The following is a 230686-nucleotide window of genomic DNA, read 5'->3' as shown; positions in this document are numbered from 1 at the left end:
AATCAGCTGTCGAAGGCATCTTTGAGCCAGTTCAGATCAGCGTTGCCTGACGGTGTGCTTTCTATGGCAACCACGTCGAAACGGCAGGGGGAATCGGCCCAGCGATGCTCTTTTTGCAGAAAAAACTGCGCGGCGAGTATCAGCTTTTGACGCTTGCGCCCGTCGATACTGGCGAGCGCGCCACCCCATTGTGCGTGTTTTCTGTAGCGGACTTCGACGAATACTACTGTATCGCCGTCAAGCATGACCAGATCAAGCTCGCCGCGTTTACACAACCAGTTCTGCGCCAGAAGGCGCAGACCCTGTCGTTGCAGGTGGTTCAGCGCTTGCAGTTCGGCATCCTTGCCGCTTTGTGCGCTGGACCGCTCGGGCATCAGCGCGGGGTATCCGGCAGACGTTGGATATCGCCACCGACGAACTTCGCCCATGGCATCTGGCGGTCAACGCGTTGGTTGGCGCTGATGCCCAGGTTGCCCGAGAGGCCATCCACACGGGTGTCCGGCAATGCTTTGAGCTGGCCCAGGCGTGGTGCCAGGCGGTAGGCATCGACACCCATCGCGTACAGGCGGCCGAGGCTGCCATTGGCTTGTGGCCATTGTGCGGCAACCTGGTTGCGCAGCGGGTCGGTGGTGTTAAGCAGCCAAGGGGTTTCGCAGAACATCACGTTGGTCATGTCCAGGTACTGGTTTTTGTCACCGCTGGCGCTGAATACGTGGGACGTCGCGTACACCGGTACGTCACCTGCATATTGGAAGTTCAGGGTCGGCTTGATCTGCTGGGCCAGTTGCGGGGTGACGGCCAGGAAGATGAACTCGATGTCCTGGCGACGCGACGGCTGCGCCGCTACGTCAGTGCCGACGGTGTTTTGCAGGCTCTTGGCGCGACCTTCGCTTTTACGCAGTTGGAACAGGTCGGCAATCTGTTGGGCCAGGGCAACCGGCTGATCCACGTACTCTACGCCGACCACGGTGCCGCCATTGGCTTCCCAGTCCTGGCGGAACGCCCTGTAGACGCGCTCACCCCATTCGCCACGCGGCACCATGGCAGCGGCGCGGTGCAAGCCGTCGGCACGGGCACGGCGCGAGACTTCGCGGGCTTCATCCTCGGCGGCCAGGCCGAACTGGAACAGTTGCGCCGGGCCCCGATCGGTCTCGCTGTAGTTAAGCGCCAGGGTGGTGATCGGCAACTGAGCGCGCGCGCTGAGTTGCTTGACCAATGGTTTTTCCAGCGGGCCGACCACCAACTGCACGCCGGCGGCCTGGGCCTTGGCGTAGAACTCGTCGATGGAGTTCAGGCGTGAGCTGTCATAGAACTCGATGACCGGAGGTTTCTGCCCGGCTTGTTCAGCCTGGTAGTGAGCCGCCATGAAGCCTTCGCGCAGCGCTTTGCCGACAGAGGCCAGCGGGCCATCCTGTGGCAGCAGCAGGGCGATCTTGTTAAGTGGTTGGCTGGCCAGTTCCTTGAGCTTGGTCAGCGGAGTGGGCAGTTGCACGGCCGCCGGGTGCCCCGGGTTCTGTGCACGCCAGGTGTCGATAGCGGCCTGCTGTTGCTCCAGCGTGCCGGCGCCCTTGATCGATTGGGCCAGGGTGATCCAGCCGTCCAGCACCGGGTTGCCGCTGGCCTGCAACTGTTCGGCAGGCAGGGCGGCAATCAAGGTCCAGATGGTTTCGTGGTTGCTCTTGGCGGCATCGCCGGTCAGCAATGGCGCCATGGCGACACGCTCACGCGCCGCGGCGAGGGTCTGGCCGTCGGCTTCATAGGCACGGGCATGCACGCTGGCGGTGCGAATCTGCTGTTCCGGCGGCAAATCCTTGAGGTTTTGCAGGCTCGGATGGTTCAAGGCGGTCAGCGCCGCCTTGGGCTGGTTGCGCGCCATGGCCAGTTCGGCAGCCAGGGTGCTGGCAAATACCTGCGCGGCCGGCTTGAGGGTATCCAGAGGCACCTGCGCAAGAATCTGCGACGAGCGGCCAGGGTTGTTCTGTTTGTAGGCCAGGTCCGCCGCACTCAGGCGCAGCAATGCAGCCTTTTCTGGCGTCTTGGCGGTAGTGGCCTGTTCGAGCAGTTGCTCGATACTGGCGTCCGGGGTCCGTGGAAGGTCGCCAAGGCTGGACGAGGGCGAGCTGGCGCAAGCGGCCAGTAAGGCAGCGAGGCAGAGGGCGGAGAGCAGCCGCAGGCAAGCGATCATGTAAGTGTTCCTGATACCGATCAAATTAGCGTGGAAGTGTACCCAAGCACTGGCCCAGGCGCGATGTTACTGGCGTGAAACCGTCGATTTAGGTCGTGCAAATGTTGCTGTCAGTGATCAACGGCTGAAAAGGCATCGGCCGTGATGGCATTTTTTAAAGGCGTCTGCGCGCTACAATGCCGCTTTTGCCAACCATCGAGGTGTGCGTTTTGACTGCTCCAGGTCCTTTGAATTCCACTGCAGGCTCGCTTTTTGTCGTGGCGACGCCCATTGGCAACCTGGACGACATCAGTGCGCGGGCGCTGAAAGTGCTGCGCGAGGTTAAATTGATCGCGGCGGAAGACACGCGCCACTCCCAGCGGTTGATGCAGCATTTTGGTATCAGTACGCCATTGGCCGCATGCCACGAGCATAACGAGCGCGAAGAAGGCAGTCGTTTTATCGTGCGCCTGTTGGCCGGTGACGATGTGGCGCTGATTTCCGATGCGGGCACGCCGCTGATCTCAGACCCCGGTTATCACTTGGTTCGCCAGGCGCGGGCCGCGGGTATCAATGTAGTGCCTGTTCCGGGTGCGTGCGCGCTTATCGCGGCATTGTCGGCGGCGGGCCTGCCGTCCGACCGGTTTATTTTCGAAGGTTTCCTGCCGGCCAAGGCAGTGGGGCGGCGCGCACGTCTTCAGGCGGTAAAGGAAGAGCCACGCACGTTGATTTTTTACGAAGCCCCGCACCGTATCCTGGAATGTCTGCAGGACATGGAATTGGTTTTTGGCGGCGATCGCCTGGCGTTGCTGGCGCGTGAACTGACCAAAACCTTTGAAACCCTCAAGGGCCTGCCACTGGAGGAGTTGCGCGCGTTCGTCGAGGGCGACAGCAATCAGCAACGCGGTGAGTGCGTAGTGTTGGTGGCCGGCTGGACGGCGCCGGAGGCTGAAGACGCCGTCGGCAGCGAGGCCATGCGTATTCTGGATCTGCTGCTCAAGGAAATGCCCCTCAAGCGTGCGGCGGCCCTGGCGGCGGAAATTACCGGTCTGCGCAAGAATGTGTTGTATCAAGTGGCGCTGGATAAACAGAAAGCTGAATAGTTCCGAGGTTAAAGCGGTATTACGTCTGAACGTGATGGCCATGCTGCACTTTAATACTTGTCCTGAGGCCGTCGTGCCGTTAACCTGCGCGGCGGAGAGTCGATTGGACAGTCGCTGCCCTCTATGAAAATTAGGGGGGGAGGAAAGTCCGGGCTCCATAGGGCGAAGTGCCAGGTAATGCCTGGGAGGCGTGAGCCTACGGAAAGTGCCACAGAAAATAACCGCCTAAGCGCTTCGGTGCCGGTAAGGGTGAAAAGGTGCGGTAAGAGCGCACCGCACGACTGGCAACAGTTCGTGGCTAGGTAAACCCCACTTGGAGCAAGACCAAATAGGGTCCCAAGGCGTGGCCCGCGCTGGGACCGGGTAGGTTGCTAAAGGTGTCCAGTGATGGCCATCGTAGACGAATGACTGTTCAAGACAGAACCCGGCTTACAGATCGACTCTCCACCTTTTTCCTTCTGCTCGACTCTCGGGCAGAAAACCGGTAGTAACGCAAGAATCCCTCCCTGCCAAATCATTGGCAGATGCATCTTCGTAATACCAAAAAAATCTTACTCTTAATAAATCACTTTAACTTCGAGTCACAGCGCTTTGAGTTGTTTGTGTTTGCAGGGTCAAAAACTACGTCGAACTCGGGTTTCTCCTCCTTTTACGCTCCTAAATCTCCGTTCTGTAAGGCTTTTCCTTGAATCCGCGCCTTGACGGTGTGGTGGGCGCATTCCTATAGTGTGCGCAAGTGGCGGAAAGTGGCACAAAGTGGGTTTTTTGAACGTAAAACGCTAAAATTTGGAGAAGCGCATCTGTGTTTCGCGGAGCTAACGCTATCAGTCTCGATGCAAAAGGCCGTCTCGCCATGCCGAGCCGGTATCGTGACGAGCTGATTTCGCGAAGTTCCGGACAGTTGATCATCACCATCGATGCCGTTGACCCTTGTTTATGTGTTTACCCGCTCGATGAGTGGGAGTTGATTGAAACCAAGTTGCGCGCCCTGCCTTCATTGCGTGAAGAAAACCGCCGTCTTCAGCGTTTGCTGATTGGTAATGCCGTCGACCTCGAGCTCGACGGCAGTGGTCGTTTCCTGGTGCCGCCGCGTCTGCGCGAGTACGCCAAGCTGGACAAACGCGCAATGCTGGTCGGCCAACTGAACAAGTTCCAATTGTGGGACGAAGATGCCTGGGATGCTGTTTCTGCAGCTGACCTGGCGGCTATTCAACAACCGGGCGCCATGCCTGATGAACTGCGTGATTTGATTCTGTGACTATTGATAGCGGCTTTAACCACATCACCGTACTGCTTGACGAAGCCGTTGAGGCTCTCGCCGTGCGCGCGGATGGCTGCTATCTGGATGGCACTTTCGGCAGGGGCGGGCATAGCCGGTTGATACTCAGCCAGCTCGGGCCCGACGGAACACTCCTCGGGTTCGACAAAGACCCCCAAGCGATTGCCACCGGGCAAGCGCTAGCGGCCGAAGACGGCCGCTTTGTCGTTGTGCAGCGTAGCTTTGCCGAGCTGGGTGCCGAAGTGGCCGAGCGTGGCATGGCGGGTAAGGTGGCCGGGGTTTTGCTCGATCTGGGCGTGTCCTCGCCACAGCTTGATGATCCGGAGCGCGGCTTCAGTTTCATGAACGACGGCCCGCTCGACATGCGCATGGACCCGACCCGTGGTGTGAGTGCCGCGCAATTTATCGCCACCGCGCCGGTGGAAGAAATCGCCCGTGTGTTCAAGGAATACGGTGAAGAGCGTTTCGCCGGCCGCATGGCTCGCGCCGTGGTCGAGCGCCGCGAGACCCAACCGTTCGAACGCACCGCCGACCTGGCCGAAGTGCTCAAGGTCGCCAACCCCGCGTGGGAAAAGGGCAAGAACCCCGCGACCCGTGCGTTTCAGGGCCTGCGCATTCACGTCAACAATGAATTGGGCGATCTGGAGGCTGGCCTCGAAGCCGCCCTCGAGGCGCTGGAAGTGGGCGGTCGCCTGGTGGTGATCAGCTTCCATTCGCTGGAAGACCGTATCGTCAAATTGTTCATGCGCCGCCTGGTCAAGGGCGAGTCCGACAATCTGCCGCGCAACTTGCCGGTGCGTTTCGAGGCCTTTGTGCCGAAAATCAAAATCCATGGCAAGGCACAGTTCGCTTCCGAAGCCGAGCTGAAGGCCAACCCACGTTCCCGTAGCGCGGTCATGCGTGTCGCGGAGAAGTTGCGGTGAGCAAGCTTTTCGCCAAACCCCTGCCGGGCGGCAGCTTCTTTATGTTGCTGCTGTTTGTCGGCGTGCTGGTGTCCGCGATTGCGGTGTCCTACAGCGCCCACTATAACCGCCAGTTGCTCAACACCCTGTACGGGGAACTGAGCGTGCGCGACAAGGCGCAGGCGGAATGGGGGCGGTTGATCCTGGAGCAAAGCACCTGGACGGCCCATAGCCGTATCGAAGTGCTGGCTACCGAACAGTTGAAAATGCACATTCCGGGCGCGGCCGACGTTCGCATGGTGGCGCCATGATGAAACTCGAAGGCGCACTGTACCCGTGGCGTTTCCGTCTGATGCTCGGCTTGCTGGCATTGATGGTGGGTGCGATCGCCTGGCGGATCGTCGACCTGCAAGTGGTCGACCGCGACTTCCTGATCGGCCAGGGCGACGCCCGTAGCCTGCGGCATATTCCCATTCCCGCGCACCGCGGCCTGATCACCGACCGTAACGGCGAGCCCCTGGCCGTCAGTACGCCGGTCACCACCTTGTGGGCCAATGCCAAGGAACTGCAAGTGGCCAAGGATCGCTGGCCAGCGCTCGCTGCCGCTCTTGGGCAAGACCCGAAGGCCCTGGCCGAGCGCCTGGAAGCCCAGGCCAATAAAGAATTCATCTACCTGGTTCGCGGCCTGACCCCTGAACAAGGCCAGCAAGTGCTCGACCTTAAAGTGCCCGGTGTCTACGGCATCGAGGAATTCCGCCGTTTCTACCCGGCCGGTGAAACCACCGCGCATATGGTCGGCTTTACCGACATCGATGACCACGGTCGCGAAGGTGTGGAGCTGGCCTACGATGAATGGCTGGCCGGAGTGCCCGGCAAGCGACAAGTCATCAAGGATCGGCGCGGCAGGCTGATCAAAGATGTCCAGGTCACCAAGAACGCCAAGGCCGGCAAACCCTTGGCGTTGTCGATTGACCTGCGCCTGCAATACCTGGCCAACCGCGAGTTGCGTAACGCGATCATCGAGAACGGCGCCAAGGCCGGTAGCCTGGTGATCATGGACGTGAAGACCGGCGAGATCCTCGCCATGGTCAACCAGCCGACCTACAACCCGAACAACCGTCGCAACCTGCAACCGGCGATGATGCGCAACCGCGCCATGATCGACGTGTTCGAGCCGGGTTCGACCATGAAAGCGATCTCCATGAGTGCCGCCCTGGAAACCGGACGCTGGAAACCCAGCGACAAGGTCGAGGTGTATCCAGGCACCTTGCAGTTGGGCAAGTACACCATTCGTGACGTGTCGCGCACCGAAGGCCCGGTGCTGGATTTGACAGGTATCCTGATCAACTCCAGTAACGTGGGCATGAGTAAGGTTGCCTTCGATATCGGTGGCGAGACCATCTACCACCTGGCGCAAAAAATCGGCCTGGGCCAGCCCACCGGTCTGGATTTCCCCGGTGAGCGCGTCGGCAACCTGCCGAACTACCGCGACTGGAAAAAAGCCGAGACCGCCACGCTTTCCTACGGTTACGGCCTATCGGTGACGGCGATCCAACTGGCGCATGCCTTTTCGGTATTGGCCAATAATGGCCGCATGGTGCCGTTGAGCCTGATTCACGTCGACGAAGCGCCGAAAGCCACCCAGGTGATTCCGGAAAACGTCGCCAAGACCATGCAGGGCATGCTCCAACAAGTGATCGAAGCGCCACGTGGTGTGTTCCGCGCCCAGGTGCCGGCGTATCACGTGGCAGGCAAGTCCGGCACCGCGCGTAAAACCTCGGTGGGCACCAAGGGCTACGCCGAAAACTCCTACCGTTCGCTGTTCGCCGGCTTCGGCCCGATGAGCGACCCACGCTACGCCATCGTCGTGGTCATCGACGAGCCGAGCAAGGCCGGTTACTTCGGTGGCCTGGTATCGGCGCCGGTGTTCAGCAAAGTGATGTCCGGCACCCTGCGCCTGATGAACATCACGCCGGACAACCTGCCGCCGACCCAACAAGCGAACGCCGTACCTCCGGCCGCTGCAGTCAAAGCCAATGGAGGGCGCGGCTGATGTCTCTTAGCCTGAATAAGATATTTGCCCATGCCGGCCGCGATCTGCTGATTCGCGAGTTGACCCTGGACAGCCGTAATGTGCGCGCCGGTGACCTGTTCCTGGCGGTGCCGGGCGGCAAGTACGATGGCCGTGCGCACATCGCCGATGCCCTGCAGCGCGGCGCGGCGGCGGTGGCCTATGAGGCTGAAGGCGCCACCGTGCTGCCGATCACCGACGTGCCGTTGATTCCGGTCAAGGGCCTGGCCAAGCAATTGTCCGACATCGCCGGGCGTTTTTACGGCGAGCCGAGCCGTCACCTCAATCTGGTGGGCGTGACCGGCACCAACGGCAAGACCAGCGTGACCCAATTGGTCGCTCAGGCTCTCGACCTGCTGGGCCAGCATTGCGGCATTGTCGGTACCCTGGGCACCGGTTTCTACGGCGCGCTGCAAAGCGGCCTGCACACCACGCCGAACCCGATTGCCGTGCAAGCGACCCTGGCCGACCTGAAAAAGGCCGGGGCCAAGGCCGTTGCCATGGAGGTGTCTTCCCACGGTCTGGATCAAGGTCGTGTCACCGCCCTGGCGTTTGACGTGGCAGTGGTGACTAACCTGTCCCGCGACCATCTGGATTACCACGGCACCATGGAGGCGTACGCCGCCGCCAAGGCCAAGCTGTTTGCCTGGAATGACCTGAAGTGCCGGGTGGTCAACCTGGATGACGCGTTCGGCCGCCAGTTGGCCACCGAAGACAGCGAAGCGCGCCTGATCAGCTACAGCCTGCTGGATTCCAGCGCGTACTTGTATTGCCGCGAAGCCCAGTTCAATGACGAGGGCGTACGCGCCACGTTGGTCACGCCCCAGGGCGAACACCACCTGCGTAGCACCTTGCTCGGTCGTTTCAACCTGAGCAACGTACTTGCCGCCATAGGCGCCTTGCTCGGCCTGGATTACGCCCTCGACGAGATCCTCAAGGTGTTGCCGAAACTGGAAGGCCCGGCCGGTCGCATGCAACGCCTGGGTGGCGGCAAGCAGCCGCTGGTGGTGGTCGATTACGCTCACACCCCGGACGCCTTGGAAAAAGTCCTCGAAGCGCTGCGCCCACATGCCAAAGGCAAACTGCTTTGCCTGTTCGGTTGCGGCGGTGATCGCGATCGCGGCAAGCGCCCGCTGATGGCCGAGATTGTCGAGCGTCTGGCCGATGGCGTCCTCGTCACCGACGACAACCCGCGCAGCGAAGACCCGAGCCGGATTTTCGACGATATCCGTACGGGCTTCAAAGACGTGTCCAAGGCCACTTTTATTGCCGGTCGCGGGGCTGCCATTGCCCAACTGATCGCCAGCGCCAGCGTTGACGATGTGGTGGTGCTGGCCGGTAAAGGCCATGAGGACTATCAGGAAATCAACGGCGAGCGTCATGCCTTCTCCGATCTGGTCGAGGCCGCTAACGCCTTGACCGCCTGGGAGGTGGCCCATGCTTAAGGCGATGACGTTCAGCGAACTGGCCCAGGCGCTGTCGGCCCGCGTACTGTCGAGCGACTGCACCTTTAATGGCGTGAGTATTGATAGTCGTAACATTCAGCCGGGGCAGCTGTTCGTCGCCCTGGCCGGCCCGCGTTTCGACGGGCATGACTACCTCAATGATGTCGCCGCCAAAGGTGCCGTCGGTGCGTTGGTGCAGCGTGAAGTGCCTGACTCCGCCTTGCCGCAATTGCTGGTCGCCGACACCCGCCTGGCCCTGGGCCGGCTGGGTGCGCTGAACCGCGCCGCGTTCGCCAAGCCGGTTGCAGCCGTCACCGGCTCCAGCGGCAAGACCACGGTCAAGGAACTGCTCGCCGGTGTGCTGCGCACACGCGGCCCGGTGCTTGCGACCCGTGGCAACCTGAACAACGATTTCGGCGCGCCACTGACCCTGCTCGAACTGGCCCCGGAACATACCGCGGCAGTGATCGAACTGGGCGCTTCGCGCATCGGCGAAATTGCTTACACCGTGGCGCTGACCAAGCCCCACGTGGCGATCATCAACAATGCCGGTACCGCCCACGTCGGTGAGTTCGGTGGCCCGGAAAAAATCGTCGAAGCCAAGGGCGAAATCCTTGAAGGCCTCGACGCTTCGGGCACCGCCGTACTGAACCTCGACGATAAGGCCTTTGAGACTTGGCGTGTACGCGCCGCCGGTCGCAAGGTCCTGACCTTTGCCGTGTCGAACGCGGCCGCCGACTTTCATGCCGGCGACATCACCGTCGACGCCCGTGGCTGCCCGTCCTTCACCTTGCACACCCCGCAAGGTGACGAGCACGTGCAGTTGAACCTGCTCGGCAACCATAACGTCGCCAACGCCCTGGCCGCTGCCGCCGCCGCCCATGCCTTGGGCGTGTCGCTGTTCGGTATCGCGACGGGCCTGGGTGCGGTGCAGCCGGTCAAGGGGCGCACCGTGGCGCAGCTATCGAGCAACGGCATGCGCGTGATTGATGACACTTACAACGCCAACCCGTCTTCCATAAACGCCGCCGTGGATCTGCTCAACAGCTTTGCCGGACGCAAGGTGCTGGTATTGGGCGATATCGGTGAGTTGGGCGATTGGGCCGAACAAGGCCATCGTGACGTCGGCGCGTATGCCGCCGGTAAAGTCGACGCCCTCTACGCGGTCGGCACGAACATGGCGCACGCCGTCAACGCTTTCGGCCCCGGTGCGCAGCATTTCGCCACCCAGGCCGAGCTGATCGAGGCGCTGACGGCCGCCGAACACGACAAACACACAACCATTTTGATCAAGGGATCGCGCAGCGCGGTGATGGAAAACGTCGTCGCAGCCTTGTGTGGCTCAAGTACGGAGAAACATTAATGCTGCTGCTGCTGGCTGAGTATCTGCAACAGTTCCACAAAGGCTTCGCGGTCTTTCAGTACCTGACCCTGCGCGGGATCCTGGGTGTGCTGACCGCGCTGTCGCTGTCGCTGTTTTTAGGGCCGTGGATGATCCGCACCCTGCAGAACCTGCAAATTGGTCAATCGGTTCGTAATGACGGCCCGCAGTCGCACCTGTCCAAGTCCGGCACCCCGACCATGGGCGGCGCGCTGATCCTGTCGTCCATTGGCATCAGCACCTTGCTGTGGGCCGACCTGCACAACCGCTACGTGTGGGTGGTGTTGCTGGTGACCCTGCTGTTCGGCGCCATCGGCTGGGTGGATGACTACCGCAAGGTGATCGAGAAAAACTCCAAGGGGCTGCCGAGCCGCTGGAAGTACTTCTGGCAGTCGGTGTTCGGCCTTGCCGCCGCGATCTTCCTGTACACCACCGCGCCGAGCGCCGTGGAAACCACTTTGATCATTCCGATGCTCAAGGACGCCAGCATCCCCCTGGGCATCGGCTTCGTGGTGTTGACCTACTTTGTGATCGTCGGCTCCAGCAACGCGGTCAACCTGACCGACGGGCTCGACGGCCTGGCGATCATGCCGACAGTGATGGTGGGCGGTGCGCTCGGCATCTTCTGCTACCTGTCGGGTAACGTGAAATTCGCCGAGTACCTGCTGATCCCCTATGTACCGGGCGCGGGTGAGCTGATTGTGTTCTGCGGCGCGCTGATCGGTGCCGGCCTGGGTTTCCTGTGGTTCAACACCTACCCGGCACAAGTCTTCATGGGCGACGTCGGCGCACTGGCGCTGGGCGCGGCCCTGGGCACCATCGCGGTGATCGTTCGCCAGGAAATCGTGTTGTTCATCATGGGCGGTGTGTTCGTGATGGAAACCCTGTCGGTGGTCATCCAGGTGGCGTCCTTCAAGTTGACCGGGCGTCGCGTGTTCCGCATGGCGCCGATTCACCACCATTTTGAACTCAAGGGCTGGCCCGAGCCGCGTGTGATTGTCCGTTTCTGGATCATCACCGTGATTCTGGTACTGGTTGGCCTTGCCACCCTGAAACTGAGGTAGAAACGAGTGTCCCTGATCGCTTCAGACCACTTCCGCATCGTTGTCGGCCTCGGCAAGAGCGGCATGTCCCTGGTTCGCTTCCTGGCGAACCGGGGCACGTCGTTTGCCGTGGCCGACGCGCGGGAAAATCCACCGGAGCTGGTCACGCTGCGCCGTGACTACCCGCACGTGGAAGTGCGTTGTGGCGAGTTGGATGTCGAGTTTCTGTGCCGCGCCGATGAGCTTTACGTGAGCCCTGGCCTGGCCCTGGCGACACCGGCCCTGCAAGCAGCAGCGGCGCGTGGCGTGAAGCTGTCCGGCGATATCGACCTGTTCGCGCGCCACGCGAAGGCACCGATCGTGGCCATCAGCGGTTCCAACGCCAAAAGCACCGTGACCACCCTGGTCGGCGACATGGCGATGGCGGCCGGCAAGCACGTGGCCGTGGGCGGTAACCTCGGCACGCCGGCGCTGGATCTGCTCAGCGACGACATCGAGTTGTATGTAATGGAGCTGTCGAGTTTCCAACTGGAAACCACCCACGACCTGGGCGCCGAAGTCGCGACGGTGTTGAACGTCAGCGAAGACCACATGGACCGTTACAGTGGCCTGCCCGCGTATCACCTGGCCAAGCACCGGATCTTCCGCGGCGCCAAGCAGTTTGTGGTCAACCGCCAGGATGCCCTGAGTCGTCCGCTGATCGGCGAGGGCATGCCCTGCTGGACCTTCGGCCTGGGCAAACCCGACTTCAAGGCCTTCGGCATCCGCGAAGAGAACGGCGAGAAATACCTGGCCTTCGAGTTCCAGAACCTGATGCCGGTGCGCGAGCTGAAAATCCGCGGCGCCCATAACCAATCCAACGCCCTGGCCGCCTTGGCGCTGGGGCATGCCGTGGGCCTGCCGTTCGACGCCATGCTCGCGAGCCTGCGCACCTTCGGCGGCCTGGAACATCGCTGCCAATGGGTGCGCGACCTCAATGGCGTCAGCTATTACAACGACTCCAAGGCCACCAACGTGGGCGCCGCATTGGCCGCCATTGAAGGCCTTGGCGCCGATATCGACGGCAAGCTGGTGCTGATCGCCGGTGGCGACGGCAAGGGCGCTGATTTCAAAGACCTCAAGGCACCGGTGGCCGCGCATTGCCGAGCCGTGGTGTTGATGGGCCGCGATGCCGATTTGATCGCCGCTGCCCTGGGTGATGCGGTGCCGCAAGTGCGCGCCACGTCCCTGGACGATGCCATCGCCCAGTGCCAGGCCCTGGCCCAGCCGGGCGATGCGGTGCTGCTGTCGCCGGCGTGCGCCAGTTTCGACATGTTCAAGAACTACGAAGAGCGCGGCCAGTTGTTCGCTCGCGCCGTGGAGGGCTTGGCATGAGCATCGATTTCAGAAATATCATCAAGCCTTACCCGTCGCCGATCATCACGGGGCGCGGCATTGACCTCGATTTCCCGATGCTCGCCGGTTGCCTCGCGTTGCTGGGCCTGGGCCTGGTGATGATCACCTCGGCTTCTTCCGAAGTGGCGGCCGTACAGTCGGGCAACACCCTTTACATGATGATCCGGCACTTGGTGTACCTGATCATCGGCCTGGGCGCGTGCATCGTGACCATGATGATCCCCATCGCCACCTGGCAACGCCTGGGTTGGCTGATGCTGATCGGTGCCTTCGGCTTGCTGATCATGGTGATCCTGCCGGGCATCGGCCGCGAGGTGAACGGTTCGATGCGCTGGATCGGCTTCGGTGCGTTCAACGTGCAGCCGTCGGAGATCGCCAAGGTGTTCGTGGTGATCTACCTCGCCGGCTACCTCGTCCGCCGCCAGAAAGAAGTGCGCGAAAGCTGGATGGGCTTCTTCAAGCCGTTCATCGTGCTGCTGCCCATGGCCGGCCTGTTGCTGATGGAACCGGACTTCGGCGCCACCGTCGTGATGATGGGGGCGGCGGCGGCGATGCTGTTCCTGGGCGGCGTGGGCCTGTTCCGCTTCAGTTTGATGGTGGTGCTGGCCGTGGCCGCCGTGACCATCCTGGTGCAGGCGCAACCCTATCGAATGGCGCGTCTGATTACCTTTACCGACCCCTGGTCCGACCAGTTCGGCTCCGGCTACCAATTAACCCAGGCGTTGATCGCCTTTGGTCGCGGCGAGTGGCTGGGCGTGGGCCTGGGCAACAGCGTGCAGAAGCAGTTCTACCTGCCCGAAGCGCACACCGACTTCGTGTTTTCGGTACTCGCCGAAGAGCTGGGCGTGGTGGGTTCGCTGTGCACCGTCGCGCTGTTCGTGTTCGTGTGTGTACGCGGCATGTACATCGGCTTGTGGGCCGAGAGGGCCAAACAATATTTCGCCGCTTACGTGGCGTACGGCTTGTCGTTCCTGTGGATCGGCCAGTTCCTGATCAACATCGGGGTGAACGTCGGCTTGCTGCCGACCAAGGGCCTGACCTTGCCGTTCCTCAGTTATGGCGGCAGTTCGTTGGTGATTTGCTGCGCCTGCCTGGGCTTGTTGCTGCGCATCGAGTGGGAGAGTCGAACCCACCTGGGCAGCGAAGACATGGAGTTCAGCGAAAGCGACTTCGCCGAGGAGCCGACCCATGGGCGCTAATGTGCTGATCATGGCGGGCGGCACCGGGGGCCACGTGTTCCCGGCCCTGGCTTGCGCGCGGGAATTCCAGAACCGTGGCTACACCGTGCATTGGTTGGGTACGCCGCGCGGCATCGAAAACGAATTGGTGCCCACTGCCGGTTTGCCGCTGCATCTGATCAACGTCACCGGCCTGCGCGGCAAGGGCAAATTGTCCCTGCTCAAGGCGCCGTTTGTGTTGCTCAAGGCGGTGTGGCAGGCGCGCAAAATCATCCGTGAATTGCAGCCGGTGTGTGTGCTCGGTTTTGGCGGTTATGTGACGGGGCCTGGCGGTGTGGCCGCCAAGCTCGCCGGCGTGCCGGTGATCGTGCACGAACAAAATGCCGTCGCCGGTACCGCCAACCGGTTGCTGGTGCCCTTGGCCGCGCGGGTGTGCGAAGCGTTCCCGAACACTTTTGGAGCATCGAGCAAGCGGCGTACCACCGGCAACCCGGTGCGCACCGAACTGTTTATGGACATCGCGCGTCAGGCATTGGCCGGGCGCAAGGCGCATTTGCTGATCCTGGGCGGAAGCCTGGGCGCCGAGCCATTGAACAAGCTGCTGCCGGAAGCGGTGGCGCAACTGCCGGAACAGTTGCGCCCGGAGATCTTCCATCAGGCCGGCAAGAACCACGATGAAGTGACCGCCACGCGCTACCGCGAGGCCGGTGTCGAGGCGAACGTACAGCCTTTCATCAAAGACATGGCCCATGCCTATGGCTGGGCCGACCTGGTGGTCTGTCGCGCTGGTGCGCTGACCGTCAGTGAACTGGCCGCCGCCGGTCTGCCGTCCTTGCTGGTGCCTTTGCCCCATGCGATTGACGATCACCAGACCCGCAACGCCGAATATTTGGCCGGGGAGGGCGCTGCCTTCCTGCTGCCGCAAAGAACGACTGGCGCGGCCGATTTGGCCGCACGCCTGACTGAGGTTTTGATGCAACCCGAACGACTCAACAGCATGGCGAGCACCGCAAGCCGCCTGGCCAAACCTGACGCAACCCGCACCGTGGTCGATATCTGCCTGGAGGTGGCCCATGGTTGAGAATCAGAAAGCCATGCCGCAACCCGAGATGCGCCGCATCCGTCGCATCCACTTCGTCGGTATCGGCGGCGTGGGCATGTGCGGTATTGCCGAAGTCCTGCTGAACCTGGGCTACCAGGTATCCGGCTCGGACTTGAAAGAGTCGCCGGTCACCGAGCGCCTGAAGTCCTTTGGCGCGCAGATCTTTATCGGCCACCGTTCCGAGAACGCCGCCGAGGCCGACGTGCTGGTAGTGTCCAGTGCCGTGAACACCTCCAACCCGGAAGTGGCCACCGCCCTTGAACGCCGTATTCCCGTGGTGCCACGCGCCGAGATGCTCGCCGAGCTGATGCGCTATCGCCACGGCATCGCCGTCGCCGGCACCCACGGCAAGACCACCACCACCAGCCTGATCGCCTCGGTGTTCGCCGCCGGTGGCCTGGACCCGACCTTCGTGATCGGTGGCCGCCTGAATGCAGCCGGCACCAACGCCCAGCTCGGCACCAGCCGTTACCTGATCGCCGAAGCCGATGAAAGCGACGCGAGCTTCCTGCACCTGCAACCGCTGGTCGCCGTGGTGACCAACATCGACGAAGACCACATGGCTACCTACGACGGTGACTTCAACAAGTTGAAGAAAACCTTCGTCGAGTTCCTGCACAACCTGCCGTTCTACGGTTTGGCGGTGGTGTGCCTGGACGACCCGGTGGTGCGTGAGATCCTGCCACAGGTCAAGCGTCCGACCGTGACCTACGGCTTCAGCGAAGACGCCGACGTGCGCGCGATCAATGTACGCCAGGAAGGCATGCAAACCTTCTTTACCGTGCTGCGCCCTGATCGCGAGCCGTTGGATGTGTCGGTGAACATGCCGGGCAACCACAACGTATTGAACTCCCTGGCGACCATCTGCATCGCCTCCGATGAAGGCGTCAGCGACGAAGCCATCGTCGAAGGCCTGTCGCGTTTTGCCGGCGTGGGCCGTCGCTTCCAGGTCTACGGCCAGTTGCCGGTAGACGGCGGTGACGTGATGCTGGTGGATGACTACGGTCACCACCCGACCGAAGTCGCCGCGGTGATCAAGGCCGTGCGGGGTGGCTGGCCGGAGCGTCGCCTGGTCATGGTGTACCAGCCGCACCGCTACAGCCGTACCCGCGACCTGTACGACGACTTCGTCAATGTACTGGCCGATGCCAACGTGCTGCTGTTGATGGAAGTCTACCCGGCCGGTGAAGAACCGATCCCGGGCGCCGACAGCCGCAAGCTGTGCAACAGCATCCGTCAGCGTGGCCAGTTGGACCCGATCTACATCGAGCGCGGTGTGGACCTGGCGCCGATCGTCAAGCCGCTGCTGCGCGCCGGTGACATCCTGCTGTGCCAGGGGGCCGGTGATATCGGCGGCCTTGCGCCGAAGCTGTTGGCGAGCCCGCTGTTTGTCGCGGCGAAGGGGAAGTCGAAATGATCACTGACTACGCCTCCCTGTTCTCAACGGTTACGCCTGCCGACTTCGGTCGCGTGGCCGTGCTGTTCGGCGGCAAGAGCGCCGAACGTGAAGTGTCGCTCAAGTCCGGCAATGCCGTGCTCCAAGCGCTGCAAAGCGCCGGTGTGAACGCGTTCGGCATCGACGTGGGCGATGACTTCCTCGCGCGCTTGCAGGCCGAGAAGATCGACCGCGCCTTTATCATTCTTCACGGCCGTGGCGGTGAAGACGGCAGCATGCAAGGCCTGCTGGAATGCGCCGGCATCCCTTACACCGGCAGCGGCATCCTCGCCTCGGCATTGGCGATGGACAAATTGCGCACCAAGCAGGTGTGGCACAGCCTGGGTATTCCAACCCCGCGTCACAGCGTGCTGTGCAGCGAAGACGATTGTATTTGCGCAGCCAAGGAACTGGGCCTGCCTTTGATCGTCAAACCTGCCCATGAAGGCTCCAGTATCGGCATGGCCAAAGTGAACTCGGCCGCCGAATTGATCGACGCATGGAAAGCGGCAAGTACCTACGATTCGCAAGTGTTGGTGGAACAGTGGATCCAGGGTCCCGAGTACACCATCGCCACCCTGCGTGGCCAGGTATTGCCGCCTATCGCATTGGGCACGCCCCACACGTTTTACGACTACGACGCCAAGTATGTGGCTTCCGATACCCAGTACCGGATCCCATGTGGCCTTGACGCAACCAAGGAACAGCAATTGATGGACCTCACGGCGAAAGCCTGTGAGGCGCTGGGTATCGCCGGTTGGGCGCGGGCAGACGTGATGCAGGACGACCAAGGGAATTTCTGGTTCCTGGAAGTCAACACTGCGCCGGGCATGACCGACCACAGCCTGGTACCCATGGCCGCCCGTGCCGCCGGTCTGGATTTCCAGCAGTTGGTGCTGGCGATCCTGGCCGACAGTATTGAGCCCAGAGGCTAAGACATGAAAGGCGCATCGCTTCGTCATCAGCCCCCTCAAGCACCGAGCCGCAAACCGGTGCCCCGGGGTGCCAGTCGAATGGTGGCTAAAGAGCCGATGTCGGCGCGCCTGCCGAAAGCCAACTTTGGTTTCCTCAAGGCGCTGTTCTGGCCGGTGATGCTGGTGGTGTTGGGCTTTGGCACGTACGAAGGCGCACAGCGCCTGTTGCCGTATGCCGACCGGCCGATCACCAAGATCAGCGTGCAGGGGGACTTGAGTTACATCAGCCAACAGGCGGTGCAGCAGCGTATCGGCCCGTTCCTGGCGTCGAGTTTCTTCACCATCGACCTGGCCGGCATGCGCGCTGAGCTGGAACAGATGCCGTGGATCGCCCACGCCGAGGTCCGCCGCGTATGGCCGGACCAAGTGACGATCCGCCTGGAAGAACAACTGCCCGTGGCCCGTTGGGGTGACGAGGCGCTGTTGAATAACCAGGGCCAGGCGTTCACCCCGCGTGAGCTGGCCAACTACGAGCACCTGCCGCAGCTGTTCGGGCCGCAGCGGGCGCAGCAGCAAGTGATGCAGCAGTACCAGGCCCTGAGCCAGATGCTGCGGCCACTGGGCTTCTCCATTGCACGCCTGGAACTGCGTGAACGGGGCAGCTGGTTTTTGACGACCGGGGCAGGCAGTTCCGGCCCGGGTATCCAGTTGTTGCTGGGACGCGACCGCTTGGTGGAAAAGATGCGCCGTTTCATCGCCATCTATGACAAGACCTTGAAAGAACAGATTACGAACATTGCGAGCGTCGACCTGCGTTACGCCAACGGCCTTGCCGTCGGCTGGCGTGAACCGGCTGCGCCCACGGCAGCGCAACCCGCTGTCGCGAAGAATTAAGAAGAGGCAGGACCCATGGCAAACGTGCAAAGCGGCAAAATGATCGTCGGTCTCGATATCGGCACCTCCAAGGTGGTGGCGCTGGTGGGCGAGGTCGGGGAAGACGGCACGATCGAAATCGTCGGTATTGGCACGCATCCGTCCCGGGGCCTGAAGAAGGGCGTGGTGGTGAACATCGAGTCCACCGTGCAATCGATCCAGCGCGCCATCGAAGAAGCGCAGCTGATGGCCGGTTGCCGGATCCACTCGGCGTTCGTCGGCGTGGCGGGCAACCATATCCGCAGCCTGAACTCCCACGGCATCGTGGCGATCCGCGACCGCGAAGTCAGTTCGGCCGACCTTGAGCGCGTCCTCGACGCTGCCCAGGCCGTGGCGATCCCGGCCGATCAGCGCGTACTGCATACCTTGCCGCAGGATTACGTGATCGATAACCAGGAAGGCGTTCGCGAGCCCCTGGGTATGTCGGGCGTGCGCCTGGAAGCCAAGGTCCATGTGGTGACCTGCGCCGTCAACGCCGCACAGAACATTGAAAAATGCGTGCGCCGCTGCGGCCTGGAAATCGACGACATCATTCTCGAGCAACTGGCCTCGGCCTACTCGGTACTGACCGACGACGAAAAAGAACTGGGCGTGTGCCTGGTGGACATCGGCGGCGGCACCACCGACATCGCGATCTTCACCGAAGGTGCGATCCGTCACACCGCCGTGATCCCGATTGCCGGCGACCAGGTGACCAACGACATCGCCATGGCGTTGCGCACGCCGACCCAGTACGCCGAAGAAATCAAGATCCGCTACGCCTGTGCCCTGGCCAAGCTGGCCGGTGCCGGTGAAACCATCAAGGTGCCGAGCGTGGGCGATCGTCCGCCGCGCGAGCTGTCGCGCCAGGCCCTGGCCGAAGTGGTCGAGCCGCGCTACGACGAACTGTTCACGCTGATCCAGGCCGAACTGCGTCGCAGCGGCTACGAAGACCTGATCCCGGCCGGCATCGTGCTGACCGGTGGTACCTCGAAGATGGAAGGCGCGGTCGAGCTGGCCGAGGAAATCTTCCACATGCCGGTACGCCTGGGCGTGCCCCATGGTGTCAAAGGCCTGGGCGACGTGGTGCGCAACCCGATTTATTCCACCGGTGTGGGCTTGCTGTTGTACGGGCTGCAAAAGCAGACCGACGGCATTTCCCTGTCGGGCCCGAGCAACCGTGACAGCTACCGCAGTGACGACGAGGCGAAAGCGCCGTTGTTGGAGCGGCTGCAGGCATGGGTCAAAGGCAACTTCTAAAGATTTACCGCAACACCGCAGTAAGCAGTAGGCGAAAAAACTAGAGAAAACGAAAGGAGAGGGAACATGTTTGAACTCGTAGACAACATCCCCGCTAGCCCGGTTATCAAAGTAATCGGTGTCGGCGGTGGCGGCGGCAACGCTGTCAACCACATGGTCAAGAGCAACATTGAAGGCGTTGAATTCATCTGCGCCAACACTGATGCCCAGGCGCTGAAAAGCATCGGCGCGCGGACCATCCTGCAATTGGGCACAGCCGTGACCAAGGGCCTCGGCGCCGGCGCCAATCCGGAAGTCGGCCGTCAAGCCGCCCTGGAAGACCGCGAGCGTATTGCCGAAGTGCTGCAAGGCACCAACATGGTGTTCATCACCACCGGCATGGGCGGCGGTACCGGTACCGGTGCTGCGCCGATCATTGCCGAAGTGGCCAAGGAAATGGGGATCCTGACGGTTGCTGTCGTGACCCGTCCGTTCCCGTTCGAAGGTCGCAAGCGCATGCAGATCGCCGACGAGGGCATCCGTCTGCTGTCTGAAAGCGTCGACTCGTTGATCACCATTCCCAACGAGAAGCTGCTGACCATCCTGGGCAAGGACGCAAGCTTGCTGTCCGCATTCGCCAAGGCTGACGATGTACTGGCCGGTGCCGTTCGCGGTATCTCCGATATCATCAAGCGCCCAGGCATGATCAACGTCGACTTTGCCGACGTCCGTACCGTGATGAGCGAAATGGGCATGGCGATGATGGGCACCGGCTGCGCCAGCGGTCCTAACCGTGCGCGTGAAGCCACCGAAGCGGCCATCCGCAACCCGCTGCTCGAAGACGTGAACCTGCAAGGCGCACGCGGCATCCTGGTGAATATCACCGCAGGTCCCGACCTGTCCCTGGGTGAGTACTCCGACGTGGGTAGCATCATCGAAGCGTTCGCTTCCGAGCACGCCATGGTCAAAGTCGGTACCGTCATCGACCCGGACATGCGCGACGAGCTGCACGTGACCGTGGTTGCAACCGGTCTGGGCGCAAAAATCGAGAAGCCTGTGAAGGTCATCGACAACACGCTGCATAACAGCCAAGCCAGCCACGCGAGCCAAGCGGCTGCCGCCCCAGCGCCTTCGCGCCAGGAACTGCCGTCGGTCAACTACCGTGATCTGGACCGTCCGACCGTGATGCGCAACCAGGCCCAGGCCGGTGCTGCTGCCTCGCGTAGCCCGAATCCGCAAGATGATCTGGACTACCTGGACATCCCGGCATTCCTGCGTCGTCAGGCCGATTGATGGAATGTATCAGGGCTATGAAGGTGATTGGTGTTCAGCAAAGGTCTGGTCTGCTATTATCGCCAGCCTTTGTTGATACCAGTTCGCAATTTGCGCTGAAGCGGTCCAAGCCATGATTAAACAACGCACCCTGAAGAATATTATTCGTGCCACAGGTGTAGGTCTGCACTCCGGTGAGAAGGTCTACCTGACCCTCAAGCCCGCACCTGTCGACACCGGCATCGTGTTTGTGCGTGCCGACCTGGACCCTGTGGTGCAGATTCCTGCTCGCGCGGAAAACGTTGGCGAAACCACTATGTCGACCACGTTGGTCAACGGTGACGTCAAAGTGGACACGGTGGAGCACTTGCTCTCGGCCATGGCCGGTTTGGGCATCGATAACGCCTACGTCGAGCTCTCCGCGTCCGAAGTCCCTATCATGGATGGCAGCGCTGGACCCTTCGTATTCTTGATTCAATCTGCCGGCCTGGAAGAACAGGACGCAGCCAAGAAGTTCATTCGCATTCTGCGGGAAGTGACAGTAGAAGACGGCGACAAGCGCGCCACCTTCGTCCCGTTCGAAGGCTTTAAAGTGAGCTTTGAGATCGATTTCGATCACCCGGTATTCCGTGACCGCACCCAAAGTGCAAGCGTGGATTTTTCCAGCACTTCGTTCGTAAAAGAAGTCAGCCGCGCCCGTACCTTTGGTTTCATGAGTGACATCGAGTACCTGCGCAAGCACAACCTCGCACTCGGCGGCAGCGTTGAAAACGCCATTGTGGTCGACGCGGATGGTGTACTGAACGAAGACGGCCTTCGCTACGAAGACGAATTCGTGAAGCACAAGATCCTCGATGCAATCGGTGACCTCTACCTGCTGGGCAATAGCCTGATAGGCGAGTTCAAAGGCTTCAAGTCGGGCCACGCCCTTAACAACCAGCTGCTGCGCAAGTTGATTGAGCAGACAGACGCTTGGGAAGTCGTGACCTTCGAAGATGCCAGCACCGCACCGATCTCTTACATGCGTCCCGTTGCGGCGGTGTAAGTAACAACTCTCTTTCTTTAGTTTTTAAAGGCTGCCTTCGGGTGGCCTTTTTTTATATCCATTTTTATGTGAGCACGTTTGCGAAGCCGGGTTAGAGCCCGTCCGCATCCACGATCCGATTGCGCCCCGTGTGTTTGGCCTCGTACAAGGCCTGATCGGCGCTGAGCAGCAAAGCCTCCAATGGCGTGCCACTACGCTTGTGCCAAGTGCTCATGCCAATACTCACGGTAATGGGGCGTTGATCCCCGGCCACCCGCGGCAAATGCTCGACGCTGCTGCGAATATGTTCGGCAATCAGCCAGGCGCCCTTGGCATCGGTGTTCGGCAACACCACCGCAAACTCTTCCCCGCCATACCGCGCCGCCAGGTCGGCAGGTCGGCGGATGTTGCTGCCGATCACCTGGGCAACTGTGCGCAAGGCTTCGTCGCCACCTTGATGGCCATGACGATCGTTGAACGCTTTGAAGTGGTCTACGTCGATCATCAGCAGCGTCAGCGGCTCCGTCGAGCGTTGGGCGCGGTCCCATTCCAGGCGCAGGCGCTCATCCAGGGTGCGACGATTGGCCAGGCCGGTCAGGGCGTCGGTGGCTGCCAGTTCTGACAGCACCCGTTCGGCGCGAAAGCGGCGCCGCAGTTCGCGACGCAACATCCAGGTAAGCCATAGCAAGCCGATACAGAGGATGCCGGTCGCGCCGCTGGTCAGCAGGGCCGCACGTCTCCAGGGGGCGAAAACATCGTCACTGGACAAGGCCACCACCACGATCAGCGGCAGCTCGCCAACGTTGGTGAAGGTGTACAGGCGCTCCTTGCCGCTGATGGCCGAGATCGCCTGAAAGCTGCCCATGCCTTCGCGCAGAATGCGTTTGAAATTCGGTCGATCGCTCAAGTCCTTGTCGATCATGTCGCGTTCGAGCAGTGGCTGCTGGGCCAGCAGGATGCCCCTGTTGTTGAGCAGGTTGACGCTGCTGCTGTTGCCGATCGTGAGGGTGCTGAACAACTGATCGAAATACGCCAGGCGCATGGTTGCCACCGCAACGCCGATAAACTCACCGTTGGGGCCTGATACGCGCCGGCTGAATGCCATGCGCCATACCTGCTCGCAGTCGCAATCAATCTTGAACGGCCGACTGATAAACAAGCCGGTCTGCGGCTCTCTCACATGCACCTGGAAATAGTCACGGTCGGCGAAGTTGCGGGGCGTAGGGTGCAGGGTCGAGGAGTCGGCGATGACAGTGCCATCGGCGTCCAGCAGCAACACTTCGCCTTTGAACGGCGCGGCGGTGGATAAATCAAATTGCACCAGGTGTTGAATGCTCGGCGTCACCTGGGCCAGGTCTTCGCGTTGTTTGGCGGCGATCAGCCCTTTGAGCGCCAGGTCGTAGAGTTCGACGTTGCGCAACACATCGGCATTGATCAACTGGGCGATGTTGGTGGTCGCGCGCGTGGCCGCCTGCAAGGTGCTGGCATGTTCGCGGATCAACAACGCCGCCACGATCACCACGATCAGGACGACGGTCAGGCCGCTGCCCAGAATCAATAGCAGCTCGGGGTGTGCAGTGCGGGGATGACGACGGCGTTGACTCATCGGGCGGACTTCAGCGGTGTGAATGCTGGCAGTTTAGTTCTACCCGACGAAAATTAAATAGCGGGTTAAAAAGAAAGATCGGCGCCTTAAAACACCGCTGACGGATAGACGACCCACTATGAAGGGCGAGTTGATCAGGCCGGCAGCGTAATGCCAAAGGTATTGCCGTGGCTGTCGCTGTGTACGAACACATCGCCGCCATGCATCAGCGCAATCGCCTTGACGATGGCCAGGCCCAGCCCGTGATTGGCGCCGCTGTTACTGCGCGAGGCGTCCACCCGATAGAAACGCTCGAACAGCCGCGGCAGGTGCTCGCTGGCAATCGCCTCGCCAGGGTTGGTCACGCCGATGGCTACCTGACGGTCCCGCACGTCGATGTTGACTTCGATGACCTGCCCCGGCGCGGTGTGCTGCACCGCATTGCTCAGCAGGTTGATCAGCGCACGGCGCAGGTGGGCTTTTTCGATCTGTACCTGCGCATCGCCCTTGACCTGCACCCGCACCTGGGCGTCCTCAAGGATGAAGTCCAAATAGTCGAGGGTAGTTGCCACTTCATCGGCCAGGGAGCTTTCGATCAGTTTGGTGGCCTTGGTGCCCTGGTCGGCGCTGGCCAGAAACAACATGTCGTTGATAATCGAGCGCAGGCGTTCCAGCTCTTCCAGGTTGGATTCCAGCACCTCCAGGTAATGCTCGGCGGACCGCCCACGCGTCAGCGCCACTTGGGTCTGGCCGATCAGGTTGGTCAATGGCGAGCGCAGTTCATGGGCCACGTCGGCATTGAACGACTCAAGGCGCGAATACGCCTGCTCGACGCGGTCGAGGGTGGCGTTGAACGAGTTGACGAATTGCTTGAGCTCCGGCGGCAATGGCGACAGTTGCAGGCGCCCGGAGAGTTTGGGCGGCGCAAGTTTTTGCGCTTCCTCGGACAGTTTTTCCAGCGGCTTGAGACCGAGGCGCGAGACCCAGAAGCCCAGCAGCGCCGCCAGTACCACGCCGACCAACGCCAGGCTGACCAGCGCCACCAGTAAGTGATGTTGGGTCGCGCGGAAATTTTCGGTGTCGATGGCAATCATGAAGCGCAGTGGCGGGCGTTGCTCCTTGGCCGGGAACTGGCTTACCAGCACTTTGAAGGGGTAAGCGTAGCCGGGCAGGTGCAAGTCGCGTTTACCCGTGGCGCCTTGGGCGAAGGCTCGGATCTGCGCGTCCGGCTCACCGTATTCGTAGCTCGGGTCAGTGCTGACCACCCAGAAACGGATACGCTTGTCTTCCTCCCCCAGCAGCTTGAGCTTGGCCTTGATCTTCAGCCAATGCTCGGGCGTGCCGAAGCGATTGACCGATGACTCCAGCACGCTGTAGCGCGCGTCCAACTCCGCCCCCGGCAACAGGCCGAGGCCACGGTCCACCTGTTGATAGAGCGCGCCGCCGATCAACACAAAGATCAGCAGCGCCACCAAGGTGAACATGCCGCTCAGGCGCAGGGCGATGGAGTTAGTTGACACTGCGGTTCTCCAGCACGTAGCCCATGCCGCGGATGGTGTGCAGCAGCTTATGTTCGAACGGCCCGTCCAGCTTGGCGCGCAGGCGCTTGATCGCGACTTCGACCACGTTGGCGTCGCTGTCGAAATTGATGTCCCAGACCATCTCTGCAATCGCCGTTTTCGACAGGATTTCGCCCTGGCGCCGCGCCAGTACGCTGAGCAGCGAAAACTCTTTGGCGGTCAGGTCCAGGCGCACGCCGTTGCGGCTGGCCTTGCGGCTGATCAAGTCGATCCACAAGTCGGCAACCGTGACTTGCACCGGCTCGTGGCCGCCACTGCGCCGGGTCAGGGCTTGCAGGCGCGCCACCAGCTCCAGGAACGAAAACGGCTTGCCCAGGTAATCGTCGGCGCCTTCGCGCAGGCCGCGAATGCGGTCTTCCACGCGTTCACGGGCGGTGAGCATGATCACCGGCGTCTGCTTGCGCGCGCGCAAGGCTCGCAGCACGCCAAAGCCGTCGAGGCCGGGCAGCATCACATCGAGCACGATTACCGCGTAATCGTTTTCCAGCGCCAGGTGCAGGCCCTCGACGCCTTCGCGGGCCACGTCGACGGTGTAGCCCTGTTCCGTCAGGCCACGGTGCAGGTAGTCGGCGGTTTTTTCTTCATCTTCAACAATCAGGACGCGCATGACACCGCCTCAATCTGTGGTCGCCAACGCGAGCGTTGGTTTGGGTCGGTGGAAGAATTTTTCGAGGTACAAGTATATGACCGGCGTGGTGAATAGCGTCAGCGCCTGGCTTACCAGCAGGCCGCCGACCACCGCGATGCCCAACGGTTGGCGCAGTTCCGCGCCGGGGCCGCTGCCGAGCATCAGCGGCACCGCGCCGAGCAGGGCGGCGAGCGTGGTCATGATGATGGGGCGGAACCGCGTCACGCAGGCTTCATAAATCGCGTCCTGCGGCGCCAACCCGCGCACGCGCTGGGCTTCCAGGGCGAAGTCGATCATCAGGATGCCGTTCTTCTTGACGATGCCGATCAACAGCACCAGGCCGATCAGCGCCATGATCGAAAAGTCCTGGCCCATCAGCCACAGCATGATCAGCGCGCCCAAACCCGCCGAGGGCAAGGTGGAAATAATCGTCAGCGGGTGCACGAAGCTCTCGTACAACACCCCCAAAATAATGTAGACCGCCACCAGCGCCGCGAGGATCAGCCACGGCTGGCTGGCCAGCGAACTCTGGAACGCCTGGGCCGCGCCCTGGAAGTTGCCGATCAGGGTGGCCGGCATGCCGATGTCGTTCTTGGCCTGGTTGAGCATGATCACCGCATCGCCCAACGCCACGCCGGGCGCCAGGTTGAACGACAGGTTGGCGGCCGGGAACATACCGTCATGGCTGATGGACAACGGGCCCACGGTGGGCGGGTCGACCTTGGCCAACGCCGACAGCGGCACCATCTCGTTGGTGAGGGGCGAGCGCAGGTAGAAGTAGTTCAGGCTCTCGGCCTTGCCGCGTTGTTGGGTGTCCAGTTCCAGCACCACCTGGTATTGGTTGATCTCGGTCTGGAACTCGTTGATCTGGCGCTGGCCGAAGGCGTCGTAAAGGGCCTGGTCGACATCGGTGGCGGTCAGGCCGAAGCGGGCGGCGGCCTGCCGGTCGATGCTGATGTGGGTGATGCTGCCGCCCAGTTGCAGGTCGTTGGACAGGTCGCGAAACGCCGGGTTGGCGCGCAGTTTTTCGGTCAGGCGCTGGGTCCAGGTATTGAGCGTCGCGCCGTCGTTGCTCTTGAGCACATATTGGTACTGGGCGCGGCTGGGGCCGGAGCTGAGGTTGATGTCTTGCCCCGCGCGCAGGTACAGCACGATGCCAGGCACCTTTGCCAGTTTCGTACGGATGCGGTCGATGAACTGGCTGGCGGACACATCGCGATTACCGCGATCTTTCAACGCAATCCAGAAGCGGCCGTTGGCGATGGTCTGGTTGCTGCCGGTCACGCCCACCGAATGGGAAAACGCCTGCACCGCCGGGTCGTCCTGGATGATCTGGGCCAGGGCTTTGTGCTTGGCGACCATGTCCGGGTACGACACGTCGGCCGCCGCTTCGCTGGTGCCGAGTACAAAGCCGGTGTCTTGCACCGGAAAGAAACCCTTGGGGATAAACACGTAGCCGACCACGGCCAGGGCCAACGTCATGATGAAGAGCGCGGCCATGCTGCGTTGATGCGCCAGGGCACGGCGCAGGTTGCGTGCATAACCGGCCAGCAGGCGTTCGCTGAAGCCGGGTTTGTCGTGGCCGGGGTGAGTGGGCGCGCGCATGAACAGTGCGGCCAGGGTCGGCGCCAGGGTCAACGAGACCACCACCGAAATCAGGATGGTCGAGGTCGCCGTCAACGCAAATTCCTTGAACAAGCGCCCGACCACGCCGCCCATGAACAGCAGCGGGATAAAGGCCGCCACCAGCGAGAAGCTGATGGAGACCACGGTAAAACCGATCTCGCCGGCGCCCTTGATTGCCGCTTCGCGCTTGTCGAGCCCGGCCTCCAGGTGGCGATGGATGTTCTCCACCACCACGATGGCATCGTCCACCACAAAGCCCACGGCAATGACGATCGCCACCAGGGTCAGGTTATTCAGGCTGAAACCCATCAGGTACATCAGCGCAAAACTGGCCACCAGCGACACGCCGAGCACGCTGGACACAATCAGCGTCGCCGACAATTGGCGCAGGAACAACGCCATCACCGCCACCACCAGCAGAATCGCGATCAGCAGGGTCACTTCCACTTCATGCAGGGACGCGCGGATGGTCTTGGTACGGTCGCTCAACACGCTGACCTGCACCGAGGCCGGCAACATGGCTTGCAGGCGCGGCAACTCGGCTTGAATGCGGTCCACGGTCTCGACGATATTCGCGCCGGGCTGGCGCGAAATCACCAGATTGACCCCCGGCGTGTCACCGGACCAGGCCTGTACGTAGGCGTTTTCCGAGCCGTTGATGACTTTGGCGATATCGCGCAATTGAACCGGTGCGCCATTTTTGTAGGACACGATCAGTTGGGCGTAGTCCTCGGAGTGAAACAGCTGATCGTTGGTCGAGAGCGTCGATACGCTGTTCTCGCCGTAGATGGCCCCCTTCGCCAGGTTGAGGCTCGATTGCTGGATGGCCAGGCGCACATCGGCGAGTGTCAGGCCAATGGCCGCGAGTTTATCGGGTGACGCCTGCACGCGGATCGCCGGGCGTTGCTGGCCGGTGATGTTGATCTGCCCCACACCGTCGATCTGGCTGATCTGCCGGGCGAGCAGGGTTTCCACGTAGTCGCTCAGTTCGGTGCTGGGCATGCTGTCGGAGCTGACGCTGAGGATCAGCACCGGGCTGTCCGCCGGGTTGACCTTCTTCCAGGTCGGCAGGCTCGGCATGTCGCTGGGCAGTTTGCCGGCTGCGGTGTTGATGGCCGCCTGCACTTCTTGCGCGGCGGTGTCGATGCTCTTGTTGAGGGTAAATTGCAGGGTCAAGAGGCTGGAGCCCAAGGCGCTGCTGGAGGTCATTTGGGTGACGCCGGGGATGGCGCTGAATTGCACCTCCAAAGGCGTGGCCACCGAGGAGGCCATGGTGTCGGGGCTGGCTCCGGGCAATTGTGCGGTCACCTGGATGGTCGGAAATTCCGCCTCGGGCAGTGGCGCGATGGCCAGTCGGGGGAAGGCAATCATCCCGAGCAGCACCAGGGCGAAGGTCAGCAGCAGGGTGGCGACCGGGTGGTCGACACACCATGCCGATGGCGAGCGACTCACGGCTGCACCTTGGCGTCGACCGTCTGGATCAATTGCGGCGGCTCTTTGAGCACCTCCACTTGCGCGCCGGCCTTGAGCCGCGACTGGCCATCGCTGACTAGCACGTCACCGGCCTGTACCCCTTTGATGATGTTGATGTCGCTGTCTTGATAGGCCACTTGCACCGGTACTGCCTCGACCTTGTCGCCTTTGACCCGGTACACGAAGTGCGAGTCCAGGCCGCGTTGCACCACGGTTGGCGGCACCACCAGGGCGTTTTTGTCGAGGGCGGTCTGGATCTTGATGGTCACCAGTTGCCCCGGCCACAGGCGTTGCGACGCGTTGTTGAACGTTGCCTTGGCGCGCAGGGTACCGGTGGTTGAGCTGACCTGGTTGTCGATCAGGCTCAAGTGGCCTTCAGCGAGCAAGTCGCCGGTCCGGCCGTCGGTGTCGGCGCCCAGGTAAGCGTCGACACGGGCTTGGGTGGGGGCGCCGAGCAGGCCTTGCAGGGTGGGCAGCATCTGTTGCGGCAGGAAGAACTCGACGGCAATCGGGTCGATCTGAGTCACCGAAAACAGGCCTTGGGTATCGCTGGTCCGCAGGAAATTACCTTCATCCACATTGCGGATGCCGACGCGGCCACTGACCGGCGAGCGAATCTGAGTGTAGGAAAGCTGTACCTGAGCCGAATCAATCGCCGCCTGGTTGCCCTGGGCGGTGGCCTTCAACTGGTTGACCAGGGCTTGTTGCTGGTCATAGGTCTGCCTGGACACGCCATCGTCCACGCTCAGTTCCTTGTAGCGCTTGAGGTTGACCAGTGCCACTTGCAGTTGTGCCTGGCTCTCACCCAGTTGCGCCCTGGCCTGGTCGAGGCTGGCGCGGATCGAGCGATCATCGATTCTGGCCAGGAGGTCGCCGGCCTTGACCCATTGCCCTTCCTTGACCAGCAACTGGGTGAGGATGCCGTCGACCTGCGGACGAATCACCACGCTGTGCAGCGATAACACGGTGCCGATACCGCTGACAAACCGCGGGACATCCTGTTGCGCCACGCTCACCACCCGTACCGGAGTCGCCGTGGGCGCCGCCAGTTTGGCCTTGGCCGGGCGGTTCAGCGCCCATGCCGCAACCGCCGTTACCACAAGTACACCCACGATCAAGGCGGTTTTTGGTCGAATCTGCATGGATGAGGCGCCGGGGACAAAGGATGGGGAGAGTGAGCGGTCTTTATAACCCTGTGATCCGGTCAGCACGGTGACTGCTAACTGACAGCGCTGTCAGCAAACGCTGGACCATTCGTACAGGCGGTGGTTAAAGATCCGAAGCGCGCAGGTATACTGCGTGCCAGTGCGGCCCGCAAGTCGGCCCCGCCTCATTTTTTGCACGCTCCGGAGCTTCCATGACTTCCCCGACACAACCTCCTGTTGAAGCGGCCGACATCGTCGATCCGGCCAGCGCCGATGGCGTTGAAAAAGCCGAGATCCCGGCGTTCAAGTTTCCGTTCAAACCGGGTGAACTGGCTGGCGCCAAGCAGGCGGCCCAGCCTTGGTACAAGAACGGCGCCAAGAACGGTCACACCAAGTCGCCGGGCATGGCGCCGCCGGGTACACGCCGCTCCATGGGTAAACGCTGAGGTTAAATAGTCGTACGCTGCATCGACTCTTGCCTACAAAACCTGCTGAGATTTCTGATTGTAGGCCTACGTCCGTTTCTTGAAAGCTTGCACAGCCCTTGCTGTCCCGCACGGTTTACCGAGCGGGTGTGGCGAGGCTGCTCTTTTCGGAAAAGGACGTTTCCCGTGGCCCTGATACACATCTGTGTAATGCTTGCCCTGATGTTCTCGGTGGATACCGTGGCGGCCGGCGACTCACCCCGACGCGAAATCCGTTTTGGCGTTGCCGCGCAATTCCCCCCCTTTCAGAGCCGCAACCCGCAAGGGCAGTTGGTAGGCCTGAACATCGAGCTGGGCAACGCGTTGTGCGAGCAGTTGAATGTGCGCTGCACCTGGGTCGACCAGGTGATTGTCGAGGACTTCCGCGCCCTGGAATCCAGGCATTTGGACGCGATCATGGGCATGGCGCCTACCTCGAAACGGCGTCGCTGGGCGAGTTTCACCGATAACCTCTACCCCTTCACCACGCGCCTGGTGGCGCGCAAGACATCGGGCCTGTTGCCCAACGTGCAATCCCTCGAGGGCAAGCGGGTGGGCGTATTGCTGGGCAGTAACCGCGCGACGTTCGTTCTTGCGAAATGGGCGCCGAGAGGGGTTGTCATCAAATGCTTCTGGCTCAATGACGACCTGGTGCGCAGCCTGGTGGCGGGCGAAATCGATGCAACCCTGCAAGGCACCGTGGAAATACGTGAAGCCTTGCTCGACAAGCCCGAGGGCAAGGAATTCGACTTCCTGGGCCCCGCCGTTTCGGCTGCGTTGTTGGGCGATGGCGTGGCAATCGCGGTGCGCAAGCCCGATATCGCCTTGCGCGACGCGCTCAACCGCGCCCTTGAACAACTGATCCGCAATGGCGAGTACCAAAGGATCATCAAGCCCTACCGCCTGGACGCGCCCGTTGCGATGCCCTGAGTTCAGGCAGCCCTGAGCGGGATAAACGCATAATTGGCCGGTACTTCGGTGGCAATCTGCGCTCCCGCATCCAGCAACTGTTCGGCGATATCCATGCCGGACACATGAAATACCCACTCGTTGGCCACGCACGGTTGGTCGCCCGCCCGCTCAAGCGCCTGGGCAAACGCGCCCATGTCCGGCAGGTATGCGGTAAACCCATCGCCCTTGAGTGCGGTGGTGCGTATGCCCAGCAACGCGCACACCGCTTCTTTGGTCTGCACGTCGTCGCGGTCGGCCTGGCGCGAGCGGCCGATCAGCTCGGCCAATTCCAGGTCGACCAACTCGCCACCCACGATCAGCGCAGGGCCCTGTTCCCAGGATTGCGGTGGGCACTCCTTGGCGGCGGGGTTGAGCGGGATGTGCGGGTTGATCTCCATGGGATAAATGCGGCATACCAACGGGCGGCGTTCATAGATGCGGCACAGGTTGTCTGCGTCAAGATTCCGGCAGCGCCCGGCGTTGTAGGCGGCAAAGGTGATCGCCACGAACGCCTCGGTGCTGCCGCTGGGCACCCTCACCGAACGGCGCTCGGCGTGCTCGTGTTGTTGCAGCGCCAAGCCCAGGCCATTGCCGAGGAAACCCTCCACCAGCACGATGACGTTACCGCCGTCCGCCGCCCACATACGGGCTTCGTCGAGGGTCAGGGGCACATGGTGGTCGCTGCAGCATTTGCCGCAGCCGACACAGGAAAAGTGGGTATTCATCGCGGATCTGTCACCAGGCTAGGTCAGGGGGGGCGCAGGAACGGTGACGGGTTTTTACCTCTTGGCACCGTTGCAGTGCTCTGGAAGCAAGTTATGCGCCAGCACCTTTCAGTCTTCGCTGAGCACATCCCGCAACACCAACACCATGCCCGCACTTTCATACAGCCGCCGGGCACGCAGGTTGCTCTCCACTACCTTGAGGTCGACGTAAGCTTCGCCGCGTTGTTTGAACACCTGGAAGCTGTGCAGCAACAGCGCGCGGCCCAACCCCTGGCCCTGGGCACACGGGTGCACAGCGAGGTTTTTGATAAAGGCGCTGGTCCAGCATTGGGCCACGCCGAGGATGCCCTGGTCGTTGCTGGCCACCAGGCACAACGCAGGGTCGAACTCCGCATCGGTCACGAACTGCTGCTGCCAGGCCGACAGATGGGGAACGCGGCCGCCGCCCTGGTTCTGGGTCATGCTCAACACCGCGTGAATCGCCGGGGCCAGGTCGTCGCGGTAGTGGTCCAGCCGCGTACAGGCCGGCCACTGTGGCGCGGGCAGGCTGCCGCGCAGGTCGCGGCGCAGCAGCTGGAAGTACTCAGGCACCGCTTACAGGCCCCTGTCGGCCACGTCTTTGGCGGCCACGACCAGGCACTTGGTCAGTTCCGGCGAGGAGAATTTGGTCAGCACTGAGTTGGCCCCGGCCAGGCGGGCTTTTTCGCTGTTCATCGCGCTGTCCAGGGAGGTGTGCAGCAGCACGTACAGGTCTTTGAAGTCCGGCGTTTCGCGCAAGGTGCGGGTGAGGGCGTAACCGTCCATTTCGGACATCTCGATGTCCGACACCACCACGTTGATCTGCGCAGCCGTGCCTTGCAGCTCCAGCAGCACGTCGATGGCTTCCTTGGCGCTGCGCGCGGTGTGGCAGGTCAGGCCGAGGTTGCGCAAGGTGTGCACCGATTGCTGCAGGGCGACCTGGCTGTCATCCACTACCAGAATCCGTGCGTTGCCGAGCACTTCGGCTTCTTCCATGGTCAGGTCGGTGGGCGCCGTTTCAATCGGCGCCGGCGCGATACCGTGGATGACTTTTTCAATATCCAGCACTTGTACCAAGCCGCCTTCCACTTGAGTGACCCCGGTGATAAACGCACGGTTGCCGCCGGAACCGTAGGGCGGCGGGCGGATGTCGGTGGTCAGGCAATGCACGATCTTGCTCACCGCTTGCACGTGCAGGCCTTGTTTGGAACGGCTTACGTCCGTGACGATCAGGCAGCCGCCATCCGGGTCTTCCAGGGGCATTTCGCCCAGGGCACGGCTCAGGTCGATCACCGCCAACGAGTTACCGCGCAGCGTGGCGATGCCTTTGACGTGGGGGTGCGACTCCGGCAGCTTGGTCAGCGGCGGGCAAGGGATAATCTCGCTGACTTTCAGCAGGTTGATGGCCATCAGCTTGCCGCTGCGCAAGGTAAAGAGCAGAAGCGAGAGTGAGTCTGCGCGGGCTTTGGTGGTGGACATAAAAACCTTCTGTGGATCAGGGATGACGATCTTCTATGGAAGGGTATCGACTTGGGAGGGCCAGGCTTTAACCGGATTTTCCGTCGGGCTGGCCCCCTCCCACACTGAGTGTGTGTCAGCCCTTCCAGACTTGCGGGTTCACCAGGTCCTGCGGGCGCTGGCCGAGCAAGGCGCTGCGCAGGTTGTCCAGGGCACGGTTGGCCATGGCTTCGCGGGTTTCATGGGTGGCCGAGCCGATATGCGGCAAGGTCACGGCATTGCTCAGTTGGAACAGCGGCGACTCGGCCAAGGGTTCCTGCTCATACACATCCAGCCCGGCGCCACGGATGGTCTGGTTTTGCAGGGCCTTGATCAGCGCCGGCTCGTCCACCACCGGACCACGGGAGATATTCACCAGGATCGCGCCGGGCTTCATCAGCTCCAATTCGCGGGTGCTGATCAGGTGACGGGTCTTGTCGCTGAGCGGGACGACCAGGCAGACGAAATCCGCCTCGGCCAGCAACTGGTCCAGGCTGCGCCACTGCGCGCCCAGTTCCTGCTCAAGCGCGGCCTTGCGGCTGTTGCCGCTGTACAGAATCGGCATGTTGAAGCCCAGGCGCCCACGACGGGCGACGGCCGCGCCGATATTGCCCATGCCGACAATGCCCAGTGTCTTGCCGTGCACATCGCAGCCAAACAACGGCGCGCCGACGCTGGCTTTCCATTGGCCGGCCTTGGTCCATGCGTCCAGCTCGGCCACACGGCGCGCGCTGCTCATCAGCAGGGCGAAGGCCAGGTCGGCGGTGCTTTCGGTGAGTACATCGGGGGTGTTGGTGAGCATGATCCCGCGCTCATTGAAGTACGGCAGGTCGTAGTTGTCGTAGCCCACCGACACGCTGGACACCACTTCAAGCTTGCCCGCGCCGTCGAGCTGCGCCCGGCCCAGCTTGCGGCCAACGCCAATCAGGCCGTGGGCGTGGGGCAGGGCTTCGTTGAACTGCGCGTTGATGTCCCCCAGCTTGGGGTTGGGCGCGATCACCTCGAAATCCTGTTGCAGGCGTTCGATCATTGGCGGGGTGATGCGGCTGAAGGCGAGGACAGTCTTTTTCATGGCAGGCGGGCTCATCGACTACGGAAGAATGCCAAGCACGCTAACATTCCCGCCGGCAATTGTCAGGGCGCTCCTGCCACATTGACCCTGTGGTGTTTGTTGGCAATCAGTTCGACAACCGCGCGCCGCCCAAACTGCCACTCAACTCATAGGCCACCAACTCGGCCTGATGTGCCGCGAGAATCTCCGGCAACGAACCGCGCAGGTATTCCACCCACGTCTTGATCTTCGCATCCAGGTACTGGCGCGACGGGTAGATGGCGTACAGGTTCAGTTCCTGGGAACGGTAGTTGGGCATCACCCGCACCAACGTGCCATTGCGCAGGCCTTCGATGGCGGCATACACCGGCAACAGGCCGACGCCCATGCCGCTGGTGATCGCGGTTTTCATCGCGTCCGCCGAGTTCACCAAAAACGGCGAGGTGTTGATCGCCACGCTTTCCTGGCCTTCGGGGCCGTTGAAGGTCCACTTGTCCAGTTGGACCACCGGGCTGACCAGGCGCAGGCACGCGTGGTTGAGCAGATCGCTGGGGCGGTGGGCGCAGCCTTTGGCCTTGACGTAGTCCGGCGAGGCACAGGCGATGCTGTAGGTGATGCCCAGGCGTTGGGAGACGAAACCCGAATCCGGCAGTTCGCTGGCCAGCACGATGGACACGTCGTAGCCCTCGTCGAGCAGGTCGGGCACGCGGTTGGCCAGGGTCAGGTCGAAGGTCACGTCCGGGTGGGTACGGCGGTAACGGGCGATGGCGTCGATCACAAAGTGCTGGCCGATGCCGGTCATGGTGTGCACTTTCAACTGCCCGGCGGGGCGTGCGTGGGCATCGCTGGCCTCGGCTTCGGCTTCTTCGACATAGGCGAGGATCTGCTCACAGCGCAGCAGGTAGCGTTTACCCGCTTCGGTGAGGGCAATGCGCCGGGTGGTGCGGTTGAGCAAGCGGGTTTGCAGGTGGGCCTCCAGATTGGAAACCGCGCGCGAGACGTTGGCCGTGGTGGTGTCCAGTTGCGCGGCGGCGGCGGTGAAGCTGCCGGCGTCGGCCACACAACTGAAGGCGCGCATGTTTTGCAAGGTGTCCATGGAGTGTTCTCTGGGGAGATGCCAAATTGTGACAGAAAGTTACGTCGACCAGTGATCCCTACCAATGGATTATCGCCTTAACGGTAACAAAGAATCACAGGAATGCCCGCTTATCGTCCCCCATGGCGCCGCCTAGAATTGCGCCACCTACCGTGCATCACCACCTCAGGAATTCGCTTGCCGTGCCGCCTCGCATCAGCAGAGAGCTGAAGACTCTCAGTGTTTGGGCTTTATCGTTAGCTATCAGCGGCTGCATCGGAACCGGAGGAATCGCCCCCCAAGGCCAGGCCCTGAATGCCAATACCCTGGCCACCGACGAGGCCATCCAGAGCGCGGCCCGGGATGCCCATTGGCCCACCGCGCACTGGTGGCACGCGTACGGCGACCCGCAACTCGACCGCTGGGTCGAACTGGCCACCCGCGGCAGCCCGAGCATGGCCATGGCCGCCGCGCGGGTGCGTGAAGCGCGGGCCATGGCCGGGGTTGCCGAGTCGGCCGAGTCGTTGCAGATCAATAGCGACACCACTCTCAAGCGCCACAACTGGCCGAAGGATCAGTTCTACGGCCCCGGCGAGTTGAGCGGCGCCAACACCTGGGACAACAATTCGTCGTTGGGCCTGAGCTACGCCCTCGACCTGTGGGGCCGCGAACGCAACGCCACCGAGCGGGCCGTGGACCTGGCGCACATGAGCGTCGCCGAGGCGCGCCAGGCCCAGCTCGAACTGCAGAACAACGTGGTGCGCGCCTATATCCAGCTGTCGTTGCACTACGCCAACCGCGATATCGTCGCCGCGACCCTGGCCCAGCAACAGCAGATCCTCGAGCTGGCCAACAAACGCCTGGACGCCGGCATCGGCACGCATTTCGACGTGAGCCAGGCCGAAACGCCATTGCCCGAAACCCATCGCCAACTGGACGCCCTCGACGAGGAAATCGCCCTGAGCCGTAACCAGTTGGCCGCATTGGCGGGCAAAGGGCCGGGCGAGGGCGCGCAGTTGCAACGCCCGAGCCTGTCTCTGGCCGCGCCGTTGAAACTGCCATCGACCCTGCCCGCGCAATTGCTCGGCCAGCGCCCGGACGTGGTCGCCGGCCGCTGGCAAGTGGCGGCCCAGGCGCGTGGCATCGACGTGGCACAGGCGAGCTTCTACCCCAACGTCGACCTGGTCGGCAGCCTTGGCTACGTGGCCACCGGCGGCGGCATGCTGGCGTTTCTGGCCGGCAAGAAATTCAATTACAGCGTCGGCCCGGCGCTCACCTTGCCGATCTTCGACGGTGGCCGCCTGCGTGCCGAGCTGGGTGAAGCCAGCGCCGGCTATGACCTCGCCGTGGCGCGTTACAACCAGACCCTGGTCAATGCGCTCAAGGGCATCAGCGACCAGTTGATCCGCCGCGAATCCATGGACAAGCAATCGTCATTCGCCGCGCAGTCGGTGGCTTCGGCGCAGAAAACCTATGACATCGCGATGATCGCCTACCAGCGCGGCCTCACCGATTACCTGAATGTGCTCAACGCCCAGACCCTGCTGTTTCGCCAGCAGCAGATCGAGCAGCAGGTACAGGCGGCGCGCCTGAGCGCCCATGCCGAACTGGTGACCGCCCTGGGCGGCGGCCTCGACGCTGGCAAGGACATACCCCAAGACGCCCAGGCTCTCCCCGGCAAAACCCCGGCGGCGCTGGCCGTGTTCGACCACTGAGTAGGTTGCGATGACTCCCTTGCCTGCACCGCTGCGCTGGTTGCATTCCCTTGAATGGCGCCGTGGCTTCTTCGACTGGGCACGCAGCGACGGCGTGACCTGGGTGTATATCTTCAAGGTGCTGATCGCGGCGTTTCTTACCCTGTGGCTGGCCATGCGCCTGGAGCTGCCGCAACCACGCACCGCCATGATCACGGTGTTTATCGTGATGCAGCCGCAAAGCGGCCAAGTGTTCGCCAAGAGTTTTTATCGCTTGCTCGGCACCCTGGCGGGCTCGGCGGTGATGGTGTTGCTGATCGCCTTGTTTGCGCAGAACACCGAATTGTTCCTGGGCGCGCTGGCGATCTGGGTGGGCATTTGCACCGCCGGTGCCACGCGTAACCGCAACTTTCGTGCCTATGGGTTTGTGCTGGCCGGCTATACGGCCGCGATGGTCGGTTTGCCGGCGCTGGCGCACCCCGACGGCGCGTTCATGGCGGCAGTGTGGCGCGTGCTGGAAATCTCCCTGGGGATTGTTTGCTCGACGCTGGTCAGCGCGGCGATCCTGCCGCAGACCGCCAGCGCCGCCATGCGCAATGCCTTGTACCAGCGCTTCGGCGTGTTCGCGTTGTTTGTCACCGACGGCCTGCGCGGTCGTAGCCGGCGTGAAGAATTCGAGGCCGGCAACGTGCGGTTTATCGCCCAAGCCGTGGGCCTGGAAGGGCTGCGCAGCATCACCGTGTTTGAAGACCCGCACATGCGTCGGCGCAATGGGCGGCTCAGTCGCCTCAACAGCGAATTCATGAGCATCACGACGCGCTTCAACGCCCTGCACCAACTGTTGGAGCGGCTGCGCACCGACGCCGCCGATCATGTGGTCGTCGCGATCAAACCCGGCTTGCAAGACCTCGCCGAAGTGCTTGACGGTTTTTCCGGCCGCGCGCTCACAAGCCCTGATGCCGCACGGCTGGTTAACCAGCTCAGCGCTTATAAAGACGGCCTGCCCGCCACGGTGCGCAGTCTGCGCGCGGCGTTCCAGCAGGGCCACCCGAGCGAAGCCGAGCAACTGGATTTTCATACCGCCTACGAGTTGCTGTACCGCTTTGTCGATGACCTGCACAACTACGCGCAAACCCACGCCTCACTGGCCGATCACTCCCATGCGCGGGAAGACTGGGACGAACCCTACACCCCGAAAACCAACTGGCTGGCCTGTGCCGCTTCGGGCGTCCGCGCCTCCTTTATCCTCATCGTGCTCGGCAGTTACTGGGTGGCGACGGCCTGGCCCAGCGGCGCCACCATGACGTTGATCGCCGCCGCCACGGTCGGCTTGTCCGCCGCCACGCCCAACCCCAAGCGCATGGCGTTCCAGATGGCCTGCGGCACCTTGATCGGTGCGCTGGTGGGCTTTGTCGAGATGTTCTTCGTGTTCCCGTTAATCGACGGCTTCGCGTTGCTGTGCGTGATGCTCGCGCCGGTGATCGTCCTCGGTGCTTTCCTGGCGTCGCGCCCGCAATACGCGGGCGTCGGCGTGGGCCTGTTGATCTTCTTCAGCACCGGCTCGGTGCCGGACAACCTCACGGTCTACAACCCCTACACCTTCATCAACGACTACATCGCCATGGTCATCGGCATGCTGGTGTGCGCGGCCGCCGGCGCGATCATCCTGCCGCCCAACAGCCGCTGGTTGTGGCGCCGCCTGGAGCAGGACCTGCGCGAGCAAGTGGTGTACGCGATCAGCGGCAAGCTCAAGGGCCTGACGTCGAGTTTCGAGAGCCGTACCCGTGACTTGCTGCACCAGGCCTACGGCCTCGCCGTCGGCCAGCCGCACGTGCAACGCGACCTGCTGCGCTGGATGTTCGTGGTGCTCGAAGTCGGCCACGCGATCATCGAGTTGCGCAAGGAACAGGCGATTTTGCCGGTGCACCCGGCGTATGCCGAATCCCAGCCGTGGCGCCAGGCGATCCGCGTGATGGGCCGTTCGCTGGTGCGGCTGTTCCTGCAGCCCAGCGCCAGCAACCTGGAGCGTGGGCTGATCGCCGTCGACCATGCGATCAGCCGCGTGCAGGCCACCGACGAACCCTTCGCCCCGCATTTCGACACCTCGGCCCTGCGTCGGGTGAAGAGCTACCTGCACTTTATCCGCACCTCGTTGCTCGACCCGCAATCGCCGTTGGCGGCCCTCAAAGGAGCCCCGCATGCCCCGTGAAATCGCGTTCCACGGCCTGTACATGCCGACCATGACCCTGATGTTTTTGATTGCCGCCGTGCTGGCCTGGGCGCTGGACCGCTTCCTGGCCGGGTTCGACCTGTACCGTTTTTTCTGGCACCCGGCGTTGCTGCGCCTGAGCCTGTTCGTTTGCCTGTTCGGCGCTTTGGCGCTGAGCGTCTACCGTTGAGAATGCCCCGATGAAAAAGTTTTTCAGCCTGCTCGCCACCTTGCTGGTGTTGGCATTGGCGCTCTGGATTGGCCGCACGCTGTGGGTGCACTACATGCAGACCCCCTGGACCCGCGACGGCCGCGTGCGCGCCGACATCATCAACGTGGCGGCCGACGTCACAGGCGTCGTGGTCGACGTGCCGGTGCGCGACAACCAGTTGGTTAAAAAAGGCGACCTGCTGATGCAGATCGACCCCGAGCACTACCGCATCGCCGTCAAACAGGCGCAAGCGCTGGTGGCGTCGCGCAAAGCCACCTGGGAAATGCGCAAACTCAACGCCCACCGCCGCGCCGACCTCGATGCCCTGGTGATCTCCAGGGAAAACCGCGACGACGCGAGCAACATCGCCGACTCGGCCCAGGCGGATTACCAGCACGCACTGGCCCAGTTGGAAGCCGCCGAACTCAACCTGAAACGCACGCAAGTGCTGGCGGCGGTAGACGGCTATGTCACCAACCTCAACGTGCATCGCGGCGACTATGCGCGCATCGGCGAAGCCAAGATGGCCGTGGTGGATATGAACTCGTTCTGGGTCTATGGCTTCTTTGAAGAGACCAAGTTGCCCCATGTGAAGGTCGGCGATAAAGCCGATATGCAATTGATGAGCGGCGAGACCCTCAAAGGCCATGTGGAAAGCATCTCGCGGGGTATTTATGACCGCGATAACCCCGAGAGCCGGGAGCTGATCGCCGACGTGAACCCGACCTTCAACTGGGTGAGATTGGCCCAGCGGGTGCCGGTGCGGATTCATATTGATGAGGTACCGGAAGGGGTATTGCTGGCGGCGGGGATTACTTGCACGGTGATCGTTGACCAGGCGCAAAACTAAAATGTGGGAGGGGGCTTGCTCCCGATAGCAGGGGTTCAGTCAATGCATGTGTCGACTGAAAACCGCTATCGGGAGCAAGTCGAATCGTCGCACCGCCCCTCCCACCTTTGACCGTGTTATGCCTTGATAAAGGTTTCGTGCAAATGACGCCAGAGCAGCGCGCCACTGGCCTGTTTTTCGAACACCACGGTGGCACGTCGATCGGTCTGCGTGCCGCTGTCATCCACCTGATGTTCGCGGTACGTCACCGTGGCTCCACGCGCATGCCTGTCGATGCCGGCCATCTCACTCAAAGTGATTTTCAACCCCGGGCGCATGCCGCCCAGCCGAGTGAACAGGGCGTTCACCCCAGCCGTGTTGACCCGCGTGCCGGTGGCGGGGGCGACCATGCTGAATTCCGGCGAGAAGCGCGCCAGCAAATTCTGCAGGGTGCCCTCAGGCGCAACGCCGGCAAACCATTGCTCGATCTCGACGTGGGTCTGGATTACTTCTTCGAAAAAGTCGGTGTAGTCGATCATTTACAAACTCCCATTCAAACCAAAACGTTTCTTCAACACCTTCTCCAGCAACCCCTTGGGCAACAACGCCGCCATCCACGGCAACGCCCGGCTGCCATTACCCGAACGCAACAGCCGTGGCGGCTGTGCCTGTTGCACGGCCTTGAGCACATCCGCCGCAAACACACTGGCTGGCGTCGGCTTGTCCTGTGACGCCTGGCTGCGTGCCCGAATACCTTCGCGCAACGGCCACCACGGCGATTGCTCGTTGATCAACAATTCGGCCTGGGCGCCGGCGTTTTTCGCGAAGCTTGTATTAATGGCTCCGGGCTGGACTTCCATGACTCGAATCCCAAACGGCGCCAGTTCCATGCGCAATGCGTCGCTCAACGCATGCACCGCCGCTTTGGAGGCGCAGTAGGCACCGGCAAATGGCGTCACCAGCACCCCGGAAACGCTGCCTATATTCACCACCAGGCCTTTGCCGCGACGCAGTGCGGGAAAGAACGCCTGGGTCACGCCGACGATGGAAAACACGTTGGTCTCGAATTGGCGCTGCATCGCCTCGGTGCCGCCGTCGAGCAACGGGCCCATGGCGCCGTAGCCGGCGTTGTTGATCAGCACATCCAGCTCGCCCCATTGTTCGGCCAGGCGTTGCAGGGCAGTGTCGTCGTTGACGTCCAGTTGCACGGCGTTGAAGCCCGCGGCACTCAGGTCGGCAACGTCGTCGGGGCGGCGGGCGCTGGCCCATACCTCATAGCCCGCCCCCTTGAAGGCATCGGCCAAAGCGCGGCCGATGCCGCTGGAGCAACCGGTGATGAGTACGTTGGGCATGGCTCAATCCTTTGTCAGTCCGAGAAACTGCCTTGCAGGTGCTCGGCGCGAAATTCCAGGGTTTGCGGGCGGTAGCCGGGGCGCAGCGGTGGGGTGGGCAGGCAGTCGTCCCAGGTGGCGCCGGCCTGCAACTCGCCGGGGCCGCGATAGCGGGGGGCGGCGTAGACGTTGTCGGCCAGGTTGACCGTATCACCCGGTGCATAGGCCGCGACGCGCCAGCGCAGTTCGGTCAGCGGTACGTCGTTGCCGTTGTTCAGGGTCAGTTTCAGCGGGCGGTCGGCGGGGCAGTCCTGCGGGGCATAGCTGATGCGCAGTTCCAGGCGTGCCAACTGCGCGGCTTCGCGGTTGTCCAGCCAGACCACCCAGACGGCCACGCAACCCAGGCCCGCCAAGGCGGCGAGGGAAACCGGCAGGGCCTTGGCCGGATAGCGCAGCAGCAGGATCAGCCAGGTAATGATCAGTAGAACGCCGAAGAACATGGAGACCGCCTCGAATAGGGAACGAGCATCCTAACTTAAGCTTAGGTGGGATTGGTTACCTTGAGAGGGGGGGTGATTGGGCTGACGCCATCGGGAGCAAGCCCCCTCCCACACTAAAATTGTGAATACATTCGAATGTGGGGGCTTGCTCCCGATGACTTACTTACTGAGCAGCAGAATCTGCCTGCAAACCATCAATTGAAGCCTCAACCAAGGCCAAGCCGGTTTCCGCCAATTGCAGGCTGGCCCAGTTCAGGTAGCTCTGGTGTTCGGTGCACAGGTCTTGAGCCGCCAAGGTAAGGACTCGGGCAGTGCCCAGTACATAGCTGGCATGTTCCAGTGCATGTTCGATGGGGATGTCGGGTTGTACGCGAAACAGTGGTATTTCACTGCGCTCGCAGGGGCCGAAGGGGGTGGGGCGGGTGGTTTGTTTGGGCATTGTCTTGCTCCTTGAGAAAAGAAGCTGCCTCTGATCGCCGTCAAACGATTGGGTGGCAACTGTGCGCAGGTTGACGGACCGGTCTCAAGAACCCGGCGCACCCGAAGGTGCCCCACGCACAGTCGCCATAACGCTGTGCTGCGGGCACATGAGTGCACGAGCAAAGTAAAGGGACTATGCATCTTGAGAACAGCGAGGCCGTCAAACCTCATCACGAATGAGTCGTGACAGGCGCGAGGATAGGCAGGATGGGGGCAGGGGTCAATGATGGCGATTGTTCTCACGAGCCTCATCGGGAGCAAGCCCCCTCCCACATTTGGACCGGTTACAGCCTTGGAATACGGTCAAACTGTGGGAGGGGCTTGCTCCCGATGGCGCCCTCACAGCCAGCGCAGATTCCAAACAAAAAGCCCCCACCCAACCCACTGCGGATAGGGGACGCAATGGGCTGGGCGAGGGCTTCTTGTACGACTGTTTTACTGCGCGATAGTTTTCACCGACACGCCACGTTCAACCGGCGTCGAGCGACCGTAGATATCTTCGAAGCGCTCGATATCGTCTTCGCCCAGGTAGCTGCCCGATTGCACTTCGATGATCTCCAACGGGATCTTGCCCGGGTTGCGCAGGCGGTGCACCGAAGCGATCGGGATGTAGGTGGACTGGTTTTCGCAGAGCAGGAACACGTTGTCGTCACAGGTGACTTCGGCGGTGCCGCTGACCACGATCCAGTGTTCGGCGCGGTGGTGGTGCATCTGCAGGGACAGGCACGCGCCCGGCTTGACCGAGATGTGCTTGACCTGGAAGCGGCCGCCCATGTCCACCGAGTCGTAGGAACCCCACGGGCGGTAGACTTCGCAGTGGTTCTGGGTTTCGCTGCGGCCCTGTTCGTTGAGGGTGTTGACCATTTGCTTGACGCCTTGGACCTTGTCCTTGTGGGCAATCATCATCGCGTCCTTGGTTTCCACCACCACGATGTTGTCCAGGCCAATCACCGACACCAGTTTGCCGTTGCCGTGCACCATGCAGTTGCGGCTGTCCTGGATCACCACGTCGCCTTTGCTCACGTTGCCGTTGGCGTCTTTATCGTTGACCGCCCACAGCGAGGCCCAGCAGCCTACGTCGCTCCAACCGGCGCTCAGTGGTACCACGCAGGCGCGCTGGGTTTTTTCCATCACGGCGTAGTCGATGGAATTGTCCGGGCAGCAGGCGAAGGTGGCATCGTCGAAGGTCACGGTGTCGGGGGTCTGCTCGCTGCGCTCCAGGGTCAGTACGCAGGTGTCGTAGATATCCGGGTCGTGTTTTTTCAGCTCTTCGAGGAAGCGGCTGGCGCGGAACAGGAACATGCCGCTGTTCCAGAAGTAGCCGCCGCTTTTGACGAACTCGACGGCGCGTTTTTCATTCGGTTTTTCTACGAACTGCTCAACGCGGCTGACGCCTTCGGGCAGCAGCGAATCGTTGGTGGACTTGATGTAGCCATAACCGGTTTCCGGGCGGGTCGCCGGTACGCCGAACAACACCATCTCGCCACGTTCGGCAGCCACGGTGGCCAGGGCCAGGGCGCGTTGCAGGGCTTTTTGATCGTCGATCACGTGGTCGGCGGGCAGCACCAGCATCAGCTCGTCGCGGCCTTCGTTGACCAGCATCATCGCCGTCAGGGCCACGGCCGGCGCGGTGTTGCGGCCGAACGGTTCCATCAGGATGCGTTGGCATTCGAGCTTACGCGCGCTCAACTGCTCGTTGACGATGAAACGGTGATCCTTGTTGCAGACCACAATCGGGCTGTCCATGCCTTCGAATACCAGGCGTTCCAGGGTTTGCTGGAACAGCGTGTGCTCACCGGTCAGGGCCAGGAACTGCTTGGGGAACTGTTTGCGGGAAAGCGGCCAAAGACGTGAGCCGCTACCACCGGAAAGGATGACTGGAATCATGAGTGTTTCTCCTTAAAAGATAGTTGGAAGCTGCAAGCCACACGCTGCAAGTAACAGCGCTTGGGGTGCAGCTTGAAGCTTGTCGCTCATTACTCGCGCGATCAGCGGGTCGACACTGGGCGTTTTACCCAGACTGGCGACAGGCTCGAACCGGAGCCTGTGACATACAGCACCGCCGCTTCACCACGTTCCAACGCAACCGGCTTCACATCGCCGACTTTCTTGTCACCGTCATACAACGCCAGGCTCACTTTCACCGGGTTGATTTCACGCTCGCCACGGCCCTTGGCGGCCACCGACTTGACCACATCGGTCTTGCCGTCGGCGGTTTTCAGGGTCAGGGCCTTGTCGCTGAGGTTCTGCACGCGCACCAGGGACTTCTGCTTGTTCTTGAACGGCGGTTCTTCGATCAGCTGTGGCTGGCCGCTGCCGCTGTTGACCAGGGTGTAGTAGTGGTCGGCGGCGAGTTTGACCGGCACGGTCTGGCTGCCGACCTTGGCGCTGTAGTCACCGCCCGGCATGAAGCTGAAGTCGCTGCTGGCCAGTGGCGCAACCTCGCTGAGGTTGGTGTTGCCAACGGTGGCGCTGACTTCCTGGTTGCTGGCGTTGTAGATACGCACAAAGCTCGAGCCTTTTGGTGCGACAGGGCCGTACAAGGCGGCGTCACCGGCGGCGAAGGCAGACATCGATGCGACGCTCAGGCCGGCAGCGATGGCCAGGGTTTTGGCGAGACGACGAGGAGTTGTAGTGAAAGTCATGTGAGTTACCTCTCTTTCAGTTTTGCGCCCGGTCGGGCGTCTCGGATTTCTGATTTTTTACGGCGGTGTTGATTGCCATGTTTTGTTGGCGCGAACCGGCTTGTTTAAGCTGCGCAACCCACGTGGGGTCGGCATCACCGATTTCGTTGTTGACCGGCAGATAGCGTTCAGGGAACTCCCAGATCAGCACTTGTGGCGGGCTGTTCTTGAAGTCGTCACTTTTGAGGTAGCTGAGCATCGGCAGGATCGGGCCGTGGCCGTCTTCGGCGTAGCTGACCACGTCGCTGCCCAGGGCTTGCTTGAGGGCACCGACGAAGTTCCAGTTGGGGTTGGCGCTGTAGCTGGTGCCCACCAGGGCCACCGGGGTTTCGCTGTCGCTGAACAGCGCGTCATCACCTTTCTCTTCGGCCAGGTGCGTGACGCGTTTTTGCAGCGGCTCTTTGGGCGGCATCAGGTTTTCGAACAGCGGGTCCAGCGGCAGGAACAGACGCAGGTCGCCCTTATGCGGTTCGGTGGTTTGCGCTTCGGTGACAAAGCGCTGTGGCTCGCCGCTCAGTGGGGTCTTGTCGGCAATCGCCTTGGCCAATTGCTTGGCGGCGATTTCCGCACCGTCCGGCGTCCAGTGGGTGTCGGTACGCAGGAACACTTGCTTGCCGGCCAACTTGGCCTGTTGCAGCGGGCCGAGCAGGTCCGGGGCAGGGATCTTGTCTGCCGCCACACGGGCGTGGAAGTCCTGGTACAGGTTGGCGTGGATGCTGGCCGGTTTCACCTCGCCCAGGTGTTCCGGGTACAGGCGCACCTTGGCCGGCACGATCGCCATCACCAACTGAATGCCTTGGGCCTTGAGCTTCTGGCGTACGCCTTCGACCAGTGCGTAGTTGCCTTGCAGGTTCTGGTCTTCGTTGACGGCGGGGTTGAATTCCTCGTCGCTGTACAACCAGTGATCGCGGCCCAGCACCACGCCAGGGCGGCCTTCATTGAACAGCTTGTAGTCCAGCGCCGCCCACAGGTTGGTGCCCAGGCGTTTGATCGGGAACTCATCGTCGTAGTGCGTCTCGACGGCCTTGGTCCAGCGACCGTTGAGCACGGTCGCATCGGCGTTGGTGCTGAAGCCGAAGAAACTGCGCAGCGACCAGGCGCCCAGGGCCAGCAGCAGGGCCATGAACAGGCTGATATAGAGGACGCGTAATGAACGGGTCATGGTCGGCTCCCTCAAAATTGGAAGTAAAGGAACGGCGAGAAACTCTGCGCCGACAGTTTGAGAATCGACGCCACGAACAGCAGCAGCACGGCGGCGCGCATGGCGTAGCGTGGCCAGTCAGCGGTCCAGTAGGCCGGTTGCACGGCGGCGTCGCGGCCCACGCTGAAACCAGGCTGGTGGATGCTGCCGGGGTTGTCGCCCGGCACCGCCTTGATCAGACTCGGGTCGGCCGGCTTGGTTTTTTCGGCAGGGCGGTTGGTGTAGAAGTCGCGCAGGCCGAAGAACGCCAGCGTTGCGTAGGCCACCACCAGGGTTGCCACTTGCAGGCCGGTGAGATTGGCGCGGTTGAGTTCCGACAACGACCACTCGCCGAAGCTGAACATGGCCCCGTACATACGCCCGGCGACGTGCAGGTTTTCGGCGCGGAAAATCACCCAGCCCATCACCACCAGCAGGAAGGTGAAGGCCCAGCGCACCACGTTGAAACTGCGCGGCGCGGTGTTGAGGCCGATGGCTTTTTCAATCGCCAGCCACATGCCGTGCCAGGCACCCCACACGATGTAGGTGATGTTCGCGCCGTGCCACAGGCCACCGAGCAGCATGGTCAGGAACAGGTTGCGGTAGGTAGTGAGCGTGCCTTTACGGTTGCCGCCCAGCGTGATGTAGAGGTAGTCACGCAGCCAGGTCGACAGGCTGATGTGCCAGCGGCGCCAGAACTCGGTGATCGACTGGCTGATGTACGGCTGCTTGAAATTTTCCATGAAGCGGAAACCCATCATCAAGCCCAGGCCGATGGCCATGTCGCTGTAGCCGGAGAAGTCGAAGTACAGCTGCGCGGTGTAGGCCAGCGCACCCAGCCACGCATCGCCGGTGGTGGGGTTTTGCAGGGCGAAGCAATGGTCGGCCACCACCGCCAGGGTGTCGGCAATGAAGACTTTCTTGATGAAGCCCTGCATGAACCGCGTGCAACCCTCGGAGAATTTATCCAGGGTGTGAGTGCGGTTGTTGAACTGGTCGGCCAGGTCGCGAAAGCGCAGCACGGGGCCGGCGATCAGGTGCGGGAAGATCGCCACGAACGCCGCAAAGTCGATCAGGTTGCGCGTGGCCGGGGTATCGCCACGGTACACGTCGATGATGTAGCTGATGGACTCGAAGATGTAGAACGAGATCCCGATCGGCAACAGCACGTGGGTGAGGATGAACGGCTCCAGGCCCGCCGACTTCATCATCACGTTGATGCTGTCGACGCCGAAGTTGGCGTACTTGAAGTAGCCGAGGATGCACAGGTCGACCGCCACCCCAAGCAGCAGCCAGCGCTGGGCCGGCTTGGTGCGCACGCCGGCCGCACCGACCTTGAGGCCGATCCAGTAGTTCCACAGGGTCACTGCGGCGAACAGCGCCAGGAAGTCCACTCGCCACCAGGCGTAGAACACGTAGCTGGCAATCAGCAGCAGCAGGTTGCGATAGCGTTGCCCGCTCAAGTAGTACAAGCCGAGAAAGATCGGCAAGAACAGAAACAGGAACACATTGGACGAGAAAACCATCCCGATCTCTCCATGTTTAACCAACAGTCAAGGGCCGCAGCCCCCCCAAACCCCCCCACGAAAAGACGGGGAGGGCGGTACAACATTCTCACTGCCGAAACCGGCTCTAAATCTGGGAGTGGGCAAGCCCCCTCCCACATTTTTTACCGGGTTCGCTCAGGAGCCTTTGTTGCCTTTTTCGTGCGCCGGGTCGTAGACCTTGGTCAGGTCGCCGCCCAGGCGGAAGGTCTTGAACGGCTGCATCCCGTGCTTGCGCTCGATCACATCCGGGGCGCAGGTGTAGAGGGTGCAGAACGGCTCAAGCCAGGCATATTTCATGTCCTCCTTGAGGTCCTTCATGTCCTGTTCCTTGCCGTTCTTCTGCTCGAAGATCTCCGGGTCCTTGACCCCGGCCAGCACTTTGTCGCCCAGGCGCTTGAGCGCGCTGTTGTTTTCCTGGCGCAGGTCGACACCGTTGACCAAGGCAAAACTGGCGATCATCGACAGCGGCGGCAGGGCGTAGTTGTGGTACGACAAGGCGCGTTGCTGACGCTTCAATTCGTTAGGCAAAAAGCCCTGGTCGTCGACTTGATTGACGCCGACCTTGTATTCCTTGACGGCCCAATCAAACAGGTCGCGACGGTTGGTGGCGATAGAGGTCGCCATCACCGACCAGGCGGCCCAGTAGGAGTGGTTGTTGGTTTTTTCCAGCGGCAGGTTGTCCCAGTCGCTCACCACCTGATCGGCCAGTTTGTTGAACCAGGCTTCGATCAATTGGGACTCCTGCTGGTGGTTGGCCAACGGGTGCGAGTCAGAGAATTTCAGGCGCACATAGGCCGAGGCCATGCTGCCCAACGCCCATTTGCGCATGGATTTACCGGTGTGGTTGAAATCCTTGGACATCAACGCGTCGGCCTTGGCCCACGACACCAGCCAGTTCAGCGTGCATTCGAGCTGCTCCGGGCGGCCGTCGCGCATGAACTGCATCACGCGCTTGCTGGTGTCTTTTTCCAGCTTGGTGATGTCGGCGGTGCTGTCGCGAAAGGCTTTTTCCGACTGCACGTTCAGCGTCGAACGGGCCTTGTCGGAGCCTTCGTACTTGCTGCGAAATTGCAGTGGCCCGGTATAGGGCGTCGGCATGCTGTCGCAGCTTTCCTTGGCGGCGCCGGTCTTGAGCGATTCGATCGGTGCGAAGTAGCCCTGGGGCGGACGCAGCGGGGCGGCGGCGTTGGCTGCGCCGGCGAAGATCGCCAGGCCCAGTAACGATGGAATCCATAACTTCTGCATAGGTAACCTCATTGCCCGAGTGAGGCGGTTTTTTGGCCGCCGCTTGGGAATACGTTGCGTGTGCAAATTTTCGCTTCGACCTTCTGCGCGGCCTGGCCCGCTTCCGGGCCCTGGACTTCCACGGCCAGCAGGTTCTGCGCGGCCCAGTCTTCGTCGGTGCGCAGTTCAAAGGCGAAACGCCCGTCTGTTTCGGATGTTTCGGGTTTCTCGATCTTGATGTCCTCGTGGCGCCCGTTCATGTACCAGAGGGTGGCTTGCAGGGTTTTCACCGACGGGTCGGCAAAGCGGATATCGACCTGGTGGTTGGCATTACGCAGGTCTTTGTTCGAACTGTTGACCATCAATTCGTTCTTGCCGGGTTTGAGCGTGGTGCTGGCCGACATCTGCGCGGACTTGCCTTCACAGCCGTTGTCGAGCAGCGCCATCATCTGGCGGTAGATGGTTTCCTGGTCCAGGCGGTACAGCGGCGAGAATTCCCAGATGAGGATCTTCGGCGGGTTTTTCTGGAATTCTTCGCTGCCCAGGTACTGGATCATCGAACCTTCCAGGCCGCCGCCGGGGAACGCGACGTTGAGGATGTCGGCGCCGATTTCCTCTTCCAGGAACCCGGCAAAGTTGTAGTTCTTGCCGCTGTGGCTGGTGCCCACCAGGGTGATCTGTGGGTTGCCCGAATCACCGAACAGGTCGCCGTCGCCCGCTTCGCCCTTGGGCTCGGTGGTGAACTGGTCCATGTACTGGATCGCGTAACTGGTGCCGCACAGTTGCCCGGCCATGTTGTGCAGGGTGCCGGTCTTGCCCATGCGCCCGGAGCGTTTGGTCTCGAATTCGCGCTTGGGAATCTCGGCATATTCGGGCATCTGCTTGACCTTGGCCGCGACGATTTTCGCGGTGCGCTGGGCGCCGTATGGGGTCCAGTGCTGGTCGCCACGGAAGTAGAAGTCGTGGGCCGGCAGTTCATCCGGCAGTTGCTCATTGGTCAATGGCGACAGGTCCGGCACTACGTAGCCCATCTTGGCGAAACGGCCGAGCATGGTTTTGTAGTTACCCAAGGCCTTGTCGAAATCGAACTTGGCTTTTTCCTCGGGGTTGAGCTTGTTGCGGTTCACCAGGCCACGGGTCGGCTGGTAGACCACCACCAGTTCCACGCCCTTGCTCTTGAACGCATCGTGCAACTGTTGCATGCGCTTGTAGCCGGCCGGGGTGGTGTCGAATTCGGTGCGCAGGTCTTCCTGGGTACGGAACAACCAGTCGCCCTGGGCTTGTACCAGGGTGGTGAAGTTCTGCTGGTAGCGCGTGGTGTAGTTCTTCGCGTCATGGGCGGCCGGGCACAGGCTGCAGCACGGTTCGGCGGTGAACGTGGGGGCTTTGACTTCATCGGCGCGCACGCCCTGGCTGGCCGCGAGCAGGCCGAGGGTCAGACCCGAGAGGCTCAGCAATTTGATCATGTGTGGGTGCATAAGGGTCATCCTCAGTCCTGCATTTCGGTCTGGCGTTCGACAGGGTCGATCAGCACGGCTTTCTGCTGGCGTACCAGCAGGTCGAGAATTTCTTCCTGGCGATCGCCAAGGATGCCGGAGAAGCTGATACCGCTGGATTTGGTCGGGGCCAACATCGACACGCGATACAGTTCGATGCTCAGCGGCGAGTCGATCGACAGCGGCCCACTGCCGTTACCCGCCAGCTCACCGCCGACCACGATCAGCGAGACCTTGGCGTCGAACGGGTCGAGCGCGATGTCGCGGTCGGTGTCGGTCAAATCCTTGATGTGGCCGTATACGCCGGTCAGGCCGTTGGCCATGGCGGTGTTCTCGTACAGCTTGATGTTCACGCTGTTGCGCACGCGGATGCCGTGGCGACGGTTGCTGATCACCTTGTTGCCCCACAGCAGGTTGTCACCGCTCTCATAGAGGGTGATGCCGTCGGTGTGGTTGCGGTAGATCTCGTTGTCGGCGATCAGGTTGTTCACGCTGTTACGGTCGATCACCAGGCCCGAGAGTTTGTTCTCGTAGCTGCGGTTGTTGAAGATGAAACTGTCGTTCACTTCCCGCGAGATGATGATGCCGTGCTTCTTCTTGGTGCCGTAGACGGTGTTGTCCGCGATGATCAGGCCGTGGGAACGGTCGTGGGGGTCAATGCCGTAGACGATGTTGTCTTTGTAGGTGTTGCCCTTGATCACAAAGCCGGTGGTCTCGTAGCAGTAGAAGCCGTACCACATGTCCGAGAATTCGGAATCAATGATCCAGCCGGTCGGTTCCGGGCGCTTGAGCACCTTGGCCATGTTCGGCGTGTACTGGGAAATACTCACCCCGTACGACTTACTGTTGGCGTAGCCGAAACTGGCCATCTTGCTGTTGGCGATGTAGGTCTCGGTGCCACCCCACGCCAGCAGGAACGGGCGGAATTCCTTGGGAGACTTGAACAGCGCCGGGCCGTTGGCCTTCTCGTCCCAACCGGTGATTTTGGTGTCGCGCACAAACAGCTGGCCGTCGTTGATCAGGAACGAACCGGCTTGCTGGGACAGGCGCAGCTCCTGGGTCTTTTTATCGATTTCCAGGATGCCTTTGCGCCCCACCACAATCGGCAACTTGGCCAGGAACACGCCCGGCGAGGTTTCGCTGAGGTACTGCTTGGGCACTTTGCCCAGCAGGTCCTTGAGGTTCATGTAGCCGTCGTCAACGAAGATCGCCTGTGGAATGCCGTGCTGGCGCACCACCCACTCGGCCATCTTGTTATCGCCGCCGATAAAGTCCTTGAGCGCGTCTTCCTGCATCATGCGGCGGATGCTGATTTTGCCCGGCTTGCCGCGCACGATCTTTTTCTCGATGGCGGCGCCGGTGTAGCCCGACAGGTCCGGCAGCGCAGGCTTGGCCATTTCCAGCGGCGCGGTGGGCGGGCTGGAAATGGTGTAAGTCTTGGCCTGTTGCAGTTCTTTGGCGATGGTCGGCGCCTTGACCTGCGGCTCTACATTGGCCATGGCCGAAGTGCTGGCCAGCAGCATGGCTGCAACCAGCAGGCTGACCGAGCCTTTGAAGGCGTGAGGATTCATTGCGCAGGCTCCCATCAGAATCGCCAGACCACGTCGACAAAGGCGCGGTGCATGTAAGAGTCGACTTGGTTGCCATAGGCATCGCCCGGTTTGAACACGCCCGCACGCAAGCGCACCAGGGCCGACGGTTCGTCGATCGACTGGCTCAGCGCGGCAGGCAGCAAGCCTTTCTTGAAGTACTTGGTGACCACCAGGTCCATCTCCTGGCCCAGGTCTTTCTTGCCGTCTTCCAGCGGCAGGGACGTGCTGGACACAATCGCGCCGGTCACGTCATCGGTGTTGTTCTGCACCGCATCGATCCCGTTGCTGCCCACCGGCTTGTTGCCGTCGACGCGCCAGAACTTGTGGTACACCAGGCTGGCGTCATAGTCCTCGCGCAGTTGCCAGGAACCGAACAGGCTCATGGACTGCATGTTGTTCATCTCGCCACGGAACGCTTCGCCGAAGCGGTGTACGCGGGACTGGGTGCCGGTCCAGTTCGAGCGGTTGCTTTGCAGGCCGTTCTGCTCGTACTCGGCGCTGGCGCGCGAATACGCCGCGCCCACTTGCCACTGCGGGTCCAGACGCAGGCGGATGCCCAGGTCGGTGGCCCAACCGCTCACGTCATCGCTGCGCTTGGCATTGGCGGGGCGGCTGCCGTCGGTGGTCAAGGCATTGACCTTGTCGCGGTCGCCCTGCATGCCGGTGATGCTGGCCCAGTAGTTGACGGTGTTGGTGTTGCGCCAGTTGTAGGCGTCGCTGTTGGCTTCGATGCCGAGCCAGGTCAGGTCGCCGTTCTCGCGCTTGTCCAGCGAGTCGGTGGGCACGCCCGGTTGCGGGTAGTCGAGCTTGCCGTTGTCATGGGTGTGGTGACCGCGCAGGCCGATCCACTGGCCCGGCGTCCACTGGTAGGACGCGTCGGCGTAAAGGTGCTGGCGGTCCTTGTCGACCGGCGACAGCTCCTTGAGGTCGGTGCGGTATTCGCTGAAACGTTCGGCGACGCCCACATTGGCCTTGAGCAAGGTGGTGTCGAAGGTCCAGTTCAGTGCTTCGATGTTGGTGTCGCGCCATTGGCCGTCGTCATTGCGCAGACGCTGGCGGCCGAGCTTGAGGATCTCGCCGGGGTAGGGCGTAAAGCCGCTGTAGCCGACCCAGAACTCGCGCATGGCCAGGTAGTTTTTCTTGGTCTTGCGGTCGCTGTTGCTGGTCTGCTGGTTTTCGTCATCGGCCGACTGTTGCAGGGTGTCGGTCTCGATGATGTCGCTGGAAGCAACGGCCTGGCCCATGGCGTAGGCGCTCCAGTTGCCGCTTTCGCCGTAGACCCACGGGCGCAGGTCGATACCCACGCCGTTGACGTCGCCGCCTTTTTGCGTGCCGAGGTCACGGTCGTCTTCGGACTGGCCGGTGATTTTGACTTCCAGGCCGAAGTTCTTGGCTTCGGTCAGCGCGGCCAGGGTCGGGCACGACCACAGCAGGGCGAAGGTCAGGCCGATACCGGCCTTGACGAATGGATTGAGCTTCATAGGGATTCCTCGCCGTCGTCTTCTTCATCCAGGGCGTGCAGTTGCAACGTGCTCTGGGCCAGGGTGCCGCGCGCGGCCAGTTCCTGTTGCACCAGGCGTTGGCCTTGGGCGCGTTGTTCCGGCGTCAGCGGCGCTTCGAGCTGGGCGGCCAGGTCGTTGGCTTCCGGGGTGTCCTGGGCCTTGGCCAACTGGCTGAAGACGTAGGCGTTCAATGGGTCAGGCTTGGTGCCCTTACCCTGGGAAAACAGTTGGGCGATGGCGAAATCGGCGCTGTTCTGGCCGTTGCGCGCAGCGGTGAGCAAGTGGTCCAGGGCCTTTTGCGGGTAGACCTTGCCCAGGTAGCCACGTCGGTAGATCTGGCCGAGGTAGTAATCGGCGGCCACTTCACGGCCCACGGCTTTTTCGAAGTGCGCTTCGGCGGCCTTGGCGTCTGCCGGTACCCACTTGCCTTCGTAGTAGAGCTTGCCCAGCAGCAACTCGGCGCGCGGCTGGTCGGCGGCGCGACCGTTGTCGAGGTACTTCATCATCTGGTCGACGTCGCCCAGTTCGGGGAAGTCGTAGAGCAGTTGCGCCAGGCTGACCCAGGATGCCGGGTAGCCAGGGGCGATTTTTTCCAGCAGGGCCTGGGCGGTTTTCTCGTCCGGGGTACCCAGGGTGGCATCGCCCAGCACGCGGGCGACGCTGTCGACACGTTGTGCGGTGACGGTGCCGCGGCTGTAGCCTGCTTCCATTTGCTTGAGCAGTTCGGCCTGTTGTTCCGGTTGCTGTTTTTTCTGGTAAACCGTGGCCAGTTCGACGTAGCAGATGTCGGTGGTGTTCAGCGCGGCTTTGCAGATGCGCTCCACGTCATCCAAGTGCTGGTCGTAGGTGCCCTGGGTGCGATACAGCAGCACCTGGGCCAGGCCGGCTTCCGGGTAGCCGGCGGCTTGCCATTTTGTGATCTGCTGCTGGGCATTCACGTTCGGGAAGCTGTGCGGGTATTGCAGGTACAGCATCGCCAGCGGAATCAGGGTATTGCCTTCGCCATTGGCAAAGGCTTTTTTCAGCAGGGTTTCGGCTTCATGGTGCTCGGCTTCGGTGCTGCCGGGCTTGGCCACCAGCAGGCGACCCAGGCGGGCCTGGGCACGCGGCGAGGTGTCGGCCGCCGCACGGTAAGTGGCTTCAGCCTGCTTGATTTGCGCGGGATCGCGGGTGCCGACCTGGATATCGGCCAGGCCTACCTGGGCTTCGCTGTACCCCAGCGCTGCCAGTTGCTGGTAATTCTGTTGAGCGGTGACGGTGTCGCCACGCTTCAACGCTTCGTTGGCTAAACGCTGATCTGGCAAACCGGCACAACCGGCCAGGCTCACCGCAATAGCCAGCAACGCCACCGAACCCATGTGAGAGGAGCTTTGCTCCCGCTGCAGGCGACTCGGTGCGTCAGGCAAACCGCGTTGATCCCATCGCGAGCAAGCCCGCTCCCACAGGGACTGTGGCGTTTTTGAGAGAGTCATCACAGGCATGTCCTCGCTTACAGACCGTGAGCCATGGCTTTGTCGATCAGCCAGTTCAGGGAAGGGCCGCGGTCGCTGGTCACTTCGACCGGGCGGCCGGCGTAGGTGCTGTCCAGCGGTGCATCAGGCTTGATCTGTACACGGATGTCGGAGGACAAGTCGGCGCTGTTCAGGCTGGTGCTGCTGACGATGGTGCCGGTGCGTACCTGTTCTTCGTCGGCGACCTGGAAGGTCACCGGAGTGCCTGGGCGCACGTCGCCAAACTGGCGATAGGTGAAGCGTGCTTCGACGTTGGCCTGGCTGCCGCGTGGCACCAGTTGGAAGATCACATCGCCCTTGCTGGCGTACTGGCCGTCGGCGACCAGTTGCTGGGCGACCACGCAATCGCACGGCGAGGTCAGGGTGCCGGTCATTTGCTTGCCGAACAGTTCTTCAACCTTGGCCGGCTGCAGTTGGTCTTCGTCCAGGTGGCCCTTGAGCACATCCAGCATGCTGGTGCTGAAGGTTGCCAGCGGTGCGCCTTTGGCGGCGATCGCGTCACCTTTGAGCAGGCTTTGCACGGTGCCGTCGCGCGGCATGGTTACGTTCATGCCGGGTACGCTGACCAGGCCGGCCTGGGCGTGGCTGACGAAGTACATGCCATAAAGGGATTTGAAGATGAACCCGAACGCGGCCAGGCCGACCAGGAAAATCGCCAGGCTGAACGTCACGGCGCGCAGGCGGCCGAAAAAGCTCATGCCGCTGCCGCCGTCCTTGACCTTGCGCGCCTTGGTGAAATTGTCGCGTTGCAGGGTCGCCAGTACATCGCCCATGGTCACGATGTCGCCGGACAAGTGCGAGGTGATCAGGTGGCGCAGGGTGGAAATGTCCTGGGCGTCGAGGTTCTGGAACTGGCAACCGGTGCGGCCGGTCTGGCGGTCATAGGAGCGGATCTGCAGCTCTACGTCCATGGCAAGGCCCAGGTTATCGATCACGAACTGCAGGCGGCCCTTGTGCACTTGGCCGATGGTGAGCGGCTGGGTGGCGGTGAAGGCCAGGCCGCCGGCGGACAGGTCGATTACCTTCGCCTCGGTCGGCGTGCGGTCGCTGTTGAAGAAGCGCAGCTTGGCCGGGATTTTGACCCGTGCATGCTGGCGCTGAGCTTCGGATTCGTGGACAACGTTGGCGTTTACTTGGCTATTCATCGGGTGTAATTCCTAGGTTAATTCAGGCTTGGCAGGGTCAGACCATCATCAGCAACACGGCAACGAAGATGCTGCCGGCGGAGAAGGTCATGGTCCGAGACGACCAGGTGTTGAACCAACGTTGAAAGCTGGCCAAATCGCGGGTCAGTTTGGTGTCCTGGCGGGTCCAGGACTGTTGATCAAGGCGGAAGAACACGTAGATCTTCACCAGCGCGCCCATGATCTGGTTGTAATAAAGAATCGCCGGGTAGGCGGGGCCGATTTTGTGGCCGGAGCACGACAGCAGCAGTGTGAGGATCAGGCGAGTGATGCCGATCCACAGCAGGTAGGCGAGGATGAACGCGCCGCCGTACTTGAAGGTGGCGATCATGGCCACGGTCAGGCCGAGCAGGGAGGTCCACATCGACACGCGCTGGTCGAACAACACCACGCTGGTAAACAGGCCCAGGCGGCGTACACCCAGGCCCAGGGCACGGGAGTTCTGGCGCAGGTTGTTGCCGTACCAGCGGAACATCAATTTGCGGCTGGCCTTGATAAAACTCTTTTCGGGCGGGTGTTCCACGGTGTTGATCGCGGCGTCGGGCACGTAGAACGTGTCGTAGCCCAGGCGCATCAGGCTGAACCAGCTGGACTTGTCATCACCGGTGAGAAATTTGAAGCGGCCCAGGCGCCAGTGTTGCAGCGAGTCGCTTTCCACGTCGGCGATAAAGCCGGGGTCGGTCACTACGCTGGCACGGAACACCGACATGCGACCGGTCATGGTCAGCACGCGCTTGGACAGGGCCATGGAGCACATGTTGATGTGGCGCTGGGCGAAGCGCAGTTTGTGCCACTCGCTCATGATGTAGCCGCCGCGTACTTCGCAGAATTCGTTGGTGGTCAGGCCACCGACGTTGCCGAACAGTTGGAACCACGGCACGGTCTTGCGCACCACGCCCTCGGCGAGCACGGTGTCGCCGTCGATCACCGCAACCACGGCGCGGTCGTCCGGCAGGTGGCGGGAGATGGCACGGAAGCCGAAGGCCAGGCCGTCGCGCTTGCCGGTACCGGCGATACGCACGAAGTCGAGCTTGACGCGGTCGGGCGGGTTCAGCTTTTCCCAAAGGCTCTTGACCAGCAGCTCATCGGACATTTCCACCAGCGAGCAAACCACGGTAGTCGGGAAGCCGCAGTCGATGGCTTCGCGAATCACCGAGCTGTAGACCTGCGCGGTGGTTAGCGCATCGATGCGAAAACTGGTGACCATCAGGAACACGTGGGACGGGTCGGCGGCTTTGCCCAATTTGCGCACTTTGCGGCGCAGGTGCGGGTACACCACATACAGGAACAGCATGCCGCGAAAGAAATGCGTAGCACCCATCGAGTAGCGCCAGATACCCACGGCGCCAATCAGGAAAATAAAATTCTTCGACTCGGAGTCGAACGTACTCGCCGGCAACAGCAGGGCGAGACCCATCAGCAGGCTCAGGAAGAACAGCCAGCCGGCGGATTGGAGCAGTACGTGTTTTAACTTGGACATAAGCGTCATCCGAAGGTGAAGAAGGTTGCGCGCTGCACGTGCTGGGGATCAGGACACGTGCAGCGCGAAACTTGCCGTTGCTGTTACCAGCAAATGCCTTCGGTACGGCCGGTCGCGCTGGTGGCCTTGGACATGAAGCCCACCAGGTCGATCACTTGCTTGCCGTCCGGAGCGTTCTGCGCCAGGGCGCGGAATTTCTCGTCACGGTTGCCGAGGATGATCACGTCGGAGTTGTTGATCACGTCGTCGAAGTCCGAGTTGAGCAGGGACGACACGTGCGGGATCTTGCCTTCGATGTAGTCCTTGTTGGCCCCGTGTACACGGGCGTATTCGACGTTGCTGTCGTAGATGCTCAGGTCAAAGCCCTTGCCGATCAGCATTTCCGCCAGCTCTACCAGCGGGCTTTCGCGCAGGTCGTCGGTGCCGGCCTTGAAGCTCAGGCCCAGCAGGGCGACTTTGCGCTTGTCGTGGCTGGAGACGATGTCGAAGGCGTTCTGCACCTGGGATTCGTTGCTGCGCATCAGCGAGTTGAGCAGTGGCGCTTCCACGTCCAGGGAGCTGGCGCGGTAGGTGAGGGCGCGCACGTCTTTGGGCAGGCACGAACCGCCGAACGCGAAGCCAGGGCGCATGTAGTACTGGGACAGGTTGAGGGTCTTGTCCTGGCAGACCACTTCCATCACTTCACGGCCGTCGACGCCGACGGCCTTGGCGATGTTGCCGATTTCGTTGGCGAAGGTCACTTTGGTGGCGTGCCACACGTTGCAGGTGTACTTGATCATTTCGGCCACGGCGATGTCCTTGCGGATGATCGGTGCGTCGAGTTCTTCGTACAGCGACTGCAGGACATCGCCGGAGGCTTTGTCGAACTCGCCGATAACGGTCATCGGAGGCAGGTCGTAGTCGGCGATGGCGGTGGATTCACGCAGGAATTCCGGGTTGACCGCGACGCCGAAGTCGACGCCGGCTTTCTTGCCGGAGCAGTCTTCGAGGATCGGGATCACTACGTTCGCGACAGTGCCCGGCAGTACGGTGCTGCGCACCACCACGGTGTGGCGGGTGGCTTTGTCACGCAGGACAAAACCGATCTCGCGGCACACGGCTTCGATGTAGTCGAGTTCCAGGTCACCGTTTTTCTTGCTCGGCGTGCCGACGCAGATCATCGACAGGTCGGTATCGCGGATGGCTTCGGCGAAGTTGGTGGTACCACGCAGTCGACCGGTTGCGATGCCTTGGTTCAACAGTTCGCCCAGACCCGGTTCAACGATCGGCGATTTGCCGGCGTTGATCAGGTCGATCTTTTCCTTGGAGATGTCTACGCCGACCACGTCGTGGCCACGGGCAGACAGGCAACCGGCACAGACTGCGCCAACGTAACCCAAACCAAATATGCTGATGCGCATCGCATTTACCTCGTTGTCATTGAAGACGGTGTTAATTCTGCCAATAGATGGCTGGAGTTCATGTTTGCAAGCGTCACTAATGCCACGGAAGTTAGGCGAGCAGACGCCGACTTACCGCGTACAGGCATGTTTAATAGTGAGTGACTAACTATTGCACTCAAGTTGTGCGCAACGTGGCCTTGTTATTGGGGCTTGCCCTCAAATGCAGCCAGCCTTCCGGGGGGAAGGGCCTGGCGCCGGCGCCGTAGAGCGTTGATAGAGGCAATTAGCCCTTTTTAATCAATCTCTTAAGCGTTAGCACCGACACATTCGGGTAAGCGCTGCCTTGGCCTATAGGGGATAGCAATACATCCTTATCGCCGCCCTCAACTCATATCAGTTGATGATGTGACCCGTGAGTCAAAGTTGATGGGGCAACTTCGCTACTTCCTTGGGTCGTTATGTAAGTCATCTCTTACAGGAGCAGAGAATTTCGTTACCGGTGGTATGAGCGGTGCTTTTGGGTGAAGTTCCTAGCCACTCATCCTGTTTGCCGAAATTTTTTGAAATATTAGCGGAGATGGCACTAGTACTATATTGATAGCACTTGCTATTTGGGCCAGTAGTTACAGGTAGTTGGCGCGATGGGATAGTTTTGTGCCACTAGTGTTCAAAAAAAGTGGTGCCACTACGAAAAAAAACGACGGATGTCGAGTGAAAGAATTGTTAGGTATGCGACAGAATATTTTTTGACGTCAAATAAATGACGATGCGGGGATGAAATGCAATCAAAAAGTGGGAGGGGGCTTGCTCCCGATAGCAGTAAAACAGTCGATATATGAGCCGACTCAAACACCGCCATTGGGGGCAAGCCCTCTCCCACAGGTGCAACTTATCGTCTGAAAGAGGGCGCTAGGCTTCATTCAGGTGCGTGATCGCGCAAAAACACCAGGTTGTCCGGCTTGGACTGCTCCGCATTGAAGCGATAGCCCTGCACGTCGAACTGCTTGAGCCGGGCCGGGTCGCTGATGCGTTCTTCGATGACGAAACGGCTCATCATGCCGCGGGCTTTTTTCGCGTAGAAACTGATGATCTTGTACTGGCCGTTCTTCAGGTCCTTGAACTCGGTATTGATGATTCGTGCATTCAACGCCGTGCGCTTGACCGCCGAGAAGTATTCGTTGGACGCCAGGTTAAGCAGCACGTCATCGCCTTGCTCGGCCAATGCCTGGTTGAGCCACTCGCTGATGCGCGTGCCCCAGAAGGCGTAGAGGTCCTTACCGCGAGCGTTGGCCAGTTTGGTGCCCATCTCCAGGCGATACGGCATCATCAAGTCCAAGGGGCGCAGCAGGCCGTATAGGCCCGAGAGCATGCGCAGGTGGTCCTGGGCGTAGTTGAAATCGGCATCGCTGAAAGTGTCGGCGTTGAGGCCGGTGTACACGTCGCCTTTGAAGGCGAGCAAGGCCTGCTTGGCGTTCTCGGGGGTGAAAGCGGGCGTCCAACTGCCGAAACGCGCAGCGTTGAGGCCACCGATTTTATCGGACACGTGCATCAGCTCGCTGATTTGCGCCGGGCTCAGCTCGCGCAATTGTTCGATCAGTTCCTGGGAATGATCGAGGTATTGCGGCTGGGTGAAGCGCGGGGTTACCGGCTTTGACTCGAAATCGAGGGTCTTGGCGGGGGAAATCACCATCAGCATGAAGTCGTCTCCTTTAATCGTGGGCGCGATTCTAGGGGCTGGGGCGTTTTGACTCCACCTATGATGGCGATAGGCGTGATCCGCTATAGTGGCCGACGACTCTGGAGAGGGAGACCCTGTGTGCGAATAGCGCTTTTATTGTCCGCGTGCCTGTTATGTGTGGGCGCCCATGCGGCGCCGGTGGATGTGGCCAGCCTGGACCGTGGTACCTGGCCCGAAAAGCTCACCAGCCCGGCGCTGTTCGATGTGGCCTCGCGCGCGGAAATCCTGATGTTTGCCCACGGCCTGCTGGCCAGCGAAGCCTTGGATGACGCGGCGCTCAAGCAGCGCCTGGGCTTGAAGATCATCAACCGGGCCGCCATCGATGACCTGCGCCGCCAGCTCTGGCAGCGCCTGCTGGAAAACTACACCTTCGCCCAGCAGAGCTGCGAGGTCGATGCCTCGTTCTGTTATCTGGTGGAAAACATGGACGACCTGCGCGAGGAGGCCGGCAAGCTTCAGGTCAGCGAAGACTCCTTCTATATAGGCTGGGCCGCTCCCAGCCATGCCTTCCACGAGCGCTATCTGGACGAGCTGCTGCGCAAGGCCGCGCTGTTCCCGCAGATCAGCAGTGAAGTCGCGCGTTTCGGCGATCACGAGCGCAATGGCGACGAACTCAACGACCGCCTGTTCCTGCTCACCTTCGACGGCGGCCCGGCGCCGGTCAGCGGCAATACCGACTGGCTGGTCGACTACCTGCGCAAGCAGAAGATGAACGCTACGTTCTTCGTCCTCGGCAGCAGCCTGCAAACCCGTGTGCAACGCAGTTCCGCCGCCGAGGTAGAGGCGGTGTACCAGGGCCAGTGTGTCGGCACCCAGGGTTGGCAATACCGGTCCCACAGTCATTGGGTGGACTGGCAAAGCTCGATCACCCGCAGTGCGGCGCTGGTGCAGAACCTGATGCCGGAGAACTACGTGCCGCTGTTCCGTCCGCCCTACGGTCAGCGTCGCGCGGACAGCCAGGGCTTCTTCCAGGCGCAGGGCTTGCAGGTGGCGTTATGGGACATCGATTCCCAGGATGAGCCGGGCAAACTCAAGGCCGAGGAGTCGGCACAACGGGTGTTGACGCTGATGCTGCTGTGGCGCAAAGGCGTGATTGTGTTTCATGACACCCAGGACAAGGCGCGCGTGGCATTACCGCAGTTGCTGCAGGCGACGGGGCAGAGTGGTCTGGGGTGGCAGGACTGCCGCGAGGCATTTCGCTGAGGGGCCCGGCCCTGTTGGGTCTGGGGTATTTTTGGGGGATTTTTTTGCAACATTTCGATGCAGGCGGACTTCCGACTTTAACGAGGTACATGGCACTCGGCTAGTGCTATTCGTCATCCTGAAAAATAAACTTCAAAAAAACGTCAAAGTGCTTTTTCCTGTCATGGGTTTTGCGGTATTACGAAGTCAGATCGCCGAAACCTGCATCACAGGTGGCGTCTTACAAGACTCCTCATGTGGGCAATGCACTTGACGTCACTTAAGGTGCATTTCGGTGGTCGAATCGAGGCGCAGCACTGTCGTGGTATTGCGTCGACTGGCTCCCACAAAGGTGACCGAGTATGGATGATCATGGACGCACCCCTTCTTCCGACCAGCCAATCCTTTATGTGCTCGATACCAACGTATTGATCCACGATCCAAACGCTCTGCTTAATTTCGAAGAACACCACGTCGCTATCCCGATGATCGTGCTTGAGGAACTCGACAAACTCAAAAGTGGGCACCACAGCGTTGCCGCCGAATGCCGCCAGGCTATCCGCCTGATCGACAAGACATTGGGCGAAGCGTCACCGGAGGACGTTGAAGTCGGCGTGCCGATCCAGCGTGGCAAAAGCGGGCCCAAGGGCTTGCTGTCGATTCTGATGAGCAAGCGCGGCGAGCCCACCAGCCTGCTGCCGGAAAACCTCAACGACAACAAAATCATCAACCAATTGATCGACCTGCATGCGCGTGACAAGGACCTGCGTGTGGTGCTGGTGACCAAAGACATCAACATGCGCCTCAAGGCCCGAGCGTGTGGGATCGCGGCCGAGGATTACAGTACCGACCAACTGGTCGACGACGTGTCGATGCTGTCCCGTGGTTATCACATGATGACCGGCTCGTTCTGGGACCGCGTGAGCAAGGTCGAAACCCGTCAGGACCATGGCCGCACCTGGCATCAGGTACAACTGATCGACAACCTTCCGGCCGTGCATATCAATGAATTCATCGTCGACGAACAGGGCTTCGTGGGCTGGATCAAAGAGATCCAGGTAGACAAGCTGCTGATCCTCGACCTGCATCAGGAACCCCTGTTGCACCAGGAAGCCTGGGGCCTGAAGCCGCGTGACATCTACCAGAGCCTGGCGCTGTACGCGCTGCTCGACCCGGATATCCATCTGGTCAACCTGACCGGCGCCGCTGGCTCGGGGAAAACCATCCTCGCGTTGGCCGCCGCCATCGAGCAGACCATGGTGACCAAGCGTTATCGCCGCATTATCGCCACCCGCAGCGTGCAGGGCCTGGACCAGGAAATCGGCTTCCTGCCCGGCACCGAGGCGGAAAAAATGGAGCCGTGGCTGGGGGCGATCACCGACAACCTCGAAGCCTTGCACATGGATGACGAAAACACCCATGGCAGCGTCGACTACATCCTCAGCAAAGTGCCGTTGCAGTTCAAATCCCTCAACTACATCCGAGGTCGCAGCTTCCAGCAGAGCCTGATTTTGATCGATGAATGCCAGAACCTCACGCCGCACCAGATGAAAACCATCATCACCCGTGCCGGCGCCGGTTCCAAAGTGGTGTGCCTGGGCAACCTGGCACAGATCGACACCCCTTACCTGTCCGCGACCAGCTCCGGGCTGACGTACCTCACGGAACGCTTCAAAGACTTCCCGAACGGCGTGCATATCGCGCTGCAAGGGGTACCGCGCTCGATTCTGGCCGAATACGCCGAATCGCACCTGTAAACGCGATCAAGGGGGGAGGGGGCTTGCTCCCGATTGCTGTGGGCCAGTTAACAGAAATGTTGAATGTGCCACCGCTGTCGGGTTCAAGCCCCCTTCCACATTTTGTTCCGTGTTGGGTTTACAATCGCGGCTCCTGATCAGGAGTATCGCTGTGCTGACTCATCTCGATTCCCAAGGCCGCGCCCATATGGTCGACGTCACTGACAAGTCCGTGACGTTCCGTGAAGCGGTGGCTGAAGCGCGGGTGCGCATGTTGCCCGAAACCCTGCAAATGATTGTCGACGGCGCCCATCCCAAGGGTGACGTGTTTGCCGTGGCCCGCATTGCCGGGATCCAGGCCGCGAAAAAAACCAGTGATCTGATCCCCCTGTGTCATCCGCTGATGTTGACGGGCGTCAAGGTCGAACTCAGTGCCGAGGGCGCAGACTGTGTGCATATCGTCGCGCGCTGCAAGCTCTCCGGGCAGACCGGTGTGGAGATGGAAGCATTGACCGCCGCCAGTGTCGCGGCACTGACGATCTACGACATGTGCAAGGCGGTGGATCGCGGCATGACCATCGAAAGTATTCGCCTGCTGGAAAAACTCGGCGGCAAGAGCGGCCATTTCAAGGCGGATGAACAATGAGCGTCAACGTACTGTTTTTTGCGCGCTACGCCGAAGCGGTGGGCTTCGATTCGCTGGAAATGGAAGGCGACTTCGCGACTGTCGACGCGGTGCGCCAGGCATTGGCCGCTGATCCGGAGTTCGCAGTGCTCAACGAAACGAGCCTGATGTGCGCGCGCAACGAGGAGCTGTGCAGCCTCGACGAACCGGTGCAGGCCGGCGATGAAGTGGCGTTTTTCCCGCCCGTGACCGGAGGCTGAACATGGCCATCTGCGTGCAGGTCGAAGCGTTCGATCCCGGGGCTGAAGTCAACGCGATGCACGCGGCCAATGTGGGCGTGGGCGCGGTGGTGAGTTTTGTCGGCTATGTGCGCGACTTCAATGATGGCCGCGACGTGTCGGGGATGTTTCTGGAGCACTACCCCGGCATGACCGAAAAGGCCCTGGCCAAGATTGCCGTTGAGGCTGAGCAGCGCTGGCCGTTGCTCAAGTTGGAGGTGTTGCACCGCGTCGGCGCGCTGGAGCCGGGTGAGCCGATTGTGTTCGTGGCGGCGGCCAGTGCCCATCGCCAGGCGGCATTTGACGCCTGTGCGTTTGTGATGGATTACCTGAAAACGCGGGCACCGTTCTGGAAAAAGGAAAACACGCCCGACGGTGCGCGCTGGGTGGAAGGGCGCGACAGCGACCACGCTGCTGCAGACCGCTGGAAATAGCACGCCAAACACAGATGCAAATGTGGGAGGGTGCAAGCCCCTCCCACATTTTTTAGCGCATTCCAACCGTTAAGGGCGTTTGCGCTCCACGGCCCGCAACAGATGCGTCGGCGGCGTCTCGCAGCTGATCTTGCGCCCCAGCAGCGCCTCGATCGACGGCAACTGGTACGAGTCGTCCTCGCCCGCAAAGCTGATCGACACACCGGCAGCGCCTGCACGACCGGTACGGCCAATGCGGTGCACGTAGTCGTCCGGTACTTCCGGCAGGGTGAAGTTGATCACGTGGCTGATGCCGTCAATGTGAATCCCGCGCCCGGCCACATCGGTGGCCACCAGCACGCGAATCTTGCCTTCGCGGAAACCTTCCAGGGTCTTGATGCGCTTGTGCTGCGGCACATCGCCGGACAGTTGCGCGGCGTTGACGCCATCGCGCACCAGGCGTTCCTCGATGCGGCGCACTTCGTCCTTGCGGTTGGCGAACACCATGACGCGTTCCCAGCCGTTGTCGTTGACCAGGTTGTAGAGCAGCTTGTACTTGTCGGCACCGGCCACGGCATAGATATGCTGTTCGACGTTTTCGCTGGCGACGTTCAGCGCCTCGATCTCGACGATGGACGGGTCGGTGGTCCACTGCTTGGCGAGGTTCATCACGTCTTCGGTGAAGGTCGCGGAGAACAGCAGGGTCTGGCGCTCGCTCTTGGGCGGGGTCTGGCGAATGATCTGGCGCACTTGTGGGATAAAGCCCATGTCGAGCATGCGGTCGGCTTCGTCCAGCACCATGACTTCGACCATATCCAAATGCACGTCGCCGCGCTGGTTGAAGTCCAGCAGGCGGCCCGGCGTGGCCACCAGAATGTCGCAATGGCGGGCTTCGAGGTGCTTGAGCTGCTTGTCGAAGTCCATGCCGCCGACGAACGTCATGACGTTCAGGCCCGTGTACTTGGTCAGGTCGGCGGCGTCTTTGGCGATCTGCACCACCAGCTCGCGAGTGGGAGCGATGATCAGCGCGCGCGGTTCACCCATGTAGCGTTCTTTGGGCGGCGGCGTTTGCAACAGTTGGGTGATGATCGAAATCAGGAACGCGGCGGTCTTGCCGGTACCGGTTTGCGCGCGGCCGATGGCGTCTTTGCCCGCGAGGGTAAAGCCCAGCACTTGTGCCTGGATGGGCGTGCAGTACGGGAAACCCAGGTCCTGGATGGCGTGCATCAGTTCCGGGGCCAGTTTGAAGTCGTGGAAGCGGGTTTTGCCTTCCTGGGGCTCGACGACGAAGTCTTCGAGTTTCCAGGGGATGACGACCGGCTTGGGTGCTCGCTCACGGCGAGGCTTGGGCGCAGGTTCGGCTTTTACCTCAGCAGGTATGGCCTGTGCGGGTGGCGTCACCGTCGGCGTCTTCGGCTGGGCGACAGGTGCTGTCCGGTCTGGCTGTTGGCCGTCATTACGGTTGCCGGGCGTGGGGACAGGAGCACTGGAATCAGGCGCGAGCGGCTCAGCCTCGTTTTTGCCGAACATCTTCTTGAGTGCTTTGAGCACGGTGATCTCATTAATTGGTTAAGGAATATACGCCGGCCAGTGTAATGCAAGAATCGGGCGCGGCGTAGTGCGTCTGTCATACGGCTACCTAAACGCGGCGTTCAGCGCAGGCGGTCGGCCAACCAGGTACCAATATCGTGTATCTCCTGGGGTAACACTTCGTGGCCCATTGGGTATTCCTGCCATGTCACGGTGACACCACGGCTCTTGAGGTGCTCATACGCGGTACGGCCCATGGCGTTCTGCACCACCTCGTCGTATTGGCCGTGCAGGCACAAGGCAGGAATGCGTTGCTGGCTGGCGGACAATTGGAGCTCATCGCCGAAGGTCGGTGCATAAGTGGAGAGGGCGATCACGCCACCCAAAGGGCCTTCCAGGTCCTTGAACGCGGTGTGGAATACCACGGCGCCGCCTTGGGAAAAACCAGCGAGGAAAATCCGCGAGGCGTCTATTCCGGTTCTCTTCTGGTCTTCAATCAGGTCTGTGACCATGTTTGAAGAGGTTTGCAGCTCGTCCAGCGATATCGACCGCGCCGGGCTCATCGCCTTGATGTCGTACCAACTGGGCATTTCGTAGCCGCCATTGATCGTCACCGGACGGGTGGGGGCCTGGGGCAAAACGAAGCGGGTGCTCAGCAGGATTTCCTGTAAGGCTTCGGCTACAGGCAGGAAGTCGTAGCGATCGGCACCCAGGCCATGCAACCAGATTACGCAGGCATCTGCGGGCTTGTCGGGCTGAAGAATCAAGGGTTCGGTCATGTCTGCTCCATAGATGTGCATTCGCTCCGATTGGGTGCATCGGAACGGTGCGTCACCGGTTAATTTGTTAATTAGATGTCGCAACTTTGAATCTTTTGCTCTTGACCATGGGCTGAAACGACTCAGCCGTCACTCTGGTACGGCGCTTGCTATGCACAAAGCGATGTCAGGTCTCTCTCGTGGCGGTAACACTATCAGTGACAGCCGCCTCTGGGATAGCAACTGGACTTATAGCGACAGCCTCATGCCGTTTGACCCCAAAAAAAGCCAACACGGGTCAAGATCGCCTCAAAAGGGTGCGGTGGGGTTCAAGCTCCGACACAACAAGAGCAAAACTGGAGGTTTGAATGAAGGTATTGAAATCCACCCTGGCTATCGTTTCCGCGGCCGCTGTACTGGGTGTCAGTGGTTTCGCCCAAGCCGGCGCCACCCTGGACGCCGTGCAGAAGAAAGGCTTTGTGCAATGTGGCGTGAGTGACGGCCTGCCGGGTTTCTCGGTACCGGATGCCAGCGGCAAGATCCTGGGGATCGATGCTGACGTATGCCGCGCTGTTGCCGCTGCCGTGTTCGGCGACGCGACCAAGGTCAAGTTCAGCCAGTTGAACGCCAAGGAGCGTTTCACCGCGCTTCAGTCGGGCGAAGTAGACATCTTGTCCCGTAACACCACCATGACCAGCTCCCGCGATGCGGGCATGGGCCTGAAATTCCCGGGTTTCATCACCTACTACGACGGCATCGGCTTCCTGGTTAACAACAAACTGGGCGTTAAAAGCGCCAAGGAACTGGACGGTGCAACTATCTGCATCCAGGCCGGTACCACCACTGAACTGAACGTTTCCGACTACTTCCGTGGCAACGGTCTGAAATACACCCCGATCACCTTCGACACCTCCGATGAAAGCGCCAAGTCGCTGGAATCCGGTCGTTGCGACGTGCTGACCTCCGACAAGTCCCAACTGTTCGCCCAGCGCAGCAAGTTGGCCTCGCCGAAGGACTACGTGGTTCTGCCGGAAACCATTTCCAAAGAGCCCCTGGGCCCGGTGGTACGTAACGGTGACGACGAGTGGCTGGCCATCGTGCGCTGGGTAGGCTACGCCATGCTCAACGCCGAAGAAGCCGGTATTACTTCGAAAAACGTTGAAGCTGAAGCCAAGTCCACCAAGAACCCGGACGTCGCGCGTCTGCTCGGTGCCGACGGCGAATACGGCAAAGACCTGAAAGTGAAGAAAGACTGGGTCGTGCAGATCGTCAAGCAAGTGGGTAACTACGGTGAAGTGTTCGAGCGCAACCTCGGCAAGAGCACCCCGTTGGAAATCGACCGTGGCCTGAACGCGCTGTGGAACAACGGCGGCATTCAATACGCACCGCCTGTGCGCTGATCGCTGATGGTTCTGTCACCCGGTGGGCCAACCGCCGGGTGATGTTCTGTTCCATTCTTTCCGGGGCACTTCATGCAAAATCAAATCGGCGCACCAAAGCAGAAGCTCAGCTTCAGCGATCCCAAAGTGCGTGCGTGGCTCTTCCAGATCATCACGATTGTGGCGGTGGTCTCGCTGGGCTGGTACCTCTTCAACAATACCCAGACCAACCTTCAACACCGAGGCATTACCTCGGGTTTCGACTTTCTTGAGCGCAGTGCCGGCTTCGGCATCGCGCAGCACTTGATCGACTACACCGAATCGGACAGCTATGCCCGCGTCTTTGTAATCGGCTTGCTCAACACCCTGCTGGTGACCTTCATCGGCGTGATCCTGGCTACCCTGCTCGGCTTTATCGTCGGCGTGGCGCGACTGTCGCCGAACTGGATGATCAACAAGCTGGCGACGGTGTATGTGGAAGTGTTCCGCAACATTCCGCCGCTGCTGCAGATCCTGTTCTGGTACTTCGCGGTGTTCCTGACCATGCCGGGGCCGCGCAACAGCCATAACTTCGGCGATACCTTCTTTGTCAGCAGCCGTGGCCTGAACATGCCGGCGGCGCTGGCCGCCGATGGGTTCTGGCCGTTTGTGGCCAGTGTAGTGCTGGCGATTGTGGCGATCGTGCTGATGACTCGTTGGGCCAACAAGCGCTTTGAAGCCACCGGTGTTCCGTTCCATAAGTTCTGGGCGGGCCTGGCGTTGTTCATCGTGATCCCGGCACTGTGCGCGTTGATCTTCGGCGTGCCGCTGCACTGGGAAATGCCCAAGCTGCAAGGCTTCAACTTTGTCGGCGGCTGGGTGCTTATCCCTGAACTGCTGGCACTGACCCTGGCCCTGACGGTGTACACCGCGGCGTTCATCGCCGAGATCGTGCGTTCGGGCATCAAGTCGGTCAGCCACGGCCAGACCGAAGCCGCGCGTTCCCTGGGCCTGCGCAATGGGCCGACGCTGCGTAAGGTGATCATTCCGCAAGCCTTGCGGGTGATCATTCCGCCGCTGACCAGCCAATACCTGAACCTGGCGAAAAACTCGTCGTTGGCCGCCGGTATCGGTTATCCGGAAATGGTTTCGCTGTTTGCCGGCACGGTGCTCAACCAGACCGGCCAGGCCATCGAAGTCATTGCCATCACCATGAGCGTGTACCTGGCGATCAGCATCAGCATTTCCCTGCTGATGAACTGGTACAACAAGCGCATTGCGCTGATCGAGCGGTGAGGAAACGCACATGAGTTCTCATACTTTCAAACCCGATATGCCGCCGCCGAGCAAAGTCTTCGGCCCGGTGGCATGGATGCGCGCCAACCTGTTTTCCAGTTGGCTCAATACCTTGCTGACTTTGCTGTCGATTTACCTGGTGTACCTGGTGGTGCCGCCGATCCTGCATTGGGCCATCCTCGATGCCAACTGGGTGGGCACCACTCGCGCCGATTGCACCAAGGAAGGCGCCTGCTGGGTGTTCATCCAACAGCGCTTCGGGCAGTTCATGTACGGCTACTACCCCGGCGACCTGCGCTGGCGCGTGGACCTGACCGTGTGGCTGGCGATTGTCGGCGTGGCGCCGTTGTTCCTCTCGCGCTTCCAACACAAGGCCATCTACGGCCTGAGCTTCCTGGTGCTGTACCCGATCGTTGCCTACTTCCTGCTGCACGGTGGCGTGTTCGGCTTGACCAACGTGGCGACCAGCCAGTGGGGCGGCCTGATGCTGACCCTGGTGATCGCCACTGTCGGCATCGCCGGCGCCTTGCCGCTGGGTATTGTGCTGGCACTGGGGCGACGTTCGAACATGCCGGCGATTCGTGTGGTCTGCGTGACCTTCATCGAATTCTGGCGCGGCGTGCCGTTGATCACGGTGCTGTTCATGTCGTCGGTGATGCTGCCGTTGTTCCTGCCTGAAGGCATGAACTTCGACAAGCTGCTGCGGGCGCTGATCGGCGTGATCCTGTTCCAGTCGGCCTATGTGGCCGAAGTGGTGCGCGGCGGGTTGCAGGCGATTCCTAAAGGTCAGTACGAAGCGGCCGCGGCGATGGGCCTGGGTTACTGGCGCAGCATGGGTCTGGTGATTCTGCCGCAAGCCCTGAAGCTGGTGATCCCGGGCATCGTCAACACGTTTATTGCGCTGTTCAAGGACACCAGCCTGGTGATCATCATCGGCCTGTTCGACCTGCTCAACAGCGTCAAGCAAGCTGCCGCCGACCCCAAATGGCTGGGCATGGCCACTGAAGGCTACGTGTTCGCCGCCCTGGTGTTCTGGATTTTCTGTTTTGGTATGTCGCGCTATTCCATGCATCTGGAACGCAAGCTCGACACAGGCCACAAGCGTTAGGAGTTCTTTTTATGAGCGAAGCAATCAAACAGCCTGTGAGCCCTGAAGGCATTATCCAGATGCAGGGCGTCAACAAGTGGTACGGCCAGTTCCACGTGTTGAAAGACATCAACCTGAACGTCAAGCAGGGCGAGCGTATCGTGCTGTGCGGGCCGTCGGGTTCGGGCAAGTCCACCACCATCCGCTGCCTCAACCGTCTGGAAGAGCACCAGCAGGGCCGCATCGTGGTCGACGGCGTGGAACTGACCAACGACCTCAAGCAGATCGAAGCGATCCGTCGTGAAGTGGGCATGGTGTTCCAGCACTTCAACCTGTTCCCGCACCTGACCATCCTGCAGAACTGCACGTTGGCGCCGATGTGGGTGCGCAAGATGCCCAAGCGCAAGGCCGAAGAAATTGCCATGCACTACCTGGAGCGCGTGCGTATCCCGGAGCAGGCGCACAAGTTTCCGGGGCAACTCTCCGGCGGCCAGCAACAGCGTGTGGCGATTGCCCGTGCCTTGTGCATGAAGCCGAAAATCATGCTGTTCGATGAGCCAACCTCGGCGCTCGATCCGGAAATGGTCAAGGAAGTACTCGACACCATGATCGGCCTGGCCGAAGACGGCATGACCATGTTGTGCGTGACCCACGAAATGGGCTTCGCGCGCACCGTGGCCAACCGCGTGATCTTCATGGACAAGGGCGAGATCGTTGAGCAGGCGGCGCCGAATGACTTCTTCGACAACCCGCAGAATGATCGGACCAAGTTGTTCTTGAGCCAGATTTTGCATTGATCGATGGTTAAAACAATAAACCCGGCCTGGCCGGGTTTATTTTTGTCCGTTCAGCAGGCCTTGAGCGCCTCATGCCCTGTGTCCACTGTATGAGTGAACCCCCGTAAGTCAGCGCCTTCGGCCAATACCTTGGCGTCGGCAAGCAAATGCGGGTAACGGTCCAGTAATCGCATCAACAGAACCAGTGGCTTGGGTGGCAGAAGCTCACCGCGTTCATAACGTGAAAAAGCGTTGTGACCGCCACCGGACAACAGTTGCACGGCTTCTTTTTGCGTAAGTTGCAGCTTGCGACGGATACGTCTCATCTCGTTGCCGATCATTGTCCGCGCGGCGCGGACGAGTTCATCACCTACCTTTGCGTGGCGCTCTGAACTATCCGGGTCATACATGCCGTCGCCGCATACATGGCATTCCCAGCCGGAAAGATCATCGACACGACGCTCCATCCCTTTGACGCTAATAGTCTCGCTACGGCCCTCGAACCGAGTCATGCCGTCGGGCGTACCGCATATAAAGCACTGTTGAGTTTTCATGAGTCGCACTCCTTGAAGGAGATTACCGGTGGGTTACCGCCTGAGCCGTAGGTGACCTTTATGTAAATCTCCATGCCGTGTGAACTGATGTGGTACACGTCCTGCCAGACCTTATGATCTGCATAGGTAGTCATTGATTTGTACAACATCCTGGTTTGCAATCGAAACACGGCCTCTTGCATTTCATGGATCTCAAAGCCGAGTTTCCTCCCTGTGCTCTTCGCCGTTGAAGTAAAGGCCTTTCCCCCAAGCCGCCTGACATCCGCCTTGATCACCGCCAAATCGTAATGAGGTGTGTACTTTTCCATAAGACACCTGGGTCAAATAATTACCCTTTAAGGGTAATTTTACCAATCGAAAATACTGCTTCTTTTCCCGCCCAAGAACCCTAGTGCCTTGTCTTTGTAGGCAACTCTGAATAGTCTGTAGGAAAATTCATCCTATGATTGGACGAAAGCGCGCACCCATGACAGACATCGCTCCCCTGATTAAACGCTCCCTGGTCGATCAGGCCTTGGAGCAACTGCGTCTGCGCATCGCCGCAGGGGTGTGGGCGGTCGGTGAACGCCTGCCCACCGAGCCCGAGTTGTGCGCCGAGCTGGGCATCAGTCGCAATACCGTGCGCGAAGCCATGCGTGTGTTGGCGTTTTCCGGGTTGATCGAAATCCGCCAGGGTGACGGCAGTTATCTGCGCTCGATGACCGACCCGCTGGGGGCGATGCGCGCGCTGTCCCACTGCACCTTGGAGCAGGCGCAGGAGACGCGGCAGATGCTTGAAGTGGAGGCCATCGGCCTGGCGGCACTGCGGCGTACCGAGCAAGACCTCGAACAGCTGCGGGAGGCGCTGCAGGCCAGCGCCGCGCTGTACCACGGTGAACTGGAGGCCTATATCCGCGCCGACCTGGTGTTCCACACACGCTTGGTGGACGCCGCGCATAACCCGGCGTTGAGCGAGTTGTACCGGTATTTTTCCGCCATCGTCGGTGCGCAGTTGCGCCAGACCCTGAGCATGTCGCCGCGTCGCCAGGCGGTGTTCGACCTGCATGTTGCCCTGCTCGACGCCGTGGAACACCAGGACCCGGAACGTGCCAAATCCCTTTGCCGGCAGTTGATCAATGAACCTTGAACCGCAACGCAACACCGAACTGCTGATCGACGCCGAAGCCGACGACGACGTGGTGCAACAGACGCCGCCAACCGTAAGCCGCCCCTGGTTGCTGCTACTGGGCCTGGTGCTGGTGGCGCTGAACCTGCGCCCGGCGTTGTCGAGCCTGGCGCCCTTGCTCAGTGAAGTCTCCAGCAGCCTGGGGTTGTCGGCCGCCAAGGCTGGGCTGCTGACCACGTTGCCGGTGCTGTGCCTGGGCTTGTTCGCGCCCACCGCACCGATCCTGGCGCGGCGCTTTGGGGCTGAGCGGGTGGTGTTGGGCATCCTGCTGACCCTGGCCGCCGGGATCATCCTGCGCAGTGTGCTGGGTGAAGCGGGGTTGTTTCTCGGCAGCCTGATCGCCGGTGCGAGCATCGGCATTATCGGGGTGTTGCTGCCGGGCATCGTCAAGCGGGATTTCGCCAGGCAGGCGGGCGCCATGACCGGCGTCTACACCATGGCGTTGTGCCTGGGGGCTGCGCTGGCGGCGGGGGCTGCGGTGCCACTCAGTGATTACTTCGGCGATAGCTGGGCGATAGGCCTGGGGTTCTGGATGGTGCCGGCGCTGGTCGCGGCGTTGTGCTGGCTGCCGCAGGTCGGGCAACGACACGGCGCACACCGTGTTGCTTATCGCGTGAAGGGGTTATTGCGCGATCCGTTGGCGTGGCAGGTCACGCTTTATATGGGCCTGCAATCGTCCTTGGCCTACATCGTGTTCGGCTGGCTGCCGTCGATGCTGATCGGCCGTGGCCTGAGCGCCACCGAAGCGGGGCTGGCGCTGTCCGGTTCCATCATCGTGCAATTGTTCAGTTCCCTGGCGGCACCGTGGCTGGCCACGCGGGGTAAAGACCAGCGTTTGGCCATCGTGATCGTGATGTTGCTGACGCTGGGCGGCCTGTTCGGTTGCCTGTATGCACCCCTCGACGGCTTGTGGGGCTGGGCGATTGTGCTCGGCCTGGGGCAGGGCGGTACTTTCAGCCTGGCGCTGACCCTGATCGTACTGCGCTCGCGCGACGCCCATGTGGCCGCGAACCTGTCGAGCATGGCCCAGGGCATCGGATACACCCTGGCCTCCATGGGGCCGCTGGCCGTGGGCCTGGTGCACGATTGGACCGGTGGGTGGGGCGCGACGGGCTGGATTTTCGCAGTGATCGGCGTGGCGGCCATGGTCGCCGGGGTTGGCGCGGGCCGTGCGCGGTACGTAGGCGTGAGCAGCGAAAAAGTCTAGCGCCGCCCCCGTGCCCCTAGCCCCGGTCATTTGCGTGGCGAATGTCAGTGGCGTTAGCGGCGCGGGCGGCTTATCGTGCGCCTACCTTTTCGACGCCAGCGGAGCCTGCCCATGAGCGATGCCCATAACGCCCTGATCACCCAGTTCTACACGGCCTTCCAGCGCCTGGACGCCGACGCGATGGCCGCCTGCTACACCGAGGATGTGGTGTTCAGCGACCCGGCCTTCGGTGAGTTGCGCGGGCGCGATGTCGGCGATATGTGGCGCATGCTGACCACGCGTGCCAAGGACTTCTCCCTGACGTTCGACAACGTGCGCAGCGATGATCGCAGCGGCGGTGCGCATTGGGTGGCTACGTACTTGTTCAGTGCCACCGGCAACACCGTGGTCAATGATATTCAGGCGCGGTTTGTGTTGCGCGACGGCAAGATCTGCGAGCACCACGACAGCTTCGACCTGTGGCGCTGGTCGCGCCAGGCATTGGGCACCAAAGGCTTGCTGCTGGGCTGGACACCGCTGGTGAAAAACGCCGTGCGCGCCCAGGCGAACAAAGGCTTGAAGGCATTTCAGGCGAGTCGTTGATAAGCTTGGCGTTCCTCTGGTTTGTTGAATCCGCCTGTGACTGATCCTGTCGAACCCAAACCCTGGTTTGTGTACTTGGTGCGCGCCGCCAATGGCGCGCTGTATTGTGGCATCAGCAATGACCCGGTACGCCGCTTTGCCTCGCACCAGAGCGGCAATGGCGCGCGGTTTTTCCTCTCCAGCCCGGCGGTGGCGTTGGTCTATACCGAGCAGTGCGCAAGCAAAGGCGAGGCGCTGCGCCAGGAGCGGTTGATCAAGAAATTGAAGAAGAGCGCCAAGGAGTGTCTGGCGGCCAGTGGTTCATTGATCTGACTGATGGGCGGCTATCACACCCACTGAGCCCGTTGCAGGCTAAGCTGCGGGTTCATTTGTCCAGTGGACCCCAGCATGTCTGAGCTAATCCTGCACCACTACCCCACATCCCCCTTCGCGGAAAAAGCGCGGCTGTTGCTGGGGTTCAAAGGCCTGTCCTGGCACTCGGTGCATATCTCGCCGGTGATGCCAAAGCCGGACCTGACTGCCCTCACCGGCGGCTACCGCAAGACCCCGGTGCTGCAAGTGGGTGCCGATATCTATTGCGACACCGCCCTGATCGCCCGCCGTCTGGAGCAGGAAAAGGTCGCGCCGGCGTTGTTCCCGCTGGGCCAGGAGATGATCACCCAAACCTTCGCCACCTGGGCCGACAGTGTGGTGTTTGCCCACGCCGTGAGCCTGGTGTTCCAGCCTGAGTCGGTGGCGGTGCGTTTCGGCAAGTTGCCGCCGGAAGCGATCAAGGCGTTCCTCGCGGACCGCGCCGCGCTGTTCAGCGGCGGCACGGCCAGCAAGCTGCCGGCGGAACTGGCCAAGCACCAATGGCCGGCGATCATGGCGCGCCTGGAGCAGCAATTACAGCGTGAACCGGGGGACTTTCTGTTTGGCGAGCCGTGCATTGCCGACTTTGCCCTGGCCCATCCGTTGTGGTTCCTCAAGGCGACGCCCGTGACCGCGCCGTTGGTGGATGCGTATCCGGCCGTGTCGGCGTGGTTGGGCCGCGTGCTCGGTTTTGGTCACGGCACCGCCAGCCAGATGAGCGCCGAGCAAGCATTGGACGTTGCGCGCAACGCCACACCGGCGCCGTTGCCCGCGGAAGTGTTCGAGGACTTGAATGGCTTCCAGCCCGGTCAGCAGGTGAGCATTAGCGCCATCGATTACGGGGTCGACCCGGTCGCCGGCGAATTGCTCTTTGCCGGGCGCGAAGAGCTGATCCTGCGCCGCACCGACGCGCGAGCGGGCACCGTGCATGTGCATTTTCCGCGCTTCGGTTTCCGCATCCAGGCGCACTGATTAAAAATAATTTGCACATAAACGTGAGGTAAACCGGCGGCCCATCCGTGTAGTGCTTGAAACTGCGATTTATTCGCATTAACAGCGTTTTCTACACGGGTTCTCACAGCATGAAGTCGATGGCGGGCGGTTTGGTTAAACAGTGGCTGGGAGCCTCGGTATTGGTGGTGTCGGGGCTAGCGTTGCTGCCGTTGTGCGTGGCACAGGCGCAAGAGCAGCAAAGTGCCCAGTTCAATTTTGCCCTGGCCGCCAAGCCGCTGCCCCAGGCCCTGAGCGACTTCAGCCGGGTGACCGGCATCAGCGTGATCTACACCGACGAAGCGCCCTACGGCCTCAACGCCCCGGCGGTCAGCGGGCAGATGAGCGCCACGGCGGCCTTGCAACGCCTGCTGGGCGACTCCGGCTTCACGTTCCGCCAAATCGATGCCCGCACATTGGCCCTGGAGCCGCTACCCACCGATGGCGCGCTCAACCTCGGCGCCACCACCATCAGCGGCGTCGGCCAAACCCAGGACAGCACCAGTTACCAGCCGCCGCCCACCAGCTCGGTGATGCGCTCCCATGCGTTGCTGCTGGAAACCCCGCAAACCGTCAATGTGGTCCCGGCGCAGGTCTTGCGTGACCAGACCCCGCGCAACCTGGACGATGCCTTGGGCAATATCAGCGGCATCACCCAGGCCAACACCTTGGCCAGCACTCAGGACGCGGTGATGCTGCGCGGCTTCGGCGACAACCGTAACGGTTCGATCATGCGCGACGGCATGCCGATAGTGCAGGGGCGCGCATTGAACGCCACGGCCGAGCGCGTCGAAGTGCTCAAGGGCCCGTCCTCGTTGCTGTATGGCATCCAGGACCCGGGCGGCGTGGTGAATATCGTCAGTAAAAAGCCCGAGTTGAGCCCCTCCACGTCCCTGACCGTGCGCGGCTCCACCTTTGGCGACGGCAAGAACGGCAGCGGCGGCGGCCTCGACACCACCGGGCCGATCGGTGATTCGGGCCTGGCCTATCGCCTGATCGTCGACCACGAAGACGAAGACTACTGGCGCAACTTCGGCACCCATCGCGAAACGCTGGTTGCCCCGTCCCTGGCCTGGTACGGCGACAGCACCAAGTTGCTGTTCGCCTATGAACACCGCGAGTTTCTCTCGCCGTTCGACCGTGGCACCGCCATCGATAAGTCCAACCACCCGTTGGACATCCCGTCCACCCGGCGTCTGGATGAACCGTTCAACAACATGCAAGGCCGCTCCGACCTGTACCGCTTCGAAGCCGACCATGACGTGAACGACGACTGGAAAGCCCACTTCGGCTATAGCTGGAACCGCGAGACCTACGATGCCAGCCAAGTGCGCGTCAGTGCGGTGAATGACAACGGCACCCTGACCCGCAAAATGGACGGCACCCAGGGCGCGATCACCACCGACCGTTTCGCCACCGCGAGCCTGGAAGGCAAGGTCAACGCACTGGGCATGCAACATGACGTGGTGTTCGGCCTGGACGACGAGTACCGCAAGATCTATCGCGCCGACCTGATCCGCCAGGCCTCGCGCACCACCTTCAACTACAACAACCCGGTGTACGGCAATGAAGTGGCGGGCAGCACGGTCAGTGCCACCGACAGCGCCCAGACCGACCTGCTGCGCAGCGACTCGGTGTTTTTCCAGGACGCGATTCACCTGAACGAGCGGTGGATTTTTGTCGCCGGCGCGCGTTACCAGATGTACGACCAATACGCCGGCAAGGGCGTGCCGTTCAAGGCCAACACCAACGGCAACGGCCAGGCCTGGGTGCCGCGCGCCGGCCTGGTGTATCGCTACACCGACGAGTTGTCGTTCTACGGCAGCTACACCGAGTCGTTCAAACCCAACTCCACCATCGCCGCCCTGGCCGACAACAGCACCTTGACCGGCGACCTGACGCCCGAGGAATCCAAATCATGGGAGTTGGGCGCCAAGCTCGACATCCCTGGGCGCATCACCGCCAGTGCGGCGTTGTTCAATATCGACAAGCGCAACGTCCTGGTCTCGGTGGGCTCCAATGCCAACACGGTCTACAGCATCGCCGGCCAGGTGCGCTCCCGGGGCTTGGAACTGGACGCCAGCGGCCAGCTGACCGACCAGTGGAGCGTGATCGGCAGCTACGCCTTCACCGACGCCGAAGACGTCAAGGACAAGGACCCGACCCTGCAAGGCAACCGCCTGCAGAACGTGGCCAGGCACACCGGCTCGCTGTCGGCGGTGTATGACTTCGGCAACGTGTTCGGCGGCGATCAATTGCGAGTCGGCGCGGGTGCGCGTTATGTGGGCGAGCGCGCAGGCGATGCGGCCAACGACTTCAACTTGCCGGGCTACACCGTGGCGGATGCGTTCGCCACTTACGACACCAAAATTGAAGGGCAGAAGGTCAAGTTCCAGCTCAACGTGAAGAACCTGTTTGACCGCACCTACTACACCTCGGCGGCCAGCCGGTTCTTTGTGTCGATGGGGGATGCACGGCAGGTGTCGGTGTCGAGCACGCTGCAGTTCTAAAAGGGGCAGCGGTGACCTGGGGTTGCGGATCAGCACCGATCCAAAGTGTGGGAGGTCAGCCCGCTCGCCATAAGGGGGCGCAGCTGTTAGCGTTGCCGGCACTGATGGCTTGGCGGGAAACGACACCGATGCACTTTGGACGATGGCTGCACCTGCTGTGCTTGAGCTTGTTACTCAATGGTTGCGCCAGCGTTTCGCCGACCTCCACCTCGGCCACCCTCGATCGAATGCTGGCCGACCCGGCCCTCAACGGCGCCACCGTCTCCCTGATGGTGCGCGACGCCCGCAGCGGCGCCACGCTTTACCAATACAATCCGCGTACGCGGCTGGTGCCTGCCTCGAATCTCAAATTGCTGACCACCGCGGCCGCTATGGAGGTGCTGGGGCCGCAATACCGGTTTTCCACGCAGTTGCGCGGTAACGGCGTGCAGCAAGGCGAGCGCCTGACCGGCAACCTTTACCTGCGTGGCCTGGGCGACCCCACCACGCAGCTCGCCGATTACCAGGCGCTGGCCGCGCAGCTGGCGAGCCAGGGCGTGCGTCAAGTGCAGGGGGACCTGGTATTTGACGACACCTGGTTCGACACCGAACGCCTGGGTGTCGACTGGGCGCAGGACGATGAAAGCACCTACTACGGCGCGCAGATTTCGGCGCTCACGGTGTCGCCCGACACCGATTTTGATGCGGGCACCTTGATCGTCACCGCCAAGGCCCCGGCGACAGCCGGCCAGCCGGTGAGTGTGGTGCTAAGCCCGCCAACCGATTACGTACAACTGAGCAATCGCGCGGTCAGTGGCCCGGGCAATACGTACGGCATCACCCGCCGGCACGGCACCAACCTGCTGCAACTCACCGGTGCGCTGGCGCCGGGCGAGCAACGCCGAGAGTGGGTGAGCGTCTGGGAGCCGACGCAACTGGTGGCCAACCTGTTTGAACAGGCGCTGGCGCAGCAGGGCATCAAGGTGCTGGGTCGACGCGTGATCGGCGGTGCCACCCCGAACACCGCGACGCTGTTGGCAGAGCATCAGTCGGCGCCGTTGCAGGCACTGATCACGCCGCTGCTCAAGCTCTCGAACAACAACATGTCCGAAGCCTTGCTCAAGGCCATGGGGCGCCAGACGGCGAATGCGGGCACCGCCCAGGCGGGCGTGGCAGCGGTGGCGGCGTTCATGCAGCGCCAGGGCCTGGACCCGGCGACGCTGAGCCAGGTGGACGGCTCGGGCTTGTCGCGGCGCAATCTGGTGTCGTCGCAGAACTTGACCGACCTGTTGCTGGCCACGGCCAGACAGCCCTGGTTCAAGGCCTGGTACGACGCGCTGCCGATCGCCGGCAACGCAAACCGCATGAGCGGCGGCAGCCTGCGTTATCGCTTGCGCGGCACGCCCGCTGAAAACAACCTGCACGCCAAGACCGGCTCCATGGCGGGCGTCTCGTCGCTCAGTGGCTACATCCAGGATGCCGACGGGCGACGCCTGGTGTTCTCGATGCTCAGCAACAACTACCTGGGCGATGCGGCGCCGATCCGCGCCCTCGAAAACCGCCTGGCTGTGGCCCTGACCCAGTGGCGCGACTGATTCAGGGCTGATAGCCCATGCGCCAACTCACGGCCCGGGTCGCCGCCAGCAAGCGCTGCGCCGCCGGGCCATCTTCGTCGGCGTGGAACAGCGAGGTAGGGCCGACCACCGTCATCACCGCTGCGACGTGCCCGACCGCGTTGAACACCGGTGCCGACAACGCGTCCACGCCCGGCATCAGCAACCCGTGTACAAAATGCAGGCCACGGCGGCGGATCTGCTCGCAGGTGATGGCGTAGGCCCCGTCGTCCGCCAGCGCATGGGCAAGACCTGCCTGCACCTCACGCTCGCGCAGCTCCACGGTTTCCCGCAACGGCAGGAAGGCGCTGAACACCAGCCCGGTGGATGAGCTGAGCAGTGGCAATACCGAGCCCAACTGCGTCACCACCGTGACCGCGCGCACCGCCGGTTCGATCTGCACCACGGTTGCGCCCTGGTTGCCCCATACCGCCAGAAAGCAGGTTTCATTCAACTCGTCGCGCAGTTCCGCCAGGGGCAGGGCGCCGACTTTCAACACGTCCATGCTGCCCAGCGCGGCCAAGCCGACGCGCAAGGCTTCGCGGCCCAGGCCATAGTGGTTGGTGGCGGTGTTCTGTTCGGCAAACCCGGAGGCGATCAAGGCCTGCAGGTAGCGGTGTACCTTGCTCGCTGGCATTTGCACATGTTCGGCCAGGCGCGACAGCGAGGTGGCCGGCGCCAACTCGGCCAGCGCTTTGAGAATGTCGGTACCCACTTCGGCCGAGCGGACTTTCTGTTTACCGGTGTCGCGGGGCTTTTCCATGGAGGGGCGGGAATCCAAGAGATGAATGGGCGTCTTTATAGCTTGACGCTCGATAGTGATCAAATTACGTTATGCGTAAATCGATTACGATAAAAATAACGTGATACAGAGGATGCTCCATGAACCTCGAATACCTGTCGGGCTTCGGCAATGAATTCGCCAGCGAAGCCCTGCCCGGTGCGCTGCCGGTCGGCCAGAACTCCCCGCAAAAAGCGCCGTATGGGCTGTACACCGAACTGTTCTCCGGCACCGCGTTTACCATGGCGCGCAGCGAAGCCCGGCGTACCTGGCTCTACCGCATCCAGCCCTCGGCCAACCACCCGGCGTTCGTCAAGCTGGACCGGCAGTTGGCCGGTGGGCCGCTGGGCGCGGTGACACCCAACCGACTGCGTTGGAACCCGCTGGATATTCCGAGCGAGCCGACCGACTTTATCGACGGCCTCGTCGGCATGGTTGCCAACTCGGCGTCGGAAAAACCCGCAGGTATCAGCATTTATCACTACCGCGCCAACCGTTCGATGGAACGCGTGTTCTTCAACGCCGATGGCGAGTGGTTGATCGTTCCGGAGCAGGGCCGCCTGCGTATCGCCACCGAACTGGGGGTGCTGGAGGTGCAACCGCTGGAAATCGCCGTGCTGCCGCGCGGGCTCAAATTCCGCGTCGAACTGCTGGATGCGCAAGCACGCGGTTATATCGCCGAAAACCATGGCGCCCCGTTGCGCCTGCCGGACCTGGGCCCCATCGGCAGCAACGGCCTGGCCAACCCGCGCGACTTCCTCACCCCGGTCGCCCATTACGAAGACCTGAAGATCCCCACGACGCTGGTGCAGAAGTTCCTCGGCGAGTTGTGGGCCTGCGAGCTGGATCATTCGCCACTCAACGTGGTGGCCTGGCACGGCAATAACGTGCCGTACAAATACGATCTGCGCCGCTTCAATACGATCGGTACGGTGAGTTTCGATCATCCGGACCCGTCGATCTTCACCGTACTGACGTCGCCGACCAGCACCCACGGCCTGGCCAACCTCGACTTCGTGATCTTCCCGCCACGCTGGATGGTGGCCGAGAACACCTTCCGCCCGCCGTGGTTCCACCGCAACCTGATGAACGAATACATGGGCCTGATCCAGGGCGCCTACGATGCCAAGGCCGAAGGCTTCCTGCCCGGCGGTGCGTCGCTGCACAGCTGCATGAGTGCCCATGGCCCGGACGGCGAGACCTGCACCAAAGCCATCAACGTCGAGCTGGCGCCGCACAAGATCGACAACACCATGGCCTTCATGTTCGAGACCAGCCAAGTGCTGCGTCCCACCCAGTTCGCCCTGGACTGCCCGCAACTGCAACCCGCTTACGACGCGTGCTGGGCCGCGCTGCCCGCCACCTTCAACCCGAACCGGAGATAACCCATGACTCAACAGACGCTAGCCCGCAGCTGGGTGGCTTCGGCCAACGGTCACCGTGATTTCCCGCTGCAGAACCTGCCGCTGGGTATCTTCAGTATCAACGGCTCGGCACCGCGCAGTGGCGTGGCGATTGGTGACTGCATCTTCGATCTTCACGCTGCGTTGGACGCGTTTGACGGCGAGGCCCGTCGTGCCGTTGAAGCGACCGCCGGCGGCCAGTTGAATGCCTTCTTCGAACTGGGCCGTGGCCCGCGCGTGGCTTTGCGTGAACGCCTGCTGGAACTGCTGGCCGAGGGCAGCCCATTGCACGCACGCGAGGCCCAGGTACTGCATCGCGCCGCCGGTTGCCAGCTGCATGTGCCGGCGCGGATCAACGACTACACCGATTTCTACGTGGGCATCGAACACGCGCAAAACGTCGGCAAACTGTTCCGTCCTGACAACCCGTTGCTGCCCAACTACAAGTACGTACCGATTGGCTACCACGGCCGCGCGTCGACCATTCGCGCGTCGGGTGCCGAGGTGCGTCGCCCCAAAGGCCAGACGCTGCCCGCCGGCCAGGCCGAACCGACCTTCGGCCCGTGTGCGCGTTTGGACTACGAATTGGAACTGGGGATCTGGATCGGCCCGGGCAATGCCATGGGCGATTCGATTGCCATTGGTGACGCGGCCGAGCATATCGCCGGTTTCTGCTTGCTCAACGACTGGTCGGCACGCGATATCCAGGCGTGGGAATACCAGCCGCTGGGGCCATTTTTGTCGAAAAGTTTCATCACCACCATCTCGCCCTGGGTGGTCACGGCCGAAGCGCTGGAGCCGTTCCGCAAGGCCCAGCCGGCCCGCCCTGAGGGCGACCCGCAACCGCTGCCGTACCTGCTGGACAAACGTGACCAGGCCAACGGCGCCCTGGATATCGAGTTGGAGGTGCTGCTGACCACCGCCGCCATGCGTGAACAGAACCTGCCGGCCCATCGCCTGGCCCTGAGCAACAGCCTGCATATGTACTGGACCGTGGCGCAGCTGGTGGCGCATCACAGTGTCAACGGCTGCCAGTTGCAGGCCGGTGATCTGTTCGGCACCGGCACGTTGTCCGGGCCGCAGGCGGGGCAGTTCGGCAGCCTGCTGGAGACTACCGAAGGCGGCAAGAAGGTGATCGAATTGCCGTCCGGCGAAGTGCGCAGGTTCCTCGAAGACGGCGACGAGATCATCCTGCGCGCCCGCTGCAAGCGTGAAGGCTTTGCCTCCATCGGCTTCGGCGAATGCCGGGGTACCGTGGTTGCGGCACGTTAAGAGGGGCGGGTGATGGAACTCTATACCTACTACCGCTCCACCGCGTCGTACCGGGTACGCATTGCCTTGGCGCTCAAGGGGCTGGACTGTACGGCGGTGCCGGTCAACTTGCTGTTACCGGCGGGCGGTGCCAATCGCCAGCCGGAATACCTGGCCATCAACCCGCAAGGTCGCGTGCCGGCGTTGCGCCTCGATGAGGGTGAGCTGCTGATTCAGTCTTCGGCAATCATCGAGTACCTGGACGAACGTTATCCACAGGTGCCGTTGCTGTCCAAGCACCTGGCCACCCGTGCCCACGAGCGTGGCGTTGCGGCAATTATCGGCTGCGATATCCACCCGCTGCACAACTCCAGCACCCAGAACCTGTTGCGCCAGTGGGGGCATGATGAGGCACAGGTGCTGGAGTGGATCGGTCATTGGATCAGCCAGGGGTTGGGCGCGGTGGAGCAGTTGATTGGCGACACAGGGTTTTGCTTCGGCGAGCAGCCGGGGCTGGCGGATGCGTTCCTGGTTCCGCAGCTATATGCGGCACAGCGCTTCAAGGTGCCGTTGGCGGCCTACCCGCGTATTGGGCGGGTGGCGGCGTTGGCGGCGCAGCATCCGGCGTTCATTCAGGCCCATCCCGCCCACCAACCCGACACCCCATAACGCTCAAGGCGCCCACATTGGATCGGGGCCGCCTACCCATAAAAATAAGTAGGTACCTTGCGATGCACACTCAGATTGCCAGCTTTCGCGCGGCACTCGACGCCCGTCCGGTGTCGCGCTATCAGTGGTTGATCCTCCTGTTACTGGCGTTGCTGCTGGTGACCGATGGCTACGATGCCCAGGTGCTGGGCTATGTGGTGCCGGCGCTGGCCAAGGACTGGGAGCTGGAAAAAGCCGCATTCGGGCCGGTGTTCAGCGCCAACCTGTTGGGGCTCACACTGGGCTCGCTGTTGGTAACGCCCCTGGCCGACCGGTTTGGTGTGCGGCGCATCCTGCTGGGTTGTGTGTTGATCTACGCCAGCCTCACCGTGCTGATGGTGTTCGCCAACTCGCTGACCACGCTGATGGCCGCGCGGTTTACCTGTGGCATCGGCATGGGCGGTGCGATGCCCAGTGCCATGGCGTTGATGTCGGACTATTCGCCGCCACGCCTGCGCACCTTGATGGTGACCCTGGCCGCGTGCGGGTTCTCCTTCGGCGGCGCGGCGGGTGGGTTTGTGGCGGCAGGGTTTATCGACAATTTTGGTTGGCAGGCAGTATTTCTGGCAGGCGGCGTTACGCCGTTGCTGTTGTTGCCGTTTTTGGTGTGGCTGCTGCCTGAATCCTTGCCGCGCCTGTTACGCGACGCATCGCCGTATCTGCGATTGCGCAGCGTCACCGCGCGCATGCTGCTCGATTGGCAACCGCCGCCGGCGAGGGAGGCACAAAACCTGCACGAGCAGGGCAGCAAGCTGACGGTGGTGGAGCTGTTTCGCAACGGTTACGCGCGCCCGACCTTGCTGATCTGGTCGACATTCTTTGTCAGCCTGATCCTGTTGTATTTCATGATCAGTTGGCTGCCATCGTTGTTGCTCGAAAGCGGCCTGGCGCTGAAGCAAGCCAACCTGGTGACCTCGATGTTTCTGTTTGCCGGCACCCTGGGTGCGATCGGCATGGCCTGGTTTGCCGACCGCCTCAAAAGCAAGGTGCGGCTGTTGTCCGGCGTGTTGGCGGCAGCGGCGGTGTGTACCGTTCTGCTGGGGTTGAACCACGACAATCCGCGCTACCTGGTGGCCTGTGTGTTCGCAGCCGGTTTCTGCATCATCGGCGGGCAGTTGACCCTTAACGCCTTCGCCAGCAATTTCTACCCGGCACATGTTCGCGCTACCGGCACGGGCTGGGCGTTGGGCGTGGGACGTTTCGGTTCGATCCTGGGGCCGCTGTTCGGCAGCCTGTTGCTGGCCATGCATATTCCTGTGCAGCAGATTTTTTTCTTCTGCGCGATCCCGGCAGTCATTGCCGCGTTGCTGATCATCCAGGTGCGCGCGCCGGTGAGCCAAGCGCCGAAGCTCGCGCTGCATGGCGATATTCTCAAAACGCCGCAGGCTTAGTGCACCACGGAGTTGGGCGGCAGGTGCCCCAGCCGCTCGGTCAGGCGCAGGCGCTGGATGGGGTCTTCGCTGAGCAACAGTGCGTGTTCCAGGTCGAAGCGTTCGGCGTTGGGGCAATCCAGGCGTTGGTACAGGCTGGCCCGCGCCAGGTAATCGGCGGCGTTGGCGCTGCCCAGTTCCAGCACGCGCTCGGCGTCAATCAGGGCGGCTAATGGTTTGTCATTGGAAAGGTGCAGTTGGCGCAGGTTGCGTGACAGCCGTTGCAGGATCGAACGCGGCTCGGCCGTCAGCAGATGATCGGCCTGCAACTTGAGGTTGGGGCCATATTGGCGTTGCAGCAGTTCGCGGCAATCGTTGGGGTACAGGCGCCGGCCGCCGCATGGGTCCAGCAGGTGATCGGCGCCGGGCACCCGCAGTAGGAAATGCCCTGGGAAATTCACCCCGGCCATGGGGATGTGCAGGCGTCGCGCCAGTTCCATGGCGATCAGCCCCATGGCCAGCGGTTGCCCGCGTTTGCGTTGTAACACCTTGTCCAGCAGGGCGGCGGCGGGGCGCAGCGGGGTGAACTCGTCTTGGGCAAAGCCCAGGTCGTTCATGCGCCGCAGTAACGGCTGGCCCAACTCGTCCGCCGGCAACATGGGCATGCCCAGGCTGACCTGTTGTTGCAGCAATGCGAGGTCCTGCAGGATGTCCAGCGGCTGCACCGTCGGGTCGTGCTCGGCGGCGATCCATAGCGCGGCTTCGAACAGCGCCGGTGGCGAACGTTGCAGGCAGGCGAAAAAGGCTTGGCGGGGCTTCATTGCGTTCTCCGGCGGATGCTCCCGTTTTAGCCTTGCCAGGAAAATTCGTCCAGTGCCTTAAGACACATCCTACCTGCTTATGTCGCAAGTCCCGCAAAACCTGGCGGCTTATTCCAGTGCGCTCCGGCAGTTTTCTGCCGCCAGCCTATACTTGGCGACACAAGAAGTGATTCGGGAGCTTGACGATGTTTGCTCTCATGCACAGCACCCGCCTTGAATCGCTGCACCTGAGCATCGACCCGGTCACGGGGCTCAAGGCGATCATTGCCATCCATAACAGTCGCCTGGGGCCCGCTTTGGGCGGCTGTCGCTATATCGCCTACCCCGACGACGAAAGCGCGATGGCGGACGCCGCGCGCCTGGCCCAGGGCATGAGCTACAAGGCGGCCCTGGCCGGGTTGCCGGTGGGCGGTGGCACGGCGGTGATCCTGCGCCCGGCGCATGTGGAAAGCCGCGCTGCGTTGTTTGAAGCCTTCGGGCGGTGTGTCGAGCAACTCAATGGCCGCTACATCACCGCCATCGACAGTGGCACCTCGGTGGCCGACATGGATTGCATCGCCCAGCACACCCGCTTCGTCACCAGCACCACCGCCGCCGGCGACCCTTCGCCTCATGCGGCCATGGGCGTGTTCGCTGGCATCCGCACCACCGCCATGGCGCGCCTGGGAAGCGACAACCTCGAAGGCCTGCGCGTGGCCATCCAGGGCCTGGGCAACGTCGGATATGCCCTGGCCGAGCAACTGCACGCCGCCGGCGCCGAACTGTTGGTCAGCGACATCGACCACGGCAAGGTGCAACTGGCCATGGCACAACTGGGCGCACACCCCATTGCCAACGACGCCTTGCTCAGCACCCCATGCGACATTCTTGCGCCCTGCGGCCTGGGCGCCGTGTTCAACCGCACCAGTGTCGGCCAACTGCGTTGCGCCGCCGTGGCCGGGTCCGCGAGCGCGCAACTGACCAACCTGCAAGTGGCCGACCAGTTGGAAGGCCGCGGTATCCTCTATGCCCCGGATTATGTGATCAACTCCGGCGGCCTGATCTACGTCGCGCTCAAACACAGCGGCGCCGAACTGCCGACCATCACCGCGCACCTGTCCAACATCGGCAAGCGCCTGACCGAGATCTACGCCCATGCCCAAGCGGAAAAACGCTCCCCCGCACGGGTGGCGGACGAACTCGCCGAGCGCCTGCTTTACCCATGAGCAGGCATTAAAAAGGCCCTGAATCATGGACTCAGGGCCTGTTCAATTCGGGCTTTATTCGGCCGCTGCGTTGAGCAATTCGGACAACGCGTCCGGCTGGCTCTTGAACGCCTTGGCAAATACATCGCGGTTCTTCGCCATGTAGATCCCGGCTTCCTCCACCTGCTGCTCGCTCAGGGACGGCACGGCTTTTTGCAACACTTCTGCCAGCAACTCAGCGAGTTCAAGCATTTTGTCATGACGGTCAGCTTCGGCTTTATCCATGAACAAACGCTCCAGATCTCGGCTGCTGCGGTATACCACTTCGACGGCCATTCACCACCTCACATGCCTTCACGATAGTTGTCTTTTGCTACTACTGTATCTATATACAGCTAAGAGGATATGCCAAACGCCGGGGTTTGGATAGTAGGTTTTTAATGTAGTCGGGAAATGGTCAATCTGTGCCTCATGTCACCCCGCCATCATCTTATACCCGCCTCTGGCCTTTTTTCTGCATGCAGAACAACCGTCACGTCCAACCCGCATTATCCGGTCGAACCGACCTAAGGAAGCACCTTCGTGAAAATCAACTGGGCCGAAAAGCTGCGCCAGCAAGTCCATGGGCTGGCCGAGTCGCTGGGCAATCTGTTTGTGGAGTCGTTCCACTACCTGGCGCTGTTCGCCATTGGCGCGGTGACCGCCTGGGCGGCGGTGATGGAATTTCTGGGGATGCTGGAGAACGGGCACATCAAGATCGATGACATCTTGCTGCTGTTCATCTATCTGGAACTGGGCGCCATGGTCGGGATTTATTTCAAGACCAACCACATGCCCGTGCGTTTCCTGATCTACGTGGCCATCACCGCGCTGACGCGCCTGCTGATCTCTAACGTGTCGCACCACAACCCGCCAGACCTGGGCATCATCTACCTGTGCGGCGGCATTCTGCTGTTGGCTTTCGCGATTCTGGTGGTGCGCTATGCGTCGTCGGCGTTTCCGTCGGTGAAGGTCGAAGGCCCGCGTCGCAAGGGCGAGGCGAGCCTGGAGACGGAGAAAGGTGAGCTTTAAAGCCCGACGCTGAAGGGCAGGGTGCGGCTGGGGGGCCTTTGCAATAGTTTGTGATTGTCGCCATCCGTCATCACGGCCAGGATCTCCATCGCGCTGTGCCCCTGCTCGATGGCGATGCCGAATTGGATGCTCTGCACCAGGCGTTTGAGCCGTTGCGGGTCGTTGCGTTGTTCGGCGCTGATCATGCGCTTGGCCACCACGCCGGTGTCATCGGAAAGGGTGAGCATGATGCTGCCGTCAAGCCGTTGAATGCTCAGGTTGACCCGGTATTTTGGGCTGAAGGTGTCGGTGATGATCTGAAAAGGATTGTCCATGGTGCGTTACCGCCTGATAAGAACATGCAGTCATTGACGACCGGTGTCGGGATTAGTTCGCATTGCCTGACCACCGGCCAAAGTCCATTTCCCTCAGAAGCTCTACAGCAAGGGCCGTGCCGTATAACGCCCTATCAGACCGTGGGATGCTCATGTGGAAGGGGGCTTGCTCCCGATAACGGTGCATTGGCCAATGAATGCTTGGCTCAAAGGCCGCTATCGGGAGCAAGCCCCCTCCCATATGTGTTTTGCGTTGTGCTGGAAGTCGGTGGGCTATTTCAGGGCAGCACGGAGAAAACGATCGCAGACAGCGCAATCAAACCGATCAGCACCACAAACACATTCGATACCTGTCCAGAATACTGGCGCAAAGATGGCACTCGACGAATTGCGTACATCGGCATCAGGAACAGCAAGCACGCGATGATCGGCCCGCCCATGGTCTCGATCATGCCCAGGATGCTCGGGTTGAAAGTGGCCACGGCCCAGCAGGTGAGCACCATGAACAGTGCGGTGCTGCGCTCCAGCCATTTGGCTGACAGCGTGCGGTTGCGCCCGCGCAGGGATTTGACGACCAGGCCTTGGAAGCCTTCGCTCGCACCGATGTAATGGCCGAGGAAGGATTTGGTGATGGCCACCAGCGCGATCAGCGGTGCAGCGTAGGCGATCACCGGGGTCTGGAAGTGGTTGGCCAGGTACGACAGGATCGAAATGTTCTGGGCCTTGGCCGCCGCCAGGTCCGCTGGTGACAGCGCCAGTACGCAACTGAAGCAGAAGAACATCACCGTCAGCACCATCATGCCGTGGGCGGTGGCGAGAATACCGCTGCTTTTGCGCTCGGCCATCGGGCCGTACACGCGTTTTTGGTCGACGGCGAAGGCCGAGATGATTGGCGAATGGTTGAACGAGAACACCATCACCGGGATCGCCAGCCACAGCGTCTGAAAGAACATCGGCAGCGGCATGCCCTCCCTGGCGGAGGCGAAGAATGCGCCGTTCCAATTGGGAATCAAGCTGAATGCCAACAACAGCAGCGCCGCGACGAACGGGTAGACGAGCACGCTCATGGCCTTGACGATCATGCCCTGGCCACAGCGCACAATCGCCATCAGGCCGAGGATCAGCACCAGCGACAGGATCGCCCGGGGCGGCGGCGTCAGGTGCAGTTGGTGTTGCATAAAACTGCCGAGGGTATTGGTCAGCGCCACGCTGTACACCAGCAAAATCGGGAAGATCGCAAAGAAGTACAGCAGGGTGATCAATTTGCCCGCGCCGACGCCGAAGTGTTCTTCGACTACGTCGGTGATATCGCCGGATTTGCCTGACAACACAAAGCGCGTCAGCCCACGGTGGGCGAAGAAGGTCATCGGGAAGGCCAGCAAGGCCAGCACGATCAGCGGCCAGAAGCCGCCGACCCCGGCGTTGATCGGCAAGAACAAGGTGCCCGCGCCGATGGCGGTGCCGTAGAGGCCGAGCATCCAGGTGGTGTCGTGCGGGGTCCAGCCGGTGGTGACGGTGCTTTCTACACGTTCAGGGTTTTCGGCAGCAGGTGTACGTACATCGGTCATCGATATTGCCTCGTTATTATTTTTGCGCGGGCTCACGTTGGGGCGGTCAGGGAATGCTCCTCAGCATTCCACCCAGCTCACGGCCAGGCCGCCCCGTGAAGTTTCTTTGTATTTGTCATGCATGTCGGCGCCGGTGTCGCGCATGGTGCGGATGACCCGGTCGAGGGAAATGAAGTGTTTGCCGTCGCCGCGCAGGGCCATTTGCGTGGCGTTGATCGCCTTGACCGCCGCGATTGCGTTGCGCTCGATGCAGGGCACTTGGACCAAGCCGCCGACCGGGTCACAGGTCAGGCCGAGGTTGTGCTCCAGGCCGATTTCGGCGGCGTTTTCCAGTTGCTCGGGCGTGGCGCCGAGGATGTCGGCCAGCCCGGCGGCGGCCATGGCGCAGGCCGAACCGACTTCGCCCTGGCAGCCGACCTCGGCGCCGGAGATAGAGGCGTTTTTCTTACACAAGATGCCGACGGCGGCTGCGGCCAGGAAGAAGTTGACCACATCGTCATCGGACGCGTCGGCGTTGAACTTCATGTAGTAATGCAGCACTGCCGGGATGATCCCCGCCGCGCCATTGGTCGGCGCGGTGACCATGCGCCCGCCGGCGGCGTTCTCTTCGTTGACGGCGAGGGCGAACAGGTTGACCCACTCCATGGCTGACAAGGTCGAGGTGATGACATTGGGTTTGCCTATTTCCAACAGGCTGCGGTGCAATTTCGCCGCGCGCCGTGGCACATCCAGGCCGCCTGGCAAGATGCCTTCATCGCGCAGGCCTTGCTCCACGCATGCGCGCATCACCGACCAGATATGCAGCAGGCCGCTGCGGATTTCTTCGTCACTGCGCCAGGCGCGTTCGTTGGCCATCATCAGTTCGGAAACGCGCAGGTCATGTTTATTGCACAGGGCCAGCAGTTGCGCCGCACTGGAAAAGTCGTAGGGCAACTCCACATCGCTGGTCGGCGCGATACCGGACGCCGCTTCAGCCGCGTCGATGATGAAACCGCCGCCTACCGAGTAGTACGTTTGCTCGCTGAGCAGGCCGCTGTCGCCATAGGCGTGCAGGGACATGGCGTTGGGGTGGTAGGGCAGGCTTTCGTCCAGCAGTAGGAGATCGGTGTGCCAATCGAAGGCAATGTCTTGTGAGCCGGCCAGCAACAAGCGGCCGGACTCACGCAACCGCTGGATACGGGTGTTGATCGAAGTGGGGTCGACACGGTCCGGCCACTCGCCCATCAAGCCCATCACGCAGGCGCGGTCGGTGGCGTGGCCGACACCAGTGGCGGACAGCGAACCGTATAAGCGCACTTGCACCCGTCGGGTTTCGCTGAGCAATTGCTGATCGCCCAAGGCTTGGGCAAAGGTCGCCGCCGCCCGCATGGGGCCAACGGTATGGGAACTGGACGGGCCGATGCCCACCTTGAATAGATCGAAAACACTGATAGCCATGCTAAAGCCTTACAAGCAATGGAGTAGGAATCGCTGCCATGTTTTGTAGGACGAGCGCAATTGGCGTGATACTGAGCCTCTGGATTGGCACTGACCAACGAATTATCCTAAGACACCCTTTAGCAGGACTAAACTCTATGGCCCGCCCCCTTCATGGTCAGACCTATGTCTGGCTCCATGTGTTTTCATGCGCGGCACGGCATTTGTCGTTCACCCGTTGCGCCGAAGAACTGCACATCACACCGGGGGCGGTGAGCCAGCAAATCCGCCAGTTGGAGGAGCGCTTGGGCTTTCGACTGTTTCACCGGCGAGCCCGTGGCGTGGAACTCAGCGCCGAAGGGCAGCGGCTGGCGGCTACGGTGGGAGAGGCTTACGGCAGCATCGATGCCGAATTGCAGCGGCTGGATGCGGGCATGATCAGCGGCACCTTGCGCCTGCGTTCGATCCCTTCGTTTCTCGGCAAGTGGCTCACCCCGCGTTTACCGCGTTTACAGCAACGTTTCCCGGATATCCAACTGCGCATGGTCGCCGAGGACAGCAGCATTGCGCTGCACGAGGGCGACTTTGACCTGGCCATCGACCTGAACGACGGCAGCTACCCCGGCCTGTTATCTACCGCATTGCTGGATGAGCAGATCTTTCCGGTGTGCGCGCCGAGCTTGCTGCGGGGGCGCCCACCGCTGCATGGCCCGGCCGACCTGGTGCATTTCCCGCTGCTGCACGACATCACCGCCTGGCGTGGGAGTTATGAGTACGCCGAGTGGGAGTTTTACCTGAACGCTATCGGCTACCACGTCGCTGACGTGCGTCGCGGCCACACGTTCAACCGTAACCACCTGACCATCGAAGCCGCCATTGCCGGCATGGGTGTAGCGATTGCGCGACGCACGTTGCTTAACGATGAATTGGAACGCGGCACCTTGATCGTACCGTTCGGCCTGGCCGTGCCCAACCATAAACGCTATGTGTTGCTGTATGCGCCGGGCGCGCTGAGCCATCCGGGCGTGCGGGCGGTACATGACTGGCTGGTGGAGGAAGCGGAGATTTTTCGCGGATTGCATCCCTTGGGAGAGGGGCAATTGTGAGGTTCGCTGAGCGTAAGAAGATGTAACTAACTCCCCACCCTAACAGCGTTTCTGCTTGTCGTCAGGCTTAATTTGTAATGTAGGATTTATCTTTGCAAAGGGGTTGAATTGTTCCTGCAGGTGCTCAATTGTGTAATCAAGAGGTCATGGTTTCACCACCCCGGTGTCGCAGTTGTGACCTCTCGCGAGCTAGCTGAAATAAGGGAAGAACTATGCAAATCCAAGTCAATAGCGATAACCATATTGAAAGCAGCATCCGACTGGAGGAGTGGGTACGTACTACCATTGAGAGCACGCTCGAACGTTACGAAGAAGACCTGACCCGTGTGGAGGTCTACCTGCGGGATGAGAACGGCGACAAGCCCGGTCCCCATGATTTGAGTTGCCGCCTGGAAGCGCGGCCAAAAGGTCATCAAGCTATCTCGGTACTGCACAAGGCCGATACTCTGGAACAGGCGATCGACGGTGCGGCCACCAAGCTGGACCATGCGTTGGAACACCTGTTTGGCAAATTACAAGGCAAGCCTCGCGCTGCCGGGAAGAACCAGCCCATCAACAAAGTGAATGAAGACGCGCTGGAAGAGGAATTCCTGGAAAACGAAAACGCTGTGATCAACGGTTGATCGATTTTTAACCCTCCCTACAAACGGGCCTGCAAATGCAGGCCCGTTTTCGTTCAACGGCCGCGTCGGAAAAAATACCGGCTCAGCACTGCCAAGCCGCCGGCACCCAACCCCGCAAACAGCATGGCCCAACCGGTGCCATTGCGCAGTGCCGCCTGGGCGTCGTTGGCGTTCAGCCCCACCGAGCCCAGTTTGCCGGCGGCAATGCTTTGGCTGATGGCCGGCCAATCCATGGCGGTGCTGTCGGGTAACGTTGCGGCCAGTTGGTGGCTGATCCCCAGCAACAGCACCAGGCCCATCAGGGCGATGTTGAGCGCCAGGGTAATCAGCCGGGCACTGAGGTCGATGCCCGAGGCCATGCCCGCGCGATCCGCCGACACCGAGCCGGTGGTGGTGTTGGTGGTGGGCGAGTTGGTCAGCGCCAGGCCCACCCCGGCGATCACGCAACTGAGCAGCACCAGCCCGATACTCGGCCGTTCAGCCCCGTTGGCCGCAGCCATGGCCAAAAAGCCCGCCCCCATCAAGCCCAGCCCCAGGGGGATGACGCGTTCGGCACCGTAGCGCAGGGCCAGGCGTTCGGCCAATGGCGGCACCAGCAAGGTGGGCAAGGTGTAGGCGAGCAGGGCGCCGCCGGTGGTCAGGGTGTCGTAGCCCAGGCCCGCCTGGAAGTACAGCGGCAGGTAGATCATGAACGGCCAGAAGCTGAAGTTCATGCCGATCGAGCCCATCAACGCGCCATTGAAACGCTGGATGCGAAACACCGAAAAGTCGAACATCGGGTGCGCGCTGCGCCGTTCAACAAGGATGAACAGCACTAACCCTACTACCGCCAAACCCGCCCAGGCGAGCATGGCCGGTGTACCGAAGCCGTGTTCGCTGCCTTGGGTGATGAAGTAAACCAGGGCGAATACCGACAGCGTCAACGTGAGCATGCCGGCGATGTCCAGCCGGTGCGCGGCCGGGTCGCGGGACTCCGCCACGCTGACACGCAACAGCGCCAGGGTGAACAGGGTCAGCGGCACGTGCACCAGGAACACCCAGCGCCAGTCCGCCAGCGCCAGGATCACTGCGCCCACCATCGGCCCGAAGCCCAGGCCCACGCCGGCGATCACGCCCCAGATCGCAAATGCCCGCGCCCGTTCCGCCGGCTCGCGAAACAGGTGCGACAGAATGGCGAACTGGCAGATCATCATTGCGCCGCCGCCGATACCCTGTACAAACCGCGCCACGATCAGCGTGACGGCCGAATCGGCCAGCCCGCATGCCAGCGAGGCCAGCCCAAATACCCACAGGCACAGCACCAGCATGCGCCGCCGGCCAAAGCGGTCGGCCAGCGTACCCGCCGCCATCAGCACGCTGGTGCAGGCCAGGGTGTAGGCGTTCATGATCCACTGGGCGTCCTGAAAGCCCGTGCCCAGTTGTTGCTCCAGGGTGGGCAGGATCACCGGCACGCTGGAGATCTCCAGGCCGAACATCAGGGCCACCAGGCACACGGCGGTGAGGGCGAGATTATTCCTGGCGGTGCTTGGGGCGCGGGAGGTCGATAACGTCGTGGCGGGTGGCATGGGATTCTCCTTTCGATAGTGGGTCGGTTTATTCTCAGGGGAATCTGTTTCTTTATTTGTGATAAGTTTTCCGCGTATAGGGGAATATTGGATGACAAATAAAGCATGGCCACTGCGCGTTTTGATGGCGTTGAACTCTTTTTGCACATCGTCGAAAGCGGCAACCTGACCGAGGCCGCCGAGCGGCTGAACCTCACGCGCTCGGCGGTGGGTAAAGGCTTGGCGCGGTTGGAGGCGCGGTTGGGCACATGCCTGTTGCAGCGTTCTACCCGTCGCCAACGCTTGACCGAAGACGGGCAGGCTTATTACGAGCATTGCTTGCGCGCACTGGCGGAACTCGAGGCGGCCGAATCGGTGTTGGAAAGCGGTCGGCAACAGCCGCGCGGGCGTTTGCGGGTGAGTTTGCCGCTGGCCTTCGGGCATCACTATGCGGCGCCCGCGTTGTGGGGCTTGATGGATCGCTACCCAGCCTTGGAGATCGAAATTTGCTTCGCCGACCGGCTGGTGGACTTGGCGCAGGAGGGCTTCGACGTCGCCGTGCGGATCGGCCCGCTGCCCGACACCGACCGCCTGAGCGCACGGCGCCTGGGGGAACAATCGGTGTGCCTGGCGGCGGCACCGGCGTATATGCAGCGCGTCGGTCCGATTGAGTCCATCGAAGACCTCGCCGCCCATCGCGGCATCGCCTACCGTTACAACACACCGCACCGTTCCCGCGTGGCTTCGCCGTTGCTGGTGGACGATTTGCAGGCCGTGGCCGACGCCGCCATCGCGGGTGTCGGCCTGGCCTGGCTGCCGAGTTGGCTGGTTGCCCATTATGTGCTGCGCGGGCAGTTGGAAGCGGTGCTGCCCGGTTACCGCGAGCAGCCGTCACCCATTCATGTGATCTGGCCGACTGCGACGCATATGCCGGCCAAGACGCGCTGTGCGATCGACGCGCTGGTGGCGGCCACGCCCAGTTGCCTGGCGGGTAGTTGATCAGAACGCAATGGACGTCTGCACATACACCGTGCGCGGCTCACCCACATACTTACCCTTGTTGTTGTCATCGAACGAGCGCGTGAAGTACTGCTTGTTGAAGATGTTTTTCACCCCCACCGCCACATTCAAATCCGACAGTTGCGGGCCGAAGTCATAGGCCGCGCGGCTGCTGAACAGCATGTAGCCGGGGGTGCGCCCGTTGGCGCCGTCTGCGCTTTCGGCCTGGGTATTGGCGTTGTCGGCGAACTGGCTGCTCTGGTAGCTGCTGTCCAGGTTGAGCTTCCAGCGGCCTTCGGTGTAGCCCATGCCGAGAGTGCCTTTGTGCTTGGACGAGAAGGGCACGCGGTTGCCTTTGTTCGGGCCGTCTTCACGGATGGTGGCGTCGACATAGGCGTAGGTGGCATACACATCGAAGCCGGCCAGCGCCGGGCTCAAGCCGTCCAACGCATAGTTGACGCTGGTCTCGATGCCTTGGTGGCGGGTTTCGCCACGGGCGATCACCGAGTCGTTGGTCTGGTTGCTTTCGTACTGGTTGTCGAAGTTGATCAGGAACGCACCGATTTCCGCGCGCAGGCTGCCGTTGTCATAGCGCGTGCCCAGTTCCCAGGTGCGGGCTTTTTCCGGTTTCACTTCGCCGCTGGTCACGCGGTTGGGCATCTGGCTGTACTGCACGCTGCCAAATGAGCCTTCGGTATTGGCGTAGAGGTTCCACTCGTCGGTCAGGTGATACAGCACATTCAACGCCGGCAGGGCGGTGTTGTAGTCACCCTTGTATTTCACGTTGGTAAGGTTGTTGGTCTGCTGGGACTCGATCACCTCGTAGCGAATGCCCGGTGTGAGGGTCCACTTGCCGATATCGATGCGGTCGTCGATGAAGAACGCATTGGCTTCGGTACCGCCGCGTGTGTCGCGGTCGTTGCGGCTGTTGGTGGTGGGGATTTGCTGGTTGTTGGCCGAAATCGGCGTGCGGTAACGCAGTTCGTGGCCGGCCTCGTTGATGTAGCGGTAGCCTACGCCCACTTCATGGCTGGTGGGGCCCAGGTCGAAGCCTTGGGCGAAGCGGGTTTCCAGGCCGCGCACCCAATATTCACGCGGCGACAGCGAGAGGAACGTGCCCTGGTCCAGGTAGCCGCTGCGCAGGGTCTTGGTGAAGAAGCTGTTGACGGTGAATTCACGGCGATCCTGTTCGTAGCGATAGCCCACGTTGAACATCGTACGGCGGCCCCAGAATTTGTCGTAGGGGCGGGTGGACTGGTACGGGTCGGCCTTGTAGTCCGCCACGTTCAAGCCGCCGGGCATATCCGCCTGGCCTTCGTAGTACTGCGCCATGGCGTTGAAGCTGTTGGCGTCGTCAAGTTGGTACTTGCCCTTGAGGATCAGGTCGTCGATTTGTGTATCGCTGCGCTCGCGCCAGTCGCCGCCACGGGTGCCGGAATATAGAATCGCGCCGCCCAGGCCGTTGTCGGCAGTGCCGCCGGCCAGCAGGTTGCCGGTGGTCTTGAAACCGTCGTGGCTGGACGACGGGCTGGTCTCGGTCTGCAAGCCGCCTTTGACGGTGGGCGCATCCGGGATCGCGCGGGTCACGAAATTGACCACGCCGCCGACGTTCTGCGGGCCGTAGCGCACGGCGCCGCCACCGCGCACCACGTCCACCGCGTCCATGTTGCCCATGCTGATCGGCGCGAACGACAGTTGTGGCTGGCCGTACGGCGCAAAGGGCACCGGGATGCCGTCCATCAGCACTGTAGAGCGCGACGCCAGGCGCGGGTTGAGGCCGCGAATGCCGAAGTTCAGCGCCATGTCATGGCTGCCGGTGCCGTTGTTGTCCGGCGCGTTGACGCCGGGGATGCGGTTGAGCACGTCCTTGGCCTGGGTGGCGCCTTGGCGTTCGAATTCTTCGCGGCGGATCACGTCGCGGGCGCCGGGGTGTTCGAACACGTTGGTTTGCGCCGCATCGCCGAGCCAGTCGCCGACCACGCTGGAGGTTGCCAGTTCGACGCTCGCCGGTGCGTTCGCAGGTTGCAGGCTGAAGGCGTTGTCACCTTCGGCACGGGCTTGCAGGCCGGTGCCTTCCAACAATTTTTGCAGGCCTTCGGCGGCGCTGTAATTGCCGGACAGACCACGGCTCTGCATGCCGGCCGTGAGGTCGGAACCGAAGGAAATCAGCACGCCGGCTTCGCGGCCAAACTGGTTCAGCGCTGCCTCAAGCGAGCTTGGGGCGATGTGATACGGCTTGGCGTCGACGGCCATCACACAAGGCAAGACTGTGAAACTGAGGCTGGCGCCCAGGAACAGTTGGCGCAAGGTGCGGGCGATGAGGGTCGGCTGCTGGGGCATGAGGAGCGGTCCTGAGAAGGAAGGTTCAAGGTGGCTTTCCTTCTCTGTCACGCGAGGCGGGGAAAACGGCTCACCGTTTTTTAAATTAATTTCAGGCGCGTGCCTGGACGGTCACCCAATAGCGGGTAAAGCGCCGCACTTTTACCGGCAGGCTGACTTCCAGCAGGTCGAGGATGCGCTCGCTGTTGTCCAGCGGGTAACTGCCGGAGATCAGCAGGTCGGCAACTTGCGGGTCGCAATTGACCTGGCCGCGACGGTAGCGGCCCAGTTCCGCCAGGAAGTCTTGCAGGCGCATATGCGCGGCCACCAGCATGCCGTCGGCCCAGGCGCCGCTGTTGGCGTCGGTTGGGCGTGGGGTGTCCCAGCCCTTGCGAATGAAGTTGACCTGGCGCGAGGCTTGCACCGTGAGCGGCAGGCCGCTGTAGCTGTTGGGCAGCACCTCGACCTGACCGTCGAGTACCGCCAGTTGGGTGTGGTCATTGAATTGGCGCACGTTCAGGCGTGCCGCCTGGCTGGTGAGCAGGCCCTGGCCGGTGAGTACGTGCAGTGGCGCATTGCCGGCGATGCCGCTCAACATGATCTCGCCTTCGAGCAGGCGGATCAGGCGCTGCTGACCGTCGACATGCACATCCACGGCGCTGCCGGTGTTGAGTTGCAATTGGCTGCCGTCGGCCAATTGCACCTTGCGCCGCTGGCCCACCGGGCTGCGGTAATCGGCGCTCAGCGGTGGCAGGATATGTTGCTGACGCAGGCTCCAGGCCGCGGCCGAGCCGGCGCCGAGGATGAGCAGCAGCTTGAGCGCCTGGCGCCGGCCGGTTGAAGTGGGCGCGTTCAGCGCGGCATGCGCCAGGGGCGAGGGCATGCCGCGCAGGCGTTGGTTGACGTGCTGGATATGATCCCACGCGCGCTGGTGTTCGCTGTGGGCGTTCAGCCAGCGCTGCCAGGCCGCTTGCTGGCGCGGGTTGAGGGCGCCTTGCTGCATTTCCATCAGCCAATGCACGGCTTGTTCGGCGACCTGGTTCGAGACATTCATAGGGCAAAGTAGCAGCGCAGGGCGGCTTTATGCAGGTGGCGTTTGACGGTGGCGATGGAAATGCCCAGCTCGGCGCCGATTTGCGCGTAAGTCAGGCCATCGAGTTGGGCCAGCAGGAAGGCGCGTTTGACCTGGACGGGCAGGCCGTCAAGCAGTTGGTCAAGCTCAACCAGGGTTTGCAGGATGATCGCGCGTTCTTCTTCCGACGGTGCCACGTGCTCGGGCATCTGCGCCAGGGCGTCGAGGTAGGCGCGTTCCAGGTCCTGGCGGCGATAGAAGTTGAACAGCACGCGCTTGGCGACCGTGGTGAGAAACGCGCGCGGTTCGATCAACGTAGGGGCTTCGCGGGCGCTGAGCACGCGGATGAAGGTGTCTTGCGCCAGGTCGGCGGCACTTTCCGGGCAGCCGAGTTTGCGTCGCAACCAGCCTGTGAGCCAGTGGTGATGGTCGTTGTACAGGACTTCGACGGTGTTGGACGGGCTCAACGGGAACACTCCACAAGCCTCGACAAGCGTTAGAGAACAAGAATTGTTCGCATTGTAGGGCGCAAGACACGGTTCGGCAATCGGCCTGGGCAGGTGATTCATCCGTTCTTTTTTGCTTATGAGAATATTTATCATTAATATCGCGCACTGACGAACCTGGCGCCTCCCGCATGAAAAGCAAACCCTCACTGCCGCTTGCCTACCGCTTCGCCGTTACCTCGCGCGTGCTGGCCGCTGTCATCGGCGGTTACCTGATGGCGTCCCTGGCCAGTATCTGCCTGGCTCTGTGGCTGCCCACTTCCCGTGCGGATGCGGTAATCACCGGCATGTTGAGTTCCTTTGTGTTCTATCTGCTGGCGATGTTGTGGTGCTTTGCCTGCCGCACCGCGTGGCGCGCCTGGTTGGGTGTGATGCTGCCGAGCGCGGCGTTTGCGACGCTGGCTGGAGTAGGTTTTTGGATGACGCGCACATGAAAGAGGGATTTCGTCAGGCCATGGCCTGGTTGCACACCTGGGCTGGATTGGTCTTCGGCTGGCTGCTGTTTGCGATTTTCCTGACGGGCACCCTTTCCTATTTCAAGGATGAGATCAGTCACTGGATGCAACCCGAAGTGCAGGCCCATGCAGTGGACGATGCGCGCAGCCTCGGCGTCGCGCAAAACTACCTGCAGCACGTTGCGCCCGACGCCGCCCGCTGGATCATCACCTTGCCCAATAGCCGCGACCCTGGGCTCTTGGTGATGTGGCAAGACAAGCTCGACCCCGGCAAACGCGGCAATTTCAATCAAAAGACCCTTGATCCAACCAATGCGCAAGCCGTAGAGGCCCGTGACAGCATGGGCGGCGAGTTTTTCTACCGCTTCCACTTCCAGCTGCAAATGCCGCACCCGTGGGGCCGCTGGTTGTCGACGTTCGCGGCGATGGTGATGTTCCTCGCACTGATCACCGGCATCATCACCCACAAGAAGATTTTCAAGGACTTCTTCACCTTCCGCCCCCGCAAAGGCCAGCGCTCCTGGCTCGACGGGCATAACGCGGTGGGGGTGCTGGTGCTGCCGTTCCACCTGATGATCACCTACAGCAGCTTGGTGATCTTCATGACCATGGTGATGCCGGCGCCGATCCTGGCTTCCTATGGCGGTGATGCCCGTGCCTTCTTCAATGAGGTGTTCCCGGCCAGCAACAATGCGCCGGCCCAGGGTGTGCCGGGCAAGTTGCTGCCGCTGCCGGCGCTGTACGAGCAAGCGCGGGCGCAGTGGGCGGGCGGGCATGTCGGGCGTATCGCGGTGAATAATCCCAGTGATGTGAACGCGTCGGTCAATATGTTCCGCGCAGGTTCCGACAAGGTGGTGCATGACTTCGGCAGTGTCGTGCAATTCAACGGCACCACCGGTGAACTGTTGCAGGTCAGCGACGAGCAGTCGCTGCCGACGCTCGTCGCCGGCGGTTTCTTCGGCCTGCACATGGGGCATTTCGCCGGGCCGGTATTGCGCTGGTTGTACTTTATCTGCGGCTTGGCGGGCACGGCGATGATCGGCACCGGGCTGGTGATATGGCTGGGCAAGCGCCAGCTCAAGCACGCCAAGACGGCCGTGATGCCATTTGAATTGCGGCTGGTGGAAGTGCTGAACATTGCCAGCATGTCCGGCTTGTTGATCGCCATCGCGGCATTCTTTTGGGCCAACCGCCTGCTGCCGGTGAGCTTCGCCGAGCGTTCCGGTTGGGAGGTGCAGACCTTCTTTATCGCCTGGGGCCTGAGCCTGTTGCACGCGGTCCTGCGTCGTGGTCGTCAGGCTTGGGTGGAACAGTTGGGCTTCGCCGCGCTGCTGTTTATGGCCGTACCGCTGCTCAATGCACTCACTACATCCCAACATTTGGGTGTGTCCCTGGTCCGGGGCGACTGGGCCATGGCCGGCTTCGACCTGACCTGCCTGGCCAGCGGCGCATTCCTCGCCTGGGCGGCCTGGAAGATGCAACGCCGCACGGTGCCGCAGCCCAAGGCGCAACGGCCGCGCCCGCTGCACCTCAAGCAGGAGGCGAACTGAATGTTGCTCGCGCTCTTGATGTGTTACGCGGGGTTCACCGCGTTGTGCCTGGCCACAGACCGCCATCACGGCGAACTGCTCCACAGCAAGCCGTCGCCGCGTCGGCGCCAGGGGTTGCGCCTGGCGGGGTGGGCGCTGCTGGCCATTGCGATCTGGCCCGCCGTGAGTGCCGACGGTTGGGCACTGGGCCTGGTGGAGTGGTGCGCGGTGCTGATGCTCAGCGCGCTGCTGCTGGTGCTGTTGTTGCCTTATCGGCCAAGGCTGGCCTTGATCCTGGCGGGCGTCGGCCTGCTGGTCAGCCCCGTTGCGGCCTTCGCCGCCCTCTGAGCCCTGCCATGATGATCAGCCCCCCATCCGAACCCCAGGACAGCCCGCAGGCTGACGTGGCGGGCGGGCGTGCGCATTTCTTGCAGGTGTTTTTGTCGCAGCGCTCGCAGATGGAAGCCCTGGTCAGCCGACGCGTGGGCTGTCGCGCCACGGCGGCCGACCTGGTGCAGGACCTGTTCCTGCGCTTCTGGCGCCGCCCGCTGGTGCAGGTCGAAGAACTCAGCACCTACCTGCTGCGCTGCGCCGGCAATATCGCCATCGACCACCTGCGCAGCGAAGGCGCCCGCGTGCGCAGCAGCGAAGGCTGGTTACCCGAGCAGCAGGATCACCAGGGCTGCGAACCCCAGGCCGCGCTGGAGGCGGGCAACGATTTGCGCCATGTTGAGGCCGCCTTGCGCAGCCTGCCCGAGCGCACTCGCCAGATTTTCCTGCTCAACCGTATCCACGGGCGCAAGTACGCGCAAATCGCCAAGGCCATGGGCCTGTCCCAAAGTGCCGTGGAAAAACATATGATGCGTGCCCTCGAAGCCTGCAAGGCCAGCCTTCGTGAACCATCGCCCCCACGTACGCCAGGGAAAGCACCGTGAACGTCACCCCGACGCCCGACCAGGAACACGCCGCCCTGGCCTGGCTGAGCCTGTTGCATGACCAGCCCAGCAGTGGCGACCAGGCAACGTTCAACCGCTGGCTGCGTGCCGACCCCGCCCACGTCGAGGCTTACGCCCAGGCCCAGGTGGCGTGGGAATTGAGCGAAGTGCCCGCGCTTAAACTGGCGGGCGAAGACGCCCTGGCGCTGCAGGGCTATCTCAACGCGATGCATACCTCCAAGCGCTCGCGTGTAATGCGCTGGTCCGGCGCCCTGGCCCTGGCCGCCTGCCTGCTGCTGATGGTGTCGATGGGTGCCGGTTGGCAGCCGTCGCGTTGGGTCGATGACTTTGGCGCCGATTACGTCACGGCGGTCGGGGAGGTGAAAACCGTCACCCTGGCGGATAAATCCCAAGTCACCCTCGACGCCGACAGCGCGATTGCCGTGGATTTCACCCATGGCGAGCGGCATATCCAACTGCGTCGCGGCGCCGGTTTTTTCCGCGTGGCGCATACCGGCCAGTCGTTTGTGGTGGAGGCGGGCAGCGGCGAAGCACGAGTGCTCGGCACGCAGTTTGAAGTGCGCTTGCAACCGGCGGGGGCTGAGGTGACGGTGTTGTCCGGTCGGGTCGGCGTTACGCCGTCCAAACAGGGCCGGCAGCAGATTCTTACGGCAGGCCAGCACGTCGCCTACGCCGATGGCATGGCTGAGCCCCCGCAGGCGGTGGACAGCGAGTCGCGCCTGGCCTGGCGCGAAGGTTGGCTCAATTATTACAAGGCGCCGCTGGCTGATGTGATCAAGGACCTAGCGCGCTACTACCCTGGGCGCATCCTGCTGCTCAACGAAGAGATGGGCGCCAGGCGCGTCAGCGGCAGCTTCCCGAGCAAAGACCCGCAAGCGGTGCTTAATGCGTTGCAGGCGGTGCTGGGGTTTGAGCAGCACAACGTGCTGGGGCGGATGATCGTGGTGCGCTGATCACTTCAGCGCCGCCATGATCGCATCTGGGTTGTAATCGCGAATCAGCGTGCCATTGACGTCCACAAACGGAATCCCGCCGCCGCCCAGCGCCTCGTACGCCTTGCGCGCCGAGGCGTCTTTCTCGATATCGAATGCCTTGTACGCAATGCCTTTTTGATCGAGGAAGCGGCGGATCTGTTTGCAGTAACCGCACCACTCGGTAGCGTAGAGCACCACGCGCGCCGAAGCCCGCACCTGCTCCGACGCCACCTGCGACGGGTTGAACAGCCGCTCGACCTTGCCCCAGTTCTGGATCGCCACCACCACCAGTAATACCAACAGGACTTTCTTGAATACGGTGCCCAGCATCAATTACGGCGCTTGAGCTGGTCGGTCAGTTGGGTCGGCAGGCCCTTGATGATCAAGGTGCCGGCGGCTTCGTCGTATTCGATCTTGTCGCCCAGCAGGTGCGCTTCAAAACTGATCGACAGGCCCTCGGCGCGGCCGGTGAAGCGGCGGAACTGGTTGAGGGTGCGCTTATCGGCGGGGATTTCCGGCGAGAGGCCGTAGTCCTTGTTGCGGATGTGGTCGTAAAACGCTTTAGGCCGATCTTCATCGATCAACCCCGAGAGTTCTTCCAGGCCCATGGGTTCGCCGAGCTTGGCCTGGCTGCTGGCGTAGTCCACCAGGGTCTTGGTTTTTTCGCGCGCGGACTCGTCCGGCAGGTCTTCGCTTTCAACGAAGTCACTGAAGGCCTTGAGCAGGGTGCGCGTCTCGCCCGGGCCGTCGACACCTTCCTGGCAGCCGATAAAGTCACGGAAGTACTCCGAGACCTTCTTGCCGTTCTTGCCCTTGATAAACGAAATGTACTGCTTGGACTGTTTGTTGTTCTGCCACTCGGACACGTTGATCCGCGCCGCCAGGTGCAGTTGGCCCAGGTCCAGGTGACGGGACGGGGTCACGTCCAGCTCATCGGTCACCGCCACGCCTTCGCTATGGTGCAGCAGGGCGATGGCCAGGTAGTCGGTCATGCCTTGCTGGTAATGGGCAAACAGCACGTGGCCGCCGGTGGAAAGGTTGGACTCTTCCATCAGCTTTTGCAGGTGCTCGACCGCCGTGCGGCTGAAGGTGGTGAAGTCCTGGCCACCGTCGAAATACTCCTTCAACCAACCGCTGAACGGGTGCGCGCCGGACTCGGCATGGAAGAACCCCCAGGCCTTGCCTTGTTTGGCGTTGTAGCTCTCGTTGAGGTCGGCGAGCATGTTCTCGATGGCCGCCGATTCGGACAGCTCCGAATCACGGGCGTGGAGAACTGCGGGTGTGCCGTCGGGTTTTTTGTCGATCAGGTGGACGATGCAATGACGGATCGGCATAGGCTTCTCGGCTGGTTGAAGGGGAGCGTCTGGCCTCCCCGAAAAGTCGCCCAGTGTACCGCACCCATTGGCCAAGACACGCGTCGAAGGCGGTTTTGACCGCTGTCCGACCGGGCATATGCCTTTTTTTCACGGTTTAGAGCGATAAAGCTGACCAAATGGGTAGGTAGAGGCGGATATTTCCCCGTCTCTGTGCTAGTTTTGCCCCGTCTTACGCCATGTCTCGGCGTTAAGCGTGCATTCAGCATCTGTCAGGTCGAACCAATCCCCGTTTCAAGCATCTATAACCCCGATCTTCGAGGTTATAAGCCTGGGGTGCCAGGCCTAGACGGTCGGGCTCGACGGCTGACACTGCACTCTGCAATCCATATGAATTTGATAGGGAAGGAACACCACAATGGCTATTACTAAAGACCAACTGATCGCTGACCTGGCTGAAGCAGTAGACGCACCGAAAACTACCGTGCGCGCTCTGCTGGACCAACTGAGCCAAGTTGTTGCTGATCAGCTGGAAAACGGCGGCGAAATCACTCTGCCAGGCGTTGGCAAACTGAAAGTGACCGAGCGTCCTGCCCGTACTGGCCGTAACCCTTCGACTGGCGCTGCCATCGAAATCGCTGCCAAGAAAGTTATCAAGCTGGTTGTGGCCAAAGGCCTGACCGACGCTGTTAACAAGTAAGACGCAGCAAAAAAAACCGTGCTCCGGAGCGATCCGGGCACGGTTTTTTGTTGCCTGCGATTTTATCGGGGTAGCTGGCTCATGGTGGTGAGCAAGCTCCCTTACACCACTGGCTTAGTCACGCACCCAGCGCTGGCGCCAGATCTGCTGTTCGTTCTTGGTCTGGAAGGTCCAGGCCACGAAGCGGCTTTGCTTTTGCCCCTGGGACATCTCCACCACCTGGCTTTCCAGCACGCCGGCTTTTTTCAGGGCGGTCTCGATCGCAGGCAAGTTCGACGCTTTTGACACCAGGGTACTGAACCACAACACCTTGTGGGCAAAGTGCGCGCTCTCGGCGATCAACTGCGTCACAAAGCGTGCTTCGCCGCCTTCGCACCACAGTTCAGCCGATTGGCCGCCGAAGTTCAGCACCGGCAATTTACGCTTGGGGTCGGCCTTGCCCAGGGCGCGCCATTTACGCTCGCTGCCTTTGGTGGCTTCGTCCATGGACGCATGGAAGGGCGGGTTGCACATCGTCAGGTCAAAGCGTTCGCCCGGCTCCAGCAGGCCCAACAGAATCTGCTTGGGGTTGGGCTGCTGGCGCAACTGGATGACCTTGCTCAGGTCATTGGACTGCACGATGGCCTTGGCGGCGGACACGGCGATCGGGTCGACCTCCGAGCCCAGGAAGTTCCAGCGGTATTCCATGTAGCCAATCAGCGGATAGACGCAGTTGGCGCCCATGCCGATGTCCAGCACCTTGACGATTGAGCCGCGCGGGATCTTGCCGTCATTGGTACTTGCCAGCAGGTCGGCGAGGAAGTGCACGTAGTCGGCACGCCCCGGCACCGGCGGGCACAGGTAGTCCTGCGGGATGTCCCAGTGCTGGATGCCATAGAAAGCCTTGAGCAACGCCCGGTTGAACACGCGCACCGCATCCGGGCTGGCGAAGTCGATGCTCTCCTTGCCATAGGGGTTGAGGATCACATACTGCGCCAGTTCCGGCGTGGTCTTGATCAGCGCCGGGAAGTCGTAACGGCCAGTGTGACGGTTGCGCGGATGCAGGGTAGCCTCTTTGCGCGGTACCACGGGCTTGGCCGTGGCGGCGGTTTTAGGTTTCTTGCGCGGAGGTTTTGGCGTGCTGGGGGCGGTCATGATGATTCTGGTGTTGGCTCAAAGTGGTGGGCATTGTCACACATTCCTGAGATCAACTCGTTCAAATGTGGGAGGGGGCTTGTTCCCGATAGCCGTCTATCAGTCAATACATGTCTGGCTGGCAGACCGCCATCGGGGGCAAGCCCCCTCCCACATTGACCGCGTTGACGGCAGTAGGTGGGAATATCCAGGCAAAAAAAGAGACCCGAAGGTCTCTTTTTCACACGGTTCAGGCCTTACAGGCTGGAAATCCGCGCGTGTTGCTCGGCCAGCTTGCCCAACGCCTGTTCCGCTTCAGCCAGTTTGGCGCGCTCCTTGTCGATTACTTCAGCCGGCGCCTTGTCGACGAACGCCGCGTTGGACAGCTTGCCGCCCACACGTTGCACTTCGCCTTGCAGGCGCAGGATCTCCTTGTCGAGACGGGCCAGTTCCGCGCCCTTGTCGATCAGGCCGGCCATCGGCACCAGCACTTCCATCTCGCCAACCAGTGCGGTGGCGGACAGCGGCGCGTCGGCGCCTTCGGCCAAAACGGTGATCGATTCCAGCTTCGCCAGCTTTTTGAGCAGGGCGTCGTTCTCGCTGAGGCGACGCTGGTCTTCAACGCTGGCGTTCTTCACGAACACCGCCAGTGGTTTGCCTGGCCCGATGTTCATCTCGGCGCGGATGTTGCGCGTGCCGAGCATCAAGGTCTTGAGCCATTCGATATCGCTTTCGGCGGCTTCATCGATGCGCGCTTCATTGGCCACTGGCCAAGGCTGCAGCATGATGGTCTTGCCTTCGATACCGGCCAGCGGCGCCAGGCGCTGCCAGATTTCTTCAGTGATGAACGGCATGAACGGGTGCGCCAGGCGCAGCGCCACTTCCAATACGCGCACCAGGGTGCGACGCGTGCCGCGCTGGCGTTCGACCGGCGCGTTTTCGTCCCACAGTACCGGCTTGGACAGCTCCAGGTACCAGTCGCAATATTGGTTCCAGATGAACTCGTACAAGGCCTGTGCGGCCAGGTCGAAACGGAACTGGTCGAGTTGGCGGGTCACTTCGGCTTCGGTGCGTTGCAGTTGCGAGATGATCCAGCGATCAGCCAGGCTCAGTTCAACGGCTTCGCCGTTCTGGCCGCAGTCTTCGCCTTTATCCAGCACGTAGCGCGCGGCGTTCCAGATTTTGTTGCAGAAGTTGCGATAGCCTTCGACGCGGCCCATGTCGAACTTGATGTCGCGACCGGTGGACGCCAGCGAGCAGAAGGTGAAGCGCAGGGCGTCGGTGCCGTAGCTGGCGATGCCGTCGGCGAATTCGTCGCGGGTCTGCTTCTCGATCTTCTTCGCCAGTTTCGGCTGCATCAGGCCCGAGGTGCGTTTCTGCACCAGGGTTTCCAGGTCAATGCCGTCGATGATGTCCAGCGGGTCCAGCACGTTGCCCTTGGACTTGGACATCTTCTGGCCCTGGCCGTCGCGCACCAGGCCGTGTACGTACACAGTCTTGAACGGTACCTGCGGCGTGCCGTCCTCGTTTTTCACCAAATGCATGGTGAGCATGATCATCCGGGCAACCCAGAAGAAAATGATGTCGAAGCCGGTGACCAGCACATCGGTGGAGTGGAATTTCTTGAGGAACTCGGTCTGCTGCGGCCAACCCAGGGTGGAGAACGTCCACAGGCCCGAACTGAACCAGGTGTCCAGCACGTCGTTGTCCTGTTGCAGCGCGATGTCCGCGCCGAGGTTGTGCTTGGCGCGCACTTCGGCTTCGTCGCGGCCCACATAGACCTTGCCCGACTCGTCGTACCACGCCGGAATGCGGTGGCCCCACCACAGTTGACGGCTGATGCACCAATCCTGGATGTCGCGCATCCACGAGAAGTACATGTTTTCGTACTGTTTAGGCACGAACTGGATGCGGCCATCTTCCACGGCGGCAATCGCAGGCTCGGCCAGCGGTTTGGTGGACACGTACCACTGGTCGGTCAGCCAAGGCTCGATCACGGTGCCGGAGCGGTCGCCCTTCGGCACTTTCAGCGCGTGGTCGTCGACGCTCACCAGCAAACCCACGGCGTCGAAGGCCGCGACGATCTGCTTGCGCGCTTCAAAACGGTCAAGGCCGGCGTATTCGGCCGGGATCTGGCCGTCGATGCTGTCGTTCAGCGTGCCGTCCAGGTTGAATACCTGGCAGGCCGGCAATACGGCGGCATTTTTGTCGAAGATGTTCAGCAGCGGCAGGTTGTGGCGCTTGCCGACTTCGTAGTCGTTGAAATCGTGGGCCGGGGTAATTTTCACGCAGCCGGTGCCGAATTCAGGGTCGCAGTAGTCGTCTGCGATGATCGGGATGCGGCGGCCAACCAGCGGCAGCTCGACAAACTTGCCGATCAGCGCCTGGTAGCGCTCGTCGTTCGGGTTAACCGCTACGGCGGCATCGCCGAGCATGGTTTCCGGACGGGTGGTGGCGACGATCAGGTAATCGTTGCCCTCGGCGGTCTTGGCGCCGTCGGCCAGTGGGTATTTAAGGTTCCACAGGAAGCCTTTCTCGTCGTGGTTTTCCACTTCGAGGTCGGAAATCGCCGTGTGCAACTTGGTATCCCAGTTGACCAGGCGCTTGCCGCGGTAGATCAGGCCGTCTTCATGCAGGCGCACGAAGGCTTCTTTCACGGCGTCCGACAGGCCGTCGTCCATGGTGAAGCGCTCGCGGCTCCAGTCGACGGACGAGCCCAGGCGACGGATCTGCCGACTGATATTGCCGCCCGACTGGTCTTTCCATTCCCAGACTTTTTCCAGGAATTTCTCGCGGCCCAGGTCGTGACGGTTCTGGCCGGTGGCTTCGAGTTGACGCTCCACCAGCATCTGCGTGGCGATACCGGCGTGGTCGGTACCCGGCTGCCACAGGGTGTCGCGACCCTGCATGCGGCGGAAACGGATCAACGCATCCATGATCGCATTGTTGAAGCCATGGCCCATGTGCAGGCTGCCAGTGACGTTCGGTGGCGGGATCATGATGGTGTAGGACTCGCCCGCACCTTGCGGAGCGAAATAGTTCTCGGACTCCCAGGTGTTGTACCAGGAAGTTTCAATTGCGTGCGGCTGGTAGGTCTTATCCATGCGCGGCGGGACCCTAGTTGGCATTTATTCAGGAAAGCCGGCAAGTATAACGGGGGATAGGGCGCAGGGCGAGGTTGAGCTGTGTGCGGGGCAAATGTGGGAGGGGGTTTGCTCCCGATAGCGCGGTGACAGTCAAAAATATTGAGACTGATGCACCCTCATCGGGGGCAAGCCCCTCCCACAGGGGATAGGTGTGTGGCTTAAGATTGGTACTGGCTAAGCAACCGTTCCATCCGCGCATCCATCCGGCGTTTGATCTCGGTTTCGATATGCGGGGCAAAGTCGTCGATCACGTCTTGCATGATCAATTGCGCGGCGGCGCGCAGTTCGTTGTCCAGGTGCAGCAGCAAGGCGTCGGGTGCCTTATCGGCAGGCGCGGCGGCAGGCGCGGCTTCCACGACGACGGGGGCCTCGACGCTCGGTGCCGGCGCGGCGGGCTTGCCGCCCACCATGTCGAACAACAGCGGAATCTGTACCTCGCCATCGACCGGTTCGGTCAGCAGCGGCGGTTGTAAGTCGTCATCACCCAGCAACTTGCGGATCGACTCGAGATCGTCCAGCAGGTGGTCATCTTTTTTTACGGGGTTGGAAGTGTCCATCGTGTGCTCAAAGTCGTTGTAGCCGGTGATCTTGCAAAGGATAGCCCTGTTCGCGGTAGAAACGGAAACTCTCCCGCGCGGCCTGACGAATAGCCGGATCCTCCACCACCACTTCCGCCACGCGGGCGAACGCCTTGGCAAAGGGCGGTACTTTCAGGTCCAGGTTGACCAGCAGGTCGTGGTGAGCGCCGCAACCGTCGCCCAAACCCAGTACAACCAGGCCTTCGGGTTCCGATTCGGCGGGGCCGTGGGGCACGAAGCTCTCGCCCTTGAAGCGCCACAGGCGGGCGTCGAGTTCATCGCGTTGGGCGCCATCGCTGCAATGCAGGTAGATGCGGTGGCCCATGCGCCAGGCTTTTTCGGTGAGCTTGCAGGCAAAGTCCAGGCGCGCGAGCGGGTCGGCGCTGGGCAATATATAGAAGTCGACTTGGGTCATTGCGGTTCCTGAGACCGGAGCGGTGTGTTGGCCGCCCCGGCATCTTCAGTTTCAGGCTTTGGCGCGATCCAGCAGGTACTGGGTCAGCAGGGGAACCGGACGACCGGTGGCGCCCTTGTCCTTGCCGCCGCTGGTCCAGGCGGTGCCGGCGATGTCCAGGTGCGCCCAGTTGAAGTTCTTGGCAAAGCGCGACAGGAAGCAGGCCGCCGTGATGGTGCCGGCTTTCGGGCCGCCGATGTTGGCGATGTCGGCGAACGGGCTGTCCAGTTGCTCCTGGTACTCATCGAACAGCGGCAGTTGCCAGGCGCGGTCATCGGCGGCCTTGCCGGCACTGAGCAGTTGCTCGATCAGCTCGTCGTTGTTGCCCAGCAGCCCCGAGGTGTGGGAGCCCAGGGCAACGATGCATGCGCCGGTCAGGGTGGCGATGTCGATCACCGCCTGCGGCTTGAAACGCTCGGCGTAGGTCAGCGCATCGCACAGCACCAGGCGGCCTTCGGCGTCGGTGTTGAGGATCTCGACGGTCTGGCCGCTCAGGGTGGTGACGATGTCGCCTGGGCGAGCCGCGCCGCCGCTCGGCATGTTCTCGGCACAGGCCAGGATGCACACCAGGTTGATCGGCAGCTTGAGTTCCAGTACGGCTCGCAGGGTGCCGAACACGCTGGCGGCACCGCCCATGTCGTATTTCATCTCGTCCATGCCCGCGCCCGGCTTGAGGCTGATGCCGCCGGTGTCGAAGGTAATGCCTTTGCCCACCAGGGCGTAAGGCTTCTCGGACTTCTTGCCGCCGTTGTATTGCATCACGATCAGGCGTGGCGGCTGGTCGCTGCCCTGGCCCACGGCGTAGAACGAGCCCATGCCCAGTTCCTTGATCTTTTTCTCGTCCAGGACTTCAACTTTCAGGCCCTTGAACTCTTTACCCAGTGCCTTGGCCTGTTCGCCCAGAAAGGTGGGGTGGCAGATGTTCGGCGGCAGGTTGCCCAGGTCGCGGGTGAACGACATGCCGTTGGCAATGGCGGTAGCGTGGGTCACGGCGCGCTGGACTTCAGCCTGGGCGGCCTTGATGGTCAGCAGGGTGATTTTCTTCAGGGCGCGGGGTTCGGCTTTCTGGCTCTTGAACTGGTCGAAGGTATAACCGCCGTCTACTAGTGACTCGGCCAGCAGGCGGGTCTTGCCGTAGCTGTCGCGGCCTTTGACCACGATTTCATCGAGTGCCAGCGTGGCATCGCCGCCGCCCAGGCCCTTGAGGGTGTTGAGGATGCCGCTGACGATCTTGCGGAATGGGCGGTCGCCCAGTTCTTCGTCCTTGCCCACGCCCACCAGCAATACGCGGTCGGCCTTGAGGTTGGGCAGGCTTTGCAGCAGCAGGCTCTGGCCGACTTTGCCGGCCAGGTCGCCGCGCTTGAGCACCGCGCTGATGGCGCCGCCGCTGAGTTCGTCGAGTTGCTTGGCGGCCACGCCGAGCTTGCGACCTTCGCCGATGGCGACCACGAGGGTGGCGGTTTTCAACGTTTCGGGGCTAACGCTTTTTACAACCAATTCCATTTTCGGGTCCCTTATATAAGGTCTGGGAGCCTGGCGTATGTACCCAGGCTTTAAAGCGTGGCGGCTGAGTCAATCACCCGCGACAAAGGCCGCAGTTTGAACCTCGCAAGCAAAGCCTGACAACCCTTGGCGCATGCTTTGTACCTACGCATGAGGTTGCGCAGTGACAGGCGCGATCAATCACAGGATAATGCGCCATCTTTTTAGCCGGCCCTTGTAAATGGGCTGACTCGGTATGCTTGCTTGTTTGGCCGCCTTAGCCTGACAACCCTGGAGTGTCTGGTTTGATCGTCTTCCGTTATCTGTCCCGCGAAGTCCTATTGACCCTGAGTGCCGTGAGCGCGGTATTGCTGGTCATCATCATGAGTGGGCGTTTCGTCAAATACCTGGCCCAGGCCGCTTCCGGCGCCCTGGACCCGGGCTCGCTGTTCCTGATCATGGGCTTTCGCCTGCCGGGGTTCCTGCAGCTGATTTTGCCGCTGGGCCTGTTCCTCGGGATCCTGCTGGCGTATGGCCGCCTGTACCTCGAAAGCGAAATGACCGTGCTCTCGGCCACCGGCATGAGCCAACAGCGCCTGCTGGGCATGACCATGATCCCGGCCGCCGGCGTCGCGTTGATCGTGGCCTGGCTGAGCCTGAGCCTGGCCCCCCAGGGCGCGATGCAATTTCAGTTGGTATTGAACAAGCAGGATGCGATGACTGAGTTCGACACCCTCGAGCCGGGCCGCTTCCAGGCACTCAATGACGGCACTCGGGTGACCTACACCGAAACCCTCACCGAAGACCGCGCCAACCTGGGCGGGGTGTTCATCTCTGAGAAACGCCTGGGCCAGGACAAGAAGGACCGCGGCATTTCGGTGCTGGTGGCCGACTCGGGCCGCCAGGAAGTGCGCCCGGACGGCAGTCGCTACCTGATCCTGGAAAACGGTTACCGCTATGACGGCAGCCCCGGCCAGGCCGATTACCGCGCCATCAAGTACGACACCTATGGCGTATTGCTCGCCCGCCCGGATGTCAGCAGTGAAGTCACCGACCGCGATGCGATCCCCACGCAAGACCTGTTGGGCAGCAAGGAACTGCGCTCCATCGCCGAGCTGCAATGGCGTATTTCCCTGCCGCTGCTGGTGTTTATCGTGACCCTGATGGCCGTACCGCTGTCGCGCGTCAACCCGCGCCAGGGTCGCTTCCTCAAACTGTTGCCGGCGATCCTGCTGTATATGGCTTACCTCACCATCCTGATCTCCGCCCGTGGCTCCCTGGAAAAAGGCAAGCTGTCGCCAACCCTGGGCTTGTGGTGGGTGCACGGGATCTTCCTGGTGATCGGCCTGGGGCTGCTCTACTGGGAACCTATCCGTTTGAAAATGATGAGCCGTCGCGGCCAGAAGGAGTTGGCTCGTGGTTAAGCTCGACCGCTACATTGGTAGCAGCGTCCTGATCGCCATCCTGGCGGTTCTGGGCATCATCCTGGGCCTGGCCTCGCTGTTCGCCTTCATTGATGAGGTGGGCAACGTCAGCGACACCTACACCGTGTGGGATGTGATGAGCTACGTGGCGCTCACCGCGCCGCGTCGCCTGTACGACATGATGCCGATGGCGGCGTTGATCGGCTGTCTGATCGGCCTGGGCAGCCTGGCCAGCAACAGCGAACTGACCATCATGCGTGCCGCCGGGGTGTCCGTCGGCCGTATCGTCTGGGCGGTGATGAAGCCCATGCTGCTGCTGATGCTGTGCAGCGTGCTGATCGGTGAATATGTCGCGCCGCCGGCTGAAAGCACCGCCCAGGCCAACCGTGCCCTGGCCCAGGGTTCAGGCGATGCGCAAAGTGCCAAGCATGGCCTGTGGCACCGCCAGGGTGACGAGTTCATCCATATCAACGCCGTGCAACCGGGCGGCCTGTTGATCGGCGTCACGCGCTATACCTTCGACAAAGAGCGCCACATGCTGTCGTCCAGCTTCGCCAAACGTGCGCAGTACGGCGACGAAAAATGGCAGCTGAGCGACATCACCACCACCTACTTCCGCAATGTCGGCCAAGGCACCAAGGCCAGCACCGAAGTGATCAATTCGCCCAGCGAAGAATGGGACATCGCGCTCAAGCCCGAATTGCTCAATACCGTGGTGATGATCCCCGAAAGCCTGCCGATCTCCGGGTTGTGGGGCTATATCCACTACTTGAAGGATCAGGGGCTCAATAACGGCCGCTACTGGCTGGCGTTCTGGGTCAAGGTGTTGCAGCCGGTGGTCACCGCCGCGCTGGTGCTGATGGCCATCTCGTTCATCTTCGGTCCGTTGCGTTCCGTGACCCTCGGCCAGCGCGTATTTACCGGCGTGTTGGTGGGTTTCACCTTCCGCATCGCCCAGGACCTGCTTGGCCCATCGAGCCTGGTGTTCGGTTTCTCGCCGCTGTTTGCGGTGCTGGTGCCCACCGCCATCTGCGCCCTTGCCGGGTTCTGGCTGTTGCGCCGGGCCGGTTGATAGCGCGCTTATGAACAAAAAATGCCCCGGTCGAGAGATCGGGGCATTTTTGTTCTGGTCAGCAAAGATGACGTCTGGCCTGAGCATCAGGTACAATTCCCGGCTATTTTTCAGCGGGCAATCTGCCTGCAGCCTTTTTGAGTGTTGATCCGTGAGTGATTTGAGTCATATCCGCAATTTCTCCATCATCGCCCACATTGACCATGGTAAGTCGACGCTGGCCGATCGATTCATCCAGATGTGCGGCGGCCTTGCCGAGCGTGAAATGGAAGCCCAGGTGCTGGATTCCATGGACCTCGAACGCGAGCGCGGGATCACCATCAAGGCCCACAGCGTTACCCTGTACTACACCGCCCGAGACGGCATCAAGTATCAGCTGAACTTCATTGACACCCCTGGCCACGTCGACTTCACCTATGAAGTCAGCCGCTCCCTGGCGGCCTGCGAAGGTGCGCTGCTGGTGGTGGACGCGGGGCAGGGCGTTGAAGCCCAGTCCGTGGCCAACTGCTATACCGCGATCGAGCAAGGCCTGGAAGTCATGCCGGTACTGAACAAGATCGACCTGCCACAGGCCGATCCGGACCGGGTAAAAGAAGAAATCGAAAAAATCATCGGGATTGATGCCACCGACGCCGTCGAGTGCAGCGCCAAGACCGGCCTGGGCGTCGACGAAGTGCTCGAGCGCCTGGTCAAGACCATCCCCGCACCCACCGGCAATATCGAAGATCCGCTGCAGGCGTTGATCATCGACTCCTGGTTCGACAACTACCTGGGCGTCGTTTCCCTGGTACGCGTGCGCCATGGCCGTGTGAAGAAGGGCGACAAGATCCTGGTCAAGTCCACCGGCAAGATCCACCTGGTGGACAGCGTCGGTGTATTCAACCCGAAACACACCGCCACCGTTGACCTGAAAGCCGGTGAAGTCGGCTTCATCATCGCCGGCATCAAGGACATCCACGGTGCCCCGGTGGGTGACACCCTGACCTTGAGCTCCACCCCGGACGTCGACGTGCTGCCAGGCTTCAAGCGTATCCAGCCGCAAGTCTATGCCGGCCTGTTCCCGGTCAGCTCGGACGATTTCGAAGACTTCCGCGAAGCCCTGCAAAAGCTCACCCTCAACGATTCGTCGTTGCAGTACACCCCGGAAAGCTCCGATGCCCTGGGCTTTGGCTTCCGTTGCGGGTTCCTCGGCATGCTGCACATGGAGATCATCCAGGAGCGCCTCGAGCGCGAATACGACCTGGACCTGATCACCACCGCGCCAACCGTTATTTTCGAGTTGTTGCTGAAAAACGGTGAAACGATTTACGTCGACAACCCGTCCAAGCTTCCAGACCTGTCCTCCATTGAAGACATGCGCGAGCCGATCGTGCGGGCCAATATTCTTGTGCCGCAGGAACACCTGGGCAACGTCATTACCCTGTGTATCGAAAAGCGTGGCGTGCAGCACGACATGCTGTTCCTCGGTACCCAGGTGCAAGTGACCTACGATTTGCCGATGAACGAAGTGGTCCTGGACTTCTTCGACCGTCTCAAATCCACCAGTCGCGGCTATGCTTCGCTGGATTACCATTTCGACCGGTACCAATCGGCCAATCTGGTAAAGCTGGACGTATTGATCAACGGCGACAAGGTCGATGCACTGGCACTGATCGTGCACAAGGACAACGCGCACTACAAAGGGCGCCAGTTGACCGAAAAGATGAAAGAACTGATTCCGCGCCAGATGTTCGACGTTGCGATCCAGGCCGCCATTGGCGGGCAGATCATCGCGCGGACCTCCGTCAAGGCTCTCAGAAAGAACGTACTGGCCAAATGCTACGGCGGTGACGTAAGCCGTAAGCGCAAGCTGCTTGAGAAGCAAAAGGCCGGTAAAAAACGCATGAAGCAAGTGGGCAACGTGGAAATTCCACAAGAAGCCTTCCTTGCGGTGCTCAGGTTGGATAGTTAGGTCCTATGTCACTAAATTTCCCGCTGTTGCTGGTCATCGCCGTTGCCGTTTGCGGCCTCCTGGCGTTGCTCGATCTGGTGTTCTTCGCCCCGCGTCGGCGCTCGGCTATCGCGTCCTATCAGGGCAGCGTCAGCCAGCCCGATGCGGTGGTGGTCGAGAAGCTGAACAAAGAGCCTTTGCTGGTTGAATACGGCAAGTCGTTCTTCCCGGTGTTGTTCATCGTGCTGGTGCTGCGTTCGTTCCTGGTGGAGCCGTTTCAGATCCCTTCGGGGTCGATGAAGCCTACCCTGGACGTGGGCGACTTCATCCTGGTGAACAAGTTTTCCTACGGGATTCGCCTGCCGGTGATCGACAAGAAGGTCATCGAAGTCGGCGACCCGCAGCGCGGTGATGTGATGGTGTTCCGCTACCCGAGCGATCCCAACGTCAACTACATCAAGCGTGTCGTGGGCCTGCCGGGCGACGTGATTCGCTACACCAGCGACAAGCGCCTGTTTATCAACGGTGAGTCGGTGGCCGAAAAACTGCTCGGTTCCGAACCGAACAGCCTGGGCAGCGCCGAGCTGTATCAGGAGAAACTCGGTGCGGTAGAGCATGAAATCCGCAAGGAAATGACCCGCTACCGCGCCATGCCTGATGGCCAATGGAAAGTGCCGGCCGGGCACTATTTCATGATGGGCGACAACCGTGACAACTCCAATGACAGCCGCTACTGGGATGACCCCACTATTCCCAAAGAGCTGCTGGGCATGGTTCCCGACCAGAATATCGTCGGCAAGGCCTTCGCGGTCTGGATGAGCTGGCCGGAACCCAAGCTGAGTCACCTGCCTAACTTCTCGCGGGTCGGGCTGATCAAGTAATACAAGCGGCGCTGTGAACACAGCGCCGAGTGCTTTTCTGGGGTTGGGACAAATCTGGCCTGCCCCGTGCGACACCAATCAGGATTTGAATTTGAATACTGCGTCAATCGTCGATGGCCGCCGGTGCCACGAACTCGATATGCATCAACCAGGTATGGCTAAACAGTGACCGTTTCTCTCAGTCGTCTCGAGCGCCAGCTCGGTTACACCTTCAAGGATCAGGAATTGATGATCCTTGCCCTCACACACCGCAGCTTTGCAGGGCGCAACAACGAGCGCCTGGAATTCCTCGGTGATGCCATCCTCAATTTTGTCGCCGGTGAAGCGCTGTTCGAGCGCTTCCCGCAAGCCCGTGAAGGCCAGTTGTCGCGCCTTCGTGCCCGCCTGGTCAAAGGCGAGACCCTGGCCGTGCTGGCCCGTGGTTTCGGCCTGGGCGAATACCTGCGCCTGGGGTCCGGTGAATTGAAGAGCGGTGGTTTCCGCCGCGAATCGATCCTGGCCGATGCCCTCGAGGCGCTGATCGGTGCGATCTACCTGGATGCAGGCATGGAAGCGGCCAAGGAGCGCGTCACCGCGTGGCTGACCTCCGAGATCGAAAGCCTCACCCTGGTCGACACCAACAAAGACCCCAAGACCCGCCTGCAGGAATTTTTGCAGTCGCGCGGGTGCGAACTGCCACGCTACGAAGTGGTGGATATCCAAGGTGAGCCGCATTGCCGCGTGTTCTTCGTGGAATGTGAAATCACCTTACTGAATGAAAAAAGCCGAGGTCAGGGTGTGAGCCGTCGTATTGCCGAACAGGTAGCGGCCGCTGCAGCACTGATTGCCCTGGGCGTGGAGAATGGCCATGACTGATTCAACCGCAACACGCTGTGGCTACGTTGCCATTGTTGGCCGCCCGAACGTGGGCAAGTCCACGCTGCTGAACCACATCCTCGGCCAAAAGCTCGCGATCACCTCGCGCAAGCCGCAGACCACCCGCCACAACATGCTGGGCATCAAGACCGAAGGCAGCGTGCAGGCCGTGTATGTCGACACCCCGGGCATGCACAAGGGCGGCGAAAAAGCCCTCAACCGCTACATGAACAAAACCGCGTCGGCCGCGTTGAAAGACGTCGACGTGGTGATCTTCGTGGTCGACCGCACCAAGTGGACCGACGAAGACCAGATGGTCCTGGAGCGTGTGCAGTACGTGACCGGCCCGTTGATCGTCGCGCTGAACAAGACCGACCGCATCGAAGACAAAGCCGAGCTGATGCCACACCTGAGCTGGCTGCAGGAACAGCTGCCGAACGCGCAGATCATCCCGATCTCGGCGCAGCATGGCCACAACCTGGATGCCCTGGAGCGCGTGATCGCCCAGCACCTGCCGGAGAACGAGCACTTCTTCCCGGAAGACCAGATCACCGACCGCAGCAGCCGCTTCCTTGCCGCCGAACTGGTGCGCGAGAAAATCATGCGCCAGATGGGCGCCGAGCTGCCGTACCAGATCACCGTCGAAATCGAAGAGTTCAAGCAACAGGGCAAGACCCTGCATATCCATGCGCTGATCCTCGTCGAACGCGACGGCCAGAAGAAAATCATCATTGGCGACAAGGGTGAGCGCATCAAGCGCATCGGCACCGAGGCGCGCAAGGACATGGAATTGCTGTTCGATTCCAAGATCATGCTCAACCTGTGGGTGAAGGTGAAAGGTGGCTGGTCCGATGACGAGCGTGCGCTGCGCTCCCTGGGCTATGGCGACCTGTAAGGACACCGCAGGGCAAAAAATGTGGGAGGGGGCTTGCCCCCGATAGCGGTGGGTCAGTTAATAGATAAGTGACTGAACCACCGCCATCGGGGGCAAGCCCCCTCCCACATTAGGTTTGTATTGTTTTCAAGATAGAGAACCCATGTCCCAATCCCCACCCCCCAGCCAACTCGCCTACGTCCTGCACAGCCGCGCCTACCGCGAGACGAGCGCCCTGGTGGACTTCCTCACGCCCCAGGGCCGCCTGCGCGCAGTGTTGCGCAGCGCGCGGGGCAAGGCGGGCACGCAGGCACGGCCCTTCGTGGCGTTGGACGTGGAGTTTCGTGGCAAGGGCGAGCTGAAAAACGTCGGCCGGCTGGAAAGCGTCGGCACCTCCGCCTGGCTCAATGGCGATGCGCTGTTCAGCGGTCTCTACCTCAATGAACTGCTGATCCGCCTGCTGCCCGCCGAAGACCCGCATCCGGCGGTCTTCGATCATTACGCCGCCACCCTGTTGGCCCTGGCCGAAGGTCGCCCGTTGGAACCACTGCTGCGCGCATTCGAATGGCGCCTGCTGGATGACCTGGGCTACGGCTTCGAACTGAACAACGACCTGCATGGCGACCCCATCGCCGCCGACGGCATGTACCGTCTGCAAGTGGACGCGGGCCTGGAGCGCGTGTACCTGCTTCAGCCGGGCCTGTTCCAGGGCACCGAATTGCTCGCCATGAGCGAAGCGGACTGGTCGGCCCCTGGCGCGTTGTCGGCCGCCAAGCGCTTGATGCGCCAGGCCCTGGCTGTGCATTTGGGCGGACGGCCGCTGGTCAGCCGCGAGTTGTTTCGAAAGCCCTGACAACCCCGTGTATGCTGTGCAGCGTTTCTTTCCCCTTTCAGGAGCGCTTCCGTGACCACCAGCAATCGCATTCTTCTCGGCGTCAACATCGACCACGTCGCTACCCTGCGCCAGGCTCGGGGCACTCGTTACCCTGACCCGGTCAAGGCCGCGCTGGATGCCGAAGAAGCAGGCGCCGACGGCATCACGGTGCACCTGCGCGAAGACCGCCGCCACATTCAGGAGCGCGACGTGCTGCTGCTCAAGGACGTGCTGCAAACCCGCATGAACTTCGAAATGGGTGTCACCGAAGAAATGATGGCCTTCGCCGAGCGCATTCGTCCGGCGCATATCTGCCTGGTCCCGGAAACCCGCCAGGAACTCACCACCGAAGGCGGTCTGGATGTGGCCGGCCAGGAAGCGCGGATCAAGGCTGCCGTGGAGCGGCTGTCGAAGCTCGGCAGTGAAGTGTCGCTGTTCATCGACGCCGACGAGCGCCAGATCGAAGCCTCGCGCCGGGTCGGCGCGCCGGCCATCGAACTGCACACCGGCCGTTACGCGGATGCCACCACGCCCACTGAAGTGGCCGATGAGCTGCAACGCATCATCGACGGTGTGAACTGCGGGCTTGGCGAAGGCCTGATCGTCAACGCCGGCCATGGCCTGCATTACCACAACGTGGAAGCGGTGGCCGCGATCAAGGGCATCAACGAACTGAACATCGGCCATGCGCTGGTGGCCCATGCACTGTTCGTCGGCTTCAAAGGCGCGGTTGCCGAGATGAAAGCCCTGATTCTGGCGGCCGCCAAGGGCTGATCGGGCCACTGCGGCAATGCGAAGCCTTACTGTTTAGCCGATGCAGGTGTATCGTATCTGCCCTTTGCAGGCCACTGGCCTGCGGCTGATACGTGAGGTTGTTGTGTCCCGATCCTTTTCCCGTCGACAAATCCTGGGTGGCCTTGCGGGCCTGGCCGTAGTCGGTGCCGGCGCTGGCGGCGCCTACCGCTACTGGCTGGGAAAAGTCGCCGACGCCGAGGCGGGGCACGACTACGAGCTGATTGCCGCACCGTTGGACGTGGAACTGGTGCCGGGCCACAAGACCCCCGCCTGGGCCTTCGGCCCGTCGGCACCGGGCACCGAGTTGCGTGTGCGCCAGGGCGAATGGCTGCGGGTGCGTTTCATCAACCACCTGCCGGTCGCCACCACCATCCACTGGCACGGTATCCGTCTGCCGCTGGAAATGGACGGCGTGCCCTACGTCTCGCAACTGCCGGTGCTGCCCGGTGAGTACTTCGACTACAAATTCCGGGTGCCCGACGCCGGCAGCTATTGGTATCACCCCCATGTGAACAGCAGCGAAGAACTCGGCCGTGGCCTGGTCGGCCCGCTGATCGTGGAAGAGCGCGAACCCACCGGCTTCAAGTACGAACGCACCCTCAGCCTGAAAAGCTGGCACGTGGACGAGGAAGGCGCCTTCGTGGCCTTCAGCATTCCCCGTGAGGCGGCGCGCGGCGGCACGGCCGGCCGGCTGTCGACCATCAATGGTGTGTCCCAGGCGGTGATCGATTTGCCGGCCGGGCAGATCACGCGCGTACGCCTGCTCAACCTCGACAACACCCTGACCTATCGCCTCAACATTCCGGACGTTGAAGCGCAGATCTACGCATTGGATGGCAACCCCATCGAACCGCGCCCCCTCGGCAAAGAATACTGGCTGGGCCCCGGCATGCGTATCTGCCTGGCGATCAAGGCGCCGCCGGCGGGTGAAGAGTTGTCGATCCGTAACGGCCCGGTGCGCCTGGGAACCTTCCGCTCGGTGGCCAACACCGACGCGCCCACCCAGTGGCCGCCTGCATTGCCGGCCAACCCCGTGGCCGAACCGGACCTGGCCAATGCCGAGAAACTCAACTTCAATTTCGAATGGGTCGGCTCGGTGTCGGTGGACAACGGCAAGCCGCCCAGTTTGTGGCAGATCAACGGCCAGGCCTGGGACATCACCGACAAGACCTGTGCCGATCGCCCGATTGCCAAACTGGAAAAGGGCAAGAGCTACATTTTTGAATTGAAGAACATGACCCAGTACCAGCACCCGATCCACCTGCACGGCATGAGCTTCAAGGTGATCGCCTCGAACCGCCACAAGGTGATCCCGTATTTCACCGACACCTACCTGCTGGGCAAGAACGAGCGCGCTCGGGTGGCGTTGGTGGCGGATAACCCGGGTGTGTGGATGTTCCACTGCCACGTGATCGACCATATGGAAACCGGCCTGATGGCCGCCATCGAGGTGGCGTGATGCGCCAGATCCGCCCCGCCGCGATCATCGACCGCAGCCGCGACCAGCACTTCATGCGCCAAGCGCTGGCCCTCGCCGCCCAAGGCGCCGCGCTGGGCGAAGTGCCGGTGGGCGCGGTGCTGGTGCAGGACGGTGAAATCATCGGCCGCGGCTTCAACTGCCCGATCAGCGGCAACGACCCCAGCGCCCATGCCGAAATGGTCGCCATCCGCGCCGCCGCGCAAGCCATCAGCAACTATCGCCTGGTGGGCAGCACGCTGTATGTGACGCTGGAACCGTGCAGCATGTGCGCGGGTTTGATCGTACATTCGCGCGTGGCGCGGGTGGTGTTCGGTGCGCTGGAGCCCAAGGCGGGTATCGTGCAGAGCCAGGGGCAATTTTTTACCCAGGGGTTTCTCAACCATAAGGTTCTGTATGAAGGCGGCGTATTGGCCGAGGAGTGCGGGACGGTCCTGAGCGAATTCTTCAAAGCCCGAAGAGCAAAAACACCACTGTCTAAAGAACACTGAGGGCCCCCTCCCACATTGGGATCTCTATTGGATCTATACCGGTTTATTTCCTGGCGATAATCACCGCCCGCATCGGCGCCGGCAGCCCTTCAATCGTTTTGCTGTGATCGTCCGGGTCGAGGAAATCACTCAGCGACTGATACTTCATCCACTCCGTGCCCCGCTGTTCCTCCACCGTGGTCACGCTCACATCCACGCAGCGCACATCGCTGAAACCGGCGCGGCGCAGCCAGAGCATCAGCGCCGGCACCGATGGCAGGAACCACACATTACGCATCTGCGCATAGCGGTCTTCCGGCACCAGCACCTGTTGCTGATCACCTTCAACCACCAGGGTTTCCAACACCAACTCGCCGCCCTTGACCAGGGTGTCCTTGAGCGCCAGCAGATGCTCGATCGGCGAGCGGCGGTGATAAAACACACCCATGGAAAACACCGTATCGAAGCCCTCCAGGTTTGCCGGCAAGTCTTCGAACGGGAACGGCAGGTGCCAGGCCTTGGGCTCTGACAGGTAACGCTGCACGGCCTGGAACTGGCAGAAGAACAGCCAGTTGGGGTCCACGCCAATCACGCTGTCGGCGCCGGCGCCGAGCATGCGCCACATGTAGTAACCGTTGCCGCAGCCCACATCGAGGATGCGCTTGCCCTTGAGGTTCAGGTGCGGCGCCACGCGGGACCACTTCCAGTCCGAGCGCCATTCGGTGTCCACATGCACCCCGAACAGGTGGAACGGGCCTTTGCGCCATGGGCTCAACCCCATCAACGCGCTGTGCATTTGCGTGCGGGTGGCGTCGTCGCAGTCGGTGTCCAGGGTCAGGCCATTGAGCAAGTCGACGTCGCTGGGCTGAACCTTGGGCAGTGCATCCAGCGCACTTTGCCAGCGCTCCAGGTCGCCATGACCTTTCTCCATCTTGCTGTCGAGTTGCGCTTGCAGGCCCTGGGCCCAAACGGCCAGGGGAGTGCCGACCAGATGGCGGGCGAGGGGGGACAAATCAATCATGGCAAGGCAATCAACGAGGCAAAGTTAAGACACTGGAACCACGGCACGACTTTCGAAAACCCGGCCGCCAGCAGGCGTTCGCGATGTTCTTCGAGGCTGTCGGGCTTCATGACGTTTTCGATGGCGCTGCGCTTCTGGGCGATTTCCAATTCGCTGTAGCCGTTGGCGCGTTTGAACGCGATATGCAGGTCGGTGAGCAGCGCATGTTCTTCAACATCGTTGAAGCGCAGCTTTTCCGAGAGGATCAACGCACCGCCCGGCAGCAGCGCCTGGCGGATACGCCCAAGCAGCGCCAGGCGCTCGGCCGGGGCGATGAATTGCAGGGTGAAATTCAGCGCCACCACCGAGGCCGGCTGGAACTGCAGCGCGAGGATATCGCCCTCGACCACCTCCACCGGCAGCAGCTCCTGGAACATCGAGTCCTGGCCGTTAAGGTATTGACGGCAACGCTCGACCATCGCTGCCGAGTTATCCACAGCGATCACCCGGCAGCCGTCGGTACGTACATGCCGGCGCAACGCCTGGGTCACCGCGCCAAGGGAGGAACCGAGGTCGTAGAGCACACTGTGGGGCTGGGCAAACTGCGCGGCGAGTACGCCAAGGTTTTCGACGATCGTCGGGTAACCCGGCACCGAGCGTTTGATCATGTCCGGGAACACCCGCACCACGTCCTCGTTAAAGGCGAAGTCCGGCACCTGGGGCAGGGGCTGGGCGAATAGGCGATCGGGTTCTTTGCTCACGGTTGTTCCGGCGACGAAGGGGGAAAGGCCGGCATTTTAGCCAAGTTGGCCGGTGCGTGCATGGTTGATCGGACCGTTAGTCAGTCGTGTGAGCTACCTGTCAACTCTGACAGTAGACGCCCTGACATTAGGCGACCTAGCTTAACGAGTCGGTGAATCGCACCGTTAAATCGCCAGAGGGTATGGACATGAGTCTTACAATTGCTTCTACCGATTCCGAGTTGGATGCGCAAATCAAAGCCATCCTCAAAGACGAGCGTGTTTCGCCAGTGGAGTTCATTGAGTTCAGAAAACGTTCCGATGATGACGTTGCTAAGAACAAGCGTCTGGCCTTAAACGATAACTTGCGCATTATTTCCAACGCAGCCGACATCCTGGCGGATGCGATAAAGCTGTTGACGCTGGAAGCCAGACGCCTTGATCTGGGCGTGCGAGACAACACGGACCCGGCAAAAAACGCCGAAAAAGACGCCGAAAAAGCGCTGTTGAAGAAGGCCATCGAAGCCCAGTTGGCCTATACCGTGGTCAGCTACAAATCCACCTTGGAGCGATTGTAGGCTTCGTCCTTGGCGTGTCGCTGGCTGAACGCAGATGCAGTGATACCCCACTGGCCCAGCCAGTACGTGGCGATCAGCAAATACGGCGCCGCATCGAACGCCACCACAAAGCGATTGATGCCAATCAGTGTGTCGGAAAGCACAAACGACACCGCGCCCGCTGCCGCCAGCAGTGCCGAGCGTTGCGGCACCTGGCTGCCGAGGCGGGCGAGGGCGCGCCAGAGCATGGCGCTGATCACCAGGGCGTAAACCACCACGGGAATCAGCAAGTCGCCCAGGCCATGGGCGATCAGGATGCTCAACAGGATCGCGCCCACGCTCAGCGCCAGTACCAACGGCAGCAGGGCCAAACGTCGGCAATCGCTGAAATAGGCTTTGAGGTACGCCAGGTGCGCACACAGAAACGCGCCAAGGCCGAAGATAAACAGGTCGCCCGGCCAGGCGAGCAACACATCGCCCACCAGGGAAAAAATCAGCCCAAGGCTGATCCAGCGTCGATAGTCGGTGGGCGGTGCATCATGCAACCAGCCCAGCAGCGCCAGCACCGGCAAGGGTTTGACCAGCAGGCAGAGCAGCGTGGCATGGGTGGTCAGGCCGTAGACAAACGTGGCGGCGCCCATCAACGCCAGAATCAGCCAGGGCATATCAGTTCACCGTAATGGCGCAGTCGAAGGTCTCGACCGGTTCGGCCTCCGGTTCCCAGGGTTGTTGAGAGGTCAGGCGCAAACGGCCCTGGCCGGCGGCGAAGGCCTGGAAGCGCCAAGTCGACTGGCCACCGCCACCGATCACCCCCGATTCCGTGCTGCTGTAGACCTCGGGGCTCAGCGCGCGCAGCACGCCGCCGGCGGAATCCTGGATGGCCCAGCGGTAGCCGGTGGTGGGGTTGCTTGGCAGCGTCAGGATCAGGGTTTGCCCGTTTTTAAGCTGGAGCGGGCAGGCGCTCTGGTTTTCCACGGTGACGTGTTGCTTCGGCGCGCTGGCGCATGCGGCCAGCAGGGCAAGGCTCAAGGGGAGAAGCAGGCGGGCAGCGGTCATGAGGGCTCCGTTTAGACACGACGAAGGGCGAGCATAACCGAAGATGGGGCAAGGTGTGACAGGCGGGTGGGGTGTTGGCGGGGTGGGCTTCATCGGGGGCAAGCCCCCTCCCACATTTTGATGTGTGAACACATTCAAAAGTGGGAGGGGGCTTGCTCCCGATGCGGCCTTCACAGACGCTGCAGATTTATCAGAAAAGCACCTTCGCCACATCCGCAAAGCGCTTGGCAAAGTGCACGGTCATGCCTTCCTTCAGGTAGTCCGGCAACTCTTCAAAGCTGCCGCGATTGGGCTCCGGCAAAATCAGCTCATGGATCTTCTGGCGCCGCGCCGCAATCACCTTTTCACGCACACCGCCAATCGGCAGCACGTGCCCGGTCAATGTCAGTTCGCCGGTCATGGCCACGCCTTTTTTCGGCGGCTGGTTGCGCGCCAACGACAACAGCGCACTGGCCATGGTCACGCCGGCGCTCGGGCCGTCCTTCGGTGTGGCGCCTTCCGGCACGTGCAAGTGCACGAACGCTTCGTCGAAGAACTTCGGATCACCGCCAAACGACTTCAGGTTTGAGCTGATGTAGCTGTAGGCGATTTCGGCGGACTCTTTCATCACTTCACCCAACTGCCCGGTGAGCTTGAAGCCACGGTTGAGCGTGTGGATGCGAGTGGCTTCGATCGGCAATGTCGCGCCGCCCATGCTGGTCCAGGCCAAACCTGTGATCACGCCGGTGCCCGACAGTACCTGCTCGTTGCGAAACACCGGCATTCCCAGGGAGCTTTCCAGATCCTTGTTGCCGATCTTGATCACCGCGTCCGGCTCATCCAGCAGCTTGACTACCGCTTTGCGCACCAGTTTGCCCAACTGTTTTTCCAACTGACGCACCCCGGCTTCGCGGGCGTAGCCGTCGATCAATGCGCGCAGGGCGCCGTCGCTGATGGTCAGGCTGTTTTTCGCCACGCCGGCTTTTTCCAGCTGCTTGGGCCACAGGTGGCGTTTGGCGATGGCGACTTTTTCTTCGGTGATATAGCCCGACAGGCGAATCACTTCCATACGGTCGAGCAACGGGCCGGGGATCGAATCCAGGGTGTTGGCGGTGCACACGAACAGCACTTTGGACAGGTCCAGGCGCAGGTCCAGGTAGTGGTCTAGAAATTCGACGTTCTGCTCCGGGTCCAGGGTTTCCAGCAGCGCGGAGGCCGGGTCGCCCTGGAAGCTCTGGCCCATCTTGTCGATCTCGTCGAGCATGATCACCGGGTTCATCACTTCCACATCTTTAAGCGCCTGCACCAGCTTGCCCGGCAGGGCGCCGATGTAGGTGCGGCGATGGCCCTTGATCTCGGCCTCGTCGCGCATGCCGCCGACGCTGAAGCGGTAGAACGGTCGGCCCAGGGACTCGGCGATGGACTTGCCCACGCTGGTCTTGCCCACGCCCGGCGGGCCAACGAGCAGCACGATGGAACCGGCGACTTCGCCTTTATAGGCTCCCACCGCGAGGAATTCGAGGATACGGCTCTTGATGTCGTCCAGGCCGGCATGGTGTTTATCCAACACCTTGCGCGCATGTTTGAGGTCGAGTTTGTCCTCGCCATAGACGCCCCACGGCACTGCGGTGGCCCAGTCGAGGTAGTTGCGGGTGACCGCGTATTCCGGCGAGCCGGTTTCCAGGATCGACAGTTTATTGAGTTCTTCATCAATACGTTTTTGCGCCTGGGCCGGCAGCACCTTGCCTTGCAGCCGTTGCTCGAACTGTTCGACATCCGCACTGCGGTCGTCCTTGGTCAAGCCCAGCTCTTGCTGGATGACCTTGAGCTGTTCCTTGAGGAAAAACTCGCGCTGGTGCTCACCGATCTTGCGGTTCACCTCGGCGGAAAGTTCTTTTTGCAGGCGTGCGACCTCTACCTCTTTGCGCAGCATCGGCAGCACTTTCTCCATGCGTTTGAGCATGGGCACGCAGTCCAGCACTTCCTGCAATTCGTTACCGGTGGCCGAGGTCAGCGCGGCGGCAAAGTCGGTCAGCGGCGACGGGTCGTTGGGGCTGAAGCGATTGAGGTAGTTTTTCAGCTCTTCGCTGTACAGCGGGTTGAGCGGCAGCAGCTCCTTGATCGCGTTGATCAGCGCCATGCCGTAGGCCTTGACCTCATCGGTCGGCTCGGAGGGCTGGTGCGGGTATTCGACTTCCACCAGGTACGGTGGGCGGTGGTGCTTGAGCCAGGTCTTGATGCGCACCCGCGTCAGGCCCTGCGCAACGAATTGCAGCTTGCCGTTCTCACGGCTGGCGTGGTGCACCTTCACCAGCGTGCCGTACAGCGGCAGGCTGGAGGTGTCGAAGTGGCGCGGATCTTCCGGCGGCGTGTCCATGAAAAACAGCGCGAGGGAATGGTGGTCGGATTTGCTCACCAGCTCCAGGGTCTCGGCCCACGGGTCTTCATTGACGATCACCGGCAACACTTGCGCCGGGAAGAACGGCCGGTTGTGGATCGGGATGATGTAGACCTTGTCCGGCAGGTTTTGCCCAGGCAGGGCCAGGCCCGTATTGGACGAAGGGGATTCAGCGTTTTCGGGGTCGGCGTAGTCGTTGAGGTCGTAATCGGGGAATTCTTGCTGGTCGCTCATGGGGCACCTGCATCAGGAAGTATGGTGCTTAGATGGGGCAGGGCAATGGTGGTTTCAATGGGGGCGGTGACATAGCAACAATTTGCATGAAATTTCGCATGTGACTCGGTCAATGTGGGAGGGGGCTTGCTCAGCTGATTTTATGCAGGTAGGCGGGCAGCGGTTGTTCAGGAAGTACGGAAAGCACCTTCAACCGCTGCAACATCCGCTGGCTGGCCCGTTGCAAATGCTCGCGCAAATTCAACGCCGCCGCATCAAACGCGCCATGCAGCAACAACTCCAGAATCAAGCGATGTTCAGCCAACATCGCCGGATCAGCGCCGATCCCCAGCAAACGGTAGAAAATCCGGCTGATGATCATCGGGCTCTGGCCCTGGCGAATCAGCGCGGCGATCTTGCGGTTCTGCAGCCCGGCCAGGCAGCGCTGGTGCAGGTCCTCTTCGATCTGCTCGATGGCTTCCAGGCTGCATTGCGGGCTGTCCTGGGCGTCGAGCACGCGTTGCAACATGGCTTGGAGCAGGTCGCGGTCCAGGTCCGGTGCGCTTTGGCGCAGGGCTTCGGGCTCCAGGCAGGCGCGCAGTTCGTAGTCTTCGGTGACTTCCCTGGCAGTCAGCGGGCCGGCCAGCCATTGGGAGTAGGGCTCCTTTTCGACCAGGCCACGGTCGCGCAGGCGCATCAGCGCTTCACGCACCACTGCGCGGCTGACGCCGTAATGGGCGGCGGCGGCTTGCTCATCCAGGCGGTAATGGCCGAAAGCGATGCAGGTGGACAGCGCCGCGCCAATCTCCTCAACGATGCGCTCGCCCAGCGGCCGCGTGTCCACCAGTTCACCCTCATCGTTCAGGCCCAACTGCCCATGGCTCAGCGGCAGGCGCAGCGGCTCCATGGCCAGGCCGTCGGGGTTGATCAGGTAACCGCGCCCGTTGAAACGGCAGATCAGGCCTTCGGCGTGCAGCAGGTCCAGCGCCTTGCGCACCGGCACGCGGCTGGTGCCGAACAGCTCGGCCAGCGGGGCTTCCAGCAACACCAGCCCATGGCGCGCCGTGCCGTTGACGATCGCATCACGCAGCACTTGGTGAATCATCGCGTAACGGGAGGCCGAGGCGGACACTGCTTTCATCGCGTTCTCTGAGAATTCTGGGGCATGTAGGGCGGTGGCCGGGGATTCTCTCATAGATGCGCCTGTCACTCTGCGCCACGGTGATGGCACTTTTTTGGGGCCTTGAAGCCGAGAATGTTACTTTTCTGCACCAAAATGTACTTATTAATAAAAGATACATTATTCCATTGAAGGCCTATCGGTCCGCCCCGGCCGTATTTTTTTCGGTCAGCCTACGTATCTAGCCGGCACGTCCAGGCTAAAAAACCGATAAGACCAAAACACCTGCCTGAAGACTGGCACGGAATCTGCCTTTGTAAAATGTACATTTTATTAATATGTACGTTTTATGAGGTGCAGCCCAATGTCAGACGCCACGTCAATGGCCGAGGATTTTGCCAGCGGTCGCAGCGACCCGGTGCAAGCCCTCGAACACGCGATCGACCAAGCGGGACGCTACGCCGGCGTGTTCATCAGCCTGACCCTCGAGCGCGCGCGCCGTGAAGCCGAAGCCGCCGCCGCACGCTGGCGTGCTGGCCAGCCGTTGAGTGTGTTCGATGGCGTGCCCCTGGCCTGGAAAGACCTGTTCGATGTAGCCGGCAGCGTCACCACCGCCGGCGCCGCTTACCGTCGCAACGCGCCCGCCGCCTTGCTCGATGCACCCAGCGTGGGCCTGTTGTGCCGTGCCGGGATGGTCAGCGTCGGCAAGACCAACCTCAGCGAGCTGGCCTATTCGGGCCTCGGCCTCAACCCGCATTTCGGTACGCCGCGCAACCCGCGTGGGGTCGACCAACCGCGCATTCCCGGCGGTTCGTCATCCGGTTCGGCGGTGGCCGTTGCGGCCAATATCGTGCCGATCGCGATGGGTAGCGATACCGCCGGCTCCATCCGTATTCCGGCGGCGCTCAATGGCCTGGTCGGTTACCGCAGCAGCAGCCGACGCTACAGCCGTGACGGCGTGTTCCCGCTGGCGCGCACCCTCGATAGCCTCGGCCCACTGACCCGCAGTGTGCGCGATGCACTGGCCATCGATGATCTGTTGCATGGCCGCACCCAAACCCACCGCGCGCGCCCGCTCAAAGGCCAGCGCTTTGTGTTGGCGCAACAGGATGTCGAACCGGCCGTGCGCAATAACCTGCTGCGCGCCGTGGAACAACTCAAGGCCCAGGGCGCGCTGATCGAAGAACGCGAATGCCCGACGTTCCAGGCCACCCTGGCCCTGATCAAGCACCACGGCTGGCTCGGCGCCTTCGAGGCCTTCGCCCTGCACGAAACCTTGCTGGACAGCCACGATGCCGAGCAGCTCGACCCCCGCGTACGCCGTCGCCTCGAAGCGGCGCGGTCGCTGCCCGCCAGCCAACTCATGCACTTGATCGACGCCCGCCAACGCCTGCAACAGCAACTGATCGATGACCTGGATGGCGCCGTCCTCATCACGCCAACCGTCGCCCATGTCGCGCCGGCCCTGGCACCGCTGGAAGCCGACGACGCGCTGTTCGTCAGCACCAACCTCGCCACCCTGCGCCTGACCATGCCCGGCAGTCTGCTCGACATGCCCGGCGTGAACCTGCCCAGTGGCCACGATGCCCTGGGCTTGCCCACCGGGCTGCTGCTCAGCGCCCCGACGGGAGAAGACGCGCGCCTGTTGCGCGCGGCCCTGTCCGTCGAATCCGTACTTAACGTTTAAGGAGACACACCATGGCTAAAGACATCCTCTGTGCATTTGGCGTCGACGTTGACGCCGTCGCCGGCTGGCTCGGCTCCTATGGCGGCGAAGACTCACCGGACGACATCTCCCGTGGCCTGTTCGCCGGTGAAGTCGGCGCGCCGCGCCTGCTCAAATTGTTCGAACGCTACGGCCTGCGCACCACCTGGTTTATCCCTGGCCACTCGATGGAAACCTTCCCCGAGCAGATGAAAGCCGTGGCCGACGCCGGCCACGAAATCGGCGTGCATGGCTACAGCCACGAAAACCCCATCGCGATGACCGCCGAGCAGGAAGAAATCGTGCTCGATAAGTCCATCGACCTGATCACCCAGGTCACTGGCAAGCGCCCCACCGGCTACGTCGCGCCCTGGTGGGAATTCAGCAAGGTCACCAACGAGCTGCTGCTGAAAAAAGGCATCAAGTACGACCACAGCCTGATGCACAACGACTTCCATCCCTACTACGTGCGCAAGGGCGACAGCTGGACCAAGATCGACTACAGCCAGCACCCCGACACCTGGATGAAACCCCTGGTGCGCGGCGAAGAAACCGACCTGGTGGAGATCCCGGCCAACTGGTACCTCGACGACCTGCCGCCGATGATGTTCATCAAGAAAGCCCCCAACAGCCACGGCTTCGTCAACCCGCGTCACCTCGAAGAAATGTGGCGCGACCAGTTCGACTGGGTCTACCGCGAACACGAACACGCGGTGTTCACCATGACCATCCACCCCGACGTGTCCGGCCGCCCGCAAGTGCTGTTGATGCTTGAGCGCCTGATCGAACACATCCAGAGCCATGCCGGCGTGCGCTTCGTCACCTTCGACGAAATCGCCGACGACTTTATCCGCCGCCAACCCCGTTCCTGACCTTCTGCCCCCCCACCCTCGAGGCGCGATTATGTCCATCTACAACAAGCTTGATCTGACTGGCTGGAAACCCCGGCAACTGACGTCCCAGGAAGTGCGTTTCGCCACCTGGATCGCGTTTTTCGCCTGGGTGTTTGCGGTGTACGACTTCATCCTGTTCGGCACCTTGCTGCCGGAGATCGGCCGGCACTTCGGTTGGGGCGAAGTGGAGCAAGCACAAATCGCGACCTGGGTGGCGGTGGGGACCGCCGTCGTCGCTTTGGCCATCGGGCCGATCGTCGACAAACTGGGGCGACGCAAAGGGATTATTTTCACCGTGGCCGGTTCCGCATTGTGCTCGGCGCTGACCGCGATTGGCGGGGCCTGGGGCAAGTCGCCGCTGATTCTGATCCGTTCGCTGGGCGGCCTGGGTTATGCCGAAGAAACCGTCAACGCCACCTATTTGACCGAGTTATATGGCGCCTCCGAAGACCCGCGGCTGACCCAGCGTCGCGGCTTTATCTACAGCCTGGTGCAGGGCGGCTGGCCGGTGGGGGCGTTGATCGCCGCCGGCTTGACCGCGCTGTTGCTGCCGATCATCGGCTGGCAGGGCTGCTTCATCTTCGCGGCGATCCCGGCGATTGTGATCGCGATCATGGCGCGCAAGCTCAAGGAAAGCCCGCAGTTCCAGATCCACGAACGCATCAGCCAACTGCGTAAAAGCGGCGCGGTGAGCGAAGCGCAAAACGTCGCCATCACCTACGGCGTCGACTACGACGAACACAGCAAGGCCGGCCTCAAAGCGGCGTTCCGTGGCCCGGCCCGTCGCGCCACGTTGGTGATCGGCGCCGCGCTGTTGCTCAACTGGGCGGCGATCCAGGTGTTCAGTGTGTTGGGTACCTCGGTGATCGTCAGCGTGCACCACATCTCGTTCGAGAACTCGCTGATCATCCTCGTGCTGTCGAACCTGGTGGGTTACTGCGGTTACCTCAGCCACGGCTGGATGGGCGACAAGATTGGCCGGCGCAACGTGATCGGCCTCGGCTGGATGCTCGGCGGCCTGTCGTTTGCCGGGATGCTGTTCGGCCCGAGCAACATGGCGATGGTGGTCGGGCTGTACAGCCTGGGCCTGTTCTTCCTGATCGGGCCGTACTCGGCGGCGCTGTTCTTCATCAGCGAAAGTTTCCCCACCAGCATTCGTGCCACCGGTGGCGCGATCATCCACGCCATGGGCCCGATCGGTGCGGTGGTTGCAGGCTTCGGTGCCACCCAAGTGTTGTCCGCCGGTAGCGACTGGCAGACCGCCGCCCTCTGGTTCGGCGCGGTGCCGTGCTTTTTGTCCGGCATGTTGATGTTTGCCGCGCGCCATGTGCGCCCGGAAACCGTTCAGTAAGGAGTGTGAGATGAGCCGTAAAGTTGCCTTGATCACCGGTGCCGCCAGCGGCATCGGCCAAGCCCTCGCGGTGGCCTACGCGCGAGTGGGCGTGGCGGTGGTGGGCGGGTATTACCCGACCGACCCGCATGACCCGCAAAGTACCGTCGCCCTGGTGGAACAGGCCGGTGGCGCGTGCCTGATGCTGGCGTTGGATGTGGGCGATACCGCCTCGGTAGACGCACTGGCCGCGCAAGCCGTGCAGCACTTTGGCCGGCTGGATTACGCGGTGGCCAACGCCGGTTTGCTGCGCCGTGCGCCACTGCTGGAAATGACGGATGCGCTGTGGGACGAGATGCTCAACGTCGACCTGACCGGGGTGATGCGTACCTTCCGCGCCGCGACCCGGCATATGCATGACGGCGGCGCGCTGGTGGCGATTTCCTCGATTGCCGGTGGCGTGTATGGCTGGCAGGAGCACTCACACTATGCCGCCGCCAAGGCCGGTGTGCCGGGGTTATGCCGTTCGCTGGCGGTGGAACTGGCGGCCAGGGGCATTCGTTGCAATGCGGTGATCCCTGGGTTGATCGAGACGCCGCAGTCGCTGGATGCAAAGAACTCGTTGGGCCCGCAGGGCTTGGCCAAAGCGGCGCGCTCGATCCCGCTGGGCCGGGTCGGGCGCGCGGATGAAGTGGCGTCGCTGGTGCAGTTCCTGACCAGTGAAGCCTCAAGTTACCTCACAGGCCAAAGCATCGTCATCGACGGCGGCTTGACCGTACGCTGGCCCGACTGACGGATGTACTCAATCCAATTGTGGGAGGGGGCTCCCACATTGGACCTGTGTTTGCTTTAGGAGATAGGTATATGCCCCAACTTTCTAACCGCCGCGCCGTCATCACTGGTGCCGGCAGCGGTATCGGCGCCGCCATTGCCCGTGCCTATGCGGCTGAAGGCGCGCGCCTGGTGTTGGCCGACCGCAACGCCGCCAGCCTCGCCGAAACCGCGATCACCTGTCGCAACCTCGGCGCCGAGGTGTTCGAGTGCCTGGCCGATGTCGGCACGGTCGAAGGCGCCCAGGCCAGTGTCGACCGTTGCGTCGAGCACTTCGGCGGCATCGATATCCTGGTCAACAACGCCGGCATGCTCACGCAGGCACGTTGCGTCGACCTGTCCATCGACATGTGGAACGACATGCTGCGCGTCGACCTGACCAGCGTGTTCGTCGCCAGCCAACGTGCCCTGCCGCACATGCTCGCGCAGCGCTGGGGGCGGATCATCAACGTCGCCTCGCAACTGGGTATCAAGGGCGGTGCCGAGCTGACTCACTACGCGGCGGCCAAGGCGGGGGTGATCGGCTTTACCAAGTCCCTGGCCCTGGAAGTGGCCAAGGACAATGTGCTGGTCAACGCCATCGCCCCTGGCCCGATTGAAACGCCGTTGGTGGGCGGGATCAGCGCCGAATGGAAACGCGCCAAGGCCGCCGAACTGCCCCTGGGCCGCTTCGGCCTGGCGGATGAAGTGGCGCCCACCGCCGTGCTGCTCGCCAGCGAACCGGGCGGCAACCTGTTCGTCGGCCAGACCCTGGGCCCCAACTCCGGCGATGTCATGCCATGAGCGGGGTTTAGCCATGTGCGGACTGTGCGGTTTGCTCGGCGAAGACCTGCACTGGAGCGACCCGCTGGGCGATGAATTGCCCAGGCGGCGTGAGCGCCTGCGTCGCATCGCGGCGATCAACCAGGTGCTGGCGGTGTTCCGGCTCAAGGTCGAAGACTTTCAGGGCGCGTCCTACCTGCTGCTCGGTGCGACCGGCAAACAGGCACTGGCCAGCGGCCTGGATCAACTCTGGCTGGCGGCCGAAAGCATGCTTGGCCGGGCGTTGGATCCTCTCGATCCAAGGCTGTTGGATCACTTGGAGTCAGCCCCATGAGCATTGCCCTGAATGTCATCACCGGTTTCCTCGGCAGCGGCAAGACCACCTTGCTCAAGCGCCTGCTGCAAGGTGAAAGCCTGGGCGACACAGCGTTGCTGATCAACGAATTCGGCGATGTCGGCATCGACCATCTGCTGGTGGAAGAAGTCGCGCCGGACACCGTGCTGTTGCCCAGTGGCTGTGTCTGTTGCTCGATTCGTGGCGAACTCAAGGACGCCTTGCTCGGCCTGTTGCAACGCCGCGAGCGTGGCGAAATACCCGCGTTCAAACGCGTCATCCTCGAAACCACCGGCCTGGCCGACCCGGCGCCGATCCTCGCGACGTTGAACAACGACGTGCAACTGCGCGGGCGCTTCCATATCGGCCTTGTCATCACCCTGGTCGACGCCAGCCATGCCGCGCTGCAAGAGCGCCTGCACCCGGAATGGCTGGCCCAGGTCGCCGCCGCCGACCGCTTGCTGCTGAGCAAGACCGACCTGGCCGGCGATTGCACGCCGTTGCGTGCGCACTTGCAGGCGCTCAACGCCGGTACACCGATCCTCATCACCACGAACATCCACAGCGGCGATCAACTGCTGCTGGGCGAGGGATTGCGCAGCGCCGAACCGGCCGTGGAAGTCAGCCGCTGGCAACTGCACCAGGCCACCAGCGCCAGCCATGGCGCCGCGCAGGTGTGCAGCCTGACTTTCGACCAGCCGCTCGATTGGGTCGGCTTCGGGGTGTGGCTGTCGATGCTGCTAAGATGCCACGGCGAACGAATCCTTCGCGTCAAAGGACTGCTCAACGTGAACGCCAGTAACGCCCCCATCGTCATTCATGGCGTGCAGCATTGCCTGCATGCGCCGGTGCACTTGCCCGCGTGGCCCGGCACCGACCGCCAGTCACGCCTGGTATTTATCCTGCGCGGCCTCGACCCGGCATTGCTGCGCCGTTCCTTTGATGTGTTCTCGCGGCGGTTCGCGGCATGATCACACTGCGCGTCCTGGGTACCTCGGTGACCCTGCTCGAAACCTTGCGCGTGCGCGCCGAACAGGAACTGGGCATTCGCCTGGTCTACCAGGTGCATGACGTCGAACAGGCCCAGCGCATCGCGGTGATGCAGCCCGACAGCTATGACCTGTACGACCAGTGGTTTCACAACGTCGACTTCGTGTGGCCGGCGCGGGCGATCCAGCCCATCGACACCCGGCGTATCGCCTTGTGGCATGAGATCAACGACCTGCCCAAGCGCGGTCGCCTGTCACCCCATGACCGTTTGGGCAGCGGCAGCGTGCCCAGCGAACGCCTGTTCGTGCAGCACGACGGCAGCCTGGGCAGCACGGTTACCGAACGCATCAGCATGTTGCCCCTGACCCACAACGCCGACAGTTTCGCCTACCGCCCAGAGCGCTTGCCCGAGGGTTTTTGCCACGGCAACGAGAGCTGGGGCTGGCTGCTGGACCCGGCCTGGCGCGCGCGCACCGCATTGCAAAGCGATGCCGCCATCGGTGCGCTGGATGCCGCGCTGGCGGTGCAGGGCGCGGGGTTGGCGCACTTCAGGGACATCGGCAATATGAGCATCGAAGAGATCGATGTGCTCGCCGATATCCTGGTGCGCAAACAAAAGGGCGGCCACTTCGCCGCGTTCTGGTCGGACGATGAGGAGGCTGCGCAATTGATGCTCAGCCCCAGCATCGATATCCAGAGCCTGTGGTCGCCGACCTTGATGCGCCTGCATCGCGCGGGCGTGAAATACCGCCTGGCGGTGCCCCGCGAGGGCTATCGCGCCTGGTTCGGTGGCTTGTCACTGTCGCGTCATGCCCAAGGCCCGGTGCTGGATGCGGCGTATGCGTACCTCAATTGGTGGCTGTCCGGCTGGCCCGGCGCGGTGATGGCGCGCCAGGGTTACTACATCGGCAACCCGGCGCGCAGCCGCGACCACCTGAGCAGCGCCGAATGGGACTACTGGTACGCCGGCCTGCCTGCGCGGGAAGAACTGGTGGGCAGCGACGATTTGCCGTTGATCGATATCGGCGAAGTGCGCGATGGCGGGTCTTACGAACAGCGCATGGGGCATATCGCCGTGTGGAACTCGGTGATGGATGAACACAACTATCTGGTGCGGCGCTGGGGGGACTTTATGCGCGCCCGTGGCTGAGGCGTCGACTCAGTGCTCGTCGCCCATCAAACATCGGTGAAGCACCCGATTTTATTGGGTGGACTTATGCGTTTCGCCAGCTAATCTGCTAATTCCAAATATCCAATAAAAATGGATATTTTTTTGACGCCAGGTCAGCTGTTGCAAGGAATGCACATGACAAAGGGACGTAGTGGCAGAAGCAGGCTAACGCTGCCAGAGGGCACTGCCATGACGTGGCGCCATACGTTCCAAACCCGCATCGCCGGGGTGCTGGCGCTGTTGCTGCTGGTGGTGGTCGCCGCCACGTATTTCGCGGTCAAGGCCGCCACTACACGTGCGGTGGAGAATCAGGCCCAGGTCCAGTTGAACACCGGTCGCCAGGTGTTCGAACGCTTGCTCGACCTGCGCGGGCGGCGCCTGCAATACGGGCTGGGTTGGCTGACCGCAGACGGCCCGTTCAAGCAGGCCGTGGCCGCAGGCAACCCGGCCAAGGTTCTGGCTGCATTGCGCCGGCACGGCACGGGCATTCGGTCCAGCGAAGTGTTTGTGCTGGGGCTCGACGGCGATGTAATGGTCAGCACCTTGGCGCTCTTCACCCGTGGCCAGACCTTCCCCTACCGCGATGCATTGCGCCAGGCGCGGCGCAGTGGTCTGCAAATGCTCATCGTCGCCATGGACGGGCGCCCCTACTTGCTGGTGCAAGACCAGGTGCTCGACCCACAGCCCATCGCGCGGGTGGTCATGGGGTTTCCCATGGATACGCTGTTTGCCAATGAATTGCGCTCCATGAGCAACCTGGACGTATCGTTCCTCAGCGTGCAGGCCGGCCGGCCCGGCCCGTTGTTCAGCACCCAGCCTGTTGCGCATCAGGCCACCACCTTCAGCCTGCTGCGCGATGCGCCGGCCAACGCGCAGGCGTCAATCCAGCTGTTTTACGGCGAGCGCGTGCTCAGCCAAGTGGTGTCGCTGGCCAATACAGGGGGCGCCGATGAGGTGCGCGTGTTGCTGCAAAGCCCGCTGGAACATGCGCTGGAATCCTTTGCGCCGCTGGACCGGCAGTTCCTCGGGATTGCCCTGGCGGTGCTGGTGGTGTCGTTGGCCGGCGCGCTGTTCCTGGCGCGGCGCGTATCGCGCCCGCTGAATGCACTGGTGGAGGCGGCCGGTCGCATCGGTTCCGGTGATTACCGCACGCCGGTGCGGGTACGCGGCCACGATGAATTCGGCCTGCTGGCGCGCGCGTTCAATGCCATGCAAAGCGGCATCGCCGTGCGTGAGCGGCAACTGGCGCATAACGCGTTGCATGACCCGCTCACCGGCCTGCCCAATCGGGCCCTGGCCATGGAACGCCTGGGCAGTGCGATCAGTGCGCGGCGGCCGGTGGTGTTGCTGTACCTGGGCATCGAGAATTATCGGGCGATCAACGAAGGCTTCGGCCCCGAGGGCGTCGAAATCATGATGCGCGAAGCCAGCCGCTGTTTGTGCATGAGCCTGCTGGCCAGCGATACGGCGGCCCGCATCACCGGCAGCGAGTTTTTGCTGTTGCTGGAAAACACCGAAGTCGACCGCGCCGTGGCCCGCGCCGACCGTCTCTACGCACTGCTCACCGAACCCCAGCACATCGGCCATGACGAACTGCGCCACGAAGTGAGCATCGGCATTGCCGCTTACCCCGCCGACGGCCAGCAGGTGGAAGAGCTGATCAGCCGCGCCGCCATTGCCCGTCACGATGCGGCGGTGTTGCCCGGCTATTTGCAGGTGTACCAGCAGGACCGCGACCTGGCTCACCAGCGCCAGATCACCTTGATCCGCGACCTGCGCCGGGCCGCCGCTGAAGGCGAACTGCACCTGTGTTATCAGCCCAAGCTTGACCTCAAACACGGCCAGGTGCGCCAGGCCGAAGCCTTGCTGCGCTGGCAACACCCGACGTTCGGGCTGGTGTCGCCGGCCGAATTCATCCCCTTGGCCGAACGCACCGGCAGCATGGCCGGCCTGACCCAATGGGTGATCGAAGAGGCCATCCGCCAGAGTGCCGAATGGGCGCGGCGTGGCCTGCTGATCCAGCTGTCGGTGAACATCTCGGTGGATGACTTGGCCGATGATGACCTGGCCATCCGCGTTACCGCCTTGTTGGCGCAATACGCGGTACAGGCCGAGCAATTGATTTTCGAGATCACCGAAAGCGCGATCATGCACAACCCGCAACAGGCCTTGCGCGTGCTGGAGCAACTGCGCGGTTGCGGCATCAGCCTGGCGGTGGATGACTTCGGCACCGGTTATTCGTCGCTGGCGCAGTTGCAGCGCCTGCCGGTGCAGGAATTGAAGATCGACCAGTCCTTCGTGCGCAACCTGGACAGCACCAGCGGCGACGGCGTGATCGTGCGCTCGACCATCGAGATGAGCCACAACCTGGGGCTCAAGGTGGTGGCTGAAGGGGTGGAGTTCGAGCCGAGTTTGAAATTGCTCAAGCAATGGAATTGCGACACGGCGCAGGGGTACCTCATCAGCCGACCATTGAACGCCATGGCGTTCGAGAGGTGGCTGCGGCGTGAGCGTGCGCCCGTCTAGAACCCAGCCGGCGGGCTACAGAATTCCGCCGCGGGGTCGATAACCTCTACAGAGCTTGACCGATCGCATAGGTTTTTTGGCATTGAGTGATGGCATTTTGCCTTGTTTGCGGCATGATGGCTGCGCATTGCAGTCCCAAGGCTGGCCGCTCTTTTTTTATCTGTCGCGGATGCCCCATGGCCCGAATGATTCATGTGTTTTCAGGTGTAGCGCTGGCGCTGCTGGTGGCGTGCCCAGCCTCGGCCGCCACCCTGGAAGTGTTGCTGCGCCAGGCCGACGGCAGCAAGGTGGCGGATGGCGTCGTGACCCTTCAGGGCCCGGCGGGTGCGTTCAACGGTGTGCTCAAGGCCGATATGGACCAGCGTGGCCAACGCTTTGCGCCCCATGTGCTGGCGGTGCACACCGGTACCCAGGTGCGCTTCCCCAACAGCGATAACATCCGCCATCAGGTTTATTCCTTCTCCGCCGCCAAGCGTTTCGAACTGCGCCTGTACGAAGGCACGCCCACCGACCCGTTGCTGTTCGACAAGCCTGGCGTGGTGGTGCTTGGCTGTAACATCCATGACTGGATGCTCGGCTATATCTACGTGACCGACGACCCACGTTTTGGTGTCAGCGACGCCCAAGGCCGAGTGCGCCTGGAACAACTGCCGCCCGGCGATTACCACGCCACGGTGTGGCACCCGCAACTCAAGGATATGCAGCCCCTGGACGGCGGCACCTTGCATATCACCGCCGCCGGCCTCAGCCACAACGTGGTGCTGAGCCTGGAGCCGACCTCCGCCGATATCCCGCCGACGCCGAGTGCGTTTGGCGATGCGTTCAATCGAGCCTCCCGTGAAACTGCGCAGTAGCTTCCAGGCGCGGGTCGCCAGTGTCCTGATCCTGCTGTTGCTGGTGGTGATCGGTGCGCTGTATTTCAGTGTCAAGGTGGCCACCCGTTCAGCGGTGCGCGGCCAGGCACTGGCTCAGTTGGAGGTCGGTTCGCGGGTGTTCGAGCGCTTGCTGGACGTTCGCGGTCGCCGTCTGGCCGATGGCGTGCAACTGTTGGCCGCCGACTTCGGCTTTCGTGATGCGGTGGCCAGCGGCGATTCGGCGACGATGCGCTCGGTGCTGCTCAACCACGGCAAGCGCATCAACGCCAGCGATGTGATCCTGCTGGGCATGGACGGCCAAGTCCTGGCCAGTACCTTGAGCGAAGTGCCCGAGGGCTCGACCTTCCAATACGATCAGTCACTGCGCGATGCCCGGCGCAACCGCCAGGCCATGCTGATCGTGCCACTGCAAGGCCAACCGCACCTGTTGGTGGAATCCCCGGTGCTGGCGCCGTTGCCGATTGCACGGGTGGTGATGGGCTTTAGCATGGACGGTGCATTTGCCGATGAGTTGCGCTCGTTGAGCAACCTGGAAGTGTCGTTCCTGGCCATCGCTCATGATCGGCCGGGCGAGTTGGTCAGCACCCAGCCGCAGGTTTTGCGCGACAGCATTCTGGCCCTGATGCAGGGCGATACGGCACGCCTTGGGGTGTCCACCACCGATCACCTGGCGCAGCGTTTTCTCAGCCAGTCCCTGGTGCTGGCCAGCGATCAGAACGGCAAGGTCCTGGCGTTGCTGCAAAGCCCGTTGGATGCGGCGATGCAGGCTTTCGTACCGTTGGACGAAAAGATCCTTGGCATCGCGCTGGTCGCCTTGCTCGCCTCGTTGATCGGCGCCTTGTTGCTGGCGCGCACCGTATCGCGCCCGGTGCAGACGTTGGCGCTGGCGGCCGAACGCATAGGCCAGGGCGATTACCACACGCCGGTGGCCCTGGCGCGCAGTGACGAACTGGGGTTGCTGGCGAATGCGTTCAATGCGATGCAAAGCGGCATCGCCGAACGTGAGCAACAGTTGGCGCATAACGCGCTGCACGACAGCCTCACCGGCCTGCCGAACCGCGCACTGGCCATGGAGCGCCTGGGCAGTGCGATTGCTCTGCAACGGCCGGTGGCGTTGATCTACCTGGGTATCGATAACCTGCGCGCCGCCAGCGAAACCGCCGGGCCTGATGCGGTGGACCAATTGCTGCTGGCCGTCAGCCGCCGCCTGGAAGCAGTGCTGCGCCCCGGCGATACCCTGGCGCACCTGATCGCCGATGAATTCCTGCTGTTGCTCGAAGGCGCGGGCAGCGACGAGGCCGTGGGCATGGCCGACAAGCTGCAACAACTGCTGCTGCGCCCCCAGCGCATCAATGGCCACGACCTGGCGCTGGATTGCCGGCTGGGCATCGCGGCCTACCCGGCCGATGGCGAAAGCCCGCACACCGTGCTCGAACGCGCGGCCATCGCCATGAACGACGCGGCGAAAATGCCCGGCCGCCTGCAGGTTTATGAGCAGGGCCGCGACCTGGTGCACCGCCGCCAGATCACCCTGATCCGCGACCTGCGCCACGCGCCCAGCCAAGGCCAATTGCTGCTGCATTACCAGCCCAAACTGGACATTCGCCAAGGCCATGTACGCCAGGCCGAAGCCTTGCTGCGCTGGCAGCACCCGCAGTTCGGCATGGTCTCGCCGGCAGAGTTCATCCCCCTGGCCGAGCGCTCGGGCAGCATCCAATTGTTGACCCAATGGGTGATCGAGGAGGGCATCCGCCAACTGTGCGAGTGGAACCGTCGCGGCCTGTCTCTACAGCTGTCACTGAATATCTCGGCGGACGATTTGCTCGGTGACGAGCTGGCCCATCGGGTTTCGGCCTTGCTGCGGCGCTATGGCTTGCCGGCCGAACAGTTGCTGTTCGAAATCACCGAAAGTGCCGTGATGCGTGAACCGGAAAAAGCCCTCAAGGTCCTGCACCTGTTACGCGATTGCGGCATCAGCCTGTCGGTGGATGACTTCGGTACCGGCTACTCGTCGCTGGCTCACCTCAAGCGCCTGCCGGTGCAGGAGTTGAAGATCGACCAATCCTTTGTGCGCAACCTCGATGAAACCAGTGAAGACGCGGTGATCGTGCGCTCCACCATCGAGATGAGCCACAACCTGGGCCTCAAGGTCGTCGCCGAGGGCGTCGAGTATGCCCACAGCCTGCGTTTGTTGGAGCGGTGGCAGTGCGACACGGCCCAGGGCTACCTGATCAGCCGGCCGTTGAGCGCCGACGCTTTCGAAGCCTGGGTGGCGTTGCCCCTCAGTGCGCACACTTCCTTGGTTCATTGAGTAGCTGACGTGCGACTTTCTTTTCTGATTGGCAGCCTCGCGGCGCTCACCCTGCACACGGCGTGGGCCGATAACGGCCGCCTGATCGCCACGGGCGGTGCCAGCAGCATCGAGGGCTCTGCGGGTGGTGGTATCACGCCTTGGGCGGTGTTGACCGGCTACGGCGAACAGCACGAATGGGGCGCCACGGCGTTCGCCACCACGGTCAACCTGCCGGACTATCGGCTGGACGTGGCCGGCTTGGCGCTGGCTTACGACAACCGTGTCGAAGTGTCTTTCGCCCGCCAACGCTTCGACCTCGGCAGCCTGGTGCACAAGCTCAACTTGGCCGAAGACAACCTGGGCCAGGATGTACTGGGTGTGAAGGTGCGGCTGTTCGGCGACGTGATTTACGACCGTTTGCCGCAGGTGTCCCTCGGCCTGGAATACAAACACCAGACCCACTTCGATATCCCCCGCCTGGTGGGCGCCAAGCGCGACAGCGACGTCGAAGGCTACCTCGCCGCCAGCCGTTTGTTCATGGGCGCGGCCTTTGGCTACAACGTGCTGGTCAACACCAGCCTGCGCTACAGCCGCGCCAACGAAACCGGGTTGCTTGGCTTCGGCGGCGATCGTCGCAGCAGCCGCAGCCTGCTCAAGGAAGGCTCGGTGGCGCTGCTGTTCAACCCGCGCTGGGCGCTGGGCGTCGAATACCGTGAGAAGCCCGACAACCTGTCGTTTGCCGGTGAAAGCGATTGGGCGGATGTGTTCGTCGGCTACTTTCCCAACAAGCACGTATCGTTTGTATTGGCCTACGCGCGGCTTGGGGAAATCGCCACGTTGGATAACCAGAACGGCACCTACTTGTCGGTGCAGGGGAGCTTCTGATGCGCGTTCTACCCATCGCGCTGGCGGTGCTGCTCAGCGCCTGCGCCCAACAACCGCCCAAGGACGACAGCCTGTATCGCGATTTGGGCGCCATGCCCGGCATCACGCGGATTGTCGAAGGCATGCTGCTCCACATCGCCCGCGATGAGCGCATCGTCGAACGCTTTCGGCGCATTGACATCCAGCGTTTGCGCAACAAATTGATCGAACAGTTCTGCGTCGAAGCCGGCGGGCCATGTACCTACACCGGAGACAGCATGGCCGAAAGTCACAAGGGCCAGAACGTTAGCCGCAGTGACTTCAATGCGCTGGTGGAGGATTTGATCAAGGCGATGGACAGCGAGGGGATCCCAGTGCCGGTGCAGAATCGGTTGATTGCCAGGTTGGCGGTGATGCGCGGTGAAGTGATCGAACACTAGTCACCTGAACACCAAGGTTCAAATGTGGGAGGGAGCAAGCCCCCTCACACATTTTGATCGTCATCGTCCATTAAAAAGGCGGCTACCTGTTGAGGGTAGCCGCCTTTGTTTTACCGCCGGTCCTGCTTAGTCCGGCAGTTTGAACGCCATTACATAGTCACCCTGCCTGGTACCCAGGGAACCATGACCCCCCGCCACGACCAGCACGTACTGCTTGCCGTCCTTGCCGGTGTAGGTCATCGGTGTGGTTTGCGCGCCCGCTGGCAGGCGGCCTTCCCACAGTTGCTTGCCGTTTTTCACGTCGTAGGCACGCAGGTACTGGTCGAGGGTACCGCTCAGGAACGCCACGCCACCGGCGGTGGTGAAGGTGCCGCCCAGGCTCGGTACGCCCATGCTCAGGGGGATCGGAACCGGCGAGCTGTCACGCACGGTGCCGTTCTTGTGCATCCAGATGGTTTTGTGGGTGGTCAGGTCGACCGCCGCCACATAACCCCACGCCGGTGCCTGGCACGGCAAGCCCATTGGCGACAGCAACGCTTCGAGGATCACGCCGTACGGCGCGCCTTTGTTCGGCTGCACGCCTTCGGTTTCGCTGACGCGCGGGCCTTGCTTGGCGATGTCGGCGGCCGGGATCAGTTTGGATTTGAACGCCATGAAGCTGGGGTTCACGAACGCGATCTGACGCACCGGGTCGACAGAAATGCCACCCCAGTCGAACACGCCAAAGTTGCCGGGGTACACGATCGAGCCCTGCAGCGATGGCGGGGTGAAAGCACCGTCATAGCGCATGGACTTGAAGTCGATACGGCACAGCATCTGGTCAAACGGCGTCACGCCCCACATGTCGCGCTCTTTGAGCGGCGGCGGCATGAAGTTCAGCTCGGACTTGGGTTGAGTCGGGGAGGTGCGGTCGCCCGCCACTGCGCCCTGCGGTACCGCCACTTCGTGGATCGGCACCACCGGCTGGCCGGTGGCACGGTCCAGTACATAGATGCTGCCTTGCTTGGTCGACGCCATCACCGCCTGCTTCACGCCGGCTTCGGTCTTGATGTCGATCAGCGACGGTTGGCCGCCCACGTCCATGTCCCACAGGTCATGGTGAGTGAACTGGAAGGTCCACTTCACATGGCCGGTGTCGATGTCCAGCGCGGTCAGGCCGGCGGCGTATTTCTCGGAATCGTCGGTACGGTCGCCGCCGTACTGGTCAGGCATCTGGTTGCCCATCGGCAGGTAGAGCATGCCGAGTTTTTCATCCACGGCGAACATGGACCACATGTTCGGCGAGTTGCGGGTGTAGGTCTTGCCTTCGGCCAACGGGGTGGTGTCACCCGGGTTGCCGCTGTCCCAGTTCCACACCAGCTTGCCGGTGTGTACGTCGAACGCGCGGATCACACCGCTTGGCTCGTCGACCGAGACGTTATCGGTCACGTGGCCGCCGATCACCACCAGGTTCTTGGTCACGGCCGGTGGCGAGGTGGAGTAGTAACCGCCTGGGGCGAAGCTGCCGATGTTGGCGCGCAGGTCGACCTGGCCTTTGTCGCCGAAGTCTTCGCACATCTTGCCGGTGTCGGCGTTCAGGGCGATCAGGCGGGTGTCGGCGGTCGGCACGAAGATGCGTTTCGGGCAGGCAGTCGGCGCGGTGGCCGGGCTGGCGCTGCCGGTGGGGCTCTGTTCGGACGCGTAGGCGGCGTCATCGTGATACGACACGCCACGGCAGGTCATGTGCGCCCAACCCTTGAAGTTCTCGGCACCCTGGGTGCTGATCTTCGGGTCGAAACGCCAGATTTCCTTGCCGGTGTCCGGGTCCAGGGCAATCACTTGGCTGTGCGGGGTACACACGTAGAGCATGCCGTTGACTTTCAGCGGGGTGTTTTCCGCGGTGGTCTCACCTGGGTCGCCCGCACCCGGAATATCGCCGGTGCGGAAGGTCCACGCCGGGACCAGCTTGTGGGCGTTTTCCGGGGTAATCTGCGCCAGCGGCGAGTAGCGGTCGCCGAAGGATGAACGACCGTAGGAATTCCAGTCGCCATCGGCCTGCGACGGCGCGGCATTGGCCATGCCCGGTACCGCGTCGCGGTCCAGTTGGCCTTTGATCTCACCCGGGTTGGTGAACTGGCTGGCGATGGCGGCGGCGCCGGCCAGCACCACGGCCACGCTCAGTGCGCCGGTGCCCAGCGGGGCAGGTTGGCCACGCAGCAACGGACGGCGAAACCACGGCAGCAACATGACCAGGCCCAAGGCAAACAGCAGTGCCAGGCGCGGCACCAGCTGCCACCAGTCCAAGCCGACTTCCCACAGTGCCCACACCGTGCTGGCGAACAGCACTACTGCGTACAGGCCAAGCGCGGCGCGACGGGTGGCCAGCAACAGGATGCCGGTCAAGGTGATGCCGATACCGGCCAGCAGGTAGTAAAACGACCCGCCGAGCATCGTCAGCTTGATACCGCCGGCCAACAAGGCCAGGCCCATGATCAGCAGCAAGACGCCTAGCAGCCTGGGGAGCAGGCGGCTTGGACTTGAAGCACCATCAGTGCTCATAGTGTGTTTCTCCGTGACGTTGGAATAAAGGTGTAACCCCGTGCTTCATTCACTGTAGATGACGATTCGGCGCGGGCTTGGTTCAGCGTTATTTGGGTTTTTCCGTGGAGCGGCGCTGTTATCCACAGGCCGGCGATTTATCCCCAGGCGCGGTCGTGGGCAAGACAGCGCTGTCTTTGCGTGCGGGAATAATCAGCAAGATGGGGGCGGCCGAGGAAGTGAAACGTTTCAGGTTGTTGCGAAGGATAAAGGGAGTCAGGGCCAAGAGAAAGCCTGAATCGCAAGATGCATCATTTCGGATTTGGTAACAGTGACCCGATGTCGCTGCGAAAACACTTGTGGGAGGAGGGCAAGCCCCCCTCCCACGGGAATTGCACTGTGGGTTAGAAGGTGGTGCGAAGCCCGAACTGCACGCTGCGCCCCGGCGCCGGGGCGATGTCGCGCAGGATCGAGCTGGCATACCGCACGGTCTGGTTGGTGAGGTTTTCCCCGTTCACAAATGCCAACCATTGGCTGCCACCCATATTGAAGTGGTAACCGGCGCTCGCGCCCAAGGTGGTGTAGCCGTCGGTGCCGCTTTCGTTATCCGGCACACGGCCCTGGCCTGCGGCGTGTTCGACGTCGATACGCGCCTGCCAGCGGTCCAGCTCCCACAGCAACCCGCTGTTCAAGCGCAACGGGGCAATGCGTGGCAAGGCTTCACCGGTGTCGAGGTTGGTGGCGCGGGTGTAATCGCCTGACAGCTCCAGCGCGAACTTGCCGTAGGCGCTTTCACCGAGCTTCCAGTGATCCTGGGCTTCAAACCCGGCAAAACGGGCACGCACGCCGGAATATTCGTACTCAGGGATGCCGCTCGCGTCTTCTTCACCTTCATCGTTCAGCGTACGACCGGTGCCCAGCAGGCCGATGTAATTGGAGAAGTGGCTGTAGAACACGCCGACGCTGCCCTTGTGGGTGCCATTGTCAAAGCGCAGCGCCAGGTCGCTGGACACGGCTTTTTCTTTCTTCAGGTTGGCGTCGCCCAGCTCAAAGGTGCCGGTGGCGACGTGGGCGCCGTTGGCGTACAGCTCGTAGAAGGTCGGCGCGCGTTCGGTGTAGCCCAGGGTGGCGGCCACGGACCAGATGGGCGTCAGGGTGTAGACCGCGCCGGACGACAGGCTGCCGGCGGTGAAGTCATTGCTCTTGTCGGCGCCGGCAAAGCGCGCGTTGCCTTTGGCGTCCGGGTCTACGCGGGTGTGTTCCAGGCGCCCGCCGAGGCTGAGTTTGAGGCGTTCGGTGGCCTGCATTTCTTCGAGGATAAACAGCGCGCCGGCATTGGTGTCGGTCTGCGGCACGAACGCTTCTTCGCCCAGGGCCGAGAACTCATTGCGGGTCACCTGCGCGCCCACCACCCCATCGAACGGGCCGATCGGCTGGTGACGCGCTTCAACGCGGGCTTCATAACCTTTGTTCTTGAACACCGTGCCGGTCTCGCCGTCTTCGATTTCGCGGTGCTCGTAGTCGGTGTAGCCGGCGTCGAATTTCACCGAACTGAACGGGCCTTGCAGGTTGCGGATTTCGGAGGCGAACGCGTAGTGATCCTGCTTCATGCGGATGCGCACGGCCTGCTCGGCGGGGGAGCCGTAGTTGCTGTCGTAATTGCTGTAGGACAGCCCGGCGTAACCGTCATCCCAGGTGTAGGAACCGCCCACGGCACCGCCGTCCTGGCGCCCGTCGCTGTTGCCCAGGCGAGCATTTTTGCCAGGGCTGTCTTCGCTGTCCGGCGCATGGCGGCTGCGCGCCTGGCCTGGGATTTTCAGGTCATTGAATTCCCGCGCATTGGCGTCCAGGTGCAGGGCGAACGTGCCGTTGCCGGCTTCCAGTTTGCCTGCGCTGCTGCGGGTGGTGTCGGCGCCGCCGTAGCGCAACTCACCGGCACCGTGGATGCCTTCGATGGCTTGGGTGGGGATGCGATTGTCGAAGGTGTTGACCACGCCGCCGATGGCACTGCCGCCATACAACAACGCCGCCGGGCCGCGCACGATTTCAACGCGCTCAACGTTGACCGGGTCCAGCGGCACCGCGTGGTCGTAGGACAGTGACGAGGCATCCAGCGCGCCCACGCCGTTGCGCAGGATGCGGATGCGGTCGCCATCCTGGCCGCGAATGATCGGCCGGCTGGCGCCTGGGCCGAAATACGAAGACGACACGCCCGGCTGCTTGTTCAGGGTTTCGCCGAGGCTGCCTTTTTGCTGCAGCGTCAGGTCATCGCCTTCGAGCACGGTGGTCGGCGACGCCAGCTGTTCGCTGCCCAGCGGGTTGCCGGTGATGACTTGGGGTGGCAGCTCAAGGGCGTGGGCTTCGGAGCAGATCAACAGGGCGGCGGCAAGCGGGGTCAAGCGCCACAGGGAAGAGAGGGACATCGGACATTCCTTGGCAATACGGCGAAAAGATTTGAAAGCAATGGTTACAATATAACATCTCTTTTTCGCCGCAAGCGGGAACTTTTTATAACTGGCCGGGCGGGGTGATAAGGTGTGCGCCTTCCTCAACCCTTTTTTCATAGGCCCCGGCATGACCGCGACAAGCAACGACCCCCTCCACGGCGTGACCCTGCAACACGTCCTCACCACCCTGGTGGAACATTACGAATGGGAAGGCCTTGCCGAGCGCATTGATATCCGCTGCTTCAAGAGCGACCCGAGCATCAAGTCGAGCCTCACGTTCCTGCGTAAAACCCCGTGGGCGCGGGAGAAAGTCGAAGGGTTGTACGTGAAGCTGATGCGCACCAAACGCCCGTTGGACTGAGGCAATGAAGCGGTTTACGGCAGCGGCCGCACTGGCCGGTTGGGTGGGGTTGGCGATTCAGCAATACCTTATTTTCTATTCGCGTTGGTCCACCGGCGCCAGCCTGCTGGGCGGGCTGATCAACTTTTTCAGTTTCTTTACGGTACTCACCAACACCCTGGCGGTGGTGGTGTTGAGCTACGCCGTGGTGAACCGCGACAGCGCGGCGAAGCGGTTTTTTCTCGCCCCCAGGGTCAGCAGCGCAATCGCGGTGAGCATTCTGGTGGTGGGCCTGGCGTACAGCCTGTTGCTGCGGCATTTGTGGCAGCCCGAAGGCTTTCAACTGGTCGCCGACGAGCTGCTCCACGACGTCATGCCGGTGCTGTTTTTTATTTACTGGTGGCGCTGTGTGCCCAAGGGCACCTTGCACCTCAAACACATCGGCGCCTGGGTGATTTACCCGCTGGTGTACTTCGCCTATGCGCTGCTGCGTGGGAATTTGCTCGGGCAGTATCAGTACCCGTTCATCGACGTGAGCACCCTCGGTTATCCACAGGTGTTTGTGAATGCCGCAGGGATCTTGGCGGGGTTTGTGTTGATTGCATTGGCAGTGGTGGGGCTGGATAAGGCGCTCAAGCGAACGCAATAAAACCTGTGGGAGCGAGCAAGCCCGCTCCCACACGGGGGTTTACTCGTCGTCGCTACCTTCGGCGCGCCAGTAACCCACGGCCTTCAGAAAATCTTCATCGACCTGATGGGTGTCCAGCAGCACGCGGCGTACCTGGCGCGACAGCTTGGTTTCGGTGGCGACGAAGCTGTACAGCGTGCCGCTGGGCAGCGTCAGGTTGCGCACGCACTTCAGTAGGTCATCCTGGCCCCGCACCACCCAAATGATGTCGACCTCGGCGGCGCTTTCCAGCGTTTGCCGCTCCGCCAAATCGGCAATCTCAATCACCGCCAGCACCTTGCACCCGGCGGGTAGTTCCTCCAGGCGACGACCGATGGCCGGCAGCGCGGTTTCGTCGCCGATCAGCAGGTAGCTGTCGAAGATATCCGGCACGATCAGCGAGCCCCGTGGCCCGCCGATATACAGGTGTTGCCCCGGCTGGGCCTGTTGCGCCCAGGTGGACGCAGGGCCATCGCCATGCAGCACGAAATCGATATCCAGCTCGCCAAGGTCCAGGTCAAAACGCCGTGGCGTGTAGTCACGCATGGCTGGCTGCGGGCCGTCGCCCTTGACGGTGAAGGTCGGGCTTTGCAGCGCGGCCTGCTCGGCGGCGTTCTGTGGGAACAGCAGCTTGATATGGTCGTCGCTGCCCAGGCTCACGAACCCGGCCAGTTCAGGCCCGCCCAGGGTGATGCGGCGCATGCGCGGGGTGATATCGACCACGCGCAACACCTGCAGGCGGCGGCGTTTGATCTCGTGGGTAACGCGGTGGATGGCGTGTGTATTCATGAGGATTTCCCGTCGGCAATGGCTTGAGCGGTGCCGTTGAGCAGCGCCGCGACACGTGCGATTTCTTCCGGGCTCCAACGCCCGTGGTGTGAATGCAAGGCATGGCGCAGGTTGTGCACCGCCTCGTGGATTTGCGGCGGGCGGTCATGCCCGCGCAGCGAGCGTTTGCTCAGTTGGATGCGCATGCGTACGCCGTCCAGCGCAACCGTCTGTTCACTTAAGAACAGACGTCCGGCGTCGGTGATTGTGTAGCGTTTTTTTCCACCTTCGGCGTCGCCGCTGATCAACTCGCTCTCTTCCAGGAAGGTCAGCGTCGGGTAGATCACGCCTGGGCTCGGGGTGTAGGCGCCGTCGAACAGGCCTTCGATCCGGCGGATCAGGTCGTAGCCGTGGCACGGTTGTTCGGCGATGAGCGCCGGCAGCAGCAATTTCAAATCGCCCGGTGCGAACACGCGGGGGCCACGGCCGCCGCGTTCACGGCCGGGGCGTTTTTCGAAGCCGTCAGGGTCGTTGCCGGGGTCGCGGTGGTGAGGGTGATCGCGCATGTTCGTCGCTCTGTGAAAGATTTAGACATAACTTAAGATATATCTTTAGCGCTGAACAGAGGGCCGCGACCAACGGTCGACGGCCGTATGGCGAGGCAGGCCGAGCGTAAAACCGCAAAAAACCGTGGACGGTTCTCTCTATGTAAGTCTATAACTAGTTATTAGAGTTAAAGCTCCAATTTTGCACTTTCGTTTAACGTGAATAGGCACTTTTGTGGTACCGTTCTGACAGTTTCATACCCACTCAAACAGCAACTTGTTAGTGTGTAGTCCAATTCTTACAGTTGAATTATAAGTTTTGGCAAAAGGCCATGTTTTTCCCGCGAACGCAGTTTCCTTAAGCTACGCCCGCGTGGGAAGCGGCCTGCATACCTGTTTTTGACATTCATGGATCATTGCTCGGCGTTGCACTAGTTCAACTTTGCGCAACGTAGTTCGTTGTGAGTCAGCTAAAGCCCTGGCTTTGAATTCAACTAGCAACGATCCAATTAATACTGAAAACCTATAGGTATTGACCCATGTTCAAGAAGTTAGCGATCACTGTTCCACTGGCTGTTATTGCGCTGAGTTCCCAGGTAGCAGTCGCTGCCGGCGAAGCCAGCCATACCGTCAACCTCAGGGCGAACATCCCTACCACCGTGTTCCATGCACAGCCACGTGACCCGAACTGGGGCCGCGACGAAACCATGAACTACAACGTGGTGAGCGGTGAGCTGGCGCCCCTGACCGCCATCTACGACATCCGCAACACCAACGGTTCGGTGCATGCCTACATCGAAGGTGGCCCGGCGATGCTGTTCAACGGCAATACCACCCAGAACATTCCGCTCACCACCACCCTCAACGGCGTGACCCTGACCGGCACCCCGCAGGAAGTGGTCAACGAGGCGGACTCCACGCCGGGCGTGGGTGCTGAAATGCGCATCGTCGCCGCCAAGCCTACGGCCACTCAGCGCGGCGCCTACACCGCAGTGATGCCGGTGGTGTTCGACGCGGTACTGCCAGCACCTTGATGCACATGAGCGCTCGCTGACCGCGAGCGCTGTTTGCAGGCCGGCGTGCCCCTCTCTCCTGTGCGCCGGCCTGGTTTTCTTAGTCTCTAGGCATTCAGAGTATTCCGTCCATGTTCCCGATGACCTCCATCGCGGCTGCGCTTGCGCTGTTGATTTGTACGAGTGCCCTGGCTGCGCCTGCCTCGACCCCCGGCAGCCTGATTACCCAGGCCCAAGGCCTGCCCGCAGGGTTTACCGACCACTTTTTCGAGGTGCCGCTGGCCGTGCGCGTGGACCTCGACGAGCAACTGCTCGGCGAAGCGTTGATCGTGCTGTCGCGCGACGACCGCGTCACCCTGCTCGAATTCACCGACACCGGCGACAGCAAGGTCCCGGCCGCGACTCGCGACACCTGGCAAGCGGTGTTGGAAAAAGGTGTCGCGCTGGGCGCCTGCAACCAGTCCTGCCCGGAAAAAATGATCTCGGCGTTCTACAACCTCGAAAGCTCACAGCTGTCGATCCTCACGCAAGACGTCGAACGCAGTGCCGACATCCCGCGTTTCTACGAGCAGCCCGAAGGTGGCAGCCTGGGGTTGATCATCAACAACCAGCTCAACCTCAACGGTGGCCAAGAAGAAAGCCTGGGCGGGCGTTACGGCCTGCAGGCCAGTTCCAGCGTGGGTAATTGGAGCCAGGTGTTCAACCTGCAACTGGCGCGTCAGAGCGGTGATGACGAACCCATGCGCCACGCGATCCACGAGCTTTACACCCAGCGTGAAATGGAAGGGCAGTTCTTCCGCCTGGGCCACTTCACCCCCAATTCCGATGGCCTCACCCGCCAACTGCGCAGCTTCGGCGCCAGCCCCGACACGGCGCTGGGCGTGATGTACGGCAGTTCCGACAGCCTGGCCATCAACAACGCCAAGCCCAGCGTGTACCCGATCTACGTCACCGCCAACCGTCAGGCGGCGGTGGAGATCTACCGCAACGGCTTGCTGATCAACACCCAGGCGGTCGCCGCCGGCCTGCAAACCCTGGATACCCGGCCGTTGCCCGGCGGTATCTACGAGGTGGAAGTGCGCCTGATCGAAGACGGCCTCACCACCAGCACCACCCAGGAGTTGGTGTACAAGCCCAGCAACTGGCGCAATGCCGAAGACCGCTGGCGCTACAACCTGTTCGCCGGGCGCGAGACCAAGCTGCTCAGCAACTGGGATGAACAAGCCTCGGGCGCGATGACCGCCGGCGCGTCGATCAACTACCTGCTGCACCCGCGCGTGATCCTCGGCCTGTCGGCCCGCCAGGTGCGCGAACAACTGCAATACGGCGGTTCGGTCGACTGGACCGTGGCCAACAACACCAGCCTCTACGCCAACCTGTATCAAACCCGGGAACACGGCACCGGCCTGGACCTGCAAGGGCTCTATACCTTTGGCGCGACCAACCTGGTGTTCAGCCACAACCGCAGTTGGCTCGACACCCGCGACACCTACGAAACCCTGCCCGACGGCACCCGTCTGCGGCGCAACACCTTTGTCGGCGAGACGAGCAATACCGCGTTGTCGGTCAACCACCGTTTCGACGCCAAAAACAGCGCGAACATGCGCCTGTCCCACAGCGAGGGCAATATCGAAGGCGCCGGCATCGACCTGGGCTGGAGCCGTCACGACACGTTCCTGGGCAGCGATGCCAACTGGCGTTTCTCGGTGTTCGACCGGCCCGGCACTACCGGTACCAGCGACAAGCGTAATCGCGGGGTCGATGTGTCGCTCAGCGTGAACCTGGGCAGCGACGGCCGGCAGATTTCCGGCAGCCTCGGCAGCCGCACCGCCCGTGACGGCGGGCGCGACAACAACGCCTCGGTCACGTACCGCCAGGACCTCACCGACCACGTGCTGCAAAGCGTCTCGGCCACCGCGATCACCGACACCTACGGCGTCGGCCTGTCGGGCACGGCCAGCTTCAATACCAGTGCGGTCAGCGGCGACGGCTTCCTGCAGCGCAGTTCCTACAACGGCGAACTCACCGGTGGCTTGAACCTCAACAGCACCTTCGTCGCCGGTGCCGGCCAGATGCTGCTCAGCAGCCAGTACCAGGGCAACGGCGCGGGCATGATCATCGACCTTGAAACCGACCTCGACGACATCGCCCTGCGCGCCGACGACCTGGGCGGCGGCAGCACCCTGCTGCGGCCGGGGCGCAACTACGTGCCGGTGTCGGCCTACAAGAGCAGCAGCGTCAGTTTCGACTTCGAAGGCAACTACCCGCCGGCGGCCAACATCCAGCCGACGCGCTCCAGCTATCACCTGAACAAGGGGGGCGTGGACTACCGCAAGATCTCGGTGATGAAGACCGTCACCGTGCTCGGGCGCTTGCTCGACGAACGTGGCGCGCCGCTCAAGGGCCATCACGTGATCAACCACGCCAGCCGTGGGGTCAGCGAAGTGGACGGGTTCTTCTCGATGGAAATGAGCGCCAGCTCGCCGACCCTGCAAGTGCGTTACCAAAACCAGTTGCTCTGCCAGTTCCGCCTCGACCCGAGCAACGCGCCGAATGAAAACGACGTGTTGATGATCGGTGACCTGCGCTGCACGCCGGACACCCTGGCGGAAACTTCCATCAAATTTGAGGCGGCGGGTTAATTCATGAGCAATCAGGGCACACGGACAATCAGAGGCCTGTTTCTGTCTGCGGGTTTGCTGGGTAGCTTGATATGGGCAAACCCGGTTTCAGCATTTGTGCAGGAAATAACTGCCATGTTCAGGCCAGACCCCTCAAACCCGAATCAGGACCGATTTACCAATACCACGCCAGTAACGGGTTTCTGTGCGACTTACCCGGGCTATTGCTCCAACGTCTTCAGTATTCGATTGCCGATCACTGCCGTGTCCAGCGGCGCGCTGCCGGCAAAGCCGAGCGACCCGCGGCAAAGCGCACTGTGGAAGGTTCCCGCGCAATGGCGCCAACTGAGGGTGATTGATTCAAGTGGTGAGGAAGCGACTGTAGAAGTACGTATTAATGCGATCGGCTCCAAGTATGTGCTTGATCGCAGCGCCGCCGAGCTTGTAGGGGGCGGAGTTTCTGCGCTGCAAGCGCATGGGATGTTATGGGGCGGGAACTGGTTGTACCCGCCGAGCCCCTGCAAGGGGATAGGCTTGGCAGCCTATGGGCCTCACTATTTCAGCTTTGTCTGGAGGACGCCCGAGGAGGCTAACTGCGTCAAGCTGGCTCAATACGAGATCCCGAACATGGCCTATGGGTATTTGGAGATCGGCTATGAGTTACGCACCCCGAATCCATTGGCGATGTCAGCCGGGACCTACACCGGTGTATTGAACTACGGCATCGGCCCCAATCAGGACTTCGATTTAGGCGACGTGATGCTGCCGAGCGATTCTGCGCTCACCTTGAACTTCACCCTGACGGTGGAGCACATCCTCAAGGTCGAGTTACCGCCCGGCGGCAACCGTGTCGAATTGCTGCCCGAAGGCGGTTGGCAAGCCTGGCTCAATCGCGGGCGACAGCCCGCAAGGTTGTTTCGCGATCAAACCTTCCGCATCGCGGCCAGCGGGCGCTTCAAGATGAACCTCGAATGCAGCCTGGCCATCGGCAACACCTGCGGCCTGCGCAATGGCGCGGGTGACGAGGTGCCGTTGAAGGTGGCCGTGAGCCTGCCATTCGGCTTGAACGACCAGTACGGGCAAACCGTGAACAAGCTGCCGCTGCGCCTCGACGGCGTGGGCACCGAGCTGTTCCAGGCCGTGCACTACGTGAACAACCGGCCCGGCACCCTGCATTTTGAAGTCGAAAAAGAACAGGTGGGCGACATGCTCAAGCAGCCCGGCACCACCTACTCGGGGGTGGTCACGGTGGTCTGGGACTCGGAAGTTTAAGCGGGCCATCCGCAACGGCCCGCCGGCACTTTGGCGTGGCGGGCCGCGTTCAATCAATGAGGCGTAAGCAAACATGAAACAGGCAGTGTTAGGGATCGGGTTGGTATTGGCGTCGCTGACGGCACAGGCGGGGCCGGCGATCAACGTGGGCGTGGTGTACGACTACCTGGAAGGCGATCGTAGTTCCTACCTCAAGCGGGTTTACAACGGCGGCACCAGCACCGCGTTTATCAAGGTCAATGTGCTGGAAATTGTCTATAACGCCGACGGCACCTCCAAGGAAGTGCCGGTCGCCTCGATGACCGACGCCAAGGGCAGCGCCACCAACCGCGACGGCCTGATGGCCAGCCCGGCGCGGCTGATCGTGCCGGCCGGCGGGCGCCAGGGCACGCGCTTGCTGTACATGGGCCAGCGCGACAAGGAGCGTTATTTCCGCGTGCGGTTCATCCCCGTGGTCCCGGAAAAGGAAGACGACTTCGCCGTGACCGAGGCAGAGCGCAGCGACTACAAAAAAGGCCTGGCGGCCGGGGTCAACGTACTGGCCGGCTATGGCACGGTGTTTTTCGTGCGGCCCAAAGACACGCGTTTCGACACGCAAATCAACGAGACCGCCACCCAGTACAGCCTGCGCAACGCCGGCAACAGCGTGGTGGTGCTCGACGAGTTCCGCGACTGTTCGGTGGCCAACAAAGCCGAGTGTGAGCCCACCACCAAGCACCACATCCTGCCCGGTCGCCAGTTGGTGTTCGAGAAGAAACCCGAGCGCCAGTTCAGCTTCCAGATGGTTGAAGGCCGGGACAAAAAACCGATGACCGTCAACAGCAACGGGTGATGACAATGTTCAAGCAAGTAACGGTAGTGGCTGCGCTGATGGCCCCGGTTTTGTGGGGTGGTCAGGCGCAGGCGTTTCAGGAACGCCAGAGTTTCGATGTGTCGGTGACCATTCCGATCCACGAAGCCTACGTGCTGCCCTCCGAGCCGGACTGGATGGGCCGCGACCAGGTATTGGCCTGGGACCTGGTGACGTCGCGCCTGAGTCACCTGCGTAAGAACTTCGATGTGAAAAACCTCAACGGCGGCGTCGCCGCGCGGTTGGGCGACACCCCGTACCTGCTGAGCGGCCAGAACCGGATTGACCTTCAGGTGCTGTTCAACCGTGTGCCCCTGACCCTGGATTCGACCGAAGTGATCAACGCCGATGAGGCCAGGGCTGGCCGTCGCGCCGAGCTGGAGATCGCCGCCATCGAACCGCAGACCGGTTACAAGGGCGGCGATTACTACGGCACGGTGCATATCGTGTTTGATTTTCTGGCGCCTTGAGACCGGTGCCTTTCAGTTAAGGGCGTTGCAGGACTGAGCGCCCTCCTCAACACCCCCGAGCGCGGCTCTGCGGGGTCGTCGTTGGTTACTTTCTCGAGTAGCGTGTGTTCAGAAGTGGAAGTATGAAAATGAAAACTCGATTCATGAGCACTACGTGGCGAGCGCTGGTATTGGGCTTGCCGTTGTGCTTTGTCGCACACCTTACCCAGGCTGCCACGCAAGACATTACGGCAGAGTTCCGTCCCAACCCGTTCGACCCGATGAAAAACAAGTTCATCAACACCACCCCGCAAAGTGGAGTGTGCCCTGGGCACATGCCGGCAAGGTGCGAGGCACTCGGGATTTTCAGCATCCGCACCACGGCGGTCACGTTCATGGCCAACGGCCCGATACAGGCCAATCACACAGACCCTCGCCAGGGTTTGATGTTCAAGGTTCCGTCCGATTGGCGCAGTCTGGATGTGGTGTCATCGACGGGAGAGCGAAGCGTCGTTGAGGTACGTATTTCCGGGATTGGCAGTCGCTTCAATACGACCAATCCACCAGGTGTACATGCATGGAGTCCACTGCCCGCTAACTGGACTTCCCCACCAGCCCCGTGCCAATACACGGGAATGTGGGCGGCGGGGACAACGTTAAGGCTGTGGTTCTGGATTGTGCCGGAAGGCGCCGGAACGTGCGCCATGCCGACGCCGTTTGACGTTCCCTCGTCTAATTTCAGCATGCTTGAGTATGCCTATGAGTTGAGAACGCCTAACCCGTTAGCCATGGAGGCGGGGCAGTACACAGGGACTATTTCTTACGGCATAGGGCCTGGCAAGGATTTCGATTTCGGTGACATTTACATTCCCAATGACGAGGTACTCACCTTTAACTTCAATCTAACGGTAGAGCACATTCTCAAGATTGATCTTCCACCTGGGGGCAATCGTGTTGAACTGCTGCCCGAAGGCGGCTGGCAGGCCTGGCTCAATCGCGGGCGACAGCCCGCAAGGTTGTTTCGCGATCAAACCTTCCGCATCGCCGCCAGCTCGCGCTTCAAGATGACCCTCGAATGCAGCCTGGTCATCGGCAACACCTGCGGCCTGCGCAATGGCGCAGGCGACGAGGTGCCGTTGCAGGTCGCCGTGAGCCTGCCATTCGGTCTGAACGACCAGTACGGGCAAACCGTGAACAAGCTGCCGCTGCGCCTCGACGGCGTGGGCACCGAGCTATTCCAGGCCTTGCACTACGTGAACAACCGCCCCGGTACCCTGCACTTTGAGGTCCAGAAGGAGCACGTGACCGAGATGCTCAAGCAGCCCGGCACCACTTATTCGGGGGTGGTCACGGTGGTCTGGGACTCGGAGGTTTGAGGCAGGCCTGGCGTTGCCTCGGCCCGGTTCAGCAGCAAATGCGTCTGCTCACGCAACCACTGCTTGCGCAGATCCCCCAGGCTGTTGAGCACCTGGCTGTATAACGCGTCGGGCATCGGCTCGCCGGTCAGCACCTGTGCCTGGCTCAGGTTCAACTGTTCGGCGAGATTTTTCAGGGTGTCGCGCCGGGTGTCGTCAGGTTCCAGCGCGTAGGCCTGCTGCTCGCTCTGCAAGTGGTCCAGGCGCTCGAACTGCTCGTCGATGTGCTGCTCATGCTGCGCGTATTCGGTGGGGTACTGTTCGCGCAAAAACTGCTCCCAATACGGCTCAAGCAGCATTTGGTCCACCAGCCCGTCACCTTCGCTCAATGCCTGTACGGCGTTGTAGGCCCGCTCGATGTCTGCGTCGCTGACTTCGGAGGTGCGGCGGTACAGCATGTGCTCGTTGATCCAGGGCAAATCCAGCCGTCTGGCCAGGCGGGTCTGGTAGGCCAGGTGCACCTCGACTTCATCCACCGTGCCCGGCTCACTATCGACCCGTTGCGAGGTCAGCAACAGGCCCAGGCCGCCTTGCTCCACCGGCTTGAGGCGATGTGCGATATCGGCGCGGGCCACGTGGTTGACGAACTTGAGCCGCGCCGCGCCCCTGGCCAGGTGGACCAGGCGTTCTTCGCGTTCGGCGCTGGTACGGCTGAAGCCGTTGGCGTTGCTGACCAGCACCTCAACCCCCATGTTGCTGAAAATCTGCTGCCCTGCGTCCGGGCACAGACCGGGGAAGCTGGACATCATGAACAGCTTTTCGCGCAGTTCAGTGTCGCTTGCCATCGCCAACAGCATGGTCCTGACCCGTGAGCGCAACAGGCCAAGGGTGCGCTGGTAGCGGGCTTCGTCGGTGGGGTCTTCGAAAAAATCCGGCGGTTCCAGCGCCTTGATCACTTCGAAAAAGCCTTGGGAGCCTTTTTCATGTTCCAGGTCGTCCCACACCGTGCGGTAGAGCTTGCGCGCGTTTTCACCCAGGCTTTCCAGCCAGAATTGGTGGTCGCCCTGTGGTTCATAGGTGCGCTGGGGGTCTAGCCCGAACGATTCACGGTAGCTGTCGAACAGGTCCTGGAAGTCTGGGCGCAGGCGCGGTCGGTCCAGGCGGGTGAGGGCGACCACCGCCGCCTCTGCCGAGCCCGGCGTGACCTCGGGCACGCTGGTGATGGGGTTGCCTTGCAAGTGCAGGGTGAACCCGCCGTTACGCGACTGGGCAAACAGGCCAACCGGCCATTCACTGATGCCGGTAAAGCCCAGCTCAAGCAGGTTCAAGTCCGGCATGAGGCTGATATCCGGCGTGGCGCCCAAGGGGTTGCTGGCCAGGTTGAGCCGGCGCAGGCGCGAGAGCGGGCGCAACCGCCCCACGGCGTCGGCGTCCAGGGCGATCTGGTTGCCGCTCAGGTCCAACTCGCGCAGTGAACGCATGTTCCCGATGGCCGCAGGCAGGCTGTGCAGCAGGTTGTCGCTCAGGTCCAGCACGCGCAGGTTGGGGAAGTGCAGCAGGAAGTCGGCGCGGTCGGAGGTGAAGTCACAGTCTTGCAGGTTCAGGTGCGTGACCCGCCGCAGCGGGTTGGGCAAGGTGGGCAGTGAGTCTGGCCGTTGCGCCGTCGACAGGTCCAGCGACGCGCCACCGCGCACGGGGCTGAATTCATCGTGCTTGCGGATGTAACCTTCGTGCCAGGCTTCCATCAGGCGATCGGCGAACAAGGCGCGGGTACGTCGGGCGATAGCTTCGCGGCGGCTGCCGGGGCGGAACTGGGTGGCGGCACGCACGTAGTCATCCAGCGCCTGGATAAGGGCTTTTTTCTCGGCTTCCAGGCCCTCCAGCACCTTGAGCCCCTCGGGGCTTTGCGAGGCCAGGGCAAATGGCTTCACGCCCTGTTCGGACATGCCGGGCAGTAAGGTGCGGATACGTTGCTCCACGCTGCCGGGCGAGGCGCCGCGCAAGGAGCTGCTCCCACCGCCGCGCAGCAACACTAGGGTTTCGCGCGCCGCGCGCATGCGAATCGGCGGTTCGGCGAGTACGTGACGCCGCTCTGCCGGGGGCGCGATGTGTTCCAGCACCCAGTCTCTGAGGTTGTCGCTGCCGGTGGCCGGTTTGGCGCTGGTCAAGGTGTGGTCCATTGCGCGGTAGAAGTCTGTTGCGCGGTGCAGGCGTTTACCGTCGGCGTCGAAGGTTGTGTAGCGTCCTTGGTCGTCGCGTACCAGCACCCGCACGTCGGGCGCATCGTGGGCGCCGACCTGGGCCCTGAGGTCGCCGAAAAAATCGCCGTCGCGCACTTCGATTTGCAGGCGCCCCAAGGCATCGCTATGGATGCGCAGGGTATTGAGGATCAGGCGCTCGGCCTCGGGTGACAGCGACCGGTCCTGGTGCAACTGTTCGAACAATCGGGTACTGGTCACTTCGAAATTGGCTTCCTGCACCTGGTTTTTCACCGCCAGCGGCAGGCGCTTGTCTTCACTCATTACCGTCAAATCGCTGCCTCGGGTATGCCTGACCAATTGCCGGGCGATACTCAGCGGCAGGTCGGGGTATTGGCTGCGTAGCAACTGGATCTGCGGGTCCGCTGAGGCTTCCTGCGGGTGATAGTGATGGCGGATCAGCGACTCGCTTTGCTGCTTGAGGTAATCGGCCAGCCGCTCGCGCAGGGCCTGTACCTGCTGGTCGGCGGGTAGGGTTTCACCGAGCAGTTTATTGGCCTGCAAGGGGTCGAGAAACGCCAGGACTTTCTCCGGTAAACGGCCCGACAACACCTCGCCGGTGCTCAGTTTCAACACATTGCTTCCGCTAGCGTGCGGGTTGCCGAACTCATGAGCCATGCCGCTGAGGTCGGCGCGCGGGTACACATGCAACGCCTTGCTTTTCGGCCAGCCCTTAAGCTCGGTGACCATCTGCTCGAACCAGTAGGCGCTCGGGTCTAGGGCCTGGCCGCCGCGCACCTTCTGGATGTCGCTATCGACCTGCCTGGCGCTGTTGAAGCGCTTCAAGGTGTCGGCCAACAGCGGCGGGGTCGGTTGGTTGTTGGCGTACAGGTGGCGCAAGGCATCGTGGTCAACGCCACTGATCAGGCGCACTTGCTCAAGCTGCGCGTCGCTCAACCCTTGCGTCTGCGGCCCCAGGCGGCGCATCAGTTGCGCGTCGCTCCAGTGCCGGGGCTGCTCGCCTTCCAGCACACAGGCGCCGTCGCCGTTGAGTCTGACCGCCGGGCGGTAGGCCTCGGGGCGCTGCGGATGCAGCAGGTGATGGGTGTCGGTGATCGGGTCCTGGCCGACTCGGTAGTGGTGTTCGTCGACTTTCACGACCTGTGGGCTGGTTGTGTCGGGCGGCGCTTTGAGGCGGTAGGCGCTCAGGTCCGGGTTCCACAGGCGGCTTTCACCGGTGTGCAGTTGCACCGGCTTGAGGCCTTCGACAAAGGGCGACAGCTTGAGCTTCGCGATCTCTGCGATCTTGCCGCCCCGGTGAAAAATCAGCCCCTGCACAATGTTTTGCGTCGCCGCCAGCAAGTGTTCCTGGGCCTCGATGCGCTGGCCTTGCGCCCAGTCGACAATGCCTTCGAAGACGTCATCGGCCAACTGATAAGCGGTGTAGGCCAGCATCAATTCCCCCAGCAGCGGCACGAAGGGCGTCAGCACCAGCAGGGCGGCGTTGGTGAGGTCGGTGACGATTTTTTCCAGGTTGTCCCACCACGCCCAGCGCGCCATGCGGTCGGCGTAGGCGGTGGAGATGGCCAGTTCGCGCGCGTCATTGACGACCTTGTCCAGCTTGACCCGGTACAGGTACTGCCACAGGTCATCGCGGGCCGGTGAGCTGGATCGGTTTTGCACATCCTCGCGCACCGCCTGCAACCGCCATTGCAGGTTGGGGCGGGCCACCGGTTGCGCCTGCCAGGTCGGGCCTTCGACGGGAGGCCTTGGCGTTCTGCGCCATTCGAACAGGCGCTGCTTGAGGGTGTAGAAAAACCGCCCGCGCTGGTCGTGGGCAATGAACTGGCTGATGAACCGCGCGTAGGCGCCGGGGAACGCCTCGGCGTTGGCCGGAGTGCCGAGCAAGCGTTGCGTGCAGTCCTGGTGAAACGCCGTGGGCGAGGCGTATTCCTTCAACGGCTGCTCGGGGTCGTTGGGCATGTAAACCAGCAGTCGCGTGAGGCCTTTGGGGTTGGGTGCGGCGATCACCAGCACGCCGGTGAGCCTGCAGCCGAGCAGGTCCAGGGTATGCAACTCCACGCTGCGGCCGTCCAGTTGCAGCAGCGGCGCGTCACTGAGCATGGCCTGGATCAGGTCATAGGCATCCCGGGCGATGTGTTGTTGCGCCAGGGCCATGTGGGCGGCGGCGTTGAGCGCGGCTTTTTGCTGGGCGACCACTTTGTGCCGCAACGACTCGGCCACCGTGACGTTGTCAAAGCCCAGCGCGGTGTTGAGGTGTTTCTGGTAACGCGCGCCGATATCCAGCGAGCGACAGAGCGCCTTGAAGGTCTCGGCGCTGAGTGCCTCACCTGTTGCGCTGTGGGTGAAGGTCAGCAGCCGGTGTTGCCCGCGCGCATCGGCCTTGGATAAAAACGCGAAGTCTTCGAAGGTTTCCGAGGCCGAGAAATTGTGCAAAGCGGCATCCAGCAGCGAGACGGTGCGGCTCTTTACGCCGTGCTTCACGTCGAGGGTCCACCACGGCAGATCGGCGGGGGCGTAGAGGCGGATCAAGGTCTGCGTCACGTCGATATCGCCATAGGGGAGCAGGGCCGTTTTGAGCCGCGGCTCGGCAAAGGCGCGCAGGTCGTTGAGCGCGGCGAGTTTCTGGTCGAGGGTGTTCTGGGTCGACCAATGTTCACCCAGGGCGGTTTTGAAGGCGTTGCGTAATTCAGGCGGCGGCGCTGCGTCGGCGGGGCTTGTGGCAGTGAGCGCGGTGAGGCGTGGCAAGGCGGTTTCGGCGAGCCAGGCGGGGATTTTCTGCCGGATGAAGGCGTGGTGTGTGCCGAGGTTTTCGGCCACGGGAGGTACGGGGGAAGCCATGATCGGATGATCCTTGAAGTGCAATGGGATCATCCGATTATCTGCATGACGCGTTGGAATAAAAGCGTGAAATCTGGGTGTAAAAAGCGCCGAACAGCGGCGTTTGCGCCGACTAATCAGGAGTGAAAAGTAGCTATTTACAGCCCGGCATTTTGCAGCGCTTCGCGTGTGAGGCGAATGCCCAGTTCCCGGTAGGGGCGCTGCACCTCTTCATACAATTTTTGCACGGTGGCATCCGACAAGGCGTGGTCGACCAGGATCGTGCTGTCGGCAATCTTCAGGCCCATGCGCTTGAACTCGTTAAGCCTGCGCACGATCTGGGTGCGCAACTGGGCCTTGCGCTCGGGCGTGGTCTCGGTGGCGGCCCATTCTTTTTGCTCGTCGAGCAAGTCCGCAAGTTCGCCGCCGGCGTCATCGCGTTCGCGTCGTCGCGCTGCGTATTGATCGGCATGCTTGTCTTCCAGGTGATCGCGCCAGAAGTCTTGATCAAGCACCCCCTTGACCGCCCCGTCATTGGCCGCGGCGCTGATCACCGATTGGTAGGCGGCATCCAGTTGGTCGCGGGTCACTTTGGCGGTGTTACGGTAGGCCATGTGTTCGGACAGCCAAGGCAGGTCCAGCCGCGTCTTCAGGCCCGTCTGGTAAGCGAGATACACCTGCACCTCGTCGACCTCCAGCGCGCCGCTGCCGAACCCCAGCCCCAGGCCACCCTGTGCCACGGGTTGGGTGCGCCGGATGATGTCTTGCTTGGCGAACTCATTGAGCTGCTTCAATCGCCAGGTCTGCCAGGCCAGTTCGACCAGCTTGTTGTCCCGCGTGGCCAGGCCTTGCTCGGTTGAATCCTGAAGGATATCGGCCAGTAGCGTTTCGATCCCCAGCTTGTTGAAGACCTGCGCACCCGCATCGGCACAATTGACGGGGGCACTGGCTTCGGCGAAGAACCGTTCGCGCAGTTGGGGGTCACGGTCGATGGCGACCAGCACGTCCCAGACCCGGTCTTTGAGGTCTTTGCGGCCTTTCTTGAACAGCTTTCGGTCTGCCTCGGTCTGCATGACTTGCGACGGCCGGAGCAGCTTGAGGATCTCAAAAAAGCCTTGAGAGCCGGGCTGGTTTTCCAGTGTGTTCCACAGCGCTCTGGCCTCGTCGAGCAGTTCTGGTTTCATCTCGTCCAGCCAATACTCGCTGTCTTCCGGGTCCCCCGCGGGCAGGGTGCGATAGGGGTCGATGCCGGAGGCGCGTCGGTAAGCGACGAAACGGGCTTCGTCGGCATTGGTCAGCGCGGCGCGGTCCAGCCAGCTATGAGCGATCACGTCTATCGCGGGTGAGCCTTCGGGCAGGACCGGTATCTGTTTGACGCCGGTGTTCAGAAGGTTCAGCTCCAGCGGGTGCGCGCGCGGCACTTCCATACCCAGCGGCCATTCGGTCACGCCTGTATTGCGCAGTACCAGTTGCTTGAGGTGAGGCAGGCTACGCAGATCGGGGGCCACCTTCAGGTCCGGGTGGTCCTGCAGGTTGAGGTACTCAAGGTTCCGGCATTCGTACAGTTGCGTGAAGTCCATGTGGCTCCAGGTAATCGGGTTGTGGCTCAGGTCGACGGTCACCAGATCGCGCAGGGTGGTCATTTGCGTGGGCACGCTGAAGAGTACGTTATTGCTCAGGTCCAGGCCGCGCAGGTTGGGAAAGTTGTCCAGAAACCCGACGTCGCCGGACATGAACCCGGTGCTCATCAGATTCAACACGGTGACGTGGTCGAAATTGGCCCGCATCCTCCCCAGGCTTCGGATATAGCGCCCCAACCATTTCTCGGACAAATCCAGTAGCCGTCCGCGCGGCATCAAGCCCTGGGCGGTGACACGGCCATCCGCGCGCGCCTCCCAGCACTCGACCAGGTCGTCGATGATGCGGTCGCGCATATAGGTTTCGTTCTCGGCCTGTTCGCTGTATTGCGCGGCCTGGGTGGGGCGCCGTTTCCAGCGCTTGAAGTCTTCCTGCAACTGGCGTTTTTCGGTTTCCAGGGCCTCCAGGATCTGGTCGCCGTTTTCCAGGGCGGCGAGTTCGTCGAGCAGGGTTTGCGCCGGTTCCGCACGCGGCCGCGGGAACAGTTTGGCGACGCGTTCTTGCGTGGTCGGCGGGGTGGCGGGGGTGAACAGCCGGCGGAAGGCGCCGAACATCGGTTTTTGCAGCAGTTTTTGCGTCACGCGTGGGTCGGGCTTGCGCAGGCTCGGGGCCTCCAGCGCGGTACGCCGCTCGGCCGGCGCCTGCAGCTGGTCTTTGAGCCACCGCTTGAACAACCTTCCCTGGCCGGGTACGTAGTCGACGCTGTCGGCGGGCAAGGCCCGCAGCAGCGCTTCGAACAGGTCATAGTGCGCGGCGGGTGTTTGCCCCCGCACCTGGTAGCGGCCGTCGTCTTTGCGCAACAACACGATTTGCGTGCCGGCATCCTGCGGCCCGGCCTGGGCGCGCAAGCGACCGGCGGGCGAGTGCTGGTAAAGGCTGATGTTCACATCGCCGAGGGTATCGCGATGGCGGCGCAGGATGTTCAGCACCATGCGCTCGGTGTCCGGCGTGATCAGCTCATCGTTGTAGAACCCTTCATAGGCATGGCTGGCGATGCTTTCGTTTTGCAGCTCAGTGGCCAGGTTGCTCACCCGCAAGGGGATGCGCTGCTCATCGCCCATCGCCTTCACTTCGTCGGGTGACACGCGCAGCATCAGGCGTTGTATCAACTCGGCCGGCAGTTGGGGGTAGCGCCTGCGCAGCAGTTGCGCAGGCGCGGTGTTAAGCACTTCATGGGTGCTGTAGAGGTGGTTGAAGATCGAGATGTGCTCGCTGGCCACTTTGGTCGCCAACAGGTCGCGCAGCGCTGCGGTGCGTGCCGCCGGGGTGTCGGGCAGGGGCGCGGGCAGCAGGGCTTGCAGTTCGGCCTCGGTTAGAAACCCCACGAGCCGTTCGGGCAGCACGCCGGCGTTGATGTCTTGATGGCTGATGTTGAGCGTGTGGGCCGCATCGCTCGCCGTGCCGTAGGTGATGTGATAACCGGTTAAATCGGGCTCGTAAAATACCTTGATGGCTTTATCCGACGGCCAGTTTTTCAGCTCGCTGCTCAATTGTGCCGACCAGTTGAACTCTTCCTGCGTGAGCCCGCCGTTGCGGATTTTCTGGGGCAATTGCTTGGCCTGGTCAAACATGTGCATGCGCGTGAGCGTATCGGCCAACAGCGGCGGGGTGGGCTTGAGTTCGACATACATCTGGCGCAGCGCGCTGTCGTCGGTGCCGCTGATGCTGCAGGCCTCTTCCACTTGCCGGGCGTCCAGCGCCTGGGTGCCGTGCCCGAGGCGGCCGCGCAGTTGCGCGTCGTCCCACGCCCAGGGGTCTTCACCCTCATGCACCCAGGCGCCGCTGCCGTTGGGTTCGATCAACGGCGAATAGGCGCCGCGCCGGGTCGCATGCTGGATACGGTGGGTGTTGCTCTGCGCATCGTGTTCGAGCACCAGGTGCCGCTCTTCCAGGCGCACGACTGTTTGCCCTTGATGTGCATGCAGGCCCAGCGCATCGGGCCGGCTGCCCTCGGGCAGGTGCAGGTCATTGCGTACATAAGGCGCCAGGTCCGGGTTCCACAAGCGCGTTTGGCCATTCACTTGTACCGCTTTGAGGCTGTTAACAAAGGCAGAAGGTTTGAACAACACCTCCTTGGCCAGCACCCCGCCGGTGCCCATCAGCGCGAGCTGCAAGACGTCGGTGACCACACTGATCACGTGCTGCGCCGCTTCACCGGCCTGGCCTTCGCTGAGATCGACGATGCCTTCGAGCACATCGTCGGTCAGTTGATACAGGGTGTAGGCCAGCATCAACTCGCCCAGCCCCGGCACGAACGGGGTGACCACCAGCAGCGCCACGTTGAACAGGTCCGACGCGATCTTCAGCACGTTGTCCCACCAACTGCGGCGCTCCTGGCTGTCGGCCTGGGCGGTGGACACGGCAAGGCTGCGCCCATCATTGAGGATTTTGTTGAAGCTGGCCTGATACAGATGCGGCCACAGCGCGCCTTTTATCTTCGTTGCCTCGAATTTCAGGAATGGCTTGTCGACCGGGTCCTCACACCACGCGGGGGCCGGGTCCAGGGGGCTGCGCTCATGCCATTGCACCCTTTACAGGTGCTCGGTCAGCGTGGCGAAGAACAGACCGCGCCGCGCGTGCGGCACGAACTGGCTGAAAAACTGTTGGTAGGTGTGTTGTGGCAAGTGTTTGCTGGAAGGCAGCGGCGCGTTCAGTTGCAAGCGGCGCGACAAGTCCATCACGAACTCGCTGCTGGAGGCGTACTGCTTGAGCGGGCTGGCCGGGTCGTTGGGGATATACGCGATGACCTTCGCCACGCTGGCCGCGCGGTCCAGGTCGGTAGAGATCAACAGGATCCCGGTCAGCGGAGTGTCGAGCATGCTCAGTTGATAGAACGTGGCGCGTTGCTCCGTGCCGTCGAGTACCCCCATCACCACCGCATAGGCTGATGCTTGCAGGTCGTTGTTCATCAACGCCATCTGCGCGGCGGCCTTGAGCGTGGCCTTCTGGCTGGCGGTGACCAGCCCTTGCAGGTAACCCTGGGCCACCGGCTCATCGGGCAACAGGAATTGCTTGAGATGCTGTTGATAGCGCGCACCCAGGTCCAGCTCGCGGCACAGGGTCTTGAACTGCTCAAGGCTCATTGTGCGTTCGTGGTGCAGGATGCTGAAGTGGCCCCGATAGTCTGGGCGGGTGATGTAGCAGGAGTACCGTTCGAAGGTTTCGTGGCCGGCAAAATTATGCAGCGCCGCGTCCAGTAGCGACACGTCTCGGGAGGTCACGCCATTGGACAGTTCCAGGGCGTACCAGGGCAGTTTTTTCGGTGTGTAAATGCGCAGGTAAGTAGTTTTGACGTCCAGGTCCAGCGCGTATTGGTCTTTGATGGCGCGCTTGAGCAACGGCTCGGCGAAGGCATACACGTCCTGCACCGGGCGCAGTTTTGTATCCAAGGTATTTTGCGCGGCCCAGGCCTGGCCGTTGAGGGCCTTCAAAGTGGCATGCTGCTGCGCGGTGGCGGTGGCGTACCAGGTGGGCCGTTGCAGCACCAACTCGCTGAGTGGGTGAAGGCGTTCCAGGTCGGCGTTTTTCAGCCAGTCGGGCGCGGTGTTGTTGATCAGTGCGTAATGCGGGCCTTTGTCGCTTTGGGCCACGCGCTGGGTGCGGGGAAGTTCGGGCATGGGGCGGGTTTTCCGGTGGGGTTAAATCATCAGCCTATCCCTCGAAAAATGGATAAAAGTGCAAATAATTGGCGCACTCATCGGTTATTGAACCGCGCAGCGCAGAGGCCCGGCGGGTTGCAGATACGGCATCAGCAGCGGGGCCATACCCTTGAGCACTTGCACCGGCAATGCGGAGGTAAATTTGAAGTTCTGCGCGGTGCTGCCCGGTACGAACGCGGTCAGCGTGCCGAAGTGGTGGTCGCCGATGTAGAACACAAAGGTGGCGGTGCGGTTGATCGACTTGGAGCTGAGAATCCGCCCGCCCGCGCCGATCGCTTCGATGCGGTTGTCGCCGGTGCCGGTCTTGCCGCCCATGGCCAGCGGCGTGCCGTCGTCCAGTTTGAAGCTGCCGGCCACGCGTTTGGCGGTACCGGCGTCGACCACTTGGGACAACGCCCCGCGCAGGGCCGTCGCGACTTCAGACGGCATCACCCGGCGCGCCCGGTTGGGGTCGTTGATCAAGCGCACCTCGTAGGGCGTGCCGGCGGCAAAGTGCAGGCTGTCGATACGCAGCACCGGGATGCGCACGCCGTCGTTAAGGATGATGCCCATCAACTCGGCCAGCGCGGCGGGGCGGTCGCCGGAGCTGCCGATGGCGGTGGCCAGCGACGGCACCAGATGGTCGAAGGGGTAACCGACGGCCTTCCAGCGTTGGTGGATATCCAGGAACGCTTCGACTTCCAGCATGGTGCGGATACGGCTGTCGCGGGCGCTTTGATGGCGGCTCTTGAACAGCCAGCTGTAGACTTCCTGGCGCTCGAACTGGCTGGCTTTGACGATCTCGCTGAACGTCGCGTCGGGGTGATTGATCAGGTAGCCCAGCAGCCACAGGTCCAGCGGGTGCACCTTGGCGATGTAGCCTTGGTCGGGCAGGTCGTAGGCGCCGGGGCCGTAACTGTCATAGAGCGCGTCGAGGCGCTTGTCGGTCAGCGGCTGTTGGTTTTTCGCGCCGGCCAGGCGCGAGCGGACGAAGCGGTTGAAGCTCTCGCGGCTGGCCTCGGGCAGCAAATAGCGGTGCACCGCCGCCAGGCGAATGGCCGTGGGGTGCAGGCCGTCGAGGAACGTTTCGAGGCGCGCCTGGGTGTCTTTTTTCTGGTACTTCTTCCAGAACTTGAGCAAAAACGTGGTGCCCTCGCGGTCGGCGAATTGCGCCAGGTATTCCTGGCGGCGCGGTTCGCTGTCGTCCTTGAGCAACTGCGCACTGTTGTTGGCGCTGGTGTAGGTGCTGTAGCGCACCAGGTCACGCATCAGGCGGATGAACGGCAAGTTGATCGATTCGCGCAAGGCGTCGCGCAGGGTCGGGTTGCGGCCGTTGTCTTCGTTGCGAAAGTTGTGGAAACGGTGCAGGCCGCCGCCGGTGAAAAACGCCTCGCCGGGGCTGGCCGAATAGGTGCGGTTGAGCGCCGCGTCGAGCATGTCGGCCAACGGCTTGCCGGGGTTTTGCCGCAGGTAATCCAGGGCCCAGCGGCTGATGTTGTCGTGTTCGGCGACCTCGATTTTTTTCAGCGCGGCGGGTGTCGAGGCCGCGTAGCGATCATGCAGTTGCGCGACGATCTGCAGGTAAGTGGTGAGCACCCGCAGTTTGGCGGTAGAGCCCAGTTCCAGTTTGCTGCCTTCGTTGATGTCGAAGGGTTGGTCGGTGTTGTCGGTTTGCACCCGCACGCGGGCGCCATCGGCGGTGCGTTCGAACAGCGTAAAGCTGTAGCGCACTTGGGGCGTGCTGGCCGGGGTGAGCAGGCGCTCGCCCAGCAGGCCGACCTCAGCGGCGTAGACGGGGTCGGCGAGGTGTTTGAGGTACGCCGTGACCTGTTCCTGCAACTGGCCCTGCAAGGTGCTGGTGGCCGACAAATCAAGGCGGTCCAGGTCGTACAGCGGGCGGTCAAGCAAAGCCGCCAACCGGCTGCGGGCAGCGCTGATGCCTTTGTTGGTGTCGATCATCTGCAGGGTCGGCTGTTGTTGCCAATCGCGGTAGCGCACCTTGCTCGCCAGTGCCGCCGTCAACAATGCCGGTTCCAGCACGCCGTTCTGGGCCAGCAGGCGCAAGTGGCTGTCGGTCAGTTGCGCCAGGTCGTCGCGACCCTTGGTCAGGTAATAGGAGGGCCTGCGCTGGGCGATCATCAACGACAGCACTTGGCGCAGGGCCAGGCCGCGTTGCGCCAGGCTGGGTGCGTCTTGCGCGCGGCTGCTCAAGGCCTGGTTGACCTGCACGAAGTCGGCGCCGTACCACACGCGCAAGCCTTCGGCCATGCCGTGCACCTCGCCGTGGCCGGGCACCGCCGACAACGGCACGCTGTTGAGGTAGTCACGCACGATGGCTTGCCGGGCGTGCACGGTGTCGGGGCCGTTGGCGTAGGCGCGCACGCTGGCGGAGAGCATCTGGCGGATCTTTTCGCCGCCGCTTTGGGTCAGGCCGTCGGGTGAGTGGCGGTATTTTTCCAATTGGGTCGCCAGGGTACTGCCGCCCGCGCTCTGGCCGGGCAGGTTCAGCACCCGCGCCACTTGCGACCACGCCGCCATGCCGAAACGCGGCCAGTCGACCGCCGGGTTGGCCTGGGGGCGCGCAGGGTCGAGCAGGTCGCGGTTCTCGATAAACAGCAAACTGTTGACCACCAGCGGCGGGATGGCGGCGAAGTCGTTATAAAGCTGCTGCGGGTAGTTGAAGTGGTACAGCGGTGCGGCGCGGCAATCGGTGATCGACAGGCCCGCCTGGATTTTTTCCGCATAGGGCACGAACAGGCCGTGGCGCGTGTAATCGAGCAAGGCAGCGGAGAAGCGCGCCTGCTCGACGATCACATAATCGCGCTTGATCAACCGCGGCAGCAATTGCGGCAGGTCGCTGTAGCCCAGGCGTTTGTCAAAAGGGCCGGCGCCGGGGTACACCTGGGCGTCGCTGGCGCCTGGGGCGAGGCGATAGTCGAGGTCGGCGGCCCACCGGCTGAGCTGGCGGGCCTGCCAGCGGGAGGTGCCCATTTCGCGGGAAAGGGCATAGCCCAGGGCGGCGAGGACCATCAGCACGATCAGCCAGAACAGCCGCCGCCCGTAACGGCGCGGGGGCGTTTTTTGCGGCAGATAATCCGGGCCGACGTCAAGAATCGCAGCCTTGCTCGAATCGGTGTGCCGCAGAGCGCCCATAGTCGATTGATCCCTTCAAGCAGATTGATCGGACTTGTCTGAAGCTTAGTCGCAGATTGGCGCCGCTCAGGAATTTTTGTCGGCGCCGGCGCCACGCAAGGCTGCCGGAATCGCCCGTGCCAGAGCGCTTACGACCAAGGCAGGGGAATGACCGTGCACCAAGGCTGTGCAATACTCGCCGGCGTTTTGGCTCACAAAGCCGCAGCGTCGGCGTGAAGTGACGGCTGATCGGCCAATGCTCCGCCACTCATCTCCAATAACAAGACGAGGTTGTAACCTTATGCCCGTAGGCAATCACCTGCCCCACGGCGAGACCGCTCAAGGCGGCCCGCTCAAACGCGAACTCGGCGAACGGCATATTCGCTTGATGGCGCTCGGTGCCTGTATCGGCGTCGGTCTGTTTTTAGGTTCGGCCAAGGCCATCGAAATGGCCGGCCCGGCGATCATGCTTTCCTACATCATTGGCGGCCTGGCGATTCTGGTGATCATGCGCGCCCTCGGTGAGATGGCCGTACACAACCCGGTGGCCGGCTCGTTCAGCCGCTACGCCCAGGACTATCTCGGCCCGTTGGCGGGTTTTCTCGCCGGCTGGAACTACTGGTTCCTGTGGCTGGTAACGTGCGTCGCCGAGATCACCGCCGTGGCCGTGTATATGGGCGTGTGGTTCCCCGATGTGCCGCGCTGGATCTGGGCGCTGGCCGCCCTGGTGAGCATGGGCACCATCAACCTGATCGCGGTAAAGGCCTTCGGTGAATTCGAATTCTGGTTCGCCCTGATCAAGATCGTCACGATCATCGCCATGGTCATCGGCGGCGTCGGCATCATCGCTTTCGGTTTCGGCAACGATGGCGTGGCGTTGGGCGTCTCCAACCTGTGGGCCCATGGCGGCTTTATGCCCAATGGCGTGACCGGTGTGTTGATGTCGTTGCAAATGGTGATGTTCGCGTACCTGGGCGTGGAGATGATCGGCCTCACCGCCGGCGAAGCGCGCAACCCGCAAAAGACCATACCGAATGCCATCGGCTCGGTGTTCTGGCGCATCCTGTTGTTCTATGTCGGCGCGTTGTTCGTGATCCTGTCGATCTACCCGTGGAATGAAATCGGCACCCAGGGCAGCCCCTTCGTGATGACCTTCGAGCGCCTGGGCATCAAGACGGCGGCGGGAATCATCAACTTCGTGGTGATCACGGCGGCGTTGTCGTCCTGCAACGGCGGCATTTTCAGTACCGGGCGCATGCTCTACAGCCTGGCGCAAAACGGCCAGGCGCCGGCGACGTTCGCCACCACCTCCCGCAACGGCGTACCGCGCCGGGCGCTGCTGCTGTCGATTTTTGCCTTGCTGCTGGGCGTGTTGCTCAACTACCTGGTGCCCGAAAAAGTCTTTGTGTGGGTAACCTCGATTGCCACCTTCGGCGCGATCTGGACCTGGGTGATGATCCTGCTGGCGCAACTCAAATTCCGCCGGAGCCTCAGCCCGGCCGAACAAAAGGCCCTGAAATACCGCATGTGGCTCTACCCCGTCAGCTCGTACCTGGCCCTGGCCTTCCTGGTGCTGGTGGTGGGCTTGATGGCGTACTTCCCGGACACGCGCGTGGCGTTGTACATCGGCCCCGCGTTCCTGGTGCTGCTGACCGTGTTGTTCTACGTGTTCAAGTTGCAGCCGACCCAAACGGCGGCACGCTCAGAGGCCTGACCGCCCAATGCCTAACAAAAAGCCCCTGGATCGGGGCTTTTTGTTTTTTTTGCAGGTGGGTTTTTGGGCTTGAATGCCGGCCTTTCGTCGGTACCTGCCTATCTGTAACTGAATTAAGACTAAAATCGGTCGCACTGCCAGGCGAGGGCCAACCCATGAAGTTTTCATCTCAGATAAAACCGATCAGCTATTTGAAAAGCCACACGGCTGAAATCGTTAAAACGCTCACGGAAAGCCGCGAACCACTGGTTATCACCCAAAACGGTGAAGCCAAGCTGGTGGTAATGGATGTAAAAAGTTTCGAAGAACAGGCAGAAACCATGGCCTTGTTGAAGCTGCTGGCCTTGGGTAATCGACAGATTGAACACCAGCAGTTTCAGGACCTGGAGGACGTGTTCGCGGAACTGGACAAGGATGATGGTCAATGACGTTCAGAGTCGTGATGTTGCATTCGGCCAAAAGCGACCTGAAAGACATTAAGTCCTACCTGATCGGTCAGTTTTCGACATCGACCTGGCAACACACCTATGAGTCGTTGAAGCAGGCCCTGCGCTGTCTCGAAACGCTGCCTTATGCGGGCCCGGTACCTGAAGAGATTGAGAGGTTGAATCTCATCCAGTATCGGCAGGTGGTCAGCGGGATGAACCGGATCATCTACGAAATTCGCGACAATACGGTCTACATCCACATCATTGGCGACACCCGAAAAAACCTGCAGGCGCTGCTGTTGAAACGACTCATGAAGTAAAAAGAGGCCTAGGCACTCTGAGGGTGTTGGCTCAACCGCTTGTTCAGCTCCAGCCAGGCCGCCAGCAGCGCCATCAAGCCGGCGCCCACCAGCGCCGTGAAAAGCTGCATGACGAAGGCATCACCGGCCAGCGCGTTGACCATGTCCGCCAACGGCGCCAGCAGCACGCCCAGGCAAAACACCTCCAGGGAAAAACGCCCCATGCGGCAGGTTTGCCGGGCCAGCCAATGCTCTGTCCAGGCGCGGCCCGGCAGCAGTTTGGCGGTGACATAGGCCAGTGCCAAAAAGTGCAGCAAGCGCACCGGCGACAAGTCGGTCTTGCTGATCGGGTAGAGCAGGTTGCTGAGTGCGGGCGGCATCCACGCGTCGTGGACCTCGGGCCAACGCCAGGACAGGGTGATCACGCCTGCGGCAAGCACATAGGCGGCGGCCACGATGAACAGCGGTTGCCTGCACAGCCCACGGGGTTTCACCGGGCGCGGCCGGCCGGCATGTAGCGCCGCCGCGCCGCCGAGTACAAACAGCAACTGCCAGGTCACCGGGTTGAAGTACCACACACCGTCGGCAATCGCGCGCAGGTTCCAGCCCATCCAGGGCGCCAGTAAATACACGGTGGCCGACACGGCCACCACCGCCCCCGTGTAGCGCAGCATCAACGGCAGCACCAGCGACAGGCCGGCCAGCAGCACGATATACAGCGGTAGCGGGTCCATCAGGTTGGGTTTGAAGCGCAGCAACAACTCATCGGTCAGGGCTTGCTGCGGGTTGGTGATGAAGTGCGTCAAGCCCATCTCCTGGACCAGGTCGCGGGTTTCCACCTTGCTGTTGGCGAAGAACACGATGCCCATCAGGATCGCCAACAAAAAGATATGCACCACGTACAACACCCAGGTGCGCCGCAGGATCTTCAGGCCGGCCATCCAATAACCCTCGCGCTGCAAGACCTTGCCATAGGCCAGTACCGAGGCGTAGCCGGCGAGGAACACGAACACCTCCGCCGCATCGCTGAAGCCGATATTGCGCAGGGTAATCTGGCCGAGGGGGTTGTGGGGCACGTGATCCCAGAAAATGAAGATCAACGCCAGGCCGCGAAAAAAATCGATGCGCGGGTCGCGTCCGTTCAGCATGGCAGCGGGCTCTTGAACAAAGGGTTTAGTAAGGACCGAAAGGCGTCGCCGATGTCATACGCCGTGCGTCGGGCGGGCGCAGGTTGGCGGGATTTGTAAGCAATTGCAAAGGTTGGGTATTACAGAATGTCTCAATTGCGCAGGCGGCGCACCTGTTAGATCTGACAGTGGACGCACCGCTCGGGGCTGTGGCTTGCTGAGCTCAGCCGCAATAGGACGACGGTATGAACAGACTGTGGAAGGGCTTCTCCAGCTACACAGTGATTGGCATCGCCAACACGGTGATCCATTGGCAGCTGTTTTTCGTGTTCAGGGCCGCGTTCGAGTTCAGTCAGGCCATGAGCAACCTCTTCGCCTTTTGCGTGGCGGCGTCGTTCTCCTTTTATATGAATGCGCTCTACACCTTCGCCATGCCGGCCTCGCTGCCCCGCTATGGGCTGTTCATGTTGTGCCTGGGCGGTTTGAGCCTGGGCGTGGGCTGGCTGGGCGACCACTGGCGCGTGCCCGGGCTGGTCACGGTGCTGGTGTTTTCGCTGGTGAGCCTGGTCTGGGGGTTCCTGCTTTCGCGCCTGGTGGTGTTTCGTGAGCGTGCGCGGTGAGGATCTCGCTGGTGGTGCCGCTGTTTAACGAGGAACAGGCGGTGGGCGAGTTCTACCGCGTCGTTCGCCAGGAGTCGACGCTGCATGGCCACACCGTGCAGATGGTGCTGATCAACGATGGCAGCACCGACCGCACCGCCGAATACGCCGGCGCGATTGCCCTGGCCGACAGCAACGTGGTGCTGATCAACTTCTCGCGCAACTTCGGCAAGGAAGCGGCACTGTTCGCCGGGCTGGAGTACGCCACGGGTGACGCCGTTATCCCCATGGACGCGGACCTGCAAGACCCGGTCGAGGTCATCCCGCAGTTGGTTGCCGAATGGCAAAAAGGCGCTGATGTGGTGCTGGCCAAACGTCGCAATCGCGTCAGCGACGGCTACCTCAAGCGCCACAGCGCGTCGCTGTTCTATCACCTGCTCAACCGCATCGCCTACACCCACATCGAAGAAAACGTCGGCGACTTCCGGCTGATGGACCGCAAGGTGGTGGACGTGATCAAGGCATTGCCCGAGCAGCAATTGTTTATGAAGGGCGTGCTGTCCTGGGCGGGCTTTCGCGTGGCCATCGTCGAATACGACCGCGCCCCCCGCAGCAACGGCCAGAGTAAGTTCAACGCGTGGAAACTGTGGAACCTGGCGTTGGACGGCATCACCTCATTCAGCACCGTGCCGCTGCGGTTGTGGAGTTATATCGGCGGTTGTATCTCGCTGCTGGCGCTGGTGTATGCGGGGTTTCTGGTGATGGACAAAGTGCTGTTCGGCAATGACGTGCCGGGGTATCCGTCGGTGATGACGGCGATCTTGTTTCTGGGGGGGGGTGCAACTGATTGGAATCGGCATATTGGGGGAGTATGTGGGGCGCATTTATATGGAGGCCAAGCATCGGCCGCGGTATGTGGTGCAAGAGGTAGTGAGGCAGGCCGTCCAGGGAAATGAATGTGAGGACGTGAGCAATGTGGGCCAATAGGGTATTGAGCAGGCGGGAAGTCTTTGGTTTTTTCCTAGCAGCGTCGATGCTGTATGCGTTTCCTGTTATTCATGCCGATTTCCGGTATATCGACGACAACTGGCGATCGCTGTTATTGGAATATGATCTTTGGCGCGACCAGGGCCGAATCTTGCTGGATTTTATGCTCAAGGGCCTTTCGTTCGCGCCGGCCAAGATAAATATGTTCCCACTGCCTCTGTTGATAGCCATGTTGGTCATTGCTACAGCGATGACCAGTGTGACGTTGTACTTCTTTTCGCGACCCTCGCTGATGACCTGCCTGGTGTTCTTACCGCTATTGTGCAATCCGTTTTTCCTGGGGAATCTGACCTATCAATATGATGGGCCAGGAATGGTGTTGGCGGTGGCAGCCGCTCTCTATGCACTCACCAATAATGCCAAATCCACGGGCTTGCGCTGTGCCGTCTCGGCCCTGTTGATTGCTGTTGTCCTGGGGTTATATCAACTGACCGTAAGTGTATTTGTGGGGCTGTGCGTCGTTGAGTTTGTGTGGAGTGTTAGAAACAAACTTCCGGTCAAGGATGTGTTGTCGGCGGTTCTAGTCCGGGGCCTGCAACTGACAGTGGGCGGGGTGATTTATTTCCTCACGGCCTTTCAGTCTGCGAGCAGTGAGCGCGGCCGGTTCCTGCCGCTGGACAGCTACTGGCTGGAGCAAGTCGGCGCCAAGCTGATGTTTACCCTGGACAAGGTGATGCTGTTATTCAACCCCGTGCTGTGGGCTATTGCCGTTGTACTGTTGGCGGCTGCGGCTACCAGCTATTTGATCGTGGTCAAGCAGATTCCCGAGATGACGGGAAGCATCCTTGGCAAAGCGGTGATAAGCGTCTTGTATTTTTTGGTCGTTCCAATCCTCGCTTTATGTGTGCCTGGCGTCATGTTGCTGCTCGTCGGGGATGATGTGGATGCGCGAAACTATATTGGATTTTCGGTGGTGCTGGTGTTTGTGTTTTTGCTGAGTCATGAGTTGTTTATTCGCGTGTTCAAGAGCGCAACCTGTGTCTTAGTGGTGCCGACGGTTTTCATGTTTTCGTTGTGCTATGCCTATGGTCAGGTGCTGATAGCGAAGAAGGAATTGCAAACTGCAACGGCCACTTATATTGCCTATGACCTGATGTCATACAACGAGCTTAATACCAAGAAGGTGTTTTACTATTTGTCCCATCCGGTGTCGGTCAATTGGATTCCTGGCGCCCACGGCGCAATGACGCAGATGCCGGTGCAGCGTTATATTTTAAGTAGCTCGAATGCCATGTTGTTTCCGGAATTTTTTCCAAGGATCGGTATAACCAACGTTGTGAATGGCTACTTCAAGGGTTTTCAGGCCGAGATAAATGCGCTGAAAACACAGCCGTGCAAGACCGTTGTGAATAATCCGTTTTATGCAATCTGCGTGGTCGGTGACAGTGGTTTTATTACGCTCAAGTACAGGGCCGATCCCGAGGACTACACGGAGCAGTTCAAGCGAGATTGATGCACAGTCGCCCATCGTTGGATGGGCGCATGTATTCGCGTTATGCCGCTTCCACTTCTCGCGGCTCAAAACTATCCGCCCGCGCCATCTGCCACATGCGTGAATAGAACTGGCCGTTCACTTCACCCGTGAGCAATTCACCGGGTTTGAGGAAGATGTGCAACTGCGAAAACAGTTTGATCTCGGTGGCCGACATGCGCCGTACCAGGTGCTTGGCCGAGAGTTGCGAAGGGTGATCCAGCCCGGCCGCCGCGAGCATTTCGGCCAGGGCCTTGAGCGTGTTGCGGTGGAAGTTGAACACCCGCTGGGCCTTGTCCGGCACCACCAGCGCGCGTTGGCGCAGTGGGTCCTGGGTGGCGACGCCGGTGGGGCATTTGTTGGTGTGGCAGCTTTGCGACTGAATGCAGCCGATGGCGAACATAAAGCCGCGCGCCGAGTTGGCCCAGTCGGCGCCGATGGCCAGGACACTGGCGATGTCGAATGCGCTGACGATCTTGCCGCTGGCGCCCAGCTTGATCTTGTCGCGCAGGTTCAGGCCCACCAGGGTGTTGTGTACGAACAACAGGCCTTCACGCAGCGGCACGCCGATATGGTCGGTGAACTCCACGGGCGCGGCACCGGTGCCGCCTTCCTTGCCGTCGACCACGATGAAGTCGGGCAGGATGCCGGTTTCGAGCATGGCCTTGGCGATGCCCATGAATTCCCACGGGTGGCCCAGGCAGAACTTGAAGCCCACCGGTTTGCCGCCGGACAGTTCACGCAGTTGGGCAATGAACTGCATCAGCTCGATCGGCGTGGAAAACGCACTGTGGCGCGACGGTGAGACGCAGTCTTCACCCATCAGGATGCCGCGGGTTTCGGCGATTTCCTGGGTCACTTTGTGCTTGGGCAGGATCCCGCCATGGCCGGGTTTGGCGCCTTGGCTCATCTTGATTTCGATCATGCGTACCTGCGGGTCCTGCGCCTGCGCGGCGAAGCGTTCCGGGTCGAAACGACCGTCGCGGGTGCGGCAGCCGAAGTAGCCGCTGCCCAGTTCCCAGGTCAGGTCGCCGCCGTTTTCGCGGTGGTACGGGCTGATACTGCCTTCGCCGGTGTCGTGGGCGAAGTTACCCAGCTGGGCGCCTTTGTTGAGCGCGCGGATTGCATTGGCGCTCAATGAGCCAAAACTCATCGCCGAAATATTGAACACCGAGGCCGAGTACGGCTGCGTGCACTGCGGGCCGCCGACCATGACGCGAAACGCGCTGGGGTCGCTCAGCGGCGCGGGGCGCATGGAGTGGCCGATAAATTCGAAGCCCGACTGGTACACATCGATCAAGGTGCCGAAGGGTTTGTCGGCGGTTTCATTCTTGGCGCGCGAATACACCAGCGAGCGTTGGGCCCGGGAGAAGGGCAGGGCGTCGCTGTCGGATTCGAGCAGGTACTGGCGGATTTCCGGGCGGATGGCTTCCACCAGGTAACGGATATTGCCCAGGATCGGGTAGTTGCGGCGTACCGCGTGGGGGCTTTGCAGCAGGTCGAACAGGCCGATCAGGCTCAGCAGGCCGGTGACCAGGCTGATGGGCCATAGCCATTCATGTTCGATAAAGGGGAGGCTGGCGAGGGTGAAAATGACGCACACGGCAAAGAAGGCGTAGCGGCTTAGCAAGGACAGGCTCATACGGTTTCCTTGGGTTCGGACTCTGCAGGTCGATGCGGCATTCTGCGCCTGTCAGCCGATTGAAAACAGCGTGTGTGCTTTCAACCAAGCATTTGCGCAGCTGCGCATAGACCGTGCGGGCTGTTTTTATCCACGACGTTCGCGTTTGAGCCAGGCCCTACGCCGCCGTCTGCCGAATCGGCAACACCACCCGAAACGTAGTGCCCTTGCCCAGCTCGCTGCTCACCGAGATATCGCCGCGGTGTTTCTTGACGATGCCGTAGGAGAGTGACAACCCCAGGCCCGTGCCTTCGCCCACCGGTTTGGTGGTGAAAAACGGGTCGAAGATTTTCTGCACCGTGTCCGGGCTGATCCCGCAGCCGTTGTCCGCTACCTCCAGCCAGATGTTCTCGCCCTCCACGCCATTGCTGATGGTAATGGTGCCGCGTTCCGGCCCCATGGCTTGCGCCGCGTTGACCACCAGGTTCATCACCACTTGATTGAGCTGCGAGGCCAGGCATTCGATTTCCGGCAGCGGCGTGTAGTGTTTCACCACGTCGGCCTTGTACTTGAGTTCGCTGGCGACGATGTTCAGCGTGGAATCGATGCCTTGTTGCAGATTGGCGAATTGCCAGGTCTGGTCATTGTCCACCCGCGAGAAGTTCTTCAGGTCCTTGACGATCTGCACCACGCGGCCGATGCCTTCCTTGGATTCGCGGATCAGGATCGGTATGTCGTCCTTGAGAAAATCCAGCTCAAGCTCATTGCGCAAGGCTTTGAGCTGATCGCGTTGTTCGCCCGGCGCAAGGCTTTCTTCGGCGCGCAGGTAAGCGTCCAGCATCTGTTGCAGTTGGGTGAAGTAGCCGTCCAGGGTGCTGAGGTTGGATGAGATAAACCCCACGGGGTTGTTGATCTCATGGGCCACGCCTGCTGCCAGTTGCCCCAGCGAGGCGAGTTTTTCCGACTGCACCAGTTGGCTTTCGAGTTGCTTGCGTTCGTCGATTTCCACTTGCAGCGCCTGGGTGCGCTGTTCAACCAGCTGTTCCAGGTGCGCGGTTTGCAGCGAGGCGCGACGGGCCATGTCCCATTTGTTGGCCAGGGTATTGGCCATCTGCTGCACTTCGATGTTATCGAACGGTTTTTTCAGGATCAGTAAACGGTCGTGGCCGTTCAGGCGGTGCAGCAGTTCGTCCCAGGAATAATCCGAATACGCGGTGCACACCACCACTTGCAGGCCGGGGTCGACTTTCCACAACTCTTCGATGGTCTTGGCGCCGTCCCAGCCCTGGGGCATGCGCATGTCGACAAATGCCAGGGCATAGGGGCGTTTGTCGGCCATCGCGGTGGTCAACAATTGCAAGCCTTCTTCGCCGCCATAGGCCGAGTGCAAGTCAAAGGGTTGCGCCGTGGGGGCATTGGTGTCACCGAAGAGCGCCGACTCCATGTCATCCAGCGCCTGGTTGGTCTCAACGGCGGGCATCAGGATTTTGCGGAAGTCATCGTGAATCGACGGGGTGTCGTCGATCAGCAAAATGCGCCGGTTAGGGGGTTGGTTCATAGGGGGCTTCCGGCAGGGGTCATAGGGATCGTCAAGGTGAACACCGCGCCCAGGCCGGGCCCGTCGCTGTGTGCGCTGAGCTGGCCATGCATTTCCACGGCGGCCAGGGCGCAGCTGTGCAAACCGAAGCCGTGGCCTTCCTTGCGGGTGGTAAAACCGTGGGTAAAGATGCGCGTCATGTTTTCGGCGGGGATGCCTTCGCCGTCGTCCTTCACGCTGATCTGCACGGTGTTGTCTTCCAGTTGCTTGACCGCCAGGGTTATCTGCCGCGCCCGGTCGCTGAGGTTGGACATGGCGTACTTGGCGTTGCTGATCAGGTTGACCATGATCAGCAGCAGGCGATGTTTGTCCGCCATGATCTCCGGGACCTGCCCATACTCCTTGACCACCGTGACGTTGTGACGGCTCAGCGCGCCGGCGTTCATGCGCAGGGCGTCTTCCATCAAGGCGCTGATGTGTACCGGTTCCAGCAGGGTGGACGCACCGGCATAGGATTGCTGGGTCGAGACGATGTCCTTGATGTGGTCGACGCTTTTGCTCAGCTGTGCCAGCTCGTCGGTCATGCCTTGCTGTTCGACGGCAATGGCCTCCACCAGTTGGTTGAGATAGTCGGGCAGCAGCTTGCCTTTTTCATGCTCAGTGAGAAACGCGCCCAGGTCACCCCGGTGCTCGTTGATCAACTGCATGGCCTTGCCCAGGCCCAGCGCTTTGCTGCTGCGCAGCTTGCGGGTAACGATGTCGGCGGAGATGTTCACGCTGTTGAGTACGTTGCCGACGTTGTGCAACACGTTGGTGGCGATCTCCGCCATGCCCGCCTGGCGCGCGCTGTCGAGCAGTTCGCTCTGTGCATTCTTGAGTTGCTGGGTGCGCCGCTCCACCCGTTGTTCGAGGGTTTCGTTGGCCGCCTGCAAGGCGTGGTTGACCCGGTTGATCTCGGCGAAGCTACGCAGCAGGCGCACCGCCAGGTACACCAGCACCACCACCAGCAAGGTCGAAAAGATCAGCAGGTAGCGGTGGTATTGATCGTCGCTCAGGTCCGCCGCTTGCTGGTCCTGGTCGAGGTGGGTGGTCAAGTCGTCCAGGCGCTCGGCCACAGGCACGGCGGCAATGCGTTCGAGCAAGGTATTAACCACCGGCTGTTCGCGCAGAATCAGCGAGATGTGGTTGCTGAGGATCTCCACCGGGGCCTGGAAATCGCTGGGCAGGCGCTCTTTGTTGATCGCCAGTTTGCCCAGGCCCACGAGGATATCGGCGGCGCGTTCGTCGCTGGTGACCTGGGCGAACTCCAGGCTGCTGAGCAGCAGGTCGTAGGTGTCGCTGGCCACGCCTTGCAGTTGCAGTCGGCCTTCCCCGTCGATGCGATTGAACTCCGCCTGGATGTCGTCTTCGGCGGTGGGTAGAAACGCGAGCGAGTTGCGCAGCACCGCGTTGTGGGACTTGAACTGGTCCACCAACCGCGCTTTTTCCTGGATCGCGACCTGGTAAGCCGCGTGGCTGGCCTGCCAGCGCGCCAGGTCTTGCAGGCTGTGGTACGTCCCCCGGTTGTTGAGGTCGGCCCACAGTCGGGTCATTTGCGCCAGCGGTGTCACCAGTGGGTCGTAGTTGTGGGTGATCGCGATACGGGCCTTGAGCACCTCGCTGTCCCACTGCGCATTGAGCTGCTGCAACTGGCGGATCAAGTCCCGCGACTGGGTGTAGCTGGCCGTCTGGTCACGGGATGATTTGAGGTACAGAAACGTTAGCGTCGAGGCCAGCAACAGGGCGACCAGGCCGAGCAATAACAAGCTGGTGTGGCGGCGGATGAAGCTCATGACGGTCTGCTCATAAAGGCTTGCCCGCCCATTCGCCGGTCAGGGTCTTGAGAAACTGAATAATCAAGTCTTTGTCTTCCTGGCTCGGGTTGCGCCCCAACTGGTACTTGAACATCACATCCACCGCCTCAGCCAGGGTGTTGGCCGACGCATCGTGAAAGTACGGCGCGGTCACGGCGACATTGCGCAGGCTGGGTACCTTGAATACGTGGCGGTCGTCCTCGTCCTGGGTCAACAGGTAGCGCCCCAGGTCCGCTTCGATCGGGTTGCCACGCGCTTTGAAGTAGTCGCCCATTACGCCGAACTTCTGAAACATATTGCCGCCGATGTTGATGCCCTGGTGGCAGGCGATGCAGCCGTATTCCTTGAAGCGCTGGTAACCGTATTTTTCCTGGGTGGTGAGGATATCGGTATTGCCCAGCAGGTATTGGTCAAAGCGCGAGTTGGGCGTGAGCAGCGTGCGCTCATAGCTGGCCAGGGCGTTTTGCACATTGGCGGCGGTGACGCCGTCGGGGTAGGCCTGGCTGAACGCGCGCTGGTAGAGGGGCAGGTCGGTGAGGTTGTGCACCACGGTTTTCCAGTCGCTGCCCATTTCCACGGGGCTGATAACCACCTGTTCGATCTGCGCTTCCAGCGTGTCCACCCGGCCATTCCAGAACTGCTTGAAATTCAGGCTGGCGTTGAACACCGAGGGAGTGTTGATTTCCACCGGTTTGCCGTCGAAGCCAAGGGAGAACGGCTTGTCATCGGCGCCGCCGGTCTCCAGGCGATGGCAACTGGCGCAGGACAGCGTGTTGTTCACCGACAGGCGCGGCTCGTTGAACAGTCGGCGGCCCAACTCGACCTTGGCCGCGTCCAACACCGGAACCGCCGGCAAGGGTTTGAGTGCCTCGTCCAGCGGCGCGGCCATCGCCGGCAAGGCAAAGCCCACGATGAGGGCCAGGCCGAAACCGTAAATCGAGACTTCGCTCAAGCGAGCACTCCTTGCAAGCGTGGGGCTATAGACGGGTTATCGGCATGGCGCAGCCCATCTGCAGTAACTGGGCGAAATCTTTTGCCGGTACCGCCTTGCTGAACAGGAAACCCTGGCCTTCTTCGCAGTCCTGGGCCCTGAGGAAGTCCAGTTGTTCGGCGGTCTCCACGCCTTCGGCGATGATGTTCAGTTCCAGGCTCTTGCCCATGCCGATGATCGCGCTGATCAACTGTGCGTCCTGGCTGTTGACGTTCAAGCCGCGCACAAACGATTGGTCGATTTTCAGCACGTCGATGGGAAAACGTCGCAGGTAACTGAGGCTGGAGTAACCGGTACCGAAATCATCCAGGGCCAGGCGTACGCCCATGGCCTTGATCTTGTGCAGGGTCTCCACGGTGTCGTCGACGTTTTGCATCAGCACGCTTTCGGTGATCTCCAGTTCCAACTGGTGGGCGGGCAGCCCGGTTTCCTTGAGGATCGTGGCCAGATTGTCGATAAAGTCGCGCTGGCGAAAGTCGATGGCCGAGATATTCACCGAGACGGGCAACGCCGGCAGCCCCATCGCATTCCAGCTTTGCGCTTGCTCGCAGGCCTGGCGCAGGACCCATTGGGTGAGGCGGACAATCAAGCCGCTGTCTTCGGCCACCGGGATGAAGTCGGTCGGGTTGACCCAGCCCGAGCGCGGCTGAAACCAGCGTATCAGCGCCTCGGCACCGACGATCTGCCCGGACTTGAGGGCCAGCTTGGGCTGGTAGTGCAGCACGAACTCATCGCGCTCCAGCGCCTGGCGAATGGCGCTTTCCAGGTTTTGCTGGTGCTGGGCGCGCAAGTTCATGTCTTCGGTATAAAAGCTGAAATCGTCCGGGCCGCGTTCCTTGCTGGTGTGCATCGCGGTTTCGGCCTGCTTGATCAGCACCACGGCATTGTTGCTGTCATTGGGGTAAATGCTGATGCCCAGGCTGGCGGTGACGCTCAGGTCATGCCCGGCGACATGGCGGGTGGCGCTGATGGCCATGAGCACCTTCTGCGCAATGTGCTGGGTTTGCTGGGGATGCAGCACATCATTGAGCAGGATCACGAACTCATCGGAGCCGTAGCGAAACACCGAGTCTGATTCGCGCACGCTGGCGGCCAGGCTCTGGCTGACCAGCTGGAGCACCTCGTCGCCCACCGGATACCCCAAGGCATTGTTGATGCGCTTGAAGCGGTCGAGCCCGATAAACATCACCGCCAATTGCGTGTCATGCCGCCGGCCGAGGGCCATGGCCTGGGTCAGCCGGTCACCGAGCAGCGTGCTGTTGGGCAACTGGGTGAGGGCGTCGTACTGCAACAGGTGCGAGACCTTGAGCAGCTCCTGCACGCGTTCTTCGATGGTGCGCTCCAGGCTGATGACCTTGAGCGCGGCGTCCTGGGCGAGCTGCCATTTCCAGGTCAGGGCGCTGGCCATCTGGCGGATTTCCAGCTGGTCGAAGGGTTTTTTCAGGATCAGCAACTGGTCGTTGAACTTCAACCGCGCTTCGATCGCCTCGAAGGAATAATCCGAATAGGCGGTACACAACGCGATTTGCAGGTTGGGATCGACGTTCCACAGCTGTTCGATGGTTTGCAGGCCATCCCAGCCGGGCGGCATGCGCATGTCGATAAACACCATGGCATAGGGGGCGTTGGCGGCCAGGGCCTGGTTCACCAGGGCCAGGGCTTCCTGGCCCTGGTAGGCGGAGTCGAGCATGAACGCCTGGCGTGGGGGCGTGGTGGTGCCGAACAGGGTTTCTTCAAGGGTGTCCAGGGACTGCTCGTGCGCGGCCTCGGCACACAGGATCTTGCGGAAATCCGTATGGATGGAGGCGGTGTCATCGACGATCAAAATGCGCCGGTTGGCGCGTGCCGAACCCGAGTTCATGGCGCAATCCCCAACGGCAAAAGGTTCGACGGCATAACGAGTCCTTCCTTGGTTCTACTTCTGAGCGGGGGGGCAGGGCTGCTTTGACAGCATAGTCCAGCTCCCTTGAAATTGACGGCCAGTTGGCGTCAAATCAACCCCGCGCCAAAAGCGAGGGAAGACGGCTTGGCACACGGGTTCAATCTAGCTCAATTCAGTTTAATGTGAAGGCGCCGCAGGCATGGAAGAACAACTCGCTACCAAACCCACGATTTTGCTGGTCGACGATGAAGAGTCGATCCTCAACAGCCTGCGCCGTCTGTTACGCGGCCAGCCTTTCGATGTGGTACTCGCCGGCGGCGGTGCCCAGGCCCTGGAGATCATGGCGGCCCAGCCCATCGACCTGGTGATGAGCGACGCACGCATGCCCGGCATGGACGGCGCGCAGTTGTTGGCCGAGGTGCACCGGTTGTACCCCACCACCAGTCGTATCCTGCTGACCGGTTATGCCGACGTGCCGACGATCATCAAGGCGATTAACGACGGGCAGATCCACCGCTATATCGCCAAGCCCTGGAACGACGAAGAACTCAAGCTGATCCTGCAACAGGCCCTGGAACACCAGCGCCTGGAACGCTTGACCCATGCGCAGAACGAGCAACTCAAGACGCTCAATGCCACCCTGGAAAAACGCGTGGCCGCGCGCACCAGTGAGCTGCAACAGACCGCCGACATGCTCGACCTGGCCTACGACGAGCTCAAGCGCAGCTACGTGACCGGCACCGAAGTGTTTTCGCTATTGGCCAACCTGCGCCTGCCCAAGGCCAAACAGACCAACCGCGCGCTGATCGAACTGGTGCGCGTGTACTGCGCCGCCCAGTTTATCGACGAAGCCACGTCGCGTGACCTGGCGATGGCCGCCGCGCTGTACAACATCGGCAAGCTGAGCTGGAGCGACAGCATGCTGAACGAGCCGGCCGACAAGCTCTATAGCACTGATCGCGAGCGGTACCGTGGCTACCCGACCCAGAGCGAGTCGCTGTTGATGACCCTGGAGCCGATGAAGGATGCGGCGCGGATGATTCGCCATCACCAGGAACGTTGGGACGGCACTGGCTTTCCCGACCGCCTCAAGGGCGACGCGATTCCGTTTGGCTCGCGCCTGCTGAAACTCGCGGTGGATTTCATTGAGCTGCAGAAGGGGCTGATCCTTGAGCGCCATTTGAACAGCGATGAAGCGCTGCTTTATATCCGCAAATATGCCGGGCGCCTTTACGACCCGGACCTGGTCGAAGACTTCGTCCTGGCCTGCGCCACGTTCCTCAGCGACGTGACCCTGGGCGACCCGACCGTTAAAGCCTTGAGCACCCGCGAGCTGGAGGCCGGCATGGTGCTGGCGCGCAACCTCAATGCCGATAACGGCATGCTGCTGCTCAACGCCGGCAAGGTGCTGAACCTGCCGCTGGTGGACAAACTCATCGCGTTCGAAGCGATGGAAGGCGCCAAGTACAGCGTATTTATCAAGGAACCGGACGAGGCGTGAGCTGCGTTCCCTCATTGTTTGAATCGATGGCTTTTATCCTATGCCCACGACTATCCGCATCGCCGCCGCGCTCCTGATCAATGCCGACGGCCAGACCCTGCTGGTGCGCAAGCGCGGCACTCAGGCGTTTATGCAACCGGGCGGCAAGATCGACGCCGGCGAACAACCCGCGCAAGCCTTGGCGCGTGAATTGCACGAAGAACTGAACCTGCACATCGACCCGGAACACGCCCTTTACCTCGGGCAGTTCTCGGCGCCGGCGGCCAACGAGCCGGGTTGCACCGTACACGCTGAAATGTTCCAGGTTCAGGTCGACGGGGCGCTGAGCCCGGCTGCCGAGATCGAAGAAGTCTGCTGGATCGACCCGGCGGGCGACGGCGGCCTGCACCTGGCGCCACTGACGCGGGACCTGATCCTGCCGTTCTATCGCGCCTCACTGGCTACGCCGGCCTGATGCTCATACGCGCGCTGGTGGCCAGTGATGCCCAGGCTTATCGGGCATTGATGCTTGAGGCGTATGGGGTTTATCCCCAAGCGTTCACCTCCAGCGTGGCCGAGCGCGCGTCGATGCCGTTGAGCTGGTGGGAAAAACGCCTGGACAACCCGCTGGACCGGCTGTTCGGCGCGTTTGCGGATGACCGGCTGGCGGGCATCGTCGGCCTGGCCTTCGAACCCCGGGAAAAGGCCCGGCACAAGGTGACGTTGTTCGGTATGTACGTGAACGCGGCCTATCAGCGCCACGGCCTGGGCCGTCGGTTGGTGGAGGCGGCGCTGGGTGAGGCGCGCCAACGGGCGGGCCTCAAGGTGATTCAACTGACCGTCACCGCCGGCAACGATGCCGCGTTTGCGCTCTATCAACGGTGCGGTTTTATCCAGTACGGCCTGGAGCCGTTGGCCGTGCGGGTGGGCCTTGAGTACTTCGACAAGATCCACATGTGGCGCGAACTCCAACCCGATTGATTCAGACAGCGGGTTAATCAGCGCACCGCGCTCACCCCATCCAAGGTCGAAAACGACGTGTCCTTGGCCGTCAGCAAAAAGTCGCGCATGTAGGGCGCGTCCAGCATGTCCGCACGGATCCCCGCATATAACGTCGCAAACAGGCCTTTTTCGCCCAGGCGCTTGGCCTTCACGTAGCCGCGCGAGCTGTATTCATGCAGCGCCCAATGGGGCATGCCGCACACGCCACGGCCGCTGGCCACCAGTTGCATCATCATTACCGTCAGCTCCGACGTGCGCACCTGAGCCGGTTCCACGTCGGCCGGTTCCAGGAAACGGGTGAAGATGTCCAGGCGGTCACGTTCCACCGGGTAGGTGATCAGCGTTTCGGTGAGCAGGTCTTCGGGCACGATATACGCCTTGGTCGCCAGCGCGTGCTGGTTGGCCACGGCCAGCATGGCTTCGTAGGTAAACAGCGGCACATAGGTGATGCCCGGCAGTTCCAGCGGGTCGGAGGTCACCACCAGGTCCAGGTCGCCGCGGGCCAAGGCCGGCAATGGCGCAAAGGCAAAACCGGAGGCCAGGTCCAGCTCGACTTCGGGCCAGGCATCGCGGAACTGGTCGATGGTCGGCATCAGCCACTGAAAGCAACTGTGGCATTCGATGGCCATGTGCAACCGCCCGGCCGTGCCGCCGGCCAATCGCGCGATATCGCGCTCGGCGCCGCGCAGCAAGGGCAGGGTCGCGTCGGCCAGTTGCAGCAGGCGCAGACCGGCGCTGGTGAAGCGCAGCGGCTTGGTCTTGCGCACGAACAACGGCATGCCCAGGCGCTCTTCCAGCTCCTTGAACTGGTGGGACAATGCCGATTGCGTCAGGTGCAGGCGCTCGGCGGCTTCCACCAGGCTGTCGGCTTCGCGCAGGGCGTGCAGGGTCTTGAGGTGACGGATCTCGAGCACAGGCTCTCCATGAAGACAATTTGTGATGAAAACGAATAGCGTGAGTTTGTCTCATGTTGCAAAGCGTGTCGACCATGACCACTGGGCACACTTCATCAAACTGTCATCGAACTGTGGCAGCGCGCTTGAACAAAGTTCATCAGACTCGCGCTCTACTGGGGTTCTGCGTTTCGGTGTTTTTCATGCGTGTGTTGCTTTTATTGGCCGCCTTCCTGTTCGGCCTGCCGTCTTTTGCGGCGTCTCGATGTGATGTCAATGTCCCGACCCAAACGGTTGATCTGGAAACGGTGAGCATCGCCTACCAGAGTATCGGCCGTGCGTCCGACCCGGCCTTGCTGCTGGTGATGGGCCTGGGCGGGCAATTGATCCACTGGCCGGATGAAGTGGTCGTCGCCCTGTGCCAGCAGGGCTTTCGGGTGATCCGCTATGACAACCGCGATGTGGGCCTGTCCACTTGGCGCCAGCCGCCGGCCACTGCCAATCTCACGTTCGAAGTGCTGCGCTACAAACTCGGCCTGCCGGTGGCGGCGCCTTACACGCTGACCGATATGGCCGATGACGCCCTGGGGTTGATGGATGCGCTGCAGATTCGGCAGTTCCACGTGCTGGGCGCGAGCATGGGCGGCATGATCGCCCAGCATCTTGCGGCCATGGCGCCGCAGCGGGTGGAGAGCCTCACGCTGGTCATGACCAGCTCCGGCGCCGAAGGCTTGCCGGCACCGAGTGCGGCGCTGGTACAGCTACTGTCACGGCGTGGCGCGCCCAACCGTGAAGTGGCCCTGGAGCAACAGGCCGATTTGCTTGCCGCACTCGGCAGCCCGACGGTAAAGGACGACCGCCAGGCGTTGCTGCACCAGGCGGCGCTGTCCTACGACCGCGCCTTCAACCCGGACGGTGTGAAGCGCCAAATCATGGCGATCCTCGCCGAACCCAGCCGCGTGCCGCTGCTCAACCAACTGCGCGTGCCGACCCTGGTGGTGCACGGCACCGCCGACCCGTTGTTGCCGGTGATGCACGGCGTGCACCTGGCCGCGCATATCCAGGGCAGCCAGCTGAAGCTGATTCCCGGCATGGCCCATCGTTTCCAGGAAGCGTTCAAGGCGCCGCTGCTGACGGCGGTGTTGCCGTACCTGCAAGCCCATCGTGAAGATGCGGCGCACTGGGCGCAGATTGAACCGGTGGCGCCTGCGAAGCTGTTGTGAGGTGGTGTATGGTGCAACCTTTGCGGCACATTTTGCCTACGAGGTTGCCTGTCATGAGTACTCCCCTGAAAATCGATTTCGTCAGCGACGTGTCCTGCCCCTGGTGCATCATCGGCCTGCGCGGGCTGACCGAAGCCCTCGACCAGTTGGGCGCCGAGGTGCAGGCCGAGATTCATTTCCAGCCGTTCGAACTGAACCCGAATATGCCCGCCATCGGTCAGAACATCGTTGAGCACATCACCGAAAAATACGGCTCCAGCGCCGAAGAATCCCAGGCCAACCGCGCGCGCATCCGCGACATGGGCGCCGCGCTGGGCTTCGCGTTCCGCACCGATGGCCAGAGCCGCATCTACAACACCTTCGACGCGCACCGCCTGCTGCATTGGGCCGGGTTGGAAGGCTTGCAGTACAACCTCAAGGAGGCGCTGTTCAAGGCCTACTTCAGCGATGGCCAGAACCCGTCCGACCACGCCACCCTGGCGATCATCGCTGAAAGCGTCGGCCTGGACATCCAGCGCGCCGCCGCGATCCTGGCCTCGGATGAATACGCTGCCGAGGTACGCGAGCAGGAGCAGCTGTGGATCTCCCGTGGCGTGAGCTCGGTGCCGACCATTGTGTTCAACGACCAATACGCGGTGAGCGGCGGCCAGCCGGCTGAAGCGTTCGTGGGCGCGATTCGCCAGATCATCAATGAAGCAAAATCCTGAATGTGGGAGGGGGCAAGCCCCCTCCCACATTTGTTTCTCACTGTCCTTGAGTTAAGCGCTGGCCCGCCCCTTGCATTGACCCCCTAAAGCCATAGGGGAAACACTGCCTTGAACATTCTCGACCTCGACCATAGCCTCACGGCCCAGGCGCCGATTGCCCGGCGTTTGGCCTGTGGCCGTGCCACCCGTATCGACCTGTTGGACCTGGGCCCCAAGCTGCGCCTGTGGTCCACCGAAAAAACCTGGAAACGCTTCGCCGAACGCCTGGCCGGACGGCCACGGCCCACGGATGCGCGGCCGGAAATCCTGTTTGTCGGCTCCGGCGACTATCACCATCTCACGCCTGCGTTTCTTGCCGATCTCAAGGAACCCATCAGCCTGATCCACTTCGACAACCACCCCGACTGGGTGCGTTTTGCGCCCAAGCGTCACTGTGGTTCGTGGGTCAACCGCGCGCTGAAAATGCCGGCGATCAAACGCATCGTCACCCTGGGCCCGTGCAGCGATGACCTGCATAACCCGCAACTGCGCGGCGGCAACCTGGGCGCCCTCAAGCGTGGGCAGTTGCAGCTGTTTCCCTGGCAGCACCCGCCGTCGAAAGTGTGGGGCAGGGTGGGCGATGGCGCCGGTCACCAGCAGCAGGAAAACCATCTGCACTGGCGCAACCTGGCGCAGTTGGATTGGGCGGCCTTCCTCGAACAGATGATCAGCGGCCTGCCCACCGAGGCGATCTGGATCACCATCGACAAAGACGTCTTGGCCTGCGAAGACGCGGCCACCAACTGGGACCAGGGCGGCATGCGCCTGACGCATTTGCTGCAAGCGCTGCGGGCGTTGGCGGCGCGCAAGCGCATCATCGGCATCGACGTGTGCGGCGAGTTCGCCACGCCGGCGTTCAGCAATGCGTTCAAGCGCTGGGAGGCCAAGTCCGACCAGCCGCCGCCGCAGCGTTGGACGCCTGAGGACCTGCAGCGCAATGCCGCGACCAATGAAGCCTTGATCGAGCTGTTTGAGGAGCTGTTCCCGTGAGCCTGACCGTGGTGTTGTTGGTAGCGTTTTCTATCGTGCTCGATGTGATCGGCCAGCTGTGTTTCAAACTCGGCCTGGACCGTTTGCCGGAGCTGGAAGGCGGCTTTCGCCTGAATGCGTTCTGGGGCCAGGTGTTCAATGCGCCGTTGCTATGGGCCGGGATCGGCGCCTACGTCATCGAGTTTTTCGTGTGGCTGGAAGCCTTGTCCCGTGCGCCGTTGAGCCTGTTGTTTCCGGCGGCGGCGCTGGCCTATTGCGGGGTGGTGCTGGTGGGCAAGGTGGTGCTGGGGGAAACCGTCAGCCGCCGGCGCTGGCTGGGCACGTTGGTGATCACCCTGGGGGTGATGCTGGTGGCCGTTGCCGGGAGCCAGGCATGACGACGCAGACGTGGTTGCATGGGCGGTTCGGCACGATTGTGCTGTGGGCCTTGTTGATCTGCACCGAGAGCGCCGGGCAGTTGTTTACCAAGCTCGCCGGTGACCAGTTGGGGCAGATGGATTTCAATTGGCAGTGGCTGGCCGACGTGGCGCGTAACCCGGGGATACTGGCGGCGATTGCCTGTTACATCGGCGCGTTTTTCGTGTGGATGCTGATCCTGCGGCGCAGCAGCCTGTCGCTGGCGTTCCCGCTGAGTTCGCTGGTGTTTGTGGTGGTGTTGCTCGGGTCGTGGCTGGGGCTGGGCGAACATATCAGCGCGCTGCACTGGGTGGGCGTGGCGGTGATTATCGGCGGGATTGCGCTGTTGGCCGAGGGCGAAGAGAACTGAAATAGTGCTATGAGATGGGGGCGAATGTGGGAGGGGGCTTGCTCCCGATAGCAGTGGTTCAGCCGATACATGCATGACTGATACACAGCTATCGGGAGCAAGCCCCTCCCACATTTTGTACCTTTGTATCTCCAGACCTCAGGTGAATCATTCGAAGGTATAGCTGATCGCCGTCTGCACTTGCCCCTGATTCACTTCACCGGTCTGGCGCACGATGCTGCTGTCCGCCGCCGAACCCACCAGGTGTACCCAGCTGGCGCTGGTCAGCAGCGACCAGTTGGGCGTCAGCGGAAACTGGAAACTCTGGCTCAGGGTCACGTTCTGGAAACCGCCGCTGGCGTTGTAGGCCTTGAAACCCGTGGCCGCCGCTTCGTTATCATCCACCCCGAAAAACGTTTGGGTCTGGCGCGCATCGGCGAAGTGCGCTACCAGGCCGCTGCTGCCGATGACCCCGCCGCCCAGCGGGTAACCCAACTCGCCACCGACCTTGCCCAGCGCGCCGCTCTGCGCGTGGCCACCGCCGACCGCCTGGCCCAACCGCGCATAAACGCGCCAGAAGTCAGCCGGCGCGTATTGGATGAAACCTCCGACCTCCGCCATGTCCGACACATTGCGCAGCCCCTGCAATGAGCCGTTGGTGGTGCGCCCCTGCAAGTAATTGATATACGGGCCGGCGGTCAGCCCGTGGCTGTTCAAGGCGCTCCAGGTCAGGCCGTCATCGGTGCCCAGGCTGACATTGCCCCAGTCCAGGTCGAGATAGGGCACGGGCCGGGTTTCGTAGCGGCTGCCGGTGGGGTCGTGGGGTTGATAGCTGACGCCTGCGCCGACGTCACCGGTGATGCCTTGGGCCTGCGCGGTGAGGCTCAATAAGCCGGCCAGTGCAGCGCATGTGATCCGCAACATGGTCACAGTTCCTTAGGTGAGTACACGCGCATGAACGCGCAAACCCGCGCGCCTGTGCAAGCACTCATCTTGTTTGTAGCAAGCTACAAAAATTGTAGCTTGCACGACACAAATCCCCCGCGCGCACCGCGCAAAGCCCCGGCCCCGCTGGGATATGGCCAATTGGCACAATCCCTGCTCTAGCCCTGGTGCAAGCGCAGACAGCGCACTCCATCAAGGTAACCGCAATGATCGACTGGCATATCGTGTGCGACTTCGACGGGACCATCACCCCCACCGACGTCATCGACAACGTCCTCCAACGCTTCGCCGGCCCCGAATGGGAAACCATCGAACAGCAATGGCTGGATGGGCACATCGGTTCACGCGAATGCCTGAGCCGCCAACTGGCGCTGATCAAGGCCACGCCCGCCGAGTTACTGGCCTATTTCGACAGCGTCGAGATCGACCCGGACTTTCCGGACTTCGTCGATCACGTGATCGGCCTGGGCGCGTCCCTCGAAGTGGTCAGCGATGGCATCGAGCAAGGCATCGCGCGGATTCTGTCGCGCAACTACGTGACCCTGCTGCCGATCCTCGCCAACCGCCTGCGCCAGGTTGATCAGAACAGCTGGCGCATCGACTTCCCCTATTCGAGCGATGCCTGCCGCGCGGCGTCGGGCAACTGCAAATGCAAGTCCACGCCGCGCAACAAACGCGTGCTGGTGATCGGCGACGGCAAGTCCGACATGTGCGTGGCCTCCACCGCCGACTTTGTGTTCGCCAAGGGCAGCCTCGCCGAGTACTGCATCGCCAACCGTATTCCCCATGCGCGCTTCGATTGCTTCGCCCAACTGCCTGCGCTGCTCGCGCAGCTGCCGCAAAGCGTCGCCGCCAATGCCACCGCCTTTACGACGGCTGACCTCTTTATTGAAAATCAGGAACTCTTGCACCATGTCTGATATCCGCATCGCCACCGCCGAAGACCAGATCCTTCTGGATAAAGAAGCCAAGTACTGCTCCTACGGCGACACCGTCCACTACATCGAGCCGCCGCGTATTTTCAGCCGTTGCGAAGGCTCCTACGTGTGGGACACCGAAGACCAGGCCTACCTCGACCTGCAAATGTGGTACTCGGCGGTCAACTTCGGCTACGCCAACCCGCGCCTGAACAATGCGCTGAAACAGCAGATCGACACCCTGCCGCAAATCGCCAGCCAGTACCTGCACAAGGGCAAGATCGAGCTGTCGGAAATGATCGCGGTGGACGCCAAGAACAAATTCGGCCTCGACGGTCGCGTGCATTTCAACGTCGGCGGTTCGCAGTCCATCGAGGACTCCCTGAAAGTGGTGCGCAACGCCACCAACGGCAAGAGCCTGATGTTCGCCTTCGAAGGCGGCTACCACGGGCGTACGCTGGGCGCCTCGTCGATCACCTCCAGCTACCGTTACCGTCGTCGCTACGGCCACTTTGGCGAACGCGCGCAGTTCATCCCGTTCCCGTACCACTTCCGTGGCCCCAAGGGCATGACGAAAGAAGAATACGGCAGCCACTGCGTGCAGCAATTCGCCCGCCTGTTCGAAACCGAATACAACGGCGTGTGGGACCCGAAAGTCGGCAGCAGCGAATACGCCGCCTTCTATGTGGAGCCGATCCAGGGCACCGGCGGCTACGTGATCCCACCGATGAACTTTTACCGCGAGCTCAAGCATGTGCTGGACCAGCACGGCATTTTGATGGTGTCCGATGAAATCCAGATGGGCTTCTACCGCACCGGCAAACTCTGGTCGATCGAGCACTTTGACGTACAACCGGATGTGATCGTGTTCGGCAAGGCGCTGACCAACGGGCTCAACCCGCTGGGTGGTATCTGGGCCCGTGAAGAGCTGATCAACCCGAAGATTTTCCCGCCGGGCTCCACCCATTCCACCTTCGCCTCCAACCCGCTGGGTACGGCGGTAGGCCTGGAAATGTTCAAGATGACCAACGAAGTCGACTACGGCGCGATGGTCATGGCCAAGGGCAAATTTTTCCTCGAAGGCCTGCAAGACCTGCAAAAACGCTTCCCGATCATCGGCGACGTCGACGGCCTGGGCCTGGCCCTGCGCTGCGAAATCTGCGCGCCGGATGGTTTCACGCCGGACAAGGCGACCCTGGACTACATGGTCGAAGAAGGCATGAAGGGCGACATGCTGGTGGATGGCCAGAAACTCGGCCTGATCCTCGACGTGGGCGGTTACTACAAAAACGTGATCACCCTGGCGCCGTCCCTGGAAATCAGCTACCCGGAAATCGAACTGGGCCTGAAGCTGCTGGAGCAACTGCTGGTGCGAGCGACCCACCGGTGAACAGCGCAGGGATCGACCTCGGCGAAGGGGATGCCGGCTTCGTTCTCGGTGCCGGGCCGGTCGGGATCCTGTTGATCCACGGCCTGACCGGCACGCCGACCGAACTGCGCCAGGTCGCCAAGGGCCTGGCCAGGGCGGGCAATTGCACGGTGTACGTGCCCACCCTGGCCGGGCACTGCGGTGACAACAGCGACCTGCAGGCCACCGGCTGGCGGGACTGGTACGAAGGCGTGCGCAAGACCTTCGTGCAGATCAAGCGGCGCCACGCGCAGGTGTTTGTCGGTGGTTTGTCCATGGGCGCGGTGATGTCGATGTACCTGGCCTCCGAGCATCCGGGCCAGGTCGCCGGCTTGCTGATGTACTCCACTACGTTGAAGTACGACGGTTGGAGCATCAGCAAAATGGCGTTTATCACGCCGTTGCTGATCCGCATTCCCTTCGGTGTGCGCCTGTTCCGCTTCACCGAGAAGCCCCCGTACGGCATCAAGAATGAACGGCTGCGGGCGATCGTCGAACGGCAGATGAAGGAGGGCGAGAGCAGCGAAGCGGGGTTGTTGACCATGGAAGGCGTCACCGTGCGCGAGTTGCACTGGATGAACGCGGTGGTCAAGAAACGCATGCCCGGCATCCAGGTTCCGGCCCTGGTGCTGCACTCCATCGAGGACGACATCACCAGCCGCTGGAACGCCGACTACGTGGAGCGCCACCTCGGCGGGCCGGTGACCAAGATCCTGTTGGATAACTGCTACCACATGATCACCGTCGACCTGCAATACCGGCGGGTGATTGAGTTGAGTGCGGAGTTTATCGAGCGGAACACAAGCTCCCACAGCCTGCACACCGTTGATTGCCGCTCGGCATAAGGGAAATACGTGATCACCACCCAAGCCTTCCCGACCATCCGGGCCCTCCAGCGCAGTGCCTGGAACGATTGCTTCCCGGGTGCCCTGGAGGACTGGGACTATTACGTCGCCGTGGAAAACGCCGCCATCGAGGATTTCCAATGGCGTTACCTGGCGGTTTACCAAGACGGGACCCTGGTGGCGGTCGCGCCCGCGTTCATCACGCATTACCGCCTCGACACCACGGTGTCCGGCGCCGGCAAGCGCTTGACCGACCGCCTGGAGCGCCTGTGGCCGGGTGTTTTGCAATTGGGGCTGTACGCCATCGGCTCGCCGGTGGCCGAGCGCTGCGATGCCGGGTTCGCCAGCCACGTGCCCGCGGCGCGGCGTGCGCTGTTGCTCCGGCATGTGCTGGAGGCCGCGCGCCACGATGCCGATGACTTCGGTATCGGCCTGCTGGCGGTCAAGGACGCGCCGAGCAACGACCCGCACTGGGTCGACAGTTGCCGTGCCAACGGTTTCCAGACGATGCCGAGTTTGCCCACGGGCGTATTGCCGTTGCCCTATGGTTCGGTGGACGCCTACCTCGGCTCGCTGGGCAAATCCACACGCAAGGACCTGCGCCGCAAACTGCGCGCGCCCGGCCCACGGGTAGAGTGGCGGCGCACTATCGACGATGTGCTGCCCGAGGTCATGCGCCTGTACGAAGCCACCCTGAGCCGCGCCGAGTTGCAGTTCGAACGCTTGCCCGCCAGCTATTTCACCGGCGTGCTTGAGCGCCTTGGGTCGCGCGCGGTGTGTGCGCTTTACTGGGTGGATGAGCACTTGGTGGCGTTCAACCTGATGCTGGTGGACGAACAGCGGCTGGTCGACAAGTTTTTCGGGCATGACGTGGAGGCCACTCGCGACTACAACCTGTACTTGCGCAGTTGGCTGACCAACGTCGACTACTGTATTCAACACAATATTGCGCTGTACGAGTGCGGCCAGGCCGGGTATGCCAGTAAGCTGCGCCTGGGCTGCGGGTTCCGGGGCAACAGCTTGTTCTTTCGCCATCGCAACCGGCTGGTCAACGGCCTGCTCAAGCTTGTAAAACTGTTCATTCGACCGGATCGTTCCGACCCTGCCATGGCTGCTGCGATAAGCGAAACCTGATGATCACCAAGACCCGCCAGAAAGCCCGCCCTTTTGCCATTTCGCGCTGGAGTGTCCAGCGCAAGCTGGTGCTGGCGTTCTGGTTGGTGAGTGTGGTTCCCACCATGATCGCGGCGGAGCTGGCCGCCACTACGCTGTCGCAGATCTTCGACAGTAACGTGCGCATCTGGCTGCAGGAGTCGACCAAGATCGTCAAGGACGAGATCGGCGACATCCTTCACGACAACGCGCGCATGGCCAAGCTGTTCTTGCGCTACACCAGTGCGCCGGATAACCGCCAAGCCGTCCGGCACGACCGGCTGACGGCCGACATTGCCGATGCCACGGATATCGACGTGGTGGCGCTGATTCGCGCCAGTGATCACAAAGTGGTCTTTACCACCGCCGCCGATGACATCGTGCAGCAGATCAGCCTGGCCAAGAACACGGTGCTGCAAACGGTCAAGGTGGGCGGGGCCACCACCGGTATTGTGGTCTCCACCTTCGAGACCAGCCGGGACGGCGTCGACTATCTGTTGCTGGTCGGTACCTACCTGGACAGCAGTTTCCTCACCAGTGTTGCCGATGTGCATTCCCTCGACCTGCGCCTGTACCTGGCCAACCCGGACGGGTTCACGGAAATCTTTTCGACCCAGCGCTTCGAGGACCACCCCGCGCGCATCCCCAAGAATGTCGAAACCGCCATGCGCGCCACGCGCCAGCCCAGCGAGCAGTTCACCAATAACTACAGCGGCTTGTACTGGCCGATCTTCAACGATGCCGGCGACTTGCAAGGCGTGATCTTCAGCGGCCTGCTGCGCCACAGCAGCCTGGTGGGGCTGGTCAACCAGAGCAACCTGTTCGTGCTGATTTTCCTGGTCAGCTCGGCGCTGTCGCTGGCGGCGGGGGTGCTGGTGTCGCGACGCCTGACCCGGCCTTTGCGAGATTTGTCCCAAGGCGTGGGGGCGGTGATCTCCGGCAACTACACGCACCGCGTGGCGGTCAGCGGCGGCGACGAGCTGGCGCAATTGAGCAGCACCTTCAACCATATGACCGAGCGCCTGGGGGAGTTGCATTACCTCGAAGCCCAACTGCGCCGACGTGACCGCCTGCATGCGCTGGGTGAAGTCGCCATGGGCCTGGCCCACGAAATCCGCAACCCCCTGGGCATCATCAAGACCGCCACCCAGTTGTTGCACCGCCGCGCCGACCTGCCGGACACCGACAAACGCCACCTGGAATATGTGGTCAGCGAAGTCAGCCGCATCAACGACCTGATCACCGAATTCCTCGATTTCGCCAAGCCCAACCCACCCTTGCGCGTGGTGCAGCCGGCGCGCCCGCTGGTGGAGGAGATCCTCGGCTTCTGTGCGCCGGAGCTGGCGACGCATAACATCGATGCGCAGGTCGACGACCAGGCGCCGGGGGCGATGATGTATGCCGACGCCAAGCAACTCAAACAGGCCTGCCTCAACCTGATTCTCAACGCGATTGATGCGATGCCCGATGGCGGGCGCCTGACGGTGGGGATTCGTACGGTCGGCGACAACACGGTCATCAGCATTGCCGATTCCGGCCAGGGCATTGCGCCCGACATGATCGAGCGCATCTTCACGCCCTTCGTCACCACCAAGGCCTCGGGCACGGGGTTGGGGCTGGCCAAGGTCTATTCGATCATGGAAAGTCACGACGGCAGCATCGAATGCACCAGCGAGAAAGATGCCGGCGCCACGTTCAGCCTGTGCATTCCGGCGATGGGCGAAGACGACGAGGACACACATGACGCATAACATTCTGGTAGTCGATGACGAACCCAAGCTGTGCGACCTGCTGGCATCGGCCCTGGGCCAGAACGGCATCCAGGTGTTTATCGCCGGCAACGGCCTGCACGCGCTCAAGGTGCTGGAGCAGGAAGCCATCGACCTGGTGATCAGCGACTGGCGCATGCCAGGCATGGACGGCCCGGCGCTGCTGGCCGAGATCAAAGTGCGCTACCCCCATGTGCCGGTGATCGTGATGACCGCCTACAGCACCGTCAAGAACGCCGTGCAGTCGATGCGTAACGGCGCCTATGACTACATCGCCAAGCCGTTCGATATCGACGAGCTGGACATCACCGTGGCCAAGGCCCTGCAATTTCGCGACATCCTGCGCGACAACGCCCGCCTGCGCGCCGAATTGGACGAACACGCACAGTTCGACAGCCTGGTGGGCGATAGCCCGGCGTTTCGCAAGGTGCTGCACGCGGTGGACTCGGTGCGCGACAGCAGCGCCACCATCTTGCTGACCGGCGAAAGCGGCACCGGCAAGGAAATGGTCGCCCGGGCTATCCATAAGCATGGCTGCCGCGCCGACCAGCCCTTTGTCGCCGTCAACTGCGCGGCGATCCCCGAAGGCCTGCTGGAAAGCGAGATGTTCGGCCATCGCAAGGGCGCGTTTACCGGCGCCGTGGCTGATCGGGTAGGGCGCTTTATGCAGGCCGACAAGGGCACGCTGTTTCTTGACGAGGTCGGTGACATGCCACTGGCGTTGCAAGCCAAGATCCTGCGTGCCTTGCAGGAGCGAGTGATCGAGCCGGTGGGCGACCCGCGCGAGCGCAAGGTGGATGTGCGGGTGATCGCCGCCACCAACAAGAATTTGCTGGATGCGGTGGCCAACAAGGAGTTTCGCGAAGACCTGTATTACCGCCTCAATGTGTTCCCGATCCCATTGCCGGCCTTGCGCGAACGCGTGGAAGACATCGCGCCGCTGGCCCGGCATTTCGCCCAGACCCTCAGCGCCACCGCCGGCAAACGCATCACCGGTTTCAGCGCCGAGGCGTTGCAGGCCATGGCGGCGTACCACTGGCCGGGCAATATCCGCGAGCTGCAAAACTGCGTGGAACGCGCAACCATTGTGGCGGCATCACCGCTCATCGAGGATATCGACTTGCCGGGTTACCTGTTTGCATCCAAGCCGAGCGGGGCGGGCGGTGTTGCGGCGGTGTTGAGCGACGGGCCGGGGATCCCCCAAGACCTGGACGCGGCGCTGGCGGAGGTGGAGAAGGCCTATATTCTGGCGGCATTGCACGAGAGCAACGGCGTGCAGGCCGCGGCGGCGGCGAAGATCGGAATTTCGGAGAGGAGCTTCTGGTATCGCTTGAAAAAGCTCGGTATCCAGGTGGACAAGATCGTTCGCTGACATAACCGGGATAGCAATGTGGGAGTTGGGTCAGGTATGGACGCGTACCCAGATACTCACCAGGATCGTTGCGGCCATCAGCCACGCAACGGCTGCGACCGCTAAAGAGGCCTCCAGCCGCATTCGGTCCACCATCACATACAGCGTCGCCAGGTATACGAAGTACGGAATGATCGACCACATCCCAAACAGGATGGTGGTCTTCAGGTCTTCCACCGAACGGCCCTTGCCGACGATGTAATGGGCGATCAGCGCAAAGGTGGGAAACAGCGGCACCAACCCCGCGATGTAGTAGTTCCGGGTTTTGGCCAGTGCGGCCAGGATCAGCACCACCGCCGCGCCAAGGGCGGCTTTCAAAAACAGATCCATCAGTGACTCAACCCATATTTTTTGACTTTGTCGAACAGGGTGGTCTTGGCCATCCCCAGCTCCTGGCTGGCTTGGGTCAAGTTGCCGCCGCTGCGTTGCAGGGCGTCGCTGAGCAGGTTGCGTTCGAAGGCTTCCACCGCTTCGGTAAAGGCCAGGCCGTGGCCGGTGCTGCCGGCGCCGCTTTTTTTGAAAGCGGGCAGGCCCAGGGCGAAACGCTCGGCGACGTTGCGCAGTTCACGCACATTGCCGGGCCAGTCGTGGCTCATCAGGCTGGACAGGGTCTGGTTGTCCAGCTCCGGCGCGGTGCGGTCGAAGCGCAGGGATGACTGCTGCAGGAAGTGTTCGAACAGCTGCAGGATATCTTCGCGGCGTTCGCGCAGCGGCGGCAGTTCCAGGGTTACCACGTTGAGGCGGTAGTACAGGTCGCTGCGGAACTGGCTGGCGCGGCTCAGCTCGTCGAGGTCGGACTTGGTGGCGGCGATCACCCGGCAATCCACCGCCACGCTCTGGTTGGAGCCCAGGCGTTCCAAGGTGCGTTCCTGCAACACCCGCAGCAATTTGATCTGCAGGTTGATCGGCATGCTTTCCACTTCATCAAGGAACAGCGTGCCTTCGTGGGCGTGTTCGATCTTGCCGATACGCCGCTTGCCCGCGCCGGTGAAGGCGTTGGCTTCGTGGCCGAAAATCTCGCTTTCGAAGAGGTTCTCCGGCAGGCCGCCGCAGTTGAGTGCAACGAACTGGTGGGCATGGCGCCGACTGAAATCATGCAAGCAACGGGCGACCAGTTCCTTGCCGGTGCCGGTCTCACCTTCGATCAGCACGTTGGCCGAGGTGTCGGCGACGTTGGCGATCAGTTCGCGCAGGTTCTGCATGGCCGGGGAGCGGCCGATGATGCGGCCTTCGAGGGAGTCGCGCTCGGCCAACTGGCGGCGCAGCGACCAGACTTCCCGCGCCAGCCCGCGTTGTTCCAGGGCGCGGCGGGCGACGTCGACCAGGCGTTCGGGGGAGAAGGGTTTTTCCATGAAATCGTAGGCGCCGTTGCGCATGGCGCCAACGGCCATGGAGATATCGCCATGCCCGGTGATCAACACCACCGGCAGGCTTTTATCCAGGGCCTTGAGGCGGGTGAGCAGTTCCAGGCCATCGATGCCCGGCAGGCGAATGTCGCTGATCACGATGCCCGCGAAGTTCTCGCCGACGCGTTTGAGCGCCTCTTCGGCGCTGCCCACGCCCACGCTGGGGATATCTTCCAGTGCCAGGGCCTGCTGGCAGCCGAGCAGCACATGGGGGTCGTCTTCGACGATCAGCACGGTGAGGTCTTGAGGATCAATATTCATGTCGACTCAGCTGGTTGAGCGCCCGCCAATGGCAGGCTCAGGACAAAGGCAGTACCACCACTGGCCGGGTGTTCCACGGCAAGGTTACCGCCGGTGGCCGCCGCAAGGCTGGCGGACAGCGTAAGGCCCAGGCCCAGGCCTTGCTCGCCGGGCTTGGTGGTGAAGAACGGTTCGAACAAATGCTTGCGCGCTTCGGGGGGGATGCCGTGGCCGTTGTCGCGCACATGCAGGCGGTATTTGCCCTCGCTGCTGCTGCCCTCCAGCCACAGTTCGGGCGCCGGTTGCGCCTGCATGGCGTCGAGGGCGTTGCCGATCAGGTTGACCAGGATCTGCTCCAGACGCGTCTGGTCAATCTGCAATTGGGCGTTGGCGAAGTCGCGGTGCAGGGTCAGCGGCAGGCCGTCCAAGCGCGCGCCGAGCACCTGGAACGCGGCATCCACCGCTTTGGCGAGGCTGGCCTCGCCCTGGTCGTCACCGCGCCGGGCAAAGGAGCGCAGGCTGGCGGTGATGCGGCCCATGCGGTCGATCAGTTCGTTGATGGTCTTGAGGTTCGCGGTGGCCGTGTCCAGAGCGCCGCGCTCGAGGAAACGCACGGTGTTTCCGGACAAGGTGCGCAGCGCGGCCAACGGCTGGTTCAGCTCATGGGCGATGCTGGTGGACATCTGGCCGATGGCTGCGAGCTTGCCGGCCTGCACCAGTTCGTCCTGGGCGCGGCGCAGGGTTTCTTCGGCCTGGCGCCGTTCGCGTATCTGGCCCTTGAGCCGTTCGTTGCTGGCGCGCAGGTCGGCGGTGCGTTCGGTAATCCGTCGCTCCAGTTGGCTGTTGGCTTCCTGCAGGGCTTCGCGCGCGGCGAGACGGGTGGCGATGACTTTGCGCCGCTCGTTCCAGGCGATCAGCAACAACGCCACCAGGCCGAACGCCACGGCCACCAGGATGCCCTGGTTGATGGCCGCGCGGCGCAGCTCGTTGAGCGGGGTGAGCAGGGTGAAATTCCACGGTGTGTCGTTGAGCGGGCGGGTTTGCGCCAGGTAGCTGACGGCTTGCTCGTCGTTGACCACTTCGCTGTTGGCCGGGAAGGTCAGTTTCTCGGTGCCTTCGTTGAGCCGCTCGCGGGCCAATGGCTCCAGTTCGTTCAACGTGGCCCAGTAATATTGCAGGCTGTGGGCCAGACGGTCCTTGGTCTCATCGCTCAGCGGTCGCACCGCCTTGAGCCGGCGGGCCGGGTCGCTGGAGAGGATGATGATGCCGTTCTCGTCGCTCACGAAGGCTTCGAGGCGCGCGCGCTGCCAGCGTTCTTCCAGGGCTTCGAGGCGCACTTTGACGACGGCGACGCCGATGATCTTGCCGTGTTCTTCCAGGCCATGGGCCAGGTAATAGCCAGGTTCGCCATTGGTGCTGCCAATGCCGTAAAAGCGTCCGGGCCTGCCGCGTACGGCGTTCTGGAAATAGGCGCGAAAGGACAGGTCTTCGCCCTGATAACTGTCGGCGTCGCGCCAGTTACTGGTGGCCAGTACGCGCCCGGTGGTGTCCATTACGTAGATGGCCCGGCTGCGGCTGCGCCGGTTCAGGCCTTCGAGGTAATCATTAACGGTTTGCCGGGTTTCCTGGTTGGGGTCGGCCAGTAGCGTGGAGACGCTGGACTCCAATTCCAACAGGCTGGGCAGGTAGGTGTATTTGCTGATTTCGCTCTCGACGGTGCGGGCATGCAGCTCCAACTGGCGTTCGCCATTGTCGCTGAGGGCGCGGATGCCGTAGTACTCGCTGACGCAGAAGCCGATATAACCCAGGCCGATCATCAGCGCGATGATCAACGGCGGCAGGAACAGTTGGCGGATCAGACGAGGTTTCACGGCAAGTGATGGCGGTGCGGCGCGAAATTGGTTGGGGTCGCATTTCATCACAGATGCCTTGGGTCAACCAGAGCTGCCATCCTGCGCGGTCCAGTGTGGGAGGGGGGCTTGCCCCCGATAGCAGTGTGTCAGTCGCAACATCTGTTACTGATCCACCGCTATCGGGGGCAAGCCCCCTCCCACATTGGCCCTGTTTCGGCAGGGGGAAGCTGTGGGCTTAGTGCTGCAGGATTTTTTCAAGGAAGTGCTGCGCGCGCTCGGAGCGGGCGCTGATGTCGCCGAAGAACTCTTCTTTCGGGCAGTCTTCGATGATCTTGCCGGCGTCCATGAAGATCACGCGGTCGGCCACTTTGCGGGCAAAGCCCATTTCGTGGGTCACGCACATCATGGTCATGCCTTCCTGGGCCAGTTGCACCATCACGTCCAGTACTTCGTTGACCATTTCCGGGTCCAGGGCCGAGGTCGGTTCGTCGAACAGCATGACGATCGGGTCCATGGCCAGGGCGCGGGCGATAGCCACACGTTGCTGCTGGCCGCCGGAGAGCTGGCCAGGATGCTTGTGGGCGTGTGCCGAAAGGCCCACGCGCTCAAGCAGTTGCAGGCCTTTCTTGGTGGCTTCTTCCTTGCTGCGGCCAAGCACCTTGATCTGCGCGATGGTCAGGTTTTCAGTGATGGTCAGGTGCGGGAACAGTTCGAAGTGCTGGAACACCATGCCCACGCGTGAACGCAGTTTCGGCAGGTTGGTCTTCGGGTCGGCGATAGAGGTGCCGTCGACCACGATGTCGCCCTTCTGGAACGGTTCCAGCGCGTTGACGCACTTGATCAGGGTGGATTTGCCCGAACCCGACGGCCCGCACACCACGATCACTTCGCCTTTTTTGACATCAGTGCTGCAATCGGTCAGCACCTGGAAGTCGCCATACCACTTGTTGATGTTCTTGATAGAGATCATACGGCAAACCTTTTTTGCAGACGCTTGACCAGCAGCGAGGCGGAAAAGCTGATGATGAAGTAGACAACACCGGCGAAGATCAGGAACTCATTGGAACGGCCGATGATGTCGCCGTTGGAGCGGGCGGAGTTGAGGAAGTCCACCAGGCCCACGGTGTAGACCAGCGAGGTGTCCTGGAACAGGATGATGCTCTGTTGCAACAGCAATGGGGTCATCTTGCGGAACGCCTGGGGCAGGATGATCAGGCGCATGGTCTGGCCATAGGTCATGCCCATCGCCTGTGCCGCCGCCATCTGGCCCTTGGGGATCGACTGCACGCCGGCCCGCACGATTTCGCAGAAGTACGCGGCTTCGAACATCATGAAGGCCACGACGCAGGAGGTGAACGCACCGATCGGGGTATCTTCGCCGGTGATCCAGCGCAGCACGAACGGCACCGCCAGGTAGAACCAGGTGATCACCAGCAGCAGCGGGATCGAGCGGAAGTAGTTCACATAGGCGCCGGCCACGCGCGACAGCAGTTTGCTGGACGACAGGCGCATCAGGGCGAGGATCGTGCCCAGGATGATGCCGCCGACCACGCCCATGACCATCAGCTTCAAGGTCATGACCATGCCGTTCCACAGGCCTGGGATAGCGGGGATGATGCCGCTGAAATCGAATTCCATTATTTACCCCCCACGGAGATCAGGCCGGGCACCGCCACTTTCTTCTCGACCAGGCGCATCAGCAGCATCAGGCTCATGTTCAAGGTGAAGTAGATCAGCGTGGCCAGGGTGAAGGCTTCAAACAGGTTGGCCGAGAACTCGGCGGTCTGCTTGGTTTGCGCCAGCAATTCCATCAAGCCGATCAAGGACGCCACGGAGGAGTTCTTGAACACGTTGAGAAATTCCGAGGTGAGCGGCGGAATGATGATGCGGTAGGCCTGGGGCAGCAGCACGTTCCAGTAAATCTGCGGCAGCTTGAAGCCCATGGCGCGCGCGGCGGATTCCTGGCCGCGTGGCAGCGCCTGGATACCGGTACGCACTTGCTCGCACACGCGGGCGGCGGTGAAGAGGCCCAGGCACACGACGACGCTCAGGTAGGCCGAGGTGGTCGGGTTGAGGTCTTGTTTGTACCAGTCCTGCAGGTTCTGCGGCAGCAGGTCGGGTATCAGGAAATACCAGATGAACAGCTGAACCAGCAGCGGCACGTTGCGAAACAGTTCCACGTAGCAGGTCGCGATGCCCGATACGATGCGGTTTGGCACCGTGCGCATGACCCCCAGAATGGAGCCCAGCAGCAAGGCGATAATCCATGCCACGACGGCGATGGCGATGGTCCAGCCCAGCCCGGAGATGTACCAGTCGAGATAAGTCTCGCTGCCCACGCCGGTGGACTTGAAGAACACGCCCCAGTCCCAGTTGTAATTCATTAGGGTCTCCCCCGAAATCGATCGATGTACAAGCACCCGCTTGGGGAAAATCCGTTCCCACCCGGCGATGAACGCCAGGCACACACGATCGGCTCGAAAACCGCCAGGTCGAGTGTTCCAAGTTATAGCCAGCAGGTAGTAACAGACACCTGAGGGAGGGTTGGCTCCCTCAGGGGATAAGGTTAGTCAGGAATCAGATTTTTACGTCAGGCGCCGGCTTGTCGGTCGGGTTCTTGATCAGTTCCTTGACCTTGTCGCTCATCGGGAAGTTGAGGTTCAGGCCTTTTGGTGGGATCGCGCTTTCGAACCACTTGGCGTAGATCTTGTTGATCTCGCCGGACTTGTACAGGCCGGCGATGGCGTCGTCGACTGCCTTCTTGAAGGCCGGGTCGTCTTTGCGAACCATGCACGCATAGGCTTCGAAGGACTGTGGAGTACCGGTGATCACCCATTCATCCGGCTTCTTGGCCTTGGCTTCTTCACCCGCCAACAGCGCGTCATCCATCATGAACGCGACAGCGCGGCCGCTTTCGAGCATCTGGAAGGATTCGCCGTGGTCTTTGGCGGAGATGACGTTCATGCCCATCTGCTTGTCGGCGTTCATCGCCTTGATGATACGCTCGGACGTGGTACCGGCGGTGGTCACGACGTTCTTGCCTTTGAGGTCGGCGAAGTCGGCGTAGCTTGGCTTGCCGTCTTTATCTTTTTTGACCAGCAGACGGGTGCCGATTTCGAAGATGTTGGTGGTGAAGGCGACTTGTTGAGCGCGTTCAGCGTTGTTGGTGGTGGAACCGCACTCGATGTCGACAGTGCCGTTTTGAACCAACGGAATACGGGTCTGCGAGGTGACCAGGTTGTACTTGGCCTGCAGATCGGGTTTGTTCAGGTCTTTTTTCAGGGCTTCAACGATGGCCAGCTGAATGTCGTGGGAGTAGCCCACCGGTTTGCCCGAACCATCCGCGATGTAGGAAAACGGAATGGAACTGTCGCGGTGACCGAGGGTGATGGTGCCGGAGTCGTTGATTTTCTTCAGTGTGCCGGTGAGTTCGGCTGCAAAAACTGGAGTGCTGATCAGAGCGGCAGCGATAGCTGCGCCCAGGATATGGGGAACGATGCGCATCAATACTTCCTCGACATTTGTTTTTTTTATGAAGCCGGTTAAACGGCTCTGTTGTACAGCGAATGCCCGTGACGGCTCCTGAGGGGGTTCAGGCAATCGTCCAGAAGTGTAGAGCATGAGTCGTGCCAGGCCAGAAGTAAAAGGTTAAGCGGCTGATTTATATAATAATTATCTTTGTTTGGCGGAGGATTTATAACGCTTGAGTCCGGCAAACCGAATAGCCCTGGATATGGCGTTCGGAAAACCGAATGCCTGGCAGGTATAAAAAAAGCCCCTGGACCTCACGGTGCAGGGGCTTGGGGAGCGAGGGCCTGTCAGGCCGCCTGGGTCTTGCTGCGATTTTGCTCAACCTTGCACAGGTAGTGTTTCAGGTTGTCCTGTTCTTGCGGGGTGGTGAACAGGCCGAGCTTGGTTCGGCGCCACAACACGTCCTCGGCTTGGGTTGCCCATTCTTCGGTGCACAGGTAGTCGACTTCGCGGGTGTACAGGCCGCCCCCCAGGTGGTCGCCCAGATCGGCCAGCGACTGCACGCCCTCCAGCAGGCGCCAGGTGCGGCTGCCATAGGTGGTGGACCAGCGGCGCGCAATCTCGCTCGGCAACCAGTCGAATGTGTTGCCGATGGCATCGGCCAGGGCTTCTGGGGTGGCCATGTCTTCGCCGCCCGGCAGGCTGGCCTTGGCGGTCCAACTCGGGCGCATCTGGGTGAAATACGGGGCCAGTTGCGCCATGGCCGATTCGGCGAGCTTGCGATAGGTGGTCAGCTTGCCACCGAATACCGACAGGATCGGCGCTTCGCCCGTGCCGCCGGACAACGACAAGGTGTAGTCACGCGTGATGGCCGATGGGTTGTCTGACTCGTCGTTGCACAGCGGGCGTACGCCGGAGTAGGTGTGGACGATGTCGTCGCGACTCAGTTGCTTCTTGAAGTGCGCGTTGACCACATTGAGCATGTAGTCGGTTTCGCCTTCGGTAATCGCAACGGCGGCCGGGTCGCCGGTGTATTCGCGGTCGGTGGTACCGATGATGGTCAGGTGGTTCAGGTACGGAATGGTGAAGACGATGCGCTGGTCTTCGTTCTGCAGGATATGTGCGTGGGCGCCTTCGTACAGTTTAGGCACGATCAGGTGGCTGCCCTGGATCAGGCGGATGCCGTAGGGCGAGTCCAGCTTCAGGTCGTCCTTGATGAACTTGGCGACCCATGGGCCGGCGGCATTTACCAGCGCACGGGCGCGGATCGAGAACAGGCTGCCGTCCGCGCGTTCCATGTTCATGTCCCACATGCCGTTGCTGCGGTGTGCGCTGATGCAGCGGGTCTGGGTGTGAATGTGCGCGCCTTTTTCGCGGGCGGCCATGGCGTTGAGCACCACCAGGCGGGCGTCATCGACCCAGCAGTCGGAGTATTCGAAGCCTTTGGTGATTTCGCTTTTCAGCGGGCTGTCGGCGCCGAACTTGAGGCTTTTGGAGCCGGCGAGCTTTTCGCGCTTGCCCAAGTGGTCGTACAGGAACAGGCCGGCACGAATCATCCAGGCCGGACGCAGGTGCGGGCGGTGCGGCAATACAAAACGCATCTGCTTGACGATGTGCGGGGCCTTGGCCAGTAGCACTTCACGTTCGGCCAGGGCTTCGCGCACCAGGCGGAATTCGTAATGTTCCAGGTAGCGCAGGCCACCGTGGATCAGCTTGCTGCTGGCAGAGGAGGTATGGCTGGCCAGGTCGTCCTTTTCGCAAAGGAATACCGACAAACCGCGCCCGGCTGCGTCTGCTGCAATGCCGACGCCGTTGATTCCACCGCCGATAACGGCGACGTCATAGACTTCGGCAAGCGGTGGAGCAGGCAAGGTAGAGGGGTTCATCGGCTGGCCTCGCGATCTTTTTCGTATTGGAATTCGAACATGAATGTTCATTTGCGAAAATGGTAGCTGATAAACGCGGGCACAGCCAGCCGACTTCGATTGAAAAAACTCATCGAAGGGCGGGAAAAGGAAAATTTGTGAACATGAGCCTGGGGCGGGCTCAAGAAAAAGGGTGCAGGATAAATCGCTATCGGGAGCAAGCCCCCTCCCACATTGGACTGCGTTCACAGCTCAAAAGGCGGGAGGGGGCTTGCCCCGATGATGTCAGCGCAGACGCTAAACGACTTCCAGCCGAACTTTATGCTCATTGAGCAACTGCACCAACGCGGGCACCGGCTGCTGGTCAGTCACCAGGCAGTCCACCAGGCTGATCGGCCCCAGGCGAATCATGGCGTTGCGCCCGAATTTACTGGAGTCGGCGGCCAGGATCACCTGGCGCGCATTGGCAATGATCGCTTGGGAAACCCGCACTTCCTGATAATCGAAATCGAGCAGGCTGCCGTCTTCGTCGATACCGCTGATGCCAACCAGGGCGAAGTCGACCTTGAACTGGTTGATGAAGTCGACACTGGCCTGGCCCACCACGCCGCCGTCACGCCTTACGTTGCCGCCGGTGAGCAGCACGTCGAAGTCATCCTTGGCGCTGAGCATGGTGGCGACGTTGAGGTTGTTGGTGATGATTTTCAGGTGGTTGTGATTCAGCAACGCGCGGGCGATGGATTCGGTGGTGGTGCCGATGTTGATGAACAGCGAGGCGTGATCGGGGATTTGTGCGGCGATGGCTTCGCCGATGCGCTGTTTCTCATCGCGCATCTGGTCGGCACGCATGGCGTACGCGGTGTTTTCGACGCTGGAATCATAGGCTGCGCCGCCGTGGTAACGACGCAGCAGGTTGGCGTCCGCCAGTTGGTTGATATCGCGGCGGATGGTTTGCGGGGTGACAACGAATAGCTGCGCCATTTCCTCGATACTGACGTAGCCGCGTTCGCGTACCAGTTCGAGGATTTGTTGCTGGCGGGGAGGCAGATTCATGGGGCGTCCTTTGGGCTGCCATACAAAAGTGGCCCATGATGACGCAGGAATCGACTCCCTGCCAGTTACAACCCTAAGTGGATTTTGCCCTTGGCTTATTCGGCGCCTTCGTGCGGTTCCCAGTCGCGCGTGCGGCTGACCGCTTTTTGCCAGCCGGCGTAGAGTTTCTCTTTGGCGGCTTCGTCCAGTTGCGGTGCGAATTCGCGCTCGATCACGGCCTTGCCGCGCAATTCATCCAGGCTGCCCCAGAAGCCGCAGGCCAAACCGGCCAGGTAGGCGGCGCCGAGTGCGGTGGTTTCGCGCATTTGCGGGCGCTCGACCTGGGTGCCGAGGATGTCGGCCTGGAATTGCATCAGGAAGTTGTTGGCCACCGCGCCGCCGTCCACACGCAAGGCTTTGAGGCGTTCGCCGGAGTCCTGTTGCATGGCGTCGAGTACGTCGCGGGTCTGGTAGGCAATCGACTCCAGGGCTGCGCGAATAATGTGATCCACGCGTACGCCACGAGTAAGGCCGAACAGCGCGCCACGGGCATAGGGGTCCCAGTACGGAGCGCCCAGGCCGGTGAACGCCGGGACCAGGTACACGCCGTTGCTGTCCTTGACCTTGCCGGCAAAGTACTCGGTGTCGTGGGCGTCGTTGATGATCTTCAGCTCGTCGCGCAACCACTGCACGGTGGAGCCGCCGTTGAAGACCGCGCCTTCCAGGGCGTAGGCCACTTCGCCACGCGGACCGCAGGCGATGGTGGTGAGCATGCCGTGCTTGGATTTGACCGCTTTGTCGCCGGTGTTCATCAGCAGGAAGCAGCCGGTGCCGTAGGTGTTCTTGGCTTGGCCGGCTTCTACGCACATTTGGCCGAAGAGCGCCGCTTGCTGGTCACCGGCGATACCGCCGATGGCGATGCCGCTTTTGGTGCGGCCATAGATTTCCGAGGACGACTTAACTTGCGGCAGCATTTCGCGCGGAATGTCGAGGATCTCCAGCATCTTCGAATCCCATTCCAGCGTATGGATGTTGAAGAGCATGGTGCGCGAGGCGTTGGTGTAGTCGGTGACGTGGGTTTTGCCGCCGGTAAATTTCCAGATCAGCCAGCTGTCGACGGTGCCGAACAGCAACTCGCCGTTGCGCGCACGTTCGCGGCTGCCTTCGACGTTGTCGAGGATCCACTTGAGCTTGGTGCCGGAGAAGTACGGGTCGGTGACCAGGCCGGTGGTGTCGCTGATGTACTGCTCGTGGCCGTCGCGCTTGAGCTGCTGGCAGATCTCGGTGCTGCGGCGGCACTGCCAGACGATGGCGTTGTAGATCGGGCGGCCGGTGACCTTGTCCCAGACCACGGTGGTTTCACGCTGGTTGGTGATGCCGATGGCGGCGACCTGGTCATGGTGCAGGCCGGCCTGGGCCAAGGCTTCAACCATCACCGCGCTCTGGGTGGCAAAAATCTCCATGGGGTCGTGTTCGACCCAGCCCGCCTGTGGGTAATGCTGGGCGAATTCACGCTGGGCGGTGCACACCACGTTGGCGTTACGATCAAAGATGATCGCCCGGGAGCTGGTGGTGCCTTGGTCGAGAGCAATGATGTAGTTCTTATTCTGAAGGTCGGTCATGTCGATTGCCTTGCACGAAAATAAGGAAGTCAGAAATCAGCCTGGGCCTCAAAGGGCAGCAGGGCCAGGCTGGCGCTTTCAGGAAATACGGGTGTTGCCGTTGACAGCCGTGTCAGGTGTTTCAGCTATAGCAGGTGCGGCGTTCGGCAGGTGACGGGCGATCAGCCCGCGATAGGCCGCGGCGCCGAGGCATGCGCCCACGATAGGCGCGAAAACCGGCACCAGGAAGTAAGGAATATCGCGGCCACCAGTAAAGGCCATTTCACCCCAACCCGCGAAAAAGGTCATCAGCTTGGGCCCGAAATCCCGTGCGGGGTTCATCGCGAAGCCGGTCAGCGGGCCCATGGCACTGCCGATCACAGCAATCAACAGGCCAATCAGCAGTGGGGCCAGTGGGCCGCGTGGCAGGCCGTTGTTGTCATCGGTCAGGGCCATGATGACGCCCATCAGGATGGCGGTGATGACCATTTCCACCAGGAACGCCTGGGCGGTGCTCAGCAGTGCGTGAGGGTAGGTGGAGAACACCGACGCCAACTCCAGGCTGGCTTGTGTACCGCGCACCAGGTGGTGGGTTTGTTCGTAATCGAAAAACAGGTTGCTGTAGAGGGTGTACACCAAGGCGGCCGAGCAGAAGGCGCCGGCGATCTGGGCGAGGATGTAGAAGGGCAGTTTGCGCTTGTCGAAGTCGGCGAAGATGCACAGTGCAATACTGACGGCCGGGTTGAGGTGCGCCCCGGAAATGCCGGCGCTCAGGTAGATCGCCATGCTGACGCCGATGCCCCAGATGATGCTGATTTCCCACAAGCCAAAGCTGGCACCCGCGACCTTGAGCGCAGCGACACATCCGGTACCGAAGAAGATCAGCAGCGCAGTTCCGAGAAATTCGGCCATGCATTGGCTCGAAAGTGAAGGCTGTTGAAGAGCAGTTGTCATGGAAAACCTCAGTTGTTGTTCTTGTCTGGCGCACGGCCTCAACGGGCTGTTGCGCGATTTTCACCGTGACGAGGATCCCCATCCAAACCACGGCTTACTGCTCGAATGCTGCGGCTATACGTATGCAGTATTCGGAAACGAAAAAATATAGACAAGAATGACGGCTGTCAAAGGTCGAAAGTGAACTGTTGGTCACTTTCGAACTATTGGTTTGATGAATGATCACGCTTTACATGAGCCGGTGTAATGAGATAAATCGCCGCACTAGAGCGTTTTACGTGGGCTTGGCCTAGAATCGGCCCTCTGTTTGTCTCGCCTGGAGCCTTCATGACCCCTGCATTGGATTTGTTGAAAAAAGTTCGTGCCGAACATCGTATCCACAGTTATGAACACGATCCCAAGGCGGCTTCGTATGGCCTGGAGGCTGCGGAAAAATTGGGCCTGGACCCGGCGCACGTGTTCAAGACGCTGCTGGCGAGCAGCGAGAAGGGCGAATTATTGGTGGCGGTAGTGCCGGTCGTCGGAAGTCTGGATTTGAAAGCGCTGGCGCATGCGGCTGGCGTGAAAAAAGTCGAAATGGCCGACCCGGCGGCGGCGCAGCGCTCTACGGGCTATCTGTTGGGCGGCATCAGCCCGTTGGGGCAGAAGAAGCGCCTGCGCACGTTTATCGATGAAACGGCGCAGCCGTTGGCGACGATTTACGTGAGTGCGGGGAGGCGGGGGTTGGAGGTGGAGCTGTCGGCGCAGGTGCTGGCTGAACATACCCAGGCTAAATTCGCAGAAATTGGCCGGGCATAATCCAGGCTACTGGAGATCCAGTGTGGGAGGGGGCAAGCCCTCTCCCAGATTTCGCCCCGGTTTCTTCAAATACTCAACTGACCGGGCTGTAGCGCCGTACGCCTGACTCGGAACGAGGTACTTGCGCCGCGACGCTGCCTGATGCCTGGAACAGCACCAAATGCTCAGCCGCCACACGGATCCCCACATCGGCGCCGACCTGATGGTCCGCATGGCTGGGGAAAATCGATTCCAGCTGCGCGCCGGTCGGCAGTTGCAAACGGTACAACGTGGATGCGCCAAGGAAGGTTTTGCCGACGATCCGTGCTTTCAAGGCGCTGTCCGGCGCATAAACAATGTCGTCCGGGCGTAACAGCACATCCACTGCGCCACCGGTGGGCCAGGTATAGGCGCGATTGCCGCGCAGGTCGCCCAGTTCGGTACTCACGGATTCAGGCGAGCTCAACTGCCCACGAATGAAGTAGCCCTGGCCGATAAAACTGGCGACATACGGCGTCTGCGGTTCGTGATAGAGGTTGTAGGGCGTGTCCCATTGCTCGAGTCGACCCTCCTTGAAAACACCCACCTGATCGCTGACGGCGAACGCTTCTTCCTGGTCGTGGGTAACCAGGATCGCACTGGTACCGCGCGCCTTGAGAATGTCACGTACCTCATGGCTGAGCTTGCGCCGCAGTTCGCCATCAAGGTTGGAAAAAGGTTCGTCCAACAACAGCAGTTGCGGCTCCGGCGCCAGGGCGCGGGCGAGGGCGACACGTTGTTGCTGGCCGCCCGAGAGTTCATGGGGGAAACGCTTGCCCAGGTTCTTCAGGTTGACCAGTTCCAGCAACTCGGCGACCACGCGCTCCTTTTGCGGATGCTTGCGGATGCCGAACGCGATGTTGTCGGCCACGCTGAGGTGAGGAAACAGCGCGTAGTCCTGGAACACCATGCCGATACGACGTTTCTCGGGAGCCAGGGTAAAACCGGCGCTGGAGATCACTTCGCCGGCCAGGCTGATTTCGCCTTCATGCACCGGCTCAAAGCCCGCGATGGCACGCAGCGTGGTGGTCTTGCCACAGCCCGAGGACCCGAGCAGGCAACCGATGTCACCTGCGTTGAGGTGCAGGTTGAGGTTTTGCACCACCCGTTGGTCTTGATAGCCGCATGCCAGATTGCGCAGGTTCAGCAGTAATGGATGGCTCATGCGTGGTGGTACGCCGGTTCGACGAGGAATTCGAGCAGGGCCTTTTGGGCGTGCAGGCGGTTTTCGGCCTGGTCCCAGGCGACTGAACGCGGGTCGTCGAGCAGGTCGAGGCTGATTTCTTCGCCACGGTGGGCAGGCAGGCAGTGCATGAACAACACGTCCGGCGCGGCCGTGTCGAGCAGGGCGCGCGTTACCTGGTACGGCGCAAAAAGTGCCAGGCGCTTGGCGGTTTCGTCCTCCTGACCCATGGAGGTCCAGACGTCGGTGCTGACCAGATGGGCACCCACGACGGCATCTTTCGGATCGCGCAACAACTGCACGCGCCCATCGGCCTTGGCCATGAACTCGGCATTGGGCTCGTAACCCTCAGGGCAGGCGATGCGCAGGTGGAAGTCGAACTGGATCGCCGCTTCTATATAGCTGTTGCACATATTGTTGCCGTCGCCGATCCAGGCCACGGTCTTGCCCTGAATGGAGCCACGGTGTTCGAGGAAGGTTTGCATGTCGGCCAGCAGTTGGCAGGGATGCAGGTCATCGGACAGGCCGTTGATCACCGGCACGCGCGAGTTGGCGGCAAATTCGGTCAGGTTGCTGTGAGCAAAGGTACGGATCATTACCGCATCGAGCATGCGCGACATGACGATGGCGCAGTCGCTGATCGGCTCGCCACGACCCAGCTGGGTGTCGCGCGGTGACAGGAAGATGGCCTGGCCACCGAGTTGGATCATGCCGGCTTCGAAAGACAGGCGGGTGCGGGTGGACGATTTCTCGAAAATCATCCCGAGAACGCGGTTTTTCAAGGGCTCGAACAGTACGCCGCGGTTACGCAGGTCTTTAAGCTCAATGCCTCGACGAATCACGCCGACCAGCTCTTCGGGCGTGCAATCCATCAGGGAGAGAAAGTGCCTTGCGCTCATCATTAACTACCTTTTTGCAACAGACCGCAGATACTCAAAGCCTTGTTTATTGTGACAACGGGCGAGACCTGCGGCGAAAGCCGCACGGGGCGACGAAATAGGGGAAGACGCGATATTGACATTAAATGTCGCGTCTTACCAATAGGGCTACGTTTTTAGGGGTGTTCAAGAAGGGCGCGAGAGCGCTTTTGAAGACGATTTCCTGACAGCAGCGAGCCATTTGTACACTGGCCTCGCAACCTTTTGCAATGCGCGGCGGCGGGCCTGGGCCAGGCTGCGTCGGTTTCGGGGGCTGTGCGCGCGGTTCTGTAACATTTGCTCACGCTTGCCCATGGCCTGGCCTGATGCCTGTGGATTCACACGGCGAACGATGCTGGTGCGTCTCAGGGGCGCGGCCCATAGTGAGGCCAAAGCCCCTATAAAGAGACTGGCCATGACCAAGACTCTCCATCACCGTGCATGCCATCTGTGTGAAGCCATCTGTGGCCTGACCCTGGAAACCACCCGCGCCGAAGATGGCAGCCTGGCGATTACTTCGATCAAGGGCGACCCTCAAGACACATTCAGCCGTGGCCACATCTGCCCCAAGGCCGTGGCCTTGCAGGATATCCAGAATGACCCGGACCGGCTGCACCAGCCCATGCTGCGGGTGGGCAGTGACTGGCGGCCGATCGCCTGGGACGAGGCGTTTGCCCTCGTGGCCGAGCGTCTTGCGGGCATCCAGGCTCGGCACGGGCAGAATGCGGTGGCGGTGTACCAGGGCAACCCCAGCGTGCATAACTATGGGCTGATGACCCACAGCAATTACTTCCTCGGCCTGCTCAAGACGCGCAACCGGTTTTCCGCAACCTCCGTAGACCAATTGCCTCATCACCTCACCAGTCATCTGATGTACGGCCATGGCCTGTTATTGCCGATCCCGGATATCGATCACACCGACTTTATGCTGATCCTGGGCGGCAACCCGTTGGCGTCCAACGGCAGCATCATGACCGTGCCGGATGTGGAGAAACGGCTCAGGGCGATCCAGGCCAGGGGCGGCAAAGTGGTCGTGGTCGACCCACGGCGCAGCGAGACGGCGGCGATTGCCGACCAGCATCTGTTTGTGCGACCGGGTGGCGACGCGGCGCTGTTGTTCGGGCTGCTCAACACCTTGTTCAGCGAGAACCTGACGCGCGACACTCATTTGTCGGTTGAGGGGCTGGATGATGTGCGCCGTGCGATCGCCGGGTTCACGGCCCAAGCCATGAGCCACCAGTGTGCCGTGCCCGCCGAGCAGATCCGCCAGTTGGCACGGGATTTCGCCGCTGCGGACAAGGCCGTTTGCTATGGGCGCATGGGCGTCTCAACGCAGGCATTTGGCACCTTGTGTCATTGGCTGGTGCAACTGATCAACCTGGTCACCGGCAACCTGGACCGGGTCGGCGGCGCGCTGTGCACCTCTCCGGCGGTGGACCTGGTGGCTTCCACCGGCGGCGGGCATTTCAATCGCTGGCAGAGCCGCGTGTCCGGGCGTCCGGAATATGGTGGCGAATTGCCGGTGTCGGCCCTGGCCGAAGAAATGCTCACCGAAGGCGAAGGGCAAATCCGCGCCTTGGTCACGGTGGCAGGCAATCCGGTGTTGTCGACGCCCAATGGTCGCCAATTGGAGCAGGCCCTGGATGGGTTGGAGTTCATGGTCAGCGTCGACCTGTACATCAATGAGACGACGCGCTATGCCGACCTGATTTTGCCGTCCACATCGGCGCTGGAAAACGATCACTACGACACCACGTTCAACATGTTTGCGGTGCGCAATGTCACGCGCTTCAATAGGGCGATCCTGCCTAAACCTGATGGCGCTTTGCATGATTGGGAGATCTTTGTCGGTCTGGCCAAGGCGTTCGCGGCGCAGACCGGCGTGGCGCTCAAACCCACCATGCCTCCGGCACAGATGATCGATTTCGGACTGCGCGCCGGTGTGTACGGGGATGCGTCCAGCCATAAATTGTCGGTGGCGATGCTGGCCGACCATCCTCATGGTGTGGATTTGGGCGCGCTGCGTCCCAACCTCTGTGCGCGTTTGAAAACGGCGAACGGCAAGGTACAGGCGGCACCGTCTGTGATTCTCGCCGACCTGGCACGTTTTGCCGCGCAGCCGGTGCCGGTGGCCGACGAGTTGCTGCTGATTGGCCGTCGTCACGTGCGCAGCAATAACTCCTGGATGCATAACTACCATCGGCTGGTGAAGGGCAAGCCTCGGCATCAATTGCTGATGCACCCCGACGACCTTGCCCGCCGCCAATTGAGCGATGGCCAGCGGGTGCGCGTCAGTTCGCGCATCGGCATGGTCGAGGTAGAGGTGATGGCGAGCCTGGATATGATGCCCGGCGTGGTCAGCTTGCCCCATGGCTGGGGGCACGGCCGCCCGGGGGTGCAGATGAGCATTGCCAGGGGGCAGCCGGGAGCAAGCGCCAATGACCTGACCGATGAACGGCAGTTGGATGAGCTTTCGGGCAACGCGGCCCTGAATGGTGTGCCAGTGCAAGTGGCGGCGGCTTGAGGTGGCTGAGCACCCTGCTGGAATTTTGCGTTACAATGCGCCACCGTGCCGACCCGTGAGTCGCAAAGTTCCTGCAGAGGTGTTCCATGGATATCATCGAAACGATCAAAGAGCAGATTGCCAATAACACCATTCTGCTTTACATGAAGGGCGCTCCTAACGCTCCTCAGTGCGGTTTCTCCGCGAAGGCGTCCCAGGCTGTTATGCAGTGCGGCGAGAAGTTCGCTTACGTGGATATCCTGCAAAACCCTGAAATCCGCGCCAACCTGCCCAAGTACGCCAACTGGCCGACTTTCCCGCAACTGTGGGTGGCGGGTGAGCTGGTCGGCGGCAGCGACATCATTACCGAAATGGCGGCTGATGGTTCGTTGCAAGCGTTGATCAAAGACGCAGCGACAAAAGCGGCAGGCAAGACTGAAGCTTGATGCTGTTGTAAAAGGCCACGCAATAAAAAGCCCCGCTTCTCATACGAGAGCGGGGCTTTTTTGTACCTGTGGGCGAAGGGTTATTCACCCATCTGCGATTGCAGGTAATTTTCCAGCGTTACCTTGTCGATCAGGCCCAGTTGGGTCTCCAGCCAGTCGATATGTTCTTCCTGGTCTTCCAGGATATCTTCCAGCAGTTCGCGGCTGCCGAAGTCGCCTTGGGCTTCGCAATGCGCGATGGCGGCCTTGAGGTCGCTGTGGCTCTTGCGTTCAAAGCCCAGGTCGCTGCCGATCATTTCCTGGGTGTGCTCGCCGATATTCAGTTTGCCCAGGTCCTGCACGTTCGGCAGGCCTTCCAGGAACAGGATGCGTTTGATCAGCGCGTCCGCGTCTTTCATGGCCTTGATCGATTCTTTGTATTCGCGCTTGCCGAGCTTTTCCAGGCCCCAATCGTCATACATGCGTGCATGCAGAAAGTACTGATTGATCGCGACCAGTTCATTGGCAAGGATTTTGTTGAGTTGCTGGATGACTGAGATGTCGCCTTTCATGACTGGGGTCCTGCCCTGTAATAGCTGTGTATAGGGCGGAGTTTGAGCGGCGAAAACCTTAGTGTCAAACCTAAGTTATTGAATAATAAATGAAAATTAATCGGAATAAGAATGTTTGTGTTCCGCGTCTTGGCGCTAACTAATTGAATTACAGGCATAAAAAAACCGGACACTAAGTCCGGTTCTTTAAAACACGCGTTATCAGGCGTGTGTAAATTCAGTTGAATAGGGGAGCGCGGCCTGGGCTGTCTGCAGCTGCGTCAGGGTTTCCCGTACCACTTGCTTGGCGAGGCAAGCACATTTACCACACTGGCTGGCAACGCCGGTGGTTTCACGCACTTCCTTGTAGCTGCAGCAACCTTCGTAGATTGCTTCGCGGATTTGTCCGTCGGTGACGCCGGTACACAGGCACACATACATAAGGGAGAACCGTCGCGGGTTTAAGGCTTAAGTGCGATGGATCTTAATGTTAACGAGAATGATTGTCAAAGTAGATTCGTAGGCTATTTACCGCCATCGCCCTCGCGCTGACGAACGGTTTTTTCCGTGTATGATGGTCGGTCTTCACGAAGCGTGACTGCGTCACAGGCCTGTCGCTTAAACGCGGCAGACTCATGACCGGTCCTTTTACTTCAATCGTCACCCCTGCATCAGGAGATACCCAATGAGCGTACTCGTCGGCAAACAAGCCCCGGATTTCGACGTACCGGCCGTTCTCGGCAATGGCGAAATCGTCGACAGCTTTAAACTGTCCGAAGCCATCAAAGGCAAATACGGCCTGGTGTTCTTCTACCCACTGGACTTTACCTTCGTCTGCCCTTCGGAGCTGATCGCTCTGGACCACCGCATGGACGATTTCAAAGCGCGTAATGTTGAAGTGGTTGCCGTTTCCATCGACTCCCATTTCACTCACAACGCCTGGCGTAACACGGCCATCAACGATGGCGGCATCGGCAAAGTCAAATACACCATGGCTGCCGATATGAAGCACGACATCGCCAAGGCCTACGACGTTGAGTCCGAAGGCGGCGTGGCATTCCGTGGCGCGTTCCTGATCGACGACAAGGGCGTTGTGCGCTCGCAGATCATCAACGACCTGCCGCTGGGCCGTAACATGGAAGAGCTGATCCGCCTGGTCGACGCCCTGCAATTCCACGAAGAGCACGGCGAAGTCTGCCCGGCCAACTGGAAGAAAGGCGACAAGGGCATGAACGCTTCGCCGGAAGGTGTTGCAGCCTACCTGACCGAGAACGCCGGCAAGCTGTAAGCCGGATTCAAGGTAAAAAAAACCGGCCTGTGAAGGCCGGTTTTTTGTGGGAGGGGGTTTGCTCCCGATTGCAGTGCATCAACCCATGGATACATCACCGACACGCCGCCATCGGGAGCAAGCTCCCTCCCACATTGGGTACGCGGCGCGTTCAGGAGACTCTCAGTCGTTGAAGTCTTCCCAGCCGCCCATCTGTTTCCAGCGGTTGACGATGCCGCAGAACAGCTCCGCAGTCTTCTCGGTGTCGTAGCGGGCCGAATGGGCCTCGCGCCCGTCGAAGTCGATACCGGCTGCCTGGCAGGCTTTGGCCAGTACAGTCTGGCCGTACGCCAGACCGGCGAGGGTCGCGGTGTCGAAGCTGGAGAATGGGTGGAACGGGTTACGCTTCATGTCCAGGCGCGCCACGGCGGCATTCAGGAAACCCAGGTCGAAGCTGCTGTTATGCCCGACCAGGATCGCGCGCTTGCAGCCGTTGGCCTTCAGCGCCTTGCGCACGCCACGGAAGATATCGGCCAGGGCCGTTTCTTCACTTACCGCCATGCGCAGTGGGTGATCGAGCTTGATGCCGGTGAATTCCAGGGCTGCGGCTTCGATGTTCGCGCCTTCGAACGGCTCGACGCGGAAGAAGTGGGTGTGTTCTGGGTACACAAAGCCCTGTTCATCCATGCCGATAGTGGTGGCGGCAATTTCCAGCAGGGCGTCGGTGGCGCAATTGAACCCACCGGTTTCTACGTCAATAACGACCGGCAGGTAGCCGCGAAAACGTTCGGCCATCGGGTGGCGCGAGCCGCCGCCGCCGCCGTGTTCCTGGTCGTCGTCGTAATGGTCTTCACTCACTTGGTTTCCTCCAGCAGGCGCCAGCGCAGTGTTTCACCGGCGCGCAGCGGGATAACGGTCAGCTCGCCAAAGGGCAGGCTGGCAGGGGCGGTCCAGTCTTCACGGACCAGGGTAATGCGGTCGGTATTCGCCGGCAGGCCATAGAACTTCGGGCCGTTGAGGCTGGCGAAACCTTCGAGTTTGTCCAGTGCATTGCGTTGTTCGAACGCTTCGGCGTACAGCTCGATGGCGGCGTACGCGGTGTAGCAACCGGCACAGCCGCACGCGGCTTCCTTGGCGTGTTGAGCGTGGGGCGCGGAGTCGGTGCCGAGGAAGAACTTCGGATTGCCGCTGGTCGCGGCATCCAGCAAGGCCACTTGGTGGGTGTTGCGCTTGAGGATCGGCAGGCAATAGAAATGCGGCCGAATCCCGCCCACCAGCATGTGGTTGCGGTTGTAGAGCAGGTGGTGCGCGGTGATGGTCGCGCCGACGTTGGCCGAAGCCTCGGTGACGAATTGCACGGCATCGGCGGTGGTGATGTGCTCGAACACCACCTTCAAGGTCGGGAACAGCTCGACCACACGGCGCATATGCTCGTCGATGAAGACCTTCTCGCGGTCGAACACGTCCACGTCGCCACGGGTAACTTCACCGTGGATCAGCAGCGGCATGCCCACTTCAGCCATGGCTTCGATGGCCGGCAGGATTTTATCGATGCTGGTTACGCCGGAGTCGGAGTTGGTGGTCGCGCCGGCCGGGTACAGCTTGGCGGCGTGCACAAAACCGCTGGCCTTGGCCTGGCGAATTTCTTCGGGCTGGGTGCGATCGGTCAGGTAGAGCACCATCAACGGCTCAAAGCGGCTGCCGGCCGGTCGTGCAGCGAGGATTCGCTGGCGATAGGCGTCGGCTTCAGCGGCATTGCGTACCGGTGGTACCAGGTTAGGCATGATGATGGCGCGGCCAAACGTACGCGCAACATCGGCCACGGTTTGAGGTAACGCAGCACCATCGCGAAGATGAATATGCCAGTCGTCGGGACGCAGCAGGGTCAGGCGGTCGGACATTGGGGATTCCAGGCGGGTCAATCTGGTGGGAATGCTACCGGAAAAGACTCTTGCAGGCACTCGCTATCAAGTTTTGCAGGATGCATCCGATAGCCTTTCGTATGCCTTATCGATGTATGACGCTTTGAAGTGTTGTAGAAACCAGTGGAGCCTCCCGTGCGCCAGCATTATCTAGCCCTGCTCAGTGTGTTCGCCAGCCTGCCTGCGATGGCCCTCACGTTCCAGACACGTCTGGAGAACATTGAGTGGAAGGTGGAAGGCGACAAGTTCGAGTGCCGACTGACCCAGCCGATCACCGACTTCGGTTCGGGTGAGTTCGTACGCCGGGCCGGTGAGCAAGCGACTTTCCGTCTGAAAGCCTATGGCGGCTCGCTGGGCGCCGGGTCGGCCACCCTACTGGCCGCTGCTGCTCCCTGGCAGCCGGGGCGTGGCGACATCAACCTCGGTGCCGTGCGCGCCGGCAGTGGCGATGTGCTTTTTAACAGCTCCCAGGCTCAGGCTGGTCGCCTGTTCAATGGCTTGCTCGAAGGGCGCTCGCCGACTGTTCGGCATTATGCGCGTGAGGGCGGCTACTCGGAAATTCGCCTGTTGCCGGTCAAGTTCAACAAGGCCTACAGCGATTATCAGCTGTGCACCGCCAAGCTGTTGCCGATGAATTACGATCAGGTCAAGCAGACCGAAGTCGGCTTCCCCGGCGGCGGTATCGAATTGGATGCAGCGGCCAAACAGAAATTGTCGGTGATTCTCGAATTCATGAAGGCGGATCCAACCGTCAACCATATCGAGTTGAACGGTCATTCGGACAACAGTGGCAACCGCCTGAGCAATCGCGATGTGTCGCGTCGTCGCGCATTGGCGGTGATGGATTACTTCAAGGCCAACGGCATTCAGGAATCCCAGGTCACCCTGCGTTTCCATGGCGAAAGCTACCCCTTGGTGCCCAACACCAATGCCGCCAACCGGGCCCGCAACCGCCGTGTGAATATTCAGCTTGAGCGGGTAGCGGCTCCGGAGAAACCGGCTCCCCAGGCCAGTGGCCCGAGCAATCCTGCGCACACTTCATAACGGCAGTCATAAGTGCGCTCGTAGCGTGCGACCATCGGTCGCCCGCTCGACATAATCTGTCGCTTTATCTTCATTTGCTGTCGCGCCCCTGTAAAACCACGGTTTTGGTCGGTAGAATCGACGCCTTTCCGTACAACCCCGTGGAGTGATGGCATGGCCGACGTAAACAAGGTCGTTCTCGCGTATTCCGGCGGCCTGGACACTTCGGTGATCCTCAAGTGGCTGCAGGATACTTATAACTGTGAAGTGGTGACCTTCACCGCTGACCTGGGTCAGGGCGAAGAGGTCGAGCCAGCACGTGCCAAGGCGCAAGCCATGGGCGTGAAAGAGATCTACATTGACGACCTGCGCGAAGAGTTCGTCCGCGATTTCGTTTTCCCGATGTTTCGCGCCAACACCGTCTACGAAGGCGAGTACCTGCTGGGTACCTCCATCGCACGTCCGCTGATCGCCAAGCGCCTGATCGAAATCGCCAATGAAACCGGTGCTGACGCTATTTCCCATGGCGCTACCGGTAAGGGTAACGACCAGGTGCGTTTCGAACTGGGCGCCTATGCTCTCAAACCAGGCGTGAAAGTAATTGCACCTTGGCGTGAATGGGACCTGCTGTCCCGTGAAAAATTGATGGATTACGCTGAAAAGCATGCGATCCCGATCGAGCGCCACGGCAAGAAGAAGTCCCCGTACTCGATGGACGCCAACCTGCTGCACATCTCCTATGAAGGCGGCGTGCTGGAAGACACCTGGACCGAGCACGAAGAAGACATGTGGAAATGGACCGTCTCTCCGGAGAACGCTCCAGACAAACCGCAGTACCTGGAACTGACCTACCGCAACGGCGACATCGTGGCACTGGACGGCGTCGAAATGACCCCGGCCACCGTGCTTGCGACCCTGAACCGTATCGGCGGCGAACACGGCATCGGCCGCCTCGACATCGTCGAGAACCGTTACGTGGGCATGAAGTCCCGTGGTTGCTACGAAACCCCGGGCGGCACCATCATGCTGCGCGCTCACCGCGCCATCGAGTCCATTACCCTGGATCGTGAAGTGGCTCACCTCAAAGACGAGCTGATGCCCAAGTACGCCAGCCTGATCTACACCGGCTACTGGTGGAGCCCTGAGCGTCTGATGTTGCAACAGATGATCGATGCCTCCCAGGCCCACGTGAATGGCGTTGTGCGCCTGAAGCTGTACAAGGGCAATGTGATTGTCACCGGGCGTAAGTCCGATGATTCGCTGTTCGATGCCAACATCGCCACTTTCGAAGAGGATGGCGGTGCTTACAACCAGGCGGACGCAGCTGGTTTTATCAAGTTGAATGCCTTGCGCATGCGCATCGCTGCCAACAAAGGCCGCTCGTTGTTCTGATTGTTGTATCCGCAGTGAAGGATGGCCCCTTAAAAGGGGCCATTTTTTTTGGCCGAAAGCCTTGGATAAATACGCGTTGTTTATCCATTTAATGATTGCTCAAGTTCGTGTGGGACCGATTTTGTATCGGCCCTAAAGCGGGTTGTTTTAAAGGGGAATGAATTTTTACACCTGTGTAGGAACTGGTCTTACAGAAAGTTCACTTATGAAACTGTGGTGAGTCTATTTGCCGCTGAAAGTTCTGTAGGAAACAAGGATCTAATAAATATGTTAAAGGGAACTGAAACACACTATTTGTTTTCACGCGGTCCCGCTCCTGAATGCCCCGTGCAGCAGGGTTTGCCTGAACGCCATGCGCGGCGCGTTTACCGCCGCCCCTTAATCGTCGGGTCATTTCCCTCAAAATATGTAAGCCCCCGGAAAGGTCTGAAAGGCTCTGTAAAGCAAGACACATCTGAGTCGGCGTTTTTTTGTAGGGCATTTCTTTTATCTCTGTGGGTTACGTCTCTGCTTGCTGTTGCTCGGGGGGGAACGCTATGCCAACTAGGAAACGACTAGGCTATTGTGTTTGCTCTAAATAATTCGAACAGCGAAATTGGACTTTCTCATGAATAAAGTGCTGATCGTGGATGATCATCCCGTCATTCGTCTTGCTGTGCGTATGCTAATGGAACGTCATGGTTATGAGGTCGTTGCCGAGACCGACAACGGTGTCGACGCGTTGCAACTTGCACGGGAGCATATGCCGGACATTGTTATATTGGATATTGGGATTCCCAAACTCGATGGCCTGGAGGTTATTTGCCGGCTGTCTTCAACCAAACAATCTGTGCCGTTCAAGGTGCTGGTGCTGACCTCTCAGGCTCCTGGCCATTTTTCCATGCGGTGCATGCAGGCAGGCGCTGCCGGCTACGTGTGCAAACAACAGGACCTGACCGAGTTGCTGAGTGCGA

General features: G+C 61.6%; 201 protein-coding genes, 1 other RNA gene and 1 pseudogene (1 of these 203 cut by a window edge). 114 read left to right on the top strand and 89 right to left on the bottom strand.

The window, feature by feature from the left end:
- Positions 1 to 2: 2 nt before the first annotated feature.
- On the bottom strand, positions 3 to 374 hold the full coding sequence (locus AB4N98_RS07910) for a YraN family protein (RefSeq protein ID WP_017526170.1): 372 nt from the start codon (positions 372 to 374) through the stop codon (positions 3 to 5).
- The gene (locus tag AB4N98_RS07905) at positions 374 to 2185 is read right to left on the bottom strand and encodes a penicillin-binding protein activator (RefSeq protein WP_017526171.1); all 1812 of its coding nucleotides are present in this window, start codon (positions 2183 to 2185) and stop codon (positions 374 to 376) included. The genes AB4N98_RS07910 and AB4N98_RS07905 overlap by 1 nt, the downstream gene beginning before the upstream one ends.
- Before the next feature lie 176 nt (positions 2186 to 2361).
- Here AB4N98_RS07905 and rsmI point away from each other — a divergent pair, with 176 nt between their 5' ends.
- The 18 genes from rsmI to lpxC all read left to right on the top strand — a co-directional run bounded on the left by rsmI (position 2362) and on the right by lpxC (position 21880).
- Positions 2362 to 3267, top strand: coding sequence for a 16S rRNA (cytidine(1402)-2'-O)-methyltransferase (gene rsmI / locus AB4N98_RS07900; protein ID WP_017526172.1), 906 nt, complete (start codon positions 2362 to 2364; stop codon positions 3265 to 3267).
- Between the two features lie 95 nt (positions 3268 to 3362).
- An RNA gene (rnpB, locus tag AB4N98_RS07895) (RNase P RNA component class A) lies at positions 3363 to 3715 on the top strand.
- Positions 3716 to 4069: 354 nt separating this feature from the next.
- On the top strand, positions 4070 to 4525 hold the full coding sequence (mraZ, locus tag AB4N98_RS07890; RefSeq protein ID WP_003171868.1) for a division/cell wall cluster transcriptional repressor MraZ: 456 nt from the start codon (positions 4070 to 4072) through the stop codon (positions 4523 to 4525).
- Positions 4522 to 5469: a 16S rRNA (cytosine(1402)-N(4))-methyltransferase RsmH gene (gene rsmH, locus AB4N98_RS07885; RefSeq protein ID WP_017526173.1), complete on the top strand. Its 948-nt coding sequence runs from the start codon at positions 4522 to 4524 to the stop codon at positions 5467 to 5469. Before mraZ ends, rsmH begins: the two co-directional genes overlap by 4 nt.
- Positions 5466 to 5759: a cell division protein FtsL gene (gene ftsL / locus AB4N98_RS07880; protein WP_004371991.1), complete on the top strand. Its 294-nt coding sequence runs from the start codon at positions 5466 to 5468 to the stop codon at positions 5757 to 5759. The genes rsmH and ftsL overlap by 4 nt, the downstream gene beginning before the upstream one ends.
- Positions 5759 to 7501 carry a peptidoglycan D,D-transpeptidase FtsI family protein gene (locus AB4N98_RS07875; RefSeq protein WP_175404190.1) on the top strand — a complete coding sequence of 581 codons (1743 nt, stop codon included), beginning with the start codon at positions 5759 to 5761 and terminating at the stop codon, positions 7499 to 7501. Before ftsL ends, AB4N98_RS07875 begins: the two co-directional genes overlap by 1 nt.
- Positions 7501 to 8964: a UDP-N-acetylmuramoyl-L-alanyl-D-glutamate--2,6-diaminopimelate ligase gene (gene murE, locus AB4N98_RS07870; protein WP_017526175.1), complete on the top strand. Its 1464-nt coding sequence runs from the start codon at positions 7501 to 7503 to the stop codon at positions 8962 to 8964. The genes AB4N98_RS07875 and murE overlap by 1 nt, the downstream gene beginning before the upstream one ends.
- Positions 8957 to 10327, top strand: a complete 1371-nt coding sequence (locus AB4N98_RS07865) for a UDP-N-acetylmuramoyl-tripeptide--D-alanyl-D-alanine ligase (RefSeq protein WP_065877273.1) — start codon at positions 8957 to 8959, stop codon at positions 10325 to 10327. The genes murE and AB4N98_RS07865 overlap by 8 nt, the downstream gene beginning before the upstream one ends.
- Positions 10327 to 11409: a phospho-N-acetylmuramoyl-pentapeptide-transferase gene (mraY, locus tag AB4N98_RS07860; protein ID WP_003171875.1), complete on the top strand. Its 1083-nt coding sequence runs from the start codon at positions 10327 to 10329 to the stop codon at positions 11407 to 11409. Before AB4N98_RS07865 ends, mraY begins: the two co-directional genes overlap by 1 nt.
- Positions 11410 to 11415: 6 nt before the next feature.
- Positions 11416 to 12762 (top strand): UDP-N-acetylmuramoyl-L-alanine--D-glutamate ligase, encoded by a 1347-nt coding sequence (gene murD, locus AB4N98_RS07855; protein ID WP_460149358.1) that lies wholly within the window; start codon positions 11416 to 11418, stop codon positions 12760 to 12762.
- Positions 12759 to 13982, top strand: a complete 1224-nt coding sequence (gene ftsW / locus AB4N98_RS07850; RefSeq protein WP_017526178.1) for a putative lipid II flippase FtsW — start codon at positions 12759 to 12761, stop codon at positions 13980 to 13982. Before murD ends, ftsW begins: the two co-directional genes overlap by 4 nt.
- Positions 13972 to 15042: an undecaprenyldiphospho-muramoylpentapeptide beta-N-acetylglucosaminyltransferase gene (gene murG, locus AB4N98_RS07845; RefSeq protein WP_065877271.1), complete on the top strand. Its 1071-nt coding sequence runs from the start codon at positions 13972 to 13974 to the stop codon at positions 15040 to 15042. The genes ftsW and murG overlap by 11 nt, the downstream gene beginning before the upstream one ends.
- The gene (gene murC / locus AB4N98_RS07840; RefSeq protein WP_017526180.1) at positions 15035 to 16480 is read left to right on the top strand and encodes a UDP-N-acetylmuramate--L-alanine ligase; all 1446 of its coding nucleotides are present in this window, start codon (positions 15035 to 15037) and stop codon (positions 16478 to 16480) included. The genes murG and murC overlap by 8 nt, the downstream gene beginning before the upstream one ends.
- Positions 16477 to 17433 carry a D-alanine--D-alanine ligase gene (locus AB4N98_RS07835; protein WP_017526181.1) on the top strand — a complete coding sequence of 319 codons (957 nt, stop codon included), beginning with the start codon at positions 16477 to 16479 and terminating at the stop codon, positions 17431 to 17433. The genes murC and AB4N98_RS07835 overlap by 4 nt, the downstream gene beginning before the upstream one ends.
- A 3-nt stretch (positions 17434 to 17436) precedes the next feature.
- Complete coding sequence (locus AB4N98_RS07830; protein WP_017526182.1) at positions 17437 to 18306, top strand: cell division protein FtsQ/DivIB; 870 nt, start codon at positions 17437 to 17439, stop codon at positions 18304 to 18306.
- A 15-nt stretch (positions 18307 to 18321) separates the two neighbouring features.
- Positions 18322 to 19584, top strand: coding sequence for a cell division protein FtsA (gene ftsA / locus AB4N98_RS07825; RefSeq protein ID WP_017526183.1), 1263 nt, complete (start codon positions 18322 to 18324; stop codon positions 19582 to 19584).
- A 66-nt stretch (positions 19585 to 19650) separates the two neighbouring features.
- The gene (ftsZ, locus tag AB4N98_RS07820; RefSeq protein WP_017526184.1) at positions 19651 to 20856 is read left to right on the top strand and encodes a cell division protein FtsZ; all 1206 of its coding nucleotides are present in this window, start codon (positions 19651 to 19653) and stop codon (positions 20854 to 20856) included.
- 112 nt (positions 20857 to 20968) lie between these two features.
- On the top strand, positions 20969 to 21880 hold the full coding sequence (lpxC, locus tag AB4N98_RS07815) for a UDP-3-O-acyl-N-acetylglucosamine deacetylase (RefSeq protein WP_003171886.1): 912 nt from the start codon (positions 20969 to 20971) through the stop codon (positions 21878 to 21880).
- A 91-nt stretch (positions 21881 to 21971) separates the two neighbouring features.
- Here the strand turns inward: lpxC and AB4N98_RS07810 are convergent, their stop codons facing one another.
- From AB4N98_RS07810 to AB4N98_RS07790, 5 genes are all read right to left on the bottom strand, one after another.
- Positions 21972 to 23465 carry a sensor domain-containing diguanylate cyclase gene (locus AB4N98_RS07810; protein ID WP_065877270.1) on the bottom strand — a complete coding sequence of 498 codons (1494 nt, stop codon included), beginning with the start codon at positions 23463 to 23465 and terminating at the stop codon, positions 21972 to 21974.
- 134 nt (positions 23466 to 23599) lie between these two features.
- Positions 23600 to 24964 (bottom strand): heavy metal sensor histidine kinase, encoded by a 1365-nt coding sequence (locus tag AB4N98_RS07805; RefSeq protein WP_017526186.1) that lies wholly within the window; start codon positions 24962 to 24964, stop codon positions 23600 to 23602.
- A complete protein-coding gene (locus AB4N98_RS07800; protein ID WP_017526187.1) occupies positions 24954 to 25631 on the bottom strand; it encodes a heavy metal response regulator transcription factor in 678 nt (225 codons plus the stop codon). Before AB4N98_RS07800 ends, AB4N98_RS07805 begins: the two co-directional genes overlap by 11 nt.
- A 9-nt stretch (positions 25632 to 25640) precedes the next feature.
- A complete protein-coding gene (locus AB4N98_RS07795; RefSeq protein ID WP_460149355.1) occupies positions 25641 to 28730 on the bottom strand; it encodes a multidrug efflux RND transporter permease subunit in 3090 nt (1029 codons plus the stop codon).
- On the bottom strand, positions 28727 to 29893 hold the full coding sequence (locus tag AB4N98_RS07790; RefSeq protein ID WP_460149354.1) for an efflux RND transporter periplasmic adaptor subunit: 1167 nt from the start codon (positions 29891 to 29893) through the stop codon (positions 28727 to 28729). The genes AB4N98_RS07795 and AB4N98_RS07790 overlap by 4 nt, the downstream gene beginning before the upstream one ends.
- 215 nt (positions 29894 to 30108) lie before the next feature.
- Here AB4N98_RS07790 and AB4N98_RS07785 point away from each other — a divergent pair, with 215 nt between their 5' ends.
- Entirely contained in the window at positions 30109 to 30342 is a 234-nt protein-coding gene (locus AB4N98_RS07785; RefSeq protein ID WP_017526190.1) for a hypothetical protein, read from the top strand.
- Between the two features lie 165 nt (positions 30343 to 30507).
- Positions 30508 to 31290: a transporter substrate-binding domain-containing protein gene (locus AB4N98_RS07780; RefSeq protein WP_026067130.1), complete on the top strand. Its 783-nt coding sequence runs from the start codon at positions 30508 to 30510 to the stop codon at positions 31288 to 31290.
- Positions 31291 to 31292: 2 nt separating this feature from the next.
- Here AB4N98_RS07780 and AB4N98_RS07775 read toward each other — a convergent pair whose 3' ends face one another.
- From AB4N98_RS07775 to AB4N98_RS07755, 5 genes are all read right to left on the bottom strand, one after another.
- Positions 31293 to 32036, bottom strand: a complete 744-nt coding sequence (locus AB4N98_RS07775; RefSeq protein ID WP_017526192.1) for a YkgJ family cysteine cluster protein — start codon at positions 32034 to 32036, stop codon at positions 31293 to 31295.
- 108 nt (positions 32037 to 32144) lie between these two features.
- Complete coding sequence (locus AB4N98_RS07770; protein ID WP_068931969.1) at positions 32145 to 32627, bottom strand: GNAT family N-acetyltransferase; 483 nt, start codon at positions 32625 to 32627, stop codon at positions 32145 to 32147.
- A 3-nt stretch (positions 32628 to 32630) separates the two neighbouring features.
- A complete protein-coding gene (locus AB4N98_RS07765; protein ID WP_017526194.1) occupies positions 32631 to 33533 on the bottom strand; it encodes a chemotaxis protein CheV in 903 nt (300 codons plus the stop codon).
- Positions 33534 to 33648: 115 nt separating this feature from the next.
- Positions 33649 to 34623, bottom strand: a complete 975-nt coding sequence (locus tag AB4N98_RS07760) for a 2-hydroxyacid dehydrogenase (protein WP_065877267.1) — start codon at positions 34621 to 34623, stop codon at positions 33649 to 33651.
- Positions 34624 to 34729: 106 nt separating this feature from the next.
- Positions 34730 to 35698: a LysR family transcriptional regulator gene (locus AB4N98_RS07755; RefSeq protein WP_017526196.1), complete on the bottom strand. Its 969-nt coding sequence runs from the start codon at positions 35696 to 35698 to the stop codon at positions 34730 to 34732.
- A 182-nt stretch (positions 35699 to 35880) separates the two neighbouring features.
- On the opposite strand from AB4N98_RS07755, the gene AB4N98_RS07750 reads away from it, so the two are divergent.
- Genes AB4N98_RS07750 through AB4N98_RS07735 form a run of 4 tightly spaced genes read left to right on the top strand, consistent with a single transcriptional unit; the run spans position 35881 to position 40641 of the window.
- Positions 35881 to 37392: an efflux transporter outer membrane subunit gene (locus AB4N98_RS07750; protein ID WP_065877266.1), complete on the top strand. Its 1512-nt coding sequence runs from the start codon at positions 35881 to 35883 to the stop codon at positions 37390 to 37392.
- A 10-nt stretch (positions 37393 to 37402) separates the two neighbouring features.
- Positions 37403 to 39580, top strand: a complete 2178-nt coding sequence (locus AB4N98_RS07745) for an FUSC family protein (protein WP_065877265.1) — start codon at positions 37403 to 37405, stop codon at positions 39578 to 39580.
- Positions 39570 to 39770: a DUF1656 domain-containing protein gene (locus AB4N98_RS07740; protein WP_003171907.1), complete on the top strand. Its 201-nt coding sequence runs from the start codon at positions 39570 to 39572 to the stop codon at positions 39768 to 39770. Before AB4N98_RS07745 ends, AB4N98_RS07740 begins: the two co-directional genes overlap by 11 nt.
- Positions 39771 to 39780: 10 nt before the next feature.
- A complete protein-coding gene (locus AB4N98_RS07735) occupies positions 39781 to 40641 on the top strand; it encodes an efflux RND transporter periplasmic adaptor subunit (RefSeq protein WP_068931971.1) in 861 nt (286 codons plus the stop codon).
- Positions 40642 to 40757: 116 nt separating this feature from the next.
- Here the strand turns inward: AB4N98_RS07735 and AB4N98_RS07730 are convergent, their stop codons facing one another.
- The 17 genes from AB4N98_RS07730 to yaaA form a co-directional block, all read right to left on the bottom strand.
- Entirely contained in the window at positions 40758 to 41159 is a 402-nt protein-coding gene (locus AB4N98_RS07730) for a DUF4440 domain-containing protein (protein WP_068937562.1), read from the bottom strand.
- Entirely contained in the window at positions 41160 to 41972 is an 813-nt protein-coding gene (locus tag AB4N98_RS07725; RefSeq protein ID WP_068937563.1) for an SDR family oxidoreductase, read from the bottom strand.
- Between the two features lie 14 nt (positions 41973 to 41986).
- The gene (locus tag AB4N98_RS07720; RefSeq protein ID WP_460149352.1) at positions 41987 to 42451 is read right to left on the bottom strand and encodes a multidrug transporter; all 465 of its coding nucleotides are present in this window, start codon (positions 42449 to 42451) and stop codon (positions 41987 to 41989) included.
- 163 nt (positions 42452 to 42614) lie between these two features.
- Positions 42615 to 42890, bottom strand: coding sequence for a DUF3077 domain-containing protein (locus AB4N98_RS07715; protein WP_017526203.1), 276 nt, complete (start codon positions 42888 to 42890; stop codon positions 42615 to 42617).
- Positions 42891 to 43366: 476 nt separating this feature from the next.
- Entirely contained in the window at positions 43367 to 44818 is a 1452-nt protein-coding gene (locus tag AB4N98_RS07710) for a mannose-1-phosphate guanylyltransferase/mannose-6-phosphate isomerase (protein ID WP_017526204.1), read from the bottom strand.
- 101 nt (positions 44819 to 44919) lie between these two features.
- Positions 44920 to 45576, bottom strand: a complete 657-nt coding sequence (locus AB4N98_RS07705; RefSeq protein ID WP_017526205.1) for an alginate O-acetyltransferase AlgF — start codon at positions 45574 to 45576, stop codon at positions 44920 to 44922.
- A gap of 16 nt (positions 45577 to 45592) precedes the next feature.
- The gene (locus AB4N98_RS07700) at positions 45593 to 46777 is read right to left on the bottom strand and encodes an alginate O-acetyltransferase (RefSeq protein WP_017526206.1); all 1185 of its coding nucleotides are present in this window, start codon (positions 46775 to 46777) and stop codon (positions 45593 to 45595) included.
- 11 nt (positions 46778 to 46788) lie between these two features.
- A complete protein-coding gene (locus AB4N98_RS07695) occupies positions 46789 to 48321 on the bottom strand; it encodes an MBOAT family O-acyltransferase (protein ID WP_017526207.1) in 1533 nt (510 codons plus the stop codon).
- 156 nt (positions 48322 to 48477) lie between these two features.
- Positions 48478 to 49587: a mannuronate-specific alginate lyase gene (locus AB4N98_RS07690; protein ID WP_017526208.1), complete on the bottom strand. Its 1110-nt coding sequence runs from the start codon at positions 49585 to 49587 to the stop codon at positions 48478 to 48480.
- Between the two features lie 8 nt (positions 49588 to 49595).
- The gene (locus AB4N98_RS07685) at positions 49596 to 51044 is read right to left on the bottom strand and encodes an alginate O-acetyltransferase (RefSeq protein ID WP_065877363.1); all 1449 of its coding nucleotides are present in this window, start codon (positions 51042 to 51044) and stop codon (positions 49596 to 49598) included.
- Between the two features lie 11 nt (positions 51045 to 51055).
- Complete coding sequence (gene algG / locus AB4N98_RS07680; protein WP_065877256.1) at positions 51056 to 52648, bottom strand: mannuronan 5-epimerase AlgG; 1593 nt, start codon at positions 52646 to 52648, stop codon at positions 51056 to 51058.
- Positions 52648 to 54135, bottom strand: a complete 1488-nt coding sequence (locus AB4N98_RS07675) for an alginate export family protein (RefSeq protein WP_065877255.1) — start codon at positions 54133 to 54135, stop codon at positions 52648 to 52650. Before AB4N98_RS07675 ends, algG begins: the two co-directional genes overlap by 1 nt.
- Positions 54132 to 55514 carry an alginate biosynthesis TPR repeat lipoprotein AlgK gene (algK, locus tag AB4N98_RS07670; RefSeq protein WP_116078434.1) on the bottom strand — a complete coding sequence of 461 codons (1383 nt, stop codon included), beginning with the start codon at positions 55512 to 55514 and terminating at the stop codon, positions 54132 to 54134. Before algK ends, AB4N98_RS07675 begins: the two co-directional genes overlap by 4 nt.
- Positions 55515 to 55645: 131 nt before the next feature.
- The gene (locus AB4N98_RS07665) at positions 55646 to 56812 is read right to left on the bottom strand and encodes an alginate biosynthesis protein Alg44 (RefSeq protein ID WP_217855802.1); all 1167 of its coding nucleotides are present in this window, start codon (positions 56810 to 56812) and stop codon (positions 55646 to 55648) included.
- A gap of 37 nt (positions 56813 to 56849) precedes the next feature.
- Positions 56850 to 58331 carry a mannuronan synthase gene (gene alg8 / locus AB4N98_RS07660; RefSeq protein ID WP_368949037.1) on the bottom strand — a complete coding sequence of 494 codons (1482 nt, stop codon included), beginning with the start codon at positions 58329 to 58331 and terminating at the stop codon, positions 56850 to 56852.
- Between the two features lie 83 nt (positions 58332 to 58414).
- Positions 58415 to 59731, bottom strand: coding sequence for a nucleotide sugar dehydrogenase (locus AB4N98_RS07655; protein WP_017526215.1), 1317 nt, complete (start codon positions 59729 to 59731; stop codon positions 58415 to 58417).
- Between the two features lie 898 nt (positions 59732 to 60629).
- Complete coding sequence (gene yaaA / locus AB4N98_RS07650; RefSeq protein ID WP_065877252.1) at positions 60630 to 61409, bottom strand: peroxide stress protein YaaA; 780 nt, start codon at positions 61407 to 61409, stop codon at positions 60630 to 60632.
- 120 nt (positions 61410 to 61529) lie between these two features.
- Here yaaA and AB4N98_RS07645 point away from each other — a divergent pair, with 120 nt between their 5' ends.
- From AB4N98_RS07645 to moaE, 5 genes are all read left to right on the top strand, one after another.
- Positions 61530 to 62654: a polysaccharide deacetylase family protein gene (locus AB4N98_RS07645; protein ID WP_460149350.1), complete on the top strand. Its 1125-nt coding sequence runs from the start codon at positions 61530 to 61532 to the stop codon at positions 62652 to 62654.
- A gap of 341 nt (positions 62655 to 62995) precedes the next feature.
- Positions 62996 to 64390, top strand: a complete 1395-nt coding sequence (locus tag AB4N98_RS07640) for a PhoH family protein (RefSeq protein WP_017526218.1) — start codon at positions 62996 to 62998, stop codon at positions 64388 to 64390.
- Positions 64391 to 64541: 151 nt separating this feature from the next.
- A complete protein-coding gene (moaC, locus tag AB4N98_RS07635) occupies positions 64542 to 65015 on the top strand; it encodes a cyclic pyranopterin monophosphate synthase MoaC (RefSeq protein ID WP_017526219.1) in 474 nt (157 codons plus the stop codon).
- A complete protein-coding gene (gene moaD, locus AB4N98_RS07630) occupies positions 65012 to 65254 on the top strand; it encodes a molybdopterin converting factor subunit 1 (protein WP_017526220.1) in 243 nt (80 codons plus the stop codon). The genes moaC and moaD overlap by 4 nt, the downstream gene beginning before the upstream one ends.
- A gap of 2 nt (positions 65255 to 65256) precedes the next feature.
- Positions 65257 to 65706 (top strand): molybdopterin synthase catalytic subunit MoaE, encoded by a 450-nt coding sequence (gene moaE, locus AB4N98_RS07625; protein ID WP_017526221.1) that lies wholly within the window; start codon positions 65257 to 65259, stop codon positions 65704 to 65706.
- A 69-nt stretch (positions 65707 to 65775) separates the two neighbouring features.
- On the opposite strand, the gene rhlB is transcribed toward moaE, so the two are convergent.
- Positions 65776 to 67242, bottom strand: a complete 1467-nt coding sequence (gene rhlB, locus AB4N98_RS07620) for an ATP-dependent RNA helicase RhlB (protein ID WP_026067133.1) — start codon at positions 67240 to 67242, stop codon at positions 65776 to 65778.
- A gap of 95 nt (positions 67243 to 67337) precedes the next feature.
- On the bottom strand, positions 67338 to 67994 hold the full coding sequence (locus AB4N98_RS07615) for an alpha/beta hydrolase (RefSeq protein WP_068937567.1): 657 nt from the start codon (positions 67992 to 67994) through the stop codon (positions 67338 to 67340).
- Between the two features lie 347 nt (positions 67995 to 68341).
- Here AB4N98_RS07615 and AB4N98_RS07610 point away from each other — a divergent pair, with 347 nt between their 5' ends.
- The 4 genes from AB4N98_RS07610 to AB4N98_RS07595 all read left to right on the top strand — a co-directional run bounded on the left by AB4N98_RS07610 (position 68342) and on the right by AB4N98_RS07595 (position 72511).
- The gene (locus AB4N98_RS07610; RefSeq protein ID WP_017526224.1) at positions 68342 to 69373 is read left to right on the top strand and encodes an amino acid ABC transporter substrate-binding protein; all 1032 of its coding nucleotides are present in this window, start codon (positions 68342 to 68344) and stop codon (positions 69371 to 69373) included.
- A gap of 72 nt (positions 69374 to 69445) precedes the next feature.
- Positions 69446 to 70627 (top strand): amino acid ABC transporter permease, encoded by a 1182-nt coding sequence (locus tag AB4N98_RS07605; protein WP_017526225.1) that lies wholly within the window; start codon positions 69446 to 69448, stop codon positions 70625 to 70627.
- Positions 70628 to 70637: 10 nt separating this feature from the next.
- Entirely contained in the window at positions 70638 to 71735 is a 1098-nt protein-coding gene (locus tag AB4N98_RS07600) for an amino acid ABC transporter permease (protein ID WP_017526226.1), read from the top strand.
- Between the two features lie 11 nt (positions 71736 to 71746).
- Positions 71747 to 72511, top strand: a complete 765-nt coding sequence (locus AB4N98_RS07595) for an amino acid ABC transporter ATP-binding protein (RefSeq protein ID WP_003171943.1) — start codon at positions 71747 to 71749, stop codon at positions 72509 to 72511.
- 50 nt (positions 72512 to 72561) lie between these two features.
- Here the strand turns inward: AB4N98_RS07595 and AB4N98_RS07590 are convergent, their stop codons facing one another.
- Together AB4N98_RS07590 and AB4N98_RS07585 are read right to left on the bottom strand one after the other, a co-directional pair.
- Positions 72562 to 73044 carry a type II toxin-antitoxin system MqsA family antitoxin gene (locus tag AB4N98_RS07590; RefSeq protein ID WP_068937549.1) on the bottom strand — a complete coding sequence of 161 codons (483 nt, stop codon included), beginning with the start codon at positions 73042 to 73044 and terminating at the stop codon, positions 72562 to 72564.
- On the bottom strand, positions 73041 to 73352 hold the full coding sequence (locus AB4N98_RS07585; protein WP_068937550.1) for a type II toxin-antitoxin system MqsR family toxin: 312 nt from the start codon (positions 73350 to 73352) through the stop codon (positions 73041 to 73043). Before AB4N98_RS07585 ends, AB4N98_RS07590 begins: the two co-directional genes overlap by 4 nt.
- A 158-nt stretch (positions 73353 to 73510) precedes the next feature.
- Between AB4N98_RS07585 and AB4N98_RS07580 the strand changes: the two genes are divergently transcribed.
- The 7 genes from AB4N98_RS07580 to dacB all read left to right on the top strand — a co-directional run bounded on the left by AB4N98_RS07580 (position 73511) and on the right by dacB (position 81423).
- A complete protein-coding gene (locus AB4N98_RS07580; protein ID WP_017526229.1) occupies positions 73511 to 74170 on the top strand; it encodes a FadR/GntR family transcriptional regulator in 660 nt (219 codons plus the stop codon).
- The gene (locus tag AB4N98_RS07575) at positions 74160 to 75416 is read left to right on the top strand and encodes a CynX/NimT family MFS transporter (RefSeq protein WP_017526230.1); all 1257 of its coding nucleotides are present in this window, start codon (positions 74160 to 74162) and stop codon (positions 75414 to 75416) included. The genes AB4N98_RS07580 and AB4N98_RS07575 overlap by 11 nt, the downstream gene beginning before the upstream one ends.
- 111 nt (positions 75417 to 75527) lie before the next feature.
- On the top strand, positions 75528 to 75998 hold the full coding sequence (locus AB4N98_RS07570) for a nuclear transport factor 2 family protein (protein ID WP_017526231.1): 471 nt from the start codon (positions 75528 to 75530) through the stop codon (positions 75996 to 75998).
- A gap of 36 nt (positions 75999 to 76034) precedes the next feature.
- Positions 76035 to 76310 (top strand): GIY-YIG nuclease family protein, encoded by a 276-nt coding sequence (locus AB4N98_RS07565; RefSeq protein WP_460149349.1) that lies wholly within the window; start codon positions 76035 to 76037, stop codon positions 76308 to 76310.
- A 75-nt stretch (positions 76311 to 76385) separates the two neighbouring features.
- Complete coding sequence (locus AB4N98_RS07560) at positions 76386 to 77321, top strand: glutathione S-transferase family protein (RefSeq protein WP_460149348.1); 936 nt, start codon at positions 76386 to 76388, stop codon at positions 77319 to 77321.
- A 110-nt stretch (positions 77322 to 77431) separates the two neighbouring features.
- Positions 77432 to 79849, top strand: coding sequence for a TonB-dependent siderophore receptor (locus AB4N98_RS07555; RefSeq protein ID WP_217855808.1), 2418 nt, complete (start codon positions 77432 to 77434; stop codon positions 79847 to 79849).
- Positions 79850 to 79977: 128 nt separating this feature from the next.
- Complete coding sequence (gene dacB / locus AB4N98_RS07550; protein WP_026067134.1) at positions 79978 to 81423, top strand: D-alanyl-D-alanine carboxypeptidase/D-alanyl-D-alanine endopeptidase; 1446 nt, start codon at positions 79978 to 79980, stop codon at positions 81421 to 81423.
- Between the two features lies 1 nt (position 81424).
- On the opposite strand, the gene AB4N98_RS07545 is transcribed toward dacB, so the two are convergent.
- Positions 81425 to 82204, bottom strand: a complete 780-nt coding sequence (locus AB4N98_RS07545) for an IclR family transcriptional regulator (RefSeq protein WP_017526236.1) — start codon at positions 82202 to 82204, stop codon at positions 81425 to 81427.
- A gap of 119 nt (positions 82205 to 82323) precedes the next feature.
- Here AB4N98_RS07545 and hmgA point away from each other — a divergent pair, with 119 nt between their 5' ends.
- From hmgA to AB4N98_RS07525, 4 genes are all read left to right on the top strand, one after another.
- Positions 82324 to 83607 (top strand): homogentisate 1,2-dioxygenase, encoded by a 1284-nt coding sequence (gene hmgA, locus AB4N98_RS07540; RefSeq protein WP_017526237.1) that lies wholly within the window; start codon positions 82324 to 82326, stop codon positions 83605 to 83607.
- Between the two features lie 3 nt (positions 83608 to 83610).
- Positions 83611 to 84897 (top strand): fumarylacetoacetase, encoded by a 1287-nt coding sequence (gene fahA / locus AB4N98_RS07535; protein WP_065877249.1) that lies wholly within the window; start codon positions 83611 to 83613, stop codon positions 84895 to 84897.
- 12 nt (positions 84898 to 84909) lie between these two features.
- Complete coding sequence (maiA, locus tag AB4N98_RS07530) at positions 84910 to 85545, top strand: maleylacetoacetate isomerase (protein WP_068937555.1); 636 nt, start codon at positions 84910 to 84912, stop codon at positions 85543 to 85545.
- A gap of 62 nt (positions 85546 to 85607) precedes the next feature.
- The gene (locus AB4N98_RS07525) at positions 85608 to 86975 is read left to right on the top strand and encodes an MFS transporter (RefSeq protein WP_460149346.1); all 1368 of its coding nucleotides are present in this window, start codon (positions 85608 to 85610) and stop codon (positions 86973 to 86975) included.
- Here the strand turns inward: AB4N98_RS07525 and AB4N98_RS07520 are convergent.
- Complete coding sequence (locus AB4N98_RS07520) at positions 86972 to 87775, bottom strand: SirB1 family protein (RefSeq protein ID WP_068937556.1); 804 nt, start codon at positions 87773 to 87775, stop codon at positions 86972 to 86974. The genes AB4N98_RS07525 and AB4N98_RS07520 overlap by 4 nt on opposite strands.
- A gap of 185 nt (positions 87776 to 87960) precedes the next feature.
- On the opposite strand from AB4N98_RS07520, the gene AB4N98_RS07515 reads away from it, so the two are divergent.
- The gene (locus AB4N98_RS07515; protein ID WP_017526242.1) at positions 87961 to 88980 is read left to right on the top strand and encodes a Leu/Phe/Val dehydrogenase; all 1020 of its coding nucleotides are present in this window, start codon (positions 87961 to 87963) and stop codon (positions 88978 to 88980) included.
- Positions 88981 to 89034: 54 nt separating this feature from the next.
- Here the strand turns inward: AB4N98_RS07515 and AB4N98_RS07510 are convergent, their stop codons facing one another.
- Complete coding sequence (locus AB4N98_RS07510; protein WP_003171979.1) at positions 89035 to 89295, bottom strand: YebG family protein; 261 nt, start codon at positions 89293 to 89295, stop codon at positions 89035 to 89037.
- Between the two features lie 246 nt (positions 89296 to 89541).
- Between AB4N98_RS07510 and AB4N98_RS07505 the strand changes: the two genes are divergently transcribed.
- Positions 89542 to 90030: a phosphate-starvation-inducible protein PsiE gene (locus AB4N98_RS07505; protein WP_017526243.1), complete on the top strand. Its 489-nt coding sequence runs from the start codon at positions 89542 to 89544 to the stop codon at positions 90028 to 90030.
- Here AB4N98_RS07505 and AB4N98_RS07500 read toward each other — a convergent pair.
- From AB4N98_RS07500 to AB4N98_RS07490, 3 genes are all read right to left on the bottom strand, one after another.
- Complete coding sequence (locus AB4N98_RS07500) at positions 90027 to 90344, bottom strand: DUF3509 domain-containing protein (RefSeq protein WP_017526244.1); 318 nt, start codon at positions 90342 to 90344, stop codon at positions 90027 to 90029. The genes AB4N98_RS07505 and AB4N98_RS07500 overlap by 4 nt on opposite strands.
- A 278-nt stretch (positions 90345 to 90622) precedes the next feature.
- The gene (locus AB4N98_RS07495; protein ID WP_065877246.1) at positions 90623 to 91912 is read right to left on the bottom strand and encodes a serine/threonine transporter; all 1290 of its coding nucleotides are present in this window, start codon (positions 91910 to 91912) and stop codon (positions 90623 to 90625) included.
- Positions 91913 to 91972: 60 nt separating this feature from the next.
- A complete protein-coding gene (locus AB4N98_RS07490) occupies positions 91973 to 93349 on the bottom strand; it encodes an L-serine ammonia-lyase (protein ID WP_017526246.1) in 1377 nt (458 codons plus the stop codon).
- Positions 93350 to 93486: 137 nt separating this feature from the next.
- On the opposite strand from AB4N98_RS07490, the gene AB4N98_RS07485 reads away from it, so the two are divergent.
- Both AB4N98_RS07485 and AB4N98_RS07480 read left to right on the top strand, forming a co-directional pair.
- Complete coding sequence (locus AB4N98_RS07485) at positions 93487 to 94434, top strand: LysR substrate-binding domain-containing protein (protein WP_017526247.1); 948 nt, start codon at positions 93487 to 93489, stop codon at positions 94432 to 94434.
- Between the two features lie 212 nt (positions 94435 to 94646).
- Positions 94647 to 95057, top strand: coding sequence for an HPF/RaiA family ribosome-associated protein (locus AB4N98_RS07480; protein WP_017526248.1), 411 nt, complete (start codon positions 94647 to 94649; stop codon positions 95055 to 95057).
- A gap of 53 nt (positions 95058 to 95110) precedes the next feature.
- Here AB4N98_RS07480 and AB4N98_RS07475 read toward each other — a convergent pair whose 3' ends face one another.
- On the bottom strand, positions 95111 to 96622 hold the full coding sequence (locus AB4N98_RS07475; protein ID WP_460149345.1) for an MFS transporter: 1512 nt from the start codon (positions 96620 to 96622) through the stop codon (positions 95111 to 95113).
- Between the two features lie 105 nt (positions 96623 to 96727).
- Between AB4N98_RS07475 and AB4N98_RS07470 the strand changes: the two genes are divergently transcribed.
- Positions 96728 to 97600 carry a LysR family transcriptional regulator gene (locus AB4N98_RS07470; RefSeq protein WP_065877244.1) on the top strand — a complete coding sequence of 291 codons (873 nt, stop codon included), beginning with the start codon at positions 96728 to 96730 and terminating at the stop codon, positions 97598 to 97600.
- On the opposite strand, the gene fecA is transcribed toward AB4N98_RS07470, so the two are convergent.
- The 3 genes from fecA to AB4N98_RS07455 all read right to left on the bottom strand — a co-directional run bounded on the left by fecA (position 97601) and on the right by AB4N98_RS07455 (position 101458).
- The gene (fecA, locus tag AB4N98_RS07465) at positions 97601 to 99940 is read right to left on the bottom strand and encodes a TonB-dependent Fe(3+) dicitrate receptor FecA (RefSeq protein WP_065877243.1); all 2340 of its coding nucleotides are present in this window, start codon (positions 99938 to 99940) and stop codon (positions 97601 to 97603) included.
- A 91-nt stretch (positions 99941 to 100031) separates the two neighbouring features.
- Positions 100032 to 100973 (bottom strand): FecR domain-containing protein, encoded by a 942-nt coding sequence (locus AB4N98_RS07460; protein WP_065877242.1) that lies wholly within the window; start codon positions 100971 to 100973, stop codon positions 100032 to 100034.
- A complete protein-coding gene (locus AB4N98_RS07455; protein WP_017526253.1) occupies positions 100970 to 101458 on the bottom strand; it encodes a sigma-70 family RNA polymerase sigma factor in 489 nt (162 codons plus the stop codon). Before AB4N98_RS07455 ends, AB4N98_RS07460 begins: the two co-directional genes overlap by 4 nt.
- A gap of 170 nt (positions 101459 to 101628) precedes the next feature.
- Here AB4N98_RS07455 and AB4N98_RS07450 point away from each other — a divergent pair, with 170 nt between their 5' ends.
- The 5 genes from AB4N98_RS07450 to AB4N98_RS07430 are packed head-to-tail and all read left to right on the top strand — an operon-like array spanning position 101629 to position 105390.
- Positions 101629 to 101931: a DUF3649 domain-containing protein gene (locus AB4N98_RS07450; protein ID WP_017526254.1), complete on the top strand. Its 303-nt coding sequence runs from the start codon at positions 101629 to 101631 to the stop codon at positions 101929 to 101931.
- Entirely contained in the window at positions 101928 to 103502 is a 1575-nt protein-coding gene (locus tag AB4N98_RS07445) for a PepSY-associated TM helix domain-containing protein (RefSeq protein ID WP_017526255.1), read from the top strand. Before AB4N98_RS07450 ends, AB4N98_RS07445 begins: the two co-directional genes overlap by 4 nt.
- Complete coding sequence (locus tag AB4N98_RS07440; RefSeq protein WP_017526256.1) at positions 103503 to 103829, top strand: DUF3325 domain-containing protein; 327 nt, start codon at positions 103503 to 103505, stop codon at positions 103827 to 103829.
- A gap of 8 nt (positions 103830 to 103837) precedes the next feature.
- The gene (locus AB4N98_RS07435; RefSeq protein WP_017526257.1) at positions 103838 to 104416 is read left to right on the top strand and encodes an RNA polymerase sigma factor; all 579 of its coding nucleotides are present in this window, start codon (positions 103838 to 103840) and stop codon (positions 104414 to 104416) included.
- A complete protein-coding gene (locus AB4N98_RS07430; RefSeq protein WP_017526258.1) occupies positions 104413 to 105390 on the top strand; it encodes a FecR family protein in 978 nt (325 codons plus the stop codon). Before AB4N98_RS07435 ends, AB4N98_RS07430 begins: the two co-directional genes overlap by 4 nt.
- On the opposite strand, the gene AB4N98_RS07425 is transcribed toward AB4N98_RS07430, so the two are convergent.
- Entirely contained in the window at positions 105391 to 105741 is a 351-nt protein-coding gene (locus AB4N98_RS07425; protein WP_065877241.1) for a glutaredoxin family protein, read from the bottom strand.
- A complete protein-coding gene (gene yejK / locus AB4N98_RS07420) occupies positions 105741 to 106745 on the bottom strand; it encodes a nucleoid-associated protein YejK (protein ID WP_003171997.1) in 1005 nt (334 codons plus the stop codon). Before yejK ends, AB4N98_RS07425 begins: the two co-directional genes overlap by 1 nt.
- Before the next feature lie 397 nt (positions 106746 to 107142).
- On the opposite strand from yejK, the gene AB4N98_RS07415 reads away from it, so the two are divergent.
- Entirely contained in the window at positions 107143 to 107424 is a 282-nt protein-coding gene (locus tag AB4N98_RS07415; protein ID WP_003188840.1) for an HU family DNA-binding protein, read from the top strand.
- Positions 107425 to 107538: 114 nt separating this feature from the next.
- Here the strand turns inward: AB4N98_RS07415 and rlmF are convergent, their stop codons facing one another.
- The 5 genes from rlmF to AB4N98_RS07390 form a co-directional block, all read right to left on the bottom strand.
- Positions 107539 to 108558 carry a 23S rRNA (adenine(1618)-N(6))-methyltransferase RlmF gene (rlmF, locus tag AB4N98_RS07410; protein WP_065877240.1) on the bottom strand — a complete coding sequence of 340 codons (1020 nt, stop codon included), beginning with the start codon at positions 108556 to 108558 and terminating at the stop codon, positions 107539 to 107541.
- A gap of 236 nt (positions 108559 to 108794) precedes the next feature.
- A complete protein-coding gene (locus AB4N98_RS07405; protein ID WP_017526261.1) occupies positions 108795 to 111641 on the bottom strand; it encodes a valine--tRNA ligase in 2847 nt (948 codons plus the stop codon).
- Positions 111642 to 111841: 200 nt separating this feature from the next.
- Positions 111842 to 112240, bottom strand: a complete 399-nt coding sequence (locus AB4N98_RS07400) for a hypothetical protein (protein ID WP_017526262.1) — start codon at positions 112238 to 112240, stop codon at positions 111842 to 111844.
- Between the two features lie 7 nt (positions 112241 to 112247).
- A complete protein-coding gene (locus AB4N98_RS07395; RefSeq protein ID WP_065877238.1) occupies positions 112248 to 112676 on the bottom strand; it encodes a DNA polymerase III subunit chi in 429 nt (142 codons plus the stop codon).
- Between the two features lie 51 nt (positions 112677 to 112727).
- Positions 112728 to 114218 carry a leucyl aminopeptidase gene (locus tag AB4N98_RS07390; protein ID WP_017526264.1) on the bottom strand — a complete coding sequence of 497 codons (1491 nt, stop codon included), beginning with the start codon at positions 114216 to 114218 and terminating at the stop codon, positions 112728 to 112730.
- Between the two features lie 284 nt (positions 114219 to 114502).
- Here AB4N98_RS07390 and lptF point away from each other — a divergent pair, with 284 nt between their 5' ends.
- The 10 genes from lptF (at position 114503) to tadA (ending at position 124870) form a co-directional block, all read left to right on the top strand.
- A complete protein-coding gene (gene lptF / locus AB4N98_RS07385) occupies positions 114503 to 115621 on the top strand; it encodes an LPS export ABC transporter permease LptF (RefSeq protein ID WP_017526265.1) in 1119 nt (372 codons plus the stop codon).
- Positions 115614 to 116693 (top strand): LPS export ABC transporter permease LptG, encoded by a 1080-nt coding sequence (gene lptG / locus AB4N98_RS07380; protein WP_017526266.1) that lies wholly within the window; start codon positions 115614 to 115616, stop codon positions 116691 to 116693. Before lptF ends, lptG begins: the two co-directional genes overlap by 8 nt.
- A 151-nt stretch (positions 116694 to 116844) precedes the next feature.
- Positions 116845 to 118644 (top strand): translation elongation factor 4, encoded by a 1800-nt coding sequence (gene lepA / locus AB4N98_RS07375; RefSeq protein ID WP_017526267.1) that lies wholly within the window; start codon positions 116845 to 116847, stop codon positions 118642 to 118644.
- Between the two features lie 5 nt (positions 118645 to 118649).
- Complete coding sequence (lepB, locus tag AB4N98_RS07370; RefSeq protein WP_017526268.1) at positions 118650 to 119504, top strand: signal peptidase I; 855 nt, start codon at positions 118650 to 118652, stop codon at positions 119502 to 119504.
- Between the two features lie 165 nt (positions 119505 to 119669).
- On the top strand, positions 119670 to 120359 hold the full coding sequence (gene rnc / locus AB4N98_RS07365) for a ribonuclease III (RefSeq protein WP_017526269.1): 690 nt from the start codon (positions 119670 to 119672) through the stop codon (positions 120357 to 120359).
- Positions 120352 to 121254: a GTPase Era gene (gene era / locus AB4N98_RS07360; RefSeq protein ID WP_017526270.1), complete on the top strand. Its 903-nt coding sequence runs from the start codon at positions 120352 to 120354 to the stop codon at positions 121252 to 121254. The genes rnc and era overlap by 8 nt, the downstream gene beginning before the upstream one ends.
- A gap of 142 nt (positions 121255 to 121396) precedes the next feature.
- Positions 121397 to 122086 carry a DNA repair protein RecO gene (gene recO / locus AB4N98_RS07355; protein ID WP_065877237.1) on the top strand — a complete coding sequence of 230 codons (690 nt, stop codon included), beginning with the start codon at positions 121397 to 121399 and terminating at the stop codon, positions 122084 to 122086.
- Positions 122087 to 122137: 51 nt separating this feature from the next.
- Entirely contained in the window at positions 122138 to 122881 is a 744-nt protein-coding gene (pdxJ, locus tag AB4N98_RS07350) for a pyridoxine 5'-phosphate synthase (RefSeq protein WP_065877236.1), read from the top strand.
- A 103-nt stretch (positions 122882 to 122984) separates the two neighbouring features.
- Positions 122985 to 124361, top strand: coding sequence for a multicopper oxidase family protein (locus AB4N98_RS07345; protein ID WP_135196394.1), 1377 nt, complete (start codon positions 122985 to 122987; stop codon positions 124359 to 124361).
- Entirely contained in the window at positions 124361 to 124870 is a 510-nt protein-coding gene (gene tadA, locus AB4N98_RS07340; protein ID WP_065877234.1) for a tRNA adenosine(34) deaminase TadA, read from the top strand. Before AB4N98_RS07345 ends, tadA begins: the two co-directional genes overlap by 1 nt.
- A 43-nt stretch (positions 124871 to 124913) precedes the next feature.
- Here tadA and cmoB read toward each other — a convergent pair whose 3' ends face one another.
- The gene (cmoB, locus tag AB4N98_RS07335) at positions 124914 to 125870 is read right to left on the bottom strand and encodes a tRNA 5-methoxyuridine(34)/uridine 5-oxyacetic acid(34) synthase CmoB (RefSeq protein ID WP_068937547.1); all 957 of its coding nucleotides are present in this window, start codon (positions 125868 to 125870) and stop codon (positions 124914 to 124916) included.
- Positions 125867 to 126610, bottom strand: coding sequence for a carboxy-S-adenosyl-L-methionine synthase CmoA (gene cmoA / locus AB4N98_RS07330; protein WP_017526276.1), 744 nt, complete (start codon positions 126608 to 126610; stop codon positions 125867 to 125869). The genes cmoB and cmoA overlap by 4 nt, the downstream gene beginning before the upstream one ends.
- A 188-nt stretch (positions 126611 to 126798) precedes the next feature.
- Here cmoA and AB4N98_RS07325 point away from each other — a divergent pair, with 188 nt between their 5' ends.
- Positions 126799 to 127167 (top strand): hypothetical protein, encoded by a 369-nt coding sequence (locus tag AB4N98_RS07325; protein WP_032883346.1) that lies wholly within the window; start codon positions 126799 to 126801, stop codon positions 127165 to 127167.
- Here the strand turns inward: AB4N98_RS07325 and AB4N98_RS07320 are convergent.
- The 4 genes from AB4N98_RS07320 to AB4N98_RS07305 all read right to left on the bottom strand — a co-directional run bounded on the left by AB4N98_RS07320 (position 127140) and on the right by AB4N98_RS07305 (position 131933).
- A complete protein-coding gene (locus tag AB4N98_RS07320; protein ID WP_460149344.1) occupies positions 127140 to 127811 on the bottom strand; it encodes a lysoplasmalogenase in 672 nt (223 codons plus the stop codon). The genes AB4N98_RS07325 and AB4N98_RS07320 overlap by 28 nt on opposite strands.
- 1 nt (position 127812) lies before the next feature.
- Positions 127813 to 128202, bottom strand: a complete 390-nt coding sequence (locus AB4N98_RS07315) for a protease inhibitor I42 family protein (RefSeq protein ID WP_017526279.1) — start codon at positions 128200 to 128202, stop codon at positions 127813 to 127815.
- Between the two features lie 190 nt (positions 128203 to 128392).
- Positions 128393 to 130813 (bottom strand): endopeptidase La, encoded by a 2421-nt coding sequence (gene lon, locus AB4N98_RS07310; RefSeq protein ID WP_017526280.1) that lies wholly within the window; start codon positions 130811 to 130813, stop codon positions 128393 to 128395.
- Between the two features lie 130 nt (positions 130814 to 130943).
- Positions 130944 to 131933: a GntR family transcriptional regulator gene (locus AB4N98_RS07305; RefSeq protein ID WP_017526281.1), complete on the bottom strand. Its 990-nt coding sequence runs from the start codon at positions 131931 to 131933 to the stop codon at positions 130944 to 130946.
- Positions 131934 to 132276: 343 nt separating this feature from the next.
- Here AB4N98_RS07305 and AB4N98_RS07300 point away from each other — a divergent pair, with 343 nt between their 5' ends.
- From AB4N98_RS07300 to AB4N98_RS07240, 13 genes are all read left to right on the top strand, one after another.
- Entirely contained in the window at positions 132277 to 133599 is a 1323-nt protein-coding gene (locus tag AB4N98_RS07300; protein ID WP_460149343.1) for an amidase, read from the top strand.
- An 11-nt stretch (positions 133600 to 133610) separates the two neighbouring features.
- Entirely contained in the window at positions 133611 to 134489 is an 879-nt protein-coding gene (locus tag AB4N98_RS07295; RefSeq protein ID WP_065877231.1) for a polysaccharide deacetylase family protein, read from the top strand.
- A 31-nt stretch (positions 134490 to 134520) separates the two neighbouring features.
- Positions 134521 to 135861 (top strand): MFS transporter, encoded by a 1341-nt coding sequence (locus AB4N98_RS07290; protein WP_017526284.1) that lies wholly within the window; start codon positions 134521 to 134523, stop codon positions 135859 to 135861.
- 10 nt (positions 135862 to 135871) lie between these two features.
- Complete coding sequence (locus AB4N98_RS07285; protein ID WP_137219956.1) at positions 135872 to 136633, top strand: SDR family NAD(P)-dependent oxidoreductase; 762 nt, start codon at positions 135872 to 135874, stop codon at positions 136631 to 136633.
- 71 nt (positions 136634 to 136704) lie between these two features.
- Positions 136705 to 137454, top strand: a complete 750-nt coding sequence (locus tag AB4N98_RS07280; protein WP_017526286.1) for an SDR family NAD(P)-dependent oxidoreductase — start codon at positions 136705 to 136707, stop codon at positions 137452 to 137454.
- Positions 137455 to 137467: 13 nt separating this feature from the next.
- Complete coding sequence (locus AB4N98_RS07275) at positions 137468 to 137767, top strand: hypothetical protein (RefSeq protein WP_017526287.1); 300 nt, start codon at positions 137468 to 137470, stop codon at positions 137765 to 137767.
- Positions 137764 to 138738: a CobW family GTP-binding protein gene (locus tag AB4N98_RS07270; RefSeq protein ID WP_460149342.1), complete on the top strand. Its 975-nt coding sequence runs from the start codon at positions 137764 to 137766 to the stop codon at positions 138736 to 138738. Before AB4N98_RS07275 ends, AB4N98_RS07270 begins: the two co-directional genes overlap by 4 nt.
- Complete coding sequence (locus AB4N98_RS07265; RefSeq protein WP_017526289.1) at positions 138735 to 139907, top strand: ABC transporter substrate-binding protein; 1173 nt, start codon at positions 138735 to 138737, stop codon at positions 139905 to 139907. Before AB4N98_RS07270 ends, AB4N98_RS07265 begins: the two co-directional genes overlap by 4 nt.
- Before the next feature lie 210 nt (positions 139908 to 140117).
- Positions 140118 to 142454, top strand: coding sequence for a putative bifunctional diguanylate cyclase/phosphodiesterase (locus AB4N98_RS07260; RefSeq protein WP_135196520.1), 2337 nt, complete (start codon positions 140118 to 140120; stop codon positions 142452 to 142454).
- Positions 142455 to 142639: 185 nt separating this feature from the next.
- The gene (locus AB4N98_RS07255) at positions 142640 to 143308 is read left to right on the top strand and encodes a methylamine utilization protein (protein WP_026067137.1); all 669 of its coding nucleotides are present in this window, start codon (positions 142640 to 142642) and stop codon (positions 143306 to 143308) included.
- Entirely contained in the window at positions 143292 to 145640 is a 2349-nt protein-coding gene (locus AB4N98_RS07250) for a bifunctional diguanylate cyclase/phosphodiesterase (protein WP_460149341.1), read from the top strand. Before AB4N98_RS07255 ends, AB4N98_RS07250 begins: the two co-directional genes overlap by 17 nt.
- A 9-nt stretch (positions 145641 to 145649) precedes the next feature.
- Positions 145650 to 146507, top strand: coding sequence for a DUF3034 family protein (locus AB4N98_RS07245; protein WP_460149340.1), 858 nt, complete (start codon positions 145650 to 145652; stop codon positions 146505 to 146507).
- Positions 146507 to 146926 (top strand): group I truncated hemoglobin, encoded by a 420-nt coding sequence (locus AB4N98_RS07240; RefSeq protein ID WP_065877226.1) that lies wholly within the window; start codon positions 146507 to 146509, stop codon positions 146924 to 146926. Before AB4N98_RS07245 ends, AB4N98_RS07240 begins: the two co-directional genes overlap by 1 nt.
- Positions 146927 to 147052: 126 nt before the next feature.
- Here AB4N98_RS07240 and AB4N98_RS07235 read toward each other — a convergent pair whose 3' ends face one another.
- Together AB4N98_RS07235 and AB4N98_RS07230 are read right to left on the bottom strand one after the other, a co-directional pair.
- A complete protein-coding gene (locus AB4N98_RS07235; RefSeq protein WP_460149339.1) occupies positions 147053 to 149464 on the bottom strand; it encodes a glucose/quinate/shikimate family membrane-bound PQQ-dependent dehydrogenase in 2412 nt (803 codons plus the stop codon).
- A gap of 383 nt (positions 149465 to 149847) precedes the next feature.
- Entirely contained in the window at positions 149848 to 151866 is a 2019-nt protein-coding gene (locus AB4N98_RS07230) for a TonB-dependent receptor (protein ID WP_065877224.1), read from the bottom strand.
- Between the two features lie 151 nt (positions 151867 to 152017).
- On the opposite strand from AB4N98_RS07230, the gene AB4N98_RS07225 reads away from it, so the two are divergent.
- Positions 152018 to 152251 (top strand): VF530 family protein, encoded by a 234-nt coding sequence (locus AB4N98_RS07225; protein ID WP_012722427.1) that lies wholly within the window; start codon positions 152018 to 152020, stop codon positions 152249 to 152251.
- A gap of 4 nt (positions 152252 to 152255) precedes the next feature.
- A complete protein-coding gene (locus AB4N98_RS07220) occupies positions 152256 to 152879 on the top strand; it encodes a Pr6Pr family membrane protein (protein WP_065877223.1) in 624 nt (207 codons plus the stop codon).
- Between the two features lie 39 nt (positions 152880 to 152918).
- Here the strand turns inward: AB4N98_RS07220 and AB4N98_RS07215 are convergent, their stop codons facing one another.
- Both AB4N98_RS07215 and AB4N98_RS07210 read right to left on the bottom strand, forming a co-directional pair.
- Entirely contained in the window at positions 152919 to 153686 is a 768-nt protein-coding gene (locus AB4N98_RS07215) for a siderophore-interacting protein (protein ID WP_068937541.1), read from the bottom strand.
- Positions 153683 to 154231 carry a PadR family transcriptional regulator gene (locus AB4N98_RS07210; RefSeq protein WP_065877221.1) on the bottom strand — a complete coding sequence of 183 codons (549 nt, stop codon included), beginning with the start codon at positions 154229 to 154231 and terminating at the stop codon, positions 153683 to 153685. Before AB4N98_RS07210 ends, AB4N98_RS07215 begins: the two co-directional genes overlap by 4 nt.
- A gap of 518 nt (positions 154232 to 154749) precedes the next feature.
- Here AB4N98_RS07210 and AB4N98_RS07205 point away from each other — a divergent pair.
- The 6 genes from AB4N98_RS07205 (at position 154750) to AB4N98_RS07180 (ending at position 161791) form a co-directional block, all read left to right on the top strand.
- Positions 154750 to 155244 (top strand): CS1 type fimbrial major subunit, encoded by a 495-nt coding sequence (locus AB4N98_RS07205; RefSeq protein ID WP_065877220.1) that lies wholly within the window; start codon positions 154750 to 154752, stop codon positions 155242 to 155244.
- Positions 155245 to 155354: 110 nt separating this feature from the next.
- On the top strand, positions 155355 to 157865 hold the full coding sequence (locus tag AB4N98_RS07200; RefSeq protein ID WP_137219951.1) for a CS1-pili formation C-terminal domain-containing protein: 2511 nt from the start codon (positions 155355 to 155357) through the stop codon (positions 157863 to 157865).
- Between the two features lie 114 nt (positions 157866 to 157979).
- Complete coding sequence (locus tag AB4N98_RS07195; RefSeq protein ID WP_460149337.1) at positions 157980 to 159116, top strand: hypothetical protein; 1137 nt, start codon at positions 157980 to 157982, stop codon at positions 159114 to 159116.
- Between the two features lie 73 nt (positions 159117 to 159189).
- Positions 159190 to 159948, top strand: coding sequence for a p pilus assembly chaperone (locus tag AB4N98_RS07190; protein ID WP_017526303.1), 759 nt, complete (start codon positions 159190 to 159192; stop codon positions 159946 to 159948).
- Between the two features lie 5 nt (positions 159949 to 159953).
- Positions 159954 to 160436, top strand: coding sequence for a CS1 type fimbrial major subunit (locus AB4N98_RS07185; protein WP_017526304.1), 483 nt, complete (start codon positions 159954 to 159956; stop codon positions 160434 to 160436).
- Positions 160437 to 160564: 128 nt separating this feature from the next.
- Positions 160565 to 161791: a hypothetical protein gene (locus tag AB4N98_RS07180; protein ID WP_460149336.1), complete on the top strand. Its 1227-nt coding sequence runs from the start codon at positions 160565 to 160567 to the stop codon at positions 161789 to 161791.
- Here the strand turns inward: AB4N98_RS07180 and AB4N98_RS07175 are convergent.
- The 4 genes from AB4N98_RS07175 to AB4N98_RS07160 all read right to left on the bottom strand — a co-directional run bounded on the left by AB4N98_RS07175 (position 161749) and on the right by AB4N98_RS07160 (position 175238).
- On the bottom strand, positions 161749 to 166830 hold the full coding sequence (locus AB4N98_RS07175) for an NEL-type E3 ubiquitin ligase domain-containing protein (RefSeq protein WP_460149335.1): 5082 nt from the start codon (positions 166828 to 166830) through the stop codon (positions 161749 to 161751). The genes AB4N98_RS07180 and AB4N98_RS07175 overlap by 43 nt on opposite strands.
- A 137-nt stretch (positions 166831 to 166967) precedes the next feature.
- On the bottom strand, positions 166968 to 170975 hold the full coding sequence (locus AB4N98_RS07170; protein WP_460149334.1) for an NEL-type E3 ubiquitin ligase domain-containing protein: 4008 nt from the start codon (positions 170973 to 170975) through the stop codon (positions 166968 to 166970).
- Positions 170976 to 170978: 3 nt separating this feature from the next.
- Positions 170979 to 172064 carry a dermonecrotic toxin domain-containing protein gene (locus AB4N98_RS07165; protein WP_460149333.1) on the bottom strand — a complete coding sequence of 362 codons (1086 nt, stop codon included), beginning with the start codon at positions 172062 to 172064 and terminating at the stop codon, positions 170979 to 170981.
- A gap of 84 nt (positions 172065 to 172148) precedes the next feature.
- Positions 172149 to 175238, bottom strand: coding sequence for a transglycosylase domain-containing protein (locus AB4N98_RS07160; RefSeq protein WP_135196512.1), 3090 nt, complete (start codon positions 175236 to 175238; stop codon positions 172149 to 172151).
- 280 nt (positions 175239 to 175518) lie between these two features.
- Here AB4N98_RS07160 and AB4N98_RS07155 point away from each other — a divergent pair, with 280 nt between their 5' ends.
- From AB4N98_RS07155 to AB4N98_RS07145, 3 genes are all read left to right on the top strand, one after another.
- Positions 175519 to 176931, top strand: a complete 1413-nt coding sequence (locus tag AB4N98_RS07155; RefSeq protein WP_460149332.1) for an amino acid permease — start codon at positions 175519 to 175521, stop codon at positions 176929 to 176931.
- A gap of 155 nt (positions 176932 to 177086) precedes the next feature.
- The gene (locus AB4N98_RS07150) at positions 177087 to 177359 is read left to right on the top strand and encodes a type II toxin-antitoxin system Phd/YefM family antitoxin (protein ID WP_017526310.1); all 273 of its coding nucleotides are present in this window, start codon (positions 177087 to 177089) and stop codon (positions 177357 to 177359) included.
- A complete protein-coding gene (locus AB4N98_RS07145) occupies positions 177356 to 177679 on the top strand; it encodes a type II toxin-antitoxin system RelE/ParE family toxin (protein WP_135196511.1) in 324 nt (107 codons plus the stop codon). The genes AB4N98_RS07150 and AB4N98_RS07145 overlap by 4 nt, the downstream gene beginning before the upstream one ends.
- A gap of 8 nt (positions 177680 to 177687) precedes the next feature.
- Here the strand turns inward: AB4N98_RS07145 and AB4N98_RS07140 are convergent, their stop codons facing one another.
- Positions 177688 to 178806 (bottom strand): OpgC family protein, encoded by a 1119-nt coding sequence (locus AB4N98_RS07140; RefSeq protein ID WP_017526312.1) that lies wholly within the window; start codon positions 178804 to 178806, stop codon positions 177688 to 177690.
- A 224-nt stretch (positions 178807 to 179030) separates the two neighbouring features.
- On the opposite strand from AB4N98_RS07140, the gene AB4N98_RS07135 reads away from it, so the two are divergent.
- The 3 genes and pseudogenes from AB4N98_RS07135 (at position 179031) to AB4N98_RS07125 (ending at position 181884) form a co-directional block, all read left to right on the top strand.
- Positions 179031 to 179405 carry a GtrA family protein gene (locus AB4N98_RS07135; protein WP_065877215.1) on the top strand — a complete coding sequence of 125 codons (375 nt, stop codon included), beginning with the start codon at positions 179031 to 179033 and terminating at the stop codon, positions 179403 to 179405.
- Positions 179402 to 180371: pseudogene (locus AB4N98_RS07130) on the top strand (glycosyltransferase family 2 protein). The gene AB4N98_RS07135 and the pseudogene AB4N98_RS07130 overlap by 4 nt, the downstream one beginning before the upstream one ends.
- Complete coding sequence (locus AB4N98_RS07125; protein ID WP_460149331.1) at positions 180358 to 181884, top strand: glucosyltransferase domain-containing protein; 1527 nt, start codon at positions 180358 to 180360, stop codon at positions 181882 to 181884. The pseudogene AB4N98_RS07130 and the gene AB4N98_RS07125 overlap by 14 nt, the downstream one beginning before the upstream one ends.
- 40 nt (positions 181885 to 181924) lie before the next feature.
- Here AB4N98_RS07125 and AB4N98_RS07120 read toward each other — a convergent pair whose 3' ends face one another.
- The 5 genes from AB4N98_RS07120 to AB4N98_RS07100 form a co-directional block, all read right to left on the bottom strand.
- The gene (locus tag AB4N98_RS07120; protein WP_017526316.1) at positions 181925 to 183544 is read right to left on the bottom strand and encodes an FMN-binding glutamate synthase family protein; all 1620 of its coding nucleotides are present in this window, start codon (positions 183542 to 183544) and stop codon (positions 181925 to 181927) included.
- 157 nt (positions 183545 to 183701) lie between these two features.
- On the bottom strand, positions 183702 to 185081 hold the full coding sequence (locus tag AB4N98_RS07115; RefSeq protein WP_017526317.1) for an ATP-binding protein: 1380 nt from the start codon (positions 185079 to 185081) through the stop codon (positions 183702 to 183704).
- A complete protein-coding gene (locus tag AB4N98_RS07110) occupies positions 185078 to 186892 on the bottom strand; it encodes a DAHL domain-containing protein (RefSeq protein WP_460149330.1) in 1815 nt (604 codons plus the stop codon). The genes AB4N98_RS07115 and AB4N98_RS07110 overlap by 4 nt, the downstream gene beginning before the upstream one ends.
- Before the next feature lie 10 nt (positions 186893 to 186902).
- Positions 186903 to 187865, bottom strand: a complete 963-nt coding sequence (locus AB4N98_RS07105; protein WP_017526319.1) for a cytochrome-c peroxidase — start codon at positions 187863 to 187865, stop codon at positions 186903 to 186905.
- Positions 187866 to 187890: 25 nt separating this feature from the next.
- A complete protein-coding gene (locus AB4N98_RS07100; RefSeq protein ID WP_017526320.1) occupies positions 187891 to 189765 on the bottom strand; it encodes a putative bifunctional diguanylate cyclase/phosphodiesterase in 1875 nt (624 codons plus the stop codon).
- Positions 189766 to 189985: 220 nt separating this feature from the next.
- Here AB4N98_RS07100 and AB4N98_RS07095 point away from each other — a divergent pair, with 220 nt between their 5' ends.
- The 3 genes from AB4N98_RS07095 to AB4N98_RS07085 are packed head-to-tail and all read left to right on the top strand — an operon-like array spanning position 189986 to position 192247.
- Positions 189986 to 191287, top strand: coding sequence for a response regulator c-di-GMP phosphodiesterase, NosR family (locus AB4N98_RS07095; RefSeq protein ID WP_017526321.1), 1302 nt, complete (start codon positions 189986 to 189988; stop codon positions 191285 to 191287).
- Between the two features lie 40 nt (positions 191288 to 191327).
- On the top strand, positions 191328 to 191741 hold the full coding sequence (locus AB4N98_RS07090) for an NUDIX hydrolase (RefSeq protein WP_017526322.1): 414 nt from the start codon (positions 191328 to 191330) through the stop codon (positions 191739 to 191741).
- A complete protein-coding gene (locus AB4N98_RS07085; protein WP_017526323.1) occupies positions 191741 to 192247 on the top strand; it encodes a GNAT family N-acetyltransferase in 507 nt (168 codons plus the stop codon). Before AB4N98_RS07090 ends, AB4N98_RS07085 begins: the two co-directional genes overlap by 1 nt.
- A gap of 17 nt (positions 192248 to 192264) precedes the next feature.
- On the opposite strand, the gene metR is transcribed toward AB4N98_RS07085, so the two are convergent.
- A complete protein-coding gene (gene metR / locus AB4N98_RS07080; protein ID WP_017526324.1) occupies positions 192265 to 193182 on the bottom strand; it encodes a transcriptional regulator MetR in 918 nt (305 codons plus the stop codon).
- Between the two features lie 182 nt (positions 193183 to 193364).
- Between metR and AB4N98_RS07075 the strand changes: the two genes are divergently transcribed.
- From AB4N98_RS07075 to AB4N98_RS07055, 5 genes are all read left to right on the top strand, one after another.
- Positions 193365 to 194384, top strand: coding sequence for an alpha/beta fold hydrolase (locus tag AB4N98_RS07075; RefSeq protein ID WP_017526325.1), 1020 nt, complete (start codon positions 193365 to 193367; stop codon positions 194382 to 194384).
- 53 nt (positions 194385 to 194437) lie between these two features.
- Entirely contained in the window at positions 194438 to 195091 is a 654-nt protein-coding gene (locus AB4N98_RS07070) for a DsbA family oxidoreductase (RefSeq protein ID WP_017526326.1), read from the top strand.
- A gap of 108 nt (positions 195092 to 195199) precedes the next feature.
- Positions 195200 to 196120: an arginase family protein gene (locus AB4N98_RS07065; protein WP_137219942.1), complete on the top strand. Its 921-nt coding sequence runs from the start codon at positions 195200 to 195202 to the stop codon at positions 196118 to 196120.
- Positions 196117 to 196497: a DMT family transporter gene (locus tag AB4N98_RS07060; RefSeq protein WP_017526328.1), complete on the top strand. Its 381-nt coding sequence runs from the start codon at positions 196117 to 196119 to the stop codon at positions 196495 to 196497. The genes AB4N98_RS07065 and AB4N98_RS07060 overlap by 4 nt, the downstream gene beginning before the upstream one ends.
- Positions 196494 to 196886, top strand: coding sequence for a DMT family transporter (locus AB4N98_RS07055; RefSeq protein ID WP_017526329.1), 393 nt, complete (start codon positions 196494 to 196496; stop codon positions 196884 to 196886). The genes AB4N98_RS07060 and AB4N98_RS07055 overlap by 4 nt, the downstream gene beginning before the upstream one ends.
- Positions 196887 to 197033: 147 nt before the next feature.
- On the opposite strand, the gene AB4N98_RS07050 is transcribed toward AB4N98_RS07055, so the two are convergent.
- Positions 197034 to 197789 carry a MipA/OmpV family protein gene (locus AB4N98_RS07050; protein WP_017526330.1) on the bottom strand — a complete coding sequence of 252 codons (756 nt, stop codon included), beginning with the start codon at positions 197787 to 197789 and terminating at the stop codon, positions 197034 to 197036.
- A gap of 227 nt (positions 197790 to 198016) precedes the next feature.
- On the opposite strand from AB4N98_RS07050, the gene AB4N98_RS07045 reads away from it, so the two are divergent.
- Genes AB4N98_RS07045 through AB4N98_RS07020 form a run of 6 tightly spaced genes read left to right on the top strand, consistent with a single transcriptional unit; the run spans position 198017 to position 205273 of the window.
- Positions 198017 to 198730, top strand: a complete 714-nt coding sequence (locus tag AB4N98_RS07045) for an MtnX-like HAD-IB family phosphatase (protein ID WP_017526331.1) — start codon at positions 198017 to 198019, stop codon at positions 198728 to 198730.
- Entirely contained in the window at positions 198723 to 200117 is a 1395-nt protein-coding gene (locus tag AB4N98_RS07040) for an aspartate aminotransferase family protein (protein ID WP_017526332.1), read from the top strand. The genes AB4N98_RS07045 and AB4N98_RS07040 overlap by 8 nt, the downstream gene beginning before the upstream one ends.
- The gene (locus AB4N98_RS07035; RefSeq protein WP_065877208.1) at positions 200114 to 200980 is read left to right on the top strand and encodes an alpha/beta hydrolase; all 867 of its coding nucleotides are present in this window, start codon (positions 200114 to 200116) and stop codon (positions 200978 to 200980) included. The genes AB4N98_RS07040 and AB4N98_RS07035 overlap by 4 nt, the downstream gene beginning before the upstream one ends.
- A gap of 9 nt (positions 200981 to 200989) precedes the next feature.
- Positions 200990 to 202114, top strand: coding sequence for a GNAT family N-acetyltransferase (locus AB4N98_RS07030; protein ID WP_065877207.1), 1125 nt, complete (start codon positions 200990 to 200992; stop codon positions 202112 to 202114).
- Positions 202114 to 203883: a sensor histidine kinase gene (locus tag AB4N98_RS07025; RefSeq protein WP_267864234.1), complete on the top strand. Its 1770-nt coding sequence runs from the start codon at positions 202114 to 202116 to the stop codon at positions 203881 to 203883. The genes AB4N98_RS07030 and AB4N98_RS07025 overlap by 1 nt, the downstream gene beginning before the upstream one ends.
- The gene (locus tag AB4N98_RS07020; protein WP_017526336.1) at positions 203873 to 205273 is read left to right on the top strand and encodes a sigma-54-dependent transcriptional regulator; all 1401 of its coding nucleotides are present in this window, start codon (positions 203873 to 203875) and stop codon (positions 205271 to 205273) included. The genes AB4N98_RS07025 and AB4N98_RS07020 overlap by 11 nt, the downstream gene beginning before the upstream one ends.
- A gap of 30 nt (positions 205274 to 205303) precedes the next feature.
- Here the strand turns inward: AB4N98_RS07020 and AB4N98_RS07015 are convergent, their stop codons facing one another.
- From AB4N98_RS07015 to AB4N98_RS06965, 11 genes are all read right to left on the bottom strand, one after another.
- Positions 205304 to 205642 carry a GlpM family protein gene (locus AB4N98_RS07015; RefSeq protein ID WP_017526337.1) on the bottom strand — a complete coding sequence of 113 codons (339 nt, stop codon included), beginning with the start codon at positions 205640 to 205642 and terminating at the stop codon, positions 205304 to 205306.
- Positions 205642 to 206922: a two-component response regulator AauR gene (gene aauR / locus AB4N98_RS07010; protein WP_241665002.1), complete on the bottom strand. Its 1281-nt coding sequence runs from the start codon at positions 206920 to 206922 to the stop codon at positions 205642 to 205644. Before aauR ends, AB4N98_RS07015 begins: the two co-directional genes overlap by 1 nt.
- A gap of 53 nt (positions 206923 to 206975) precedes the next feature.
- Entirely contained in the window at positions 206976 to 208877 is a 1902-nt protein-coding gene (gene aauS / locus AB4N98_RS07005) for a two-component sensor histidine kinase AauS (protein ID WP_116078364.1), read from the bottom strand.
- Between the two features lie 169 nt (positions 208878 to 209046).
- The gene (locus tag AB4N98_RS07000; protein WP_017526340.1) at positions 209047 to 209781 is read right to left on the bottom strand and encodes an amino acid ABC transporter ATP-binding protein; all 735 of its coding nucleotides are present in this window, start codon (positions 209779 to 209781) and stop codon (positions 209047 to 209049) included.
- Entirely contained in the window at positions 209778 to 210449 is a 672-nt protein-coding gene (locus AB4N98_RS06995) for an amino acid ABC transporter permease (protein WP_017526341.1), read from the bottom strand. The genes AB4N98_RS07000 and AB4N98_RS06995 overlap by 4 nt, the downstream gene beginning before the upstream one ends.
- Positions 210449 to 211195 (bottom strand): amino acid ABC transporter permease, encoded by a 747-nt coding sequence (locus tag AB4N98_RS06990; RefSeq protein WP_017526342.1) that lies wholly within the window; start codon positions 211193 to 211195, stop codon positions 210449 to 210451. The genes AB4N98_RS06995 and AB4N98_RS06990 overlap by 1 nt, the downstream gene beginning before the upstream one ends.
- Positions 211196 to 211388: 193 nt before the next feature.
- On the bottom strand, positions 211389 to 212315 hold the full coding sequence (locus AB4N98_RS06985; RefSeq protein WP_065877204.1) for a glutamate/aspartate ABC transporter substrate-binding protein: 927 nt from the start codon (positions 212313 to 212315) through the stop codon (positions 211389 to 211391).
- A gap of 314 nt (positions 212316 to 212629) precedes the next feature.
- A complete protein-coding gene (gene glpD, locus AB4N98_RS06980; RefSeq protein ID WP_065877203.1) occupies positions 212630 to 214168 on the bottom strand; it encodes a glycerol-3-phosphate dehydrogenase in 1539 nt (512 codons plus the stop codon).
- Between the two features lie 276 nt (positions 214169 to 214444).
- Positions 214445 to 215200, bottom strand: coding sequence for a DeoR/GlpR family transcriptional regulator (locus AB4N98_RS06975; RefSeq protein ID WP_017526345.1), 756 nt, complete (start codon positions 215198 to 215200; stop codon positions 214445 to 214447).
- A gap of 95 nt (positions 215201 to 215295) precedes the next feature.
- Positions 215296 to 216801 carry a glycerol kinase GlpK gene (gene glpK, locus AB4N98_RS06970; RefSeq protein ID WP_460149329.1) on the bottom strand — a complete coding sequence of 502 codons (1506 nt, stop codon included), beginning with the start codon at positions 216799 to 216801 and terminating at the stop codon, positions 215296 to 215298.
- A 78-nt stretch (positions 216802 to 216879) separates the two neighbouring features.
- Positions 216880 to 217734 carry an MIP/aquaporin family protein gene (locus tag AB4N98_RS06965; RefSeq protein ID WP_017526347.1) on the bottom strand — a complete coding sequence of 285 codons (855 nt, stop codon included), beginning with the start codon at positions 217732 to 217734 and terminating at the stop codon, positions 216880 to 216882.
- Between the two features lie 327 nt (positions 217735 to 218061).
- On the opposite strand from AB4N98_RS06965, the gene ybaK reads away from it, so the two are divergent.
- Complete coding sequence (gene ybaK, locus AB4N98_RS06960) at positions 218062 to 218532, top strand: Cys-tRNA(Pro) deacylase (RefSeq protein ID WP_017526348.1); 471 nt, start codon at positions 218062 to 218064, stop codon at positions 218530 to 218532.
- Between the two features lie 73 nt (positions 218533 to 218605).
- Here the strand turns inward: ybaK and AB4N98_RS06955 are convergent, their stop codons facing one another.
- Positions 218606 to 219715 (bottom strand): ABC transporter ATP-binding protein, encoded by a 1110-nt coding sequence (locus AB4N98_RS06955; RefSeq protein WP_017526349.1) that lies wholly within the window; start codon positions 219713 to 219715, stop codon positions 218606 to 218608.
- Positions 219712 to 220632 carry an ornithine carbamoyltransferase gene (gene argF / locus AB4N98_RS06950; protein WP_017526350.1) on the bottom strand — a complete coding sequence of 307 codons (921 nt, stop codon included), beginning with the start codon at positions 220630 to 220632 and terminating at the stop codon, positions 219712 to 219714. The genes AB4N98_RS06955 and argF overlap by 4 nt, the downstream gene beginning before the upstream one ends.
- Before the next feature lie 433 nt (positions 220633 to 221065).
- Between argF and AB4N98_RS06945 the strand changes: the two genes are divergently transcribed.
- Together AB4N98_RS06945 and grxD are read left to right on the top strand one after the other, a co-directional pair.
- The gene (locus AB4N98_RS06945) at positions 221066 to 223174 is read left to right on the top strand and encodes a molybdopterin oxidoreductase family protein (RefSeq protein WP_460149328.1); all 2109 of its coding nucleotides are present in this window, start codon (positions 221066 to 221068) and stop codon (positions 223172 to 223174) included.
- An 86-nt stretch (positions 223175 to 223260) separates the two neighbouring features.
- Positions 223261 to 223599, top strand: coding sequence for a Grx4 family monothiol glutaredoxin (grxD, locus tag AB4N98_RS06940; protein WP_065877199.1), 339 nt, complete (start codon positions 223261 to 223263; stop codon positions 223597 to 223599).
- A gap of 80 nt (positions 223600 to 223679) precedes the next feature.
- Here grxD and bfr read toward each other — a convergent pair whose 3' ends face one another.
- Together bfr and AB4N98_RS06930 are read right to left on the bottom strand one after the other, a co-directional pair.
- Entirely contained in the window at positions 223680 to 224150 is a 471-nt protein-coding gene (gene bfr / locus AB4N98_RS06935; protein WP_017526353.1) for a bacterioferritin, read from the bottom strand.
- Between the two features lie 201 nt (positions 224151 to 224351).
- Positions 224352 to 224570, bottom strand: coding sequence for a bacterioferritin-associated ferredoxin (locus AB4N98_RS06930; RefSeq protein ID WP_017526354.1), 219 nt, complete (start codon positions 224568 to 224570; stop codon positions 224352 to 224354).
- A 244-nt stretch (positions 224571 to 224814) separates the two neighbouring features.
- Here AB4N98_RS06930 and AB4N98_RS06925 point away from each other — a divergent pair, with 244 nt between their 5' ends.
- Entirely contained in the window at positions 224815 to 225417 is a 603-nt protein-coding gene (locus AB4N98_RS06925) for a peroxiredoxin (protein ID WP_003172097.1), read from the top strand.
- 162 nt (positions 225418 to 225579) lie between these two features.
- Here AB4N98_RS06925 and rnt read toward each other — a convergent pair whose 3' ends face one another.
- Together rnt and pyrC are read right to left on the bottom strand one after the other, a co-directional pair.
- On the bottom strand, positions 225580 to 226254 hold the full coding sequence (rnt, locus tag AB4N98_RS06920) for a ribonuclease T (protein WP_017526355.1): 675 nt from the start codon (positions 226252 to 226254) through the stop codon (positions 225580 to 225582).
- The gene (gene pyrC / locus AB4N98_RS06915; protein WP_017526356.1) at positions 226251 to 227297 is read right to left on the bottom strand and encodes a dihydroorotase; all 1047 of its coding nucleotides are present in this window, start codon (positions 227295 to 227297) and stop codon (positions 226251 to 226253) included. The genes rnt and pyrC overlap by 4 nt, the downstream gene beginning before the upstream one ends.
- A 156-nt stretch (positions 227298 to 227453) precedes the next feature.
- Between pyrC and AB4N98_RS06910 the strand changes: the two genes are divergently transcribed.
- From AB4N98_RS06910 to AB4N98_RS06900, 3 genes are all read left to right on the top strand, one after another.
- Positions 227454 to 228362, top strand: a complete 909-nt coding sequence (locus AB4N98_RS06910; RefSeq protein WP_017526357.1) for a flagellar protein MotY — start codon at positions 227454 to 227456, stop codon at positions 228360 to 228362.
- A 153-nt stretch (positions 228363 to 228515) separates the two neighbouring features.
- Positions 228516 to 229733: an argininosuccinate synthase gene (locus tag AB4N98_RS06905; protein WP_012722490.1), complete on the top strand. Its 1218-nt coding sequence runs from the start codon at positions 228516 to 228518 to the stop codon at positions 229731 to 229733.
- 607 nt (positions 229734 to 230340) lie between these two features.
- A protein-coding gene (locus AB4N98_RS06900; RefSeq protein ID WP_017526358.1) for a response regulator transcription factor crosses the window boundary here: on the top strand, positions 230341 to 230686 show its 5' portion. Its footprint extends 287 nt past the window's final position; only the first 346 of its 633 coding nucleotides appear in the window; its start codon is at positions 230341 to 230343; the stop codon falls past the right edge of the window.

Source organism: Pseudomonas sp. S3_E10 (assembly GCF_054667615.1).
The sequence above is the reverse complement of the archived record's forward strand: the minus strand, read 5'-3'. Positions and strand labels throughout refer to the sequence as shown.

What these genes read in the sequence shown, in the direction of transcription:
- aauS (WP_116078364.1), bottom strand. Translation starts at nt 208,877, where the DNA reads ATGAAATGCGACCCCAACCAATTTCGCGCCGCACCGCCATCACTTGCC.
- algG (WP_065877256.1), bottom strand. Translation starts at nt 52,648, where the DNA reads ATGGGAGCCTGCGCAATGAATCCTCACGCCTTCAAAGGCTCGGTCAGC.
- AB4N98_RS07490 (WP_017526246.1), bottom strand. Translation starts at nt 93,349, where the DNA reads ATGGCTATCAGTGTTTTCGATCTATTCAAGGTGGGCATCGGCCCGTCC.
- glpD (WP_065877203.1), bottom strand. Translation starts at nt 214,168, where the DNA reads ATGAACCCCTCTACCTTGCCTGCTCCACCGCTTGCCGAAGTCTATGAC.
- AB4N98_RS07400 (WP_017526262.1), bottom strand. Translation starts at nt 112,240, where the DNA reads ATGGACACTTCCAACCCCGTAAAAAAAGATGACCACCTGCTGGACGAT.
- AB4N98_RS07275 (WP_017526287.1), top strand. Translation starts at nt 137,468, where the DNA reads ATGTGCGGACTGTGCGGTTTGCTCGGCGAAGACCTGCACTGGAGCGAC.
- AB4N98_RS07110 (WP_460149330.1), bottom strand. Translation starts at nt 186,892, where the DNA reads ATGAGCTTCATCCGCCGCCACACCAGCTTGTTATTGCTCGGCCTGGTC.
- AB4N98_RS07775 (WP_017526192.1), bottom strand. Translation starts at nt 32,036, where the DNA reads ATGAATACCCACTTTTCCTGTGTCGGCTGCGGCAAATGCTGCAGCGAC.
- AB4N98_RS07570 (WP_017526231.1), top strand. Translation starts at nt 75,528, where the DNA reads ATGAGCGATGCCCATAACGCCCTGATCACCCAGTTCTACACGGCCTTC.
- AB4N98_RS07270 (WP_460149342.1), top strand. Translation starts at nt 137,764, where the DNA reads ATGAGCATTGCCCTGAATGTCATCACCGGTTTCCTCGGCAGCGGCAAG.
- dacB (WP_026067134.1), top strand. Translation starts at nt 79,978, where the DNA reads ATGCACTTTGGACGATGGCTGCACCTGCTGTGCTTGAGCTTGTTACTC.
- AB4N98_RS07425 (WP_065877241.1), bottom strand. Translation starts at nt 105,741, where the DNA reads ATGCTGGGCACCGTATTCAAGAAAGTCCTGTTGGTATTACTGGTGGTG.
- AB4N98_RS07595 (WP_003171943.1), top strand. Translation starts at nt 71,747, where the DNA reads ATGAGCGAAGCAATCAAACAGCCTGTGAGCCCTGAAGGCATTATCCAG.
- AB4N98_RS07320 (WP_460149344.1), bottom strand. Translation starts at nt 127,811, where the DNA reads ATGCCCTGGCTGATTCTGGCGTTGATGGGCGCCGCCACGTTTGTCTAC.
- AB4N98_RS07835 (WP_017526181.1), top strand. Translation starts at nt 16,477, where the DNA reads ATGATCACTGACTACGCCTCCCTGTTCTCAACGGTTACGCCTGCCGAC.
- AB4N98_RS07145 (WP_135196511.1), top strand. Translation starts at nt 177,356, where the DNA reads ATGACGTTCAGAGTCGTGATGTTGCATTCGGCCAAAAGCGACCTGAAA.
- AB4N98_RS06965 (WP_017526347.1), bottom strand. Translation starts at nt 217,734, where the DNA reads ATGACAACTGCTCTTCAACAGCCTTCACTTTCGAGCCAATGCATGGCC.
- moaD (WP_017526220.1), top strand. Translation starts at nt 65,012, where the DNA reads ATGAGCGTCAACGTACTGTTTTTTGCGCGCTACGCCGAAGCGGTGGGC.
- AB4N98_RS07905 (WP_017526171.1), bottom strand. Translation starts at nt 2,185, where the DNA reads ATGATCGCTTGCCTGCGGCTGCTCTCCGCCCTCTGCCTCGCTGCCTTA.
- AB4N98_RS07830 (WP_017526182.1), top strand. Translation starts at nt 17,437, where the DNA reads ATGAAAGGCGCATCGCTTCGTCATCAGCCCCCTCAAGCACCGAGCCGC.
- AB4N98_RS07285 (WP_137219956.1), top strand. Translation starts at nt 135,872, where the DNA reads ATGAGCCGTAAAGTTGCCTTGATCACCGGTGCCGCCAGCGGCATCGGC.
- AB4N98_RS07200 (WP_137219951.1), top strand. Translation starts at nt 155,355, where the DNA reads ATGTTCCCGATGACCTCCATCGCGGCTGCGCTTGCGCTGTTGATTTGT.
- AB4N98_RS07050 (WP_017526330.1), bottom strand. Translation starts at nt 197,789, where the DNA reads ATGTTGCGGATCACATGCGCTGCACTGGCCGGCTTATTGAGCCTCACC.
- AB4N98_RS07435 (WP_017526257.1), top strand. Translation starts at nt 103,838, where the DNA reads ATGATGATCAGCCCCCCATCCGAACCCCAGGACAGCCCGCAGGCTGAC.
- AB4N98_RS07125 (WP_460149331.1), top strand. Translation starts at nt 180,358, where the DNA reads ATGTGGGCCAATAGGGTATTGAGCAGGCGGGAAGTCTTTGGTTTTTTC.
- moaE (WP_017526221.1), top strand. Translation starts at nt 65,257, where the DNA reads ATGGCCATCTGCGTGCAGGTCGAAGCGTTCGATCCCGGGGCTGAAGTC.
- AB4N98_RS07560 (WP_460149348.1), top strand. Translation starts at nt 76,386, where the DNA reads ATGTCTGAGCTAATCCTGCACCACTACCCCACATCCCCCTTCGCGGAA.
- yaaA (WP_065877252.1), bottom strand. Translation starts at nt 61,409, where the DNA reads ATGCTGATGGTGATTTCCCCCGCCAAGACCCTCGATTTCGAGTCAAAG.
- AB4N98_RS07470 (WP_065877244.1), top strand. Translation starts at nt 96,728, where the DNA reads ATGGCCACTGCGCGTTTTGATGGCGTTGAACTCTTTTTGCACATCGTC.
- AB4N98_RS07090 (WP_017526322.1), top strand. Translation starts at nt 191,328, where the DNA reads ATGCCCACGACTATCCGCATCGCCGCCGCGCTCCTGATCAATGCCGAC.
- AB4N98_RS07865 (WP_065877273.1), top strand. Translation starts at nt 8,957, where the DNA reads ATGCTTAAGGCGATGACGTTCAGCGAACTGGCCCAGGCGCTGTCGGCC.
- lepB (WP_017526268.1), top strand. Translation starts at nt 118,650, where the DNA reads ATGTCACTAAATTTCCCGCTGTTGCTGGTCATCGCCGTTGCCGTTTGC.
- AB4N98_RS07195 (WP_460149337.1), top strand. Translation starts at nt 157,980, where the DNA reads ATGTTCAGGCCAGACCCCTCAAACCCGAATCAGGACCGATTTACCAAT.
- AB4N98_RS07395 (WP_065877238.1), bottom strand. Translation starts at nt 112,676, where the DNA reads ATGACCCAAGTCGACTTCTATATATTGCCCAGCGCCGACCCGCTCGCG.
- AB4N98_RS07210 (WP_065877221.1), bottom strand. Translation starts at nt 154,231, where the DNA reads ATGCGCGATCACCCTCACCACCGCGACCCCGGCAACGACCCTGACGGC.
- ftsW (WP_017526178.1), top strand. Translation starts at nt 12,759, where the DNA reads ATGAGCATCGATTTCAGAAATATCATCAAGCCTTACCCGTCGCCGATC.
- AB4N98_RS07000 (WP_017526340.1), bottom strand. Translation starts at nt 209,781, where the DNA reads ATGATCTCTATCAAGAACATCAACAAGTGGTATGGCGACTTCCAGGTG.
- AB4N98_RS07140 (WP_017526312.1), bottom strand. Translation starts at nt 178,806, where the DNA reads ATGCTGAACGGACGCGACCCGCGCATCGATTTTTTTCGCGGCCTGGCG.
- AB4N98_RS07015 (WP_017526337.1), bottom strand. Translation starts at nt 205,642, where the DNA reads ATGGATCTGTTTTTGAAAGCCGCCCTTGGCGCGGCGGTGGTGCTGATC.
- AB4N98_RS07095 (WP_017526321.1), top strand. Translation starts at nt 189,986, where the DNA reads ATGGAAGAACAACTCGCTACCAAACCCACGATTTTGCTGGTCGACGAT.
- AB4N98_RS07295 (WP_065877231.1), top strand. Translation starts at nt 133,611, where the DNA reads ATGGCTAAAGACATCCTCTGTGCATTTGGCGTCGACGTTGACGCCGTC.
- AB4N98_RS07685 (WP_065877363.1), bottom strand. Translation starts at nt 51,044, where the DNA reads ATGCACCCACACATGATCAAATTGCTGAGCCTCTCGGGTCTGACCCTC.
- fahA (WP_065877249.1), top strand. Translation starts at nt 83,611, where the DNA reads ATGACTCAACAGACGCTAGCCCGCAGCTGGGTGGCTTCGGCCAACGGT.
- AB4N98_RS07405 (WP_017526261.1), bottom strand. Translation starts at nt 111,641, where the DNA reads ATGGATAAGACCTACCAGCCGCACGCAATTGAAACTTCCTGGTACAAC.
- AB4N98_RS07525 (WP_460149346.1), top strand. Translation starts at nt 85,608, where the DNA reads ATGCACACTCAGATTGCCAGCTTTCGCGCGGCACTCGACGCCCGTCCG.
- AB4N98_RS07715 (WP_017526203.1), bottom strand. Translation starts at nt 42,890, where the DNA reads ATGCCCAAACAAACCACCCGCCCCACCCCCTTCGGCCCCTGCGAGCGC.
- AB4N98_RS07610 (WP_017526224.1), top strand. Translation starts at nt 68,342, where the DNA reads ATGAAGGTATTGAAATCCACCCTGGCTATCGTTTCCGCGGCCGCTGTA.
- bfr (WP_017526353.1), bottom strand. Translation starts at nt 224,150, where the DNA reads ATGAAAGGCGACATCTCAGTCATCCAGCAACTCAACAAAATCCTTGCC.
- AB4N98_RS07515 (WP_017526242.1), top strand. Translation starts at nt 87,961, where the DNA reads ATGTTTGCTCTCATGCACAGCACCCGCCTTGAATCGCTGCACCTGAGC.
- AB4N98_RS07720 (WP_460149352.1), bottom strand. Translation starts at nt 42,451, where the DNA reads ATGTTCTTCGGCGTTCTACTGATCATTACCTGGCTGATCCTGCTGCTG.
- AB4N98_RS07800 (WP_017526187.1), bottom strand. Translation starts at nt 25,631, where the DNA reads ATGCGCGTCCTGATTGTTGAAGATGAAGAAAAAACCGCCGACTACCTG.
- AB4N98_RS07255 (WP_026067137.1), top strand. Translation starts at nt 142,640, where the DNA reads ATGATTCATGTGTTTTCAGGTGTAGCGCTGGCGCTGCTGGTGGCGTGC.
- AB4N98_RS07760 (WP_065877267.1), bottom strand. Translation starts at nt 34,623, where the DNA reads ATGAAAAAGACTGTCCTCGCCTTCAGCCGCATCACCCCGCCAATGATC.
- AB4N98_RS07160 (WP_135196512.1), bottom strand. Translation starts at nt 175,238, where the DNA reads ATGGGCGCTCTGCGGCACACCGATTCGAGCAAGGCTGCGATTCTTGAC.
- ftsA (WP_017526183.1), top strand. Translation starts at nt 18,322, where the DNA reads ATGGCAAACGTGCAAAGCGGCAAAATGATCGTCGGTCTCGATATCGGC.
- AB4N98_RS07590 (WP_068937549.1), bottom strand. Translation starts at nt 73,044, where the DNA reads ATGAAAACTCAACAGTGCTTTATATGCGGTACGCCCGACGGCATGACT.
- AB4N98_RS07585 (WP_068937550.1), bottom strand. Translation starts at nt 73,352, where the DNA reads ATGGAAAAGTACACACCTCATTACGATTTGGCGGTGATCAAGGCGGAT.
- AB4N98_RS07325 (WP_032883346.1), top strand. Translation starts at nt 126,799, where the DNA reads ATGAGTCTTACAATTGCTTCTACCGATTCCGAGTTGGATGCGCAAATC.
- AB4N98_RS06985 (WP_065877204.1), bottom strand. Translation starts at nt 212,315, where the DNA reads ATGCGCATCGTTCCCCATATCCTGGGCGCAGCTATCGCTGCCGCTCTG.
- tadA (WP_065877234.1), top strand. Translation starts at nt 124,361, where the DNA reads ATGCGCCAGATCCGCCCCGCCGCGATCATCGACCGCAGCCGCGACCAG.
- AB4N98_RS07220 (WP_065877223.1), top strand. Translation starts at nt 152,256, where the DNA reads ATGAAGCGGTTTACGGCAGCGGCCGCACTGGCCGGTTGGGTGGGGTTG.
- AB4N98_RS07600 (WP_017526226.1), top strand. Translation starts at nt 70,638, where the DNA reads ATGAGTTCTCATACTTTCAAACCCGATATGCCGCCGCCGAGCAAAGTC.
- AB4N98_RS07460 (WP_065877242.1), bottom strand. Translation starts at nt 100,973, where the DNA reads ATGAATGTCTCGAACCAGGTCGCCGAACAAGCCGTGCATTGGCTGATG.
- AB4N98_RS07390 (WP_017526264.1), bottom strand. Translation starts at nt 114,218, where the DNA reads ATGGAATTGGTTGTAAAAAGCGTTAGCCCCGAAACGTTGAAAACCGCC.
- argF (WP_017526350.1), bottom strand. Translation starts at nt 220,632, where the DNA reads ATGAGCGCAAGGCACTTTCTCTCCCTGATGGATTGCACGCCCGAAGAG.
- AB4N98_RS07305 (WP_017526281.1), bottom strand. Translation starts at nt 131,933, where the DNA reads ATGAAAGCAGTGTCCGCCTCGGCCTCCCGTTACGCGATGATTCACCAA.
- AB4N98_RS06945 (WP_460149328.1), top strand. Translation starts at nt 221,066, where the DNA reads ATGACCAAGACTCTCCATCACCGTGCATGCCATCTGTGTGAAGCCATC.
- maiA (WP_068937555.1), top strand. Translation starts at nt 84,910, where the DNA reads ATGGAACTCTATACCTACTACCGCTCCACCGCGTCGTACCGGGTACGC.
- alg8 (WP_368949037.1), bottom strand. Translation starts at nt 58,331, where the DNA reads ATGTCCAAGTTAAAACACGTACTGCTCCAATCCGCCGGCTGGCTGTTC.
- AB4N98_RS07075 (WP_017526325.1), top strand. Translation starts at nt 193,365, where the DNA reads ATGCGTGTGTTGCTTTTATTGGCCGCCTTCCTGTTCGGCCTGCCGTCT.
- AB4N98_RS07700 (WP_017526206.1), bottom strand. Translation starts at nt 46,777, where the DNA reads ATGACCCGTTCATTACGCGTCCTCTATATCAGCCTGTTCATGGCCCTG.
- AB4N98_RS07545 (WP_017526236.1), bottom strand. Translation starts at nt 82,204, where the DNA reads ATGGAAAAGCCCCGCGACACCGGTAAACAGAAAGTCCGCTCGGCCGAA.
- AB4N98_RS06925 (WP_003172097.1), top strand. Translation starts at nt 224,815, where the DNA reads ATGAGCGTACTCGTCGGCAAACAAGCCCCGGATTTCGACGTACCGGCC.
- AB4N98_RS07150 (WP_017526310.1), top strand. Translation starts at nt 177,087, where the DNA reads ATGAAGTTTTCATCTCAGATAAAACCGATCAGCTATTTGAAAAGCCAC.
- AB4N98_RS07230 (WP_065877224.1), bottom strand. Translation starts at nt 151,866, where the DNA reads ATGTCCCTCTCTTCCCTGTGGCGCTTGACCCCGCTTGCCGCCGCCCTG.
- AB4N98_RS07240 (WP_065877226.1), top strand. Translation starts at nt 146,507, where the DNA reads ATGCGCGTTCTACCCATCGCGCTGGCGGTGCTGCTCAGCGCCTGCGCC.
- AB4N98_RS07695 (WP_017526207.1), bottom strand. Translation starts at nt 48,321, where the DNA reads ATGGTTTTCTCGTCCAATGTGTTCCTGTTTCTGTTCTTGCCGATCTTT.
- AB4N98_RS07675 (WP_065877255.1), bottom strand. Translation starts at nt 54,135, where the DNA reads ATGAAGCTCAATCCATTCGTCAAGGCCGGTATCGGCCTGACCTTCGCC.
- recO (WP_065877237.1), top strand. Translation starts at nt 121,397, where the DNA reads ATGTCCCAATCCCCACCCCCCAGCCAACTCGCCTACGTCCTGCACAGC.
- AB4N98_RS07205 (WP_065877220.1), top strand. Translation starts at nt 154,750, where the DNA reads ATGTTCAAGAAGTTAGCGATCACTGTTCCACTGGCTGTTATTGCGCTG.
- AB4N98_RS07655 (WP_017526215.1), bottom strand. Translation starts at nt 59,731, where the DNA reads ATGCGCATCAGCATATTTGGTTTGGGTTACGTTGGCGCAGTCTGTGCC.
- AB4N98_RS07445 (WP_017526255.1), top strand. Translation starts at nt 101,928, where the DNA reads ATGAAAGAGGGATTTCGTCAGGCCATGGCCTGGTTGCACACCTGGGCT.
- AB4N98_RS07765 (WP_017526194.1), bottom strand. Translation starts at nt 33,533, where the DNA reads ATGTCCACCACCAAAGCCCGCGCAGACTCACTCTCGCTTCTGCTCTTT.
- AB4N98_RS07115 (WP_017526317.1), bottom strand. Translation starts at nt 185,081, where the DNA reads ATGAACCAACCCCCTAACCGGCGCATTTTGCTGATCGACGACACCCCG.
- glpK (WP_460149329.1), bottom strand. Translation starts at nt 216,801, where the DNA reads ATGACCGACCTTCAGAATAAGAACTACATCATTGCTCTCGACCAAGGC.
- AB4N98_RS07300 (WP_460149343.1), top strand. Translation starts at nt 132,277, where the DNA reads ATGTCAGACGCCACGTCAATGGCCGAGGATTTTGCCAGCGGTCGCAGC.
- AB4N98_RS07085 (WP_017526323.1), top strand. Translation starts at nt 191,741, where the DNA reads ATGCTCATACGCGCGCTGGTGGCCAGTGATGCCCAGGCTTATCGGGCA.
- AB4N98_RS07790 (WP_460149354.1), bottom strand. Translation starts at nt 29,893, where the DNA reads ATGCAGATTCGACCAAAAACCGCCTTGATCGTGGGTGTACTTGTGGTA.
- grxD (WP_065877199.1), top strand. Translation starts at nt 223,261, where the DNA reads ATGGATATCATCGAAACGATCAAAGAGCAGATTGCCAATAACACCATT.
- AB4N98_RS07055 (WP_017526329.1), top strand. Translation starts at nt 196,494, where the DNA reads ATGACGACGCAGACGTGGTTGCATGGGCGGTTCGGCACGATTGTGCTG.
- AB4N98_RS07260 (WP_135196520.1), top strand. Translation starts at nt 140,118, where the DNA reads ATGACGTGGCGCCATACGTTCCAAACCCGCATCGCCGGGGTGCTGGCG.
- fecA (WP_065877243.1), bottom strand. Translation starts at nt 99,940, where the DNA reads ATGCCCCAGCAGCCGACCCTCATCGCCCGCACCTTGCGCCAACTGTTC.
- AB4N98_RS07480 (WP_017526248.1), top strand. Translation starts at nt 94,647, where the DNA reads ATGCAAATCCAAGTCAATAGCGATAACCATATTGAAAGCAGCATCCGA.
- AB4N98_RS07520 (WP_068937556.1), bottom strand. Translation starts at nt 87,775, where the DNA reads ATGAAGCCCCGCCAAGCCTTTTTCGCCTGCCTGCAACGTTCGCCACCG.
- rsmI (WP_017526172.1), top strand. Translation starts at nt 2,362, where the DNA reads ATGCCGCTTTTGCCAACCATCGAGGTGTGCGTTTTGACTGCTCCAGGT.
- murE (WP_017526175.1), top strand. Translation starts at nt 7,501, where the DNA reads ATGTCTCTTAGCCTGAATAAGATATTTGCCCATGCCGGCCGCGATCTG.
- AB4N98_RS07500 (WP_017526244.1), bottom strand. Translation starts at nt 90,344, where the DNA reads ATGGACAATCCTTTTCAGATCATCACCGACACCTTCAGCCCAAAATAC.
- AB4N98_RS07690 (WP_017526208.1), bottom strand. Translation starts at nt 49,587, where the DNA reads ATGCAGAAGTTATGGATTCCATCGTTACTGGGCCTGGCGATCTTCGCC.
- AB4N98_RS07615 (WP_068937567.1), bottom strand. Translation starts at nt 67,994, where the DNA reads ATGACCGAACCCTTGATTCTTCAGCCCGACAAGCCCGCAGATGCCTGC.
- AB4N98_RS07165 (WP_460149333.1), bottom strand. Translation starts at nt 172,064, where the DNA reads ATGCCCGAACTTCCCCGCACCCAGCGCGTGGCCCAAAGCGACAAAGGC.
- murC (WP_017526180.1), top strand. Translation starts at nt 15,035, where the DNA reads ATGGTTGAGAATCAGAAAGCCATGCCGCAACCCGAGATGCGCCGCATC.
- AB4N98_RS07235 (WP_460149339.1), bottom strand. Translation starts at nt 149,464, where the DNA reads ATGAGCACTGATGGTGCTTCAAGTCCAAGCCGCCTGCTCCCCAGGCTG.
- pyrC (WP_017526356.1), bottom strand. Translation starts at nt 227,297, where the DNA reads ATGTCCGACCGCCTGACCCTGCTGCGTCCCGACGACTGGCATATTCAT.
- AB4N98_RS07315 (WP_017526279.1), bottom strand. Translation starts at nt 128,202, where the DNA reads ATGACCGCTGCCCGCCTGCTTCTCCCCTTGAGCCTTGCCCTGCTGGCC.
- AB4N98_RS07665 (WP_217855802.1), bottom strand. Translation starts at nt 56,812, where the DNA reads ATGAATAGCCAAGTAAACGCCAACGTTGTCCACGAATCCGAAGCTCAG.
- AB4N98_RS07190 (WP_017526303.1), top strand. Translation starts at nt 159,190, where the DNA reads ATGAAACAGGCAGTGTTAGGGATCGGGTTGGTATTGGCGTCGCTGACG.
- AB4N98_RS07725 (WP_068937563.1), bottom strand. Translation starts at nt 41,972, where the DNA reads ATGCCCAACGTACTCATCACCGGTTGCTCCAGCGGCATCGGCCGCGCT.
- AB4N98_RS07745 (WP_065877265.1), top strand. Translation starts at nt 37,403, where the DNA reads ATGACTCCCTTGCCTGCACCGCTGCGCTGGTTGCATTCCCTTGAATGG.
- AB4N98_RS07180 (WP_460149336.1), top strand. Translation starts at nt 160,565, where the DNA reads ATGAAAACTCGATTCATGAGCACTACGTGGCGAGCGCTGGTATTGGGC.
- era (WP_017526270.1), top strand. Translation starts at nt 120,352, where the DNA reads ATGACTGATTCAACCGCAACACGCTGTGGCTACGTTGCCATTGTTGGC.
- AB4N98_RS07640 (WP_017526218.1), top strand. Translation starts at nt 62,996, where the DNA reads ATGGATGATCATGGACGCACCCCTTCTTCCGACCAGCCAATCCTTTAT.
- AB4N98_RS07415 (WP_003188840.1), top strand. Translation starts at nt 107,143, where the DNA reads ATGGCTATTACTAAAGACCAACTGATCGCTGACCTGGCTGAAGCAGTA.
- AB4N98_RS07265 (WP_017526289.1), top strand. Translation starts at nt 138,735, where the DNA reads ATGATCACACTGCGCGTCCTGGGTACCTCGGTGACCCTGCTCGAAACC.
- rlmF (WP_065877240.1), bottom strand. Translation starts at nt 108,558, where the DNA reads ATGACCGCCCCCAGCACGCCAAAACCTCCGCGCAAGAAACCTAAAACC.
- AB4N98_RS07440 (WP_017526256.1), top strand. Translation starts at nt 103,503, where the DNA reads ATGTTGCTCGCGCTCTTGATGTGTTACGCGGGGTTCACCGCGTTGTGC.
- AB4N98_RS07185 (WP_017526304.1), top strand. Translation starts at nt 159,954, where the DNA reads ATGTTCAAGCAAGTAACGGTAGTGGCTGCGCTGATGGCCCCGGTTTTG.
- mraY (WP_003171875.1), top strand. Translation starts at nt 10,327, where the DNA reads ATGCTGCTGCTGCTGGCTGAGTATCTGCAACAGTTCCACAAAGGCTTC.
- AB4N98_RS06990 (WP_017526342.1), bottom strand. Translation starts at nt 211,195, where the DNA reads ATGAATTACAACTGGGACTGGGGCGTGTTCTTCAAGTCCACCGGCGTG.
- AB4N98_RS07120 (WP_017526316.1), bottom strand. Translation starts at nt 183,544, where the DNA reads ATGAGCCTGTCCTTGCTAAGCCGCTACGCCTTCTTTGCCGTGTGCGTC.
- AB4N98_RS07175 (WP_460149335.1), bottom strand. Translation starts at nt 166,830, where the DNA reads ATGGCTTCCCCCGTACCTCCCGTGGCCGAAAACCTCGGCACACACCAC.
- AB4N98_RS07705 (WP_017526205.1), bottom strand. Translation starts at nt 45,576, where the DNA reads ATGACTTTCACTACAACTCCTCGTCGTCTCGCCAAAACCCTGGCCATC.
- AB4N98_RS07910 (WP_017526170.1), bottom strand. Translation starts at nt 374, where the DNA reads ATGCCCGAGCGGTCCAGCGCACAAAGCGGCAAGGATGCCGAACTGCAA.
- AB4N98_RS07710 (WP_017526204.1), bottom strand. Translation starts at nt 44,818, where the DNA reads ATGATTCCAGTCATCCTTTCCGGTGGTAGCGGCTCACGTCTTTGGCCG.
- AB4N98_RS07605 (WP_017526225.1), top strand. Translation starts at nt 69,446, where the DNA reads ATGCAAAATCAAATCGGCGCACCAAAGCAGAAGCTCAGCTTCAGCGAT.
- AB4N98_RS07280 (WP_017526286.1), top strand. Translation starts at nt 136,705, where the DNA reads ATGCCCCAACTTTCTAACCGCCGCGCCGTCATCACTGGTGCCGGCAGC.
- cmoB (WP_068937547.1), bottom strand. Translation starts at nt 125,870, where the DNA reads ATGATTGATTTGTCCCCCCTCGCCCGCCATCTGGTCGGCACTCCCCTG.
- AB4N98_RS07045 (WP_017526331.1), top strand. Translation starts at nt 198,017, where the DNA reads ATGATCGACTGGCATATCGTGTGCGACTTCGACGGGACCATCACCCCC.
- AB4N98_RS07575 (WP_017526230.1), top strand. Translation starts at nt 74,160, where the DNA reads ATGAACCTTGAACCGCAACGCAACACCGAACTGCTGATCGACGCCGAA.
- AB4N98_RS07555 (WP_217855808.1), top strand. Translation starts at nt 77,432, where the DNA reads ATGAAGTCGATGGCGGGCGGTTTGGTTAAACAGTGGCTGGGAGCCTCG.
- AB4N98_RS06930 (WP_017526354.1), bottom strand. Translation starts at nt 224,570, where the DNA reads ATGTATGTGTGCCTGTGTACCGGCGTCACCGACGGACAAATCCGCGAA.
- AB4N98_RS06975 (WP_017526345.1), bottom strand. Translation starts at nt 215,200, where the DNA reads ATGAATCTGCCTCCCCGCCAGCAACAAATCCTCGAACTGGTACGCGAA.
- lon (WP_017526280.1), bottom strand. Translation starts at nt 130,813, where the DNA reads ATGAGCGACCAGCAAGAATTCCCCGATTACGACCTCAACGACTACGCC.
- AB4N98_RS07875 (WP_175404190.1), top strand. Translation starts at nt 5,759, where the DNA reads ATGAAACTCGAAGGCGCACTGTACCCGTGGCGTTTCCGTCTGATGCTC.
- AB4N98_RS07810 (WP_065877270.1), bottom strand. Translation starts at nt 23,465, where the DNA reads ATGAGTCAACGCCGTCGTCATCCCCGCACTGCACACCCCGAGCTGCTA.
- hmgA (WP_017526237.1), top strand. Translation starts at nt 82,324, where the DNA reads ATGAACCTCGAATACCTGTCGGGCTTCGGCAATGAATTCGCCAGCGAA.
- AB4N98_RS07135 (WP_065877215.1), top strand. Translation starts at nt 179,031, where the DNA reads ATGAACAGACTGTGGAAGGGCTTCTCCAGCTACACAGTGATTGGCATC.
- AB4N98_RS07475 (WP_460149345.1), bottom strand. Translation starts at nt 96,622, where the DNA reads ATGCCACCCGCCACGACGTTATCGACCTCCCGCGCCCCAAGCACCGCC.
- AB4N98_RS07020 (WP_017526336.1), top strand. Translation starts at nt 203,873, where the DNA reads ATGACGCATAACATTCTGGTAGTCGATGACGAACCCAAGCTGTGCGAC.
- murG (WP_065877271.1), top strand. Translation starts at nt 13,972, where the DNA reads ATGGGCGCTAATGTGCTGATCATGGCGGGCGGCACCGGGGGCCACGTG.
- AB4N98_RS07580 (WP_017526229.1), top strand. Translation starts at nt 73,511, where the DNA reads ATGACAGACATCGCTCCCCTGATTAAACGCTCCCTGGTCGATCAGGCC.
- AB4N98_RS06905 (WP_012722490.1), top strand. Translation starts at nt 228,516, where the DNA reads ATGGCCGACGTAAACAAGGTCGTTCTCGCGTATTCCGGCGGCCTGGAC.
- ftsZ (WP_017526184.1), top strand. Translation starts at nt 19,651, where the DNA reads ATGTTTGAACTCGTAGACAACATCCCCGCTAGCCCGGTTATCAAAGTA.
- AB4N98_RS07040 (WP_017526332.1), top strand. Translation starts at nt 198,723, where the DNA reads ATGTCTGATATCCGCATCGCCACCGCCGAAGACCAGATCCTTCTGGAT.
- AB4N98_RS07215 (WP_068937541.1), bottom strand. Translation starts at nt 153,686, where the DNA reads ATGAATACACACGCCATCCACCGCGTTACCCACGAGATCAAACGCCGC.
- AB4N98_RS07155 (WP_460149332.1), top strand. Translation starts at nt 175,519, where the DNA reads ATGCCCGTAGGCAATCACCTGCCCCACGGCGAGACCGCTCAAGGCGGC.
- AB4N98_RS07225 (WP_012722427.1), top strand. Translation starts at nt 152,018, where the DNA reads ATGACCGCGACAAGCAACGACCCCCTCCACGGCGTGACCCTGCAACAC.
- lpxC (WP_003171886.1), top strand. Translation starts at nt 20,969, where the DNA reads ATGATTAAACAACGCACCCTGAAGAATATTATTCGTGCCACAGGTGTA.
- ybaK (WP_017526348.1), top strand. Translation starts at nt 218,062, where the DNA reads ATGACCCCTGCATTGGATTTGTTGAAAAAAGTTCGTGCCGAACATCGT.
- AB4N98_RS07100 (WP_017526320.1), bottom strand. Translation starts at nt 189,765, where the DNA reads ATGAACTCGGGTTCGGCACGCGCCAACCGGCGCATTTTGATCGTCGAT.
- AB4N98_RS06955 (WP_017526349.1), bottom strand. Translation starts at nt 219,715, where the DNA reads ATGAGCCATCCATTACTGCTGAACCTGCGCAATCTGGCATGCGGCTAT.
- AB4N98_RS07510 (WP_003171979.1), bottom strand. Translation starts at nt 89,295, where the DNA reads ATGGCCGTCGAAGTGGTATACCGCAGCAGCCGAGATCTGGAGCGTTTG.
- yejK (WP_003171997.1), bottom strand. Translation starts at nt 106,745, where the DNA reads ATGCCGATCCGTCATTGCATCGTCCACCTGATCGACAAAAAACCCGAC.
- AB4N98_RS06995 (WP_017526341.1), bottom strand. Translation starts at nt 210,449, where the DNA reads ATGGAATTCGATTTCAGCGGCATCATCCCCGCTATCCCAGGCCTGTGG.
- AB4N98_RS07755 (WP_017526196.1), bottom strand. Translation starts at nt 35,698, where the DNA reads ATGGACACCTTGCAAAACATGCGCGCCTTCAGTTGTGTGGCCGACGCC.
- AB4N98_RS07785 (WP_017526190.1), top strand. Translation starts at nt 30,109, where the DNA reads ATGACTTCCCCGACACAACCTCCTGTTGAAGCGGCCGACATCGTCGAT.
- AB4N98_RS07735 (WP_068931971.1), top strand. Translation starts at nt 39,781, where the DNA reads ATGAAAAAGTTTTTCAGCCTGCTCGCCACCTTGCTGGTGTTGGCATTG.
- AB4N98_RS07290 (WP_017526284.1), top strand. Translation starts at nt 134,521, where the DNA reads ATGTCCATCTACAACAAGCTTGATCTGACTGGCTGGAAACCCCGGCAA.
- AB4N98_RS07495 (WP_065877246.1), bottom strand. Translation starts at nt 91,912, where the DNA reads ATGACCGATGTACGTACACCTGCTGCCGAAAACCCTGAACGTGTAGAA.
- AB4N98_RS07070 (WP_017526326.1), top strand. Translation starts at nt 194,438, where the DNA reads ATGAGTACTCCCCTGAAAATCGATTTCGTCAGCGACGTGTCCTGCCCC.
- algK (WP_116078434.1), bottom strand. Translation starts at nt 55,514, where the DNA reads ATGGGTTCGGTGGCGTTGCTGGCTATTGCGGTGAGCCTGGCCGGTTGT.
- AB4N98_RS07740 (WP_003171907.1), top strand. Translation starts at nt 39,570, where the DNA reads ATGCCCCGTGAAATCGCGTTCCACGGCCTGTACATGCCGACCATGACC.
- AB4N98_RS07730 (WP_068937562.1), bottom strand. Translation starts at nt 41,159, where the DNA reads ATGATCGACTACACCGACTTTTTCGAAGAAGTAATCCAGACCCACGTC.
- AB4N98_RS07450 (WP_017526254.1), top strand. Translation starts at nt 101,629, where the DNA reads ATGAAAAGCAAACCCTCACTGCCGCTTGCCTACCGCTTCGCCGTTACC.
- AB4N98_RS07485 (WP_017526247.1), top strand. Translation starts at nt 93,487, where the DNA reads ATGGCCCGCCCCCTTCATGGTCAGACCTATGTCTGGCTCCATGTGTTT.
- AB4N98_RS07025 (WP_267864234.1), top strand. Translation starts at nt 202,114, where the DNA reads ATGATCACCAAGACCCGCCAGAAAGCCCGCCCTTTTGCCATTTCGCGC.